Source organism: Micromonospora sp. WMMD987 (assembly GCF_029581435.1).
GTDB classification, from domain to species: domain Bacteria; phylum Actinomycetota; class Actinomycetes; order Mycobacteriales; family Micromonosporaceae; genus Micromonospora; species Micromonospora rifamycinica.
Map to the genome: position 1 here is coordinate 4,368,385 of NZ_CP120861.1, position 230,686 is coordinate 4,599,070.

The window sequence follows — 230,686 nt, forward strand, 5'->3', positions numbered from 1 at the left end:
TCTACGCCACCGGGATCGACCTGTACGCGACCGACGCCGTCACACCGATCGGCCCCGGCTGCAAGACCTGTGAGCGGCTGACCTGCCCGCAGCGGGCCGCCGCGCCGATCAGCGGCCGGCTCGACCTGGACGAGAACCGCAGCACCTTCGTCCCGTACCCGCTGAAGGGCTGACCGCCGTCGTCCGCGCTCAGTCCAGGGCGAGCACGGGCCGGGTCAGGATCTCGTCGGCGTACCCGTCGGCGGAGGCGAGCCACCGGCCGAACTCCTCGTCGCGGTAGGCGGTCGCCAGGGGAAGCCAGCCCAGGAAGAAGCCGCTGCCGCCGCAGGCCGTGACGCCGCCGTCACCGCCGCACACCACGGTCGGATCGGTCGTCACCTCGTACCGGTAGGAGTCCTGGCCGATGGCCAACCCCCACAGGTTCGCCGTGCGGTGCACCCCGGTCGGCTGCTCCACCGGGTAACCGTCGTCGGGGCTGTCGTCGCCCCAGCGGAACAGGGTGTCCGCCCCGGCACCGCAGGCCCACTCCCATTCGTCCGCGGTGGCGGTACGCAGGCCGAGGGCGTCGAGCGCGGCCATCGCCTGGTCGTGGTCCGCCTCCTGGACCACCCAGGCCCGGGTCACCCCGCCGGCCGGGTCCAGCTCGACGGTCAGCCCGTCGGCGGAGCGCACCGTGACGGCCCCGCCACCCCGGATCGCGGTGGACGCCACGAGTTCGCGGACCCGGGGGTCGTCGGAGGGCAGCGGCAGCTCGTCAGGGACGAACGCCTCCACCGCGACCAGCATCGCCGGCAGGTCGACGACGCGTACCGGCGAGGTCATCGTGCCGACGTACTCGGTCAGCGGTGGCAGGCCGTACTCCTCGGCGCTGGCGGTGTAGCTGGCGAGCTGATCCGCGCCGGGGTGGAACCGGGCGGCGTCGTGGCCGAGCGTCGGCCGGCCGCCGGGGACCAGCGCGAACCGGAGCCCGTCCCGGTCGAACAGCGCCGTCCGGTGCGCGCGTCCCGCGTAGCTGGTGTCCCGCAGGCCCACCAGGCTCAGCCCGTGCCGGGCCGCGATCTCCCGGGCCAGCCGGCCGGCGGCCCCGTCGGACAGGTCGTTCCACTGCTCGCAACGGAGGTCGGCGTACGGCACCGCGCCAGGATAGCGCCCGGCACCGGCGGACCCGGCGGGCCGGCCACGGCGGGGTGGCCTCGACGGGCGGGACGGTGGTCGACCGGGACCGGCGCGGTCAGTATCCGATCCGGAAGGTGGCGTCCTGCCTGTCGGTGGCCGGCGATCCCGTGCTGATCGGGTCGATGCGCAGCAGGTAGTCGTAGTGGCGCAGGTACCGGTCCGGGAAGTTGTACGACCGGAACGACGTCCACGAGGCGTCCGCGAAGCCGGCCGTCCGGTAGAAGGTGGCGTCACCCCGGAACGCGCTCGTGCCGTCGTTGGCGGCCAACCGGATCGCGTAGTCGTAGTGGCGCAGGTACCGGTCCGGGTAGTTCACCGAGCGGAACGACACCCCGACCGGGTCGGCCAGGCCCGGCACCAGGGTCCACAACTGGTCCTGGTAGGGCTCGAAGGGGTACGGGTCGATCCGCCCGACACCGTTGCTGTGCCGCAGGTAGCGGTCCGGGAAGTTGTACGACTTCACCCGGTTCCACGCGGGCAGGCCCCAGGTGCCGGTGAGCGCGGTCACCTCGGCCGAGGTCAACGCGATGATCCCCGGGTGCTTCGAGTTCAGCGGCTGGGTGTAGGACCGGTCGTTGAGCAGGCTCCACGAGCCGCCCGCCACGTTGGTGGTCTGCCAGCAGAAGAACCGGCCGTTGGGGCTCCACGTGTCGCCCCACAGGTACCAGGTGTTCGCGGTGTGGGACTTGACGATCTGCGGCGCCTCGACCCCGCGACCCGGGCCGATCGCCGCGGTGTGGATGCTGAAGCTGCCCGGGTTGAGGGTGGTGGAGCGGGTACCGAGCAGGGTGCTGTTGGTGTTGTTCTTGAAGTACATGTAGTTGACCCCGCCGACGCTGACGAAGCTGCCGTCGATGGCGTCGTAGCCGGGGTCGAAGAACGTCTGCGGGGCGGAGGCGGTCACGAAGTCGCTGGTGTAGTTCACCATCAGCACGTTGTGCCCGCCGGTGACCGCGGAGTAAACCACCGCGTACTGCCCGCGTCCGGCGTCCCAGTACGCTTCCGGCGCCCAGGCGTGGGTGGCGAGGGAGTGCACCTTCAGCAGCCGGTACCCGGTGAAGGTCCGCAGGTCGGCGGAGTCCCAGACGTGCAGGTACTGGCTCTGGTAGTTCCAGTCGGTGCCGTTGAGGTCGGTCGCCAGCACCACGAACCCGCCGTTCTGCCGGCGCAGGATGAACGGGTCGCGCAAACCCCGGCTGCCCAGCGTCGGCGTGGCGACGGGCCGGTTCTGGTTCAGCGGGGTCCAGTGCAGGCCGTCGGTGCTGACGGCGAGGTGCAGGCCATAGCTGGCGGCGGTCATGTTCGGCGACTCGGTGAAGTACGCCATGGCGTAGCCGTCACCGGCGGCGGCGGACGCGGCCCCGGGACGCCACAGGGTCGCCCCGGCGACAGCGGCGCCGGTGGCGGACAGCAGGGTACGACGCTTCAACGGGTCACCTCGGGGGCGGGCGGCAGGGCGACGCTGACCCCCGTACGTTATCGCTAACATCGATGACGTCAAGTGTTAACGAGACGACCCGCCCTTCCCGTCACGGCCGGAGGCGGGGTGCGCAGCCAGCGTCACCCGGGTCCACGCGGTGGACCCGGGTGACGCCGTGAAGGTCAGTCCTCGATCCACCCGTGCGAGCGGGCGAACTGCGCGAGGTGCTGCCGGATCTGGCCGATCTGCCCGCCGGTCAGCGTCGGGACCTGCTCCACCAGGAGATCGGTGATGGCGGCGCGGAAGGCGGCGGGGGTCAGGACGTCGCACTCGTCCTCCTCACCCCGGTCGTCGGCCGCCACCCTCGCCGAAGGGGTCGAGCCGGACGCCGTCACCGCACGCGCCGGTGCGCCCGCGCCGGGGTTGAGCAGACGCGCGTACAACGCCTTGACGCCGCGGTTGCCCTCCACCGAGTCAAACTCCACCCGCATGCCCGCCGACACGGACGGCCGTTGGTCGCCGAAGTCGTTCGCATGCACGAAGACGTCCTCACCACCGCCCTCCGGCCGGATGAAGCCGTAACCCTTCACGTCATCGAAGCTGAGAATCGTTCCGACCGCCACCGCGACCACCACCCCACAGAACAGGAACCACCAGAACAGGGACACCGGGAGGGCTCAGCCGCCCGGCGCAGCATCCATGGTAATGGCCATCACCTCCGGGTCGGACCCGGTGGGGCCACCACCACGACACGTGTCTCGCGCACCGCCACTTTTCGCGCCGGCACCGGGCGCGACGGGCGCACACCGGTTGACCCCGGCACATCGTGTCCGGCGCGGACGCCGGATCGGGCACGACGCGCCCGACGCGGACACCGGATCGGGCACGAAGCGTCCGACGCGGACACCGGATCGGGCACGATGCGCCCGGCGGGGACGCCGGCCCGGGAGCCGGCCTCCCCGCAGGTGACGTCCGACCTAACGGAGGAACTCGCCGATCGACTCGGCCAGGCTGGCGGCATCCAGGCCGTGCAGCCGGTCGTGGTCCGTCGCCCGGCCGTAGGCACGGACCTCCTCGTCACGCCGCACCCCGTGCGACCGCAGCCGGTGGGGCACGTCGCCGAGCGCCTCGGCCACCTCGTGCGCCGAGGTCCCCCGCAGGTACGGCTCGACCACCACCACGTTGGGCTGTGCACCGGCCACCGCGGCCCGCAGGCCGGCGTGGTCGAACGGACGGATCGTGGAGGCGTACAGCACCGTCACGTCCGCCGTGGCGGTCGCGGCGAGCACGTCGTCGCAGACCGGCCCGACGGCGACCACCACACCGGCGCTGCCCTGCCGCAGGACGGTGAAGCCGTCCAGCACCGGCGCGGCCTCGGCGTTGGCCTTGTCGGACAGGCGCACGTAGACCCGCCCGTCGCCGGCGATCGCGTCCCGGATCAGCTTCTCCGCCTCGTCCTCGTGCCCCGGCACGTGCACGGTCCAGCCGGGCAGCGTGTCGAACAGCGCGACGTCGCCCGGAGCCTGGTGGGTCCGGCCGCGCGGCAGGTCGTCGTAGGAGCCGCCGATGCTGACCAGCACGGCACCGACGTCCTGGTGCCCGAGATCGAGCTTGATCTGCTCGAACGGACGCTCGACCAGGAACGGCGTGTAGGTGTGCGCCACCGGCCGGAAGCCGTTGAGCGCCAGGCCGCCGGCCATCCCGATCATCGCCTGCTCGCGGATGCCCACGTTGATCACCCGGTCGGGGTAGGTGACCCGGGCCTCGTCGAACGACCAGGACGAGATGTCCGCGGTCAACAGGACCAGCTTGGGATCGGTCGCCAGCGACTCGATCACGGTGTCGACGAAGACGGACCGCATCAACTTCCGGTCCACCTGGATGGTCATGCCGCGCTCCCTTCCCGGTTCGGGCGGATCTCCGCGACCACGGCCTGCGGCCGTCCGTCGGGTTCCTGGGTCAGCGCCCGGTACAACTCGTCGTTGTCGCGTCCGTCCACGGTGGCCGCCCGCCAGCCCTCCACCTCAAAGCGCCGGGCGATGCCGTCCGGCCAGCCGAGGCTCGCCGACCGGTTGTCGATCACGATGGCGGTGATACGGTCCAGCCCGAGGCGGCCCGCGATCGCGATCGCCTCGTGGTTGCTCCCCTCGTCGAACTCGCCGTCGCCCATCAGCACCACCACGCGCGCCCGCCGCCCCTCGGCGCGCAGCGCGAGCGCGGTGCCCACGGCCAGCGGGAGCCCGTGCCCGAGCGAGCCGCTGCTGATCTCCACGCCGGGGACCAGGGTCCGGTCCGGGTGCAGACCGAGCGGCGAACCGAGCTGCGCCCAGGTGTCCAGCGTCTCCGGGGCGATGAAGCCCTTCGCGGCGAGCATCGCGTAGAGGGCCATCGGCCCGTGACCCTTGGAGAGGTAGAACCGGTCCCGGTCCGGGTCGTCGATGTTCTCGGGCGAGACGTTGAGCACCCGGTCGTAGAGGACCCAGATGGTGTGCAGCGTCGACGCCGCCGCCCACCCGTGCTTCTCGTCCCCCACCATCCTGCCGAACAGACTGCGTAAAGTCGCTTCTTCTGTAAGCTGCATGCTCCCACCTGCACCATGTCGATTCCGAAAGAAAGCGCCACGCTTTCCCTACTGCCTGGTCACTGCGTTGTTCACCTGGTGTACGGGCCGGTCGGCACCCGCCGGGTCCGCGACCGGGTCGGGCACCACCAGCCGGTCGGGCCGTCAGGCAGGCTTGCGGGCGGTGAGGAGGGCGTACCCCAGTGACGGCTCCGCGCTGAAGGCGTGGAACCGGGAGAGCGTGAGATCGAACTGCTCCGCCCCGATGTGCGGCACCGCCTGTTCCCGCAGGGCGGCGAACCGCTCGGCCGCCTTGTTCCACGAGGGCCGGGTGTACTGGCTGACGTCCTCGGTGAGGCCGGGCTCGAGCCCGGCGGCCCGGATGAGGGCCAGGTAGTCGTCGAGGCTGATGACCGACAGCACGCCCTTGCTGGCCTCGGCGACGCGGGCGGCGCCCGCCTCGTAGCCGTCGGCGCTCGGCAGCAGCATGAAGTCACCGATCGCCATCCGTCCGCCGGGCCGCAGCACCCGGGCCGCCTGCGCCAGGACGTGCCCCCGGTCCGGCATGTGGTGCAGCGACTCCAACGCCCAGACGAGGTCGAAGGAGCCGTCCGGGAACGGCAGGTCCATCGCGTCGGCCAGTTGGAAGGACAACCGGTCGGCCAGCCCGGCGGCCACCGCCCGGTCGTTCGCCCGCTCCACCTGCCGCCGGCTGATCGACACCCCGACGACCTCGATCTTGTGGGCCGCGGCCAGCCTCATCGCCGGCTCGCCGATGCCACAACCGAGATCGAGCAGGCGATCACCCGGTTCGATGGTCAGCAGACCGGCCAACCGGTCGGTCAGCCGGTCGGCGGCTTCGTCCACCGATACGTCTTCGGACGCGTCGTTCCAGTAGCCGTGGTGCAGATTCTCGCCCCAGAGCCGGTCGAGCAGATCCGCGAACGCGTCGTAGCCATGGCCAATCTCGTCCGGCGTCGGCTTCTTCACCAGTTCCCCTCAACCATCGTATTCCCCAATCTTACGATCCGTGCCGCAACTGCATTGCCTTCCAGCTGGCCGCCAATTCGACACGCGAGGTCAGGCTCATCTTCTGGTAGACCTTCTTGAGATGAAAAGCCACCGTGTGCCGAGAGATGAACAATTGCCGGCCGACTTCGTTGTTGGTGTGCCCCTGGCTGACCAGCTCGGCGACGGCGAACTCGGTGTTGGTGAGCCCGTGCGGCAGTTCCCCCGCACACTCCACGGTCCGGATCACACCACGTCGCACACCGAAATCGCGGAGCTTGTTGGCGACCCGCGAGGCGTCCCGGGCGGCACCGACCGCGGTGTACGCGACCAGCGCCGCCTCGAAGATGCGGATCGTGTTGCTCCGTTCGGACCGTCGCTTGGCCAGCAGCCCGGCCAGGTCCTCCCGGGCGGACGCCCCGCACCACCGGTCGGGGTAGAGGTTGGCCGCTTCGAGCAGCTTGCCGGAGTCCTCCTCCAGCAGGCCGGCGGCGTGCAGCGCCGCCGCCCGGATGACGCTGAAGCCCGGGTGCGCGGCGGACGCGGCGGAGGCCGCCGCCGCGGCGGCTTCGGCGAGGTCGTCGGCGCCCAACTTGCGGGAGGCGCGCACCAGCCAGGACGCCGCCGCCGGCTCGGAGACCAGGAGCTGCCGGAGAACGAGATGGCTGGTGACTATTCCGGCGATGAGACCGGACGCCCGGTCCACCCCGCCCCGGGCCTCCGCCGCCTGGGCGGTCACCCACGCTCCTGCCGCCTGCCCGAAATAGCCCAGCAGGGCCTCGCCGGTCAGTTTGTCGACATAGGTGAGACAGGTTCGCATGTCCGCCCGGCGGAGCGCGGCCAACGCCATCACGACATAACCGGTGGGCAGCAGTGAGCGGGCTTCGCATTGCTCCGCGATCCGCAGCCCCTCGGTCACGTCGGCGAGACCGTCGTCGACACAACCCATGGCGAACAGCAGCTCGCCCCGGATGACGAGGGACGTCGCCGTGACGAGCGGTGAATCCGATTCCTCCCGACGCCCGTCGAGCGCGTTGACCACCCGCCAGCCGGCATCAAGATCCCTCGACTTCGTCAACAACGCGACGCGCCAGTAGGGGGCCAGCCGGCAGAACTCGTGACCCTCTTCACACTCGACGTCGACAGCTTCCGTGGCATAGTGCAATCCCGCGTCGAGCCGACCGCCATACCACCACAACGCGGAACGGCGGAAAAGGCGGGCGGTCGCACATGACGGGGACACGAGCTCATCCCGGAATCCCACGAAAGGATTTTGGGGAAATGGCGCCCGCGCTGCGTAGCGGTTGCGGTCACCGGGAATCTCCACGCCGGCAGGCACCGACGTCAGCAAAGACGACAAGGATCCTCCCCAGTGGTTCTTGATTCTCAGATAGTTGCCCTCTTGACAATTACCACGGGCAGCTAACCCGTCACCGACAGTACTACCGCCGAGGCCCCGCGTCCAGGGCAGATTGCCAGTCCACCAAAGACGGACATTTCCTCTGGCCACCGCTCCGCACGCTGATCAATTGGTCTGACGGATCGACATAATTACGATCTGGATATAGGCTCGTGTCGATTGCAGGATGCCTGCCGGCAAGGTCGCCGCGCTTGGCGCGAAGGTATACGTCTGTGTACTCCAGGTGAACCGCGACATGAACCGGCAAACGCCCCGGTATGCGCACCCGACCGACGCGGAATACCGCCGGGAGCCGTCCCGCCGCCACCGTCGGAACGCACTCACCGTCACCTGACGACGGTTGTCGCGACGGCGGCACGGCTACCCCGTCCGCCACCGCCGGCCGGTCGCGCCCTCCGGCTCACGCGGACAGGTGTAACAACGCCCGGGCGGCCAGGCGGTACCCGTAGGCCCCCAGTCCCACCACCACCCCGCTCGCCAGCGGCGCGATCACCGACTCGTGCCGGAAACGCTCGCGTGCCCACACGTTGCTCAGGTGCACCTCGATCCACGGCTTGGCATAGCTGGCCAGGGCGTCCCGCAGGCTCCAGCCCGCGATCATCAACGCGCCCGGGTTCACGATCGCGCCGACCGTGGATTCCCGGTGCTGGTGGATCGCCCCGACCAGGTCGCCCTCCCCGTCACGCTGGACCGAGACGACCTCCCAGCCGCGGGGGGCCACCTCCTCGGCGACCGCCTTCTCGATGTCGGCGAGGGTCTCGGTGCCGTAGATCTCCGGCTCCCGGTGACCCAGCGCACCCAGGTTGGGACCGTTGAGGAGAAGCATGACACTCAAGGAGCACCTCTCAGTTCGGGACCGCACCGGCAAACCTGCCCCCGACAGACGCGGCATCCCTGCCCCGCAGCGCCTGCGGTGTCGTCCTGCCACCCGGCACCCGGCGGACCGTGGTGGTGGCCGCCGCGACGGAACACCGCCCCGCAACCGACCACCGCTCGATCCGCCGCGACCCACGTGGCAATTCCACGCTAGAACAGAACCGATCGACCGGCATCCCTCGACCTGATAGCACGGTCGACGGCACGACCGCGCACCGCCCTATCAGACCGGGGGATGCCCGCCGGCCCGCGCCGGTCGTACCCTCCGAAGGGCCGCACCGGTGCCCGAATCCGGCGCGAGGAGCGCCCGGCCGCCACCGCCGACGTGCCGGCCCGCCGGCCCTCGCCGGCAGTGGCCGCGACCCCGGAAAGGACCACGGCAGTGCCCCAGTCTGTGGAGCAGGTCGAGAAGTGGGTGCGTCGGTACCATCCGGCGCCGGAGTGTGCCGCCCGGTTGGTGTGCCTGCCCCACGCCGGCGGCTCGGCGAGTTTCTTCCACCCGGTGTCCAGGGCGCTCGCTCCCGCGGTGGAGGTCCTGGCGATCCAGTACCCGGGCCGTCAGGACCGCCGCCACGAGGCCACCGTCGGCAGCATCGCCGAACTGGCGGACCGGATCCTCGACGCCCTGCGCCACCTGGACGACCGTCCGCTGGCGCTGTTCGGGCACAGTATGGGCGCGATCCTCGGCTACGAGGTGGCGCTACGGATGCGCGACGCCGGCCTGCCGACGCCGACGCGCCTGTTCGCCTCCGGCCGGCGGGCACCGTCGCGCTACCGGGACGAAGGGGTGCACCACCTGCCCGACGACCGGATCGTGTCCGAGCTACGGACCCTGAGCGGCACCGACTCGACCATGCTCGCCGACCCGGAGGTGCTGGAGATGATCCTGCCGGCCATCCGTAGCGACTACCAGGCCGTCGAGACGTACCGCCACGACCCGGACCGGAAGCTCGACTGCCCGGTCACGGTGCTCACCGGCGACAGCGACCCCCGGGTCTCCCTCGACGAGGCGGGCGCCTGGGCGGAGCACACCACCGGACCGACGGAACTCAAGGTCTTCCCGGGGGGCCACTTCTTCCTCGTCGACCGCAGCGCGGACGTGCTGGCGGTGCTGCGCCGCGAGCTGCTGGGCAGCAGCCCCACCGTCGCGTGACGCGATCCCCCGACCATTCGTACAGCGCCGACCTGTGAGGTTTCCTTGACCGACGCGGATGTCGTCATCGTGGGCAACGGGCCGATCGGCGCCACCCTGTCGGTGCTGCTGGCGCAGCGCGGCTGGCGGGTGACCGTGCTCGAACGCCGCCCCCGACCGTACCGGCTGCCCCGGGCGACCAGCTTCGACGGCGAGACGGCGCGGCTGCTCGCCGGCACCGGGATCGGCCCGGAGATCGGCCGGATCACGGCACCGGCCAGCGGCTACCAGTGGCGCACCGCCACCGGTGAGACGCTGCTGGACATCGTGTTCACCACGTCCGGCCCGTACGGCTGGCCGGATGCGAACACCATGCACCAGCCCGCACTCGAGGAACTCGTCGCCGCCCGGGTGGCGTCGCTGCCCGGCGTGACGGTGTTGCGGGGGCAGGAGGTGGTGGGCATCACCGACGACGACCGGCTGGTGCAGGTGCGCACCACCGACGACGACGGGGCGACCCGGGTGCTCTCCGCCCGCTGGGTGGTGGGCTGCGACGGCGCCAACAGCTTCGTCCGCCACCATCTCGACGTCGCCGTCACCGACCTGGGCTTCTCGTACGAGTGGCTGCTCTGCGACGTCCAACTCCGCGAACCGCGCGAGTTCGTCCCCACGAACGTGCAGATCTGCGACCCGGCCAGGCCCACCACCCAGGTGGGCAGCGGCCCCGGGCGACGGCGCTGGGAGTTCATGCGGCTGCCCGGGGAGAGCGCGGCCGAACTGAACGAGACCGACACGGCCTGGCGGCTGCTGGCGCCGTACGGTGTCGACCCGGGCAACGCCGACCTGCTGCGCAGCACCACCTACATCTTCCAGGCCAGATGGGCCGAGCAGTGGCGGGTGGGTCATGTCCTGCTGGCCGGCGACGCGGCCCACCTGATGCCGCCCTTCGCCGGGCAGGGCATGTGCTCCGGCATCCGGGACGTGGTCAACCTCTCCTGGAAGCTCGACCTCGTCCTGCGCGGGGCGGCGGCCGAGTCCCTGCTGGACAGTTACACCGAGGAGCGGCGTACGCAGGTCAGGGAGGCGACCCTGGCGTCGGTCCAGTTGGGCCGGGTGATCTGCGTGACCGACCCGGTGGCCGCCGCCGAACGGGACGCCACCGTGCTGGCGAACCGGCGCGGACGCCCGCCGGGCCGACCGGAGCCCGCGAAGCCCCTCACGGCCGGGCTGCTGCACCGCAGGCCCGGAGCGGACGGGGCCGCGCCACCGGCGGGCGCGGTCGTGCCGCAGGGACGGGTCACCCACGGCGGCGCCACCGGCCTGTTCGACGACGTGGTCGGCCGGGGCTTCGTGCTGCTGACCACCGAGGATCCCCGTGCCGCGCTCGACGGGGAGCGGCTGGCCTTCCTCGCCGGACTCGACACCCACCTGGTCCGGCTGCTGCCCCCCGAGGGCGCACCGCAGGACGGGGTGGTGGACGTGGACGACGTCTACCGTCCCTACCTGGCCGGGTTCGCGGCGTCGTACCTGCTGGTCCGGCCGGACTACCACGTCTTCGGCGCGGCGCACGACCCGGCCGGTGTCCGGGACCTGGTGGACGACCTGCGCGACCAGTTGTCCGCGACCGCGCCGGCCGGGGTGCCGCTACGGACCGGCTGACCACCGGCCGGGCAGACACGAGCGTGCCGGCGACCACCGTCACCCGGCCCCGGCGGCGTCGGTCACAGCCGCTGCGCGAGACAGCGCATGCTCGCCATCAGACTGCGCAGCTCCACCGTCAGGTAGTTGCTGTGTGGCAACAGCGAGGTGAGCTGGTGCAGCGTGACCCACAGGTACCGGTCGTCGGGCTCGTCCAGATCGGGCTCGACCTCGATCACCAGGTAGCGGTTCTGCGCGTGGTAGAAACGGCCGCCCTCCTCGGAGTGCAGCACGTCCAGCCGGACCCGGGAGGTGGGGGCGCTGAGCACGTAGTCCAGGTAGCGCGGGCGGTGTTCCGCCGGCACGTCGGCGTAGTTTCCCGGCTGGCAGTGCACGGTGGCGGTCAGCTCGGCGACGTTGAGCATGCCGGCGTCGCTGCGCGCCTGGACCAGCGCGTGCAACGTACCGCCGATCCGCTTGACCAACAGGGCGAGCAGGCCGGCCTGCTTGGGTGCCACCAGCGGCTGGGTCCACGCGGCGACCTCGCGGTTGCTCGCCTGCACGGCCACCGCGACGACGTCGAAGTACTTGCCGTCGCGGTGGTCGATGACGTCGCTGCCCAGCCGCCAGCCGTCCGCGGTGACCTGCCGCAGCGACACCCGCCGTTGCACCAGCTCCTGCCGGGACCGTAGTTCGGTCAGCCAGCTCAGGACCCGCCCCGAGTCGTGCAGGGCGCTGCCGCGGTCGGACAACGAGCGCAGGAACGCGCGGGTGAACGGATCGTCGCCGGCCTCCTGGCCCTGCGGCCCGGTCAACGCCGGCGGGATGCAGGCCAGGACGGTCCGCGAGTCCATGTTGATCATGTGGTCCAGGAGCAGCAGGCGGCGGATCTGGCCGAGGGTGAGCCAGCAGAAGTTCTCGTCGAGCGGGACGTCGTCCTCGGTCTCGACGACGATGTTGCGGTTGCGCTTGTGCAGGAACCAGGATCCCTGCTCGGACTGCAACCCGTCGAAGAGCACCCGGCCCCGGGACTCCGGCCGGAAGTGCTCCAGGTACTTCGTGTCCGCGCCGCCGTGGACCTTCATGTAGTTGCTGCGGGTGGCCTGCACCGTCGGCGAGAGCTGGAGGCCGTTGATGTTGCCCGGCTCCATCTTGGCCTGCATGAGGCAGTGCAGGACGCCGTCGAAGCGCTTGACGAGGATGCCGAGCACGCCGATCTCCGGCTGCACGATGATCGGTTGGGACCACTCCCCCATCCAGGGCCGGTTCGTCCGGACCCGCAGTCCCTCGATCGAGAAGAACCGCCCGCTGGCGTGGACGAGATTGCCGGTGTCCGGATCGAAGTCCCACCCGGACAGCTCAGCGAACGGGATCCGGTCCACCCGGAAGGTGTTCGCCCGGGTGCGGGCGTTGAACCAGGAGTGGAAGTCCGCCATGGACATGACCGCGTTCTCCGCCGAGGCGGTGGCCCGCTCGACCCGTTCCGCCTCCAGGACCGCGTGCCTCGCACCAGAGCTGTCAGTCACCGGTTCCCCCTGAGGTCGTGCCCGTGCGCCGGGGTCGACCGACCCGGAACCGGCGACTGGCGGTGAGGCCCACCCCACGACGGATCCGGCCTGTCCTCAGGTACCGGGCGCAGCGGGCCGACGGGGTGCGTGCGTGTCTGTGCACGACGCTAGGACAGACATGACCGGCGGGGCATCCCTCGGTCTGATGGCGCCGCCGTGGATCCGCCGCGCGCGGGCTATCAGACCGGGGGATGCCGGGGGTGGCACGGTGGTCCTACTCTCCCAGAGGACCGCGCCGGGAGGACCGACCCGCAGCCCGCCGGTCCGGTGCCGGGCGTCCCGCGACGGTCCGGTCGGGACGTCGCGGTCGACGGCCCGACACGAGCGCTGCCGACCTGCCGCAAAACCGGGGAAGGAGAGCTGGTGACGCCCGTACGGATCGGGATCATGGGATGCGCGAGCATCGCCCGTCGCCGGGTGCTGCCCGCCATGGCCGCCCTTCCCGCCGTCGAGATCACGGCGATCGCCAGCCGGGATCCGGACCGGGCGGCCGAGGTCGCCCGGAGCTACGGCTGCCGGGCCGTCGCGGGCTACCGGTCGCTGTTGGACCTCGACGAGGTCGAGGCCGTCTACGTCCCGCTGCCGAACGCCCTGCACGCCCCCTGGATCGAGGCCGCGCTGGCCACCGGCCGGCACGTACTCGCCGAGAAGCCGCTGACCACCAGCGCGGCCCGCACCGCTGAGCTGCTCGCCCTGGCCCGGTCCCGGCGGCTGGTGCTGATGGAGAACATGATGTTCCTCCACCACAGCCAGCACGCGGTGGTCCGGCAGCACGTCGCCGACGGCGCGATCGGCTCGCTGCGCTCGTTCCACGCCGCGTTCGGAGTGCCGAGGCGTCCGGCCGACGACGTCCGCCACCAGCCCGAACTCGGCGGCGGTGCGCTCCTGGACACCGGGGTCTATCCGGTACGCGCGGCGTTGTCCTTCCTGGGCGACCGCAGACTCGACGTCCTCTCGGCGGTGCTGACCTCCCGCCACGGCCAGCTCGTCGACTCCTGCGGGCAGGCGCTGCTGGACACCGACGACGGGGTGGGCGCGCAGCTCGCCTTCGGCCTCGACAACCTCTACCGCTCCAGCTACCAGCTCTGGGGCAGCGAGGGCCGGATCGTCGTCGAGCACGCCTACAGCCCGCCCGCCGACCACGTCCCGGTGCTGCGCCTGGAACGGCACTCCGGGGTGCAGGAGTTCCGGCTGGAGCCCGACGACCAGGTGACCAACGCGGTACGCGCGTTCGCCACGGCGGTGCGCTCCGGACAGCTTCCCGACGACCGCGACGTGCTGCGGCAGGCGGTTCTCGTCGAGGAGATCGGCACCCGGGCGCGACGCCACGTCGACCACACCCCCGACCCGGCGGCCACCGGCCCGCTGGAGAGGTTGTCATGAACCGCCGGTGACCCCGGCGGACCGGGACGGCGCCGGCACCGTCCCGGGTGGCCCGTACCGCAACAGCTCTGTCCCGATCGCGGAGCCGGCCCGCACCGACACGGCAGGAGTTCCGCATGCAGCTGGTCAGCGTCCGTGACAGTGTGGCCGAGGTGGGAAACGATGAGTGACACCACGCACGCGCCGCAGCTGCTGGCCGCGCGGTTACAGATCCCGCCCATCGCGTACAGCCACGCCGCCGGATCCTGGATCTTCGCCTCGAACGGGGAGCGTTACCTCGACGCGTCCAGTGGGATCATCAACGTCAACATCGGTCACGCCCATCCCACGGTGGTCGAGGCGATGCGGGACCAGGTGGGCATCTGCACGTACGCCAGCCCGGGATCGCTGTTGGCCAGCGGTATGGAACAGCTGGCCGTCGCCACGGCGCGGGCCGTGCACCGGCCGGACGACCGCGTCATGTTCACCCCCACCGGCACCCACGCGTCGGAGTCCGCCATCGCGCTGGCCAGGCTGGCCCAGCGGTCGCGGGGTGAGAAGAACCGCCACAGGGTGCTGACCGCGTCACTCGGCTACCACGGCAACAGCGCGTTCGTGCTCGCGCTGTCCGGCCACCGCTCCCGGCGACCGCACGAGGACGACAGCTTCGGCATCGGACCGGCGTTCGACCCGCCCTACCCCGGACAACACCTCGGCTGCCCGTTCCCGACCTGCCGGACCGAGTGTGTGGGGGCGGTGCGCGACGCCATCGTCAACGCCGGCCCGGACACCGTCGCGGCGGTGCTGTTGGAACCCGTCAACGGCACGACCGGCGGCGGCTACACCCCGCCGCCGGGATACCTGCGGGCGCTCCGCGAGGTCTGCGACGAGTACGGTGTCCTGCTCATCCACGACGAGGTGCTCACCGGGCTGGGGCGTACCGGGCTGCCGCTGGCCTCGCACCACGCGCAGCAGGCAGAGCAGGCGCGGGCGGACATCGTCACCCTGTCGAAGGGGCTCGGGGCGGGCTTCGTCCCCCTGGCCGCCACGATGATCTCGCCGGACCTGGCCGAGAGCATCCTGTCCAGCGGCGCGTGGCTGCCGCTGATGGGCACGATGTCGGCGACCCCCCTGCAGGCCCGGGTCGGGCTCGCGGTGCTGTCGGTGCTCGACGAGATCGGCGCCCTCGACCGCGACCAGGTACGCGGCGCGGCCGTGACCCAGATCGTGACCGAGGTGACCCGGGGTCTGCCGGTGGTCACCGACGTCCGGGGGGTCGGCTTCTTCCACGGCATCGAGTTGGCCCGGGGCACCGTCGGCGAGGCCCTCCGGATCACCCGGAGCAACGGGCTGCTGCTGTACCCGTTCGTCGGCTACCGTCGGGACGGCAGCGGCGAGGGTCTGCTGGTGGCGCCGCCGCTGAACGCCACCGAGGCCGACCTGGACCACCTCGGCCGGGCGCTGCGGACGTCGCTGGTGCGCCTCAACGAGACCGTGGGCTGACCGCTCGGGTCGACGCACCGTGGCGGGTGGCCCTCCGGCCACCCGCCACGGCGTCGGGTCCACGGTCGGCTGGACGACGGAACGTGCCGCACCCCGACCGACCGGCCCGGGTGCAGGTCACGACCCGACCGGCCGGGACGCAGGTCACGACCCGACGGGCAGCCCGGGGACGGGGGCGGCGTGGATACGGGCCTTGCGCAACGCCAGGCACGCGTCGTAGCTCGGCAGCAGGCCCCGTTCGACGGACTCCCGCAGCGAGGGCGCCGCGGCGTCCCGGTCGGACAGCACCGGCGGGCCGGGCAGCCGCAGCGGCAGGCCGATCTCGGGGTCCAGCGGGTGCACCGTGACCACCTCCTGCGGCCGGTACAGCTCGGAGAGGTGGTACTGGACACAGGTGTCGTCGTCGAGCGCGACGAAGGCGTGCCCGAGCCCCTCCTCCACGTAGACCGAGGAGGCCCCGCGCCCGTCCAGGACGATCATGTCCCAGGTGCCGAAGGTGGGCGAGCCGGTCCGCAGGTCGACGACGAAGTCGAGCATCGAACCCCGGACGCAGGTGACGAACTTCGCCAGGCCCGGCGGGACGGACGCACCGTGCACGCCCCGCAGCACGTTGCGGTGGGAGACCGAGTAGTTGGTCTGGACGAGCTTCGGCTGGTACCCGAGCACCTCGGCGAGCACGTCCTCCCGGTACGCCTCGAAGAACACCCCACGGTCGTCGACGAACGACCGGGAGGAGATGAGGAAGGCGCCGTCGATGTCCAGTGGACGTACCGTCATGCTGCGGTTGGTCAGGCCCGGTGAGGTCATCGCCGACCGCCCCGGCCGCGCGGACGGTGGGCAGCGGTGACCGCGGTGGCCCTCATCGCGGCGACGTCAGTCGGCTCAGCTGCTCCCGCACGACGTCGAGACGCTTCGGCAGGTCCGCGTCCCCCTCCGGCCAGAGCAGGTCGACGCCGACACGGCCGTCGAAGGTGTGCACGACGTATCCTCCGAGCCCCAGGGGATCCCTGATGTGGGACGCGGCGCGGAAGTCGGTCAGCCGCAGCCCGTCCGGGGTGCGCATCGACGGCACCCGGCCCCAGTTCATCATGCTGACCACGGCGGGTGCGGCGCCCGGCTCCCACGGCTTCGCCGGTGGCGCGGACCGGCTGAACATGTCGAGCAGGCTGCGCTGGATCGACCCGTCGGCCAGTTGCGACCGGAGCCGCCCGCCGATCGCCCGACCGAGCGTCACCGCGTCGGGTGCGAGGTCGTCGGTGGCGCTGAAACCGGCCCCGCCCAGCACGTTCGTGCCCTCGGTGGCACCGACCACGGGGGTGAGGTGCCGACGCAGGTTGACCGTGAACCGGTACATCAGCTCGGTCAGGGGCAGGCCGCGAAGCTCCGCCTCGGCCAGGAGCAGGGCACCGGCCAGCAGCCCGTTGAGCGTCACCTGCTCCCGGTGGCCGAGTTCCGTCAGCACGGTGGTCTGCGCGGCTGTCAGCCGGTGTTGCGCGCCGTTACGGGCGAAGACGCTCCGCTCGGCGTCGGTCAAGGGCGCGGCCATCGCCATCGGCGGGGGCGGGGGTCCGTCGGCCGGCACCGTCGGACCGATGCCGCGCTCGGCGAGCAGGTCCTCCAGCGGCCGGGGGAACGGGTGACGGGGCAGTGCGACCGGCGCACCCCGGACCACGTCGGTGTAGCCGGACCAGATCGCGGCGAGCAGGGCGACGGCGTGGTCGGCGTCGGCGATGCTGTGGTGGGTCAGCAGGCACACGCTCGCCACGTCACCGTCGCGGACGACGTGCAGCGCGCTCAGCGTCCGGCGCTGGTCCAGCGTCACCCCGTCCAGCGGCCGGTCGACGTCCCCGTCACCGGTGCGCAGCTCCGGTCGGCTGTCCGACGGCACGAACACCGGCCCGTCGTCGCCGTCGGCCAGCCGGGCGCGGAGCTGGGGATAGGCCCGGCACACCTCCGCGAAGGCGGTGGCCAGCGCGCCGGGGTCCAGCCGGCCCTCGGCGCGCACGGTGTATCCGATGTGGGCCTCCCGGGCGGCGTGGACCTGCTCACTGGGTGCCAGTGCGCGCCATGCTTCCGCTCGTGTCACGAATCGGCCTCCAGTCAGCGCGCAGGATCGGGTGACCCGCGACCTCAAGCCTGATCAGGTTCCTCCACGGGCGCGGCCGGGGACCGTCCTCCTCCACCCGGAGGGGGGTAGGACGGTCCCGGCTGCCCCGTCTGCGGGCCGGGCTCAGGCGGAGCCGTCGGCGGACCCCTCGTGGACCAGCCACTCGACCCGGCGGACCACCTCGGACGGCAACGGCAGGGCGGCGATCTCGCGGGCGAGCCCGCGCGCCGCCGCGGCGTAGCCCGGGTTGGCGACGATCTCCTGACAGGTCTTCGCGATGACGTCGCTGGTGGCCTCGTCCGGCGAGAGCACGAGCCCCGCGCCGGCCTCGACGATGCGGCGGGCCATCTCGTTCGCCCGGAACAGGTTGGGGTCCGGGATCAGCACCTGGGGCACCCCGCAGCTCAGCGCCGTCATCATGGTGCTGCCACCGGACTGGTGCACGAGGACGTCACAGGTGGGCGCCACCACGTCCAGCGGCACCCAGCCGGCCCGGACGTTCTTCAGCCGTTCCTGCAGGACCGGGAGGGCGTCGTCGGCCACCGGCACCACCACCTCGGCGTCCAGGGCACCGACGTTCTCGACGATGCCCTGGAGGAAGTCGTACTGGTTGTAGGTCGCCACCCCGGTGCCGATGGTCACCCCGATCCGGGTGCCCGCGCCGCGGGTGTACATCCAGGGCTCCAGGCAGCGTTGCGTGTTGCCCGGAATCCACCGCATCATCTGCACCGCCGGGGCGATCGGCGGGCGCAGGCTCGGTGGCGTGATGTCGATCATCAGATCCGGCTCGGGCAACGCGTCCAGGCCCAGCTCGGCCAGCTCGGCCTGCAGCTCCTCCGTCGCGCCGAGGTCCAGCAGGCGCGGGTCGTGGATGTCCCACGCGTGGCGCACGTAGGGCACGCCGAGCCGCTTGGCCAGCAGCGGCGCGGCATAGGAGGCCATCCCGCCGATGATGACGTCCGGCCGCCAGTCGTTGGTGAACGCCACCAGGGCGTCCAGGGTGGACGCCTCGATGCGCGCGTACCAGTGGCCCGACTGCTGCTCCCGCTCGACCGGGTCCTCCGGGACGCGCAGCAGCCGGCTGTCCCGGGCGATGATCTCGCGCGGGGACACCCCGGGGTCGGTGACCCGCACGGCGGACAGCCCTACCCCGGCGATGGTCGACACCAGATCATCGAGCGAGGCGGTCATCATGACCTGGTGTCCCGCGTTACGCAGGGCCGTCCCGAGCGGGACGTGACTGAATATCGTGGACGGGGCGATCCCGGCGAGAATTAGGACCCGCAAGTTGTCCTCCCAGCGGTCATGGATCTGGCTGCGGCGCCGAACCCGGCGCGGGTGTCACTCGCCCGCGGACCGGCTCTTGCCGGATCAGGCTTGCCGACGACGCGGGCCGGGTCCATCACCAAAGTGGATAGTAGCAATCGAGCACCGGGAATGGATCTACCACGGTGGGGGATGCCGGGCCGGACCGGCGCTCCTAGTCTCTTCCGGAGAGATTGGCGATAGGTACGACGGTTCTGCCTGCGCCGGGATCGGGTGGACGTCCGGCCGCCGCTCCGGCTCCAGCGCATGGTTCAGCGCACCTCCCACCCTCGACCGTAGGGGATACGACATGGTCGACTCAGCCCGATCGCACCTGCTGGAGCTGGTCCGCGGCTACCACGACGCCCAGACCCCCGCAGCCGCGCCGTTCATCCCGGGGCAGACCCCGATCCTGTCCTCCGGGGCGGTACTGGACGCCGACGACCGGGAAGCCCTGGTGGCCGCCGCGCTCGACATGCGGATCGCCTCCGGTCAGATCACGGCGAAGTTCGAGTCGTCCCTCGCCCGGACGCTCAAGCGACGCAAGGCGGTGCTGACGAACTCCGGCTCGTCGGCGAACCTGCTCGCGCTGAGCACCCTCACCTCGCCCGAGCTGGGCGACCGGCAGCTCAAGCCCGGCGACGAGGTGATCACCGTCGCCGCCGGCTTCCCCACCACGGTGAACCCGATCCTGCAGAACGGCCTCGTGCCGGTGTTCGTCGACATCGAACTCGGCACCTACAACACCACCGCCGAACTGGTCGAGCAGGCGATCTCCCCCCGCACCCGCGCGATCATGATCGCGCACACGCTGGGCAACCCGTTCCCGGTCGCCGAGATCGCCGAGATCGCCGCCCGGCACGGCTGCCACCTGGTCGAGGACAACTGCGACGCGGTGGGCTCGACCTACCAGGGCAGGCTCACCGGCACGTTCGGCGCGTTCTCCACCATCTCCTTCTATCCCGCACACCACCTCACCATGGGTGAGGGCGGCATGCTCCTGTCGTCGGACATCAAGCTGGCCAAGCTGGCGAAGTCGTTCCGCGACTGGGGCCGTGACTGCTGGTGCGAGCCGGGCGAGGACGACCGCTGCCTCAAGCGGTTCGACCTCCAGGCCGGCACCCTCCCGGAGGGCTACGACCACAAGTACGTCTTCTCCGAGGTCGGCTACAACCTCAAGAGCACCGACATCCAGGCCGCGCTCGGGCTGAGCCAGCTGGCCAAGCTGCCCGGCTTCATCGAGGCCCGCAAGCGCAACTGGCGTCAGCTCCGGGAGGGTCTGGACGGCCTGCCCGGCCTGCTGCTACCCGAGGCGACGCCGGGCAGCGACCCGAGCTGGTTCGGCTTCATCATCACGGTGCTGCCGGACGCCGGCTTCGACGTCCCGCAGATCGTCGGTCACCTGGAGCGGCACAACATCCGTACCCGGCGGTTGTTCGCCGGCAACCTCACCCGGCACCCCGCCTACATCGGCCGGCCGCAGCGCATCGTCGGCTCGCTGGCCAACAGCGACACGGTGACCGAGCGGACGTTCTGGATCGGCGTCTACCCGGGCATCACCACCGAGATGATCGAGTACGTCATCGGCACGCTCAAGGAGTTCGTCGCCACGCACTGACCGGGCACCGCCCCGACGCACCGTCCGCTGCCGCGGGCGGTGCGTCGGGTCGTGACCGCCCCGCGCCGGGTGGGCGGGCCGGCGGGGTCGTCGGCCCCGGGCGAGCGGGCCGACGACCCCGTGGTCTCAGCGGTCGATCTGCAACGCCCCGGACGGGCAGGACGTGACGACCTTGAGCACGGTGTCCTCCTGGCCGGGGTCCGGGTCGGCCCGCAGGAGCACCACCGTGCCGTCCGTGTCGTCCTGGTCGAACATCTCGGGCAGCCGGAGCACGCACAGCCCCGCACCGACGCAGACGCCGGGGTCGACCCGCACCCTCATCGGGCGTCCCAGGTGACCGGCAGGGCGTGCACCCCGTAGGTGATCATGTTGTTCCGCAGGGGCACCTCCCCCGGCGCCACGGCGAGCCGGAGGTCGGGCAGCCGACGCAGCAGCTCGGTGTAGCCGACCGTCATCTCGATCCTGGCCAGTTGCTGGCCGAGGCACTGGTGTACGCCGTGGCCGAATGCCAGGTGCGAACTGCGCTCCCGGGTCACGTCGAGGGTGTCCGGCTGCGGCCAGTGCCGCCCGTCCCGGTTCGCCGCCAGCAGGGACACCACCACCGTCGCGCCGGCCGGGATGTGCTCCCCGTTCAGCTCCAGGTCCTCCTTGGCGAACCGGAACAGGCCGGTGCTGACGATGGTCAGGAAGCGCAGCAGTTCCTCGACGGCGTCACCGACCCGGGACGGGTCGGCGCGCAGCGCGGCGAGCTGTTCGGGTCGCTGCAGCAGCACGAACATGCCCAGCCCGAGCATGCTCGCGGTGGTGTCGAGGCCGGCGAAGAGCAGGAGGTTGGCGATACCCACCAGCTCGTCGTCGGTCAGCGCGGGATCCGCGCCCGGGTGGTGGGCCAACCCGGAGATCAGGTCGTCCGTGGGGTTCGCCCGCTTGTCCACCACCAGCCGCTGCATGAACGCGCGCTGGGCCTCGGCGTTCGCGACCGCCTCCTTGACCGGCACGTTCGTCTGCAACAGGTCCGCCGCGCGCTGCTGGAACTCCGCCCGGTCCTCGTACCGCACGCCGAGCAACTCGCAGATCACCAGCGCGGGCACCGGGACCGCGAACGCCGGCACGAGGTCGGCGCTGGTGCCGGCGGCCAGCATCGCGTCCAGCCGTTCGGTGACGATCTCCTCGATCCGGGTGGTCAGGTCGCGCATCCGGCGCACCGTGAACTGCCCGGTGAGCAACTTGCGGTACCGGGTGTGCTCCGGCGGATCCATGTTGATGAACGACCCGGCCCGGGCCTTGTCGTTGCGGAGCTGCTCACCCAGCTCCTTGGAGAGGTTCTTGAACCGGGGGTGGTAGCGGAACCGGTCGGCCGAGAAACGCGGGTCCGACAGCACCGCGCGGGCCTCGTCGTACCCGGACACCATCCAGCACGGATCGCCGCCGGGGAGCGTCGACCTGGCCACCGGGGCCTCGGCGGCCAGCGCCGCCAGACCGGACGGCAGCAGGAACGGATCATCCCGTTCGAGGAATTCCCGGGAGAGCGGCGCTTGCAGCGATTCGTCGGCGGGTGGGGATTTCATCGTCTCGGTCGTCACCGCAGTGTCCTCCCAATTGCTTCAGCAGACAGCGAACCGATTCCGCCAAGGTGTCCGTGGTCGACTCGGCAAAGCTCGCGGAGTGCGGCCGGGGGTGCCGGCACCGGTATCACCAGCCACGTCCGGTAGATCGACAGCGACCCATACTCCACTGTCGAAGCCTAGGCCAGCCCCCACGTCCCGGACATCCCCCGCGCTGATAGCACCGTCGGGTCGGATTCGCGGCGACAGGTGTCGGACCCGGTGTCCCACGACGCGGAATCCCGCCCGACGACACGCCCTGCCAGCGGCGCCGGAACGCCTATCAGGTTGAGGGATGCTCAGCCCGTCGCCGGCTCCCTATCGTTGCCGAAAAGGCGCCGAAACGCGCCCGCCCCACGCCAACGGATCGCTAGCTATTCGACACGAAAGGGAGGGGCTCATGACCACTGCCGAGACGTCGGCCGAGACGGTCGACCTGTTCTCACCAGAAGTGGTCGCCGACCCGTTCGGCTGGTACGCGCGGTTGCGCGAGGAGACTGGCCCGACCACCGGGACGCTGAACATCGGCACCATGATGGGCGGGCCCGAGATGTGGCTCGTCACCCGCTACGACGACGTCCGCCAGGTCCTCACCGACCCGCGCTTCGTCACCAACCCGCCGGCCGACTCGACCATCGCGGACATCCGCGACGGCGTGTTCAAGCGACTGGACTTCCCGCCGGACCTCATCCCGTGGATGGCCAACCTCCTCAACGTCTCCGACGGCGAGGACCACACCCGGCTGCGCAAGCTCGTCTCGTACGCGCTGACCGCCCACCGGATCGGCAAGCTGCGTCCCCGGGTCGAGAAGATCACCGCGGACCTGCTGGACAAGCTGGCCGAGGACAGCAAGGACGGCTCGCCGGTCGACCTGGTCGAGGAGTACTGCTACCCGCTGCCGGTCACCGTCATCTGCGAGCTGGTCGGCATCGACGAGCCCGACCGGCCGCACTGGCGTGCCTGGGGCGACTCGATGGCCACGATGAACGGCGAGCGCATCCCGACCACGCTGCTCAAGTGCATCGAGCTGGCCCGTGAGCTGATCGAGAAGCGGCGGGCCGAGCCCCAGGACGACCTGGTCACCGCGCTGGTCCAGGCGCAGGCCGAGGACCCGAGCCGGGTGTCCGACGACGAGATCATCGGTATCCTCTTCAGCCTGGTGACCGCCGGCCACCAGACCACGACGTACCTGATCGGCAACTCGGTCATCATCCTGCTCGAGAACCCCGACCAGCTCGCGCGGTTGAAGGAGAACCCGTCGATGTGGCCGCAGGCGGTGCGCGAGTTGCAGCGCCTGGGTCCGATCCAGTTCGCGCAGCCGCGCTTCCCCGTGGAGGACGTGGAACTGGGCGGCGTGACGATCCCCCGGGGAGCGCCGGTGGCGCCGCTGCTGCTGGCCGCGAACACCGACCCGCGCAAGTTCCCCGACCCCAACCAGCTCATCATCGACCGGCTCGCCGTCGGCAGCGAGAGCCACCTCGGGTTCGGCAAGGGCATCCACCGTTGCCTCGGCCAGCACCTGGCCTACCAGGAGGCGGAGGTGGCGTTGCAGGGGCTGTTCACCCGGTTCCCGGACCTCTCCCTCGCCGTGCCGCGCGAGGAGATCCCGTGGATCCTGCGGCCCGGGTTCACCCGGACCAGGACCCTCCCGCTGAAGCTCGCCTGAGCATCCCGGCACCGCGTCGGCCCTTCCGTCGGTGAGCCGGGCACCGCGCCCCGGTCACCGTCGGTCGGGCAGTGACCCGTACCACCGTCACCTGCCCGCCGCGTCCCCTGTGGACGCGGCGGCAGGTCGGCTGTATACCTACACCAGGCGACGCAGGTCTGGGTGGCCCGGTCCCCGGAGCACCCAGACCTGCACGTCGTCCGTCGCCAGGACGACCCTGGCCCGTCCCGGGCCGGTCAGCACGTTCCGCGTCGAGAGGGAGACCCGCCCGCATGCCCACGCCGCAAGGGATCCGACTGTGTGCCCTGTCCGAGCTGGACGACAAGGCACCGCTTGCCGTCCAGATCGGTGACGTCCCCGTCGTGGTGGTACGCATCGGTGACGAGGTGCACGCCCTGCGGGACCAGTGCACGCACGCCCGGATGGCACTGTCCGACGGCGAGGTGACCAGCAAGGGCATCGAGTGCTGGATGCACGGCGCCTGCTTCGACCTGCGCACCGGGGCGCCCACCGCGCCGCCCGCCGTCGAACCGGTGGACGTCTACCTGGTCCGGGTCGAGGACGGAGAGGTCTTCGTCGACCCCGGCACCACCGTCAACTGACCCGCCCCGCGTCCGGAGGGTCCTGCCCTCCGGACGCGATGGTACGGCGAGTGGTCAGGTCCTCCGTCGCGCCCGGGCACTGTCGCGCCTCGCCACCGCTGCTCTGTCGCGCCTCGCCACCGCCGCCCGGTCGTGCGTCCCCGCCGCTGCCCGGTCGCGCGTCGTCCCCGCCGCCCGGTCGTGCGTCCCGCCGGCGCCCTTTCGTGCCTCGCCGCCGGTGCCCGGTCGCGCGTCGTCCCCGCCGGTGCGCGGTCGCACCCGTCCGCCGGAGCCCGGTCGCGGCGAGCGGCGGGACACCGGCGGACGGTGGGGACGGTGGTCAGCGACCACCGTGCCGGGTGGGGACCGGGTCGTGGCCGCCTCCGCCTCCGTGGGCCGGCGCCACGCCGACGGCCACGACCCGGACGCCCGGGTAGGTCACCCGAGCCGCGGCGTTCCGTGCAGGCGCAGGGGCAGCCGCCGCAACCGCCAGGAGCCGGGCATGTTCTGCCGTTCCAGCTCCTCGGCGGGAACGGCCAGCTCCATGTTCGGGAAGCGGGTCAGCAGCCCACTGAACGCCACCTCGAACTCCTGCTTGGCCAGGTGCGCGCCGAGGCAGTAGTGCAGACCGGCGCCGAAGCCCACGTGCGTCTCACGGAGACTGTCGGGCTGGCGGCGCAGATCCAGGCGGTGCGGGTCGGCGAAGTAACGCGGGTCGTAGTTGGCCGCGACGAGCATGCACATCAGCCGGTCGCCCTGTCTGATCGTGACGCCGCCGATCTCGACATCCTCCACCGCGTGCCGGAACTGGGTGCCGTGCAGCGGGCCGCACCAGCGCATCAGCTCCTGGACCGCCGCCGGCATCAGCGCCGGGTCGGCCTGCAGGGTGCCCAACTGGTCGGGGTGGGTGAGCAGGGCCAGGGTGCCGTTGCCGATCATGTGCGCGGTGTTCTCGGTGCCGGCCAGCACCAGGGTCAGCACCATCGTGATCAGCTCGTCCCCGGTGAGCCGGTCGCCCTCCTCGTCGTGCGCCTCGATCAGCCCGGACAGCAGGTCGCCGGTCGGCACGGCACGACGCTGCTCGACCAGTTCGGTGATGTGGTCGACCATGCCGCGCATCGGCTCGTTCTGCGCCCCCGGCTCCAGGGAGAACGCCGCCCGCCCCCACTGCCGCCACCGGGGCCAGTCGGCCTCGGGGATGCCGATCAACTCGCAGATCACGTTGATCGGCAACAGGTAGGCGAAGTTCTCGATGAGGTCGACGACGCCCACCCCGTCGGCGTCGTCCGCCTCCGCCCGCCGGGCGAGCTGGTCCAGCAGTCGTGCCGCGATCTCCTCCACCCGGGGCCGCAGGGCCGCGACGCGCCGGGCGGTGAAGGTACGCGAGACGAGCCGCCGCAGCCGGACGTGGTCCTCGCCGTCGGCGTCCAGCAGGCTGCTCGTGAAGATCTTGATGTACTTCTCCTCGAGCCCGAGCGCCTTGGCCAGCTCGTCGTGCAGTTCGTCGACGTTCGCGCCGGGCACGCTCCCCGGGTTGTTGGCGAAGCGCTGGTCGCCCAGCACCCTCTTGACGTCGTCGTACCGGGTGATCAGCCACAGCGGTGTGGGTGAGGTGGGGTAGACGGCCAGGACGATCCGGTCCTGCTCACGGAGCAGGGAGTACCCCCCGAACGGGTCGCGGAGCAGGTCGGCGTCCGTCATGTCCAGTGCGGCGGCCCCGTTGCCGGTGGCTACGGGACAGGTACCGCTGATGGTGTCCATGTCGCCCTCCAGGATGGTCACGTGATCGGTACGCGGTCGGCCGGACCCGCCGGTCGGCCGGGTTTACAGGCGGCGGGGGCGTACCCCGCCGCTGGTGCGTGGGTCGGATCGGCGCGACCGTGGCCTGAGGTCGGGACGCTCCGCGACGGTGTGCTGTCCGACAGGTGCGTGTGCCACCTCGATCCGTGAGGTGGGTCTGGTCCCCTCGATCCGTGAGGTGGGTCTGGTCCCCTCGATCCGTGAGGTGGGTCCGTCCCCGGTTCCGGACGGTGGATCCGTTCCCCCGGATCCGGACGGTGGATCCGTTCCCCCGGATCCGGGCGGTGGATCCGTTCCCCCGGATCCGGGCGGTGGGTCCGGCCCCCTTGCTCCGGAAGGTGGGTCCGGCCCGTGGCGACCCAGGGCGGTGACCAGCCACTTCGGTCGCCCGAGGCAACAATTTGGCAAAAAGACATCGCGCGGACGCCGAGCAACGCGTGGGCATCGCCGGGCTGCCGCCGGACCCCGGCCGGCGCTGGTCGCGCCGGCCGGGATGCGGTCGCCGGCAGAGAAGCTGTCGCCGGCAGAGAAGCTGTCGTCGGCCCGGGGCGGAGGTCCGCCGCCCCGGGCCGACGACCGGTACCGCGGACCGTGCGACGGTCCCCCGCCCCGCGGTCCACCGCTCGACCGGGAGCGTCGGACCCGCGGCGTCGCGGGGCACCGCCGCCGGTCAGCGTCCACCTGACGGTCCCCCGTCCGCGTGGTGCGCCCCGCTACCGGCACGGTGGTCCGCACCGTCCGAGTGGTGGGTCGAACCACCCGGGTGCATGTGGAACCGGGCCACCTCGGACGGGTGGACGACGAAGGGCCGCATCATGCCCTCGTCCTCGTGGTCGAGGATGTGGCAGTGGTACATGAACTGGCCGGTGGCACCCTCGAACCGGCCGGCGACGCGGATCCACTCCCCGGCCCAGAGGTTGAAGGTGTCCTTCCAACCCTCTTCGTGCTTCTCGATCGGTGGGCCGTCGACCGGCGTGGGCAACGGCCTGCTCGTGCCGCCGGCCGCGAGGTCGAAGGCCGTCAGGTCGGCGATCTTCCACCGGGTCAGCAGCTGGAACTTGGCCATGTGGATGTGCATCGGGTGCGGCGCCCCGCCGAGCTGGATCAGGTTCCACACCGTCCACCGGCCCCGGTTGATGAAGACCGTCGTGGTCTCGTCGAACAGGCGCGCGGCCTTCCGGAAGGTCCGTACCCGTCCCGCCGCCGGGTCGGTCAGCTGGATCACCCCCTCCTGCGGGAACTGCGTGGGCAGCGCCGCCGGATCGGTGATCTCCTGCAACTCCCACATCTCCGGGTGCGGCCGACCGCCCACCCCCGGCAGGGTCGTGGCCACGAACACCTCGTCGTGGTCCTCCGGCACCGTCCCGCCCTGCCGCAACCGGACGTACGATCCGGCCAGCCGGGCCGGCGGCGTGAAGAAGTCGCTGCGGCCCCTGCTCTCGACCCGGAACTGCATGATGTCCGGCTCGATCGACGCGCCGGTGTTGACCAGGCGCAGTCGTTGTCCCCGGAACCGGCTGAAGTCGACGAGCAGGTCGACGCGCTCGGCCGGGGTGACGGTCAGCCCGCCGGCCGGCACCGCCGCCGGGGCGGGCAGCAGGCCGGCGTCGGTGCCGACGATGCGGACCGCGTCGTTGTGCACGACACCCGCCTCGTCGACCAGGTCCAGCCGGAAGAACCGGCCGTTCGCCGCGTTGAGCACCCGGAAGCGGTACCAGCGCGCGTCGACGTCCAGGTGCGGCCAGATGACCCCGTTGACGGTGGTGAAGGGGCCGGTGACCGGGGCCGACGTGCCGGTCGCCAGCTGGTACTGGAACTTGAACAGCAACCGGCCGGTGAGCGCCCCGGTCGCCGGGTCGGTGTCGAGGTTGCGGTCGGCGAGGACCAGCGGGATCTCGTGGTCACCGCGGGGCAACCGCAGCCGGTCCTCCTCCTCGTCGCGGATCAGGTAGAGGCCGGCGAGGCCGGCGTGGACGTTGAACCGGGTCACCGCCATCGCGTGGTCGTGGTACCACAGGGCGCAGGCCGCCTGCCGGTTCGGGTACTCGGTGAGCTGCACGTCCCCCGGCGACATGCCGTTGTGCGCCCAGCCGTCGTTGCCGCCGTTGGTCAGCGCGCCGTGCAGGTGCACCACGTTCCACGGCGGCAGCTCGGCGACCCCGTCGATCAGCTCCACGCCGGGGGGCAGGCCGCCGTCGGGGCCGCGGTAGCCGGGGGTGTTCGCCGGCGTCGGCACCGCGTACGGCGCCCGGACCGCGACCACCGGCACCGTGCCGCGCAGCTCGTTGACCCAGGCGACCCGCAGCCGCCGGTCACGGCGCACCTCGATGGTCGGGCCGGGAAAGTGTCCCTCGTACGTCCACAGTGTCGTCTCGGGCAGTTGTGAGTGCAGCCGCCGCGCCACGGTGGTCATCGTGATGGTCAGCTCGTCGCGGTGACGCCCCGAGGGCGGCCGGACCGTCGGCGGAATCCGCAGCGGGTCGAGGAACTTGGTGAGACCGAACTGTGGCGCCACGAGTGCCGCTCGTGGCCCGCCGACGGCCGCCGCCGATGCCGCCTGCCCGGGGGTGTCCGGGCCGAGCGCCTGCGTACCCGCGACGACACCTGCGGTACCGAGCACGGTGGACAGCAGGAACGCGCGACGCTCAACGGGGGCTTCCATCGGATCTTCTCCTGCGCAATGTGGGGGCGTACCGACGCCGAGGGGTACTACCAGGTGACCGGCAGTGCGGTCAGCACCTCGAAGCCCGCGGTCGGGTTGAACGGAATCTCCTCCGCCGGGACGGCGAGACGCAAGTCGGGTAGCCGACGCAGCAGGGTACCCAGGGCGATCTCCATCGTGATGCGGGCGAGGCTCTGGCCGAGGCACTGGTGGGTGCCGAAACCGAACGTGACGTGGTCCCGGGCGGAGCTGCGGCGCAGACCCAGGGCGTCCGGCTCGTCGTGGACGTCGGCGTCCCGGTTGATGAGGGAGGTGATGAAGAACACACCATCTCCCTTGTGGATGGTCGTGCCCTCGATCTCGATGTCGTCGACGGCCAGCCGCGTCACACCGTCCGGAATGGACACGAAGCGCAGCAGCTCGTCGACCGCGGTGGGCAGCAGCGCGGGGTCGGCCCGCAGCTCGGCCAGCTGGTCGGGGTGCTGGAGCAGGGTGAACAGGCCGAGCGAGATCATCGTCCCGGTGGTGCCGTGGCCCCCCGCCACCTGCAGGACCAGCGTCGAGACCAGCTCCTCGTGGTCCAGGTCGCCCGCGGGACCGGGCTTCGCGAGCAGTTCGTCGAGCACTCCCGTCCCGGGGTTGCGCCGCTTCTCCGCGATCAGCTCGCCCATGTAGGCCATCAGGTCGTCGTACGCCTGGTTGGCGTTCGGGCCGGCGGCGAGCTGGTAGGACATCCGGTGGAAGTCCTCGTGGTCGGCCTCCGGGATGCCCATCACGCGGTACAGCACGGTCAGGGGCACGGGGGCAGCGAACGCCGGGATCAGGTCGGCCGGGGCACCGTCGGCGATCATCCGGTCCAGCCGCTCGTCGACGACCTCCTGGATCATCGGACGCAGCGAGTTGATCCGCCTGATCGTGAAGCTGGGGATCAGCATCTTGCGCCGGGCCTGGTGCACCGGCCCGTCGACCCCCACCAGGGCGGTGACGATCTTCATGACCTTCTGCTGGGCGTCGCCGACGGCGGCGGCGATGCTGGGGAACATCATCGGCCAGGCGGGGTTGGTGCGGTCGCTGGAGATGCGCGGGTCGACCAGGAGCCGACGGGTCAGCTCACGACTGGTGATGGCCCAGACGTGCCGGCCGTCGTAGAGGGCGACCTGGGCGAGAGGCCGCTGCTCGAGCAGCGACGGATAGGCGGGAGCGGGCTGGTAGGGGCAGGTACGGTCCTGGGGGAACACCACGGTGTCGGTCATACGCGAACCCTTCGAGCGGCCAGTATGGCGATGTGCGGGTTACCGTGCGGGTGCGCGGATCCGTGGCGACCCACGGCCGCCACGCTCCAGACGCCTAGTTCGTGAAGTCCGCCCTGTGGTCCACCGCCCACTCGGCGAAGGTGCGCGCCGGCTTACCGAGGACCCGCTCGACGGTGCCGTCGATCTCGGCAGGGCCGTCGAGGGCCTCCAGGTAGTAGCGGACCCTGGTCTCGATGATCCCGGGCGGGTCGGTCGGGGAGATCACCCCCTCCTGGATCAGCTCCCGGAGCCGGGGGGCGAACCGCTCGCGCAGCTCGGCGCGGACGTCGTCGCCGGTGACGTCCTCGATCTCCAGCTCACGCCCGATCGCCTTGCCGATGAGGGCGACCTGCTCGGCCTGGGTGATGCTGTCACCACCGCTGAGGTGGTATCTCGCCCCGGCGTGCCCGTCCTGGAGCAGCGCGCAGGTGCTCACCTCGGCGATGTCCCGCTCGTGGATGGAGGAGAGGTAGGACTGCGCGTAGTGCAGCCGCACCGGCCGGCCCTGCTTGATGTCGGGCGCCCAGAGCAGGGAGTTCACCGCGAAGGCCCCGGGTCGGACGAATGTCCACGACAGACCGGAGCGTTCGATCGCGTTCTCGACGGCCAGGTGCCACCGGGCGATCCAGTGGTCCGGGTCGCGGCCGGCGGCGGCCAGTGAGGACAACAGCACGACGTGCCGGACACCGGCGGCCTTGGCCGCCGCCAGGACGCCGTCGATGCCGGCCGGCTGGTTGTACAGGAAGATCTTCTCGACGCCCTGGAACGCCTGCGCGAACGTCGCCGGTTCGGTCAGGTCGGCCCGGCGGACGTCGACCTCCGCCGGCAGGTGGAGCGCGTCCGGATTGCGGGACGTCGCCCGTACCTCCACACCCGCCCGCAGCAACAGGTCGACGACGTGACGGCCGACGTTGCCGGTCGCACCCGTCACCAGGATCGTCATGATTCCCCCCGCAAGCCTGTTTCGCCCGATCGGTGATCCGCTCGGGCATTCGTAGGCTAGGACAGGTGGACGCGGCTGGGCATACCTCGCTTTGATAGCCGTGGGGCAGGCGGACGCCGCCGACCAGGGGTCGGAACCCCTGGTCGGCGACCGGGCAGCCCGGCCGGGCGCCCGCGGATCACCCGACCCCCCGGGTGTGCGGGCCGCCGGCTCGGGACGGTGGATCACACCGTCCCTTCCCGACCCGCCGGTTACCTCCGGACCGGAATCACTTCGCCGGGGGTGCGGCCGCCGGCTTGTCGACCGCCCACAGGACGTCGCCCTCGATGCGCGACAGTCGCCACCCCTGCGAGTTGCGCGCCGCCTCGAAGCGCATCCGTGAGTTGAGGGTGAGCGCCGGCTCCGGGGCGATCTTCCCCTTCGGGGTGACACTGCTGCCGAAGAGCTGCACCACGTCCGCCCGGACCTTGGCCTTGTCGCCGTTCAGGTCGATGAGGACATTGGTGACCATCTCCTGGACCCGGTCCTCGGTCTTGAATCCCTCGGCCGCACCGGCGATGACCTTCTCCCGGCCCTCGGTGAGACCCCCACCGGGATTGCTGACGACCACCCCTTCGGTGAGCACCTTGTTCAGGTCGTCGAACTTCCCCTCCGTCGTGTCGGCGTAGAAACGGTAGATGAGCTGGGTGATGTCGCCGCGATCGTCGCGGTATTCGACCTTGTCGGCGGCACATCCCGCAGTGGGGACGGCGAGGGCGAGAGCCGCCAACAGGCCGACGGCACGGACGGATCCGCGCCATGACCGAACGATTCCCCCTGGACGATCCATGTTCTGTTCTCTCCTACCCTGTCGCAGTCGCGATCTTCGTCAGCACGCGGCCAGGCACCGACATTCCCCACCGGATGATGAACAGGAACAGCACCGCCGCGGCCCGCAGCACCGGTGACCATGAACTGTGGCTCCCCGAGCCACAGAAGTGGATTACCGACAGTCAACCTGGGTTGCCCCGCCATCCACATGATTGCCGTGCGATCACCGGCGATCCGTGCGAGCCATCGTAGGGTAGGGCAGGCTCGCGCGACTGACCATACCTCACGGAGACATTTGCGAACCGGGTTGTAGATCAGGTACTCGCTTGTCTAATTTGGGCAACCTCCGAGGTCTGTCCACTTTGTTCTGAAGAGGAGAAACAACGTGACCTCACGGTCACTCTGCAGATATGTTCGAGACACCGGGACACCCCGGCGGGATGGGCGTCCTCTCCCCCCGAGTATCCTGACCGCCCGCTCATCCGGATGCGACTCCCCCGGCCGGGGAAGAGCCGACGACGAGCGCACACATCGACTCGCCGATGTCGATTGCATAAAGGCGTACGGTGCTGATCAGGCTGCGGCGGGGACTTCGGCTGGGGATTGCTCGGAATCGGTAAGGGGCTTGGGCCGGCCAGGAAGCAGCAGACAGAGCGGTACGGCCAGGACGGTGAAGCCGACCGACCACCAGAAGGTCGTGCCGAAGGCCTGGGTGAGGGCTTCCGGCGACCTCGCACCGGAGCCGGCGTGCTGGAGGATCATGGCCAGCACCGCGGTGCCGAACGAGCCGCCGATCTGCTGGGTGACCAGGACGATGATGCTGGCGTTGGGGATGTCGCGGTGGTCCATGCCCAGGTAGGCCGCGCTGGCCAGGGGGATGGTGGCGATGCCCAGCCCCAGCCCGCGCACCACCAGGACCGCCATCAGCAGCGGATAGGGCGAGTCCGGGGCAACGGCGAAGGGCACGGTGGCCAGACCCACGATGCAGAAGCCGGCGAACGCGATCCACCGTGGACCGACCCGGTCGGTCCACCGGCCGGCGAGCGGTCGGGACAGCAACGAACCGATGCCCTGCGGGATGAGCAGCAGGCCGGCACCGAGCGCGTCCTCACCCCGGGCCTGCTGCCAGTAGAGCGGCAGCAGCAGCATCGCGCCGTACAGGGTCACGCCGACCAGGAAGAGCAGGGCCGACGACGCGGCCAGCGACCGGTGGCTCAGCAGCCGGACGTTCACCAGCGCCGCGGACCCCCGACGCAGCGCCCAGCCGACGAAGCCGACGACCAGGACGAGACCGGCCACGAGGGGGACCAGCACCCTGGGGCTGCCAAGACCGGAGGTGACCGGGATCTGGGACAGGCCGTAGATCAGGGCGGCGGCCCCGGGCGACAGCAGGAGCAGACCGACGGCGTCGAGCCGGCCCCGCTCGCCGACGGGGCGGTCGTCGGGCAGGTTCCGGAAGGCGAGCCAACCCCCGACGGCGCAGAATAGGATGTTGACCCCGAAGAGCAGCCGCCAGTTCCCGGTGGCCAGCAGCAGGCCACCCAGGACGGGACCGAGGATCGGGCCGAGCGCGACCGGCAGGCTGATGGTCGCCATGACCCGGCCGATGTTGCGACCGCGGACGGCCTGCATGATGAGCGTGCTCATCAGTGGCATCATGATGCCGGCCGCGACACCCTGGACGATCCGGAAGACGATGAGGCTGGGGGCGTCCCACGCCGCCGCGCAGAGCACCGACCCGAGCAGGAAGAACCCGAGCGAGCCCAGCCACAGCCGCTTGCCGCCGACCGCCGCCTGGGCCCAGCCGACGATGGGGATGGTGACGAACATGGCCAGCAGGTAGCCCGTGCTGACCCACTGGATGGTGCTCAGGGGCGCGTCCAGGTCACGGGCCAGGTCGTTGATGGCGACGCTGACGATCGTGGTGTCGAAGACCGCCGCCAGGGCACCGACGATGACGGTGAGCGCCAGTCGCCGTACCACCGGGTCGATGCGGTCGGAGTCGGCGGGTGCGGCGGCGGGCGCGGACTTGCCGGACGCGGACATGGGCACATCCTAAGATACATTCTTGTTTCTTATCGAGACGTCACTGTAGATCGGGCGAAGCAGGGCCGCAAGTATGCTGCGCAGGTGAGTCGAGGTGAGTGAGACGGGCAAGCGACGTCGGGGCACCGCCCTGGAACAGGCCCTGCTGGACGCGTCCTGGCAGGAGTTGGAGGAGGCCGGTTACGCGCGCTTCACCATGGACGCCGTCGCCACCCGCGCCGGGACCAGCCGTCCCGTGCTGTACCGGCGCTGGGGCGACCGGCTCGAACTGCTGCGGGCCACGATCGTGCACGTCCTCGAACGCAACCGCGTCCCGGCGCCCGAGGACACCGGCTCGCTCCGCGGCGACCTGCTGGCCCTCATGCAGGAGATCAGCCGCACCCGCACCGAGTTCGTCACCGTGCTGAGCGTCCACCTCGCCGGATACTTCGAGGAGACCGGCACCGGTCTGGCCGACCTGCGCGACGTCATCCGCTACGGCCGCCCGCACGCCCTGGACATCGTCTACGGGCGGGCGGCGGCGCGCGGCGAGATCGACCTGGACCGGCTCTCCCCACGGGTCCGGGAACTGCCGTTCACCCTGCTGCGGCTCGAACTGCTCACCACCCTCCAACCCGTTCCCGACGAGACCCTGGCCGACATCGTCGACACGATCGTGCTGCCCCTGCTCCGTCCCACCGGCGGGAGCTGACCCGGGAACAGCCGGACCCGCCGCTCACCCACCGCCGGCGGCTGCCGACATCGACGGGCCGTGCGACGGGGACGCCCGCGCCGGGGGTCGCGCGACGAGACGGGCGAGCGACACCGCCCCGTGCAGGGACGACAGGCCGCCCAGCACGGCCGGCCCCACCGGCAGCGGGTCCTGCCCGGCCCGCGCCAGCTCGGCCAGCCGGTCGGCCACCAGGTCGACGAGTTCGGGGACGCCGGCTGCGAACCCGCCCCCGATCAGGGCGCGCTGCGGGTGGAGCAGCTCCTGCACGCTGGTCACGGCGGCGGCCAGCGCGCGGCAGGTCCGGTCGACGGCGGCGACGGCCCAGGGCTGTCCGGCACGCAACGCCGGCCCCAACTCGTCGGAGCCGACCTCCGATCCCCGCAGCCGACCGGCGCGGCGCAGGGTGGCCGGGCCGGAGGCGACCGCCTGGAGGCAGCCGTGCCGGCCGCAGACGCAGCTCGCACCGCCCGACTCGACGATGATGTGCCCGATCTCGAACGAGCCACGGTCGGGGCCGGGACAGGGGACGCCCCCCAGGACCAGGCCACCGCCGACCCCGGTGCCCACCCCCACGTAGAGCAGATCGTCGCAGTCCGCCGCCCGCGCCTCGGCGAGCGCGCCGAGGTCGCCGTCGTCGGCCCAGGCCACGGTCGTCCCGGGGAACAGCGCCCGCAGGGCCGCCGCCAGGTCCAGGCCGGTCCACTCCGGTCGGCTGGGCCACGCGGTGATCCGGCCCCGCGGGTCGACCGTCGCGGGCATCGCGACCCCCACCGCGCGCAGCGGGACACCGACGTGCGCCCGCAGCCGCGTCAGCTCCCCGCTGAGCTGGGCGAGGTCCCGGTCCACGCTGTGCCGGGGCGACCAGGCCAGGGTGGACTCCCAGACGGACCCGTGGTCGGTCTCGACCCGGAGGGCGACCTTGGTGCCGCCGACGTCGAGGCCGAGGTAGTGGGCCGGCTCCACCGGTCAGCGGGCCCGGACGGCCGGGCAGTGGGCGAGCAGGTCCGCGGGGCGGCGCAGCACCAGGTCGGGGCCGCCGGCGAGCAGTTCCTCGACGTCCTCCGGTGGCGCCCACAGGGCCGCCGCCGAGGCGACGCCGGCACCCTTCGCGCTGGCCAGGTCGGTCGGCGCGTCCCCGATCATGACGGCCCGTTCGGGTGGGACGTCCAGCAGGTCCAGGGCGCGGCGCACGATGTCGGGGGCCGGCTTGGGGCGGGCCACCTCGTCGGAGCCGATCACGTGGGCGAAGAACGGGAGCAGGCCGAGCCGGTCGAGCAGCGAGCGGGCGCGCGGCCCGCTCTTGCCGGTGGCGATCGCCAGCCGCAGACCGCGTACCCGCAGGGTCAGCAGCAGTTCGAGGATGCCGTCGAAGACCTGCACCTGGTCGGCGAGGCGGTAGCTCTCCCGGACGAACGGCTCCTCCATCGCCAGCGGCAGGTTCATGATCCGCATGATGTCGGGGAAGTAGCGACCCAGGTGACGGCGGTACTCCCCGAAGGGGGCCGGACCGTCGCCGACGACCTCGGCGTACGCGACGGCGAAGGCCTCACTCATCACCGCGAAGCTGTCGACGACGACCCCGTCGAGGTCGAAGATCACCGCGTGCCGGACCGGTGTCGAGGGATCGGTCACGGTCGCCGGACGGTCGACGATCGGAAACGCCATGGAGCACCCCTTCACTGGTACGCGGGCACCGTCCGCCGGGCACGCGCCGATCCCGCCGACGCGTAGAAGTTCTCGATCATCTGCACGATCGGCCGGGTCTCGGCGATGGCGCGGCCCCGGGTGCCGGGATCGGCGAGCATCGCGGCGAGATCGTCCAACTGCCGGGTGTACTCGATGCCGATCCGCTCGGCCGGCACCGGCAGCCGGGTGGTGGTGCCCTCCCGGGTCACCGTCAGCACGGGCTCGGGATCCCGGTTGGGGCTGAAGCCGAAGGTGCACCTCAACTCCGCCACCCCGGCCCGGCCCTCGACGCGGATCGACGACACGTCCCGCGCCTCGTGCGACGCCCAGCTGGCCCGCAGACAGACCGAGACGCCGTCGTCGCGTACCAGGAAGCCGCGGGCGGTGTCCTCCACGTCGGCGGCCTCCGCGCCGGGCTCGTCCTGCCGCCACGCCGCCCGCCACGCGCCGACGTTGACGAAGTCGTCCGACGTCACACCGATCACCTGGGTGAAGGAGGCCGGCCCGAGGAGGAACGCCAGCGTGTCGACCAGGTGCCAGCCGAGGTCGAACAGCGCTCCCCCACCGGCCTTGCCACGCTGGGTGAACCAGCCGCCGGCCCGGGGCACCCCCCGGGACCGGGTCCAGCCGAGGTCGACGTGCCGGATGTCGCCCAGCTCCGCCAGGGTCCGCCGCAACGCCGCGACGTCGCCCCGGTACCGGGCGGCGCTGCCCGCCAGCAGCATCCCGCCCCGCCGTTCGGCCATCGCGAGGACGTCGGCCTCGGCCGAGGTCAGGCAGACCGGCTTCTCGACGAACACCGAGATCCCGGTGGCGAGCAACGCGCCGGCCACCTCGACGTGCAGGTGGTTGGGCACCGCGACGACGGCCAGGTCGACCTCGCGCGCGGTGAACGCGTCGACGGTGGGGTGCACGGCGAGGCCGGTCTCCTCCCGGAACGCCGCCCGCGACGCCGGGTCGGCGTCGACGACCGCGACGACCTCGAACCCGGCGTGCTCGCGCAGCAGCGGAAGCCACAGCTCCCGCCCGGCCCAGCCGAGCCCGACCACCGCCACCCGGATACTCATGCGCCGGCCACGGCGGCGGCGACGATCTCGGCCGTCGCGTGCATCTCCGGCTCTCCGGCGAGCAGGACCCGGTGGTGCAACCAGACGCAGTCCTCGCTGATGGCGTCGGTGTTCGGGCAGCGCTCCGCGATGGCGTCCAGGCTCTCCTCGGGCGCACCGAACTCCCAGAAGGCCTCCGTGCGGTAGATCGCCCGGAACCCGGCGAACGCCGGCAGACCCGCCGCCACCAGCCGGTCGACCAGGGCGTTGCGATCCTCCTCGCTGATGCCGGGGAGGCGGAACATGGCCATGTAGTGCGAGTTGCGGTCGGCGCGCACGTCGCCGCCCTGCGGCACCACCCCGTCGATCGCCCCGAGCAACCGCGACAGCAGCGTCCAGCGCTGGTCGCGCAGCGCCACCTGCTCGTCGAGGCGACGCAGCTGCGCCCGCAGGACGGCGGCGGAGAACTCGTTGAGGCGCATGTTGGATCCGGAGATCCGGTGCAGGTACCGCCGGTCGTTACGGGGGCGGCCACAGCTGTGCCGCAGGAACGCCAGCTCGTACTTCTCGCTCTCGCCCTCCGGGAACACCACGGCGCCACCCTCGCCCGCGGTCATCAGCTTGCCGTTCTGGAAGCTGAACGTGGCGATGCTGCCGAGTTCACCGACGCGCCGGCCCTGCCACTGCGCGCCGTGCGCGTGGGCGGCGTCCTGGAGCAGCGGTACGCCGTTCTCGGCGGAGATCTTCGCCAGCGTGTCCATGTCGGCCATCAGGCCGGCCATGTGCACCGGCATGATCACCTTGGTGCGCGGCGTGATGGCGGCGGCGACCGCACCCGGGTCGATGTTGTACGTGTCCGGGTCGACGTCGACCGGGACGGTGACCGCGCCGAGCCGCTGGGCCGCCTGGGAGGACGAGATGAACGTGAAGCCCGGGACGATGACCTCGGTGCCCGGTCCGACGCCCATCACCTGCAGGGCGAGCTCCAGCGCGTGGGTGCCGTTGGTGACCGCCAGTGCGTGCTCGGCCCCGTGGTGGTCGGCGAACTCGCGCTCGAACGAGTCCACCTCGGACCCGCCCATGCGCCACCACTGGCCCTGCTCGAGCGCACGGATCAGGCCTTCCCGCTCAGCATCGTCGTACTGAGGCCACGCGGGGAATTCTGGTGCCGGTCGCGCGTCCATGGCTCTCCGATTCTCGTGATCGATCCCATTGGGAGAAAGCGTGAATGGCCGTGTGACAGGGAAATACCGATTTCAGCCTCTCGCGTCATGCTATGAGCACGATCGGTAGTCAACATCCCTCGGTCTGGTAGTCGTCGCCGCGCCCCCGCCACCGGAAGAACTCGCGGTACAGGTCGAGCTGCCCGTCGAGCATGTGGATGCCGTGGTGGACCGGGTGCCCGAGCGCCGCGGCGGCCCGCAGCAGCCGCGTCTGGCGGGGGTGCATGATGATGTCGGCGACCACGCTGCCCGGCGGCAGCAGCTCCGGCCGCACCGGCAACGGGTCGTCCGGGTCGAGCCCGAGCGGCGTGGCGTTCACCACCAGGTCGACGCCGTCGAGCTCCGGTCCGGCCGAGGTCGTGGTCCGGCCCGGCCAGTGCCGGTCCAGACGGGAGCGCAACCCGGCCAGCCGGACCGGATCCGGGTCGCACACCGCCAGCCGGTCCGCCCCCGCCGACAGCAGCGCCGCCGCGATGGCGCTGCCCGCGCCGCCCGCGCCGACCAGGGCGACCCGCCGGCCCGCCGGCTCGTGGCCGGCCGCCACCAGACCGGCCACGAAGCCCAGGCCGTCGAAGTTCTCCGCGTACCAGCTGCCGTCGTCGTCCCGGCGCAGCGCGTTGGCGCTCCCGGCGATCCCCACCATGGGGCTGTGCCGGTCGGCGAGCGCGACGACCGCCGCCTTGTGCGGCACCGTGACGAAGATGCCGTCGACGTTGCCCCCGCAGCGCAACCCGTCGACGACCCGGGCGAGATGCTCCGGCCGGGTGTGCACCGGGACCAGCACCGCGTCGAGGCCCAGCCGGGCGAAGATCGGGTTGACCAGCAGGGGTGAGCGCACCTGCACGACGGGATCACCCAGGACGGCGTACAGGCGGGTGGTGCCGCTGACGGGTGTGGACGCGCTCAGCACGACCCCGCCCGCCCGGCCGTACCCCGCCCGGCTGTACCCCGCCCGGCCAGCAGCTCCGCGACCACCACCGCGAGCTCGACCGACTGCTCGGCGTTGAACCGCGGGTCGCAGGCGGTCCGGTACCGGGCGGGCAGGTCGGACTCGGTGACGCCGCAGGCCCCGCCGAGGCACTCCGTCACGTCCTCGCCGGTCACCTCGACGTGGATGCCGCCCGGATGGGTGCCGAGTCCCCGGTGCACCTCGAAGAAGCCGGTGAGCTCGTCGACCACCCGGTCGAAGTGGCGGGTCTTGAACCCGTTGCCCGACAGCCGGGTGTTGCCGTGCATCGGGTCGCACTGCCAGACCACCTGGTGCCCGGAGGCGTTGACCTTCTCCACGATCGGTGGCAGCACGTCCCGGACCAGGCCGTGGCCCATCCGGCTCACCAGCGTCAACCGGCCGGGCACGGCGTCCGGGTCGAGGCGCTCCACGTACTCGACGGCCAGCTCCGGGGTCACCGTCGGACCGATCTTGACACCGATCGGGTTGGCCATCAGCTCCGCGAACGCGATGTGCGCCCCACCGAGCTGCCGGGTCCGCTCACCGATCCACAGGAAGTGCGCGAGGCCGCTGGTCAGCCGGCTGCCGGGGCCGCAGTCGTCCGCCCAGAGCACGGCGCGCTCGTAGTCGAGCAGGAGCATCTCGTGGCTGACGTAGACCCCGCCCGCGCCGACCCGGCGGACCACCTCCATCGCGTCCGTCGCGTGCGCGTGGGCGCGCAACATCCGGTCCGGGTCGGGGATGCGGGCGGCGAGGGTGGGCTCGGCGGAATTGACGATGTCACCGCGGTACACCGGCAGGCCCGACGCGTCCACGGCGTTGGACCGGGGCTTGGCGTACTGCCCGGCCATCCGGGCGATGCTGACCACCGGCAGGCCGCCGGCCGCGGTGAGCACGGCGGACATCCGGGACAGCACCCGCAGGTTGGCCCGCAGGTGCGCCTCCGTGTTGTCGGCGAAGGTCTCGGCGCAGTCGCCGCCCTGGAGCAGGAACGCCTCCCCCCGGGCCACGGACCCGAGCAGGGCGGCCAGCCCGGCCGTCTCCGCTGGGGTCACGATCGGCTCCGCCTGCCGCAACTGGGCGACGACGGCGTCGACCCGGTCCGGGTCCGGCCACTGCGGTTGCTGTGCGGCGGGACGCGACACCGCCTCGTCCAGCCGGCCGGAGAGCAGCTGGTCCGCCGGGCAGCGGGCATGTGCCGGATCGTCGACCCCGCCCGGCGGGTGCGGGAACCGTCTCATGTCAGGACCGCATCGGAGGCGGCCCCGACCAGCGTGGCCATCGGCAGCCGCGGCATCTCGTCGAGGACGTGTCGGACCGCGTCCACCGGCACGTCGGTGACCAGCTCCACGCCCACGGGTCCGTCCAGGACGAACCCGAGCCCGTCGACCGCCTTCTTGTCCCGGCGCATCTGACCGACCAGGCCACCGGGATCGACCTCGGCGGGCAGCGCGGTGGGCAGACCGTAGTGCCGGACCACGGCCAGGTGCTCGTCGGCCCTGGCCCGGTCGATCCGGCCCAGCGCGAGGGCCAGCCGACCCGCGAAGACGGTGCCGATGGCGACCGCCTCACCGTGCCGCAGCGCGAAGCCGGTCGCCACCTCCAGGGCGTGCCCCAGGGTGTGGCCGTAGTTGAGCAGGTGCCGCCGGCCGGCGTCGCGCTCGTCGACCTCCACGATGCCCGCCTTCAGGGCCACGCTGGCGGCGATCTGTTCCGGCAGGGACAGCCCGCGCAGGTCGCCGGCGCCGATGAAGTGGCAGCGGGCGATCTCCCCGAACCCGCTCGACATCTCCCGGGCCGGCAGGGTCGACAGGTAGTCCGTGTCGCAGAGCACCGCCCGGGGCTGCCAGAACGCGCCCACCAGGTTCTTGCCCTCGGGCAGGTTCACCGCCGTCTTCCCGCCGACGCTGGCGTCCACCTGGGCGAGCAGCGTGGTGGGCAGGTGGATCACGTCCACCCCCCGGTGGTAGAGCGCGGCGGCCAACCCGACGACGTCGGTGGTCGTCCCGCCACCGCACGAGACGACGACGTCGTTCCTGGTCAGGCCGAACCGGACGAACTCACCGCACAACGCCTCCACGGTGGCGAGGGTCTTCCCGCGCTCACCGTCGCGGGCCGGCAGCAGCAGCGTCTCCACCCCCGGGTCGGGCACCCAGGGCGACGGCCGGGCGGACACCACGACGGCCCGCCTCGCGCCCAGCCGGCCCACCACCGTGGCCAGCGACGACCGGACCCCCGCGCCGACCGACACCTGGTAGGAACGGTCGCCGAGCCGGACCGTAACCGTGCTGTTCACGGCGTCTTCCCCATGCTCTCCGGGGCGCTGCGGTGGGTGGGACGGGCGGCCCTCAGCTCCGGCACGCCGCCGCAGAAGGCCCACACGAACCGGGAGTACTCCGCGTAGCAGGCCCGAACGAACGCGACGAACCGGGCGGACGGATGATCCAGGTTCTCCATGGTCTCCCTTTCTGGTAACGACCGGCTCGGGCTCAGTCGAGGTTGCCGGCGAGGATGCGGGACAGCAGCATCCGGTGCTCGTCGTCGTCGGTGATCGTGCGGACCTGCTCCCGGCCGTTGCGGACGGTCAGGTACCGGCGCTGCCGCAGGAACACCTGGCCGTCGTCCACGGCCCGGCCGCAGAGCACCTCCCGGGTGTCGTCCCGCCCCGGATCGGCCAGGATCTCCCGGAAGTTGCTCTCCATCTCCTTCCAGTCGCTCCACTGCCGGGGTTGCAGGGTGAACGTGTAGACGGTGCTCCAGCGGGTGGCCACCCCCCGGCGTTGCAGCGCGATCCCGGACTCCTGGTCGACCAGCCGGAACTGGCTGCCGTACTGGGTCTGCACCGGGGCACCGACGCGCAGCGGCTCCACATAGGTCGGACCGGGGTAGCCGACGTCCACCAGCCACTGGGCACCGTCCAGGGTGACCCGGACGAACATGTGCTCGACGTCGCTGCCGAACGCCGCGCGCCCCTCAGCGGTGCTGCCCGCGAGCAGCGTCACCTGGTAGCCCAGCTCGCCCAGCAGCCGGTGGAACAGGCGGTTCAGGTGGTAGCACGCGCCGCCCCGCCCGTCGGCGATGCTCCGGTCGAACACCGCGTCCTCGTCGAGGTCGACCACGGCCACCCCGTCGGCCAGGTCGTAGGCGAGACTGCTGTACGGGATCGCCATCAGGTGCCGCTTCTGCAACAGCCGCAACGTCTCCAGGTCCACCCCGGTCGCTCCCGGGCAGCCGATCCGTCGCAGATAACCGTCCACGTCGAACACGTCGTCACCTCTCTCAGACGGAGATCGCCGCCGGGGCGTCCGCCCGGTCGCCGTACATCAGCTCGTGCAGGTGGGCGGCGATCCGCTCCGGTGTCGGGTGGGTGAAGACGAGATTGGCGGCGATCTTGTGGTCGGTCAGGTCGCGCAACCTGTTCCGCAGCTCGATGGCGGTGAGCGAGTCGAAGCCGACCTCGAACAGCCCCTGGTCCGCCTCGACGTGGTGGCCCGCCCGGTAGCCCAGGACCGCGGCCACCTGCGCCCGTACCAGATCCAGCAGGACCCCGGCCCGCTCCCGGGCCGGCAGCCCGGCCAGCCGCTCGGAGAGCCGCCCGGCCTCGTCGCCGGCCGCCACCCGCGCCTGCTGCCGACCCGACCGCACCAGCCCGCGCAGCAGGTGCGGCACCGCGCCGCCGGCCGCCGCGTCCGCGCGCACACCGCGCAGGTCCAGCTTCGCGGGCACCAGCGACGGCTGCCCCGACCCGACGGCGGCGTCGAAGAGCTCCATCCCCTCCCCGGGGGTCAGCGCCAGCAGCCCGCCACGCCGGGTCATCCGGGACCTGGCGAGCTCGTCGGTGCCGGCCGCCATGCCGCCGGTGGACTGGTCCCACAGGCCCCAGGCCAGCGACAACCCCGGCAGACCCACCGACCGGCGCTGCGCCATCAACCCGTCCAGGAACGCGTTCGCCGCCGCGTAACTCCCACTACCGGCACCCATGAACACCGCCGACACCGACGAGTACACGACGAACGCCGTCAACGGCAGCTCCCGCGTCAACGCGTCCAGATGCCGCACCGCATCCACCTTCGGCGCGAACACCTCCGCCAGCCGCTCCGGCGTGATCGTCCCGATCACCCCGGCGTCCGCGACACCGGCCGTGTGCACCACCGCCGTCGGCGGGTGCTGCGCCAGCAGGGCCGCCACCTGATCCCGGTCGGCCAGGTCAGCGGCCACCACCACCACCTCGGCACCCTGCCCGGTCAGCTCGGCGACCAGCTCCGCCGCGCCCTCGGCGGCCGGGCCACGCCGGCTGGCCAGCACCAGCCGCCGCACCCCGTGCCGGGCGACCAGGTGCCGGGCCGCCAACGCGCCCAACGACCCGGTGCCCCCGGTGACCAGCACCGTCGGATCCGGGCCGAACACCTCCCCGGCGGCCGGCACCTCCCCGGCGACCCGGGCGAGCCGCGGCACCGACAGCGTCCCGCCGCGCACCGCCACCTGGGGCTCGCCGGAGGCCAGCACCGCACCCCACAGCGCGTCCGTCGGCTCCCCGGCGGCCGGGTCCAGGTCGACCAGGACGATCCGGTCGGGGTTCTCCGCCTGGGCGGCCCGCACCAGGCCCCAGACCGCCGACCCCGTCGGGTCGGTCACCGCACCGTCCCCGGCGGGCACCGCGCCCCGGGTGGCGACCACCAGCCGCGACTCCTCGAACCCGCCACCGTCGAGCCAGCACTGGACCGCGTCCAACACCCGGGTGGTCGCCCCCAGGACGTCGGCGTCGCCGACGACCTCCAGGACCGCCGCCGCCGGGGCTTCCGCGCGCCCCGACAGCACCTCGTCGGCCAGGGTGGCCACCTCCTCGGCGTCCGCGACGGGAAGCCGGGACGGCGAGGAGCCGACCCGCGGTGACGGCAGCCCGACCCACTCCAGCCGGAACATCGAGTCGGCGAGCGCGGTGCCCGCCGCCGCCGCCAACTGCGCCGCGGACACCGGCCGGCCGACCAGCTGATCCATCGTCACGACCAGGCCACCGGCCTCGTCCGCAGCTTCCAGCGCCATCGCGTCCGGCCCGGGGCTGGTCACCCGCACCCGCAACACCGCCGCGCCGGCGGCGTGCAGACGCAGCCCGTTCCACGCGAACGGCAGCGACAGCTCCTGCTCGCCCGGTGCGTCGGCGGCGACCGCCGCGCCGACGAGGGTCGAGTGCAGGGCCGCGTCCAGCAACGCCGGATGGATCCCGAACCTGCCCGCCTCCGCGCGGTGCTCCTCGGGGAGCGCCACCTCGGCGAAGACCTCGTCCGCCCGCCGCCACACCGCCCGGACGGCCCGGAACGTCGCACCGTACCCGTAGCCCACCTCGGCGAGCCGGCGGTACCCGTCGCCGATGTCCAACGGCTCCGCGCCCGGGGGCGGCCAGGCGGTGAAGTCGAAGCCGCCACCGTGCCCCTGCGGCGCGGCCACCGCGAGCACGCCGCTGGCGTGCCGGGTCCAGCCGTCCGCGTCGGCGTCCTCACGCTGGGAGAACACCTCGACGGTACGGGCACCGTCGGGGCCCGGCCCGCCCAGGGCGACCTGCACGCGGACCGCGCCCTGCCGGGGCACCACGAGCGGCGCCTCGATCACCAACTCGTCGAGCACCGAACAGCCGGCCTCGTCCCCGGCACGGACCGCCAGCTCGACCAGCCCGGCCCCGGGAACCACCACCACGTCCCGGACGGCGTGGTCGGCCAGCCAGGGGTGCGAACCCAGCGAGAGGCGTGCGGTGACCACCAGGCCGTCGGACTGCGGCAGCCGGACGACCGCGCCGAGCATCGGATGGTCGGCGCCGGCCAGCCCCAGGGAGGTGGCGTCGGTGGCGGCCCCGCTGGCGTGCAGCCAGTAGTGCTGGTGGTCGAAGGCGTAGGTCGGCAGGTCGACACGGGTGGTCGGGGCGGGCAGCACGCCGCTCCAGTCCACCGGGACGCCACGGACGGACAACTCCGCCATCGAGGTGAGCAGCCGCCGCTGCCCGCCCTCGCCGCGCCGCAGCGACCCGACCACCACGGCATCGATGTCGTCGGTGCTCTCGGCGATCGGCTGGACCAGCACCGGGTGCGCGCTGACCTCCACGAAGACCCGGTGCCCCCGGTCGACCAGTTCGGCCACCGCGGCACCGAAACCCACCTGGTGGCGCAGGTTGCGGAACCAGTAACCGCCGTCGACGACCCCGGCGTCGGAGATCCACTCACCGGTCACCGTGGAGAGGAACGGCATCTCCGGCGCCTGCGCGCTGATCCCCGCCAGCGCCTCGGCCAGGGTGTCCCGGAGACGTTCGACCTGCCGGCTGTGCGAGGCGTAGTCCACCGCGATCCGGCGTACCCGCACCCCGTCGGCGGCGAACGCGTCGAGCGCCTCGTCCAGCGCCCCGGCCTCGCCGGCGATCACCACCGAGCCGGGACCGTTGACCGCGGCCACCTCGACCCGGCCGTCCCACGGCGCGAGCCGGGCGGTCAGCTCGTCCACCCCGAGGGAGACCGAGGCCATGCCGCCGCGCCCGGACAGCTCGGCCGCGATGGCCTGACTGCGCAACGCCACCACCCGGGCCGCATCCGGCAACGACAACGCCCCCGCCACACACGCCGCCGCGATCTCACCCTGCGAGTGACCGACCACCGCGTCGGGGACCACCCCGACCGAGGACCACACCGCCGCCAGCCCCACCATCACCGCGAAGCTCGCCGGCTGGAGCACCTCCACCCGCTCCATCAACGCGGGGTCGCACTCCCCCCGCAACACCTCCGGCAGGGACCAGTCCGTCCACGGCGCCAACGCCGCCGCACACTCGGCGATCCGCCCCGCGAACACCGGGGAGGCGTCCAACAACTCCCGACCCATACCCACCCACTGCGTCCCCTGCCCGGGAAACACCCACACCAGCTTCCCCGGGGCGCCCGAGGCCGCCACCCGGCCCGCCACCACATCGGGGGCGCTCTCGCCCCGCGCCAGCGCCCGCAGGCCGGTGAGGGCCTCCTCGGTGGACCCCGCCACCACCACGGCCCGCTCGCCGAACACGGCCCGCCCGGACACCAACGCCCGCGCCACCGCCGCCAGCGGAACACCGTCGGCGTCCTCGACCATGGTGGCCAACCGTCGGGCCTGCCCGGCCAGCGAGCCGGCGCTGCGCGCCGACAGCACCAACGGCAGTGGCCCGTCCGGCGTCGCCGCGGCCACCGGGGTCGCCGGTCCGGACGGCGCGGCGGGTCCGGCCGGTTCGGCCGGCGCCTCCTCGATGATCAGATGCGCGTTCGTGCCGCTGATCCCGAACGACGACACCCCCGCCCGGCGCGGACGCCCCTCACGCGGCCACTCACGGGGCCTCGTCAGCAGTTCCACCGCACCCTCGGACCAGTCCACCTGCGAGGTGGGGGCGTCCACGTGCAACGTCGGGGGGATGACCCCGTGCCGCAGCGCCTGCACCATCTTGATCACCCCGGCGACGCCCGCCGCCGACTGCGCGTGGCCGATGTTCGACTTGATCGAACCCAGCCACAACGGCCGGTCGGGCGACCGGTCCCGCCCGTACGTGGTCAGCAGGGCCTGCACCTCGATGGGATCCCCCAGCGGCGTCCCGGTCCCGTGCCCCTCCACGACGTCCACGTCCGCCGGTTCCAGACCCGCGCTGGCCAGGGCGCGGCGGATCACCCGCTGCTGCGACGGACCGTTCGGCGCGGTCAACCCGTTGGACGCGCCGTCCTGGTTCACCGCGCTGCCCCGCAGCACCGCCAGCACCCGGTGCCCGCGCTCCCGGGCCACCGACAGCCGCTCCAGCACCACCACGCCGGCGCCCTCGGCCCAGCCGGTGCCGTCCGCGCCGTCCGCGTACGACTTGCACCGGCCGTCCCCGGCCAGGCCACGCTGGCGGGAGAACGCCACGAAGGTGCCCGGTGTCGCCATCACCGTCGCCCCGCCGGCCAGCGCCATCGAACACTCGCCCTGACGCAGCGCCTGCGCGCCCAGATGCATGGCCACCAGGGAGGAGGAGCACGCCGTGTCGATGGTGACCGCCGGCCCCTCGAACCCGAACACGTACGACACCCGGCCGGACGCCACACTGGCCGCCCCCGCCGTGCTCGCGAAGCCCTCCAGCTCGGGCGCGGACACCCCCATCCCGTAGCCCTGGGCGGAGATGCCGGTGAAGACACCGACGTCGCCGCCCCGCAACGAGGTCGGATCGATGCCGACGCCCTCCAGCGCCTCCCACGACACCTCCAGCAGCAGCCGCTGCTGCGGGTCCATGGCCAGCGCCTCCCGCGGCGAGATCCCGAAGAACCCGGCGTCGAACAGGCCGGCGTCGGCGAGGAAACCCCCCTGGCTGGTGGTGGAGGTGCCCCGGTTGTCGGGATCCGGGTCGAACAGGTCCGTCAGGTCCCAGCCCCGGTCGGTGGGGAAGGGCGACACCCCCTCCCGACCGTCGTGCACCAGCCGCCACAGGTCGTCCGGGTTCGTCACCCCGCCGGGCAGCCGGCAGGCCATGCCCACGATCGCGATCGGCTCGTCCGGATCCGCCACGGCGGCGGCCCGGGTGGGGGTGACGGCCACCCGCTCGCCCAGCACCTCGTGCAGGTAGCGGGCGAGGGCGACCGGATTCGGGTAGTCGAACACCAGGGTCGCCGGCAACTTCAGCCCGGTCGCCTCCCGCAGCCGGTTACGCAGCTCCACCGAGGTCAACGAGTCGAAGCCGGCGTCCTTGAACGCGGTGTCCGGGCGTACCGCGTCCGCGCCGGCGTGCCCGAGCACGAACGCGACCTGGCCGCGTACCAGGTGCAGCAGCAGCGCCTCCTGCGCCGCCGGGTCGAGACCGGCCAGCCGGCCCACCAGGTCCTGGTCCCCGGCCACCGCCGCCCGCGCCTGCTGCCGGACCGGCCGGACCAGGCCGCGCAGCAGGTACGGCACGTTCGCCCGGTTCGCCCGCAGGTCCAGCTTGACCGGCACCAGCAGCGCCAGGTCGGCCCGGACGGCGGCGTCGAACAGGGCCATGCCCTCGGCGGGCGTGATCGCCAGGACCCCGCCCCGGCTGGCTCGGGCCTGGTCGGCGTCGCCCAGGTGGGCGGTCATCCCGTCGGTCTGCTCCCACAGTCCCCACGCCAGCGACACCCCCGGCAGGCCGGCGGCCCGACGCCGGGCGACCGCGGCGTCCAGGAAGGCGTTCGCCGCCGCGTAGTTGCCCTGCCCGGCGGAACCGAACACCCCGGACGCGGACGAGAACACCACGAACGCGTCGAGGTCGAGGTCCCGGGTCAGCTCGTCGAGGTGCCGGACCGCGTCCACCTTGGGGGCGAACACGGTGGCCAACCGGTCGGCGGTCAGCGCCTGAAGCACGCCGTCGTCCAGCACGCCCGCGGTGTGCACCACCGCCGTCGGCCGGTGCGCGGCCAGCAGCGTCGCCACCTGGTCGCGGTCGGACACGTCGCCGGCCACGACCGACACCGCCGCGCCCTGCCCGGTCAGCTCGGCGACCAGCGCGCCGGCACCGTCGGCGGCCGGACCACGCCGGCTGACCAGAACCAGCCGTCGTACCCCGTGCCGGGCCACCAGATGCCGCGCGACCAGCGCGCCCAACGACCCGGTGCCGCCGGTGACCAGCACCGGACCCGTCCCGCCGAACCCGGCCGGGCCGGCCCCGGGCTCGGTGTCCCGGGATACGGAGCCCTCGGTGTCCCGGGGCGCCGGGAGATCCGCGACCCGGGCCAGCCGGGGCGCCGAGAGCACGGTGCCCCGCACCGCGACCTGCGGTTCCCCCGATGCCAGCACCGGCCCCAGCGCCGGCCCGACGGCGCCGTCGGCGTCGAGGTCCAGCAGCACGATCCGGTCCGGGTTCTCGGCCTGCGCCGACCGCGTCAGCCCCCACACCGCCGCCGCGGCGGCATCGGCCACCCCGTCGTCACCGGCGGGCACCGCGCGCCGGGTCACCACCACCAGCGGCGTGTCCTGCGGCCCGCTGTCGAGCCACACCTGGAGGACGTCCAGCGCCCGCGCGGTCACCGCCAGCGGGTCGTCCCCGCCGGCCGCCTCGAACACCGCCACCGCGGGTGGCCCGTCGGTCAGGGCGGCCACGTCGGCGGCGGTCGCCACCGTCGCCCACGACGACACGGGTTCCCCGGCGGCCACCGGCAGCGCGGTCCACTCCACCCGGAACAGCGAGTCGCGGCCGCCGGCCGGGTCCTGCTGGTCGACGGAGACCGGCCGGGACACCAGCGAGTCCACCGACACCACCGGGGCGCCGGTGGGGTCCGCCGCCTCCACCGCGATGGCGCCCGGACCGGCGGAGGCGATCCGCACCCGCAGCGCCGACGCACCGGCGGCGTGCAGCACCATCCCGTTCCAGGCGAACGGCAGCACCGGCGGACCGCTCTCCTCGGCCGCCGCGGTGCCGAGCATGCCGGCGTGCAGGGCGGAGTCCAGCAACCCGGGGTGGATGCCGAAGCCGGCCGGTACGGTGCCGGCCTCCGCCGGGAGCGCCACCTCGGCGAACACCTCGTCACCGCGCCGCCACACCGACCGCAGCCCCTGGAACGACGGGCCGTACGCGTAGCCCCGCTCGGCCAGGTCGGCGTAGAGACCGGCCACCTCGACCGGCTGCGCGCCCGGCGGTGGCCAGGCGGTGAAGTCGAACCCGGAACCCCGCGCCGCCGGCCCGTCCGACAGCAGGCCCGTGGCGTGCCGGGTCCACTCGTCTTCGTCGTCGTCGCGCAGCGAGTACACGTCCACCGAGCGGGTGCCGTTCTCCCCGGCGGCACCGACGGCCACCAGCACCCGTACCCCGCCGCGCTCCGGGACGAGCATCGGCGTGGAGATGACGAGTTCGTCGAGCACCCCGCAGCCGACCTCGTCGCCCGCCCGGACCGCCAGCTCGACCAGGCCGGTGCCGGCCACCAGCACCCGGCCGCCGATCGCGTGGTCGGCCAGCCACGGATGCGACCGCAGCGACAGCAGCGACGTGAAGACCAGCCCGTCGGACTGCGGCAGGCGCACCACCGCGCCCAACAGGGGATGGTCGACGGCGGACTGCCCCAGCGACGTCGCGTCCGCCCCGGACCCGCCCGGCGGCAGCCAGTAGTTGCGCCGGTCGAAGGCGTACGTCGGCAGGTCGACGTGCCCCGTCACCGGCGGCAGCAGGCGGGTCCAGTCGACCGGGACGCCCCGGACGAACAGCTCGGCCAGCGCGGTCAGCAGCGTCCGGTCCTCCGGGCGGCCGTCACGCAGCGCCGGGACGCACCTGACCTCGGCGTCCAGCGCGGCGGCGGTCTCCGCGACCATCGCGGTCAGCGCCGCGCCCGGCCCGAGTTCCACGAACAGGTCCCCGCCCTGCGCCACCGCGGCGGCGATCCCGTCGGCGAACCGGACCGGTCGGCGTACGTGCTCCGCCCAGTACCCCGGGTCGGCGAGTTCGCCCGGTTCCGCGAGCCGGCCGGTCACGTTCGACACCACCGGGATCGTCGGCGGCTGCCACGAGACCCCGGCCAGCGCCGCGGTGAACCCGGCCAGCATCGGTTCCATCTGGTGCGCGTGGAAGGCGTGCGAGACCACGAGCTGCTTCGCCTTGTGGCCCCGCTCGCGCAGCCGGTCCGCCGCGGCGAGGGTGGCGTCGTGGTCACCGGAGAGCACCACGGAGGACGGGCCGTTGACCGCGGCGAGTTCGACCCGGGCGTCGAGCAGGTCGGCGACCTCGGCCTCACCGGCGGCCACCGCGACCATCGCCCCGTCCGGCGGCAGCGCCTGCATGAGCCGGCCGCGCGCCGCGACCACCCGGGCCGCGTCGGCCAACGACAGCACCCCGGCCGCGTACGCGGCGGTGATCTCGCCGATCGAGTGCCCGATCACCAGGTCCGGCCGCACCCCCCACGACTCCACCAGCCGGAACAGCGCGCTCTCCACGGCGAACAGGCCGGCCTGGGTGAACACCGTCTGGTTCAGCAGGTCACCGCTGCGCGGCAGCCGGCCCAGCACCACGTCGCGCACCGGGTGGTCGGTCCATCCGGCCAGTTCGGCGTCCAGGTGCGCGCAGGCCTCGTCCAGCGCCTGCGCGAAGACCGGATACCGGTCGTACAGCTCACCGCCCATGCCGGCCCGCTGCGAGCCCTGGCCCGGGAAGACCAGCACGACCCTGCCGGCCGGACCGGAGCCGGTGACCACCTCGGGCACGGCCTCGCCGCCGGCCAGCGCACCCAGCCCGGCCACCGCCTGCCCGGTCGTCTCCGCCACCAGCACGGCGCGTTCGCCCAGCACCGCCCGTTCGGTCAGCAACGCCCCCGCCACCCGGGCCAGCGGCAGCGTGGTGCCGGTGAGGAAGGAGGCCAGCCGGCCCGCCTGCGCCGCCAGCGAGGCGGCGCTGTGGGCCGACACCACCAGCGGCACCAGCCCGGCGGGCTGAGCCGGCACGGCGTCGGTGGCCGGAGCCGGCACGGCGTCGGTGGCCGGAGCCTCCTCGAGGATCACGTGCGCGTTGGTCCCGCTGATCCCGAAGGCGGAGACCCCGGCCCGACGCGGGTGGCCGTCGCGCGGCCACTCGCGCGCCCCGGTCAGCAGTTCGACCGCGCCCGCCGACCAGTCGACCTGCGGGGTCGGCTCGTCCACGTGCAACGTGGGCGGCAGCACCTCGTGCCGCAGCGCCTGCACCATCTTGATCACCCCGGCCACGCCCGCCGCCGCCTGAGTGTGGCCGATGTTGGACTTGATCGAGCCGAGCCACAGCGGACGGCCCGGCCGCCGGCCCTGACCGTAGGTCGCGATGAGCGCCTGCGCCTCGATCGGGTCACCCAGCGCGGTCCCCGTACCGTGCGCCTCCACGGCGTCCACCTCGGCCGGGGTCAGCCCGGCCCCGGCCAGCGCCTTGCGGATCACCCGCTGCTGCGACGGACCGTTCGGCGCGGTCAGCCCGTTGGAGGCGCCGTCCTGGTTCACCGCGCTGCCCCGCAGCACCGCCAGCACCCGGTGCCCGCGCTCCCGGGCCACCGACAGCCGCTCCAGCACCACCACGCCGACGCCCTCGGACCAGCCGGTGCCGTCCGCGGCGGCGGCGAACGCCTTGCTCCGGCCGTCGGCGGCGAGCACCCGCTGCCGGGAGAACGCCACGAACGTGCCCGGCGTCGGCATCACCGTCGCCCCGCCGGCCAGCGCCATCGAACACTCCCCCAGCCGCAGCGACTGCGCGGCCAGGTGGATCGCCACCAGCGACGACGAACAGGCGGTGTCGATGGTGACCGCCGGCCCCTCGAACCCGAAGGTGTACGACACCCGGCCGGACGCCACGCTCGACGCCGACCCGGTGCCGGCGAAGGCCTCCAGATCCGGCGTGATCGACCCGGCCCCGTAGCCCTGGGTGAACACCCCGGAGAACACCCCGACGTCGGTGCCGTGCATCGACGTCGGGTCGACCCCGGCGTCCTCCAGCGCCTCCCACGACGTCTCCAGCAGCAACCGGTGCTGCGGGTCCATCGCCAGCGCCTCCCGGGGGGAGATCCCGAACAGGCCCGCGTCGAACTGCCCGGCGCCCGTCAGGAAGCCACCCTGGCTGGTGTACGACGTGCCGGAGCGGTCCGGGTCCGGGTCGAACAGTCCGTCCAGGGGCCAGCCCCGGTCCTCGGGAAAGTCGGAGAGGGCGTCCACCCCGTCGACGACCAGCCGCCACAGGTCCTCCGGCGAGGCCACGCCACCGGGGAACCGGCACGCCATGCCCACCACGGCCAACGGCTCGTCGGCGTGCCCGGAACCCCGCTGCCGCAGGGTGTGCAGCTCGGCCGTGACGCGCTTGAGGTACTGGAGGAGTTTCTCGTCCGTGGCCATTCTCGTCTGTCCTCACGAAGGTGTCGATGGGGTCCGGCGTCGCGCACGAGGTCAGGTGAGTCCGAGCTCCGCGTCGATGAAGTCGAGGACGTCGTCGGCGGTGGCGGATTCGAGCTGTTCGGCCACCGAGGCGGTCCCGCCCTGCTCGCGGACCCCGGCGAACCTGGCGACCAGGCCCTGGAGCCGGAGGGTGAGCGCGGAGCGGGCGGACTCGTCGAGCGCCAGGTCGCCGATCAGCGACTCGACCTCCTCGATCCGGGCGGTGACCTGGGTGAGCGCGTCACCGCCGGTGCCCAGTTCGTCGCGCAGGTGCCGGGCGAGGGCGGCCGGGGTGGGATAGTCGAAGGCCATCGTGGCGGGCAGCTTCAGGCCGGTCGCCTCGCGCAGCCGGTTGCGCAGCTCCACCGACGTCAGCGAGTCGAACCCGGCGTCCTTGAACGCCCCGTCCGCCCGGACGGCCGCCGCACCGGAGTAGCCGAGCACCACCGCCACCTGGGCACGCACCAGGTCGAGCAGCAGCGCCTCCTGTTCCGCGGGGGAGCGTCCGGCGAGCCGCTGGGCCAGCCCGCCGTCGCCGCCGGCCGCGCGCCGCGCCTGCTGCCGCGCGGGCTTCACCAGGGCGCGCAGCAGGTGGGGCACCACCCCGCCGGCCCGCAACTGCCGCAGGTCGAGCTTGACCGGCACCAGCAGCGCGGGCCCGGCGGCGAGCGCGGCGTCGAACAGCTCGACGCCCTCCGCCGCGGTGATCGCCCGTACGCCGCCCCGGCTCATCCGGGCCTGGTCCGCCCCGCCGAGGTGCGCGGTCATGCCGGTGGCCTGCTCCCACAGGCCCCACGCCAGCGACACCCCGGGCAGGCCGGCGGCCCGGCGGTTCGCCATCGCGGCGTCCAGGAAGGCGTTCGCCGCCGCGTAGTTGCCCTGGCCCGGGGAACCGAACACCCCGGAACCGGAGGAGAACACCACGAACGTGTCGAGGTCCAGGTCCCGGGTCAGCTCGTCGAGATGCCGTACGGCGTCCACCTTGGGAGCGAACACCCGGGCCAACCGCTGCGGGGTCAACGCCTCGATCACCCCGTCGTCCAGCACCCCCGCCGTGTGCACCACCCCGGTCGGGCGGTGTCGCGCCAGCAGGGCCGCCACGTCCTCGCGCCGGGACAGGTCACAGGCGACGGTCGTCACCTCGGCGCCCTGCCCGGTCAGCTCGGCGACCAGGTCCGCCACGCCCTCGGCGTCCGGGCCGCGCCGGCTGGCCAGCACCAGCCGTCGTACGCCGTGCCGGTGTACCAGGTGCCGGGCCGTCAACACCCCGAGCACACCCGCGCCGGACACCAGCACCGTCGCGTGCGGACCGAACCCGGCGGGGGTTCCCGGTACGGGCGCGTCGACCCGGACCAGGCGCGGGACGAGGAGCGCCCCCGCGCGGACGGCCACCTCCGGTTCACCGCTGGCCAGCACCGCGCCCAGCACGTCGTCCACGGCACCGTCGGCGTCGGGGTCGAGCAGGACGATCCGGTCCGGGTTCTCCGCCTGGGCGGAACGCACCAGGCCCCACACCGCAGCCGCGGTCGGATCGACCACCGCCGCGTCGTCGACCGGGGCCGCGCCCCGTACCACCACCAGCAGCGGCGACTGCTCCGCGCTCGCGAGCCGGTCCTGGAGCGCGGCCAGCGCCCGCGCGGTCACCGCGAGGGTGTCGGCCCCACCGGCCACCTCCAGCACCTCGACGTCGGGCCGGGGTCCGGCCGACGTCGCCGGAGCGGGCAGCCGGGTCCACTCCACCCGGAACAACGCGTCGCGCGTCGGCGTCGGGGCGGCGGGTCCGGCGACGGGGAGCGGCCGGAACGCCACCGACCCGACCGTCACCACCGGGCAGCCGGTCCCGTCGGCCGCCGCCAGCGAGACGACGCCGTCCGCGCCGGGCACCAGCCGTACCCGCAGCGCCGGGGCACCGGCCGCGTGCAGGGCCAGCCCGGTCCAGTCCGCCGGCAGCCACGGCCCGTCCGAGCCGTCCCCCGTGGTGGGCGGGGCGGCGTGCAGGGCCGCGTCCAGCAGCGCCGGATGGATCCCGAAGCCGTCGGCGTCCGTGCCCCCGTCGTCCGGCAGGGCGACCTCGGCGAACACCTCGTCGCCGCGCTCCCACACCGCGCGCAGCCCCTGGAACGCGGGGCCGTAGGCGTAGCCCCGCGCGGCCAGCTCGGCGTAGCGGTCGGCCGGGTCGACCTGCTGGGCGCCGGCCGGCGGCCACGCGGTGAAGTCGAACCCCGGGTCCGGTGGCGACCCGGCGGACAGCGTGCCCCGGGCGTGCCGGGTCCAGCCGTCGTCCACCCCGTCGGGCAGCGAGTGCACCTCGACCGTCCGGGTGCCGTCGTCCGCCGGCCCGCCCACGGTCACCTGCACCCGGACCCCGCCCTCCTCGGGCAGCACCAGCGGCGACTCGGTCACCAGCCGGTCGAGCGTCGGGCAGCCCACCTCGTCGCCGGCCCGCACCGCGAACTCCACCAACGCGCTGCCGGGGAGCACCGTCACCCCGCCCACGCCGTGGTCGGCGAGCCAGGGGTGCGCGCGCAGGGACAGCCGCGTGGTGAACACCCGGCCGTCGGACCCGGGCAGCGCGACGGTCGCCCCGAGCAGCGGGTGCTCCGTCGGCCACTGGCCCAGCGACGCCGCGTCGGTCGCGGACTCCTCGGGCCGGAGCCAGAAGTGCTCGTGGTCGAAGGCGTAGGTCGGCAGGTCGAGGTGCCCGGCGGCGGAGGGCAGGATCCCGCGCCAGTCGACCGGGACACCGTGGACGAACAGCTCGGCCACGGAGGTCAGCAGCCGGCGCGGGCCGCCGTCGTCGCGACGCAGCGTCCCGGTCACCACGACGTCGGTGTCGTCGACGGTCTCGCTGATCGGCTGGACCAGTACCGGGTGGGCGCTCACCTCCACGAACACCCGGTACCCCTCGGCGACCAGATCGGCCACCGCCGGCCCGAACCCCACCTGCCGACGGAGGTTCTCGTACCAGTAGCCGCCGTCCACCACCCCGGCGTCGCGGATCCACGTGCCGGTCACGGTCGACCGGAACGGCACCACCGGGGCCTGGGCGGTGATCGGAGCCAGCGTGTCGGCGAGGGCGTCTCGGATGTCCTCCACGTGCCGGCTGTGCGAGGCGTAGTCCACCGCCACCCGCCGTACCCGGACCTCCTGCCCGGCCAGCGCCTCCAGCGCCTCGTCCAGCGCCTCGGCGTCCCCGGCGACCACCAGCGACGTGGGGCTGTTCACCGCCGCCACCTCGACCCGGTCCGCCCAGGGCCGCAGCCGGTCGAGGGCGTCGGGCTCGCTCAGCGCGACCGAGGCCATCCCGCCCCGGCCGGACAGCTTCGCGGCGATGGCCTGGCTGCGCAGCGCCACCACCCGGGCGGCGTCGGCGAGGGAGAGCGCGCCGGCCGCGCAGGCCGCGGCGATCTCGCCCTGCGAGTGGCCCACCACCGCGTCGGGCACCACGCCCACCGACGTCCACACCGCCGCCAGCCCCAGCATCACCGCGAAGCTGGCCGGCTGGAGCACGTCGACCCGCTCGGCCAGCCCCGGATCGGCGTCGCCGCGCAACACGTCGACCAGCGACCAGTCGATCCACGGTGTCAGCGCGGCGTCGACCTCGGCGATCCGGGCGGCGAAGACGGGGGACGCGTCGAGCAGCTCCCGGCCCATCCCCACCCACTGGGTTCCCTGCCCGGGGAACACCCACACGACCCTGCCCGCCGGCCCCGAACCGGTCAGCACGCCGGGGGCGCTCTCGCCCCGGGCCAGCGCGGCCAGCCCGGCCGACGCCTCCCCGACCGTGCCCGCGACCACCACGGCGCGTTCGTCCCAGCGTGGCCGGTCCGCCACCGCGCCGGCCACCTCGGCCAGCGGCACCGGGGCCGACTCCAGGTACGACGCGAGCCGGGCGGCCTGCCCGGCCAACGACCCGGTGGTGCGGGCCGTCACCACCAGCGGCACCACCTCCGAGGCCAGTGGCACCACACCCCCGGCCAGCGGCGTCACAGCCGACGCCGGCAGGTCCGCGCCGGACTCCTCGGCCGCCTCCCCGGGTACCTCCTCCGGCGCCTCCTCGATGATCAGGTGGGCGTTGGTCCCGCTGATCCCGAACGACGAGACCCCGGCGCGACGGGGCCGGTCACCGCGCGGCCACGAACGGGCCTCGGTCAGCAGCTCCACCGCACCCGCCGACCAGTCGACCTCCGTGCTGGGCGTGTCGACGTGCAGGGTGGGCGGTAGCACCCCGTGCCGCAACGCCTGCACCATCTTGATCACGCCGGCCACCCCGGCGGCGGCCTGGGTGTGCCCGACGTTGGACTTCACCGAGCCCAGCCAGAGCGGCCGCTGCGGATCCCGACCCTGGCCGTACGTGGCCAGCAACGCCTGCGCCTCGATCGGATCGCCCAGCACCGTGCCGGTGCCGTGACCCTCCACCACGTCCACCTCGGACGCCGCCAACCCCGCACTCGCCAACGCCGCCCGGATCACCCGCTGCTGCGACGGACCATTCGGCGCCGTCAACCCATTCGACGCACCATCCTGATTCACCGCCGAACCCCGCAACACCGCCAACACCCGATGCCCACGCTCCCGCGCCACCGACAACCGCTCCAATAACACCACCCCCACCCCCTCCGCCAACCCCATCCCGTCCGCACCCTCCGCGAACGCCTTACACCGCCCGTCCGCCGCCAACCCCCGCTGCCGGGAGAAGGACAGGAAGGAACCCGGCTGGGCCATCACCATCGCGCCGCCGGCCAGCGCCGCCGAGCACTCGCCCTGCCGCAGCCCCTGCACGGCCAGGTGGATCGCCACCAGCGACGACGAGCAGCCGGTGTCCACCGTCACCGCGGGCCCCTCGAACCCGAACACGTAGGACACCCGGCCGGTCGCGATGCACGGCGCGGCACCCGTACCGGCGAAGCCCTCCAGCTCCGGCGCGACCGGACGGCCGGAGCCGGCCCCGTAGCCCTGGCTGGACAGCCCGGCGAACACCCCGACGTCGCTGCCGCGCCAGGACGACGGGTCGACGCCCGCCCGTTCCATCGCCTCCCAGGAGGTCTCCAGCAGCAGCCGCTGCTGCGGATCCATGGCCAGCGCCTCCCGCGGCGAGATCCCGAAGAACCCCGCGTCGAACCGGCCCGCGCCGTCGAGGAAACCGCCCCGGCTCGTGTACGACGTGCCCGGCCGGTCCGGATCCGGGTCGAACAGGGCGTCGAGGTCCCAGCCCCGGTCGGTGGGGAAGCCGGCGACCGCGTCGACCCCGTCGGCCACCACCCGCCACAGCTCCTCGGGAGAGGTCACCCCGCCCGGATACCGGCAGGCCATCCCGACGATCGCGATCGGCTCCCGGGCCTGGTCCTCGACCTCGCGCAGCCGCCTGCGGGCGTCGCGGGCGTCACCGATGGCCCTCCTGAGGTAGTCGCGGAGTTGTACCTCGTCAGCCATGGAAAGTCAGCTCCCCGGGATGTCCGTGTGTCCGATTGCCGGTCTGCGGTGGTGCGGTGGTCAGGCGAAGCGGTCGACGAGCGCGAAGAGCTCCTCGTCGCTGGCGGTGTCGAGGTCGTCGTCGGAGGGGCCGGGATCGGCCGCCGCCTCGGCCGCGTTCAGCAGCTCCCGCAGGCGGGCGGTGATCCGGTCGCGGGCCTGCCCGTCCCCGGCGACGGCACCGATCGCCGGGGCCAGGCCGTCGAGACCGGCCAGCACGGAGTCGACCGGCGACACCTCCTCGACGGCGATCTCCCCGCGCAGGTGCCGGGCCAGGGCCTGCGCGTTCGGGTAGTCGAAGACCAGCGTCGCCGGCAGCTTCAGCCCGGTCGCCTCGCGCAGCCGGTTACGCAGCTCCACCGAGGTCAGCGAGTCGAACCCGGCGTCCTTGAACGCCGCGTCCGGCCGCACCGCGCCCGCCTCGGCGTGCCCGAGCACCACGGCGACCTGGGTCCGTACCACGTCCAACAGCAGCGCCTCCTGCTCGGCCGGGGCGAGCCCGGCGAGCCGGCGGGCCAGCCCACCGTCCCCGCCGGTCGCGGCCCGCGCGGACTGCCGGCCCGTCCGGACCAGGCCACGCAGCAGGTGCGGCACGCCGCCACCGGCGAGGGCGTCGGCCCGTACCTCCCGCAGGTCCAGCCGGACCGGCACCAGCAGGCCCGGACGGCAGGCCAGGGCGGCGTCGAACAGCTCCATGCCGTCCACGGACCCGAGGCCACGGACCCCACCGCGCCCCTCCCGCCGGCTCATCCGGTCCAGGGTGAGCTCGTCGATGGTGTCCGCCATCCCGGTGAGCTGCTGCCACGGCCCCCAGGCCAGCGACAGCCCGGGCAGGCCCGCCGCCCGCCGCTGGGTCATCAGGCCGTCCAGGTACGCGTTGGCCGCCGCGTACCCGCCACTGCCCGCCCCCATGAAGATCGACGAGGCGGACGAGTACGCCACGAACGCGTCAAGGGGGAGGTCACGGCTCAACTCGTCCAGGTGCCGGACCGCGTCGACCTTCGGGGCGAACACCCGGGCCAGCTTCTCCGGGGTCAACGCCCCGACGACGCCGGCGTCGAACACCCCCGCCGTGTGCACGATCGCGGTCGGCCGGTCGGCCGCCAGCAGGGCGGCGACCTGGTCCCGGTCGGACAGGTCACCGGCCCACACCGACACCTCGGCGCCCTGCGCGGTCAGCTCGGTGACCAGCTCGGCCACCCCGTCGGCGGCGCGGCCCCGGCGGCTGGCCAGCACCAGCCGCCGTACCCCGTGCCGGCCGACCAGGTGCCGGGCCGCGAGCGCGCCCAACGTGCCGGCGCCCGAGATCAGCACCGTCGACTCCGGACCGAACCCGGACGCGACGTCCGGGTCCGGGGTGGCCCGGGCGAGACGCGGCACGGACAGGGTGGTCCCCCGCACCGCCACCTGCGGCTCACCGCTGGCCAGCACCGCGCCGAGCACCGCCTCCGGGCCGTCGGCGACAGCCGGATCGCCGTCCAGCAGCACGATCCGGTCCGGGTTCTCCACCTGGGCGGCCCGCACCAGACCCCACACCGCCGAGGCGGCCGGATCGGTCACCGTGCCGTCCCCGGCGGGCATCGCACCCCGGGTGGCCACCACCAGCCGCGACTCGTCGCGCTCGCCCGCGGCCAGCCAGGCCTGCACGACCGCCAGGACCCGCGACGTCACGGCCAGCGCGTCGCCGGCGCCGACCGCCGCCAGCACCACCGCCGCGGGCGGGTCGGTCAGGGCGGCCACGTCGTCGGGGCCGTCCACCGCCACCCACGACGGCGCGGGGTGCCCGCCGGCCGGGGGCAGCTCGGTCCAGTCGACCTGGAACAGCGCGTCGGTCCCGGCCGGATCCACCTGCCCGGTGGCCACCGCGCGCAACACCAGCGAGTCCATCGTCAGGACCGGCCCGCCGGTCTCGTCGGCGGCCTCGACGACCATCGTGTCCGGTCCGCCGGTGGTGACCCGGACCCGCAGCGCCGACGCGCCCACGGCGTGCAGCATCAGCCCGTTCCAGGCGAACGGCATCACCGACCGGCCGGGTTGCTCGGCCGGCCCGGCCGCCGCGGCGGCGACGGTGCCGGTCTGCAGGGCGGCATCCAGCAGCGCCGGGTGCAGGCCGTACCCGGCCGCCTCGGCGCGGTGCTCCTCGGGCAGGGCGACCTCGGCGAACACCTCGTCGCCGCGCCGCCACACCGTCCGCACCCCCTGGAACGCCGGTCCGTAGCCGTACCCCCGTTCCACCAGGTCGGCGTAGAAGTCGCCGACCTCGACCCGCTGCGCGCCCGGGGGCGGCCACGCGGTGAAGTCGAACCGGTCGCCGGTGTCGCCCGACCGCGCCGACAGCGCACCCGTGGCGTGCCGGGTCCACCCGTCGGCGGTGTCGTCGCGCAGCGAGTACACGTCCACCTGGCGTACGCCGTTGTCGTCCGGTCCGCCCACCGCGACCTGGACCCGCACGCCACCGTGTTCCGGCACCACCAGCGGTGTCTCCGTCACGAGCTCGTCCAGCACCGGACAGCCCACCTCGTCGCCGGCCCGCAGGGCCAGCTCCACCAGGCCGGTGCCGGGGAAGAGCACCACCCCGCCGATGGCGTGGTCGCCCAGCCAGGGATGCGACCGCACCGACAGCTGCGCGGTGAAGACCACCCCGTCGGACTGGGGCAGCCGCACCACCGCGCCCAACAGCGGGTGGTCCGTCGTGGCCTGGCCCAGCGCCGTCGCGTCGGTCGCCGTGTCGGCCGACCGGAGCCAGTAGTGCCGGTGGTCGAAGGCGTAGGTGGGCAGCTCCACCCGGGCCGACGTCGCCCCGGCCGGCAGCCACCGGGTCCAGTCCACCGGCACGCCCCGGACGAACAGCTCGGCCATCGAGACGAGCATCCGGCGCGGGCCACCGTCGTCACGGCGCAGCGAGCCGGTGACCAGCACGTCGGCGTCGTCCACCAGCTCGTTGACCGGCTGGACCAGTACCGGGTGGGCGCTGACCTCGAGAAAGATCCGGAACTGCCGGTCCAGCAGGTCCGCCACCGCCGGGGCGAACCGGACCTGGTTGCGCAGGTTGCGGTACCAGTACCCGCCGTCCAGCACCCCGGCGTCGGAGATCCACTCGCCGGTCACGGTCGACCGGAACGGCACCACCGGCGCCTGCGCGGTGATCCCGGCCAGCGCCCCGGCCAGCGTGTCCTCGATGTCCGCCACGTGCCGCGAGTGCGAGGCGTAGTCCACCGCCACCCGCCGTACCCCGACGTCCTGGCCCGCCAACGACTCCAGCGCCTCGTCCAGCGCCTCGGCGTCCCCGGCGACCACCACCGACGTCGGGCCGTTCACCGCCGCCACCTCGACCCGGTCGGCCCACGGCGCCAGTCGGGCCAGCGCGTCGTCCTCGCTCAGCGCCACCGTCGCCATGCCGCCCTTTCCGGACAGCGTCGCGGCGATCGCCCGGCTGCGCAGCGCCACCACCCGGGCGGCGTCGTCGAGGGACAGCGCCCCCGCCACGCAGGCCGCCGCGATCTCACCCTGCGAGTGACCCAGCACGGCGTCGGGCCGTACGCCGGCCGACGTCCACACCGCGGCCAGGCCGAGCATCACCGCGAAGCTGGCCGGCTGGAGCACGTCGACCCGATCGGCCAGCTCCGGGTCGGCCTCGCCGCGCAGCACCTCCTCCAGCGACCAGTCGATCCACGGTCCCAGGGCGGTCGCGCACTCGGCGATCCGGGCGGCGAACACCGGCGAGGAGTCCAGCAGCTCGCGGCCCATCCCGGCCCACTGCGAGCCCTGGCCCGGGAAGACCCAGACCAGCTTCCCGGGGGCACGGGCGCTGCCGGTCACCACCCCGGCGGCGTCCTCCCCCCGGGCGAGGGCACCGAGCCTGGCCAGTGCCTCCTCGGACGAACCGGCCACCACGACGGCGCGGTCGTCGAACACCGCCCGGCCGGCGACCAACGTGGCGGCCACCCCCGCGAGCGGCGGGCGGGCCGTGGCGAGGAACCCGGCCAGCCGCTCCGCCTGACCGGCCAGCGCCGCCGCGCTGCGCGCCGTCACCACCAGCGGCAGCACCCCGGACGCCGGCAGCTCGGCGGCGGGCTCCTCGGCGGGCGCCTCCTCGATGATCAGGTGGGCGTTGGTCCCGCTGACCCCGAACGACGACACCCCGACCCGGCGTGGATGCCCGTCGCGCGGCCACGGTCGGGCCTCGGTCAACAGCTCCACCGCGCCCTCGGACCAGTCCACGCCGGTGCTGGGCGCGTCGACGTGCAGGGTGGGCGGCAACACCCCGTGCCGCAACGCCTGCACCATCTTGATCACACTGGCCACCCCGGCGGCGGCCTGCGCGTGGCCGACGTTCGACTTCAACGACCCGAGCCAGAGCGGTCGCTGCGGATCCCGGCCCTGGCCGTAGGTGGCCAGCAACGCCTGCGCCTCGATCGGGTCGCCGAGGGAGGTGCCGGTGCCGTGGCCCTCCACCACGTCCACCTCGGACGCCGCCAACCCCGCACTCGCCAACGCCGCCCGGATCACCCGCTGCTGCGACGGACCATTCGGCGCCGTCAACCCGTTCGACGCACCATCCTGATTCACCGCCGAACCCCGCAACACCGCCAACACCCGATGCCCACGCTCCCGCGCCACCGACAACCGCTCCAACAACACCACCCCCACCCCCTCCGCCAACCCCATCCCGTCCGCACCCTCCGCGAACGCCTTGCACCGCCCGTCCGCCGCCAACCCCCGCTGCCGGGAGAACACGACGAAGGAGTTGGGGCTGGACATCACCATCACGCCGCCGGCCAGCGCCATCGAGCACTCGCCCTGCCGCAGCGCCTGCGCCGCCAGGTGCATCGCCACCAGCGACGACGAGCAGGCGGTGTCCACCGTCACCGCGGGCCCCTCGAAGCCGAACACGTACGACACCCGGCCCGAGGCGACGCTCGACGCCACCCCGGTCCCCGCGAAGCTCTGCATCTCCGGCCCGATCGGGCCGGAGCCGTAGCCCTGCGGAGCGGTGCCGACGAACACCCCGACGTCGGTGCCCTTCAGCGTGGTCGGGTCGACGGCGGCGTGCTCGAACGCCTCCCAGGATGCCTCCAGCAGCAGCCGCTGCTGCGGGTCCATGGCCAGCGCCTCCCGCGGCGAGATGCCGAAGAACCCCGCGTCGAACAGCCCCGCCTCGTGCAGGAAACCACCCTGGTCGACGTACGAGGTGCCCGAGTGGTCGGGGTCGGGGTCGAACAGGTTGTCCAGGTCCCAGCCCCGGTCGGCCGGGAAGCCCGACACCGCGTCCCGCCCCTCGGACACCAGCCGCCACAGGTCCGCCGGCCCGGCCACCCCGCCGGGCAGCCGGCACGCCATCCCGACGATGGCGATCGGCTCCCGGGACGCGCCGAGGAGCTGGCGGTTGCGCTTCTTCAGCTCACCGGCCTCGGCCACCGACCGCCGCAACGCCTCGACGACCTTCTCGTACGACGCACTCACCAGACGCCCCTCACTCCTCGGTTGCCACTGCCGGACCACCCGCGACTACTCACCGCCGAGCACCAGTTCCACCAGGTCGTCGACGTCCAGGTCGCCGACCTCCCGCTCTTCCCCGGCACCGTCGTCCGGCTCGTCCGTGGTGGCGAGTTCGAGCAGTGCGTCGACCAGGCCCGCCGCCCGCAGCCGGGCCAACGGGACCGACGCGAGCGCCTGCCGCAACCGCGCCTCGTCCACGCCGCGCTCCGCCACCGGCGCGGTGTCCTCCGGCCGTAGCCGGGTCCGCAGGTGGTGGGCGAGCGCCGACGGGTTCGGGTAGTCGAAGACCAACGTCGGCGGCAGCTTCAACCCGGTCGCCTCACGCAGCCGGTTACGCAGCTCCACCGAGGTCAACGAGTCGAAGCCGACGTCCTTGAAAGCGACGTCCGGCCGGACGTCCTGCGGATCGTTGTGCCCGAGCACCGCCGCGACCTGGCCACGCACCAGGTCCAGCAGCAACGCCTCCTGCTCGCCCCCGGCGAGCCCGGCGAGCCGGCGGGCCAGCGAGTCCTGCGACGCGACCGCGGCCCGGGCCTGCTGCCGGCCGGCGCGCACCAGTCCCCGCAGCAGCGACGGAACCGCGCCGCCCGCGGCGACGTCGGCCCGCATCGCCTGCGGGTCCAGCCGGATCGGCACCAGCAGGGCCTGGTCGGTCCGCAACGCCGCGTCGAACAGCGCCAGCCCGTCGGCCCGGCTCAGCTCCAGCACGCCGCCCCGGCTGGCCCGCGCGTGGTCGACGATGCTGAGGTGGGCGGCCATCCCGACGCTGCGTTCCCACAGGCCCCAGGCCAGCGAGAGCCCGGGCAGACCGGCCGCCCGGCGGTGCGCCATCGCCGCGTCCAGGAACGCGTTCGCCGCGGCGTAGCTGCCCTGGCCACCACCGCCGACCACACCGGCGACCGACGAGAACACCACGAAGGCGTCCAGGTCCCGGCCCCGGGTCAGCTCGTCGAGGTGCCGTACCGCGTCGACCTTGGGGGCGAACACCCCGGCCAACCGGTCCGGGGTCAGCCCGCCGACCAGACCGTCGTCGAACACCCCTGCGGTGTGCACGACACCGGTCACCGGGTACCCGGCCAGCAGGGCCGCGACCTGGTCCCGGTCGGAGACGTCGCAGGCCACCGCCGACACGTCCGCGCCCGCCGCGGTCAGCTCGGCGACCAGTTCGGCGGTTCCCTCGGCGGCCGGGCCACGCCGGCTGGCCAGCACCAGCCGTCGTACCCCGTGCCGGTCCACCAGGTGCCGGGCCACCAGCGCGCCCAGCGCGCCGGCACCGGAGACCAGGACCGTGCCGTCGGGCCGGAAGACGTCCGGGGCGTCGTCCCGGAGCGGCTCGGTGGCCCGGGCGAGCCGGGGCACGCACAGCCGGCCCGCCCGCACCGCGAGCTGCGGCTCACCGGCCACCAGCGCCAGGTCCGCGCCGGCCCCGCCGGTGGGATCGGCGTCCAGCAGGACGATCCGGTCCGGGCTCTCGGCCTGGGCGGCCCGGACCAGACCCCACACCGTCGCGGCGGCCGGATCGGTCACCAGGTAGTCGCCACCGGCGGGTACCGCCCCCCGGGTACGCACGACCAGCCGGGCCTCCTCGAGCCGGGGCTCGGTCAGCCACGCCTGCACGACCGCCAGCACCCGGGAGGTCACCGCGAGCGGACCGGCAGCCCCGTCGGCGTCGAGCACCACCACCGTCGGCGGCTCGTCGCCTGCGGCCAGCGCGGTCACGTCGTCGGCGGTGGACACCGGCGTCCAGGCCGGCACCGGTTCGGCGGCGGTCGCGGGCAGTTCGGTCCAGTCCACCCGGAACATCGCGTCCCGCACGTCGTGCCCGGCGGCCCCCAGTTGCGCCGCCGACACCGGCCGGGACACCAGCGAGTCCATCGTCAGCACCGGTCCGCCGGTCTCGTCGGCGGCCTCGACGACCAGGGTCTGCGACCCCTGCGGCGCGAGCCGGACCCGCAGCGCCGTCGCACCCTCGGCGTGCAGGACGAACCCGTTCCACGCGAAGGCCAGCACCGCCTCGCCCGGCTGCTCACCCGGGGCACCGGCCGTGGCGGCCTGGAGCGCGGCGTCCAGCAGCGCCGGGTGGACGCCGTACCGGCCGGCCTCCGGGCGCAGGTCCTCGGGCAGGGCCGCCTCGGCGAACACCTCGTCACCGCGCCGCCACACCGCCCGCAGGCCCTGGAAGGCGGGTCCGTAGCCGTAACCCCGCTCGGCCAGGTCGAGGTAGAAGTCCCCGACGTCCACCGGCTCCGCGCCCGGCGGCGGCCACGCGGTGAAGTCGAACCCGGTGCCGCCGCCCGGCGTCGCGGACAGCACGCCGACGGCGTGCCGGGTCCAGGTGCCCGGGCCGCCGTCGCGTCGGGAGTACACCTCCACCCCACGCGTGCCGTTCGCGCCCGGCCCGCTCAGCGCCACCTGGACCTGCACCCCACCCTGCTCGGGAAGGGCCAGCGGCGCCTCCACCACCAGCTCGTCCAGCACCGGGCAACCGGCCTCGTCACCGGCGCGCACGACCAGCTCCACCAGCCCGCTGCCGGGCAGGATCACCACCCCGCCGACCGCGTGGTCGGCCAGCCACGGATGCGAGCGCACCGACAGCAGCGAGGTGAACACCAGACCGTCCGAGGCCGGCAGGTGCACCACCGCGCCGAGCAGCGGGTGGTCGGTCGCCACCTGCCCCAGCGACGTGGCGTCGGTGGCGGAGCCGCTGGGCTGCCGCAACCAGTAGTGCCGGTGGTCGAAGGCGTACGTCGGCAGCTCCAGCCGCGCCGGCGGCGGGGGCAGCAGCCCGGTCCAGTCCACCGGCACGCCCCGGACGTACACCTCGGCCATCGAGGTCAGCAGCCGCCGCAGGCCACCGTCGTCGCGCCGCAGCGATCCCGTCACCACGACGTCGGCGTCGTCGACGATCTCGCTGATCGGCTGGACCAGCACCGGATGGGCACTGACCTCCACGAACACGCCGTGGTCCTGGCCGAGCAGGTCCTCGACCGCCGGCCCGAAGCGCACCTGACCGCGCAGGTTGCGGTACCAGTACCCGCCGTCCACCACCCCGGCGTCGCGGATCCACCCACCGGTCACGGTCGAGTAGAACGGCACCGTCGGGGCCTGTGCCCGTACCCCGGCCAGCGTCTCGGCGAGCAGGTCGCGGATCTGCTCCACCTGGACGGTGTGCGAGCCGTAGTCGACCGCCACCCGGCGGACCCGTACCCCGTCGGCCTCCCACGCGGTGAGCGCCTCGTCGAGGGCCGCCGCGTCGCCGCCGACCACCACGGAGGTGGGGCTGTTGACCGCGGCGACCTGGACCAGGTCGGCCCAGGGCGCGAGGCGGGCCACGGCCTCCTCCTCGCTCAGGGCGACCGACGCCATGCCGCCGCGTCCGGACAGCTCGGCGGCGATGGCCTGGCTGCGCAGCGCCACCACCCGGGCCGCGTCCTGCAGCGACAGCGCGCCGGCCACGCAGGCGGCGGCGATCTCGCCCTGCGAGTGCCCGATGACGGCGTCCGGCCGCAGCCCGCACGACCGCCACACCGCGGCCAGGCCGACCATCATGGCGAAGCTGGCCGGTTGCAGCACGTCGACCCGGTCCAGCAGGTCGGGCGTGGCCTCGCCGCGCAGCACGTCGATCAGGGACCAGTCGGTCCACGGCGTCAACGCGGCGGCGCACTCGGCGATCCGCTCGGCGAAGACCGGCGAGGAGTCCAGCAGTTCCCGGCCCATCCCGGCCCACTGCGTGCCCTGGCCGGGGAACACCCAGACCACCTTGCCGGACGCACCCGCCCGGCCGGTGACCACGCCGGGCGGGTCCTCGCCCCGGGCCAGCGCGGTGAGCGCGGCCGTCGCCTCGGCCCGGGAACCGGCCACCACGACGGCCCGCTCGGTCAGCGCGGCCCGACCGGACGCCAGCGCCCCGGCGACCCGGGCCAGCGGCACCTCGTCGGCCTCGTCGAGGTACGCCGCGAGCCGGCCCGCCTGCGCCGCCAGCGAGGCGGCGCTGCGCGCGGAGACCAGCACGGGCAGCACGTCCGGGAGGGTGACCGGTTCGGGTGCGGGGGGCTCGTCCTGCGGCGGGGCCTCCTCCAGGATGAGGTGCGCGTTGGTGCCGCTGACCCCGAACGCGGAGACCCCGGCCCGACGCGGGTGCCCGTTGCGCGGCCAGTCACGCGCCTCGGTCAGCAGCTCGACCGCGCCGGCCGACCAGTCCACCTCGGGGGTGGGCGCGTCCACGTGCAGGGTCGCCGGCAGCACCCCGTGCCGCAGCGCCTGCACCACCTTGATCACCCCGGCCACCCCGGCGGCGGCCTGCGCGTGACCGATGTTCGACTTCAACGACCCCAGCCACAACGGCGTGCCGGGATCCCGGTCCTTGCCGTACGTGGCCAGCAGCGCCTGCGCCTCGATCGGGTCGCCCAGCGCGGTGCCGGTGCCGTGCGCCTCCACCGTGTCCACCTCGGCCGGGGAGAGCCCGGCGTTGGCCAGCGCCTTGCGGATCACCCGCTGCTGCGACGGCCCGTTCGGCGCGGTCAGCCCGTTGGACGCGCCGTCCTGGTTCACCGCGCTGCCGCGCAGCACCGCCAGGATCTGGTGTCCGCGTTCCCGCGCCACCGACAGCCGTTCGAGGACCACCACACCGACGCCCTCGGCCCAGCCGGTGCCGTCGGCGGCGGCGGCGAACGCCTTGCAGCGCCCGTCCACGGCCAGTCCCCGCTGCCGGGAGAACTCGACGAACGCGCCCGGGTTCGCCATCACGGTCGCGCCCCCGGCCAGCGCCATCGAGCACTCGCCCTGCCGCAGCGCCTGGGCGGCCAGGTGGATGGCCACCAGCGACGACGAGCAGGCCGTGTCGATGGTGATCGCCGGCCCCTCGAAGCCGAAGACGTAGGACACCCGGCCCGACGCCACGCTCGACGACCCGCCGGTGCCCGCGAAGCCCTCCAGCTCGGGGGTGACCACACTGGCCCCCGGCGCGACGTAGCCCTGGCCGAAGACGCCGGTGAACACGCCGACGTCGGCGCCCTTCAACGCGGTCGCGTCGACCCCGGTGTCCTCCAGCGCCTCCCAGGACGTCTCGAGCAGCAGCCGCTGCTGCGGGTCCATGGCCAGCGCCTCCCGCGGCGAGATGCCGAAGAAGCCGGCGTCGAACAGGCCCGCCTCGTGCAGGAAACCCCCCTGGCTGGTGTACGACGTGCCCGGACGCTCCGGGTCGGGATCGAACAGCCCCTCCAGGTCCCAGCCCCGGTCGGTGGGGAACCCGGACACCGCGTCCCGGCGCTCGGTCACCAGCCGCCACAGGTCCGCCGGCCCGGCCACCCCGCCGGGCAGCCGGCACGCCATGCCGACGATCGCGATCGGCTCCTCCGGGTCGGCGGCCGGCCCGGTCGGCAGGGTCGTCACCGTCGGGGTGCCGTCGCCCAGTTCGTCGCGCAGGTGGCGGGCGAGGGCCTGCGGGCTCGGATGGTCGAACACCAGCGTGGCGGGCAGCTTCAGCCCGGTCGCCTCGCGCAGCCGGTTGCGCAGCTCCACCGAGGTGAGCGAGTCGAACCCGGCGTCCTTGAACGCCCCGTCCGCCCGGACCGCGCCGGCACCGGAGTGCCCGAGCACGGCGGCCACCTGACCGCGCACCAGGTCCAGCAGCAGGGTGAGCTGGTCCGCCGCGGAGAGCCCGGCCAGCCGCTCGGCCAGCCGGCCGCGGCCCGCACCGGCGGCACCCGAACGCGCCTGCCGGCGGCCGGCGCGGACCAGGCCACGCAGCATGTGCGGGACCACACCGCCGGCCGAGGCGTCGGCGCGGACACCGCGCAGGTCCAGCTTCGCGGGCACCAGCAACGCCTGCTCCGCGCCGAGGGCGGCGTCGAAGAGCACCATCCCCTCGGCCTGCGTCATCAGTTGCAGACCACCCCGCCGGCTCATCCGGGCCCTGGTCAACTCGTCGGTGTTCGCCGCCATCCCGGTGGTCTGCTCCCACAGGCCCCAGGCCAGCGACAACCCCGGCAGACCCAGCGACCGGCGCTGCGCCATCAACCCGTCCAGGAACGCGTTCGCCGCCGCGTAACTGCCACTACCGGCACCCATGAACACCGCCGACACCGACGAGTACACGACGAACGCCGTCAACGGCAGCTCCCGCGTCAACGCGTCCAGATGCCGCACCGCGTCCACCTTCGGCGCGAACACCCGGGCCAGCTTCTCCGGGGTGACCGTCTCGATCACCCCCGCGTCCAGCACCCCCGCCGTGTGCACCACCGCCGTCGGCGGGTGCTGCGCCAGCAGGGCCGCCACCTGGTCCCGGTCGGACACGTCGCAGGCCACCACGGCCACGTCCACGTCCTGCCCGGACAGCTCGGCGACCAGCTCCGCGACCCCCTCGGCGGCGGTACCCCGCCGGCTGGCCAGCACCAGCCGGCGGACACCGTGCCGGTCCACCAGGTGCCGGGCGACCAGGGCGCCCAGCGCGCCGGCGCCCGAGACCAGCACCGTGCTCTGCGGGCCGAACCCGGGGGCGGCGTCGGCCGCCCGGGTGGCGCGGGCGAGCCGGGGCACGGACAGGGCCGTCCCGCGCACCGCGAGCTGCGGCTCGCCGCTGGCCAGGGCCGCGCCCAGCACCGGCTCCGCGCTCGGGTCGCCGGCCGGGTCCAGGTCGAGCAGGACGATCCGGTCGGGGTTCTCACCCTGGGCGGCCCGCACCAGGCCGCAGACCGCCGCCCCCGTCGGGTCGGTCACCGCGCCGTCCCCGGCGGGCACCGCACCACGGGTGGTGACCACCAGCCGCGACCCCTCCGGGCCGGAGCCGGCGAGCCAGGCCTGGACGACCTGGAGCACCCGGGCGGTCACCGTCAGGGGGTCGCCCGCGCCGGTCGCGTCCAGCACCACCGCCGGGGGTACCTCGGCCAGGGCGGTGACCTCGTCGGCGGTGGCGACCGTGGTCCACGCCGGCGTGGGGACGTCCCCGGTGGCGGGCAGCCCGGTCCACTCCACCTGGAACAGCGAGTCCACCGGTCGGGTGCCGGCCCCGGCGGTGTCCGCGCCCGCGACGGGCATCGTGCCGAGGCCGAGCGCGTCGGCGGACACGACCAGCGCGCCGGTGTCGTCGGCGGCGGTCAGCGACACCGTGTCGGCGTCGATCTCCGCCAGCCGCACCCGCAGCGTGGACGCGCCCACCGCGTGCAGCACCAGTCCGTGCCAGTCCCGCGGTCGCCGCGGCGACGCGTCGGCCCCGTCCGCCGCCGGCAGCAGGGCCGGGTGCAGGGCCGCGTCCAACAGGCCGGGGTGCAGGCCGTACCCGGTCGCCTCCGCGGCCCGCTCCTCGGGCAGGGCCACCTCGGCGAACACCTCGCCGCCGCGACGCCACACCGCCCGTACCGCCCGGCCGTACGGGCGCTCGTCGCCGGCCGGTCCGGCGTCGCGCGGGGCGAGGTCGACCGGCCGTGCGCCGGGGGGCGGCCAGGCGGTGAAGTCGAACGGTTCCGGGGTGCCGGGGGTGGGTGTCAGCAGGCCGGTGGCGTGCCGGGTCCACACCTCGTCGGCGGTCCCCTCGCGCAGGGAGTAGATGTCCACCGTGCGGACGTCGTCGCGGCCCGGCCCGCTCAGGGCGACCTGGACCCGTACGCCGCCGTGGGCGGGGACCACGAGCGGGGTGTCGACCACCAGCTCGTCGAGGACCGGGCAGCCGGCCTCGTCACCGGCGCGCACCGCCAGCTCGACCAGCCCGGCGGCCGGGACGACCACGACGTCGCCGACGGTGTGCCCGGCCAGCCACGGGTGCGACCGCACCGACAACCGCGAGGTGGCGACCAGGCCGTCGGACTGCGGCAGCCGGACCACCGCGCCGAGCATCGGATGGTCGGCGCTGGCCATCCCGAGCGACGCCGCGTCCGCCGCCACCGCCGGGTGCAGCCAGTAGTGCTCGTGGTCGAACGCGTACGTCGGCAGGTCCACCCGGCCGGTGACCGGCGGCAGCACGGCGGTCCAGTCGACCGCCACCCCGTGCACGAACAGGTCGGCCATCGACGTGAGCAGCCGTCGGGTACCCCCGTCGTCGCGGCGCAGGGTGCCGGTCACCAGGATGTCGGCCTCGGTGCCGTCGGCCACGTCGCTGATCGGCTGGACCAGTACCGGGTGCGCGCTGACCTCCACGAACACCCGGTGACCCTGGTCGATCAGCTCGGCGACCGCCGGACCGAACCGCACCTGGTTGCGCAGGTTGCGGTACCAGTAGTCGCCGTCGACGACCCCGGCCTCGCGGATCCAGCTCCCGGTGACGGTGGAGTAGAACGGCAGCGCCGGGGCCTGCGCGTCGAGCCCGACCAGCGCCTCGGCGAGCTGGTCCTCGATGTCCTCGACGTGCCAGGTGTGCGAGGCGTAGTCCACCGCCACCCGCCGGCCGCCCAGCGCCGCCACGGCCTCGGCCAACGCCTCGGCGTCGCCCGCGATCACCACGGAGGAGGGGCCGTTGACCGCGGCGATCTCCACCCGGTCGCCCCACGGCGTCAGCCGGGCGAGCACCTCCTCCTGGCTCAGCGCGACCGAGGCCATGCCGCCGCGGCCGGACAGCTCGGCGGCGATGGCCTGGCTGCGCAGCGCCACCACCCGGACCGCGTCCTCCAGGGTCAGCGCGCCCGCCACGCAGGCCGCCGCGATCTCACCCTGCGAGTGACCCACCACCGCATCCGGCACCACACCCACCGACGACCACACCGCCGCCAACCCCACCATCACCGCGAAACTCGCCGGCTGGAGCACGTCCACCCGCTCCATCAGCGCCGGGTCGCACTCCCCCCGCAACACCTCCGACAGCGACCAGTCCACCCACGGCGCCAGCGCGGCGGCGCACGCGGCGATCCGCTCGGCGAACACCGGGGAGGCGTCCAGCAGGTCCCGGCCCATGCCGACCCACTGCGTCCCCTGCCCGGGGAACACCCACACCAGCCTGCCCGGCGCACGGACGCTGCCGGTCACCACACCGGCCGGGGTCTCGCCCCGGGCCAGCGCGGCCAGGCCGGTCGACGCCTCCTCGGCCGAGCCCGCCACCACCACGGCCCGGTCGCCGAGCACCGCCCGGGTGGACAGCAGCGCACCCGCCACCCGACTGAGCGGCACCCCGTCGGCCCGCTCCAGGTACTCCGCCAGCCGGCCCGCCTGACCCGCCAGGGAACGGGGGCTGCGGGCCGACACCACCAGCGGCAGCACGCCGCCGGCCGGTTCCTCCGGGGGGACGTCCGGGGTCACGTCGGCCGGCGCCTCCTCGAGGATCAGGTGGGCGTTCGTGCCGCTGATGCCGAACGACGACACCCCCGCCCGGCGCGGACGGCCGTCGGGCGACCACTCCCGGGCCGCGGTGAGCAGCTCGACCGCGCCCATGGACCAGTCGACCTGGTGGGTCGGCTCGGTCACGTGCAGGGTGGGCGGCAACGTGTCGTGCCGCAGCGCCTGCACCATCTTGATCACGCTGGCCACCCCGGCGGCGGCCTGGGTGTGCCCGACGTTCGACTTCAGCGACCCCAGCCACAACGGACGCTCCGGATCCCGGTCCCTGCCGTAGGTGGCCAGCAACGCCTGCGCCTCGATCGGGTCGCCCAGCGCGGTGCCGGTGCCGTGCGCCTCCACGGCGTCCACCTCGTCCGGCGTCAGGCCGGCGTTGGCCAGCGCGCTGCGGATCACCCGCTGCTGCGACGGGCCGTTCGGCGCGGTCAACCCGTTGGACGCGCCGTCCTGGTTCACCGCGCTGCCCCGGACCACGGCCAGCACCCGGTGGCCCCGCTCCCGGGCCACCGACAGCCGCTCCAGGACGACGATGGCGACGCCCTCGGACAGCACCGTGCCGTCCGCCGTCGCGGAGAACGCCTTGACCCGCCCGTCCTCGGCCAGGCCACGCTGGCGGGACATGCCGAGCACGCCGATCGGGGAGCCCATCACCGCGACCCCGCCGGCCAGCGCCATCGAGCACTCGCCCTGCCGCAGCGCCTGGGCGGCGAGGTGCATCGCCACCAGCGACGACGAGCACGCCGTGTCCACGGTGACCGCAGGTCCCTCGAAGCCGAACGCGTACGACACCCGGCCCGACGCCACGCTGCCGGCGGTGGCGGTGGTGACGAAGCCCTCCAGCTCCGCCGGCATGTTGCTCAGCGACTCCAGGTAGTCGTGGATGGAGACGCCGGTGAAGACGCCGACGTCGTGGCCGCGCATCGCGGTCGGGTCGACACCCGCCCGCTCCAGCGCCTCCCAGGACGCCTCCAGCAGCAGCCGCTGCTGGGGGTCCATCGCCAGCGCCTCCCGAGGAGAGATGCCGAAGAAGCCGGCGTCGAACAGCCCCGCGCCCTGGAGGAAACCCCCCTGCCGGGTGTACGAGGTCCCGGGGCGGTCCGGATCCGGGTCGAACAGGCCCGCCAGGTCCCAGCCCCGATCCTCGGGGAAGGGGGACATCCCCTCCCGCCCTTCGGACAGCAGGTGCCACAGCCCGTCGGGATCGGTGACCCCACCGGGCAACCGGCAGGCCATGCCGACGATCGCGATCGGCTCGTCGGGGTCGGCGAGCACGGTGACGGTGGTCGTGGTGCCGGCCACCGTGTCGCCCAGCTCGGTCCGCAGGTGCCGGGCCAGCGCCACCGGAGTGGGGTAGTCGAAGACCAGCGTGGCGGGCAGCTTCACCCCGGTCGCCGCGCTCAGCCGGTTGCGCAGCTCGACCGCGGTCAGCGAGTCGAACCCGATCTCGTTGAAGGTACGGGTGCCCTGCGCCAGCTCCGGTCCGCTGAAGCCCAGCACCCCGGTCGCCTCGGCCTGGACGATGCCCACCAGGATGGTCTCCTGCTCCTCCGGCGTCAGCCCGGCGAGCCGGCGGACCAGTCCGCCGCTGTCGCCGGCCGACGCCCGGGCCACCCGGCGGCTGACCCGGACCAGGCCGCGCAGCAGGTGCGGGACGTCGGTGCCGGTGGCGGCCTGGGCGCGCAGCGTCTTGAGGTCGAGCTTGATCGGCACCAGCAGTGCCTGGTCGGCACGCAGACCCAGGTCGAACAGGGCGGTGCCCTCGTCGGGGGTGATCGCCAGCACGCCGCCCCGGCTCATCCGGGCCTGGTCGACGGCGCTGAGGTGGGCGGTCAGGCCGGTGCTCTGCTCCCACAGGCCCCAGGCCAACGCCACGCCGGGCAGTCCGGCCGCCCGGCGGTTGGCCATCACCCCGTCGAGGAAGGCGTTCGCGGCGGCGTAGTTGCCCTGCCCGGCGGAGCCCATCAGCGCGGCGGCCGACGAGAAGACCACGAAGGCGTCGAGGTCGGCATCCCGGGTCAGCTCGTCGAGGTGACGCACCGCGTCCACCTTCGGGGCGAAGACGCCGGCCAGCCGCTGCGGGGTCAACGCGCCGATCACACCGTCGTCCAGGACACCCGCCATGTGCACCACACCCGTCGGGCGGTGCTCCGCTACCAGGGCCGCGACCTGCTCCCGGTCGGAGACGTCGCAGGCCACCGCCGACACGTCCGCGCCCTGCGCGGTCAGCTCGGCGACCAGCTCGGCCACCCCGTCGGCGGCCGGACCCCGCCGGCTGGCCAGCACCAGCCGGCGTACCCCGTGCCGGCCCACCAGGTGCCGGGTGATCATGGCGCCCAGCGAGCCGGTCCCGCCCGTGACCAGCACGGTCCCCTCGGGCCGGAACACGTCCGGCGCACCCGGATCCTGGTTCGCGGCGTGCGTGAGCCGGGGCGTGGTCAGGGTGGTCCCGCGCACCGCGAGCTGCGGCTCGCCGCTGGCCAGCGCCGGTCCCAGCAACAGGTCCGGGCCGGCGGGGTCGGCGTCGAGCAGGACGAACCGGTTCGGGTTCTCGGCCTGGGCGGCGCGCAGCAGACCCCAGACCGCCGCGCCGGCCGGATCGCCCACCACGCCGTCGCGGGCCGGCGTCGCGCCCCGGGTCACCACCACCAGTCGCGTGTCCGCCAGCTCGTCCGCGGCCAGCCAGGCCTGCACCACGGCCAGCACCCGGGAGGTCAACGCCAGCGGCCCGTCGTCGTCACCGACCGCGTGCAGGACGGCCGTCGACACCTCGGCCGCGCGGCGCGTCAGGGCCGTCACGTCGTCCGGGTCGACGACCGTCGTCCAGGACGGCGCGGGGGCGGCGGCGACCGGGGGCAGCTCGGTCCACTCCACCCGGAACAGCGAGTCCCGGTTCTCCTGTGCCGCAGTCTCCAGCTGATCGGCCGAGACCGGCAACGACACCAGCGAGTCCATCGTCACGACCGGGGTGCCGGTGTCGTCGGCGGCCTGGAACGACAACGCGTCCGGCCCGCACGGGGCGACCCGGACCCGCAGCGCGGACGCACCCGCGGCGTGCAGCACCAGCCGGTTCCACGCGAACGGCAACACCCGCCGGTCGTCGTCCGGGTTGGCGAAGGCGTTGGTGTGCAGGGCGGCGTCCAGCAGTGCCGGGTGGATGCCGAACCTGCCGGCGTCCTCCCGCTGGTCGTCCGGGAGCGCGACCTCGGCGAACACCTCGTCGCCGCGCCGCCACACCGCACGCAGCCCCTGGAACGCCGGCCCGTAGGCGTAACCCCGTTCGACGAGGTCGGCGTAGAAGCCCTCGATGTCGACCTGGCGCACCCCGGACGGCGGCCACGCGGTGAAGTCGAACCCGCCTACCGGCGTCGTCGGCGGCGTCGCCGCCAGCAGGCCGGTGGCGTGCCGGGTCCAGATGTCCGTGCCGTCCTCACGCAGCGAGTACACGGAGACCGGACGCAGCCCGGTCTCCGCCGGACCGCCGACGGCGACCTGGAGCCGCACCCCGCCCTGCTCGGGCAGGACCAGCGGTGCCTCGATCACCAGTTCTTCCAGGACCCCGAAGCCGAACTCGTCGCCGGCCCGCACCGCCAGGTCCACGTAGACCGTGCCGGGGATGATCACCATCCCGCCGATCGCGTGCCCGGCGAGCCACGGGTGCGTCCGCAGGGACAGCCGCGAGGTGAAGACCAGCCCGTCCGACTGCGGCAGCGGCACCACCGCGCCCAGCAGCGGGTGGTCGGCGCCGACCAGGCCCAGCGACGCCGCGTCGGTGGCCGAGTCCCCCATCCGTAGCCAGTAGTGCTGGTGGTCGAACGCGTAGGTGGGCAGCGGCAGCGGCGGCGAACCCGCCCCCTCGGGCAGCAGCACCGTCCAGTCCAGCGGCACACCCCGGACGTACAGCTCGGCCATCGACGTCAGCAGCCGACGCAGGCCGCCCTCGTCGCGCCGCAGCGACCCCGTCACGACCACGTCGCCGCCGGCCCGGTCGACGATCTCGCTGATCGGCTGGACCAGCACCGGATGCGCGCTGATCTCGACGAACACACCGTGCCCCTGGGCGATCAGCTCGGTCACCGCCGGACCGAACCGCACCTGGTGGCGCAGGTTGCGGTACCAGTAGCCGCCGTCCACCACCCCGGCGTCCTGGATCCACTCCCCCGTCACGGTGGAGTAGAACGGCACCGTCGGCGCGGACGCGGTGATCCCGGCCAACGCGTCGGCGAGCGCGTCGCGGACGTCCGCCACGTGCCGGCTGTGCGAGGCGTAGTCCACCGCGATCCGACGGACCCGTACGCCCTGGTCGTCGAGCAGGTCCAGGGCCTCGTCGAGGGCGTCGGCGTCCCCGGCCACCACCACCGACGACGGGCCGTTGACCGCGGCCACCTCGACCCGGTCGGCCCACCGGGCCAGCCGCTGGGTCGCCTCGTCCTCGCTCAGCGCCACCGACGCCATGCCGCCCCGGCCGGACAGCGTCCCGGCGATCGCCTGGCTGCGCAGCGCCACCACCCGGGCCGCGTCGTCCAACGACAGCGCACCGGCCACGCAGGCCGCCGCGATCTCGCCCTGGGAGTGGCCGAGCACGGCGTCGGGCTGCACCCCCACCGACGCCCAAACCGCCGCCAGCCCCATCATCACCGCGAAGCTGGCCGGTTGCAGCACGTCGACCCGCCGCATCACCGCCGGGTCGACGTCCCCCCGCAGCACGTCGACCAGCGACCAGTCGACCCAACGCTCCAACGCGGCGGCGCAGTCGGCGATCCGCGCCGCGAACACCGGGGAGGAGTCCAGCAGCTCCCGGCCCATGCCGGCCCACTGCGTGCCCTGACCGGGGAACACCCACACCACCGGACCCGGCGTGCCGGAGCCGGTCACCAGGCCGGGGGCGTTCTCCCCACGGGCCAGCGCCCCGAGCCCGGCCACCGCCTCGTCGGTCGAGCCGGCCACCACCACGGCCCGCTCGCCCAGCGTGGCACGGCCCGCCACCAGCGTCCCGGCCACCTGCGACAACGGCGCCGCGGTGTCGGCGACGAACGACGCCAGCCGGTCGGCCTGCGCCGCCAGCGAGGTGGCGGTGTGCGCCGACACCACCAACGGCACCACCCCGGCCGGGGACTCCTGCGGGGCCGGCGTGGCCTCCTCGGGCGCCTCCTCCAGGATCAGGTGCGCGTTGGTGCCACTGGCGCCGAACGACGACACGCCGGCCCGGCGGGGACGGCCGTTGCGCGGCCAGTCCCGGGCCTCGGTCAGCAGCTCGACCGCGCCGGCCGACCAGTCCACCTGCGGGGTGGGCGCGTCCACGTGCCGGGTCGCCGGCAGCACCCCGTGCCGCAGCGCCAGCACCGTCTTGATCACACCGGCCACCCCGGACGCCGCCTGGGTGTGGCCGATGACCGACTTGACCGAGCCGAGCCACAGCGGCTGCTGCGGATCCCGGCCCTGCCCGTACGTGGCGAGCAGCGCCTGGGCCTCGATCGGGTCGCCGAGGGTGGTGCCGGTGCCGTGGCCCTCCACGGTGTCGACGTCGGTCGGCCGGAGCCCGGCGCTGGTCAGCGCGTTACGGATCACCCGCTGCTGGGACGGGCCGTTCGGCGCGGTCAGCCCGTTGGACGCGCCGTCCTGGTTGACCGCGCTGCCCCGGATCACCGCGAGCACCTGGTGGCCCCGCTCCCGGGCCACCGACAGCCGCTCCAGCAGCAGCACGCCGACGCCCTCCGCCCACGACGACCCGTCGGCGCCCGCCGCGTACGACTTGCACCGCCCGTCGAAGGCGAGCCCCCGCTGGCGCGCGAAGCCGACGAACCCGCCGGGGGTGGCCATCACCGTCGAGCCGCCGGCCAGCGCCATCGAGCACTCGCCCCGACGCAGCGCCTGGCTGGCCAGGTGCACCGCCACCAGCGACGACGAGCACATGGTGTCCACGGTCACCGCGGGTCCTTCGAGCCCGAGCGTGTAGGCGACCCGGCCGGAGGCGACCCCACCGGCGGTGCCCAGCGCACGCTCCAGGCTGAGGAATCCCTCAAACCCGCTGAGGTCGGGGGCGTAGTCCTGGTGCACGATCCCGGCGAACACCCCGATGTCGCTGCCCCGCACCGAGTGCGGGTCGATACCGGCCCGCTCGAAGGTCTCCCACGCCACTTCGAGCAGCTGCCGCTGCTGCGGGTCCATCGCCAGGGCCTCCCGGGGGGAGATCCCGAAGAACGCGGCGTCGAACTGCGCGGCGTCGTGCAGGAAGGCGCCCTGGCGGACGTACGTGGTCCCGGGGTTGTCCGGGTCGGGGTGGTAGAGGCCCTCCAGGTCCCAGCCGCGGTCGGTGGGGAAGCCGGTGTAGACGTCGGTGCCGTCGGTCACCACCCGCCACAGGTCCTCGGGGCCACGGATGCCACCGGCGTACCGGCAGGCCATCGAGACGATGGCGATAGGCTCCGCGGCTGCGGCGGCGAGCGCGCTGTTCTCCTGCTGAAGCCGGGCGTTCTCCTTCAGCGAGGCACGCAGTGCCTGGACGATCTGCTCGTCTGGCGCCGACATAACCCATCCTCCACGTTCGTTCGTCATCGATGGTCAGCTCGTCGTGCCCAGGGCACGCTGGACGAGACCGGCGATGTCCAGGGCGTCGATCAGTTCCCCGTCGTCGGCCGCCGGGGGCGGGCCGGCGGACGGCACGGTGGTGTCCACATCTGCCAGGCCCAGCAGGGTCTCCAGCACGCCCGCCTCCTTGAACCGGGCGATCGGCACGGACGCGAGGACCCGCCGCAGGTCGTCCTCGCGGCCCGCCAGGTCGTCCTCGGGTTCCCGGAGGAGTTCGGCGCGCAGGTATCCGACCAGCGCCTCCGGGGTGGGGTAGTCGAAGATCAGCGTGGCGGGCAGGCGCAGCCCGGTGGCCGCGTGCAGGCTGTTGCGGAGGTTGACCGCGGCCAGCGAGTCGAAGCCGACCTCCTGGAACGGCTGCCGCGGCCCGATGCCCTCGGCGCCGCCGTGCCCCAGCACCGTCGAGGCGTGCCCCCGCACCAGCCGCAGCAGGATCCGCTGCTGTTCGCTGTCGGTGACCCCGCGCAGCGAGTCGGCCAGCGAGGCGGCGGTGTCGCCGTCGCCGTCGCCGGGTTGCGACGCCGCCAGGGCGGCCTTCGCCTCGGGCAGGTCCGCGAAGAGCGGGCTGGGTCGCACGGAGGTGAACGCCGGGATGAAGGCGGCCCAGTCCATGTCGGCCACCGTCACGGACCGCTCGTTGCCGGCGACCGCCTGGACCATGGCGGTCACCGCCACCGCCGGGGGCATCGGCAGCACGCCCCGACGCCGCAGCTGGGCCAGGGCGGCCTCGTCCATGCCCACCCCGATCTGGTCCAGCGCGCCCCACCCGATCGACGTCGCCCGCAGGCCCCGGGCCCGACGCCACTCGATGAGGGCGTCGAGGACGGCGTTCGCCGCACCGGACGGCCCCTGGCCGCCGCCGCCCCAGACCGCCGCGATCGAGGAGAACACCACGAACGCGTCGAGCGGGGTGTCCCGGAACAGCTCGTCCAGCCACACCGCGGTGTCCACCTTCGCGGCGAACACCCCGGCGAGGTCCCGCTCCCCGGTGTCGTCGACGGAACTGGTCTGGGTGACGTCGGCGGCGTGCACCACGGCGGTGACCGGCTGCTCCGGCGCTGTCGCGGCCACCAGCGCGGCGATCGCGTCGCGGTCGGCGTCGGCGCAGGACTCCACCACCGTGGACAGACCGAGCCCGGTCAGTTCGGCGCGGAGTTCCGCCACGCTGTCGGCGGGCGCGTGCGCGGTGGTGGTGACGATCAGCCGGTCCACGCCGGCCTGCGCGAGCCAGGCCGCGGCATGCCGGCCGAGGCCCTCCGCCCCGCCGGTCACCAGGACCGTGCCGTGGGGCTGCCAACGTGCGCCGGCCACCGGCTCCGGGACGGGCTTGCGGACCAGCCGGCGGCGGTAGGTGCCGGAGCGGCGGATCGCGAGCTGGTCCTCGTCGGCGGCGTTCAGCACCCCGAGCAGGGACTGGGCCGTGCGGGGATCGGTGGACGCGGGCAGGTCGACCAGGCCGCCCCAGCGGTCCGGGCGTTCCAGCGCGACGGCCCGGCCGAGACCCCAGAGCGCGGCCTGGGCCGGTGCGGTGACGGCGTCCTGGATGCCGATGTTCACCGCGCCCCGGGTCAGGCACCACAGCGGCGCGGTGACGCCCCGGTCGCCGAGGGCCTGCACCAGGGCGAGGGTCGCCGCCGCGACCTCGGTCGGGCTCCCGGGTTCCAGGGCGAGCAGGGACAGCACGCCGGCCAGGTCGTCCCCGGCCGGCACGGTGGCCAGCCGGCCACCGAGCCGCTCCCGGGTGCGGTCCGGTGCGTCGACCTCCAGCAGGGTGGTGTCGAGGCCCTGTCCGGCCAGCTCGGTGAGGAGCGCGTCGGCCCGCTGGCCCGCCGGCACCACGACGAGCCACCGCCCGGCCGGCACCCCGGCCGCCTCCCGGTCCAGTGGCTGCCAGGTCACCTGGTAACGCAGCTTCTCGGCGGTCGACATCGCCCGACGCCTGCGCCGCCAGTCGGCCAGCACGGGCGCGACGGTGTCCAGGGCGCCGCGCTGGTCGGTCGAGGCGACGTCCAGCAACTCGGCGAGGGAGTCCAGGTCGGGACGCTCCAACGCGGCCCAGAAGTCGGCGTCCGCGCCGTCGGCCGGGTCGGCCCCGTCGGTGTCCTGGTCGGCCTCGTGCAGCCAGTAGTGCCGGTGGTCGAAGGCGTACGTGGGCAGCTCCACCCGGGCCGGGACGGGCGGCAGCAGGGTGGACCAGTCGACGGCCACCCCCCGCACGAACAGCTCGGCCATCGAGGTCAGCAGCCGCCGCGGGCCGCCGTCGTCGCGGCGGAGCGTCCCGACCACCAGCCCGTCGGTGATCTCGGTGATCGGCTGCACCAGCACCGGGTGCGCGCTGAGTTCCACGAACACGCCGTGCCCCTGGGCGACCAGGTCCGCCACCGCCGGGCCGAAGCCGACCTGACTGCGCAGGTTCCGGTACCAGTAGTCGCCGTCGACGATCCCGGCGTCGCGGATCCAGTCGCCGGTGACGGTCGAGTAGAACGGAATCTCCGGCGTCCGGGCGTCGATCCCGGTCAGCACGTCGGCGAGCGTCTGCCGGATGTCCTCCACGTGCCAGCTGTGGGAGGCGTAGTCGACGGCCACCCGCCGGACCCGTACCCCCTGGCCGGACAGGAACTCCAGGGCCTCGTCCAGCGCGTCGGCGTCACCGGCGACCACCACCGAGGACGGGCTGTTGACCGCGGCCACCTCGATCCGGCCCGCCCAGGACGCCAACCGCCCGAGCACGTCCTGCTCGGCCAGAGCGACCGACGCCATGCCGCCGCGTCCGGACAGCTTCCCGGCGATGGCCTGGCTGCGCAGCGCCACCACCCGGGCCGCGTCCGGCAACGACAGCGCGCCGGCCACGCAGGCGGCGGCGATCTCACCCTGCGAGTGCCCGAGCACCGCGTCCGGTCGTACCCCGACCGAGGACCACACCGCCGCCAGGCCCACCATCACGGCGAAACCCGCCGGTTGCAGCACGTCGACCCGTTCCAGCAGGTCGGCGGAGGTCTCGCCGCGCAGCACGGCGGACAGCGACCAGTCGGTCCACGGCTCCAGCGCGGCGGCGCACTCGGCGATCCGGGCGGCGAAGACCGGCGAGGTGTCCAGCAGCTCCCGGCCCATGCCGACCCACTGCCAGCCCTGGCCGGGGAACACCCACACCAGCCTGCCGGGCAGGTCGACGGTGCCGGTGACCAGGCCGGGGTCGTTCTCGCCCCGGGTCAGCGCGCCGAGCCCGGCGAGCGCCTCGGCGTCGGTCCCGGCCACCACCACGGCCCGCCGGCCGAGCTTCGCCCGGCCCGCCAGCAGCGCACCGGCCACCCCGGCCAGCGACGCCGCGCCGCCGTCGCCGTCGCGGAGGAAGGAGGCCAGCCGGCCGGCCTGCCCGGCCAGCGCGCCCGGGCTGCCCGCCGACACGACCAGCGGCACCACACCGGCGGGGGCGACCTGCTGGTCGGCCACACCGTCGGGGGCGACCTGCCGGTCAGCCGGTGCCGGGGCGTCGACGGCCGGCGCCTCCTCCAGGATCACGTGGGCGTTCGTCCCGCTGGCCCCGAAGGAGGAGACGGCGGCCCGGCGCGGCCGCGCGCCGCGCGGCCAGTCCCGGGCCTCGGTCAGCACCCGGACCGCGCCGGCCGACCAGTCGACCTGGGTGGTGGGGGTGTCCACGTGCAGGGTGGCGGGCAGCACCTCATGCCGCAGCGCCTGCACCATCTTGACCACCCCGGCCACCCCGGCGGCGGCCTGGGTGTGCCCGACGTTCGACTTCAACGACCCCAGCCACAGCGGACGCTCCGGATCCCGGCCCTGGCCGTAGGTGGCCAGCAACGCCTGCGCCTCGATCGGGTCGCCCAGCGCGGTGCCCGTGCCGTGGCCCTCCACGGCGTCCACCTCGTCCGGCGTCAGACCGGCGTTGGCCAGCGCACTGCGGATCACCCGCTGCTGCGACGGACCGTTCGGCGCGGTCAACCCGTTGGACGCCCCGTCCTGGTTCACCGCGCTGCCGCGCAGCAGCGCCAGCACCGGATGCCCGCGTTCCCGGGCCACCGACAGCCGCTCCAGCAGCAGCACCCCGACCCCCTCGGACCAGCCGGTGCCGTCGGCGTCGTCGGCGTACGCCTTGCAGCGGCCGTCGGCGGACAGCCCGCGCTGCCGGGAGAACTCCAGGAAGGCGTCCGGGCTGGACATCACCGTCGCGCCCCCGGCCAGCGCCATCGAGCACTCGCCCTGCCGCAGCGCCTGGGCGGCCAGGTGCATCGCCACCAGCGAGGAGGAGCAGGCGGTGTCCAGGGTGACCGCCGGCCCCTCCAGGCCGAACACGTACGCCACCCGCCCGGAGGCCACACTGGCCGCCGCCCCAGTCATCAGGTAGCCCTGCACGTCCTCGGGCACCCGGTGCAGCCGGGTGACGTAGTCGTGGTGGACGATCCCGGTGAAGACCCCGATGTCGCTGCCCTTGACCGACAGCGGGTCGATGCCGGCCCGCTCCAGCACCTCCCAGGAGGTCTCCAGCAGCAGCCGCTGCTGCGGATCCATCGCCAGGGCCTCGCGGGGCGAGATGCCGAACAACGTGCCGTCGAACTGGGCGGCGTCGTACAGGAACCCGCCCATCCGGGTGTAGCTGGTGCCCGGGTGCGCCGGGTCCGGGTGGTAGAGCCCGTCGAGGTCCCAGCCCCGGTCGACCGGGAAACCGGCGACCGCGTCGCGCCGTTCCCGGACCAGGTTCCACAGCTCCTCGGGGGTGTCCGCGCCGCCGGGCAGCCGGACGCTCATCGCGACGATCGCGATCGGCTCGTCGGAGGCGACCGCCCCGGCCACGGTGGACGGTTCCCGGCTTTCGCCGAGCAGTTCGGCCCGCAGGTGGGCGGCGAGGACCGCCGGCGTCGGGTAGTCGAAGACCAGGGTGCTGGGCAGCCGTACACCGGTGAAGTCCTGGAGCCGGTTACGGAGCTTGACCGCGCTCAACGAGTCGAAGCCGAGGCTCTTGAAGGCCTGCCCCTCGTCGAACGCGTCGGAGTCCCGGTGGCCGAGGACCACGGCGGTGCTCTCCCGGACCAGGTCCAGCACCATCCGGAGCTGGTCGGCGACGGCCAGCCCGGCCAGCCGGTCCGGCAGCGCCGCACCGGTCGCCCCGCCCTGGACCACCACGCGACGGGTCAGCGGCGACGCCGGCCGGTCACCGTCGGGCGTCGCCGGCTCGACGACGGCGGCGTCGAGGGTCAGCGGGCCGATCGACGCGACGGGTCCACCCGCGGCGTCCGCCAGCTCCAGCAGGTGGCCGCCGTCCGGCGTCGCCGTCGTGCGGACCCGCACCACGGCGGCGCCCTGCGCGTACACCGCCATGCCCCGGCAGGTCGCGACGTCCCGCTGCCCGTCGCCGGCCAGCGTCCGCAGCGCGGCGTCGACCAGCAGCGGGTGGAGGGTGAACGCGGTGGCCTGGCCGGTCAGGTCGCCCGGGAGGCTGAGCTCGGTGTCCGCGCCGTCCCGCAGGTCGAAGGCGGGTTGCGGGATACCGGGCACCAGCACGGCGCGGGCGTGGCGGGTCCACCGCCCGGTCCCGTCGTCGTCGGGACGGCCGTGCACGGCGACACCCCGGCGTCCGTCCGGGCCGGGACCGTCCACGGTCACCCGGACCAGGGTGGCCCCGGCCTCCCCGACTGTCAGGGGCGCTTCGACGACGAACCGTTCGAGGCCGCCGCAGCCGACCTCGTCACCGGCCCGGACCAGCATCTCCAGCAGCGCGGCGACCGGCACCCGGGAGGACGGGCCGGGAAGCAGTCCCGGGGTCCGCGGTGACAGCCGGCCGGTGAGCACCAGGCCGCCGGTGCCGGGCACCTCGACCACGGTGCCGAGCAGCGGGTGTCCGGCGCTGGTGACGCCGAGCGCCGCCGCGTCCCCGGTGCCGGTGTCGTCGGGCTCGGCCCAGTACCGCTGGTGCTGGAACGCGTAGGTGGGCAGTTCGGTCCCGAGTCCGGTGGTACGCCGGCCCAGCAGCCCGGTCCAGTCGACCGGTACGCCCCGCACGTGCAGGGCCGCGACCACGCTCACCAGGTCGGCGGCCTCCGCGCCGTCCTTGCGCAGCACGGCGAGGCAGCTCTCCTCCGGCACGCCGAGGGTGGCCAGCGCCATCGCGGCGAGCGCCCCGCCCGGACCCAGTTCCAGGAAGGTCGTCGCGCCGTGCCCGTGCAATGCGGTGACCGCGTCGCCGAACCGGACCGCGCCGCGCGCCTGGTCGACCCAGTACTCCGGGGTGCCGAGCCGGTCGTCCCCGACCAGCGCGCCGGTCAGCGTGGACACCACCGGCAGGGCGGCCGGCCGGAACGACAGCTCCGCCAGCACCGCGTGGAACTCGTCGAGCATCGGCGTCATCAGCGGCGAGTGGAAGGCGTGGCTGACCGGCAGCCGGCGGGTCTTGCGGCCACGACCGGCCAGCTCGGCGGCGACGGCGAGCACCGCGTCCCCGTCACCGGAGAGCACCACCGCGTCGGGGCCGTTGACCGCCGCGACGCACACCACGCCGTCGGCCCGGGTGAGCAGCGGCGCGACCTCGGCCTCGGTCGCCTGGACGGCGACCATCGCGCCGCCGGTGGGCAGGTCCTGCATCAGCCGGCCCCGGGCGGCGACCAACCTCGCCGCGTCGTCCAGGTCCAGCACCCCGGCGACGTGGGCGGCGGTGATCTCCCCGACCGAGTGGCCGGCGAGCAGGTCGGGTCGTACCCCCCAGGACCCCACCAGCCGGAACAGCGCGGTCTCCAGGGCGAACAGCGCGCCCTGCGTGTAGACGGTCTGGTCGAGCGGCCCGCCGTCGGCCGCGAACACCACGTCGCGCAGCGGGCGCGGTACGTGCCCGCCCAGGTGCCGGTCCACGGCGGCGCAGGCGGCGTCGAACGCGGCAGCGAAGACCGGGAAGGTCGCGGCGAGGTCGCGTCCCATGCCGGCCCACTGGCTGCCCTGGCCGGTGAACAGGACGGCCAGTTTGCCCGGGGCGGCGGTGCCGGTGACCGTCCCGGGGGCCGGCTCGCCCCGGCCGAGGGCGTCGAGGTCCGCGCCGGCCAGCTCCCGGTCGGCCGCGAGCACGACCGCGCGGTGGTCGAGGTGGGCGCGGGTGGTGGCGAGGGCGTGGGCGGCGTCGGCGAGCCGGACGTCGGGCCGGTCGGCGAGGAACCGGGCGAGCCGGCCCGCCTGGCCGCGCAGCCCGGCGGCGGTCCGCGCCGAGACGACGACCGGGACCGGGAAACCGGTCGGCTCCGGCTCCGGTGGGTCGGTCACCGCCCGCTCGGGGGCCGCTTCGAGGATGACGTGCGCGTTGGTGCCGCCGATACCGAAGGACGACACGGCGGCCCGGCGGGGCCGGCCGGTGTCCGGCCAGTCGCGCGCCTCGGTCAGCAGCTCCACCGCGCCCGAGGACCAGTCCACGTTGGCCGACGGGCGGTCGACGTGCAGCGTCCGGGGCAGCACCCCGTGCCGCATCGCCAGCACCATCTTGAGCACGCCCGCGACGCCCGCCGCGGCCTGGGTGTGCCCGATGTTCGACTTCACCGACCCGAGCCACAGTGGCCGGTCGGCCGGCCGGTCCTGGCCGTACGTGGCGAGCAGCGCCTCCGCCTCGATCGGGTCGCCGAGGGTGGTGCCGGTGCCGTGCGCCTCCACGGCGTCCACGTCGGCGGTGCGCAGGCCGGCGTCGGCCAGCGCCCGCAGGATGACCCGCTGCTGCGACGGACCGTTCGGGGCGGTCAGCCCGTTCGACGCGCCGTCCTGGTTCACCGCCGACCCGCGCACCAGGGCGAGCACCTGGTGGCCCCGGCGACGGGCCTCCGACAGCCGCTCCACCAGCAGCAGCCCCACGCCCTCGGACCAGCCGGTGCCGTCCGCGCCGTCGGCGAACGCCTTGCACCGGCCGTCGGGCGCGAGCCCACCCTGCCGGGAGAACTCGACGAACGTCTCGACGGTACCCATCACCATCACGCCCCCGGCCAGGGCCATCGTGCACTCGCCCCGACGCAGCGCCTGCGCCGCCAGGTGCAACGCCACCAGCGAGGAGGAGCAGGCGGTGTCGACGGTGAGGGCCGGACCCTCGAAACCGAACAGGTAGGACACCCGGCCGGAGACGACGCTGCCCGAACTTCCGGTGAGGCGGAAACCCTCGGTGCCGGCCGCCCGCAGGGTGCGGGTGTCGTAGTCGTGGCTGTTGACCCCGACGAAGACGCCGACCTCCTGCCCGGCCAGCGTGGTCGGGTCGATCGCGGCCCGCTCGAACACCTCCCACGAGGTTTCCAGCAGCAGGCGCTGCTGCGGGTCCATCGCCAGCGCCTCGTTCGGGGAGATGCCGAAGAAGGCCGCGTCGAAGCCGGCGGCGTCGTCGAGGAACGCGCCGTGGCGCACGTACGAGGTGCCGGGGTGGTGCGGATCCTCGTGGTAGAGCCCGTCGGTGTCCCACCCCCGGTCGGCGGGGAACTCGGTGACCGCGTCGACCCCGTCGGCCACCACCCGCCACAGGTCCTCCGGGCTGTGCACACCCGCCGGGAAGCGGCAGGCCATCGCCACGATCGCGATCGGCTCGTCGGTCGTCGGGGCGGGGTTCGCGGAGCCGGCCGGGGAGGTCGCCGTCCCGCCGACCAGCCGGGCGCGCAGGTGCCCGGCGAGCGCCACGGGTTTCGGGTAGTCGAAGACCATCGCCGGGGACAGCGTGAGCCCGGTCGCGGTGGCCAGCCGGTTGCGCAGCTCCACCGCGGTCAACGAGTCGAAGCCGGCGTCCTTGAAGCTGCGACCGGGGTGCACGGCGTCCACGCCGGTGTGCCCGAGCACCGCGGCGGCGTGCCCGCGTACCAGGTCGAGCAGCAGCTCGGTCTGCGCGGCCTCGGTGAGTCCGGCGAGGCGCTCGGCCAACGGGACGGCCGCGGCGGCACCGCCGGCCCTCGGCCGGGGCGCCGGGGCCAGCGCGCGCAGCAGCGGCGGCACCGGGTCACCGGCCGCGGCGGCCCGCCGCACGGTGGCCAGGTCGAGCTTCGCCGCGACCAGGGCGTCGGCGACGCCGAGGGCGGCGTCCAGCAGCGCCATCCCCTCGGTGGCGGCCAGCCCGGTCATCCCGGTGCGCCGGTGGCGGCTCAGGTCGGCCGTCCCCAGGTGCCGGGTCATCGCGCTGGCCTGCGCCCAGTAGCCCCAGGCCAGGGAGACGGCGGGCAGGCCGAGCCGGTGCCGCTGCCGGGCGAGCGCGTCCAGGCAGGCGTTGGCGGCGGCGTAGTTGGCCTGCCCCGGGTTGCCCAGGACGCCGGCCGCGGAGGAGAACAGCACGAACGCGGCGAGGTCCAGGTCCCGGGTGAGTTCGTCCAGGTGCCGCGCGGCGTCCAGCTTCGGCCGCAGCACGGTGTCGACCCGTTCCGGGCGCAGCTCGGTGAGCACCCCGTCGTCGAGGACCCCGGCGGTGTGCACCACGGCGGTCAGCGGGTGCTCGGCCGGCACCGTCGCCAGCACGGCCTGGAGCTGTGCCCGGTCCGCCGCGTCGCAGGCGACGATCCGGACCGACGCCCCCAGCGCGGTCAGCTCGTCGTGCAGCTCCGGGGCGTGCCCCCGGCGGCTGAGCAGGAGCAGGTGCCGGACGCCGTGCGCGGTGACCAGGTGGCGGGCGGTGGTGGCACCCAGCGTGCCGGTGCCGCCGGTGACCAGCACGGTGCCGTCGGGGTCGAGCGGGCGGCCCGGCGTCGACCCGTCGGGGGTGAACCGGGCCAGCCGCGGCACCTCGGCGACGCCGGCGCGCACCCGCACCTGCGGCTCGCCGGTGCGCAGCACCGCCGGCAGCGCGGACCGGGACGCGTCGTCGAGGTCGACCAGCACGATCCGGCCCGGGTGTTCCGACTGCGCCGACCGGACCAGGCCCCACACCGCCGCGGCGTCCAGCGCGGTGTGGTCACCGGTCACCACGACCAGCCGGGTGTCGGCCAGGTCCGGTTCGGCGAGCCAGGACTGCAGCAGCGCCAGCGCGGCGTCGAGCGCCGTGCGGGGATCCCCGGTGACCGCCTGGTAGCACAGGACGTCCGGTGGGGTCGCCGCGGCCGTGGCGACGTCCTCACCGGTCGTGACGGCCACGATGTCGACGGCACGGTCCACCGACGGCAGCGGCAGGGCGGCCCACTCGACCCGGAACAGGGCGTCGGGCGGCAGCGTACCGGCGGCGGCGGTGGGCGCGGCGGTGCCGAGGACCGCGTCCACGGTCAGCACGGGTCGTCCGGCGGCGTCGGTCAGCGTCAGCGCGGTCCCCCGCGACGAGGTCGGTCCCGGCCGCACCTGGACGGCGGTGGCCCCCGACGCCAGCAGTGTCACCCCGGTCCACCCGGTCGGCTGTGTGCCCTCGGGCAGCACGCCCCGGACGGCCGCGTCGAGCAGGGCGGGGTGCAGCCCGTAACGCTCGGCGTCGCGTTCCGTCTCCTCGTCCAGGCCGACCTCGGCGGCGACGTCGGGCACCGGGTGGGTCGCCGCCGCGGCGGCGGGCGCGAGGGTGCCGTGCGCGTGGCGGATCCACGGCGCGTCGAACGGGGCGTCCGGTTCCCGGGAGTAGATCTCCACGGACCGCCGTCGGGTGTCGTCGGGTCCACCGACCACGGCCCGGATGTCCCGGCCGCCGCGCGCCGGCAGCAGCACGGGCGCGTCGACGGTCAGCGTGTCGAGGGCGGGGGTGCCGGCCAGGTCACCGAGCCGGACGGCAACCTCGACCAGGGCGGCGTTCGGCACCGGGACGGTGGCCGGTCCGCGCTGCCCGGGCAGCCACGGAAGCGACCGCGACGACCACCGCGAGGTGGCCGCGAACCCGGCCGGACCCGGCAGGCTCACCACCGCGCCGAGCAACGGGTGTTCGGTGGTCGCCTGACCCAGCGAGGTCGCGTCCGTCGCGGTCGGCGTCGACCGCAGCCAGTAGTGCCGGTGGTCGAACGCGTAGGTCGGCAGGTCGACCCCGCCGGGCGGCGGCGGGACCAGCGCGGCCCAGTCGACCGCCACCCCCCGGACGAACAGCTCGGCCATCGAGGTCAGCAGCCGCCGCGGGCCGCCGTCGTCCCGCCGCAGCGTGCCGGTCACCAAAACGTCGGTGTCGGCCACCAGTTCGCTGATCGGCTGGACCAGCACCGGATGGGCGCTCACCTCGACGAAGACGCCGTACCCCTGGTCGACCAGGGCCGCGACGGCCGGACCGAACCGCACCTGGGCACGCAGGTTCCGGTACCAGTACCCGCCGTCGACCACCCCGGCGTCGCGGACCCATCCACCGGTCACGCAGGAGTAGAAGGGCACCACCGGCGTACGGGCCTCGACCGGCGCCAGCACCTCGGCCAGCGTTGCCTCGACGTCCGCCACGTGCCGGGTGTGCGAGGCGTAGTCCACCGCCACCCGCCGTACCCGCACACCCCGGTCCGCCAGCGCCGCCGACGCCTCGTCCAACGCCGTGACCTCACCGGCGATCACCACCGACGACGGGCCGTTGACCGCGGCGACCTCCACCCGGCCCGCCCACGGCGTGAGGTGCGTCGTCACCTCGTCCTCGCCCGCCGCGACGGACGCCATGCCGCCGTGGCCCGACAACGTCGAGGCGATGGCCCGGCTGCGCAGCGCCACCACCCGCGCCGCGTCCTCCAGCGACAACGCACCGGCCACGCAGGCCGCCGCGATCTCGCCCTGCGAGTGGCCCACCACCGCGTCCGGCCGTACCCCCACCGACGACCACACCGCCGCCAGGCCCACCATCACCGCGAACGACGCCGGTTGCAGCACGTCGACCCGCTCGGTCAGCTCCGGGTCGGCGACCCCCCGCAACACGTCCAGCAGGGGCCAGTCGATCCACGGCTCCAGCGCGACCGCGCACTGCTCCACCCGCCGCGCGAAGACCGGTGACGTGTCGAGCAGTTCCCGCCCCATGCCGACCCACTGCGTGCCCTGGCCCGGGAACACCCACACCATCCGGCCCACGGCCTCCGCGACGCCGGTCACCACACCCGCCGCCTGCTCGCCCCGGGACAGCGCGCCCAGCGCGGCCGACGCCCCGGCGACCGAGTCCGCCACCACCACGGCCCGCTCGTCCCACACCGCCCGCTGCGTCACCAGCGCGCCGGCCACCCCGGCCAACGGCACGCCGGAGCGCTCGACGAACGCGGCCAGCCGGCCCGCCTGACCGGCCAGCGCCACCGCGCCGCGCGCCGACACCACCAGCGGCACCACCGGTGGAAGCGCCTCGGCGGAGGCCGGCTCGGCGGAGGCCGGCTCGGCGGAGGCCGGCTCGGCGGAGGCCGGCTCGGCGGAGGCCGGCTCGGCGGAGGCCGGCTCGGCGGAGGCCGGCTCGGCGGGCGCCTCCTCCAGGATCACGTGCGCGTTCGTCCCGCTCACCCCGAACGACGACACCCCGGCCCGGCGGGGCCGACCGACGGCGGTCCACTCCCGGGGCCGGGTCAACAGCTCCACCGCACCGGCGGCCCAGTCCACCCCCACGGCCGGGGCGTCGACGTGCAGCGTCGCCGGCAGCACCCCGTGCCGCAGCGCCTGCACCATCTTGATCACCCCGGCCACCCCGGCCGCCGCCTGGGTGTGCCCGATGTTCGACTTCAGCGACCCCAGCCACAGCGGCCGGTCGGCGTCCCGGCCCTGGCCGTAGGTGGCCAGCAACGCCTGCACCTCGATCGGGTCGCCCAGCGTGGTCCCCGTGCCGTGGCCCTCCACGGCGTCCACCTCGGCCGCCGTCAGGCCGGCGTTGGCCAGTGCCCGGCGGATCACCCGCCGCTGCGCCAGGCCGTTCGGCGCGGTCAGCCCGTTGGACGCGCCGTCCTGGTTCACCGCGCTGCCCCGCACCACGGCCAGCACCCGGTGGCCGCGCTCGCGGGCCACCGACAGCCGCTCCAGGACGAGCACGCCCGCGCCCTCGGCCCAGCCGGTGCCGTCGGCGGCGGCGGCGTACGCCTTGCACCGGCCGTCCGGGGCGAGCGCCCGCTGCCGGGAGAACTCCACGAAGGTGTCGGGGGTCGCCATCACCGTCGCGCCGCCGGCCAGGGCCAGGGAGCACTCGCCCTGGCGCAGCGCCTGGGCGGCGAGGTGCACCGCCACCAACGACGACGAGCAGGCGGTGTCCACGGTGATCGCCGGCCCCTCGAAGCCGAACACGTAGGACACCCGGCCCGACGCCACACTGGCGGCCGACCCGGTGGTGGTGAAGCCCTCCAGCTCCGGCACGTCGGCACCGCTGCCGTAGCCGTGCCCGAAGACACCGGTGAACACGCCGACGTCGGCGCCCCGGTACGCCGACGCGTCGATGCCGGCCCGCTCCAGCGCCTCCCACGAGGTTTCCAGCAGCAGCCGCTGCTGCGGGTCCATGGCCAGCGCCTCACGCGGCGAGATGCCGAAGAACCCCGCGTCGAACATCCCGGCGTCGGGCAGGAAGCCACCGTGCCGGGTGTACGAGGTGCCCGTGCGGTCCGGGTCCGGGTCGAAGAGCCGGTCGAGGTCCCAGCCCCGGTCGGTGGGGAACTCGCTGACCGCGTCGACCCCGGCGGCCACCAGGTCCCACAGCTCCTGCGGTCCGGTCACCCCACCGGGCAACCGGCAGGCCATGCCCACGATGGCGATGGGCTCGTCGGGGTCGGCGACCGGCGTCGGCTCGTCGGCCGTCGGATCGACGCCCAGGATCCCGGCCCGCAGCCGGTCGGCCAGTGCCCGTGCCGTCGGGTGGTCGAAGACCACACTGGTGGGCAGCGGCAGCCCGGTGTCCGCCGTCAACCGGTTGCGCAGCTCGACGATGGCCAACGAGGTGAACCCCAGGTCACGCAACGCCCGGTCCGCCGGGACCGACCCGGGTCCGGGCTGGCCGGTCACCGCGGCGGCCCGGGTCCGCACCAGGTCGGTCAGCAGGGCGAGCTGAGCGGGTTCGTCGAGGGCCGACAGCCGCCGCCGCAGGGTCGCCGTGACGGCGGGATCGGGCTCGGTGAGGGTGGTCAGCGCGTCGTGGTGTTCGGTCGCCGCGTACACCACCCGGCCGGGCTGGTCGGCCAGCAGCCGCCGCTGCACCTTGCCGGAGGCGGTCCGGGGGATCCGGATGACCTCGCGGACCTCGGCGGGCACCTTGTAGGCGGAGAGCTGCTCGCGGCACCGGGCCAGCAGGGCCTGGACGTCGAACCCGGTCCCGTCGGGGATCACGTAGGCGACCGGCACCTCGCCGAGCGTGTCGTGCGGTACGCCCGCCACGGCGACGTCGGCGATCCCGGGGACGGTCCGCAGCACCGCCTCCACCTCGGTGGGGTGGATGTTCTCCCCACCGCGGATGATCAGCTCCTTGCGCCGGCCGCAGATGGTGAAGTACCCGTCGTCGTCCCGGCGGGCCAGGTCACCGGTGCGGAACCAGCCGTCGCGCAGCGCCTCGGCGGTCGCCTCCGGGCTGTCGTGGTAGCCGACCATGACGTTCGGCCCCTGGACCCACACCTCCCCCTCGGCCCCGGCGGGCAGGTCCAGCCCGGTGTCGGGGTCGACGACGCGCACCCCGACGCCGGGCACGGGCAGGCCGCAGGATCCGTCGACCCGCCGGCCGTCGGGCGGGTTGATGGTGATCGCCCCGCACGTCTCGGTGCTGCCGTACGCGTCGACCAGCGGCACCCCGAAGGTCTCCTCGAACTCCCGGCGCAGCCCGGCCCCGAGGACCGCGCCCCCGGCCAGGCCGATCCGCAGGCTGGGTGCCGTGAAGCCGTGCTGCCGGGCCGCCGTCACCAGGTGCTGGTAGGTGGTGGGCACGCCGGCCAGGAAGGTCGACTCCTGCTGCCGGAGCATCCGGAGCACGTCCGGCGCGGAGCTGCCGTCCATGATCCGGGCGGTGGCCCCGACCACGGTGACGGACAGCACGCAGGCGATGTGCGAGAGGCTGTGGAACAGCGGGAGCGGCCAGAGCACCCGGTCCCGGTCGGTCAGCCCGGGGATCGGCACGTAGCAGGAGGCGACCGACCAGAGGCAGTTGCGCTGCGTCGACAGCACGCCCTTGGGGCGACCGGTCGTCCCCGACGTGTAGAACATCCAGGCCACGTCGTCGAGGCCGAGGGCGTCGCCGGCCGGCTGGTCCGGTTCGGTGTCGGCGAGCGCGTCGTAGGACAGCATGCCGGCCGGCACGTCCACGCCGGTCACCAGCACCGTCAGGTGCGGCATCGACCGGAGCCGCCCGGCCAGGGCGGCGTCGGTGACGACCACCGTGGCGCCGCTGTCGGACAGCAGGTACTCCAGCTCGGCCTGGGCCGAGGCGGGGTTGAGCGGCACCCCGACGCCGCCGGCCCGCACGATCGCGAGGTAGCTCTCCACCGTGGCCACCGACTGACGCAACCAGATGGCCACCCGGTCGCCGGTGCGGACGCCGAGGCCCGCCAGGTGTCCGGCGAGCCGCCGGGTCCGCGCCTCGAGTTCGCGGTACGTCACCGCCCGCCGGTCGTCCTCGAAGGCCACCTTGCCGGGGAACCGGGCCGCGTTCTCCTGGAGCGTGACGGGCAGAGGCCTGATGAGGTCGGTGCGCACGGCGTCGCAGGTCCTTTCGAGGATTAGCGGAGCGGGACGCTCACCAACGGACGGGGAGGTGCTGCACCGCGAAGACGGATCCCTGCAGGCGCAGCGGCACCTCGTCGGCCGGGATGGCCAGGCTCAGGTCGGGGAAGGCCGCCAGCAGCGCCGACAGTCCGGTACGCAGTTCGACGCGGGCGAGGTTCTGACCGAGGCACTGGTGGATGCCGAAGCCGAACGCCACGTGCCCCGAGGTCTCCCGGTCGATGTCCAGCTTCGCGGGGCACGGGAACTTGGCCGGGTCGCGGTTGGCCGCCGGCAACGACACCGTGACGGTGTCCCCCTTGCGGATCAGCTCGCCGTGCAGCTTGAGGTCCTCCAACGCGGTGCGGTAGGTGTGGTACTGGTTCACGGTGAGGTAGCGCAGGAGCTCCTCGATCGTGGCGTCGAGCCGCCCGGGTTCCGCCCGGAGCAGGGCCAGCTGTTCCGGGTGGTGCAGCAGGGCGAACACGCCGACGGCCAGCGCGCTCTCGGTGGTCTCGTAGCCCGCGAACAGCAGCAGCGTGATGATGTTGCGCACCTCTTCCCCGGTCAGCTCCCGGTCGGCGACCAGGGTGCTGATCAGGTCCTCCCGGGGCTGCCGGCGACGTCGCTCGACGACCTCGTCGAAGAACGCCCCCGCCTCGGCGTACGCGGCGGCGGCCTCCGCCGGGTCGGCCTCCGCATCGTGCAGCAGGATCACCGCGTTCAGGTAGCGGTCGCGTTCCTCGTACGGCAGGCCGACCAGCTCGGCCAGCACCCGCAGCACCAACGGCTGGGCGAAGGTCTTGACCAGGTCGGCGGGTGCCCCGTGCGCCCGCATGACCTCGATCTGTTCGGCGGCGACGGCCTCGACGTGCGGCGTCAACCGGTTCGTCCGGCGGACGGTGAACTCGCCGGTCAGCAGCCGGCGGTAGCGGGTGTGCTCCGGGGGGTCCATGTGGATGAACATCCCGGGGATCAACGGGTGGGTCGGGATCACCTGCCCCTGGTGGGTCACCGGGAAGTGCCCGACCTCGCAGCTGTGGCTGAAGCGTGGGTCGCTGAGGACCTCCCGCACCAGTTCGTAGCTGGAGACGATCCAGCCGACGTGCCCGTCGGGGTAGCGCATCCGGGCGAGCGGACGCTGCTCCCGCAGTTCGTCGAAGATCGCCGGTGGATCGAACTTGTCGGTCCGCGCCCACGGCACTTCGAAGGAAATGGGGTCGGTCATGGATTCCTTCTCCCTCGGAAAATGGTGGGTGGGCGGTGTGCTATTCGGCGATCTTCGTGCGGCCGGTCCAGCGGAAGACCGCCACCTCGGCCCCGTTCACCGTTTGGTACTCGCCCTCGTGGACGAAATGCTCGTAACCGGCCCCGTGCCGGATCTTGAGTATTTGCCCCAGCGCCGACTCGGGGACGCTGCGGTGCGCCGACGACAAGTCGACCGGTCCGCCGCTGAGGACGACTTCCACCTGCGTGACACTCATCTGATCTCCCACTTTCGCCGGGTCGTTCCGCCTGGAACCTGGGCGCGCGATTCCCGCACCGACAAGGTCGGCGCCATTCTCACGAAACGTGATCGACAGGTCCGGTTCCAGGTTTCGGCCGGGCCGATGTCGTCATCCGATGTCGACGGGCTGCCTGGTGCGTAGTGATTCGTAGGCGGCCTGGATGATGCGCTGCGTGCGGAGCCCGACCTCGCCGTCGGGGCCGGTCCCCTTACCGGTGTCGACCGTGTCGAGGAATTCCCGGAGCATCAGCGGATTCCGGTCCTCCCCGCCCGGCTCCCGCCGTTCACCGCCGGTGGCGGCGTCGAAGCCGCCGAGCAGCCGGGGGGCGGCGTCGTACTCCACACTGGCCCGGTCCCCGATCAGGGTCAGGCTGGGTCCGGCCGCCGCCTGGCTCCCGCTGCAGTCGAGGGTGGCGACCACCCCGTTGCGGTACGTGACGGTGAGCACCGCGGCGCTCTCCACGCCCTGGCCGCCACCGGACACGTCGTTCGCCTGTGCGTAGACCTGCTCGGCCGGTACCCCGCCGAGCACCATGTCCACCAGGTCGAGCAGGTACGGGGCGTTGGCGGCGAGGGCTCCGACGGTCGTGTCGGCCGCCAGCGGAGTGTGGTGCACGCCGTGGATGGTGGTCAGGGTGCCGACCGCGCCGTCGGCGATCCCCCGGCGGACGGCCGCGAACGCCTCGCCGTAGCAGGCCGGGGACGCGAGGGTGAGCCGGACGCCCGCCATGTCGCAGGCGTCCACCATCTCCTTGACGTCCCGCTCGCTGAGCGCCAGCGGCTGTTCGCACAGCACGAACGCCTCCGCCTCGGCCATCCGTTCGACGATCTCCCGACGGCGGTCGACGGCGCTGGTGACCACGACGGCGTTCGGCCGCCAGGGCAGCACCTCGTCCCAGTCGTCGAGGTAGGGCACCCCGAGTTCCCCGGCGAGGTCGCGGGCCCGCGCCTGGTCGTCGGGCGCACCGTCGGGGTCGGCGATGAGCAGCTCGACGTCGGGCAGGTCGTGCAGCAGCCGGGCGTAGACCTCGGCGCGCTCGTGCGCGAGGGACAGGACGGCGACTCTCATGCGGCTCCCTTCACAGGCAGTTCCACGGCACGGCCGGTCCAGGCGGACTCCGCCGCAGCCTGGGTGATACGGACCGCGGCCAGCGCGTCCCGGGCACCCAGTCGCGGTTCGGGGCCACCCAGGAAGGCCTGGGCGAACTCACGCATCTCGGTGGCGAACACCGATGTCCCGGCGTAGCCGAAGCCACCGGCCTCGCCGTCGGCCACCCGGACCTCCTGGGGCCACTCGGAGTCGTAGCTCACGCTGCCGCCGGTGCCCGAGACGTGGAACGCCACCCGGACGGGGGGCTTCGGCGTGGCCGTCCACCGGCTCACGACCTGGCTGAGCGCGCCGCTGGCATGGGTGAGCACGACGGTTCCGGTCGCCACCTGTCCCTGCGGGGCGGGTGCGGCGATCTCACCCTGGTAGCGGGCGTACACCCGGACGACCTCACCGAACACCCAGTACGCCAGGTCCGCGCCGTGCAGGAGCTGGTCGGTCAGGATTCCACCGGACCGGGCCGGCACCGACGCCGTCCAGGGCCTCGGGTGGTACGCGGAGAACTGGAACCGGGCGACCGTGCCCCGGCCGATGCCCCCGGAGGACACCACGTCGTACAGCCGGGCGAACGCCGGGGCGAACCGCACGTCGTGGGCGGGGTAGAGACGTACCCCGGCGCGCTCCGACGCGTCGACGATCTCCTCGGCCTCGGCGGTGGTGGCGGCCAGCGGCTTCTCGCACACCACGCCCACGCCACGGGCCATCGCGGCCAGGGCGATGTCGCGGTGGGTGCCGGTCGGGGTGCAGATGTCCACGGCGTCCGCGCCGTCCAGCGCCTCGTCCAGCGAGTCGACGGCCCGCGCCCCGAACTCGCGCGCCAGCTCGGCGGCCCGGCCGTCGTGGGAGTACACCCGGACAGCCGCCCCGGCGCCGATCCACGCGTCCAGATGGAAGCGGGCGATGAGGCCCGCACCGATCAGAGCCACCTCAAGCTGTCGCATGGCAAGTCCAGACCTTCCTCCCGCTGCCGGACCCACGGAACTCACAGGCACGGATCTATGCCTGGTTAGACTCGCCCACCGCGCTGGTCAGGGGCCATAACCAACGTGGGTAGTTCGGTCCGGTGACCGTTTCGCCGGTTTCGTCCCGACGGTGTCACCGCCCTGGAAAGCGGCCCCGGACCAGCCCGCCCCGGGAATCCCCGGGGCGGTCGTCGCCGCACCCGGGCGGACACGACGGCGGGCGGCACGCGTTCGCGTGCCGCCCGCCGTCGAGCGACCGGTCGCGGACCGGCCGGGGTGGCGACCGTCCTCGCACCGGACCGGCGGCCGGACGTGCCGGCCGCCGCAGGGACCTACCGGACGACCAGGTTCAGCGGGTTGGAGATGCCGACGCCCCCGTGGGCGTCGTAGACCCGGACGGTGTAGACCGACGACGTGGCGGCCGCCAGGTCCACCGTGAACTGGTAGCGCTGCCCGCTGTTGGTCGCCGTCGTGGCCACCCGGGTCGCGCCGAGGTACAGCTCGGCCCGGTTGATCACGTCTGCGGGGTCGGCGTCGGTGGCGTCGGCCACCAGCGTGACCGTCGTCGGTTCGAGGAAGTACGTCTGCCCACCGGGGATGCTCAGCGCCACCGCCGGGGGCGTGTTGCCGCCGGTGGACGGGGGCGTCACCACCGTGATCAGCCGGGGCGGCGCCCCGCCGGACAGCGACTGGTCGGTGCCGGCGGAGACGTTCAGCACGAAGGTGGTGCTGGTCCCGGGCGCACCGACCGGCGCGGTCCACTGCGCCTCGTACCGGTCACCGGCCGTCCTGACCCCCGGTGCCACCGTGACGCCGTTCACCCGGAACGACACCGAGGTGATGCTGTGGCCGCCGCCCACCGTCGCGGTCGCCGCCAGCGGGACCGGACCCGGCGCGGTGTAGACCGCACCGGCGGCCGGGCTGAGCCACGTGACGATCGCCGGGTAGTCGGCGACCGGCGGCGTCGGCGTCGGCGTCCGGGTCGGCGTCACACTGGGCTGGACGCCGCCGGTGCAGGCGACCCCGTTGAGGGTGAACGCGGCGGGCACCGGGTTGCTGCCGAACCAGCTGCCGACGAAGCCGATGTTCACCGTGCCGTTGGTGCCCAGTTTCGCGTTCCAGCCCAGGTTGGTCGCGCTGACCTCCCGGCCCGTCTGGCTCCAGGTGGCGCTCCAGGTCTGCCCGAGCAGCTGGTCGACGGCGGGGAAGGCGAACCGCAGCGTCCATCCGTCGACGGGTTCGCCCAGGTTGGTGACCGCGATGTCGGTGCTGAAGCCACCGGTCCACTGGCTGCTGACGACGTAGTTCACCCGGCAGCCGGCCGCCGCGCTGGCCGCGCCGGCATGCGTGCCCACGGCGACCAGCCCGGTCACGGCGACGACGGCGGCCATGACGACGGCCGTCAGCGATTTCCTCATGACACACCCCGCCCAGATAATATCGTTAAACGTCAATATTAAAGATGACTGTCCTGCGGTGTGACCTTCCTGTCAAGGCACCACCGGCAGTCCTGCCGGCGGCAGGACTGCCGGTGCCCGCCCGGGTCCACCACCCCCGCGCACCCGGGCGGAGCGCCTCAGCCGCCCACGACCGGCGGACCCGTGGTGACCTTCCGCAGGTAACGCAGGCCGTCCGTGGCGAGCCGGTCCTGCGACGGGGCCAACGGACGCCAGATGGCCGCGGCGGTCGCGATGGTCTCGTTCTCCGCCGTGAACGACTCGATGCAGACCGCACCCCGGTAGCCGGTCTCCCCCAGCACGGCGAAGAAGCGCGGCCAGTCGAAGTGGTCCGCCCCGGGTGCCCCCCGGTGGGTGCCGCTGACCTGGACGTGCTTGATGTGCGGTCCGGCGGCGGCGAGCGCCGCGTACGGATCGGACTCCTCGATGTTCATGTGATACGTGTCGATCATGATGCCGACGCTGGCCGGCAGCCCGTCGATCAGCTCGACCGTCTGCGCGACGGTGTTGACCACGCTCGTCTCGTAGCGGTTCAGCGCCTCGACCCCGATGCTGACGCCCTGCTCGCCGGCCTGCTCGGCCACCGGGGTCAACGCCCGGCGGAACTCCGCGTAGCAGGCCGCCCGCGCCGACGGCGACATCCGCCAGGTACGGCCGACCGAGGCGTACACCGGGCCGCCGACGCAGGGGGCGCCGACGGCCGCCGCGGCCGCCACGCACCCGCCGAGGTACGCCACGGTCGACGCCACCACCTCCGGCGCGGCGTCCACCAGGTCCCGCCCCGGCGGGGTGACCGCGCAGACACCGGCCGCGGCCAGGCCGTGCGCGGCCAACAGGTCCCGGGTACGGACCGGATCCCAGTCGCCGGGCTGTTCGATCGGCAGTTCGACCGCGTCGAAGCCGAACGACGCGATCCGCGGGACCAGCTCGGCGAGGGCCTCGTCGTCGACGGGCGAGGCCCACACCCAGGGGTTGACGCCGATGGCGTACACCGGGCCTACTTCCAGCGCTGCGGGTAACCGGGCAGGTCGGTGCAGCCGCACATCGCGTAGTGCAGCGGCGGCATGTCCGCGTCGAGGTACCGGTCCAGGTTGTCCTGGGTGATGGTCGGCTGGGGCAGCTTCCACGGGTTGGACACCGGCTGACCGTCGAGGATCCGCAGCGCGGCGATGATCGGCGTGCGCCACTGGTAGGTCGGGTAGGTCGGCGCGATCGCGGTGAGCTTCTTGTCCTTCCAGATCTTCAGGAAGTCGAGCTGGTCCTCGCCGTTGATCGGCGGCACCGGCTTGCCCGCGTCCTGGAACGCCTCGACCGCCGCGACGGCCACCGCACCGGCGTCCATCCAGACGCCGTCGATGGTGCCGTACCGCTGGATGTAGTCGTCGACGATCTTCTTGGTCTTGGCCGGGTCGCCGTCGGTGAACTCGACCCCCACCACGTCCACCTTCGCCTTGTCGAACGCCACCTTCGCCGCCGACCAGCGGGTCTCCAGGACGTCGACGCCGGGCAGGATCCGCAGGGCGAGGAGCTTGCCGCCGGGCTTCATCTGCTGGCTGACGAACTCGGCCCCGACGTGACCGAAGCCGTAGCCGCCGATCGGGTTGATGAACGTCACCGGGCACTTCGTGTTGACCCCCCGGTCGAACACGACCACCGGCAGCCCGGCCTTGCAGGCCGCCTCGACGGCCGGGGTGAGGGTGGCGGTGGTGTTCGGCGAGACGATGAGCGCGTCGCAGCCCTTGCCGAGCAGGTCGTTGATGTCGGCGATCTGCTTCTGGTCCTTGCCCTCGGCGTCGACGTGCACGAACTCCTTGATGCGGCTCTTCTGGGCCGCCACCTCGGCCTGCATGGTCTTGAACCCGACCTGCCGCCAGGGGTTGTTCAGCGCCGCGTTGGAGAAACAGATCTTGTGCGGCCCGGCCTTCCTGAACGTGGCGGTCTCCACCATGCTCGGGTTGAGCACCTGCTCCCACGGCCGGTCCGCCGCACCGGTCGGGGTGGCCCCGAGCAGGGCCAGCTCGGCGTCGTAGTCGGCCTGCACGAAGAACTTCGACTGTTCCCCGGTGCCCGCCCCGGCGGAGGCGGAGGAGGAGGGACTCCCCGCCGGCCCCGCGCCCGGTTCGTCGGTGGCGCAGGCGGTGAGGGACAGCAGGGTGACGGCGGCCAGGGCCGTCATGGAGCGTCGCACTATGGTCTCCCCTTATCGTGACGAAGGACGGGTTGCCGAGACCGCCACGGCGAGCAGGATGATCGCGCCCTGGACGGTGGATCTGAGAGCGCCGGAGACGCCGTAGAAGTTCATGAGGGCGAACAGCAGTTCCAGGGTCAGCGCGCCGAGCATCGCGCCGACCACCGAGCCTCGGCCGCCGCCCAGCACCACCCCGCCGAGGACGACCGCGGTGATCGCGCCGAACTCCAGGCCCGCGCCGGCCTGGAACGACACCCCGCTGTAGCCGCCCAGCAGGATCGCCGCCACGGCCGCCGCCAGCCCGCTGAGGACGAAGGCGACGGTCCGGGTACGCCAGACCCGTACCCCGCTCAGTTGCGCGGTGCGCGGGTTGTCGCCGACGGCGAGCAGCGTCCGGCCGAAGTCGGACCGCATCAGCACCACCGCGAGCGCCGCGAGGACCACCAGCACCAGCAGCGCGTACGGCAGCCGGCCGAGCACCGGCACGTCCTCGACGGCCCGCCGGCCGAACCGCCGGAACTCCTCGGGGAGCCCGCCCTTCGGAGCGCCGTCGGACCACAGGTAGACCGCGCCGACCAGGATCAGGTACATGCCGAGGGTGGTGATGAACGACGGCACCCGTAGGCGTGTGGTGATCAGCCCGTTGACCAGCCCCACCAACGCGCCGAAGGCGAGCAGGAGCAGCACCACCGGCCAGGTGCGGGCCGGATCGTCGTCGATCAGCCGGGCCGCGACGACCACCTGCGCGGTGACCAGCGACCCCACCGAGAGGTCGAACTCGCCGGAGACGATCACGAAGTACTGACCGGCGGCGAGCAGGATGACCGGCGCGGACCGGCCGAGGAAGGACATCAACGACGGGGGGTCGAGGAAGTCGGGCTGCCGGATGCCGACGAGCACCAGCAGCACCACGAGGATCACCACGATCGGCAGCACCCCGCCGGGGCGGAACCGGGCCCGGAGCTGGGGCGCCGGGCGACGCTGGACGAGCTGCATGGCTAGGCCGCCGCCTTTCGCAGAGCCCGACGGGCGTAGACGGCGACCGCGGCGATGATGATGACGCCCCTGATCACCTGCTTGAAGAACGCGTCCACCTCGAGCTGGTTGAAGATCGCGTCGATACTGGCGAGCAGCAGCACCCCGCCGACCGTGCCGACGACGCCGCCACGCCCACCGGCGAGCGCGGTGCCGCCGATCACCACCGCGGCGATCGACTCCAGGTCGTAGAGCCCCTCGGTGCCCACCCGGGGCGCTCCCGACCCGAGCCGGCTGGCCAGGTAGATCCCGGCGAGCCCGGCGCACAGCGAGCACAGCACGTGCGCGGTGACCAGGACCCGGTCGTTGCGGACGCCGGAGAGCCGGGCCACCTCCGGATCGCCGCCGACGGCGACCAGGTGGTGACCGAAGCGGGTCCGGGAGAGCGCGAACCAGGCCGCCCCGGTCACCGCCAGCAGCAGCAGGAACGACACCGGCACCGGGCCGACCCGCTGGTAGCCGAGGGACTGCACGAGGCCGGGTGAGGTGCTGCCGGCCGGGCCGTCGTAGTTGCTGTCGAGGTACCCCTTGAGCAGCAGCCCGACGCCGAGGGTCGCGATGAACGCGTTGATCCGCAGTCTGGTCACGAGCAGCCCGTTGAGCAGCCCGACGGCGGCGCTGACCGCGAGCGCGAGGCCGACCGCCGGCAGCAGCGCGCCGTCGCTGCCGTTCATCGTCTCGGCCGCGACGAGGGTGCTGAGACTGATCACGTACGCCACGGAAAGGTCGAGCGAGCCGCCGAGGATGACCAGGCTCTGGCCGACGGCGACGAGCCCGAGACCGGCGGCGACGTGCAGCAGGCTCACCGTTGTCGACTGGTTGAACAACTGCCCGCCGTCGGCCAGGACGACCAGCCAACCGACCGCGAGGGTGAGAGCCAGGGCCACGAACACGCCCGGCACGGCCCGTCGGGCCGGTAACAGCGACAACGACAGGCCACTCACCGTTTCAACTCCGTTCGCGACTGCGGGGCTCGCAACACCGGCTCACTCCTCGCACTCACCGGACCGCCGCCGTTCGCGACTGCGGGGCTCGCAACACCGGCTCACTCCTCGCACTCACCGGACCGCCGCCGTTCGCGACTGCGGGGCTCGCAACACCGGCTCACTCCTCGCACTCACCGGGCCACCTCCGGGACGTGGCCGACGGCCAGGGCCACCACGTCCTCCTCGGTCGCGCCGGCGGGTAGTTCGCCGGCGATCAGTCCGTCGCGCATGACGACGATCCGGTCGCTCATGCCCAGCAGCTCCGGGAGGTCGGACGAGATCATCAACACGGCCGCGCCGTCACGGGCCAGCCGTCGGACGAGGTCGTGGATGGCCGACTTCGCTCCCACGTCGATGCCCCGGGTGGGCTCGTCGAAGAGCAGGACCCGCGGGTCGAGGGCGAGCCACCGGGCCAGCACGACCTTCTGCTGGTTGCCGCCCGACAGGAAACGGATCTCCTGGTCGTCACCGGCGGCCCGGACCTCGACGGCGGCGAGCAGGTCCCGGATCCGGGCGGTACGGGCGGCGCGACCGGAGCGGGTGGCGAAGACGGCCCGGCTGGCGAGCAGCGCGTTGTCGAGCACCGACTGGCGGGGCACGATCCCCTCGCCCTTGCGGTCCTCGGTGACGTACGCGATGCCGGCCCGCATCGCGGTGCGGGGTGAGCGCAGCCGGACCGGTCCGCCGTCCAGTGTCACGTCGCCGGTGGTGAACGGGGCGACGCCGAAGAGGGCGCGGGCCAACGCGGACCGCCCGGAGCCCTGGAGGCCACCGACGCCGAGCACCTCACCGGCCCGCAGTTCCAGGTCGATCCCGCGCAGCTTCCGGTTTCCCGCACCCCGGACGGTGAGCCGGACCGGGCCACGGTCGGCGGGGCCGGCGCGCTCCGGGTAGTAGCTGGACAGCTCCCGACCGACCATGTGCCGTACCAGTTCGTCGGTGGTGGTACCGGCGGTGTCCACGGTGGTGACCCGGCGGCCGTCCTTGAGGACCGTGATCCGTCCGGACAGGTCGAAGACCTCGGTGAGCCGGTGCGAGACGTACAGCACGCCGATGCCGCGGTGCTGGAGCCGGCGTACCAGCCCGTAGAGCAGTTCGACCTCGTGGTCGGCCAGGGCCGCGGTCGGCTCGTCCATGATGAGCAGCCGGGCGTCCAGGGCGAGCGCCTTGGCGATCTCGACGACCTGCTGCTGGGCGACGCCGAGCTGACCCACCCGGGCATCGGCGGCGAGGGTGGTCTCCCCGATCGAGGCGAGCAGCCGGTCGGTGCGCTCACGCATCGCGCGCCGGTCGACCAGCCCCCGGCGCACCGGCTCGTGTCCCAGGTAGACGTTCTCGGCGACGGTGCGCTCGGGCAGCAGGTTGAACTCCTGGTGGATGATCCCGACCCCGGCCCGTTGGGCGTCGCGCGGCCCACGGAAGACGCACGGTCGACCGGCGATCTCGACGGTGCCCTCGTCCGGGGCGTACCCGCCGGAGACGATCTTCATCAGGGTGGACTTCCCGGCGCCGTTCTCACCGACGACGGCGTGCACCTCACCGGGCGCGACGTCGAGGTCGACACCGTCGAGGACGCGCACCCCGAGGAAGGACTTGCCGATGCCCCGAAGGGTGAGCAGCGACGTCGGCGGTGCGTCTGGCATTCCGAAAGCCCTCACAGAAAGTAGTCATGGTGCTGGTTTGCCCCCGGGGTCCGACCCGGCCGGGGAGCCCGCCGGGGGGACTTTCGCCACCTGCAACAAACTCTTACGTCGCGCCGACGCAAACTTTCCTTGACATCGACGAAACATCACACGTATGAAGATAGATGTTTCGATGCCTGTCCACAATCCTCCGGCTGACGCAATTCCCAGCACACCCCCAGCCGGTCGGCACCGGCGCCGCGCCGACGGGGCGACGGACGACCACCGCCGACCCGTCGAAACATCGAACCTCTGCCCATCCATTGACAGTTGTCGATGACTGAACGATCCTGACCTCGCGGCCCACGGGACGAGAACACCATCCACGTCACTCTCAGTGACGCTTTGCGGGGCTGACGGCCGTTACGGCGGACGGCACGACGACCCGAGCAGCACACCCGTGCCCCGTCGTGCGCCCAGGCACCACCTGCGCGCCGACGGACCCACGGTCGCCAGGAGTTGCCCGCCGAAAACGAGGAGACGGCATGCGTCGTACCACACTGCTCATCGCCATGATCGCCGGCCTGTTGATGTCTCTCGGCCTCGCCCCACCCGCGTCGGCGGCCCCGGCCTTCCGCGCCCTGCTGTTCACCAAGACGGTCGGCTACCGGCACGACTCGATCCCCGCCGGGATCAGCATGTTCCAGCAGCAGGCGGCGGCCAACAACTTCGAGCTGGTACAGACCGAGGACTCCAGCGTCTTCACGGCAGCCAACCTCGCCACCTTCGACGTGATCATCATGTTCCAGACCTCCGGCATGGTCTGGACCTCGGCCGCCCAACGGCAGGCCGTGGAGGGCTACCTGGCCAGCGGCAAGGGCATCGTCGGCATCCACAACGCCCTGGACATGGGCATCGAGGGCGAGTACCCCTGGTGGGACCAGACCCTCAACGGCGGCGCCCACATGCCCGAGCACTCCCCCGGCGTGCTCCCCGGCACCGCCATCGTCGCCGACAAGCAGCACCCGTCGACGACCGGCCTGCCGGACCGCTGGAACCGCAGCGAGGAGTGGTACAACTTCGACAGCAACCCGCGCGGCAACGTGCACGTGCTGGTGACCGCGGACGAGCGCACCTACAACCCGGGCTCCCGGGCGATGGGTCCGGACCACCCGATCTCCTGGTGCCGCAGCGCCGCCGGTGGACGGGTGTGGGCCACCGCGATGGGCCACGCGATCGACTCGTACAGCGAGACGAACTTCCGCAACCACGTGCTCGGCGGCGTGAAGTGGGCCGCCGGGAACCTGCCCGGTGACTGCGGCGGCACCGTGTGGGGCAACTTCGAGAAGCGCACCCTGGACGACAACACGGTCGACCCGATGGCGCTGAACGTGCTGCCCGACGGCCGGGTCATGTACGTCCAGCGCGGCGGCCAGGTCAAGATCTTCAAGCCGACCACCAACAGCACCGTCACCGCCGCCACGCTGAGCGTCTACACCGGCGGCGAGGACGGTCTCACCGGCATGGCGATCGACCCGAACTTCGCCACCAACGGGTACGTGTACCTGTACCACTCACCGGCGAGCAGCAGCACCGACGTCAACCGCGTCTCCCGCTACACGCTCACCGGGGACACCCTCAACCTCTCCACCGAGGCCCGGATCATCGACATCCCGGCCTACCGTGACCGCACCTTCCCCGAGCCCGGCCACACCGGTGGCTACCTCGACTTCGGCCCGGACGGGAACCTCTACATCGGCACCGGCGACGACACGCCGCCCAACCTCGACCCCAACTGGCAGGGCTACGCGCCGCTGGACTGGCGGCCCGGCAAGTCCAACCTGGACGCCGCCCGCAGCGCCGGCAACACCAACGACCTGCGCGGCAAGCTGCTGCGGATCCGTCCGTCGGCCAGCGGCGGCTACACCGTCCCGACCGGCAACCTCTACCCCCAGGGCACGGCGCAGACCCGGCCCGAGATCTACGCGATGGGCTTCCGCAACCCGTTCCGCTTCTCGATCGACCCGAGCAACGGCTGGGTCTACCTGGCCGACTACGGACCGGACCGCAACCCGCCCACCACCAACCGTGGCCCCGAGGGCCTGGTCGAGCTCAACGTGATCAAGTCGCCCGGCAACTACGGGTGGCCGTTCTGCCACGGCAACAACCAGCCGTACGCGCCGTTCAACCCGGACACCGGCGTCGTCGGCGCCAAGTTCAACTGCAACGCCCCGGTCAACAACTCGCCCAACAACACCGGCCTGACCAGCCTGCAGCCGGTCGTCGCACCGAACATGTGGTACGGCTACGGCACCTCGACGACCTTCCCGGAACTCGGCTCCGGGGGCTCCGGCCCGATGGGCGGACCGGTCTACCGGTACGACCCGGCGAACCCGTCGGCCACCAAGTTCCCGCCCTACTACGACGGCGTGCACTTCTTCTACGAGTGGTCCCGCAGCTACATCAAGGAGGTGCACTTCGACTCCGCGACGGCGGTGACCCGCACCAACACGTTCCTGCCCGGCGGACGGTTCAACAAGCCGATGGACCTGGAGTTCGGCAAGGACGGCTCGCTCTACGTGCTGGAGTGGGGCACCAACTTCGGTGGCGGCAACAGCGACTCCGGGCTCTACCGGATCGACTACATCCAGGGTGGCCGGTCGCCCATCGCCAAGGCCGTCGGAACGCCCACCAGCGGTCTGGCCCCGCTGAACGTCCAGTTCAGCAGCGCCGGCACGGCCGACCCGGACCCGGGCAACACGCTCAGCTACCAGTGGACGTTCGGGGACGGCACCACCTCGACGGCGGCCAACCCGTCGCACGTCTACACCACCAACGGCAACTACACGGCGCAGTTGAAGGTCACCGACAACACCGGCAAGACGGGCTTCGCCAACGTCCAGATCACCGTGGGCAACTCCGCGCCGGTGGTCACCATCACCACACCGGCCAGCGGCGGCATGCTCACCTTCGGTGACAAGGTGTCGTACCAGATCACCGTCACCGATCCGGACGGCGGCACGGTCGACTGCAGCAAGGTGGTCCTCAACCCGGCGCTGGGCCACGACGACCACGCGCACGAGACCACCGAGTACCCGGGCTGCTCCGGCACCATCTCCACCGACCTGCTCGGCGGGCACCCGGACGGCGCCAACCTGTTCTACGTGCTCAACGCGCGCTACACCGACAACGGTGGCCCGGGCGGCTCGTCCCCGCTGACCGGCACCGCGCAGGCGATCCTCCAGCCGAAGCACAAGCAGGCCGAGTACTTCAGCAGCCAGTCCGGCATCCGGGTGGTCGACGAGGCCGGCGCGGAGAGCACCAAGCGGGTCGGCGACATCTCCAACAACGACTGGATCGCGTTCACCCCGATGAGCCTGGCGGGCATCTCGACGGTCAGCTACCGGCTGTCGTCGCCCTCCGGTGGCGGCACGATCGAGCTGCGGGCCGGCTCGCCGACCGGCACCCTGCTGGCCACCACCCCGGTGCCCAGCACCGGCGGCTGGAACAACTACCAGTCCACCGCACCGGTGAGCGTGGCCGCGCTGGCCGGTACGCAGACGCTCTACATGGTGTTCAAGGGCAGCACGAACAACTGGTTCGACCTCGACTCGCACACCTTCGGCGGGAACGGTGTCGGCACGCCCGGCACCGGCACCGGCACCGGCGTGGCGGGGAAGACCTGGACGCTCACCGCCCTGCACAGCGGGAAGCTGATGGACGTCAGCGGCGTCTCCACCGCCGACGGCGCGCAGCTCACCCAGTGGGCGGCCACCGGTGGCAACAACCAGAAGTGGCAGGCGGTGGACGCCGGCAACGGCGCGGTCTACCTGAAGGCGGTGCACAGCAACAAGTGCGCCGAGGTGATCGGCGGTTCCACCACGGCGGGGGCGTTCCTCCAGCAGGCCACCTGCAACAACGGCAACCAGCAGAAGTTCACCGCGACGGCGACCACGACCGCCGGGGTCTACACGGTGCGCAACGTGCAGAGCGGGCTCTGTCTGGACGTCAACGGTGCCGCCACCAACGACGGTGCGCGGCTGTTGCAGTGGACCTGCCACAGCGCGACCAACCAGCAGTGGCGGTTCACCCAGGTGTGACGCCCCACCCGTCGCCGCCGTGGCGACGGTAGGCCGGGAGGGCCGGCTCCGCAGGTCGGAGCCGGCCCTCTCCGGTCGTGTCGCCACCCCGCCGTACGGGGTGGCAGGCGGGCCGCCCCGGTCCGGGCCGACGCGACGACCAGCGGGACGCCGGATCGCCGCCGCGCGACGGGACGGGCCGCCGCAGCCTGCTCCCCCCAGGACCGCCCGGGCAGCGCCGTGCCCCGCGCGGCGGACCCGGTAGGCGTGCATTCTCCGGTCGGTCGCCTCACCGCCACGACCGGTGGGGGCGGTCACCGCCGACGTCGCCCCGGGGAGGGGCACGCAGGCACCCCGGGGCACGCAGGCACCCCGGGGGCACGCAGGCGCCCCGGAGCACGCAGGCGCCCCGGAGCACGCAGGCGCCCCGGAGCACGCAGGCGCCCCGGGGGCACGCAGCTACCCGGCAGGGGCACCGGTTCGCCTCCGGTGGCCGACGGCCGGAACCCCCCGGTCGTGGACGGCACCCGACGGTTCCGGCCGGCAGGCCGGTGCTGTCCCGCCCCCGGGCCTCGGCGCGGAGACGGTGATCGGCAGGGCCCGAGGTGCGGGCCCTGCCGATCGGTGGTGCACCTGCTGTTCAGGTGGTCCGGCGGCCCGGTCCATCCCGGCCACCGGCGGACCTCAGGAACCTCCGGGGTCCGGCGGGCACGTCCTCAGCGCTGCCGGGTGAGCAGACCCGGCCGGTAGGGCAGCAGGCCGTAGTCCACGCCGTCGGAGCTGGGCGAACGGCCCTGGTAGAGCAGTTGCAGGTTGCACGGGTCGATGGTCATGGTCTGGTCGGCGCTGGTGCGCAGCAGCTCGCCGTGGCTGATGTCGTTGGTCCAGGTGGCACCGCTGTTGACCTTGCCCGCGAACGGGTTGTTGTAGGTCGCCGCGTTCGGCGTCCAGGTGCCGTTCAGGCTGGTCGCCGTGAACGAGCGGAAGTAGCGTTCCCAGGAGCTGGTCCTGGCCTCGATGATCATCAGGTACTGGTTCTGGCCCGCGACCTTGTAGACCTGCGGCGCCTCGAAGATGTTCTCCGAGGTGTCGCTCATGATGGTCGTGTAGCTGGAACCGAAGTTGCCCGGGAAGTTCCCGATCGGCATGCTGGCCCGGTAGATCTTGCCGTTGTCACCGGCGAAGAACAGGTACATGTTCTGGCTGTCGGCGATCAGGGTCTGGTCGATCGGGCCGGTGCCGGAGCCGGAGATGGTGCCGGTGAACATCGTCTGGGCCGGACCCCACCCGTTCGGGTTGGTCGGGTCGGTCGACGTACGGTACGAGAACGCCGCGCCACCCCACTGGTAGGCGAGCACCCAGATGTTCTTCGGCGCGAAGTAGAACAGCGACGGCGCGACGGTGCCCTGGCTCATGGTGTTCTGCGACGCCGAGGCCATCTCCGACCAGTTCGTGAACAGGCCGAAGTTCATCGACCCCCACGAGCTGCCGAAGTCGTGCGTGGTGGCGTAGACGAGCTGCCTGCCGTTGTACGGGGCGACCGTGAAGTCCTTCAGCGACACCCAGCCCGACTTCGGGGTGGCCAGCGGACCCGTCGACGACCACCGGTACGACGACGGCAGTGTGCAGTTGCCGCCCGGCGGCGGGGTCGTGGGCGGCGGGGTGGTCGGGGTGGTGCCACCGATCTTGACGAGCTGCCACTGCTGGTTGGTGCCGTTCCAGTCGGCGTACTGCACGATGTTGCCGCCGTCGGCGGTGGACGCGCCCTGCACCTCGACGGCCTTGCCGCTGTTGCGGTTGATCAGCTGGATGTAGCCGTCGATGTCCTGGATGCTGAACTGCTGGTTGGCGCCGTTGTTGTCGGTCCACTGCACGATCGCCCCGCCGTCGGCGGTCGACTTGTTGTAGACGTCGAGCACCTTGCCGGACAGCTTCGACTTCAGCCGGTAGTAGCCGCCGCCGGAGTCGACGAACTGCCACTGCTGCTGGGAGCCGTCGTTGCGGGTCCACTGGGTGATCCGGGCCCCGTCGTTGGTGGCCAGGTTGTAGACGTCGAGGGCCTTGCCGCTGTTGCGGTTGACCAGCACGTACGAGGCGCTGGTGTCGATCGTGGCGGCGGCGGCCTCGGTGACGGTGGCCGCGACGACGACCCCGCCGCTCAGGGCGGTCACGATCGCCGTGGCCGCCGGCAGCAGCCATCGCCGGCGTCGGTGACCCGGCTGGCGGGTCACCGGGCCGGATGGGTCAGCCAGGAGGTGCATGGGTGCTCCTTCATGAGGACGGGTGGAGCCTGAAGGGGACGATCCCTGCGCGGTGACGTCGTCGCCGCGGACCGCCGGTGGTGTCGCGACCGGTGCCCGCCGGCCGGTCCGTCGTCGGGACCGGGGTCGACCGGCAATGTGAACGTTCACATTGACAGTTGACCGTCGAGCCCATCCTTGATCCAGTGGTGGGGAGGCGAACGGACCGACAGGGTTTCCATTCAGATCCGGCGATGTTACCAGAGCGTTTCATATGGCTCAAGACCCGCTCAGAGCACCCGCCCCGCCCCCGCCACCCCCGATGCCCGGCAACAGGTCATCGATCCACGTCGTGATGTTAACGCTCACTCCCCCGCCCGCCGGCCGGGACCGCCGCCGTCACCGTCCATCCACCATCCGTCGCCCACCGGGACACCACCCGTCCCTTCCGATCGGCTGGGCGATGTGCCATCTTCGATGAATGTGGGTCGATGGCGTCGCCGACGGACCGGGCAGCACCGGGGCGGACCGGCCGGGAGCGGCAGCGCGGTGCCGCTGACCGGCGACGGCCTCCGTCCGGCCGTACGTCGCGCCCGGCCCCGCACCGGACTCGCCGTCGGCCTGCTGGTCGTCACGCTGCTGATCCTGGTCGGCGGGCTCGGTTACGCCGCCCTGCTGCACGTCCAGCAGGCGAAGATCAACCACGAGCTGGACTGGGCGATGGTGCACGGCCGCCCGGCCGACCCGTCCGGCTGCACCTGGATCTTCGGCGGCGCGAGCGACACCGGGCACGCCGGCTCACCCCCGGCCGGTTTCCCCCGGCACGCGGCCATCCACACCGTGGCCCGCACCGGCCGACCACAGGTCGAGCAGGTGACCCGCAACGGCACGGCTTACCACGTGCGTACGCAGCAGCGCGGCGGCGAGGTCGTGCAGGTGGTCTTCGATGCCCGGTTCCAGCGCGCCGAGCGGCGGCACCTGCTCTGGGGGGTGACGGCCGCCGCGGTGGCGGTCCTGGTCGCCGCCACCGCGACCGATCTGCGGTTGCGTCGCAGGTCGGTACAGCCGCTGGCCGAGGCGCTCGACCGGCAGCGCCGGTTCGTCGCCGACGCCAGTCACGAGCTGCGCGCCCCGATCACCCGGGTGCACACGGCGGCACAGTTGCTGGCACAGCGGTCGGCCTGCGCCGACACCGGGACCGCACAGCAGGACCTGGACCGGCTGCTGCGTACCACCCGACTGCTCGGGGAGATCGTCGACGAGCTGCTCCTGTCCGCCCGGCTGGCCGACCCGACGGCCCGACCGGCGGCCACCGTCGACCTCGCCGCGCTCGTCAGCGAGGCGGTCGAGGCCGACGCGCCCCGCGCCGCCGAACACGACGTGACGCTCACCGTGGCCGGCGGGGACGCCCCGGTGCCGGTCTGCGGCGTCGGGTCCGCGCTGCGTCGGGTGGTGGCGGAGCTGCTGGCGAACGCCCTGCACCACACCCCGACCGGCGGTCGGGTCGAGGTGCGGTTGCGCCCGGCCGGCGCGGGCCACGTCGAGCTGGTGGTCAGCGACTCCGGCCGGGGCCTCGACCCGCGGCACACCGACCGGATCTTCGACCGCTTCCACCGGGGCCCCGACGCCGGGGACCGCCGCCTCGGACTCGGGTTGGCCCTGGTCCGCGAGGTGGTCACCGCGCACGGCGGCACGATCAGCGCCGCCGGGCGGCCCGGGACGGGGGCCACCTTCACCGTACGGCTGCCGGTGCCCGGCGGGGATCCGGGCGGCGGGCCACCGACGGAGGGCGACCCCGCCGGGGGCTGGTGGCCGTTCTGCTGGCGGGCCAACCGGGACCGGACGGACCGGGAGCACGAGATGAGCAGGTTCTGACCGGTGAAGAATTCCGCGGGTCAACCTTAGGCCGTTTCGGTGCGACCATGAACGGATGACCGACCCGTCACCACCGGCGCACGGCCCGTTGCTCCTCGTCGAGGACGACACGGAACTCGCCGACATGCTGGTCGAGCTGTTCCGCCGGGCCGGATACCCGATCGACCTGGCCCGGGACGGCCAGCGGGGCCTGCACCTGGCCCTGCGCGGCCGGTACCAGGTGATCATGTTGGACCGTCGGCTACCGGCCATCGACGGCGTCGACCTGCTCGTCCGGCTACGACGCCGTGCGGTCGGCGCCCGGGTGCTCATGCTCAGCGCGCTGGCCGATCCCGACGAGCGGATCCGGGGCCTGGACGCGGGCGCCGACGACTACCTGCCGAAGCCGTTCGAGGTGCCGGAGCTGATGGCCCGGGTCCGGGCGCTGACCCGCCGCCGCTTCGACGGGGCCGAGTGGATCCCCATCGGCGCGGGGCAGCTCGACCTGGCCCAGCGCGGGGTACGACTGCCCGACGGTCGGCAGGTGACGCTCAGCGGACGGGAGTTCGACCTGATCCGGCTGCTCGCCACCCAGCCCCGGATGGTGCACAGCCGCAGCCAGCTACGCGGCCGGGTCTTCGGTCCCGACCGGACCGAGGCGGTGGTCGACACGTACGTGCACTACCTGCGGCGCAAGCTCGGCGACGGCGTGGTACGCACCGTGCACGGACTCGGCTACCAGATCGGCGCGCTGTAGAGCCGGCCGCCCGGGACCGTCGGCCCCGGGCGGCCGGCGGCTCAGCGACCCGCGAACCGGGCCGGACGCTTCTCCAGGAAGGCGGCCATGCCCTCCCGCTGGTCCTCGGTGGCGAACAGGGTGTGGAAGGCCCGTCGCTCGAACAGCACCCCGGCCCGCACACCGACCTCCTCGGCCTGCCGGACCGCCTCCCGGGCCAGCAGCGTCGCCAGCCGGGGATGCCCGGCCACCACCGCCGCGGCGGCCCGGGCCTCCGCCAGCAGCCGCTGCGTCGGCACCACCCGGGACACCAGGCCGTACCGTTCCGCCTCCCACGCGTCGAGCTGCCGTCCGGTGAGGACCAGGTCCATCGCCCGGGCCGCGCCGACCAGCCGGGTCAACCGCTGCGTGCCGCCGATACCGGGCATCACCCCCAACCGCAGCTCCGGCTGCCCGAACCGGGCGTTCTCGGCCGCGAAGACCAGGTCGCACATCATCGCCAGCTCACACCCACCGCCGAGGGCGTGCCCGGCCACCGCCGCGATCTTCGGGGTACGTAGCGCGGCGAACGCGTCCCACCCCGCGAAGTGATCCTCCAGCGCCACGTCCAGGAAGGACTTGCCCGCCATCTCCCGGATGTCGGCACCGGCCGCGAAGACCTGCTCCGACCCGGTGATCACGAAGCAACCCACACCCGGATCGCGGTCCAGCGGTCCCAGCGTCCCGACCAGCTCCGTCAGCAGCCCGGTGTCCAGCGCGTTACGCACCTCGGGCCGACACAACCGCACCGTCACCACCCGGTCGACCTGTTCCACGGTGATCCTCATCGTCGCCTCCGTCCGCTCAGGAATCCCAGATCGCGCCGTACGCGGGCACGCCGCGTTCCTCCATGCCCCGCACCACCTGCCAGGTCAGGGTGCGGTTCGAGATGCAGATGACCGCCTCGGCGTCGAACTCCCGGCACACCCGCCAGGCCAGCCGCAGCATGTCGGGCTTGCCGTCGCGGGCGGTGTCCCACAGCAGCGCGTCCGGCTGGTGGGCGAGGATCTCGTCGACCAGCCCGTCGCCGAAGGTCTCCCGGTGCCGGCGGGCCGCCCAGACCAGGCGGGCCGGCACCAGCCCGGCCAGCAGATGCGGCAGCACCGGGCCGATCCCGCTGCCGGTCGCCACGTACACCACCCGCCGGAACAGGGTCTCGATGTTCGCCACCCCGGCCGTGCTGATCCCCTTCACCCACACCCGGTCCGGCGCGTCGTCGATGAACCGCCCGGTCCAGTCGCCGGCCCGGGAGACCGTCAGCCGGAACCCGGTGCGGCCCGGCGTCGGCACGTTGGCGAAGGAGTGCCACTCCCACAGCGGGCTGCGGCTGACCGCCGTGGACGAACCGGGGAACGGGGTCACCCCGTGGTCGAAGTGCGCCAGTGCCACGTGCGACGAGGGGCGATGCACCACCACGGGCACCCGGCGCAGCCGTAGCCAGGGCAGGGCGATGCTGGCGGTCAGCACGGCGAGCACCCCGCCCTGCGGGGAGCCGGCCAGCGCCACCGGCCCGCCGGCCAGGAAACCGGCCTGCGCCCAGAGCAGCGCCAGGGCCGCCCAGCCACCGAGGCGGTGGGTGCGCTCGAACAGGTCGTGCCGGCGGGAGCGGACCGGTGGCAGCGCGGTGCCGACGACCGCCAGCAGCAGGACGGCGGCGGCGTACCCGGTGAGCAGCGCCCCGACCGGTCCGTCGCCGACGGTCAGCGCGCCGAGCTGCGCCAGGTACCACCCGGTCCCGGCCAGCGCCGCGCCGACGTGCACCCCCCCGAAGTGGTAGACCTTGCCCAACGTCGCCCGGATCCGCAGCGGCCAGCGGGTGGGCGCCCGGGTGGCCAGCCAGAAGAACAGGTTGACCAGGTACTGCTGGCGGACCAGCACCGCCAGCGCCACGTTCGCCAGGGCGGCGTCGCCCAGTGCGGCGGGCTCGCGCCACCAACCGGCGGTCCACCCGTACGCCAGCAGCACGGCGTTGCCGGTGAGCACCGCCGCCACCAGACGGTGGTGGTGCATGAACCGGGGGTGGGCGAGAATCCGGCGCAGCGTGCCGGCCGGCGGCGGCAGCACCTCGCCGGACCCGGTCGTCGGGGCCGGAGGCGGACCCGTCGGGGCCGGCGCGGCCCGCAGACCGGTGCCGGTCACGCCGCCGCCTCACCGAGGTGCGCCCCCTGCCAGCGCAGGTCGAGGGCGAGCCGGCGTAGGGCGTCCCGGTCGACCTTGCCGCGCCCGGTCACCGGCAGTTCCGCCAGCGGGTGCACGGCGGCCGGCACGCAGTAGTAGGGCAGCGCGGCGGCCACCGCCTCCCGGCACCGTTGCGGGTCCAGCCCGGCCGGGGCGACGAAGGAGACCAGGTCCCGGTCGGTCAGCCTGAGGGTGACCGCCCACCGGCAGCCGGGCACCGTCTCCAGCACGGCGGACACCGCGTCCAGCTCGACCCGGAAGCCCCGGACCTTCACCTGGTCGTCGGTGCGGCCCAGGTGCTCCAGTTCCCCGTCGGCACGCCAGCGGCCCCGGTCACGGGTGCGGAACATCAGCCGGCCCCCGCCCAGGAACGGGTCCGGGGCGTACCGCTCGGCGTTGAGCGCGTCGTTGTCCAGGTAGCCGGCGGAGACGCAGTCGCCGCCGGCCCACATCTCACCTGCCTCGCCGATCCGGCAGGGCCGACCGTCGGCGTCGAGGACGTAGACGGTGTTGTTCGGTGTCGGCCGGCCGATGGTGAGCGGGCCGCCGGGCCGGTGCCGGTGCATGGTGTTGACGATGGTGGTCTCGGTCGGGCCGCAGCAGTTGTAGAAGACCCGGCCGGCGGCCCAGCGGTCGGCCAGCGGGCGCGGGCACGGCTCACCCGCCACGGCGACCACCCCTACCCCCGCGCACCGGTCCAGGTCGATCCGCCCGAGCACCGACGGGGTGGCGATCACCACGTCGGCGCGGGCGGCGGTGGCGGTGAGGTCGTGGTCGCGCACCAGCAGGGTGCCACCGTTGGCCAGACAGCCCAGGATCTCCCAGGCCGCCATGTCGAAGGCGACGTTGAGCAGCTGGGCGACCCGCCGACCCGGCCGCACGCCCAGGTCGCCCGGGGCGGTGAGCAGGATGTTGGCCACGTTGCCGTGGGTCACCGTGACACCGTTCGGGGTGCCGGTGGTGCCGGAGGTGAACAGCACGTAGCAGCCGTCGTCGGCGCGGACCGGCCGGTCCGGCGGGGCGGCGGTCAGGTGCCGGCCCGGCGGCAGCGGTTCGGCCATCACCTCGTCGACCGCGAGCCGGGGCACCCCGGGCAGCGCCGGCACCGTGTCCAGCGCCGTCGACGTGGTCAGCACCACCCGGCAGCGGGCCGCCGAGGTGACCTGCCGCAACTGCCCGGCCGGGGCGATCCGGACGTCCTGCGGGACGTAGGCGGCCCCGGCCTTGAGCGTCGCCAGGATCCCCACCAGCATCGGGATCGACCGGCTGGCGAAGACGCCCACGGTGTCGCCGGTCCGCACCCCGAGCGCCACCAGCCGGTCGGCGAGCCGGTTGGCCTGCCGGTCCAGCTCGCGGTAGCTGATCCGCACCCCGAGGTGTTCGGCCGCGACGGCCTGCGGGGTGGCGGCGGCCCAGCGGGCGAACGCCTGGTGGATACGCAGATCGGGTACGGGTACCGCCGGTCCCTGGCCGAACCGGTGGAAGAGCCGGCGCTCGCGGGGTGTGAGCTGGTCCAGCAGTGGTCCCCGCCAGCCGTCCGGCGCGGCGGGAGGGGTGCCGGCCGGGCGGGCCGCGTCGTCGATCGTGCCGGACTGTCGTACGGACATGGGCTGCTCCTGTTCCGACCGCCGCTCCGTGCGGCGGTCGAGATAGATGCTCGCCAATGCATTTGAGAAATGTCTTAGATTCCGTACGGCGGCCGGACGCCCGTGCCGGTGTGGCACCGCGGACAGGCGCGCTCCCGCACCCGAAAGGACCCGGTGCGGGAGCGCGCCTGAGCTGTGGACGGTCGGATCGCCGGCAGCCGGTCCTGCCCTCGTCGACGCCGACCAGCCGGTCAGGAGCAGTTCTTGCCCTTGTTGATGCAGGTGACGATGCGTTGCATGGTTTGGGCGGAGTTCACGTTGACGAAGTCGTTGTGGTCGGAGAACGGGTTGTGGTTCTCCTCGGGGAACGAGTCGAGCGCATACTGACCCTTGACCTGCACGTCGCGGGCGATGTCGTAGGCCACCGTGATCCGCAGCTGCGGGATCGCCCGGAAGCCCTGCGGGCAGGCACCGGTGGCCTTGTCGGCGAACGCGACGTGGTTACGGTGGTTGTCGCTGTCGATGTTCCTGCCGTCCCAGCACCCGGGGAAGTCGTGCACCCGCTGGACCCGGCTGCCGGCGGGGCAGATCGGGTACTTGTCGGAGAGCCGGTCGGCGAAGCCCGAGCAGCTCCAGGTGGCGCGGGCGTTGGCCGGACCGCGGCTGGTCGGCTTGGCGTCGCCGGTGAGCGCCCGGAGGAACTTCGGCATCGGCACCACCGTGCTGACGGGATTGCCGCGGTACTCGATCAACACCTGCGCCGGACGGACGATGCCGCCGGTGTTGCCGGGCAGTTCGAAATCCGGCCCCTGCGGATCGGGCAGCGCGGTAGCGGCGGTCGTCGGCGCGGCGGTCGTCGGCGCATTGCCGGGCGTCGCCGGGTTGCCCGGGGCCTGGTCCAGGGTGCAGGTGGCGAGCGCGTCGAGACCCTGCGGGCGGGCGGCCTGCCGCCCGATCGCGATGGCGATCCGGTCGAGCACGGCGGTCCGCTTGGCGCGCAACGGGCCGAGGATGGCGTTGTCGACGAAGGCCGGACCGCCCTGGCCCCGGCTGGTGACGAGGCGCTCGTTGGCCTCGGAGATCTGCCGGTCCAGTTCGTCGAGGTTGCGGTTCACCTCGGCGAGCGCCCCGGCGGGCACGCCGGGGAGCTTGTCCCGCACGGTGGGGCACTGGATCCGCGGATTCGCGGCCTGGGCGGCCCTGACGCTCGCCCGGTGGGTCGCGCCGGGCATCCGGGCGTGCATGTCGTCGTAGCTGATGTCGCACTCGACCAGCGAGACCAGACCCGGCTGGCTGCCGCCGGCAGCGGTGACCGTACGGCTGATCTCCTTGATCATGGCCGCGCGGCGGGTCCGCAGCGAGTCGATGACCTGCCGGTTGAACGCGGCGTCGATGCGCCCCCGGCTGGCGGTCATCCGCTGGTTCGCGGCGGCCTGCTGACGGTCCAGCTCGGCCAGCAGCCGGTCGACGGTGGCCCGCGCTCCGCTGGGGACGGCGCGCAGCTGCTTGCCGACCGAGGGGCAGACGACCATCGGCTGGGTCTGGGCGAGAGCCTGCTGGACCTGGTTGCCGCTGCGGACGGACTTGTCGATGCGGACGACCGGCCAGAAGTAGGACGACTTGTCGCCGTTGCGGCAGGTGGTGCCGGAGGCGTCCAGGTCGGCGTCGGAGGAGTTCGCGGTGATGGCCAGGTTGCCCACGAAGTCGTGGACGTGTTCGGCGCCGTTGCGGATGCCGGGCTGGGCCACCGGGTTGTCCGGGCTGAACTTGCCGTTGCCGTTCGTGCCGCAGTCGACGATGAACCGGCCGGTCGACCCACCGGCTGCCGGCTTCGGGTTCCGCACGTTCGGCGCCACGTTCTCGATCTTGACGAACTGGTCCAGGCTGGTGGCGGCGTCCGCGGTGCCCTTGCCGCCGCTGGAGACGAAGGTGACGGTCAGCGCCCCGGTGGCCGCCAGCACGACCGCCGCCATGGCGAGCCGGGCCGGCCGCGACTGCACCAGCGGCGTCCCGTTCTTTCTGCGGTTCATCGGAATCTCCTCAAAGCCGGAAACGGCTCCGGTGATGTGTGGTCGCCCTCGGATACGGGCCGGCGGGCGGTGGAAGGTCACCGTCCGCCGGGTACGTCATGCTTCGGTAAGAAGTCCCCGCCGCGAGGTTGTGCCCGGCTGCCGCCGCGCCGGCTACCAGCCCGTCAGGAGCAGGTGGTTGACGGTGAGCGCCACCGCCGCCTGCACGGCCAGCCAGCTACGCCGGTCGGCGGGTGGGACCAGGGCCGCGCCGGCCATCAGCCAGACCGTGAAGGGCAGCCAGATGCGTTCGACCTCGGCCTTGCTGTAGCCGGACAGGTCCGCCGCGAGGATCACCGCCGTGGCGGCGAGGACCAGCAGCCACCCGGCCGGATCGGCACCCGGCCGGAGCAGGCCCGACCGAGCCAGGACCGGCTGGGGCAGGCCCGGCCGGGACAGGCCCGGCTCAGGCAGGACCGGCCGGCGCAGGACCGGCCGGCGCCACGCCACGTCCCGCCGGGCGGCCAGCACCGCACGCCGGACGATCACCGCCGCCACCGGCCCGGCGGCGACGGTGACCAGCGCGAGGTCGGCCCAGACCCAGTAGGCGTACGCCCGGTCGCTGGCGACACCCTGGTAGTAGCGTTCGATCACGAGGTGGTAGCCGGTGGGCCACCAGAAACCGGCGGCCGTGAACGCGACGACGACCGGCACCGCCCCGGTCAACACGCCACCCACCGTGCGCCAGCGCCGGTGCCGGCCGGCGAGCACGACCACCGCCAGCGCGACCGGGGCCATCAGGACCAGCCCGTAGGACAGGTAGCAGCTGAGGGCCAACAGGGTGCCGCCGGCCACCGTGCCCACCGCACGCCCCCGGACCGCCCCGTGCGCCACCAGGGCGACTCCGGTGGCGGTCACCCCGGCGAACAGCCCGTCGGCCGAGACGCCCGACCAGACCGCGCCGGGGAACAGCACCACGAACGGCACCACGGCCCGGGCCGCCTCGTCGGTGCCGAGCAGCCGTACCGTGTGCGGCACGGCGACGGCGACGAGCCCGGCCGCCAGTACGCACAGCATGCCGGCCCAACCGCCGCCGCCCAGCCCGACCCGGTCGAGCAGGACGAAGACGAGCAGTGCCCCCGGCGGGTGGCCGGACACGTGGGTGGTCCAGGAATCCGGTTGCAGGTCGAGGATCCGGCCGGCGAAGCCGGCCAGCATCGCCGGGATGTCGGTGACGCCGGGGACCTCGTGCAGGTACTCGAACTCGGTGGTCAGCCGGCCGGCGACGCCGCGCTGCCAGCCGTCGATCAGGGCGAGCGACAGCGTCCAGGCCACCGCGGTGACGTAGGAGAGCGCGAGCAGCGGCCGCCACGGCAGCCGGGCGGCCGTCGCCGGTCCGCGCCACCAGACCAGCACCGCCAGCAGTACGGCCAGCGGGGTGCCGGGGCCGACGTGCGGCAGCCACTGCGCGAACAGGGGCGCCGCGCTGGCGTGCACCGGGTGTCCCGTCAGGTACAGCACGCCGCCGGTGACGGCGGCCAGAGCGAACAGGCCGAGCGCGGCGGCGGCGGCGATCAGGTCGGCGCGCGGCGGGCGGCCGGGCGGCCGGGCGCTCACCCGCGCAGCGGTGCGTGGGCGAACTCCGCGATCCCGTCGGTGAGTCCCACCACGGCCCGGAAGCCGAGTTCGGCCTCGGCACGCGCGGGCGAGGCGACCACGTGCCGCACGTCGGCCAGCCGGAACTCGCCGGTGACCACCGGCGGACGGCCACCGGCGACCCGGGTGAGCGCGGCGGCCAGCTCGCCGATGGTGGCCGGGTGTCCGGAGGCGACGTTGTACGCCCGCCAGCCGGTACGCGTCCCGGTCGCGTCCAGCGCCGCCAGGTTGGCCGCCGCCACGTCCCGGACGTGCACGAAGTCACGGCGCTGGCCGCCGTCCTCGAACAGCCGGGGCGACCGTCCGGCCTCGATCGCGGACCGGAAGATCGCCGCGACCCCGCTGTACGGCGTGTCCCGGGGCATGCCCGGCCCGTAGACGTTGTGGTACCGCAGCGCCACCACGGAGCCGCCGGTCTGCCGGGCCCAGATCGAGGTGAGGTGTTCCTGGGCCAGCTTGGTGGCGGCGTACCCGCTGCGCGGATCCAGCGGAGCGTCCTCGTCGACCAGGCCGGGGGCGACGACGGCACCACAGGTGGGGCAGGTCGGCTCGAAGCGGGCGGCGGCCAGGTCGGCGACGGCACGCGGGGCGGGACGGACCGGCCCGTGCGCGGGACACGCGTAGGCTCCCTCGCCGTAGACCACCATGGAGCTGGCGAGCACCAGCCGGTGCACCCCGGCGCGGGCCATCGCGGCGAGCAGGACGGCCGTGCCGAGGTCGTTGCAGCCGACGTATTCCGGCAGGTCGTCCAGGTCGACGCCGAGTCCCACCATGGCCGCCTTATGGACCACCACGTCCACCCCGGCGAGCGTCCTGTCCACGGCGGACCGGTCACGCAGGTCGGCCCGGACGAGCGGAGCGCCCGCCACGGTGTCCGGCAGCGGCTGCCGGTGGGCGCCGGGGTGACCGGAGTCCAGCACGGTCACCCGGTGGCCCGCCTCGTGCAGGGTGGTCACGACATGGGTTCCGATGAAACCGGCGCCGCCGGTGACGAGTACGTGGGTCACGCGCCGACGGTAGAGCCGGGAGGTGGCCGATGCCCCCGGCGACGGCCGCCCGTCAGCGGTTCGTAAGAACTCCGCACCGACCGCTGACGCCCGGGAACACCGTCACCGTCCGGTAAGGATTTCCGGCCGGATCCTGTCCTACCGTCCGCAGCATGACCGATGTGGTTCTTCCCTGTCGCAACGAGGCGCCGGCCCTGCCCGACCTGCTGGCCCGGATGCCGGCCGGTTACCGGCCGATCGTGGTGGACAACGGCTCGACCGACGACTCGGCGGCGGTCGCCCGCGCCTGCGGCGCCGAGGTGATCAGCGTGGCCGAACCCGGGTACGGCGCGGCCGTGCACGCCGGGGTCCTGGCGGCCGACCCCGCCGACGGGGTGGTGTGCGTGCTGGACGCCGACGGGTCCTTCGACCCGGCGCAGCTGCCCCGGCTGGTCGGTCCGGTCGTCGTCGGCGAGGCGGAGCTGGGCACCGGCCGGCGTCGCCCGACCGCCCCCGGGGTGTGGCCGCTGCACGCGCGGGCCGCCAACGCCTTCCTGGCCCACCGGCTGCGCCGCACGACCGGCCTGGACATCCACGACATCGGGCCGATCCGGGCCGTCCGCCGGGACGACCTGCTGGCGCTGGGGTTGCGGGACCGCCGCTTCGGCTATCCGCTGGAGCTGCTGATCGCGGCCGGTCGGGCCGGCTGGCGGGTGGTGGAGGTCGACGTCGACTACCACCCACGGGCGGCCGGCACCCGGTCGAAGGTCACCGGCACCCTGCTCGGCACCGCCCGCGCGGTCCGGGACATGGGCGCGGTGCTGGCCCGGTGAACGGTCCCCAGGTGCTGGTGCTGGCCAAGAAGCCGGAGCCGGGCCGGGTCAAGACCCGGCTCTGCCCGCCCTGCACCCCCGAACAGGCGGCCCGGGTCGCCGCAGCCGCCCTCGCCGACACCCTCGCCACCGTCGGCGCGGCCACGGCCGGCGGGCGGATCCTGGTCGTCGACGGTGACCATCCGGCCCCGCCGGGCTGGATCCGGCTCGCGCAGCGGGGCGGCCCGCTGGGCGAGCGGCTCGCCGCCGCCTTCGCCGACACCCGCGTGGCGGGCACCGCCACCCTGCTGATCGGCATGGACACCCCGCAGCTCACCGTCGGTCAGCTCGACACGGCGGTACGGCTGCTCGGCGCGACGGACGGGCCGGACGCGGTGCTCGGACCGGCCGACGACGGCGGGTGGTGGACGCTGGGCCTGCGCGACCCCGCGCACGCCGAGGTCCTGCGTACGATCCCGACCTCGGTGGCGGACACCGGCCGGCTCACCCTGGCCGCGTTGCGCCGGCGCGGCCTGCGGGTCCACCTGCTGCCCCGCCTACGCGACGTGGACACCGCGGCCGACGCGCACGCGGTGGCCGCCGGATGCCCGGCCACCAGCAGGTTCGCCGCCGCCGTCGCGGCTCACGTACCGACCACCGCCGTGGCGGCCCACATGCCGACCGCCGCCGTGGCGGCTGCCCCTGTCGCAGCCACCGTGCCGACCGCCGCCGTGGCGGCCGGTGTGCCGTCACCCACGGCGGTCGCCCGGTGAGCGCCGTCGCGGTCTTCGACGCGGTGTTCGACCGGGCCGCCTCGGGCGTGCCCGCCGCCTTCACGGCCCGGCACCCGAGCGGCGGGGTGCTCCGGTTCGACCCGGCCGTCTGGTGCCGGGACGCCACCGCCGGGGACGCCACGCTGCTCGCCCGCTGCACCGGCCCCACCCTCGACGTCGGCTGCGGACCTGGCCGGCTCACCGGCGCGCTGCTCGCCGCCGGCCACCCGGCCCTCGGCATCGACGTCAGCGCCATCGCGGTCCGGCTGGCCCGGCGGCGGGGCGCGGTCGCGCTGCAACGCGACGTGTTCGGCCCGGTGCCGGGTGCCGGCCGCTGGCGGCACCTGCTGCTGGCCGACGGCAACATCGGCATCGGCGGTGACCCGCACCGGCTGCTGCGCCGCTGCCGCCGGCTGCTGGCGGCCGACGGTCACCTGCACGCCGAGCTGGCGCCACCGGGCACCCCCGCCTGGTCCGGTACGGCCACCGTGCAGGCCCCGGGCGACGCCGACAGCCCGCTGCCCTGGGCGTGCGTACCCCTGGACGACCTTCCCGCGCTGGCCGGGGCCACCGCGCTGCGCGTACGCGACACCTGGACGGAGGCAGGACGGTGGTTCGCCACCCTCGTCCCGGGGTGACCGGCCGACCGACCGCGTCGCGGCGGCTCACCGGCTGGTGGCGGGCGTCGTTACCGACGCCGCCGGAGGCGCTGCGGCGCGGGCCGCTGCGGCCCGGCCGGTTTCCCTCCGAGGTGCGCTCGACCCGGCTGACCAGCCAGCTCGGCGTCGCGCTCGGTGTCACGTTCACCGTCTGCTTCCTCACCGGGCTGCTCAGTCACCTGGTGCTGGACCCGCCGGGCTGGTTCGGGTGGCCGGCCCGCCCGGTGGGGCTGTACCGGTTCACCCAGGGCCTGCACGTCGCTACCGGCCTGGCCACGGTGCCGCTGCTCGGGGCCAAGCTGTGGTCGGTCTACCCACACCTGTTCCGCTGGCCGCCGGTCCGGTCGATCGCCCACGCGGTCGAACGCGCCAGCGTCGCCGTACTGGTCGCCGCGGCGCTGTTCCAGGTGGTCGGCGGGGTGCTGAACATCTCCCGCTGGTACGCGCCGATGCCGTACTTCTTCACCGCGGGGCACTACTGGGTGGCGTGGCTGGCGGTCGGCGCGCTGCTGGCACACGTCGGCGTCCAACTGCCGGCCGTCCGCGCCGCGCTCGCCCGCCCCGACGCCGGGTCGCCGGCCGACCGGCTCAGCCGGCGCGGCCTGCTCGGCGGCGTCGCCGCCGCGGCCGGTCTGGTCACCCTGACCACGGTCGGGCAGACCGTCCGGCCGCTGTCCGGGCTGGCGGTGCTCGCCCCCCGCCGGCCGGACGTGGGACCGCAGGGACTGCCGGTCAACCGGACCGCGCAGCGCGCCGGAGTGGCCGCCCTGGCGCTGGACCCGGCGTACCGGCTGGTGGTCACCGGCCCGGCCGGGCAGGCGACGCTGGATCTCGCCGCCCTGCACGCCCGGGAGCAGCACACCGTACGGCTGCCGATCGCCTGCGTGGAGGGGTGGAGCGCCACGGGACGGTGGAGCGGCGTACGCCTGCGTGACCTGGTCGCCCTCGTGGGTGGCGACCCGGAGAGGGCGACCGTCGTCGTCGAGTCGCTGGAGGTGGCCGGCCGGTACCGCACGTCGACCGTCGGGCCGGCGCACGTGCGTGACCCGCTGACCCTGGTCGCCCTGCGGTTGGGCGGCGAGCCCCTGCACCTCGACCACGGCTACCCCGCCCGTCTGATCGCCCCGAACCGGCCCGGCGTGCTGCAGACCAAGTGGCTCGGCCGGATCACCGTCCGGGAGACGCCGTGAGGATCCGGGTGGCGCTGGTCGCGGTCGGCCTGCTGACCATGGGGTACGCCGTGGTGGGCGCGCTGGTCGACCCCGACCTGTCGCCGGCCGGGGTGCTGCTCTTCCTGGCCGGTGTGCTGGTCGGGCACGATCTCGTCTGGATGCTCGGGCTGTCGGCCGTCGGCGCGCTGCTCGCCCGGTTCGTCCCGCACCGCCACCGTCCACTGGCCCGGATCGCCGCGATCAGCGCCGCCACGGTCACCGTCGTGGCGTTGCCGCTCGTGCTCGGCTTCGGCCGGTCTCCGGACAACCCCTCGGCGTTGCCGCTGCCGTACGGTCGGAACCTCGCCGTGGTGCTGCTGCTCGTCGTCGCCGCGACGGCGCTGTCGTGGCTGTGGCGAGACCGGCGACACCGGCTGCGGGCAGGCGGTAAGGATTCCGAAAGACCAGGCGGGAGCGGCCCGCCACCGGCCGGTCGGTAGCTTACCGGGATGGGACATCGGGTGTTGGTGGTCGACGACGACCCCACGGTCAGCGACGTCGTCCGGCGCTACCTGGAACAGGACGGCTGCGAGGTCCGGCTGGCCGCCGACGGGGCCGCCGGCCTCGCCGCGATCGCCGCGCACCGGCCCGACCTCGTGGTGCTCGACCTGATGATGCCCGGGATCAACGGCCTCGACGTGTGTCGCCGCATCCGTCGGCAGCTACCCGACCTGCCGGTGATCATGCTGACCGCCCTCGGCGAGGAGGCCGACCGGGTGCTGGGGCTGGAGGTCGGCGCGGACGACTACATGACCAAGCCGTTCTCGCCCCGGGAACTCGTGCTCCGGATCCGTTCGGTGCTGCGGCGTACCACCGGGCCCGCCACCGGTCCGGCGGGTCTCGGCCGGCTCGTCGACGCGGAACTCGCCGTCGACGTCGCCCGGCGCGTGGCCGAGCTGGACGGGGTGCCGCTGTCGCTGACCGTCCGGGAGTTCGACCTGCTGGTCTTCCTGATGCGCCACCCGGGGCGGGCCTGGTCCCGCGCCGACCTGCTGGACAAGGTGTGGGGCTGGCAGTTCGGCGACCAGTCGACGGTCACCGTCCACGTCCGGCGGCTGCGCGAGAAGATCGAGAAGGAGCCGGCCGAACCGCGGCGGATCTGCACCGTGTGGGGTGTCGGCTACCGCTACGACCCGCTCGACCAGGGCGGCGACCGGTGAGGGACATGCTGCTCATCGGGCTCTACGCGCTCGTCGCCGGAGGGGTCGTCGGGCTGGCCGGGGCCGGGATGCTCCGGCTGCTGCGGGGCCGCTCGATCCTGGTGCACGTGCTGGTGCTGCTCACCGTCACCGTGCTCGCCGTGGTGGTCGGCGTCGCCACCGTCGCCCGGGCCATGTTCCTGTCCCCGCACGACCTGTGGGTCGTCCTGGTCACCGTGAGCGCCTCCGCGGTGATCAGCCTCGCCGTCGGTGCCGTCTTCGGCAGCCGGCTGGCCGCCTCCGCCGTCTGGGCGCAGGCGGCCCGGGACCGGGAGCGACGGCTGGAGGCGGGACGGCGGGAACTGGTCGCCTGGGTGTCGCACGACCTGCGTACCCCGCTGGCCGGGTTGCGGGCGATGGCCGAAGCCCTCGAGGACCGGATCATCGACGACCCGGCCACCGTCGCCGAGTACCACCGCCGGATCCGGGTGGAAAGCGACCGGATGGCGCAACTCGTCGACGACCTGTTCGAGCTGTCCCGGATCCACGCGGGTGCGCTGCGGCTCGTCCCCACCACCGTGCCGCTGCGCGACATCGTGTCCGACGCGATCGCCGCGGTCGCGCCGCTCGCCGCCGGCCGGCGGATCCGGCTGGTCGCCGCGGACAGCGGCTGGCCCTCCGTCCGCGCCGGGGAACGCGAACTCGCCCGGGTGGTCAGCAACCTGCTGATCAACTCCGTCCGGTACACCCCGGAGGACGGCACCGTGCACATCGCCGCCGGTCACGAGCGCGACAGCGTGTGGTTGGCCGTCTCCGACACCTGCGGTGGCATCCCCGAGCAGGACCTGGAGCGGGTATTCGACGTCGCCTTCCGGGGCGAGCGGGCCCGCACACCGGGCGCGGCCGGCTCCGGTGGTGGCGGCGGGCTCGGCCTGGCGATCGTGCGCGGGCTCGTCGAGGCCCACGGCGGCCGGGTCGACGTGCGCAACACCGTGCGGGGCTGCCAGTTCGAGGTACGGCTACCCGTGCCGACGGGCCGGTCGTGAGGCGCGGACGGGTGGGGTCCTGACGCCCGACGCCCCCACGGCCGGGCGGCCCGCCCGCCTGCCGCGCCGGTCGTCTCGGCGCGACCGGTCGGCAACCACGACCGGCCGGCACCGTCGCCCGCCGTGACGGGTCGGCACCGTCGCCACCGGCCGGGGTCCGCACCCCGGCCGGTGGATCGTGGTCCCGGCGGTCAGACGGCCGTACGCGACCACTGCTGGTTGGCGCCGGTGTTGCAGGTGTACTGCTTGAGCACCTGACCGTCGGCGGTCGACGAGGCCGGCACGTCCACGCACTTGTTGCTGTGCCGGGCCCGCAGCTGGAAGTAGCTGCCGTTGGTGACCAGCTGGAACTGCTGGTTGGTGCCGCTGCCGCAGGTGTACTGGATGAGTTCGGCACCGTCGGCGGTGGAGGCGCTGGTCACGTCGAGGCACTTTCCGCTGTGCCGGCTGACGATGCGCCAGTAGCCGCCGCCGGCGTCGGTGAACTGCCACTGCTGCCAGGCGTTGCCGGCGTAGGTGTACTGCCCGACGCGGGCGCCGTTGTCGGTGTTCGGCTGCTGGACGTCCATCGCCTTGCCGCTGTGCCGCACGGTGACCCGGTAGTACGTCCCCGTCGACGGCGGAGGCGTCGTCGGTTCGTTGCCGACGGTGTCGCCCCACCCGTAGCGGACCCGGTCGGCGCCGGAGGTGTTACGGATGCTCAGGTTGAGGTCGGTGCCGCTGCCGCTGAGCGCGTACATCGAGTACCAGTCGTAGCCGATGGTGCCGGGCTTGCCGCCGAGGGCGGGCCAGTACGTGCCGCCCATCTGGTTGTCCCGCATCACCTGGGCCATGGCCCGGATGTGCCGGACGAAGTTGTCGGTGCTGTTCGCGTCGGCGTAGTTGCGGCCGTCGTTCATCGGCGCACCCCACTCGGTGGCCACGGCGCGGGAGGCGCAGTTGCCCAGGCGGGCCTGGATGTGGCTGCGGAAGGCGTCGTAGCTCATCTCGCTATAGAAGAACGCGTAGTGGTGGAACGAGAGCAGCGTCGCGTTGAACCGGCTGTCGTTGCAGACGTCCCGCAGGTCCTGGCTGAAGCCGGTGCCGCCGATGAGCACCCGGCCGGGCACCGCCGAGTAGTGGTAGCTGAGCCAGTCGGCCGCGACGTTGCGCCATTCCGCCGAGCTGTAACCGTGCGGCTCGTTCATCGGTTCGAAGTAGACGTTGGGGTTGGTGCCGTACGTGTTGGTCACCGTGGACCACATCGCGTTCCAGGCGGCGAGGTTGGTGATCCGTCCACCGGAGGCCGCGCCGTCCTCCCAGTACGCCAGGATGACCTTGAACCCGCGGGCGGTGGCGGCGTCGATGGCCCCCCGGTAGGCCTCCCACCAGGCCGTCCCCACGGTGTGGGTGTTGACGGGCAGCCGGACGGTGTTGACCCCCATGGTGGCGGCCATGTCGTCGTAGAGGGCGTTGGCCTTGGCCCGTACCGTCGCGTTGCTGTCGGAGGCGCTCAGGCCCTGCACCACGAGGGGGCCCTTGCTGAAGTTGTCCCCCAGCACGGCCCAGTTCATGCCCCGGAACTGACTGGTGGCGGCGGTGGCCGGCGGGGACGCGACGACGATGCCGCCGGCCAGCGCGGTCAGCGCGGCCGCCAGGGTGACCAGCAACCGGCGTGCCGACCGGGTACGCGGGGGCGCTGACCGGGAAGTCGCGGGTATCGGGGTCGCTGCTGGTCGGCATGGGACCACGGTCATGCTGCCCTCCCGGGACAATCGTCGATGTTATCGCTAACACGGCTGCGGCATGCGCAGCCCCCGAGCCCGCAGCCCCGGCCTGGTCGACGTGCCCTACGAGCCGCCGTGGCCTGCCTCCCACCGCAGTGGGAAACATGTGTTCTGGTTGTTACAGGCGCATTGCAGACAAGTGTTAGCGATCGCATCTGGGGTGTCAAGGCATCGAAGATGCTCAGCACCGGGTCCACCGTCGGCCCCGGCCGCACCGTGGCGGTGGGGGCCGACGGCGGGCGGGTCAGTGCAACCGCAGCCGCCAGTCGGCCGGCACCCGCCCCCGGGGGCCGGGGACGGGCTGGTCCAACGGACGCGAGGACGGGGCGGCCAACTCCGGCCCGTCGGTGTGCAACCGCTCCTCGGAGTAGTCCCAGAACCACGACTCACCGGGCTCGAAACTGCGGACCATCGGATGCCCGGTGGTGGCAGCGTGCGCCGTCGCGTGCTGGCCCGGCGAGGAGTCGCAGCAACCGACGTGGCCGCAGGCCGCGCAGCGACGCAGGTGGAACCACCACCCCTCGGAGGCGTCGCACTCGACGCAGCCCGGTCCACTCGGCGGCACCGCCGGATCGATCGCCGTCCCGGTCACGGCCGGTCCCTCGGGGTGGGCACTCACGGTGGTCTCCTCTCGGTCGCGGCGGCTCCGCGCCGCCGTGCTCCGGTTACCCCGGTCGGGTGAGCCGGTCGGTCGACGGACGGGGCGGTGCGCCGGTGATCCGACAATAGGGTCGACACCCGCGCCAGCGCCCGGAGGTAACCCGCGATGTCCATCACCACCGCCCAGCCCGGCAAGCCGACGGTCGTCCTCGTCCACGGGGCCTTCGCCGAGTCGGCGAGCTGGGACGGCGTGATCGCCGGGCTGATCGACGCCGGCCATCCCGCCGTGGCCCTGGCCAACCCGCTGCGCGGGGTCCGGCACGACGCCGACCACCTGCGCGCCGTGCTCACCGGTATCGACGGTCCGGTGGTCCTCGTCGGGCACTCCTACGGCGGGATGGTGATCTCCAACGTGCCCACGGCGGGCACCGGCGTGACCGCGCTGGTCTACGTCGGGGCCTTCGCCCCCGAGCCCGGGGAGAGCGCCGCCGACCTGGCCGGACGGTTTCCCGGCAGCTCGCTGGGCGAGACGCTGGCCCCCGTCGCCCTCCCCGACGGGGGCACCGACCTCTACATCCGGCAGAACCGCTACCACCACCAGTTCGCCGCCGACTCGACCGCGCAGCGGGCCGCCGTGATGGCGGTGACCCAGCGGCCGATCGCCGAGGCCGCCCTGAACGAGCCCTCCGGCGAGCCCGCCTGGCGGTCGCTGCCGTCCTGGTTCCTGTTCGGCAGCGAGGACCTCAACATCCCGGTCGCGGCCCACCGGTTCATGGCCGAGCGGGCGGGCTCGCGGCGCACGGTGGAGCTGCCCGGCGGTTCGCACACCGTGGCCATCCCGGAGGCCGCCCAGCTCGTCGCCCTCATCCGGGAGGCCGCCGACGCCACCTGACGCGCCCCGGCCCGCCGGTGGGTCAGCTCGGCCCGTCGGACCCGGTGAGCCGGCCGTCGGCCAGCCGGAGCCAGCGGCGCACGGTGATCCCGGCCAGGAACCGTTCGTCGTGGCTGACGACGACGAACGCCCCCCGGTACGCCAGCAGCGCGCTCTCCAGCTGCGCGACGCTGGTCAGGTCCAGGTTGTTGGTGGGCTCGTCGAGCAGCAGCAACTGCGGCGCGGGCTCCGCGAACAGCACGCAGGCCAGCGTGGCGCGCAGCAGTTCGCCACCGGAGAGCACGCCGACCGGCAGCCGGGCGCGGTCGCCCCGGAACAGGAACCGGGCCAGCAGGTTCATCCGGTCGGCCTCGGTCCGCGCCGGTGCGGAGGCGGCGAAGTTCTCGACGACCGTGCGGTCCGGGTCGAGCAGGTCGAGGCGCTGCGACAGGTACGCCACCCGCCCCGGTGCCCGGGTGACCGTGCCGGCGACGGGAACCTGGTCACCGGCGATCAACCGCAGCAGGGTGGACTTCCCCGCGCCGTTGGCACCGGTCAGGGCGATCCGCTCGGGGCCACGGATGTGCAGGTCCACACCGTCGCCGCCGAAGACCGACCGGCCGCCGTACCCGGCCTGGAGGCCCTCGCCACGGAACACGGTCCGGCCGGCGGGCACCGCCGGGTCGGGCAGGTCGACCACGAGCTGGTCGTCGCGCCGGGCGGCGTCGCTGGCCTGGTCCAGCCGGGCCTGGGCGTCGCGCGCCCGTGCGGTGTGCACGTCATTGGCCCTGGCCGCCGACACCTGCGCGTCCCGCTGGAGTTTGCCGGCGACGATCCGGGCCAGCCCTGCGTCGGCCAGGTTCCGCGAGGCAGTGGAGGCCCGGCGGGCCGCCCGTTCGCGGGCCTGCTGGAGTTCACGCCGCTGCCGCCGCACGTCCTGCTCGGCCTGGCGTACCTGCCGGTCGGCGACCTCCCGCTCGGCCCGTACCGCCTGCTCGTACTCGGTGAAGCTGCCGCCGTACCAGCGGATCTCACCGTGGTCCAGGACGGCGATGCGGTCCATCTCGTCCAGCAGCGCCCGGTCGTGGCTGACCACGAGCAGGCACCCCGTCCAGGAGCGCAGCACCGCGGTCAGCCGCGCCCGCGCCGCGCGGTCGAGGTTGTTGGTCGGCTCGTCCAGCAGCAGCACGTCGGGCCGTCTGAGCAGTTGGGCGGCGAGACCGAGGGACACCACCTGGCCGCCGCTGAGGGTGCCGAGCCGCCGGTCCAACGCGACGTCGGCCAGCCCGAGACGGTCGAGTTCGACCCGGGTCCGTTCCTCGACGTCCCAGTCGTCGCCGACGGTGGTGAAGTGCTCCTCGGCGACGTCCCCGGCCTCGATGGCGTGCAGCGCGGCGACGATACGGTCGACCCCCAGCACCCCGGCGACCGTCTGGTCCCGGGCGAAGGGCAGGTGCTGGGGCAGGTAGCCCAGCACTCCCTCGACGGTGACACTGCCCCCGGTCGGGCGCAGCTCACCGGCGATCAGCCGCAGCAGGGTGGACTTGCCGGCACCGTTGGCCGCGACCAGGCCGGTACGGCCACCGGGCACGGAGAACGACAGGTCGGTGAAGACCGGGGTGTCGTCCGGCCAGGCGAAGGACAGGGCGGAGCTGACGACATGACTGTCGGACATGAGGACCTCGGAGGACAGGCGAACCGGGCGGACCTCCGCCACCCGGCGACGGGCACGCGACGACCTGGGCGGTGCACCGGCGCGACCTGTGCCGCATCGGTCACCGCTGTCGGTGCTCACCCGGAGATGTCGTCGTCACCTGCCACGATCCGCTCCCCTCCGCGAAGGCCTCCACCCTAGCCCACCACCCCGACGCCGACGACCGGTTACCCGGCGTGCCCGAGGACCCCGGGCCTCGTCGCCGGCCGGTGGTGTGCGCCGGGAGGTCCCCCGGCGCTCCGCGGGGGCCGACGGACGTGTCCCGCCGACCCCCGCGCCCGCCGACCGCTACCCGTGGGCCGGCCGGATGCCCGTGTGGAAGTTGTAGACCGCTCCGTTGCGGGTGAGAGTGAGGTTCCACTTCCCGCCGTTCTTGAGGACCACCGGGTTGGACGTCGGATACCGCTGGAGGAACCAGTCCTCCAGTTGCTGCCCCTCCACGGCGGTGAGCAGCCCGATCTCCCCCACCTCGGCCGCGTGGTGCGGCTCCGGGTTGCACCCGGCGTTGAACCGGTAACTGCTGTCCCGGTTCCACCGGCCGCAGCCGAGCATGGTGACCGTGACCGGGCCGGACTGCTGGAAGGCCAGCTGCGGGACCGGCGGGTCGGCGACGACCACGTCGGGTGGCGTCTCCAGGGAGGGGAAGGGCACCGCCACCGTCTCGATGACGGCCTGCGACGCCCAGTTGAAATCGACCTCGAACGGCATGACGATCCCCTGTCCGCAGTGCCCCGCCCGCCGGCCGGTCGCGGCGGCGCGTTGACGTGCCCATCATCGACCGGAACCGACCACCGGCAGCGCACACTGTCCGTGCCTGGACACTGGCGGTCAGCTGACAGCGCGGGCCGAACCCATACCGACGCTTGTCAATGTTGCCAAGCGTATCCAGACGTGTTGGAATAGCTCATATCGCCGCGGCACGGGGGCAACCGTGCCGACCACGGCCAGCACGGGAGCATCGCAGCGCCGGCAGCGTGCCGCCTCGTCGGCGCTCGCACGCCACGTCGCCGGGCCATCGCCACCAGACGGGCACCATGGCGGGCGGGACCGCCTTCCGCCATGCCGCGCCCTGGCACGTGTCTCCGCCGGCCGACGCGCTCCACCCCTGCCGGCGGGGCGTCCGATCCAGTCGGCCAGCGCACCAGAACCGGCGACGAGGTGAGAAGCGATCATGATTTCCCGAGAGAGCTCCGCGGGGTGGTACCGGCACCGCCTGGTGTGGGTGGCGGTGATCCTGCTGGCGGTGTCGGCCGGCACGGTCTTCCTGGCCAGGCGGGCCGACCCGGAGACGGAGCCGGCGGACCTGCAGGCCCAGATCGTGGCCCGGATGCGCACCACGCTCGAGCAGGCGGACCCGGGGCAGCACCAGCATGCCGGGCACACCGCCCAGCAGGGCGGCACCGAGGAGAAGCCGCCGGTGATCTGCGGGGTCCGGGTCTACGGTTACGAGCCCGAGGCGGCCACCGCGCTCGCCGACGTGTGGAAGGTCTACGGCTTCCACCTGTGCGGCATCGCCGAGCAGAAGCGCCCCTGGGACGTGGCGGTCAAGCTGGCCGGGCCGGTGATCATGGACATGTCCACCGATCCCCCGGGCATCCAGGTGGTCGAGGCGACCGAGGGGGTCCGGTTCGTCGACCGGCTGCGGGAGATGTTCCCGGCCAGGTACGCGACGCTGGCGCAGGAGGAGGCGCTGAGCGCCCCGGAGATGGCCGACCAGCGCCGCCGGTACGACGCCGCGGCCGGGTTCTGACCCCGCCGGCCGGGCCGGGTGGCACTCCCCGCCCGGCAGCCGGTCCGCACCGCGACGGCGCGGTGACCGCCGTCCTGCGTACGTGCCGCCCCACCAGCGATCCGGCGATCCCGGACAGGTCGCTGCACATCCGGCTAAATATTGATCAAGTTTGATATTTACTGCAATAGATGTAACAGTGGGTCCGGAAGCGTTCGCAGCCCGATGTTTCGTATCGAGGAATGGAGGATGAACAGTGCGCTCACACAGCTCCGACCAATCCGGTGGACGACCCCGGTCCACCGTCCGCCGGTCCCTCCAGGCGCTCGTCCTGATGTTCGCCATGGTGGTCGGCACGCTGCCCGCCATCGGGGCGGCCCAGGCCCACGGCACCGTCATCAACCCGGCGACCCGCGCCTACCAGTGCTGGAAGACCTGGGGCAGCCAGCACACCAACCCCGCCATGCAGCAGCAGGACCCGATGTGCTGGCAGGCATTCCAGGCCAACCCGGACACCATGTGGAACTGGATGAGCCAGCTGCGTGACGGCCTGGGCGGCCAGTACCAGCCCAGCACCCCGGACGGGCAGCTGTGCAGCAACGCCCTCTCCAGGAACAACTCGCTGAACCAGCCCGGGGCGTGGAAGGCGACCACCGTCAGCCGTAACCTGACAGTCCAGATGTACGACCAGGCCAGCCACGGCGCCGACTTCTTCCGGGTCTACGTCACCAAGCAGGGGTTCAACTCCGCCACCCAGCGACTCGGGTGGGGCAACCTCGACCTGATCACGACGACCGGGCGTTACGCACCGGCACAGAACATCTCGTTCAACGTCTCGATCCCGTCGTCGCGGAGCGGTAACCACATCCTGTTCTTCATCTGGAAGGCGTCCCACGCGGACCAGACCTACATGTGGTGCAGCGACATCAAGATCTGACCGGCACCCGGCACCACCTCCGGCCCAGGACCTCGCCGTCCTGGGCCGGAGCCGTTGCCTCCACGGGGTGAGTCGTGCCGGCGCCACCCGACGGCGGCAAGGTGGTTTCCTCAGCGGTCAGCCGGATCCGCCGTCAGCAACCGCCCGATCGCCGTCTTCCGCCGGTTCACCACTCCGGCGAAGTTGACCAGGAAGCCGAGGTAGACGACGGTCTCCGAGGCCCACATCGCCACCTCGGAGCCGCCGCCCGGACGGGGTTCGACGGTGATGGACATCGTGATGCCGCCATGAATTCCCCGCCGGCGCATGTTGATCGTCCCCGGACCGTCGGCGGTCGTCCACAGCACGGCCCGGGGACCGCCGAACGCGCCACGGACGATCTGTGCGGCCTCCGCAGGGGGGCAGGCGGACTCGACCGTGGTCGTCGCGACCGCCTTCCGGGTCTCGACGAACTGCCAGACGATGAAGCCGACCACACCGGCGACGAATGCGAAACAGAAGAAGCCTTCCACGGCAGCCACCCTTTCCGGGAAACGGAAGCGGCTCGGTCCACCGGACGACCGACTGACCGCTCCCCTGCCGGCCCCTGACGGACCGCCGCGTCCGGTGCGGGCCGACACGACGAGCCCGACCGCCCGGACGGCCGTGTCCGGTCCCCGGCGACGCCCGCGCGACCGCGGGTCGGTGCCTACCGTCCCCCGCGTCCCGGATCCGTCGGCCACCACCGGAAGCCCGACCCACCACAGGGGACGGACCGGCAACCGACGGGGAACACCCCGGTACGACTCAGGACGGGAAACCCGGGGGCCGGGGCCACTGCTCCGCCTCGGGATCGGGCCGGTAACCCGACCCCGGCCCGCCGGGCTGGGGATGACCGACGGGCGAGGGCGGACCCACAGGCGAAGGGTGGCCGACGGGCGAGGGCAGACCCACGGGCGAAGGCTGACCCACGGGCGAAGGCTGACCGGGCGGCAGCGGGCCGGCGGACGTCAGGGAGCCGAACGGCGGCAGCGGGCCGGCGGGCTGCGGCCCAGGGCCGGGGAGCGCCGGTACGGCCGCCCTGGACCGCCAGACCTGATCCCCGCCGACCAGGCCACGGAAGTCGAACTGACACTTCGGGCAGGTGCGCAGCGCGGTCTCGGCCCGGCGGTCACCGCACCGCTGGCAGTACGTCACCACCGTCTCGTCGGCGTCCATCCCCTGACAGCGGGGGCAGGCGAACGCCGGACCCCGGTCGTGGAGCTGCACCAGCCGACCGGCGAGCACATAGGGCGTGACCAGCCCGCTGATACCGCTGGCCAGGTCCCGGGTCCGCCGGGTGCGCTCCTGCCGGCGTTCCATCTCCGGGTTGGTCACCTTCTCCAACCGGCAGGTGGTGCAGGTGCGCAGGGTCCGCACCGGCAGCAGGCCGCGCAGCCGGGCCTGCTGGTGCAGGAAGGTCACCACCGGTACGTCCGCCGGCTCGACGGCGATCCGGTCGGTTCCGCCCGCCGCGAGGCGTTCCTCGACCCGGAACACCAGCGACTGCACCTGCCCGACCAGCTTCGCCGGCATCCCGCCCGGCCGGCTGACGATCAGCGTGCCGACCATCAACATGCCGTCGGCCAGTTCGGCGGGGATCTCGGCGACCGCGTCGGCCGTCTCGAAGGTGAAGACCGCGCCGCCGCCGGCACGGGTGACCACCGCCTGTCGTGGGGCCTGCCCGTCGCCGTCGAGCAGCCGTCCCGCGTGCCGGGAGAGCACCGCCTGTGCCCGGTTCGCCAGCCCGGCGGCGTGCTGCATCATCGCCACGTCACCGGAACCCGTCTGCCGCCACCACGGCGTGAACGAGGTCGCCGCCGCCGGGTCGAGCCGGGCGAGGATGGCGTCGAACGTGCTCAGCACGGACTCGAAGAGGCTGACGTACACCGAGGTCACGCCCCAGTTCCGGCCCAGCCTGCCCGGCCAGCGGTCGACCAGCAGCACGCCCACCCGTACCCCCGGGCCGTCGGCCTCCAGGGTGATCCGCAGCAGGACCGGCACCTGGGTCGGCGCGAGGGTGACGCCACCGAGCCGGGAGCCGCGCACCGCCTCCAGGAGGCTGAGCTGCTCGGTCCTCAGCGCGAAGGCAAGTTCGCGGACGCTGCGCAGCAGTTGCTGGCGGACCAGGCTCGGCGGGGCACCGAGCCGTCGTTCCACGCCGGCCGCCAGCCGGCCGGGTTCCAGTCCGGCCGCGACGGCCGGCGGCACGGCACCGGGTCCACCGGCGTCAGCCCAGCTCATTCCGCGACGTCGTAGGAGGTGCTGGTGTCGAAGCTGGACGCGGCGGCATCGTAACCCCCGACGTCGTAGGAGGCCCCGGCGTCGTAGGTACCCGCGTCGTAGGAAGCCGGGTCGTAGGAAGCCGGGTCGTAGGACGTGCCGGCCTCGGAGGACGGGCCGGTCAGGGTGGGGTCGCTGCCGCCGGTGGCCCAGTCGACCTCGGCGGCGGCGGTCTCCAGGTGGTCGACCGCGGCGTCGGAGTAGTCGGCCGAGACGGTGTAGTTGTCCCCGGCGATGTCGGCATGGTCGGCCGCCCGCGCCATGGCGCTCTCGGCGATCTCGACGTTGCCGGCCGCAGCGTTCTCCACGGCGTAGTCGGCCCAGTCCTGGGCGGAGTCGGCCCAGTCGTCGCCGCTGTCGGCGTGCCAGTTCGACCAGTCCTGGTCGCCGGTGGCCCCGCTGATCTCACTCTCCACGATGGATGCCGCCGGTTCCGGCAGGGCCGCCACCGCCTCGGTCAGGGTGGTGTCCCCGATCGGCGTGTCAGCGGCCAGGAAATCGCCCCAGTCCGAGTCGGCACTCATGCTCTGATTCCCCAGATTCTGATGGACGTCGCGGTCAGTGGTCGTCGTCCGGAAGCTCCGGCCGGACGACGAGCACTGTGCCACGACCACGCCCGGGGCCGCGCGGCCCCGACAGCGGAAGCCGGAAGGATCCGCCGAGGTCACGGCCGGTTCCGGTGGCGGGTGGGCGCTGGTGTCAACATACCGACAGATCCCGGCCGACGTCGCCCGTCGGATCACCGGACCCGGGCGCTCCCGGGTCGCCGGCCGTTGCGGACACGTCCGGGAACGGCCGGCCGGGTCAGCCCTTCACCGCGCCCGCGGTGAGCCCCTCGGTCAGGTAGCGCTGGCCGAAGGCGTACATGATCACCACGGGGATGCTGACGAGCAGCGACGCGGCGGCGAGCTGCCCCTGCGGCACGACGTCCCCGGTGATCATCGACTGCATGCCCACCGGGAGGGTCTTGTACTCGTCCTTGGTGATGAACACGAAGGCGAAGAGGAACTCGTTCCAGGCGTTGGTCAGGGTGAACAACGCGACCGCCAGCAGGCCGGGCTTGGCCAGCGGCAGCACCACCCGGCGGAACGCCTGCAGGCGGGTACAGCCGTCGACCAGCGCGGCCTCCTCCAACTCGACGGGGATCGACGCGAAGTACCCCGCCAGCAACCAGGTCGCGAACGGCAGCGTGAAGGTCGGATACGTCACGACCAGCGACCACAACGAGTCGGTGAGCCGCATCCCGATGAGCAGTTGGTACAGCGGGATGAACAGCAGCGCGCCCGGCATCACGTAGGTGACCAGGACCGTGACGGTGAAGCCCTGCGCCCCGCGGAACCGCAGCCGGGCCAGGGCGTACCCGGCCAGGGCGGCGCAGACCAGCGCCACCGCGGTGGACGCCACGGACACCAGCACCGTGTTGAGGTACCAGCGGCCGAACGGCTTGGTGGCGAAGAGGTCGGTGAACTGCTGGGTGGTCCACGGCGTCGGCCACAGGTCCCGGTCGTGCAGGACGATCTGACCGTCGGACTTGAAGGCGGTGACGAGGATCCAGTACAGCGGGGCCAGGACGAAGACGAGCAGCCCGGCCAGGGCGACCCAGGACGCCAACCCCGACACCAGTGACGATGCCCGGCGACGCCCCCAGGTCCCGAGGGCCGAGACAAGCCGGCCTACCGCTGCCGCGACCAGCAGGAATACCCCGAGGACCAGTGCCGCCTTCCAGAAGATGTGCGGTGACGCCCAGGCCAGCAGGGCGGCGGTCGCCACCGCGACGGCCCACGGCAGTGCGGTACGGACCGGGCGGGTGGTACGGGGCGAGCGGGCCGGTCGGAACGTGCGGGCACGTCGGGGCGGGGCCACGCCCGAGTCCCGGCGCAACAGCCGGACCAGCAGGAACACCAGCACGCCGATGACCGGCAGCATGACCAGGGTGACCGCCGCTCCCGCGCCGTACTGGAGTTGCAGGATCGCCTTCGAGTAGGCGACCAGCACGTACGGTGCCGTCGCGTCGCCCGGGCCGCCCTGGGTCAGCAGCCAGATGAGGTCGAAGTTGTTGAACGTCCAGATCGACGACAGGGTCACCGTCACGGTGATCACGTGGCGCAGTCCGGGCAGGGTCACGTGCAGGAACCGTCGCCACGGTGAGGCCCCGTCGACGGTCGCCGCCTCGTACAGCTCGGTGGGGATGGCCTTCAACCCGGCGAGGAAGGCGACGGTGAAGAACGGCACCCCCTTCCACACGTTGACGCCGATCACCGACGGCATGGCCAGGGACGCCTCGGACAGCCAGCCCGCGGGCCAACTGTCGACCAGGTGCGCGCTGACCAGCAGCGGCCCGATCCCCGACTCGGTGAGCAGCATGTTGACACTGCCGAAGATCGGGTCGAGCAGCGAGCGCCAACTGAACGCGGTGACCACCGTCGGGACCACCCACGGCAGCAGGAGCAGTCCGGCCAGCACGGCCCGTCCCCGGCGTCGGTGGTGCAGCAGCAGGGCCGCGGACAGCCCCAGCACCACCTTGAACACCTCGGCGTACGCGGTGAAGACGAACGAGTTCACCACGCCCGTGTGGAACTGCTCGTCGTCGGTCAGGGCCAGGTAGTTGTCCAGGCCGACGAAGACGCTGTCCTGACCGTGGCGTTCCGTCGTGCTGGTCACCACGGACCAGGCGATCGGCAGCAGCACGAGGACACCGACCAGCACCGCCGTGGGGGCCAGGAACGTCGCCGCCAGCCGCCAGTCGCGGCCCAGGCGTCGCCCCGGCGCGGTACGGGGGCCGGCCTTCGGCCGTGGGGATGCTCCTGACGCCGGGGTGGGCGCCGGGCGGACCGAGGTCACTGCGGCAGCCCCTGCTGGGTGAAGATCTGCACCATCCTGGTGTGCGCGGCCTGCACCGCCTGCGCGGGCGAGGTGCCCTGGATGACCTGCTGCATCATGTCGGTGAGGACGTAGGCGCCGACGGCGGCCTGCTGCCCCGCGCTGGCCTTCTGCGGGAAGTTCAGACCGTTCTTCGTCGACAGCGGCAGTTTCTGCTGGGTGATCGTGCGCATGATGGGGAACGCCGGGTCACCGCTGGTGAAGAACGGGTCGGCGTCCCAGACCTTCTCCCAGGCCGGCAGAGCCAGCCCCGGCGCCTCCTTCGCCACGCCGACGAGCGCGGGCGCGGTGACCAGGTACTGCGTCAGGAGCTTGGCCAGTGCCGCGTTCTTGGCGCCCTTGAAGATGACGAAGCCCTGGGACTGGCCGAGCAGCAGGGACGTGTCGGTGGCGGGGCCGGTGCAGTCGGCGAAGACGTGGGTGTTGTCGTAGACCGGGTTTTTCTTGGTCTTGGAGTCCGCGTAGACGCTGAACTGGTTGCGGGTGTAGCCGAGGATGCCGGCGAGCCAGTTCTCGTTGTTGCTGGAGTCGGTCCAGGCGGCCACCCCCGGCGGCAGCATCGGCTTGTAGCGGGGGTTGGTGTAGATGTCGGCGAGGAAGGTCACCGCCTGCACCGTCTCGGGCGAGTTGAAGGTGACCTTCCGGCCGTCGTTGGAGGCGATCGCCCCGCCATAGGAGTTGATCAGTGCCTCGATCATGCCGTTGGCGTCCCCGGACCGGTTCACCGTCATGCCCCAGCCGTACCGTCGCTTGCCGGGGTCGGAGATCGCCAGGCAGAGGTCCCGCAACTCCTCCCAGGTGTAGACCTCCCTGGGGGTGATGCCCTTGTCGCGCATCCAGTCCTTGCGCAGGAACGATCCGATGCCGATGAAGTGGTAGGGGATGGCGAACCACCTGCCGTCGAAGACGCAGAAGTTCTTGGACTCGGCCGTGGGCTCGCCGTACTTCGCCGTCAGCGCCTGGACGACGTCCGTCACGTCCTCCAGGTCGCCGAGCGCCTGGAACTGGGCGACGAACCGCGAGTCGGTCATGAACGCGAGGTCACGCGCCACGCCACCCTGGACCTCGGCGTGGATCTTGGCGACCACGTCCCCCGCGTCGGCCTGGACCAGGCTGTTGCCGATCTTCGTACCGGTGGTGTCGGCGAACTTCCTGATCGAGCTGTCGAGTGCCGCGTTCGCCGCCTCCGAGTAGAGCTTCTGCGACAGCATCCCCATCGAGGAGCCCTTCAACGCCGCCGCGGCGTCGACGAGTTCCTGCGGGACCTCGGCCTGCGCCTTCGGCGTCGACGGCGAGGTGTCTCCGCACGCGGCCAGGCCGGCCGCGCCGAGCAGTCCCACCCCCATCCCCAGAAAGCCGCGCCGGGACCGCACCGCACCGTCCTGCATGGACATCCGTCTCCTCCGTCTCGCCTCACCGCGACCCGCCGGGGAGACCAGGGACATTCCGTCCCGCCCGGTGGACGTCCGCGAGGTGGCGTCCGAGGACGATCCTCTGGCCGAATGTCCTCAGCCACCGCTGGCACGTCGTCATCGAAATCGGAAAGCTGTCCCGCCGCCGGCAGGACCTCCCCGGCCTGCCCCGCGATACCCGTGCCCCGAGCGGCGGAATGTCGGCCGGGACGGCGCTGCGATCACCCTACACATTTCGGAAAGTCGCGACCAGACCTCCCGGGAACCGGAAAACAATTCATCATGATCAATAGGATTGACGGGTGGGCGGTCCACCATCCCGCATCAAGCCATCGATCATGGTCAGAGCACTTTCGCACCCGACCGGACTTCGCCGGAGCCCCGCCGGCCCGCCGCCCGACGGCCCCGCCCGACCCGCCCGGCGGCCCCGCCCAACCCGCCCGGCGGCCCCCGCCCGGCGGCCCGCCCGACCCGCCGGGCGGGGACGTCGGGGTGCGGTCGCGGCGTCCGGTCGACGAACAGCAGCCGCCCCGGCGGCCGGGCACGCCAGCGGCCGGGCGTGCCGGCACGGACCGCGAGGTCAGCCCACGTCAATGCGTTCGCGGTGACCCATATGGTGGCTTCGGTATGGTCGGCGGCCATACCTCCCGATGGCGTCGCCACCGCAGTTGGAGTTGTCACATCCCGGCGACGGTCTGCGGTCGCACCTTTACTATTCCGGCATGACGGTGCCGTCAGAGACGCTTCGCCTCGCCGCCGACTTCCCGGCCGCCACCTCCGAACAGTGGCGGCGGGCGGCGCTCGCCGTGCTGCGCAAGACCGGTGCCGCCGACGCCGACACCGGCCCCGAGGCGGTCCGGGAACTGCTGAGCAGCCACGGCCACGACGGCATCGACACCGCCGCGCTCTACACCGGTGAGGACGCCCCGCCGGTCCCCGCGCCACCGGGGCTGTTCCCGTACACCCGGGGCGGGAGGGCGACCGGCGCGGTGGCCGACGGCTGGGACGTCCGGCAGCGCCACGCCGACCCGGACCCGAAGCTCACCGCCGAGGCGATCCGGGTCGACCTGGAGAACGGGGTCACCTCGCTGTGGCTGGTGCTGGGCGACGGCGGCCTGCCGGTCACCGGCCTGGCGACCGCGCTCCAGGACGTCTACCTCGACCTGGCCGGCGTGGTCCTGGATGCCGGGGACGCCGCCGTCGAGGCGGTGCCGACGTGGTTCGCGCTGCTCGCCGAGCGTGGGGTGCCGTCCGCCGAGGTCACGGGAAACCTGGGCGTCGACCCGCTGGGCTGGCGGGCGCGCACCGGGCAACGGTGGAGCGGCCCGGCCGACGAGTGGGCCCGCCGCTGCGTGGCCGACTTCCCCCGGCTGCGGACGATGACGGTCGACGCGACGGCGTACCACGACGCGGGCGGCTCCGACGCCCAGGAACTCGGCTGCGCGCTGGCCACCGGGGTCGCGTACCTGCGCCGGCTGACCGCCGCCGGGCTGGACGTCGACGCCGCGTTCGGCCAGCTGGAGTTCCGCTACGCGGCCACCGCCGACCAGTTCGCCACCATCGTCAAGCTGCGCGCGGCCCGTCGACTGTGGGCGCGGGTCGCCCAGGTCTGCGGGGTGCCGCCGCTGGGCGCACAGCGGCAGCACGCGGTGACCTCCTCGGCGATGATGACCGCCCGCGACCCGTGGGTGAACATGCTGCGCACCACGCTGGCCTGTTTCGCCGCCGGGGTCGGCGGCGCGGAGGCGGTGACCGTGCAGCCGTTCGACCTGCACCTGGGCCTGCCGGACGGTTTCGCCCGGCGGATCGCCCGCAACACCCAGTCGCTCCTGCTCGACGAGGCGAACGTCGGTCGGGTGGTCGACCCCGCCGGCGGCTCGTGGTACGTCGAGCGGCAGACCGAGGAGGTCGCCCGGGCGGCCTGGGCCTGGTTCACCGACATCGAGCGGGCCGGCGGGATGGACGCCGCGCTGGACAGTGGGCTCGTCGCCGACCGGCTCGCCGCGACCTGGCAGCGACGGGCCGACGCGCTGGCCCACCGCCGCGAGCCGCTCACCGGCGTCAGCGAATTCCCCCACCTGGACGAACAGCTGCCGACCCGTCCGGCGGCACCGCCCGCGCCGGACGGCGGCCTGCCCCGGCACCGCTACGCCGAGGCGTACGAGAAGGTGCGGGACCGGGTCGACGCGCACACGGCGACCACCGGCGTACGACCCGCGGTGTTCCTGGCCACGCTGGGCCGCCCGGCGGTACACAGCGCCCGCGCCGCCTTCGCCGCCAACCTGTTCGCGGCCGGCGGTGTGGCCAGCGTCCACCCACCGGCCGGCGACGACGACCCGGCCCGGTTGGCGGCGGCCTTCACCGCCAGCGGCGCCCGGGTCGCCTGCCTGTGCTCCTCCGACCGGGTCTACGCCGAGTCGGCTCAGCCGGTGGCCCAGGCCCTGGCCGAGGCGGGCGCGACCCGGGTGTGGCTGGCCGGCGCACCGGCCGACCACCCGGCGGTGGACGACTATCTCTTCGCGGGCTGCGACGCCGTACGGGTGTTGGAGACGATCCTGCGTGACCTGGGGGTGGCGTGATGCCCGCTGCGATTCCCGACTTCACCGGCGTCGACCTCGGGGCCGCACCCACCGGCGGGGGGCCGGGCGACTGGCGCGCGGCCGTACGCGCCGAGACCGGCGGCGACCCCGGGGCGTTGACCTGGCAGACCCCGGAGGGCATCGCCGTCGCCCCGCTGTACACCGCCGACGACCGGGCCGGGCTGGACTTCCTCGACACGTACCCCGGCATCGCGCCCTACCTGCGGGGTCCGTACCCGACCATGTACGCCACCCAGCCGTGGACGATCCGCCAGTACGCGGGCTTCTCCACCGCCGAGGAGTCCAACGCCTTCTACCGGCGCAACCTCGCCGCCGGGCAGAAGGGCCTGTCGGTCGCCTTCGACCTGCCGACGCACCGCGGCTACGACTCCGACCACCCGCGCGTCGCCGGCGACGTGGGAATGGCCGGGGTGGCGATCGACTCGATCTACGACATGCGGCAGCTCTTCGACGGCATCCCGCTGGACCGGATGAGCGTTTCGATGACCATGAACGGCGCGGTGCTGCCGGTGCTGGCGCTCTACATCGTCGCCGCCGAGGAGCAGGGGGTGACGCCGGAGCAGCTGTCCGGGACCATCCAGAACGACATCCTCAAGGAGTTCATGGTCCGCAACACCTACATCTATCCGCCGCAGCCGTCGATGCGGATCATCTCCGACATCTTCGCCTACACGTCCGCGCGGATGCCCCGCTACAACTCCATCTCCATCTCCGGCTACCACATCCAGGAGGCCGGGGCGACCGCCGACCTGGAGCTGGCGTACACCCTCGCCGACGGGGTGGAGTACCTGCGCGCCGGCCGGGACGCCGGGCTGGACATCGACGCGTTCGCCCCCCGCCTGTCGTTCTTCTGGGCCGTCGGCATGAACTTCTTCATGGAGGTCGCGAAGCTCCGGGCGGCCCGGCTGCTCTGGGCGCGGTTGGTGCGCGAGTTCAACCCGGGCAACCCGAAGTCGCTGAGCCTGCGGGCGCACTGCCAGACCTCCGGCTGGTCACTGACCGCCCAGGACGTGTTCAACAACGTCGTCCGTACCTGCGTGGAGGCGATGGCCGCCACCCAGGGGCACACCCAGTCGCTGCACACCAACGCCCTCGACGAGGCGCTGGCACTGCCCACCGACTTCTCCGCCCGGATCGCCCGCAACACGCAGCTGGTCCTGCAACACGAGTCCGGCACCACCCGGGTCATCGACCCGTGGGGCGGCAGCGCCTACGTGGAGCGGCTCACCCACGACCTGGCGGCCCGCGCCTGGCAGCACATCACCGAGGTCGAGGCGGCCGGCGGGATGGCCCGCGCCATCGACGAGGGCATCCCCAAGCTGCGGGTGGAGGAGGCCGCCGCGCGTACCCAGGCACGGATCGACTCCGGCCGGCAGCCGGTGATCGGTGTCAACAAGTACCGGCCGGACGCCGACGAGCCGATCGAGGTGCTGAAGGTCGACAACCGGGCCGTCCGCGCGCAGCAGGTCGAGAAGCTGCGCCGGCTGCGGGCCGAGCGTGACGACGAGGCCTGCGCCGCCGCGCTGGACGCGCTGACCCGGGCGGCCGGTGCCGCGCTGGACGGCACCCGGGAGGCGGGGCTCGGCGGCAACCTGCTCACCCTGGCGGTCGACGCGGCGCGGGCGAAGGCCACCGTCGGGGAGATCTCCGACGCGATCGAGAAGGTGTACGGGCGGCACTCGGCGCAGATCCGTACCATCTCCGGGGTGTATCGCACCGAGGCGGCCGGGGCGTCGGCCATCGAGACGGTCCGGGTCGCCACCGCCGCCTTCGCCACCGCCGAGGGCCGCCAGCCCCGCATCCTGGTCGCCAAGATGGGCCAGGACGGACACGACCGGGGACAGAAGGTGATCGCCACCGCGTTCGCCGACCTCGGCTTCGACGTCGACGTGGGTCCGCTGTTCCAGACCCCGGCCGAGGTCGCCCGGCAGGCCGTCGAGGCCGACGTGCACATCGTCGGGGTGTCCAGCCTGGCCGCCGGGCACCTCACCCTGGTGCCGGCGCTGCGGGACGAGCTGGCCGCGCTGGGCCGCGACGACATCATGATCATCGTGGGCGGTGTGATTCCGCCACAGGACTTCGACGCGCTGCGCGACGCGGGAGCGGCCGCGATCTTCCCGCCGGGCACCGTCATCGCCGACGCCGCCACCGATCTGCTGCGCCGGTTGTCCCGGCAGCTCGGCCACCCGGACGCGTGAGCGGCGCCACGATGTCGATTCCCGCCGTCGAGGCGTACGTCGAGGGGGTACGCGCGGGGGCGGTCTCCTGGGTCGCACGGGCGATCACCCTGGTCGAGTCCACCCGGCCCGACCACCGGGTGGCCGCCCAGCGGCTGCTGGTGGCGCTCACCCCGCACGCGGGCGGTGCCCGCCGGATCGGGATCACCGGCGTGCCCGGGGTCGGCAAGTCCACCTTCATCGACGCCCTGGGCAGCCGGCTGACCGGCGCGGGCAGCCGGGTGGCGGTGCTCGCGGTCGACCCGTCGTCCACCCGTACCGGCGGCAGCATCCTCGGCGACAAGACCCGGATGGCGCGGCTCGCCACCGACCCGGCCGCCTACATCCGGCCGTCGCCGAGCGCCGGCACCCTCGGTGGGGTCGCCACGGCGACCCGGGAGGCGATGGTGGTGGTCGAGGCCGCCGGCTACGACGTGGTCCTGGTGGAGACCGTCGGTGTCGGCCAGTCCGAGACCACCGTGGCGGACATGGTCGACTCGTTCCTGCTGCTCACCCTCGCCCGCACCGGCGACCAGCTCCAGGGGATCAAGAAGGGGGTGCTGGAACTCGCCGACGTCATCGCCGTCAACAAGGCCGACGGACCGCACGCCCTCGACGCCAGCCGCGCCGCCCGGGAACTGGCCGGGGCGCTGCGCCTGCTGCACCCGACCGACGCCGGTTGGCAACCACCCGTCGTCACCTGCAGCGCGCTGCAGGAGACCGGCCTCGACGACGTGTGGGGTCAGCTCACCCGGCACCACGACAGCATGGCCGCCTCCGGCGAACTCGCCGAGCGACGTCGCCGCCAGCAGATCGGGTGGGTCTGGGCGATGGTCCGGGCCGAGCTGCTGGACCGGCTCCGCAGCCATCCCCGGGTACGGGCGCTCACCCCGGACGTGGAACGGCAGGTCGTCAACGGCACCCTCACCCCGGCCCTCGCCGCGCAACGGTTGCTGGCCGGATTCAGCGAGCCGGTGGGCGGTCCCGGCACCCCGGACACCCCACCGGCGTCGAGCTGACCGGGCGGGCGGCCGGACCGCGGTGGTCCCCCGCCGGGACCGTCAGCCGGGGGCGGTGTCAGCCCGCCAGGCCCGGGAGTCGGGACGTCCGGAGAGGACGGCGGCGAGGATCTCCGCCCCGTCGACCACCCGGGGACCGGGCCGGTTGAAGTACGCGGGACCGTCGACCACCCACACCTGGCCGTCGCGCACCGCGGGCAGGTCCGCCCAGCCGGGTTGCGCCGCCGCCACGGACAGCTCCCCGACGGTGCGCTCGGGGGTGAACCCGCACGGACCGAACACCACCACCTCGGGTGCCAGCTCCGCCACCACCGACCACCGCTGCGGGGTGCTGTGCGCGCCCGGCCCGAGCAGCAGCGACCGCCCACCGGCATGGCCGATCTGCTCCGGCACCCAGTGCCCGCCGGGCATCAGCGGGTCCAGCCACTCCACGAACAACACGGTCGGGCCGCCGGCCCCCGGACCGGGCAGCGCCGCCAGGCGACGTTCGGCGTCCGCGCGGATCTCCGCGGCCCGGTCGGTGGTGCCGGTCAACGCGGCCACGGCGTCGACCGTGTCCAGGATCCCGCCGATGGTCCTCGCCTCCAGGGAAACCACCCTGGTGTCCAGGTCGATCATCCGGACCGCGTCGTTGACCCGCGCGTAGGAGACCGCGCACACCGCGCACAGGTCCTGGGTCAGGATCAGGTCCGGCGCGAGATCCGCCAGCACCGCGACGTCGAGCTGGTACAACGAGGATCCCCGGTGCGCGTCACCGGCGACCGCCGCCGAGATCTCCCGGCTCGTCGACGCCTCCGACAGCGCGGTCGCGGTCACCTCGGGGACACCCGCGAGGTCGCCGGGCGGCCAGTCGCACTCGTGCGTACGGCCCACCAGGTCCCCGCCGAGGCCGAGCATGACCACGATGTCGGTGGCGGCCGGCAGTAACGAGACGATACGCACCCTGAGTGCCTACCAGCCGCCACTCCTGGCGTCCACTCCCGGCGACGGCGGCGTGCCCCGAACACCCATCTCAGTTAAGGACGGCGGCCGCCAAGGCCACGACGCCGACCACCAGGGCACGGATGGACCAGGTGATCCGGGTGAATTTGCGGTACGCGACCATGTTCGCAGCCCAGATCTGCCCGGCGATCGCCCGCTCGACAGCAGCCTCGTCGGCCGCCGCCACCACCCAGGCATCGACGAAGGCCTCCTGGTCGTCGCCGTATCGGCGTGCGACGTGATCGTAGTAGTGCAGCGACCACGCGGGTGCCCCCTCCCGCCGCGGCGCGAGTGTATAGAGCGCCAGCAACGCGCTGAGCACGATGCAGACGCTGGCGACGAGCAGGATACCGGTGGCCCAGGGGCCGTGCGCCGACGGCAGCTGCCCGGTCAGTACCCCGGCGGCGGCCAGGACGGCCGCCGCCTTCACATCGGCGAAGCGGATCATCTCGTTCGCCTGTTGCAGCGAGGCCCGTCCCAGTTCCCTCATGAGTCCTCCAGCCGTTCCGCCAGGTCGGGTCGGTCATACGAGGAGAAGATCTGCCCCAGTTGCTCGATCAGGTATCGGCGTTCGCCGTCCTCGAGCCGCCCGAGAAAGTCCCCGATCAGCTTGGCGATCACCAGGGACCGGGACTCACCGACATTCCCGAACTTCTCGGCGATCTCCTCGAACCTGATGGTGAGTAGCTCTTCCGGCCGGTCGGGGTGGTGATAGAGCCAATAGCTGCGAGCCACGTCGGGACGGGAGTAGACGCTCTCCCGCAGGTAGCGGATCCGCTCCAGCTCGGCCTGCTGCTTGACGCGTTCGAGGGCGGTCTGGCGGTCGATGTCCAGGATGGCTTCCGCGGCGAGGCGGGCTTGCGGGCCAGCTACCAGTTGGACGCGGGCACCGTAGGGATTCCGGCTGTTGATCTCGTTCTCGGCATTGCCGGCCTGGGTGACGCAGTATTGGGCGGTCACCTGGTCAGCCCACTCCGTGACCCGTTGTCGCGTAGTCCAGATCGCGGTCTCGTCGTTCCCCTTCCACCAGAGCTCGAAGGTCGCGTCGAATGCGATATGAGCGTGACAGCTGCGCAGCTCGGCGGGAAAGGCGACCGGCTGCATGGGGTCCTCGGGTCTCGCCCAGCGGCGCGACAGCCGGTCGAGCCAGCCTTCAATCATGCGGCGACCAGCGGATTCGCTCGATGGAGCCGCTCGTTGAGCCGGTCACGCAGGTCCCGGGCGGCCGGCGCCTGAGCATCCCGGGCGAGTGGCTGCCAGTCGTACAGTAGATGCGACATGCGGGCGAGGCGGCTGCTGGCACCCTGGCCGGTCCCGCCGGCGCGGACCATCAGGTGGGTGATCAAGTCTTCGTACCCGGATTGTTCGGCCGCCGCGTCCAGCCAGTGGAACAGCGCCTTGCGGAACTCGCCCCGCGGCCCTTCACCGGTGAACAGGAGTGAGAAGGCGGACACCAGTCCGGTCTGCCGTTCCGCGTCGTCGGCCACCTCGGCGAGGAGGAACCCGGCCTGGTCCGAGGTTGCGGAGATCGCCGCCAAGGCGCGCAGCCCCACGTCGTGCCACTGATCCTGCCTGGCCGCCCAGTCGACGACCCGACGCAGCGTCGCCTGCCGGTGCAGTGGCCGGTCCCAGAGAGACCGCACCGCCTCCACCACCCCGTCGGTGACGACGTCGACTTCCCGCCCGGCCAGGTTGTTCAACCGGGTCAGCACCGCCTGCGGGTATCCGTCTGCCAGCGGGCCGCCGCAGACCGCGGCGACCGCACAGAGCAGCGTCGGGTTCGTCGCCTGGACGGCCCACTGGTTGAGTCGACCGCGCATCGCCGCTCCGGCCTCGGGGCTCATCGCCACCGCGGTCACCAGGTCGACGACCAGCGATCGCAGGGTCTGATACCCCCACCACCGTTCGATCAGCGTGCGCACCTCGGGCGCGTCGGCCCCAGGCAGCGTCAGCGTCACGGCGAGCATGGCCGAGGCCACCTGTCCGGCAACGCGGACGTTCGGGGATCCTCTGTGGCGGATCGGCAGGTCGGACGCCCAGCTCCAGAGCCGGGTACGGAAGGCCTTGGACTGGTCGCCGTGCACGTAGCGCAGGATCGCGACGTCATAGGACGGCAGGGTAAAGAAGATCCGGTGCTCGTCGTCGATCCGGGCGTTGACGTTCCTGGCAAGCTGGCGGATTCCGGGGGCACCGATGCCGCCGCGCACATCCGCTGGTTCCTTGAGCGTCTCGGCGAGCCTCTCCATGGCATGCAGGACGTTGGTAGCCTGCCCTCCCTGCAGGAAGGCCAAGGCGACGAGAAAGAGCCGGGTCCGCGGATCGCTGTTCACCTCGAACCAGGAGACCAGCTCGTCGTCCCAGTTCTGGTAGGACTGGACCGCCTTGTGGACGATCTCGGCCAACGGCTCCTGAGGATCGTTCGCGGCGGCCCGGATGCGGTGGGAGAGCCTTGCGACCTGGGCCGGCGTGGCGTTCTCCAGCATCGCCGGCAGCGGCGGTGTGTTGAGGAGGGTGTGCACGTCCAGCCGGGCGCGCTGGTCCTCCAAGAGCCGGCCCAGCAGCTCCTCAGACCCGGGAGCGGTGACCGTGAGGACGGTGTAGCCCGCAACGTCCTCGGGCCTTTCGAGGCTCCTCTGGTCGATCAAGACGACGAGGTATGAATCTCGCTTCTCCACGGCCTCGCGATAGGCGATGAGCAGCTCCCGCAACCGTCCGTTCCGGCTTCCGGGCGGCACCGTGAGCAGGTAGGCCGATCGACCGTAGGACGACCACGGCACCTCATCGACGGGCAACAGCCGCTGCGCGTCGTCGTCGATCGGAATCTCCCGTCGAGGCGAGGGAGCGCCGCCGAGCAGCCCGACCGCGGCGGTCCGCCGGCCCGTGCCAGGGTCGGCAACCAGCAGCACATGCCGCCGCTCCTGCAGGAGCCCGGCCGCCGCCTCCCGGGACAACCGACCCGGGTCGTAGAAGCGCTCCACGAAGGTCGCAATGGTCTCCTGCACGAAGGTGTCGGAGAGTTCCCGGGCGGCCCGGTATCGCCCGAGCCAGTTGTGTACGTTCTGCACCATGTCACGGCCGACGCGCGAGGCGACCTGGCCACTGTTCTCCTCGACGGTGGGGCCGTCGTCGATGTTGTCGGCATAGGACTCATCGATGTCCGGCTCCACGGCTCCGATCGCATCGGTCGTCATCGCTCACCACCCCGGTGCTGCGTCATGCTCTCGACCGTGGTGGCGACCTGACCGTTGTTCCGCTTCACCCGCGGCCCGGAGATCCGAGGTCGGACGGACCCCCCGGCAATGGGCGACGACGGCGGGGCCGGTGCCGGTGGCGCTGCCGGCAACACACCGAGCAGATTCCCGGAGACCTCCGGGAGATAGAGCCATGCCTGCCGGTTGAACGGCTTGCCGTCGACCGTCGCCGTAACCGGGAGGCAGTGGTCGGGGTGCATTCCGGCATACCCGGCGGCGACAACGTCCTCGAAAACGCGGTCGGAGAAGATGCAGGCCACGAAACTCACGCGCGGGCTGGCCGCCGCGAGCACGGCCCTCACCGGCGCGGAATCGAGCAGCCGATGGGTGTCGTTGCGCGGGTCACCGTTGCCGGTCCAATGGGGATTCTCCGGATCGGCCGGCAACGGCCCGACGTGCAGGCTGACGCGTAGCTGAAGGTGCGCCCGTGCCTGGCGGTTGTGCTCGGCCAGGCGGTCCTGGAGCAGGCGCGGGAAGGGGTCCACCAGGTAGGGCAGGACACTCGTGGGGAGCCCGACGGCGAAGCCGTCTCCGGTCGGGCCGAGGAACGCGGGGCGTTCCCACTCGGCCCGCAGCCCGGCACCGTCCAGGGCGTCGCCCACAAGATCGAGCAGGCTCTTGCTGATTGCCTCATGGGTGCTGCCCGGCTCGGCGGTGAACCCCCTGGCGTCCACTGCCAGGATCGCCCGGTACGGCGGCAGATCGATCGAACGTGTGAACGGGATGTGTTCCACGGGGATCCTCTCTCGATGACGGGACCCCCTCAGCGTCAACCCGGAACCGGCGGCTCTCTGCCCAATTCTGTGCGCAGATCATGTGACCGGCCGCTCAGCGCCACCGGGTCCACGACGGTGAGCTCACGCCGTCCGGTGGCGACTATGCCGGCCTCGCGCAGAGCTGTCAGCTCGGCGACGACCGCATTGCGCGAGGCACCGACCAGCTCGGCGAGCTCTGCCTGGGACAGCCGGATCGTGGGCCGCCCGTCGGCACGCTGGCTCTCCAGGTAGAGCTGCATCAGTGCCCGGACCAGCCGCTCCCGCACGGGCAATACGGCCAGCGCCGTGCGCTGGGCGTCCGAGGTTCGCAGCCGGCCCACCGTGTAGGTGGCGAAACCCGTGGCGAACACCGGCCTGGTCAAAAAGCGCCGGAACTGCGGGCCGGTCAGCAGCCGGGTGAGGGTGGTGGTGAGGGCGGTGACCGTGGCCGAGCGCGGGTGCAGGTCGACCGCCGCCAAGTCACCGACCACGTCGCCGGCGGCCCGCAGCGTCAGGATCGCCCGGCTGCCGTCACTCTCCGAGCGCACGATCTTGACGCAGCCAGCCAGGACGACATGCACGTGCTGGGTGGTGTCACCCTGACGCAGGAGCACGTCGCGGGGTGCGAAGCGGACGGGGATTCCGGTTTCCTGCACCCGACGCCATTCGTCCTGCGGGAGATGAGCGACGAGTCCGGATCCACCCCCGTCACGCATCTACACAATGTACCGCCGAAACCACCACAGAGTCTGCGGCACCGGCTGGCCGAATGTCGGCCCGGCTGGCCGCGCCGGTCAGCTCGACGACGGCGTGTCCCCGGCAGCCGTGCAGGCCGGCGGGAGGTGGAACCAGCGCAGCGCCTCAACGCCGGCCGGCAGGCCGGTGTCGCCCTCGTCGACGTGGTCCGGGCGACCGGCCAGGATCTCCCGGGCCTCCTCCAGGTAGCCGGCCAGGGCGTCCTCGCCGGCCCACCGCCGCCGCAGTGCCGGCTGGTCGTCGCCGGTCAGCAGCGGGACCAGGTCGGCCAGGCGCGGCGACCACGCCGTACCCCGGTGGTGGCGCCACCGGCCGCTGCGGGCGTCGAAGCGGTAGTCCGGCAGCAGCCGGTGCCCCTGGCGGGCGATCAGGTCGACCGCGTCGATCAGGTAGTCGGCGACCCGGTCGGAGATGAAGTAGCCGAAGGTGATCCGGGTCCACCCGGGCTTGATCCCCTCGCAGCCCTGGACGATCTCCTCCCGGAACGCGCGGGAGCGTTCCTCGCCGATCCCCAGCAGGCGGTGCCCGTACGGGCCCGCGCAGGAGCACCCGGCGCGGGCCTGGATGCCGAACAGGTCGTCGAGCAGCGTGACGACGAAGTTGTGGTGCAGGTGGCGGGCACCGTGGCGGATCTGCACCGACACGATGGGCAGCCGCCGTGCCCGCAGGTCGCCCAGGACCACGATCCCCGGGTTGGCCGACCAGCCGCGCAGCACCCGCGACCACAGCCGTTCCTCGCGGTCCCGGATGACGTCGGTGCCGACGGACTCCTTGAGGGCGAACACCAGGCCCGCCCGGATCGACTCGACGATCGCCGGGGTGCCGCCCTCCTCCCGGGCGACCGGATCGTCGAGATAGCGGTGCCCGGCAGGGTCGACGAACGTCACGGTCCCGCCGCCGGGGACCGTCGGCACCCGGTTGCGCACCAGGTCCCGGCGCACCACCAGCACGCCGGGGGTCTGCGGCCCGCCGACGAACTTGTGCGGGGACAGGAAGACCGCGTCCTTGCCGTCCGCGGCTCCCGGCGCCGACGCACCCATCCGGATCGGCAGGTACGGTCCGGCGGCGGCGTAGTCCCAGCACGACAGCGCCCCGTGGGCGTGCAGCAGCGCCGTGACCGCGTCGGTGTCGGTGAGGATCCCGGTGACGTTGGAGGCGGCGGAGAAGCTGCCCACGCGCAGCGGACGGTCCGCATACCGGGCCAGGCGCGCGGCCAGCTCGGCGCGGTCGATGTGCCCGTCGGCGTCCGCGCCGATGACGACCACGTCGGCGTACGTCTCCCGCCACGGCAGTTCGTTGGAGTGGTGTTCGTAGGGACCGACGAACACCACCGGGCGCTGCGCCGCCGGGATGCCGTCCAGCAGGCCGTGGCGGCGGGTCGGCCCGTCGGGCAGCCGCAGTTCGAGGATGCCGACCAGCTTGTCGACCGCCGCCGTGGCCCCGGAGCCGCAGAAGATCACCGCGTGGTCGTCGGTGCCGCCGACGGCGTCGAGGATGGTCCGCCGGGCGTCCTCGCGCAGCCGTCCCGTCGCCCGGCCGGTGGCGGAGCTCTCGGTGTGGGTGTTGGCGTAGCGGGGCAACACCCACTGCCGGACGGTGTCCTCCACGAAGTCCAGCGCCCGACCTGAGGCGGTGTAGTCGGCGTAGGTGATCCGGCGGGGGCCGTACGGGCCGTCCAGCACCTCACCCTCGCCGATGATGCCGTCACGGATCCGGGCCAGCAGCAGGTCCACCCTGGACGTACCCACCATTGCCATGTCGCGTTCCCTCCCCCGGGGCGATGGCGACGGGGCGGGTCGACGACGCGTCGGTGTCCCGATCGCTGTCCACAGTGTGCCCGACCGGCGGGCGACGCCGCTCACGGCGTGGTCGGCTCAGCCGCCCTCACCGCAGTCCTGTGCCTCCGACGTGCCCGCCCGGTCCTCGCCCAGCGTGTCGGAGGCGACGTCCGGCACCCCGTTGCCGCGGGTGGGGTACGGCGGCGCGGTGCCGGCTGGCCGGAGCCCCCACTCGGAGATCACCCACCGGTCGAGGCTGTCGGTGAAGCGCAGTTCCCAGCTCGGATCGGAGAAGCTCGCCCGGACGGCGCTGGCCGCCTCCCCGTCCAGGTCCCGGCCGATGCGGTACCGCGCCACCGTGCACGGGGGGATGTCCTCCAGGAAGAACAGCACCGGCGCTCCGCTGTCGCCCAGCAGCCAGCGGTGCCGCTCGGGCAGGAAGAACTCCAGCCCTCGCAGCGGTGCGGTGGACCGGTTCTGCACCATGATCCGATAGTCGTCATCCTCACGGTAGTGGTTGGTCGTCCACCAGGCGACGCGGGACGCGTAGCGCTTCTGCTGGCGGTCCTGGGCGGCGACGTTGAGCTCCCACTGGTTCCGGTTGATCCGCTGCTGGTCCTTGAGGGTGTCCAGCGAGATGAGGAGCGCCCCACCGGCGAACAGGACGGCGATGACGGCGGCGGCGGCCTGCACCCGGTCGGTGAGGCTGGTGCCGGCCGGCGGTGCCGGGGTGCGGGATCGTTGCGCGGCGAGCCGCAGACGTCGGGGAACCACCCCCTCATGATGACTGCCGTGCGCACCCCGGCCGGGTGTGGTGGTGCCGGGGCGGTGCCGGGGGCCGGTCGTCGAGGGCGTCGAGGTGGCCGGCGAAGCCGTGCGGGGCACGGCCGTGTCGTCGGGCGCTGGTCCGGACCGCGCAGTCGGCGTCGGCCACGACCCGCATGGCACGCCGACGACCGCGCTCGACGAGGTCGTGGTCCTCGCCGTGGCGCAGGTCGGCGAATCCGCCCAGCCGTTCGTAGGCGGTGGCGGCGCAGCCCAGGTTCGCACCGTGGACGTGCCGGTGGCCGGTGCCGGTCAGACCGTGCCGGTACCGGGTCTCGTAGCGTTCCCGGACCAGCGCGGAGCGGGGTGCCCAGTCGGTGACCCGCACCGTCCCGACCAGCAGGTCGGTGCCGGCGCGGGCGTGGCGCAGCTGCCAGCCGCCCCACCGCCGGGGCACCCGGCTGTCCGCGTCGGTGGTGGCGAGCCACAGACCCTGCGGTCCGTGCCGCAGGGCGTGCGCCATGCCGACGGCGCGGGAACGGCCGACGTTGCGCGCCCGTACCGTCAGCACGACGACGCCGAGACGCTCGGCGACGGCGGCCGTGGCGTCCCGACAGTCGTCGGCGACGACGATCACCTCCGAGCGCACCGGCAGGTGACGCAGCGAATCGAGGACCGAGGTCAGACAGCCGGGCAGCAACGCCTCCTCGTCGTGGGCGGGCACCACGACCGCGATCCGGTTCACCACAGGCCGTCGGCCTGGGCGACGGATCTGGCCGGCGGCGGCACCCGGAGGAAGACGTCGAGGAGGAAGTCCGCCTCCTCGTGCCGCACCGTCCGGGTCAGGCCGTCCACACCGGCGAGCAGCCGGTGCACGTCGTCGCCGCCGCGTGCGTGCTCGGCCACCGCCGGCCGCCAGTGCACGGCCACCAGGGTGCCACCGGGTTCGAGCGAGTCCACCGTACGGGCCACCAGCCGGTCCAGTCCGGCGTCGTCGAGGTAGTAGCCCAGCTCGGAGAGGACGATCAGGTCGAAGCGGTCGGTCCCCACGGCCGGCCACTCGTCGGGGACGCGCATCCGTTCCACCCGGACGTGCGGCTGGTCGGACAGGCGACGCCGGGCGCTCGCCACCGGCGCGGCGGCGAGGTCGACCGCCAACAACCGGTCGCAGCGCTGCGCGAGGCGGCGGGTGAGCATGCCGGTCGAGCATCCCGGCTCGAACGCCGACCGGTAGCGGCGGCGGGGCAGACAGGCCACGGTCACCTCGTGCTTTCGCTGGTCGTACCAGCGGGTGGCGAAGCTCCACGGATCCTCGGCCCGGGCGTACATGTCGTCGAAGTACTCGCCGGGGGTGCCGCGTGAGGTCATGACACGAACACCGTTTCGTAGGGGCGCGCGAAGCGTGCGAGAACGTGCGGGGGAAGGATCGGGGCGTCGGCGGGCGTCGGCCCGAGCGGCAGGACCTGGCTACGGAAGGCGTCGACCGCCCTCCGCTTGGCCGACCTGGCCGCCGGGGTCAGGTCGATCCGGCGGGCCCGGTGCCAGGGCACATCGGGGTGGTCCGGCGTGGCCCAGTGCCACGTCCACACCGGGAACTCCAGCAGTGTCGCGCCGGTACGCCGGCAGGCGACCGCGGCCGCCCGACCGACCGCCTCGTGGTCGGGGTGTCCGTCGCCGCACCACGTCGTGACACACCACCGGCCAGGTGTCAGCCGGCTGGTCAACGCGTCGGTGAGCGCCGCTTCGTCGACCGCGCCGTCGGGCTGCCCGAGATGGTCGATGGCCGCGGGGACGACGCCGAGCAGGCCACAGGCGGTGACTGTCTCGGCCCGCCGGATCGCGGCCAGCTCCGCGCGGGAGTGGACCGTGGAATCCGGGTGGGAGGCCTCGCCGTCGGTGACGACCGTGATCTCCACGCCGCCGGTGAGCATCGCGACCAGGCCGCCGACGCCGAGCACCTCGTCGTCGGGGTGCGGGGCGACGACCAGCGGCGGCACCGCCCGCGCCCGGTCGTCCAGCGTGAGTACGGGCCAGTCGGCCGGTGCGGCCCAGGCACGCCAGGTGCCCTCGTCGGTGCCCACGTCGACGATCGGCCTCACCATCCGGGTTCCCCCGCCGCCGCCGCGAGTTCGCCGAGATGGGCCAGGTCCGCCTCGGCGTGGCTCTGCCGTAGGTACACCGTCAGGTCGGCGACCCGCCGGGCGTGGTGGGCGTCCCGGCACAACGGTCCCGCCCCCAACGCCCGGCCGACCCGGTCGACGACGGTGGTGGCCGCCGCCTCGACGGTGGCCCGCACCTGGTGCGCCAGCCGGTCCGCGTCACCGGTGGGGTGCGCGTCGATCTCGGCGGCGGCGGCGAACAGGACGGCGCGGGCGGCGGTGAGGGCCGCGTCGACCGCCCCGAGGTGCGCCATGGCGTGCGGGCCGAGGCCCCGGTGCCGGGCCGCGTCGCGCAGGGCGTCGGCGACCCCGACCGCGCCGCCGTACCAGCACGCCGCCACGCCCAGCCCGCCGTGCCAGAAGCCCGGCCGCGCGGTGTAGCGGCCTGGGCCACCCACGGGTACGGCGGTCACGCCGTCGAAGCTGACGGTCCGGCTGTCGCTGGCGGCCATGCCGACGGCGGGCCAGGTGCCGGCGACCGGGGTGACCCCGGCCGCACCGACCTCGACCGCGAACAGCCGGACACCGTCGGCGGCGGTCGCGGTGACCAGCGCCCGGGACAGCAGACCCGCCCCGGAGCACCAGGGCCGGTCCCCGGTGAGCAGCCACCGGTCGCCGTCCCGGGTCGCGGTGACCGAGGCCGGGGCGGCCGCCCACACGCCCCACGGCTCACGACGCCACCGGGGATCGACCGACACGCCCAGCTCGGCGAGGATCGCCAGGGCGTCGGCGTGCCCCTCCCCCAGCCGGGCCAGCACCAGGTCGGTGCGGCCGAGTTCGACCAGGCGCGACCACCGCTGCGCCGTACGTCCACCGCCGGGCAACGGCAGGTCCAGCCGACCGGCGAGCACGGCCGACCGGAACGCCTCCCCGGGCGGCGTGCCCGCGGTGATCACCGTCGGAGCCTCGTCGCCCGGGGCGCTCCCCCGGGGCGTACCGGGTGAAATCCGTTCCGTTCCGTTCCGTCGCCGACAACGGGCAACCTCTGCTGACGGTCGACCGTCATCGGGCACCTCCCCCAGCGTGACCTGCGGTCTTCGTAGGTCGTCGCCGGAAGATGCCCCCCTGCTGCGGGGCGAAACATGGCACGGCCGCTGGTGCCGGGCGGTGCCGGTGGCCGGGAGTCGAGGAGAGCACGGGGGCTAGTAGTGCTTTGTTAGGTTGTTCCGGTGTGTCGCTTGTAGGGCTCTTTGGGTTGTGTTTGGCTGCCGGGCGTGGACGAGCGAGGACTCACGCGGGTGCGGACGCGGTTGGAGGACTTCGCGGCCGGGCTGTTCGCGGGGTTGCCGCGGTCGGATCAGCGGGGGACCGGGTTGCGGTATCTGCGGGGGCTGATGCTGGACGGTCGGCGCAAATCGATGCAGCCGATGGCGCAGCGCCTCGGGGTGGATCACCAGCAGTTGCAGCAGTTCCTGACCTCGTCGACCTGGGATGTCAGTGATGTGCGGCGGCGGCTGGCGAGGACCGCTATTGACCTGGTGTGCCCGCAGGTGTGGGTGGTGGACGACACCGGTTTCCCCAAGGACGGCAAAGCGTCAGCGTGCGTGGCCCGGCAGTACTCCGGCACCCTCGGTAAGGTCGCGAACTGCCAGATCGCCGTGAGTGTCCACGCCGCGAGTGACACCGCGTCGGCGGTGCTCGACTGGCGGCTGTTCGTGCCTGAGTCCTGGGACGAGACCTGCGTTGCGGACACTGACGGGAAGGTGGCCAACCCGCACGCCCGCAGGCTGCGCCAGCAACCCGTGACCCGTGACCAGGCCGGAGCGAAGAAGCCACACGAGCGCCTACGGCCGCCACCCGCCGAGCAGATCGACCAGATCCTGCGGCGACGGTCAGCCTCAAAGCTGCCTGACGAGCAGCGGTATCGGCCAAAGTGGATGATGGCCCTGGAAATGATCGACGAGCTGGCCGGGTGGGGCCTGCGTCCGCCGTTGCTGACCGCCGACGCCGGCTACGGGCAGGTCGCCGAGTTCCGCCAGGGCTTGACCGAACGCGGCATCGGCTACATCGTGGCGACCACCTCGTCGACCACCGCCCAGTCCGGCGACGCTCAACCCGTCGAGGTCCCCTACGCCGGGGTCGGTATGCACCCGAAACCGAGATACCCACAGCCCGCCCGCAGCCTCAAAGATCTCGCCCTCGCTCACGGCGCCCACCACGCCCGGCAGGTGCGCTGGCGCGACCGGATCGCCACCGCCGATCGTGCCCCCGGCCAGACCTCCCGCGACCTGGCCGGGCACTTCCTCGCCCTACGGGTCCGGCCGGCAGGCCGGGCCATCCAACGTGGACCCCACTGTGGTGACGACGGTGTTCTCCCCGAATGCTGGCTGCTCGTGCAATGGCCACCCGACCAGGACGAACCCACCGACTACTGGCTGTCCGACCTGCCCACCGACACCCTGCTGGCCGAACTGGTCCGCTTGGCCAAGAGCCGCTGGCGCATCGAGCACGACTACCGCGAACTCAAAACCGCCCTCGGCCTCGACCACTTCGAAGGCCGATCCTGGATCGGCTGGCACCGCCACGTCACCCTCACCGCAGCCGCCCAACTGTTCCTCACCCAGTTACGACTCGCAGACCCAAAAGCAACAGGGCAGACCTGAGCCTCTACGCCGTCCTCCGCGAGCTGCAATACCACCTCGCGACCTGGCTCGGATTCTGCCCACTCTGCCACCAACTGGTACCAACCTAACAAAGCACTACTAGTACCAGTCCTCCGCTCGCGCGGAGATCCCGAATCGAACGGAACAGCAGGAAGCACCCGCATGGCCTCGACTCCCGCTCACCCGGGGATCAGCTCACCGAGCCGGTCCAGGGTAAACGTCTCCGACCCGTCCGGCAGGCCCTCGGGCGCCTCGATGCCGACGAAGGTGACCGGCTCGTCCGGCAGCCGGCCGTTCCACGTCGTCACCTCGGCCCGCTCCCGCCACCGGTCGACGAGGTAGGAGACGGTGAGGTACCGCCGCTGCACGAGTGCCCGGACCCGGTCGGACGTGGTGAACGTGTTCCCCTCCACCCGGTTGAACGACGGCTGTCCCCGCAGGTACAGGTGCAGCCACACCGCCTGCCAGCCCCGCCCGCTCCTGGCGAACACCATCGGCAGCGCGACCCGTCCCTGGCCGCGCAGGTGCGAACGCGCCCGCACGGTCCGCGCGTCGAACGGCATGCCGCGCTGGTCCCGCGCCCGGGTCTGGTACCCGAACATCGACTCGGCGACCTCCTCGAACGACTCGCCGGCATAGACGTTGACCTGCGGAACCAGGTAGTGCCCCCGGACCGTCAGGGGCACGTCGATGAACTCGGTCGCACCGTTCTTCGCCTCGGTGACGTCGCCGGAGTGGACCACGCCGTCGTGCCGGTAGTTCGTCCACGACACCTGGCCGGCGCTGTGGAAGTCCTCGTCGAGCAGCAGCAGCGACAGGTCGTGGTCGGTACGGCGACCGGTCTGACGCCAGTAGGTGAAGAAGCGCAGCAGCTCACCGGAGACCGGTGCCCGCGAGCCCCTCGGCATGACCGCGAAGCCGCCCTCGGACGCCTTGCCGGACAGCGGCAGGGCGACGTCGAGCACCTCCGGGTCCACCACCAGCGGTCGTGACGGCTCCGGCAGCCGGGCGCCGATCTCGGCGTCGAGCAGCGACGACAACTCGGCCACCAGCCCGGCCGGCAGCGGAGGCCGCTCGTCGGGACCGACCCACGCGGTACGCGAGCGGCTCGCGTACATCCGGGCCGGGGCCGGCGTCAGCCGGTTGTCGACGTGCTCCCGCAGGGCGAGGAGCACCCGACCCGACGCCGAGCCGAGCGCACCGGTGACCGCCTCGACGACGGTGGCCCGCTCCGCCGCCGACGCCAGCCGCAGCAGCCGGTCGGCCGACCGCAGGAGCAGACCCGGCGCAGCCGACAACACCGACGCGGCCGGGCCGACCGCACCGGCGCGGATCGCCGCCTCCGCACGGCCGGCGAGGTTGCGCACCCGCCGCTCGCCACGGGCGACCCGGAACACCTCCTGGGCGTGCGGCCACTGGGCGTACTCGTGCGGGTGCAGCCGTTCCCCGAGCCGCTTCCAGCGCTCCGCGTAGCGTGCGACGTCACCGAGCTTGTCCGGGTTGGCGGCGACGACCTCGTCCAGCGCGGCCAGCAGCATCCGGCGCTCCGGGCGGCGGAGGGCACGGAACCGCGTGGGTGCCGCGAGCGAGACGTCCCCGCCGGAGACCTGGCAGGCGAGGCGCAGCACGTCGGTCGTCGTGTCCACGCCGACCAGGGGGCGACCGAGGACGAGTCGGATGCCGTTGAGCACGGCGCGGTTCTCCCGTACCGGGATCTCGGCCGGCTGCGTGCCGTCCGCGCAGGCCACCGCCAGCTCGCCGAGGATCTCGAGGTCGGCCTCGCCGTGCGGCGTCGCGCTGCCGGCCAGGGCCAGGTAGAGCCGTTCCGCCTCCACCTCGACGGGGTCACCCAGACGCAGCAGGGTCACCCGGTCACCGGCCGCGGTGACCAGCGTGTCGTGCGCGGCCAACAGCTCCGCGTAGGTGTGCTGGTAGGTGCCGTAGGCCGGCAGGTCGAGCAGGTTCACCCCGCCCGCGACGGCGGCGTCCCGCAGCTCGGCGTCGGTCGCCGTGCCCCCGCCGGTGAGCACGGCTGCCCGCAACCGGTCCGTCCAGAACTCGATGGTGTCCGGCACGTCGTGCGGGAAGCCGATGAAGTACGCGTTGTGCTGGACGTGGTCCCCGACCAGTTCACGCACCGCCGACACGACCGTGGTGGCGAGGTCCATCGCCGGCGCGGGCGCCAGGGCACCGACGTGCTCCAGCAGAGCCCGCGAAGCGGAGAACCCGACGTCGAGCAGTGCCGCGTCCAACTGCCGGGCCACCGGCGTACCGTCACCGGGCGCGGCCGGGTTCGTCGGCACGCGCAGAGTCTTCTGGATGACCAGCTTCTCGATCACGTGCCCCTCCGTTCCGGTCGGTTCCGGCAGCGGGCGGTCCGCGGCCACGGCACAGTGGGTCGCCGGGGACTCGAACCCCGAACCCTCCGATCCAACAGGGAGAAGGAAGCCCACCCATGGCCGCGGGAGCGGATAGCGGACGTGCTACTCAGTCGGATGCTCTAGCCAGTTGAGCTAGCGACCCAGATGTCGATCATCCACCAGCCGGGGCGGCACGGCCACCGGGATTCGCGGTCCCCTCCGGACGTGCCCGGCCAGGGACGTGTCCCGGTCAGACGACGGCCGCGGTGCCCCGCGAGCCCGTCGATCTCCGCAACCGCGCCGCACCGCGCTAGCTAGCAGGCGGTGTCCCGCTCCGGCAGGTGCCCGTGCACCAGGTACGCGGTGACCGCGTCGGTCAGGCAGGCGTTGGCCTGACCACCGAGCAGCGGCACGTGGGTCCGCTTGTCCACGGTGACCAGCTTGGAGCCGGCGATGGCCCGGGTGGTCGCGACCGAGTTGGCCAGCGGCACCGAGGCGTCGCGCAGTGCGGCGACGACGAGCGCCGCCGGCGCCCGGTTGCCGGCGAGCGACGGCGTGTTGTCCCGGCTGACCAGCCAGAAGGCGCAGGGGTTGAGATTGGCGATCGAGGGGCCGAAGACCGGGTAACGGGTGCCGAGGCGGGCCAGGTCCTGGCGGTAGGTCGCCAGGTCGCGCGGCCAGGCGTTGTCGCCGCAGCGGAAGGCCATGTTGACCGCGGTGTGGTTGTCCGCCGGCACGCCCGGGGTGCCGGGCAGGGGGGCCGGGCGCGGGTCCAGGGGGATCGGCGGCGGGGTGTGGGCGAGGATGGCGGCCAGGTCGGTCGCCACCACCGGCCACAGGTACTCGAAGTACGTCGCGATGACCGTCAGGGAGCCGAGTTCGCCGGCGGTCCAGGCGTGGTCCCCGGCCACGATCGGCTCGACCGCCGCCCGGGCGAAGGCCCGGCTCAGGGTCTGCGCGACCTCGGTCGGCGTGGCGCCGAGCCCGAACGCCGCGTTGTTGTCGGCGAGGTAGCCGGTGAAGGCGGCGTAGTTCTCCTCGAAGGCCGGGAGCCGGTCCAGTTCGTAGGGACGCCAGGCGAGGTCGTAGTCGACCGGGCTGTCCAGCACGAACCGGTCCACCCGGCGCGGGAAGAGGGTGCCGTACGCGACGCCGAGCATCGCCGCGTACGAGCCGCCGAGGAAGGACAGCGTCCGCTCGCCGAGGCGGACCCGGATGGTGTCCAGGTCACGGGCGGCCTGGGCGGTCGTGGCGAACGGCAACGCCCAGCCGGCGTGCCGGGCGCAGGCGCGGGCGTACCGACGGGCCTCGGCGGCGGTGTCCCGCAGGGGCTGGTACGTCGCCGTGCGCACCCAGTAGCCGCCCGGCTCCTCCTGCGGCTGGCCACAGGTGATCGGGGTGCTGCGTTCGACGAAACGCATGTCGAACCCGACGATGTCGTACCGGGCGAGCACCGCGGGATCGACGACGGTGGCGAGAGTCAGCGGCTCGGGAACTCCGGCGCCACCCGGGCCGCCACCCGTGGTGACCAGCACACCGCGCCGGAGCGCCGGGTCGGTCGCGGGGAGCCGGGAGATCATGATGTCGATCGTCGGGCCGGTCGGCCGCGCGTGGTCCAGCGGCACCTGGACGGTGGCGCAGCGCAGCCGCGTGTCCGTGACACCCGGGCAGGCCCCCCAGGTGAGGGTCGCCCCGCTGGCCGGCCCGGCCGGGACGACCAGCGTGCTGAGACAAGCCACCAGGACAGCCACCACCGCGCGCATCCACGCCCCCGACCATCGACTCGCGTCCATCTGCTCCGCACACGCTAGGGCGCAGGCCCCCGAGGACGCAACGCGGCTGTCCGAGGCAGTGGCCGTCCCGCGCGTCCGCGGTTCGTCGCCTTCCGGTGGGTCCGGGTCGTACCGGTCGAATCGAGGTGGCCGACGGTTCCGACGCCTGCCAGGCTGCGCGGCATGGACGTTCGTCTCGAACCCTGGTCGGAATCCGCGCTCGACCTCCTGCACCGGATCAACACCGCGCAGATGCGTCGGCACGTCGGCGGCCCCGAGCCGGAGGACCGGCTGCTGGCCCGGCATCGCCGGTACCTCGCCCTGCCGACGACCGGCCGGGGCCGCATGTACGTCGTACTGCGTGGTGACGAGATGGTCGGCAGCATCGCCTACCACCGGCGTGACTGGCACGGCGAGCAGATCTACGAGACCGGCTGGAACGTCCTGCCGCCCCACCAGGGCCGTGGCGTCGCCAGCGCGGCCGGGGCCGCGCTGATCACCATCGTCCGTGGCCTCCCCCACCACGGCGACGCACCCCGCAGCCTGCACGCGTTCCCCGCGGTGGAGAACACCCCCTCCAACGCACTCTGCCGACGCCTGGGTTTCACCCTCCTCGGGCCGTGCGAATTCGAGTACCCGCCGGGCAGCGGTTCCCTGATGCGCAGCAACGACTGGCGCCTCGACCTCGTCGGCCTCGGCCGGGCCGCCGTCGCGCCACGACGCGACCACCGGTGAGCGTCGCCACGATCCCGGTCGATCCCGCCCGATGGCGATCACATCGAGTGCCATCTATCCTGAGGCGATGCTGACGCAAAGAGTGACCACAGCACTACTGACCGCATCGACAGTTCTGTTCGGTGCGGCTCCCATGGCGGGCACCGCCGCGGCCGGCGGGTCCACCGTCGAGACCAGGCAGTTCAGCGGGGAGGGCTCCAGCGGCATGGGGCTGGCCTACTACTACGCATACCAACAGGCCCTGGTCAAAGCGGCCGACGCCGGGTTCGGCGACTGCGTGCTGATCGACAGCTACGAGTCGCCGGGTGGATTCAACGTCTGGGTGCTGCTGGAGTGCACCCGCCAACAGGCTACCGACCGGTGAGCGCCGGGCGACCGGCCCAGCACCCGCGACCAGGACCGGGTTCCCGTTCCTCACCGACACGGGGAAGGACCTGACGGCCGGCGTCGACGTCGACCGGCCACGCCGGCTCGACGCCGATCTCCACCCGTTCGTCGACCGGGCGGTCGCCCATCGTGACCGCTGCCCGGCTCTGGTCCGGTAGTGCCTCGTCACCGTCCGGCGGTCGACGGCAACGGTACGGGCTGATCCCGGGCCATCGGGCGGACGTCACCGGACCCGGCGGCGGATAGGCCGCCTTTGCGGTGATGCGGTTCAATGGGCGGTCAGCTTCTGGTGATCCGGTCGTGGCGGGGTGTGACGGTGAGGTTTCGGGGTCAGCCGTGGTCGCGGTGGTTGATGGCCCTGTCGTCCGTCCTGGTGCTGGTCCTGGTGGCGGTCGTGACGACCGGGGTGGCGCTGGCGGTCAACGCGGCGAGCAGCGACGCACGGCGGTGGCCGTGGGGCCTGCACGTGATCCAGGACCATCCGTTCCCCTCGGTGCTGGTCCTGACGGTCGTCCTCGCGGTGCTGAGCATGATGGTGGTGGCGGTGCAGCGCCAGCGGGACGCGCGGGACACCGACGCTCCCGTGGTGGCTGGTTCCGCGGTGGATGACGGGCCGGCCACGACGGAGGTCGGTCCACCCGGGGGCACCGGAATGGTGGACGCGCCGCTGGGAGAGCTACCGCTCGTCGTGCGGGGCCGCGACGGGGTGATCGACGAGCTCCTGACACCGCCCGCCACCTACCCGCCGCAGATCCGGATCCTGGTCGGGATGGGTGGTCGCGGGAAGACCACGGTGGCACTGGCGGCGGCGCGGGAGGCCCAGGCGTCCGGCTGGCGGGTGTGGTGGGTGTCGGCGGTGGACGGGGCGACGCTGGTGGCCGGCATGTCGGCCGTGGCGCGGGAGGCGGGCGCGTCGGTCGAGGAGGTCACCGGCGCCGACTCGGATCTGGCGTTGGCCGGGGTGGTGTGGGGTCGGCTGAACCGGGTGGCCGACCCCTGGCTGCTGGTCATCGACAATGCCGACGCTCCGGAACTGTTGGCACCGGGCGGCACGAGTGTGGCGGGAGGTGGCGGTTGGCTCAGGTCAGCCGGCACCGGGATCGTCCTGGTGACCACCCGGGTCGCCGACCGGACGGTGTGGGGGCAGCGGGCAGGGTGGTTTCCGCTGGGCGGGTTGGACCAGCGGGCGGCGGCGTTGATGCTGCTCGACCGGATGGGCCGGGCGGACGAGCCGGAGCTGATCGGGGCGGCGACAGCGGTGGCGGACCGGTTGGACCGGCTGCCGTTGGCGGTGCACCTGGCCGGATCGTATCTGGGCTCCGGGATGGCCGCAGTGGGGCTGGAGGGCTACCTGCGCTTGTTGCACGACCGGTCGTTGAGCGTGGTGGACGAGGGTGCGCCCGGGTGGGGGAAGCAGGATCCGCGCCGACTCATCATGTCCACCTGGGAGATCTCCCTGGACGCCCTGGAGCGGCAGGGCCGGACCCGGGCGCGCACCCTGTTGCGCGTGTTGTCGTTCCTGGGCCCCGGCTCGGTGGTGCCGGTGCCCATGCTGGATCCCGCCGTGCTGTCGACGGCGGCGCTGCTCCCCGACGGGGACGAGGGTCGGGCGGAGATGGCGGCCGGGTTGGCGGGCCTGCGGGCGGTGGGTCTCGTCGACGGGGCACCTACCGGGGTGGTCGGCTCGGGTGACGGGCTGACGGTGCATCCCCTGGTGGCCGAGGTCTGCCGGTGGCGGGCCGCGCGGGAGGGGCAACGGTCGTCACTGACGACGGCGGCGGCCGGTCTGGTAGTGGCCGCGAGAGCAGGTCTCGATCTGGCTGATCCTGCCGACTGGGGCGCCTGGCAGGTGATCGCCCCGCACGCGAGAGCGGCGCTCGAGGCGATCACCGAGATCAGCGAAGACGTGGGGGTCGGCGTGGTCGATGTCAACAATGCCGTGACCTACCACTACGCCGTCCGGGGGTCGTATCCGGCAGCCATCGACCAGGGCGAAGCCGTCGTCAGCGCCGCCGCCGCGAGACTGGGTGACGAGCACCCGAGCACGCTGGTGTCGCGGAACAACCTGGCCTACGTCTACCAGGCGGCGGGACGACTGACCGAGGCGATCCCGCTGTACGAGGCCACCCTCACCGCACGGGAACGGCTACAGGGCCACGAACACCCGGACACCCTGATGTCACGGAACAACCTCGCCTACGCCTACTGGGCGGCGGGACGACTGACCGAGGCGATCCCGCTGTACGAGGCCACCCTCACCGCACGGGAACGGCTACTGGGCCACGAACACCCGGACACCCTGATGTCACGGAACAACCTGGCCACCGCCTACGACACAGCGGGACGTCTGACTGAGGCGATCCCGTTGTACGAGGCCACCCTCATCGCGTACGAGCGGGTACTGGGCCACGAACACCCGAACACACTGACGTCACGGAACAACCTCGCCTACGCCTACCAGGCGGCCGGACGACCGACTGAGGCGATCCCGTTGTACGAGGCCACCCTCACCGCACGGGAACGGCTACTGGGCCACGAACACCCGGACACCCTGATCTCACGGAACAACCTCGCCCACGCCTACTGGGCGGCCGGACGACTGGATGAAGCGATGCCGTTGTACGAGGCCACCCTCGTCACGCGCGAACGGGTACTGGGCCACGAACACCCGGACAGCCTGCTCTCACGAAACAACCTCGCCACCGCCTACCAGGTGGCCGGACGACTGACCGAGGCGATCCCGCTGTACGAGGCCACCCTCACCGCACGGGAACGGCTACAGGGCCACGAACACCCGGACACCCTGATCTCACGGAACAACCTCGCCCACGCCTACCAGGCGGCCGGACGACTGGATGAAGCGATGCCGTTGTACGAGGCCACCCTCGTCACGCGCGAACGGGTACTGGGCCACGAACACCCGCACACACTGATCTCACGAAACAACCTCGCCCACGCCTACCAGGCGGTGGGACGACTGACCGAGGCGATCCCGCTGTACGAGGCCACCCTCACCGCACGGGAACAGCTACTGGGCCACGAACACCCGGACACCCTGATCTCACGGAACAACCTCGCTGCGGCTTACCGGCTCCGGGACGACGGGAAGTAGTCCCTGCGGGTGCCCGAGTTCCCCCTCGACGACGAGTGGCGTGGCAGATCGATCATGGAGTTGTGGTGGGCATTTAGCCCCTATACGCAACTTATACGGAGCCCCACAACTCCATGATCGACGCAGCGGAGTCCGCGCCGGGGGGACATCGACCTCGCGTGGCGAGGGTGCGACGGGGTTCAGGTGGTGGCAGGGGCGGCGTCGCGGGCGGGTTGGAACAGTTCGATGAGGTTGCCGGCGGGGTCGGCGAGCAGGATCTACCTGCCGCCGGGTCCACAGACCAGTTCGCTGCGGAACGCCAGGCCGGCGGCCTGGAGCCGGTCGATCTCGGTGTCGAGGTCGTCGACGACGAGGTGGATGCGGTTTCGACCGGGGCCGGTGGCGTCGTGCGGGGTGGCGCGGGCACCGGAGCTGGTGGGTCCGGACAGCAGCAGTCGTAACGGGCCGCGGACCACGTCGGCGAAGGCGGGAGCGGCGCTGGTCTTGAGATGGAAACCGAGGTGGGTGGTGTAGAAGTCGACGGTGGCTTGAACATCGTCGACCAGGTAGCGGACGCTTGCGTACTGCCCGGGCGTGGTCACGGCGTGGTCTCCTGGGGTTCGGTGGCGAGGACGGGCAGCAGATGCCGCACGCGGGTGTCGATGTCGGCGGCGATCCGCAGGAAGGTGGGGTAGTCCTCGCGGGTGCCGGTTGCGGCGGGGTCGGGGATGCTCCAGTGCAGGCGACCGGCCGGGCTGCCGAGGTCAGGACAGACCTCTCGGGCTTTGTCGCAGAGGGTGATGACGTAGTCGAAGCGACGGCCGGCGAGCGTGTCCAGGTGGCGTGGGCGCTGGTCGGTCACGTCGACGCCGAACTGGTCGCGCAGCGCCCGTACGGCATAAGGATGTAGTTGCGGTCGGGGGCGGCTTCCCGCGCTGGTGACCTGGACGTGGCCGGCGGTGTGGCGGCGCAGGTGGGCTTCGGCGACGGGGGAACGAGCGCTGTTGCCCGTGCAGACGAACAGCACGGTGCGCGGCGGCCGCGGGTGGAGCGGCGCTGCCGGTGTGGTGCCGTCCAGCCGCAGAGCCGGGTGCAGGGCGGTGCCGGTGCCGGTCAACGCGTGGATGCAGCTGTCGAGGTCCAGGTGGTAGTAGCTGTCGCGGCCGTCGAAGCTGCTGCGGGTGGAGGTGACCAGGCCACCGTCGCGCAGCAGCCGCAGGTGGTACGAGAGCAGGTTCTGCGGCTGACCCAGGAGGCTGACCAGTTCGCGGACCCGTAGGTCGCTGTGGGCGAGCGCGGTCAGCAGTTGCCAGCGCAGCGGGTGTGCGGCCAGCCGGACGAACGGCGGCGCGGTGTGTCTCGGTGGCCCCATGACCACGAAGATACATCAAACCAGATTAGATCAAGCCTACTTGATAAACGTACCTCCCGCTGCCGTATCGTCAGGCGGTATCGGCAGGCGTAACGCCGCCGGACTCAGCAGGAGGCTGATGGTGAGCGCGACATCCACAGCGGCGCAGGGACGGTTGGCGAGGCGGCTGGGGGTGTTCGACGCCGTGGTCATCGGCCTGGGGTCGATGATCGGTGCGGGCATCTTCGCGGCCCTGGCGCCGGCGGCCGCGGCCGCCGGTCCGGGGCTGCTGCCGGGCATGGCCGTAGCGGCGGTGGTGGCGTACTGCAACGCCACGTCCTCGGCGCGGTTGGCTGCCCGGTATCCGGCGTCCGGCGGCACCTACGTCTACGGCCGGGAGCGGCTCGGCGCGTTCTGGGGCTACCTGGCCGGCTGGGGATTCGTGGTCGGCAAGACCGCCTCCTGCGCGGCGATGGCACTCACCGTCGGGACGTACGCCTGGCCGCAGCAGGCACACGCCGTCGCGGTGGCCGCGGTGGTGGCCCTGACCGCGGTCAACTACGTCGGGGTGCAGAAGTCGGCGTGGCTGACCCGGGCGGTCGTCGCGGTCGTCCTGGCGATCCTGGCCGGCGTGGCCGTGGCCTGCCTGGGCGCACCGTCCGCCGGCCTCGGCCGGCTGTCAGCCGGCGGTGACGTCACCGTCTTCGGCGTGCTGCAAGCGGCCGGGCTGCTGTTCTTCGCCTTCGCCGGCTTCGCCAGGATCGCCACCCTCGGCGAGGAGGTCCGGGATCCGGCCCGCACCATTCCCCGGGCGGTGCCCCTGGCCCTGGGCATCACCCTGGTCGTGTACACGATCGTGGCGGTCGCGGTGCTGGCGGTGCTCGGCGACCGGCTCGCCAGCTCGGCCGCACCGCTGGCGGACGCGGTACGCGCCGCCGGCCGGCCCGAACTCGTCCCGGTGGTACGGGTCGGTGCGGCCGTCGCGGTGCTGGGTTCGCTGCTCGCCCTGATCCTCGGGGTGTCGCGCACGGCCCTGGCGATGGCCCGGGACCGGCACCTGCCCCACGCTCTGGCTGCCGTGCACCCGCGATTCCAGGTGCCGCACCGGGCCGAACTGGCCGTCGGCGCGGTGGTCGCCACGGTCGCCGCCACCGCCGACGTGCGTACGGCAATCGGGTTTTCCTCCTTCGCGGTGCTGGTCTACTACGCGATCGCCAACGCCAGCGCCTGGACGTTGTCGGCCACCGAGGGTCGCCCGCCACGGGTCGTTCCGGTCGTCGGCCTGGCCGGCTGCCTGGCGCTGGCCTTCGCCCTGCCGCCGCACTCGGTGCTGGCCGGCGCTGCGGTGCTGGCCGTAGGTGCCACGGCTTACGGCATCCGTCACCGGTTGACCCGGCGCTGACCTCCGGACCAGGGGGCGGCTGGGTACACCGGCCGTCGGAGGGCCGTCCGGGAACGGCACGGCACCGTGCCGCTACAACCGCGGGAACGTTAGTCGTGGTCGCCGGATCGGCGGTGTTCCCGCCGCTACCCGGCGAAGGTACGCTCCCCAGCGCAAGGAGCCGAGCCGGCTGTGCCCGTCGCTACCGCGGCGGGCGCACGCCGCCGTGCAGCCGCAGCCAGCCGCTGCGTACGGTCGGCGGGGTGCCGGGGAAACGGGCGGCGCCGTCGGCCGGGGCGATGTCGAAGGTGGTGACGCCGACACCGTCCCGTTCGGACCAGGACCAGGTGCCGTCCACCTGCGGAGGGCGGGCGAGCACGATCGCGTCCCCCGCGGCCGAGGGTTGCAGGTCGGTCAGGAGCGGGCCGAAGCGCACGGTCAGCGCCATTGCCGCCATCGCGTCGGCGACCATGCGCTGCGGCAGGGTCAGGGTCGTCACCGGCAGGATGTCGGTGACCAGGTGGACGGGCAGCCGGGGGTCCATCAGCACGATGAGGTCGGTACGCGACGCGTCATCGAACCTGACCGTCGGGAACGAGTCCGGGCCGATCGGCCGGACGTAGTCGGTCATCAGGCCGGCCGGCCGGTAGGCCGCCTGGAAGTGCCCGCCGTCCGGGACGGAAAGGTAGCCGATCAGGCCGTCGCCGCGCAGCGCCGCGTCGCCGACCCGCACTCCGAAGGCGTGGGCGGACACCGGCGACGGGACCGGGTCGAAGGTGTGCGGCCACTGCGGGTCGGTGCGCGGCGGCCGGGCCGACCTGCCGTGCAGCGTGGCACAGACCAGGGCGAGCGGGCGGCCGGCCAGGGCCGCCAGGTAGGTCTCGTCGCCGCCGCCGGGCGGATCGATGGTCCACAGCGTGGCATCGACGGTGCGCAGCAGGTCGGCGAAGGCCGCCGGGCCGGCGACGGTCAGGCCGCGCAGGAAGCCGGCCAGCACCGGGAAGTTCCCGGTGAGCAGGTCGAGGGTGGGGCAGGCCGAGCCCGGCGCGGGCAGCCACGAGACCTGCGGCCCGGTCAGGCCGGCCGTCTCGGTCAGCTCGCCCAGGGCGGTGCCGTCCGGGGCGTAGCAGGCCAGGGCCTCGTCGAGCGGGCTGGGCACGATCCAGGCGCACACCACGTCGGCGGCGGCCGGGGCGTCCCCGCCCGGTCGGTCCGGTTCACCGGGTCCGCCCGGTGCGAAGCCGACGTCGAGCCGCGCCGGCTCCAGCAGCCGCGGCGGCAGCTGGATGAAGGTCGCCACCCCGGTGGTGATCGGCTGCCGCGGCACCAGCCCCTGCGCGATGGTCGGGGTGAGTGCGCCAGCGAGACCGATGTCGTATACGTCGATGCTCTGCCCGAACCGGTCGACCACCCTGACCTGCGCGAAGGCGAACTGGCCGGCGCGCAGGGCCTGGAACCCGCCGGGCTCGGGCGGGCCGTGGGTCACCGGCCCGTCGACCATCGGCATCGCGACAGCGCCACCGCCGATCAGCTCGGCGATACTCAGGCCGGTCACCGGGTCCACGTCGGCGGCGTCCGGGGTGCGCAGGCTCGCCGGATCCCGCAGGGCCAACTGCTCGTTGAAGCCGCTCAGGGCCTGGGACAGCAGGTCCCACGCGTCCACGGAGGCGGCAAAGGACGACAGCGCGGTCCGGGTGGGCTCCGGCAGCGTGGTCAGGTAGGTGTCCAGGCGGGCCTTGAAGGTGGCCGAAGGCTGCGGTGTCAACAGACTGCGGCCGCTGATGCTGAACGGGTGCCCGGGAAGCTGCCCGGGTCGGGGTCCGGGATACGTCCAGGTGGTGCGCCAGCTCGCGTCGTACGAGGTCCCGTCGAAGGTCCACAGGGTGTCCAGCGGCAGGGGGTAGTAGGTCGCCTGCCATTCCAGGAACAGTGGCGCCCAGGGCTGCGACCAGCGCTGCGGCAGGATCGCCGGCAGTGTCCCGGTCACGCCGGAGCCGGCCGCCATGAGCTGCTCGGCGGCGGTGGTCAGCTCGGCCGTCGCCCAGGGCAGCCCCACCCGCTCGGCGGCGATGGCGGCGACCTCGGCGGCGTGGGCCGGGTCGAGGAGGTACGCCTCCGTCTGGAGGGCGACGAACGCCGCGGCCACCGGAACCCCGCCGTGCTGGTCGGTGAGGGGCACGATCCCCGGCGCGTCCGCGACGTCGCTCGCGTGCACCGGGATCCGTACTCCGGGTGGCGGGGTCGGGCCGGGCACCGAGCCGTCCGGCAGCCGGCCGTCCGGTCCGACCAGCCCGGCCAGCGGCAGGGTCAGCGCGCTGACCAGCTGGTCGGCGAAGCGGCACGGCAGCAGCCCGTCCGCGCCGGTGCCGAGATTCTCGTCGAACGTGCCCGCCCGTACGCCCGCGATCACCACCACCGGGTCGGCCGCGCTGCGGAACGACGGCAGGTCGGCGCGCTTGAGCACGGTGCGCGGAGGCAGTGGGTGCCGCGCGGTGTAGGCGTCCGTCGCGGCCGCCAGCTCCTGTTGCGAGGTGCCCCACGGCACGTCCGCCCGGGCGCGTTCGACCTCCCGGCGCAGCGCCGCGACGCGGCCGGCCAGGCTCTCCGGTCGGCCAGGGTCGAGCTCTGCGGCGAACCGGTCGTCGGTCAGGCCCTCGGGACGGTAGGACAGGGCGTTGCACCGGCCGCGTTTCCACCACAGCTCGTACAGTTCGCGTTGCAGCGCGGCCAGCCGGCGGGCGGCGAGATCGTAGCGGGCCTGCGCCCGGTTCAGCTCGGCGAGCCAGTCCGGGTCGGCGGTGCCTGGCTCGGCCGGCGGCCCGTCGCCGTCGGGCTGCGCCGCGACCACCTGCCACACCGATCCGCCGGGGCGTGCCGTGAACCAGGCGTCGTGGATGCGGGTGGCGAGCAGCGCCGGGCCGTCCGGATCGTCGAGGGTGTGCAGCAGGTCGTACTGGAAGGCTTCGAGCAGATCCGGGTCGAGTCCGGCGTCGGGCTGCCGGGCGGCCCGGTCGCGGACGAGGGCGGACACGGCGTCGACGGAGGTGTTGCCGACGGCCATCGCGGCCGGGACCGGGCGCGGCGCGGCGAACGTCCGCGAGTAGGTCAGGGCGCGGATCGCGCCGTGGCAGACGGTCGTGCCGACGACGCGCCCGGCCGGATCCGGGCCGGCGGACCAGCCCAGCTCGGCCAGCCGGGCGGCGAGGCCGGCGGGCTGGCGTGCCGGGGCCAGTACGTCCGACGCGGGGTCGGCGTACCAGCCGACGACCACATAGGACAGCGTGGACCCGTCCTCGACGTCGTCCGCCGGATCGTGCAGCGAGAAAACCCCGACGGCGTGCGGCTGATAGGCGGCGAACGTGATGTTGCCGGGTCCGACCGCGGTCAGGAACGGCGCCGGACGCTCGGCCGGCTCGCGCCAGCCGGCCAGGGGCAGCACCCGGCCGATCCGGGTCGGCGTCGGCGTCCGGGCCGTCGGGTCGAGGTACGGCGAGGCCCCGTCCGGACCGAGGTGGTCGCTCTCGACGACCCACCCTCGGCTCCGGACCCGGTCGCCGGGTGCCCGATCCGCGCGCGTCGCGCTGCGGACGACTAGCCAGCGGTTCGGCGCCAGCGGATACGCCGTCGTGCCGTCCGCCGCGTCGTGGTGCCCGGTGCGCAGCGCGGTGGGCAGGACCCACTGCAGGTGCACTCCGTCGCTGTCGGCGTCACCGGCCCAGTCCAGCCGGGGCTCGGCGAACGCGTCGGGTTCGGGCGAGCCGAAGCCGGGGAGCCGGGTGTAGTCCATCTGCCACCGCCGGAAGCCCTGAGCGCGCACGCCTGGGTTGACCTGGAGGGCTTGCAGCTGGATCGGGACCAGCAGGGTGGTGTCCACCGGGCTCACGTCTCTCTCGGCACTGGGGCGGTGTGGTGGAAGGTGAGCTGATGCGCCGAGGCGAGGAGTTCGGTGGCGAACAGGGCGGAGCCCATCGGTACCGCAGTGCCGGGCAGCAGTTCCCCCAGCCGGGCCTGCAGGGCGTCAGCGAGATCCCGCACCCGCAGCACCGACGGATCACCCGGGCGGGTGAAGGCGGCGTGCAGGCTGGGCTGACCGGCGGCCGGGAACCGGGCGTTCAGCTGGGTGCCGTCGGGCCGGCGCAGAACCAGCCCGCCACCCTCGCCGCCACCGCCACCGCCACCGTCGCCACCGTCGAAGCCGAAGTGCAGTCCGTGCCAGGGTTCGGTCAGCGTCACCGTGTCCGGCACGCTGTCGAAGAGCGCCAGCAGCACGGTGTCGGAGAGCCGGTCCAGCCGCAGCAGCGGCACCCGCCGGCCGCCGGCGCTGGCCTCGACGGTCAGGCCGGGCCAGCCGGCGACCACGGCCGAGCGCAGCAGCAGTCCCGTACGCTGCGGTGACAGGGGAATGGCGTCGGGTCCGGGGTCGGGACGGTCCGGCCTGCCGGGGATGTCCGGCAGGCCCCCCGAGCCCGGCGGCCCCTGCGGTGTGGTCGGGGTGGGGGGCGTGGACGGGGTGGCCAGGCCGGCCGCCGTGGAGGCACCGGTCCCGGCGGCCTCAGCCCCGCCGGTGGGTACCGCCAGGTCCGGCCGGTTGCGGTGGTCCGCGCGTACCGCACCCACCTTCGCCGCGACGACCTCGACCAGCGGCCGGCTCATCGCCTGGTGCAGCTCCAGGTCGCGGCTGCCTTCGACGCCGATGCTCAGCGCACCGTCGATCAGGGCCGCGATCCAGCCGCTGTCGAGGTAGAAGAACCGCACCGACTCGACCGGCAGCATGCGCTCGTCCGGGATCAGGTGCCGGAACGGGATCTGGTGCAGCAGTGCCAGTTCGGCCAGCCAACCGGTGGCCGGGTCGGCGGCCGGGCCGCGCGCGTGGTCGGCGAGCAGGTCCTGGACGTCGGTGCGGGAGAGCAGGTACCGCAGCTGCTCGACCGGGTCGAGCCCGTCCCGGCCGGGCCAGCCGGGTCGGCCGGGGATGAAGCCGGTCGGCAGGTCCGGATCGGAAGGTCGCGGCGGGACCGGCGGCTCGACCTGCCCGACCGGCTCGACCTGCCCGGCCGGCTCGACCGGCCCGACTGCCTCGGCCGAAGACAGGTATGCCGCATCGACGCCCTCGTCGAAGCCACCACCGCCGAGGTACAGCGCCGACGGTGGTGGCAGCAGGCCCGCGATGACCGCTGCGGCGGCGGTGCCCGGCGACACCGCCGTCGGCGGGCTCGGCGGCGCGGGCGGGCTCGGCGGCGCGGGCGGGCTCGGCGGCGCGGGCGGGCTCGGCGGTGCGGGCGGGCTCGGCGGTGCCGGTGGGCCGGTGAATGCCGAGGTCAGCTGGTCGCCCATGCCACCGGCCAGCAGTTCCCCGAACGCGTGGCGGCTGCGGACGGCGAGCAGGTCGGCGGCGCTCACCTCCGGACCGGGCGGCGGCGCGGGAGCAGGCGGCACCGGCCTGAGGTTGGCGAACAGCGGCGAGCCCGCCCGGGCCTGGAGCTTGGTCACGATCTGGAACGCCGAACGGCGGGCGTTGACCATCGCCACGGCGAAGCCACGGTCGGCCAGCGCCGCGAGCCGGCCGGCCTCGAACGCCACCGCGTAGGAGACGTCGAAGACGCCGTCGGACTGCGCGTAGACGGTCACCTCGGAGGCGGTCGCGTAGTGCGGGGTGCCGTCGGTCGGGCCGGGCAGCGGCTGTGCCGGGTACGGCGTGAACGGCCCCCGGTACCAGGCGAAGGTCTGCTCGCCGGTGGGCAGCCGGTAGTCCAGCGCCGCGAAGCCCTGCCGGAGCCGGGTCAGCGCCGCGGACGGCGGTGCGGACGGCGGCACCGGGATCCGCGGCAGGAGCGCCTCGGGCCCGGCGGACGCGGCAGGGGTCAGACCGGCCAGCAGCCGGCCGATGTCACCGCCGCCGGCCGGGTTCGACGTGAACGACCACGACGCGAGCACCGCCAGCCGCAGCCGGACGTCCCCACCGTCCCCACCGTCCGCCGGGGTGCCGCCACCACCCGGCAGGTCGGCGGCGAGGCCTTCGAGCGAGACCAGGCAGGCGAGGTGGGCCGAACCGGTGCCGCCGTAGCCCGGCGGCGGGGTGGGTCGGCGGTTGGCGACGACGACGGCGTGCCAGCCGTCCCGGTCCGCCTGCCCGGCCGCGCGGGACGCGGTGTCCGTGCGCCGTACGTGTGCCAGCAGCCGCGCCTCACCGGCGGCCGGTGCGATGGCGGTGAACAGCCGCCGGTGCAGGCTCAGGCTGGTCATCTCCGTCGCGAGGACCTGTGCCGGCAGCGTGTCGGCGGCGATGGCCGGCGGACGTTCGTGGGGGTCGGAGGCGTCCAGGAACTGCGCGACGGTCCCCGTGTGCAGCGCCGGGCCGGGCGGCAACTCGTCGGCGCGCAGCACCAGCAGCGCCAGCCAGGGCTCGGCACTGTCGCCCGGGTCGACGCCGAGGTGCCGTTCCCAGGGCAGGGTGCGCCGGTTGAGGACGATCGAGGGCAGGGTGGCGCCGAAGTCGCCGGAGCTGTTCGCCGGTGGGTACACCTCGCCGACGTCGCCCGCGTCGAGCACGAAGCGCGGGGCGTCGACGGTGAACGTCTGGGTGCGCGGCCCGAAGTACGCTCCGGTGTCCACGCCGTCGATACTCTGCACGGCGGACAGCTCGTAGGTCCCCGCGTCCAGCCCTGGGCGGTACCCGTCGTAGAACTGCACGGAGCCCGGCGGCAGCGGCTCGCTCATCGACGTTCCTCTCTCACACCGGGTCGCCGTGCCGGCGTGTTCACGGCGCGGTCCCGGTCAGCATCGGCTCATCGGTGAACAGCGTGCCGGCGTCCGCCGCGAAGGCGTCGACCGGGCCGTCGGTCGATGGCGCGGCGCCGAGGATGCCGAGGGCGGCGAACAGCGCGGCGCGCGCCGCCTTCGCGGCCGGGCCGGCGATCTGCGCCGCGATCGCGGCGACCGCGCCGGAGTGCGTCGCCACCGCGCCGACCGGCTCGGCGGCGGCGGTCAGCGGCAGCGCGTCGTCGGCCGTGATCCGCGCGACGCCGAGGGTGCCGGCCGCGTCGACCGGGCCGCCGGTCCACCCCGCGACCGCAGGCGGTGCGGTGAGGGTCAGGCCGGTCAGCCGATCAGGGACCAACTGCGCGCCGCCCGGGTCGAGTGTCGAACCGTCGCCGGCGCCCCACAGCGCCATGGGAACGTCCGAGGTGACGCCGGCGGCGTGCCAGCCGGTCGCGGTCAGGTCGATCTCGCCGGCCGGGCCGCCGGCCGTGCGCCGTAGCGTCACCCGCTGCCGCACCGTCAGGCCGGTGCGGCCCAGGGGCCTGACATCCACCGGCGGCCCGGACACGGCCGCGGTCTGCGTCGTGGAGCCGAGCAGCACCCGGCTGACCGGCACCGCGTTGCGCAGCGTCACGGCGAAGCCGTCGGCGCGCACCGGCCAGGGCTCCGGCCCGGCTGAGTCAATAGAACCAGCCGGACCAGCCGGGCCAGCCGACCCGGTCGAACCAGCCGGGACGGTCTGGGGCGCGGCCAGTCCGGCCGCCGCGGTGAAGGTCGTGCTCGCCGTGGCGGCCGGCAGCAGCTCCTGGAACCCGGCCCAGTCCAGCCGGGTCAACGCCGGATCGGCGGTGCCAGCCGTCGCGCCGAAGGCCACCGTGAAGGTGACGACCCACAGCCGGACGGTGACCGTCCCGCCGGTCGGCGGACCCCACAGCTCCAGCTCCGCGCCCGCCTCCAGGTGCAGGGTCTTCGCCGTGAACAACAGGTTCGCCGTGTACTCGATCCCGACGCTGACCCCGATCCGGGTCCGGAACCGAAACGGCGCCCACGCGACCAGCAGATCGGCCTGGGCCGTGAACCAGGCGGTCAGGCTGCCGTCGTGATAGCGCACGTCCAGCGTCCCGCCGGCCATGATCGCCGACGGGGTCAGCGCGAAGTAGGCGGTGCCGGAGATGCGTACCGCCGCGTCCAACGACCAGGTGAAGCCGACCCGTGGTACGACCGGGTAGTGCTTTGGCGCATCGAACGCGGGGTGGTAGCCGCCGATGGTGACCGCGAAGTCGCCGGCGTTGCGGTGCTCACCGAACCAGGCGTAGAACGCGAAGCCGCCGGTGAGGACGCAGGCCGGGTCGAGCAGGTACGAGTTGCGGGTCAGCCCCGCGGACAGGGCGACGATCCCCTCGCCGGGCCGCAGCACACTGCGGAGCTCGAGCTGCAACTGCGCGTACGGGCGGGCCGCCCCGGTGGACGGGAAGCGGGCCGTGGTCACGCCGAGCAGCAGGACCGTCAGCGCGTTGCCGAACTCGACGGCCAGCAGGGCGGTGGTGTCGAACTGCCGGTACGTGTGGAAGCGCACCCCGACGGCCAGCCAGGTCTGCCCCGGCGCAGGGCTGAGCCAGGGCTGCGGCCCGCCGGTGAGGGCGGCCAGCGCCTGCGCCGGCGAGCCGTCCGCGTCCTGCGCGCCGAGCCCGGCGACCAGCGGGAAGCCGGCCACCTCGGTGACCGCGGGCAGCCGGATCGTGGAGTTGTAGCCGAAGCCCGCCGCCAGCGCGGTGACCGAGAACGCGGGCGGACCCCCGAACGTTCCGGCGGCCCGCAGGAACAGGAACATCGACGGCTCGCCGTCGACCTCGGTGTACGAGCCGTAGGCCAGCGCGCCCCAGGACGGCATCGAGACGGCGGCGCCGCCGTCGTACCGGAACGTGGCACCGCCCGTCGGCGGGACCGAGGTGAACCCGCCGAGGATCGCCAGCGGCGCATTCACATAGGACAGTGCCAGGCCGCGCACGTCGAACCGCGGCCCGAAGCCGGCCACCGGCACCCTGATCGAGGCGCCCTGCAGGGCCAGGGACAGGCCGTCGGCCTCCAGCGAGCCGTCCAGGACGAACCAGAGGGCCGCGTCGCGGTACCGGGCGCCGACCCGGGCGATGGTGACCGGTCCGAAGGCCTTCTGCACGGTGAACCACACGGTGCCGTCCGCGTCGGTCGGCGCGGCGGCGACCACGCCACCCTGCCCGGACGATGGGCCGACGGTGGAACCGACCGGCGTGGTCGCCGGATCCGTGGGAGTGCCGGGTCCGGCGGCCCGGCCGGCGCCGAGGGCGATCGGGATGCGCTGCGCCCCGAAGCGCAGCACGGCCGAGAAGGCGAGGGCCGCCGCCGTGCCCTGCTCCGGGAACCTCGGATAGCCCTCCCCGATGAGCCCGTTCGCCTCGACCACGGTCTGCGGGAGAATCCGGGCGTCGGACACGATCACCTGGAGCTGCTCGACCGCGCAGGTTTCGACGTCCCCGAGGGCGGCGCCGATCAACGGCAGGTCGGACAGCCCGATCGGCTCCCCGACGGACACCGCGGCCAGATACCGTGTCGACCCGTCGGCCTCCGCTGCGGCGGGCAGCGCCACGAAGACCGCTGCACCGTGGACCGCCGACCGCGCGCCGATCACCAGTTGCCGGGAGGTCGGGTCGTAGGTCAGGTCCGCGGCGGTCAGCGTCAGGTCGAGCCCGGGCGGAAGCTCCGGCACCGGCAGGTCGAGGCCCGCAGCCACGTCGGTGAGGGACAACGGGGGCTGCTGCGGGTCGGCCGTCCAGTGCGCGTCGATGCTCGTGCTGCTCCGGCCGTCGCGCAGGTTGAGCGTCACCGCGCAGGCCATCCGACCGATCGTCAGGGTCGCGCTGTACCGGGCCGTGAATCCCGCGGTGCCGACCGTGGTCGCCGGGTCCGACGGTTCCTCGCCGCTCGGCTGGTCCGCCGGCACCGGATCGAGCGCCACGTCGACGCGCAGCTGCGCCGGGGCGCCGGCCACGGTGAGGGCGCCGGTGCAGGAGAACGTGAAGGCGCCGGTGCCGGTCGTCACACTCGCCGCCACCTCGACGAGGGCGAGGTGGCGCAGCACGTCGGGCACCTCGGTGATGCCGAAGTCGGCGGCGAGGGAGCCGAGGAGGTCGCCGACCGGGAGATCGTCCCCGGCACCGGTCGACCCGGCGAACCGCCAGCCTTCCGCCGCCCCCTCGTACCCGGCCTGCAGCAGCACGTTGATCGACGGCCCGAAGCTCAGCACCGCCTCGACGTACCCGGACAGGCCCGACGACGACTGGTAGGCGACGCCGACCGAGACCCGGCGCAGCGCGACGGGGCCGATCCGCCACACGTCGCTCAGCGTGAGGTCGACCGCGTACCGCCCGGACCCGGGCCGGGCCAGGAAGAAGGCCTCGCTGACGGTCAGCGCCCGCGGCAGGTCCGCCGAGGGCAGCCCGAGCGAATCGAGCAGATCGGCCACCCCGACCGGTGTCTGCTCGTACAGCTGCCCCGTTATCTCCAGGCCCGGCAGGCTCGCCGCGACGTCCAACCGCAGCACACCGAGGGTCAGCAGGCTGACGACCTGCACCGACGGCAGCTGCCCGGTCGCGGCGTCGAACGTCATGGTGACCCTGCGGATCGCCGCGTCCAGCCCGCCGACGCCCAGTCCCGGTCCGTCGCCGCGCAGCGAGGCCAGTTCGACGGCCGCCGCCGCGCCGCGTTGCGCACCACCGAGCCATCCGGCCAGTGCGGCCAGGCCGGGGAAGGCCGTCGTCCCGGACGGCTGCAGCGAAGCGGTCCACCGCCGGCCCGGGGTCACCCCGATGGCGACCTCGACCGGCAGGTCCCCGATCGTGACCAGGCTGCTGAGCATGATCTGGTACTGGGCCGGGCCGACGTCACCCCGAACGGTGACGTCGTCGAACGCCAGGACCGAGGGTACGACCGTCCACCGGGCGTCGGGCAGGCTTGCGGTGAACACCAGTTGCGGCCGGTGTGCCCGGCCCGGGTAGAAGGTCAGGTGCAGCTGCGAGGGCTCGACCGAGGCCGTGCCGACCAGCGTCTGCGGCGGGACCGGCAGGACCGCGGCCCGACCGCTCCCACCGACGCCGAGAGCCAGCAACGTGGGCAGCGGTAGCCGTGTCGTCGCGGGCACGCCGAGCCGCCAGGCCGCCACGGTGCCGGTGGCGGACTGCTCCCGGGTCGACGTCAGCGTCACCGCGACCGGCCCGTCGAGGTCCAGGACGCCGGACGCCGCGCCGGTCACCGTGAGGCCGGCAGTGCCGCCGGTACTGCCAGGGCCGGCAGTGCCGGCAGTGCCGGTCAGGGTGACCGTGGCGTGGGTCAGGTGCACCGGGCCGGCACCCGCCGGGCCGAGACCCTCGATCGGCCAGGACGCCGAGGTGCCGCCGGAGATGGTGAGCACCTGCCCGGACAGGCTGAGCCCGTCGTCGCCCGGAACCAGCTCCAGGAGGCCGTCCGGCATCGTGCGCAGGAACTCGGCCAGCGGCACGGGCAGTGCGGAGTCGTCCGCGGCGAGGGTGACCGAGCGCCCCATCGACTCCAGGTGCCGGTACAACGCGTCCAGGTCGCTCACGCCGCGCTCCTTCTCCACCCGTCCGCGGGCCGGCGCGGCGTGCTCACCACTGGGTCGTCACCACGGTCGGGCCCGCGACGGCCATGGCCGTCGGATAGTGCTCCCAGTACGTCGTGGTGTACGTCCGGTTCCCCACCATCGCGGTGCTGCCCGCCTGGTTGATCCGCAGGACGATATTGCCCCTGTCCCGACCGAGGGCACCGTTGTTGTCGTTGTTGTCGCCCGAGATACGTGACCAGTTGTGTGGGACGTTCTGTGCGTACGCGGGCCCCGGCACCCGGGCCGGGCCTCTGTCAGCTGCCGGCGATGCCCGGATGCCCACCCTGGGATAGCGGCAGTTCGTCAGGAAGTAGAACTCGATCGTGGCGTTGGGATCTTCCAGCCGGTCGATCATCGTCTGGAACGGGTGTCCGTACTCGCGGCCACAGGAGATGATCGCGGTCTTCGGTCCCAGGAAGTTCAGGAAGTTGTCGCTGGTGGACGTGTCCGCACCATGGTGGCTGGCCTTGAAGGCCGTCACCCAGGGCGGTGCCGCCAGCGCCGGCAGCAGGCCGCCGGCACCGTTCGGCAGCGGCTGGCCCGCCACCATCAGCGCCATCGCCAGCTGATCCTCGCTCTCGAGGGGCAGGTCACCGGCGGTGAAGTAGCGGAAATCGTTGAACTGCACGACCAGGCCGATGCTCATCCTGTTGTCGAGCTGACCGGCGTGGATGATCTGCGGCGCCACCCCGACCCCCTGCCACACGCTGGCGATCGCCCCGGAATGCGGTACCGGACCCGAGACCAGGACCGCGTACGGGGCGTTGGCGGGGGCCACCGGGGGTGCGACGCCGTTCCAGAACAGCTCATCGCCCAGCGTCGGAGCGAAGCCGGTCCGCTGCCGGTTCACGCCGGGTACCTGCAGGTGCACCGACGTGCTGCTCACCAGCTCACCCACGACCGCTTTCGCGTACGGGGCGGGCGCGGTGCGCGCATCGCCGATGTCGACGATCCGCGTGTTGCGGTAGATTCCGCCCGTGTCGAACCGCCCGTCACTCGGGACCGTCCGCGCCAGTGCCGGGAACACGACGGCCGCGACCGCTGCGCGCACCTGGGCGACGGTCGGTGGATTCGCCATGGCGAGCAGGGCCGCCACGGCCGCGCCGGCCGCCAGACCGGCGTCCTTGCGCCACGCTTTGCTGGTGATCAACGTGACGTGGCCGCCCCAGCCGGCTCCGACCGCCTCCGCCCTGGCCACTCCCCGCTCGGCGGCCTGAACCGGGTTCAACAGGTTGACGTTCGCCGCGGTGAGGGCGTTCACCGTCGCGTCGATGGAGTTGACGTTCGCCCCCCACGACCCGTAGAGGACGCCGACCGTCGCGCAGGCCGCCTTGGCCGCGGCCTCCTCCTGCGTGAGCGCCGCACCACCGCCGACCAGTGCCCCGACGATCGCTCCCACACCGTCACACAGGACAGAGAGGTTGTCGGCGAACAGGAGGCTGGAGATCCCGTGCGAATGGTCCTTGTCGTAGTGGGTGACCAGCAGGACATCCGGACCGGTCCCGGGCGGCAGGGTGGCGACGACATACTGGTGTGTCAGAGCCGCGGCCGCCGACAGCCCGCCGTCGATCAGGATGGACCGGCGCGAGCCGGGTACCCCCGGATCCTCGGCGATGATCAGGCTGGCCTCGCCCACACCGATGTCGATCGTATGGATCTCCAACTCCCACGGCACGCGGCGTCCCCTTCGGATAGTCGCCCACATCGGACGGTGCACGCCGTCGCGGTCCCGCTCGGGGCGCCGTAGTGTATCGGCAGCCACACCGGTTGCCGCGTCTCCCGCGCGGGTGAATCCTGCCGTTGGCGGGTCGCGGACACGGCGAAGGCCGGTCACCGTGGTGGTCGCCGGCCCCACGCCAGAGGCCGGATCCGTGACCAGGCGCCGTCCGCACCGACCAGGAGCTCCGTCTCCACGGTCGAGCCGTCGGCGAAGGTGACCTCGTGGCGACCGTCGGCGAGACCATGCACGGCGCCGGCCTCGGCTCCCAGTGAACCCGGTGTCCTCGATGGCGGAGCCTTGCTCACCCCGGCGGGATGGTGCGACAATAAATTGAAGTATATAGATGTTTACTGAGTGGCCGCCGACCCTGGAACGATGCGGCCGGAGCAACGGAGCCGGGCCGCCCACCCCAGGTCACCATCCGGAGCAGGACCGCGTTCTTCAGGGAGCAGCCAGCATGAGCATGTCACCGTCCGGACGCGTGTCCGTCCGGGTCCGCGCGGTTCTCGCCACCGCCGGCTCCGTCCTCGTCCTGGGGGCGCTCGTCGGCGCCGCTCCGGCCAGCCCGGCCGATCCGCCTACCAGGATGGACAACCCGTACGTCGGAGCGCGGGTCTACGTCGACCCGGAGTGGGCCGCCCGCGCCGCCGCCGAGCCCGGTGGCGACGTCGTCGCCGGCCAACCGACCGCCGTCTGGCTGGACCGGATCGCCCGGATCGAGGGCAAGGACGGGATGATGGGTCTGCGCGAGCACCTGGACGCGGCCCTGGCGCAGCGCGCCGATCTCGTCCAGCTGGCCCTCTACGACCTGCCGGCCCGCGACTGCGGCCGATGGGCTCCGCCCGGCGAGCTGTCGATCGGCGACATCGCCCGCTACCGGACCGAGTTCGTCGACCCGATCGTCGAGATCCTCGCCGACGCCCGCTACGCCGATCTGCGGATCGTCACCTTCGTCGAGCCGAACTCGCTACCCAACCTCGTGGTCAACGTCAGCCCCCGCTACAACGCCACCCCGGCCTGCGACGAGGTCAAGGCGCACGGCACCTACCTCGATGGGATCGGGTACGCCCTGGCCCGGCTCGGCACCGTACCCAACGTCTACTCGTACCTGGACATCAGCCACCACGGTGAGACCGGCTGGGCGGACAACGCCGACCCGTTGACGGCGCTGCTGGCGCAGGCCGCGACGAACGGCGGCAGCACGCTCGCCGACGTGCACGGCTTCGTCGCCAACACCGCCAACTACTCGGTCCTGCGCGAGGAGCACTTCCGGGTCGACGACGTGGTCGCCGGCCAGCCGGTGTACCAGTCGAAGTGGGTCGACTGGAACCCGTTCGTCGACGAGATCCCCTATGCACTGCACATGCGCGACCGACTGATCGCAGCGGGCTTCTCCCCGCAGGTGGGGGTGGTGGTGGACACCTCCCGCAACGGCTGGGGCGGCCCGAACCGACCCACCGGCCCGGCGACCTCGTGGGACGTGAACCGTTACGTCGACGGCAGCCGGCTCGACCGGCGGACGGTGGTCGGGAACTGGTGCAATCAGGTGGGCACCGGTCTCGGCCAGCGGCCGACCGCCGCGCCGGAGTGGGGCATCGACGCCTACGCCTGGGTCAAGCCGCCCGGCGAGTCCGACGGCGCCAGCGCCCGCCCGGGTACAGGCCGCCCGTACGAGCCCTTGTGCGATCCGGACTACCTTCCGCAGCGCGGTTCGACGTGGCCCACCGGCGCTATGCCGGCGGCACCCCCGTTCGGGGAGTGGTTCCCGGCGCACTTCCGCCAACTGCTGGTCAACGCGTGGCCGCCGCTGTAACTACTCGCGACTCCACCAGGTTCTGACCGCCGCTGTGGCGGCAGGCGTCTCGACCGTGGTGCCAGGCGTTCTCGTCGGCCGCCAGTGGGACACGGCCCGATAGGGTGGCGATCGAAGGAGACGACCGCCATCCCAGGCCGGCACCCTACCGTTGCGCCCGCCGTCTGCAGTTTGTCAAGGCGGATTCAACCGGTCCTCGCAACACCACGGTCTCCGCCGCCAAGCGGAGGCTGACCCACACGGAACCCGGGGCGACCGGATGGTCGTCCCCGGTCCGCGGGTGGTGGTCGTCAGCCGGTGACGGTTCCGGGTTGGGCGGACAAAAGGGTCTGGGTCCAGCCGGTGGTATCGACGGGGTCGTTGGGGAAGCTCTGGATGTCGCTGCCGGTGTCGTCGTAGGGGTCGTTGTCTAGGTAGCGGTAGAGGCCGTCGCCGGTGGTTCGGCCGTAGTAAACGCCGTCGCCCGGGGAGAGGAAGGCGTCGAAGAACCAGTGGTCGGTGGCGAGGCTGTGGCCTTCCCAGGTGCCGGCGCTGTCGAGTTTGTAGGACCGGAGTGCCCCGGCGGGGGTGGTGCCGACGAGCCAGTTGGAGGAGGTGGCGGCGAGGGTGTTGAGGAAGAAGCCGTTGCCGATGAGTTGCCCGGCTCCGATGGTGGCGTCGGTGGGTTTGGTGGCGGAGACGGTGTATCGGCGCAGGTCGCCGTTGCGGATGCCGAACAGGTGGGTGTTGCCGTCGTAGGTGAGCAGTTCGTGGGTCCAGCCGGTGGCGATGCGGACGGGTGGGTTGTAGCCGAGTGAGGTGTTGTTGGTGATGACGTCGATGCGGTAGAGGTAACCGGCGGTGTCAGTCATCAGGACGGTGTTGAAGTTGAGGGTGGCCATGGCTTTGGGCGTGAAGCCGACGGTGGTGCTGGAGATGAGGGTCTTGGTGCGGTTGCCGGTGGCGGCGTCGATGGTGGAGAAGGTGAGCCTCCCGTCGGGCAGCACCCCGTACACATTCGCCGAGCCCGCGATGTCCGTGATGTTGTCGTAGCGGATCGGCGTGTACTGGCTGGAGTAGCTGGCCGACCAGACGTCCTCGACAGTGTCCCGGCTGCCGGTCTGCTCCATCACCGTCGGCTTGGTGTGCGCGGAGTCGGACCATGCCACGAACAGGGCGACGTGGTTCTCGCTCGTGTCGCCGGTGTGCCGCAGCAAGGCGTCACCCGGCTTCAGGTCGCTGCGCGCGATGGTGTGCGACCGGTTGAGCAGGTTGCCGGTCCAGAAGGCGCTGCCCGAGCCGCCCAACCCCCAGGCCATCGAGACGAAACCGGAGCAGTCGGTGCGGTAGTCGCCGTACTGGTTGCGGTAGCAGCGCTCCTGGCTGTAAGGAATGCCGACGCTCAGCCAGCTCCGTGCCCGGGTCAGTACCTCGGAGCGGGTCGGGCTCTTGTCGGAGCCGTTGCTTTCGCACGGGATGGGGGTGGTGGAGACCGCAGCCAACGTCGATGGGCCGGCTGGAAGTCCCGGGTACGCTGGCAGCGGCGGATCGCCGGCCACCGTGGATGCCGCGACCGCCGCCGGTGCCGCCGCGGCGGTGGCACCGGCGACCAGCCCAACCGCGGCGGTCAGGCCCACCGTCGTCGCCATCAGCAGGCTCGTCGCGGTGACCAGTCTTTGCGCGATGCTGTTGAACATGATGGATTCCCTTACGGAGGAGACAGGTCCTGACCCTGAACGGTGGGCGGGGCCGCTCCAAAGGGCCTGGAACCTTTCTGCAAGCGGGGTTACAGCACGGTTGCAGCACCTGCGACGGCGGCGGACGCCTGGAGTTCGACGTGTTCGCGCGAGTTGTGCTCGCGAAACACCCGGCAAGCGCGGGCATAGGCGGTGTCGGCTGCGGCGACGTCACCGCGATCCCGGTATACCAGGGACAGAACGTGTTCGGTGCGCGCCCGCCACAGCGATGAGCGCATCACCTCCCACAACGACATCGCCTCGTCCAGACAGATCTCTGCCCCGTCCGACCAGCCCGCGACGCGGTGGAACTGCCCGAGTACGTGCAGCGCCATGGCCTGCCCCCAGCGGTCCTCGGACTCCTTGGCGACCGACAGGGCGCGCTCCAGATCGACGCATACCCGATCCGGCGACCCCATCCGCAGCCGGGCCGTGGCGTGCGACCGGACGGCATAGGAGCGCATCAGCTGGTCCCCCGCCTCGTCGAATATCTCCGCGGCCCGCTCGCAGGCGCGCAACGACTCGGCGTACTTCCCGCAGACCCGGTGGTAGATGCCGATGCTGCGCACCGTGTAGGCGACCCCGCGTCGGCTGCCGGCCCGTTCGTACGCCCGTAGCGACAGCTCCAAGTCCACCAGCGCGGCCGGGTAGGCGCCCTGTTCCAGCCGTACCGAGCCGCGGACCCGGTGTACGTAACCGATGCCGCCGGCGTCATCGAGGGCCTGTAGCAGGGCCGCGGCCTGGTCGAGGAAGTGCAGCGCCTCGGTCAGGTGACCGGAGTCGCGGCAGGCGATGCCGAGCCCGGCGAGCGCGGCCGCCTGCCCGCGCACGTCGTGCAGCGTCCGGAAGGTGCTGAGTGCCTCGCCGAAGTGCTGCCTGGCCTCGCCGTGGCGGTCTTCGGACATCCGCAGTCGGGCCAGTTCGAACAGCATGAGCGCCTCGTCGTACGGCTCGCCCGCTCGGGCGGCGGCCGGCAGCGCGGCCGCGACGACGCGGGACTGGAACTCGAAGCGGTTCGCACCCTTCAACTCCTGGGCGGTCAGCGCCGAAACGAAGTCACCGACCACCTGGTGCAGTCCGATCGCCCCGGCGCGTTCGACCCCGACCGTGAGGACGAGTTCCTGCCGGTGCAGCCAGCCGGTCGGGTCGGCGAGCACCCGGCGGGTCAGGCTGTCGGGGATCTCGAACTCCACCGGGGGCGGCCTACGCCACACGACCTCAGCGGGTGGCGCGTCGACCGCGATCCGGTCGATGAGTGCCCGCCACCCGGTGAGCACCCGGCCGACCGCCTCCCGCAGCGCGTCCGGCGACTCCTCGGCGTCGGCGCGTTCGCGTGCGTAGATGCGGACCAAGGCATGCAGCCGATAGCACAGGACCCCGGTGGAATCCACGCCGGTGAAGCTGACCAGTTGGGCGTCCACCAGCAGCTCCAGCAGCGCCTCGGCGGCGGCGTGGTCGACCGCCAGCAGCCAGCCGACCACCCAGGCGTTGAACTCGGGGATGCCAAAAAAGCCTATCCGCCGCAGGGCCGCCTTGCCGGGCTCCGTCAGGCGGCGGTAGCTCAACCCGATGCTGGACCGTACGGCCAGGTCGCCTGCGGAGAGCTCGTCGAGGCGCTTGCGATCGTCGGTGAGGCGTTCGGCCAGCACCGCGAGGGGGAGGTTCCGGCGGGTCGCCAACCGGGCGCCAGCGACCCGGATGGCCAGCGGCAGGTTCTCGCAGGCGGTCAGCAGCCGGGCTGCCGCCGCCGCGTCCGCCATCCGTTCGTCGCCGACGATCCGGCCGAGCAGCTCCCGGGCCTCCTCGTCGGTGAAGACGTCCAGCTCGGTCAGGGTCGCCCCGGCCAGCCCGGCCAGGCGGCCCCGGGAGGTGACCAGGACCGCACAGCCCGGCCCGCCCGGCAGCAGCGGTCGCAGCTGCCGCTCGCCGGCGGCGTCGTCGAAGAGCAGGAGCGTACGGCGCCCGGCGAGCAGACTGCGGAACAGCTCGGTCCGCTCCCGGGTGGACTCCGGCAGGTAGGCGTCGTCGATGCCGAGCGACCGCAGAAAACCCGCCAGCACCTCGCCGGGTGTCGCCGGGGTGTCGCTCATGCCGCCGAGGTCCGCGTACAGCTGACCGTCCGGGAACGAGTCGGCCACCTGCTGCGCCACCCAGACGCCCAGGGTGGACTTGCCGCTGCCGCCCGGCCCGGCGACGACGTGCGTCCCGGGCGAGCCGCCGCGCAGCGCGGCGACGAGGCCGCCCCGTTCCCGCCCACGCCCGGTGAAGTCGGCGGTGGCCGGCGGGATCTGCGCGGGAATTACCGACGTGCTCCGGCGTGCCCCGTGGTGCGCGGACTTTTCTAGCAGGCCACTGTCGCCGGCCAGGATCGCGTTGTGCAGCATCTGCAGCTGCCGGCCCGGCTCGACCCCGAGTTCGTCTACGAGCGCGGTCCGACCCTCCCGGTAGCAGGCGAGGGCGTCGGCCTGCCGTCCCAGCCGGTACAGCGTCAGCATCAGCTGACCGCGCAGGCGTTCGTTCGCCGCGTGCCGGGCGACCAGGCTGGACAACTCGGCGAGATGGTCGCAACGGCCCAGGCTCAGCTCAACCTCGAACCGCTCCGACTGCGCAATCAGTAGGAGTTCGTCGAGCCGCCGCGCTGCCGCGGCCAGTGGGGCGCTGTCCAGGCCGGACAGGGCGGGGCCGTGGCACAGCGAGATCGCCTTGTGGAACAGGTCGGCGGCCTGGTCGCAATCGCCCGCCCGGGCCAGCTCCTGCCCCTCGTTCACCAGTTCAGTGAAGACGTCCGCGTCGACCATCGCCTTGTCCAGCCGGATCCGGTATCCCGGCGGATGTCTGTCGATGACGTGCGGGAACCCGTGACGGGCAAACGCCTTGCGCAGCGACGAGACGTACGTCTGGACCAGTGCGCGGGCACTCGCCGGCGGATCGTCCGGCCAGACCACGTCGACAAGGCGGCTGACCGGAACGACACGTCCTTGTTCCAACACCAGAGCCGCCAGAATCGCACGCGGTTTGCTTCCACCCAACGGAATCGACCCGTCAGGGCAGTAGGCCGCGATCGGCCCGAGTAGTCGGACCCTAAGCACTTCGAGAAACCTCCCCGTGCCCCCGTACTGGCGTAACGCTGGCGACGGTAAGCGCGACGTCGTCGACCACGAGCACACGGGGAACTCTCTGTTTGGGTAGCGGAATGCCCAGCAGCGACCGCAGCGCGGTGTCTCGGGACATGACGACCATCGCCAGGACCGACATCAGGTGAGCGCCGCTCCGGCCGGCCACCTGGCGCAGCTTTGCAGCGATCTGGGAGATCGGTCGGGGTGTGCGGCTCTGGTACCGCACCAGAACACCCGGAAGCTGTTCGCGGAACGTGCCGCTGCAGCCCCGCGTCGGGCAGACCAGACGGCGTACGCGTACCCGCAGCACCACTGGCCTGGCATCGACCGACACGTCCACCGGAGTCCACTGGTGATACCCGTGCACCCGGCCTGTCACCGCATCGTGGCCCGGACAGGCCACAGGCGTCTCAGGGGTCCGAGCCTGCACCAGATTCTGCCCGCCCTCGTCCATGACGTCATCGATCACCAGCGGGGGCAGCCCCGAGAACACCATCTTCACAAAATGATTGATCATGCACGCATGGTTTCAACGACATCGACCACCCTCGGCCACTATCGAATGTGAGACAGAGCGGAATGTTGTGAGATAGATCCGTTAAATCAATACTCTCAAATTTGTCAGAACCAGGATCCGACGATGAGGCGGTTGCCGACGGTCGCCTCAAGGCTGAACGGGCCGGAGGTATACCAGTTGGCCGGTGTGATGGTCCCGTTCAGGAAAACCTTGAACGTGAAGGTGCCGTCACTGTTCGCGTAGGCCATGACAGTGTCGTCCTTGCCGTCGCTATTGACGTCTCCGGAGGCGACCCGCTCGCCGACCTTGCCCAGGTCGAAAGAGTAGTACGTGGCGGTGGACAAGCCGCTGAACGACGAACCCGTGGAGTACCAGCGGTAGAGGACGATGGTTGACGAACCAAAGTCCCGAGCAAGGATAGGCTCGTCCTTGCCGTCGCCGTTGAAGTCCCCGACGATGAGGCGGTTGCCGACGGTCGCCTCAAGGCTGAACGGGCCGGAGGTATACCAGTTAGCTGGTGTGATGGTCCCGTTCAGGAAAACCTTGAACGTGAAGGTGCCGTCACTGTTCGCGTAGGCCATGACAGTGTCGTCCTTGCCGTCGCTATTGACGTCTCCGGAGGCGACCCGCTCGCCGACCTTGCCCAGGTCGAAAGAGTAGTACGTGGCGGTGGACAAGCCACTGAACGACGAACCCGTGGAGTACCAGCGGTAGAGGACGATGGTTGACGAACCAAAGTCCCGAGCAAGGATAGGCTCGTCCTTGCCGTCGCCGTTGAAGTCCCCGACGATGAGGCGGTTGCCGACGGTCGCCTCAAGGCTGAACGGGCCGGAGGTATACCAGTTAGCTGGTGTGACGGTCCCGTTCAGGAAAACCTTGAACGTGAAGGTGCCGTCACTGTTCGCGTAGGCCATGACAGTGTCGTCCTTGCCGTCGCCGTTGACGTCTCCGGAGGCGACCCGCTCGCCGACCTTGCCCAGGTCGAAAGAGTAGTACGTGGCGGTGGACAAGCCACTGAACGACGAACCGGTGGAGTTCCAGCGGTAGAGGACGATGGTTGACGAACCGAGGTCCCGAGCAAGGATGGGGCTACTGCGGTCATCCCGTACGTTGTTGTAGCGCATTGGCGTGTAGAGGCCTGCATAGCTTGCAGACCATGTACTTTCGATCGTTCCCGAACTGCCGGTCTGCTGGATGACAACGGGCTGGGTCGAGTCGGAATTCGCCCATCGAACGAACAATGCAACATGATTTTCGTCCGGATTGCCGGTGTGCCGCAGGAGTGCATCCCCCGGCATCAGAGAGTTGCGTGGTATCTGAAACGATCTATTATCCAGATTGCCGGTCCAAAAGGAGCTTCCAGGCCCACCGAGCCCCCATGCCATAGAGACGAACCCGGAGCAGTCTGTGCGGTAATCGCCGTGAGAGTTGCTATAGCATCTATCCTGGCTGTAAGGGACGCCGCCGACGTCAAGCCAGCTGTAGGCTCTGGCAAGTATCTGGCTTCGGGTCACGATCATGTCAGATCCGTTGTCTGCGCAGGGCGTGGGCGTGGTAACAACGGCAGCAGGTCGCACGGTCGCACGATGCGGCAGGCCGGGGTACTCCGGTAGCGGCGCATCACCTGGCGATGCCGTCTGTTCAACCGCCGCGACGCTGATCGCCGATGCCAAGGTGGCCGGGCTAACGAACAACGCCGACAACAAAATCCCCATTAGGCATACTATCCGAACACGAATTTTCCGTTTGCGCATTCCCGCTCCTCCTTGCATCGCTCAATCTCCATTAACTGCCCGAGAAAGAGGTGATCATTTCAGCTGAATGCAGCCACGACTACACATGGTTCGGCATGATGCGACCAGAACTTCAGGAAGCCGTTCTGGTCCCCAAAGAGAGCCCGCCGACGCCATGAAACCGGAAATCGCGAACTACCGTGTCGCGAAGAAGTCCGACCGGCCGCGGCCGGTCTTGTACTCAATGCGGACCACGGGCGCCCTCCCGATGATCACACTTCCCAAGAGTTGAAAGACTCAGGCGGCGGGCCACCCTGCCCGGACTTCGGACCGACCAGCGTTCTCAAGCCTAAAGCTGCGGCACGAGCCCCATCAGACATCCTTAAAGCAGGCTTGCACCGCGAAGCCATAGTATTGGACCGGGCTCCCAAATGGGATCATGAGCCATCCATTTCCGTTGCTGACTCCGCACGCCGAATAGCGATCTCCCAGCACATAACCGATGCAGTTATACTGACTCCCGTTGTTTCCCACAGTTAAGATCGGCGCATCAGTTCGCGCTGCGGCACGAATATTAACCGAGGTCGCAGCGACTTGCACACGGCCCGTAGCGCAGTACGAGATGAATGGCACCACCGAATTCACGCGCGGAGATCCCAACGTCGAGGCCTTAGTGGCGATGTCGGCGGACGTCGTCATCGACTCCGCTACAGCAACGCCGCGATCGTCTACTGAATCGGCGCGCGCTGGAGATGCCAGCAGGCTAGCTACCATCAAGAACACACCCGCCGCTGCGGTGACAATCATTGATCGACTTTTGGCAGAACTGATCACAGGATTCTCCCGATGGCCGACAAATAGGCGATTCACTTCACCGTACATCAGGCGAGAATGATCTTTTTTGGTTAGTTGATTATCAACAACCGTAAGCACCCGCATTTGTGCAGGTAGAAGCTGGCTCAACGGCTATAGGTCGATGAGTTGTCAAAAATCGGACCTGCGAAGTTGTTTGCAATCTTGGGCCGGATGTAGATAAGGTGCCGCCGCCCGGCGTGGAGAGGCGATCCACCCGCCGCTGTCTACCTCGTCGGACCGGTACCCTACGGGCTGGAGGCGGTGCTGCAGCACGACACCGTCGACGATGCGCAGCATGGCCAGCATCGAGGGATGAGTACCGGCCACATACTGTTCAGACCCCACGCGCCCGCGCCCATTGTGCCCTGCAGACACCAGCCCTACCCCATCAACTCCTCCGCCCGCATGCACGGATGTGGCCAGGCTGGGGCCGCATCCCTTCTGCCTACACGCATGAAGGTGCCGTCGTCGCCATACAGATCTTGAATGGTCAGGTTGTGTCGGGTTCGAGTGTCAGGCCGGTGTGAGCGAGGAAGCCGTCGAGTAGGTCGGTGCGGTACTGGATGCTCTTGAGACGGTTCTTGATGATCGCCTGGAGGTGATCGACGCCAGTGACGGCGAGGTTGCCGATGCTGCGTTTGAGGTGGGACCACACGGCCTCGGTGGGATTCAGGTCCGGGGCGTAAGCGGGTAGTCGGATGACGGTCAGCCAGTCCCGGGCGTCGATCATCTGCCGCATGGCGGCGCTGACGTGGGTGTTGAGGTTGTCCCAGATCAGCACGATCGGGCCGTCGAGTTGTTGGTGGGCGGCGTCGAGGAGGGCGATGTAGTCGCGTTCGCTGAAGCTGCGCCGCTCGTTCTTGCGGCGGCGGTGCACGATCGTGCGGTAGATGAACCGCGACCGCTGGCCGGGCCGGTAGCAGGTCAGGCCGGCGATCGAGACCCGGCCGGAGCCCTTGCCCGACACCGGGACCACGGGTGTGTGCCCGCGTGGTCCCCAGGTGCGGGCCTTCGGTGGGCGCAACGTCTGACCGGCCTCGTCCTCGAAGACCAGCCACGCCTGCCGCTGCGCCGCTACCGTTTTCCCGCCGGCCACGTCTCCCGCCGCCACGTGATGATCGCGGCCTCGTCACGCTCGACCGCACGATGCGCGGGGACCTGCACCGACCAGCCCAGCCGGTACATGATGTTCGCCGTCCCGCGCAACGTGTACCGGGTGTGGAACTTCCGGGCGATCAGGTCCGACACCCGGGCCAGGGTCCACCGCTGATCGACGCCGAACCCGTGCGCCGCCGGCCCCTCGTCCAGGGCGTCAGCCAGCCGCCGCAGCCGGCCCTCGTCCAGCCGACACCGCGACCCGCCAGGCCCTTTCGACGCCAGAGCCTGTTCACCACCGGCCCGCCACCGCTTACGCCACCCGTACACCGCGGTCCGCGACACCCGCAGCCTCCGCGCGATCTCCGGCACCGACACATCCTCGGCGAACCACCCGGCAGCCTGCCGCCGTACCGCCTCACGCTTCGCCCGCCCCCGCGCAGACAACCCACCTCCATCGGGATACCTCATCCCATCGAACTACCCCAACCCAACGTCGCCACACAGGCCACATCGGACGAACCTGACCATTCAAGATCTGTAGCGGGCCTCGACCCGGGCGACTGGACACCCCGCGAGCTGCCGGACAGCTTCGTCTCGCTGCTCTCCGACAGCGGCGTGATCATCGAACAGATCGCAGACCTCTGTGGGCACTCCGGCACTACCGCCACCGAGAGTGTCTACCGGCACCAACTACGGCCGGTGCTCCTCGGCGGCGCCGTCGCCACGGACCGAATCTTCGACGCTGAGGCGTAGTCGCTCAGCTACTAGAAAAGGGCATATCCATCTATCGGATATGCCCTCTGAGCTGCGTCGGGACGGCCGGATTCGAACCGACGACCCCTTGTTACGGAACGTAGCCATCCCGGCCTTGTCGTTGGCTGTCAGAATTAGGCGTTGAGCTGCGCAGACATGAGCAGGCAATGATCGCCGCTTGTCACTGATTGTCAACCGCTAGCGGGGGTTTTCGAGGGGTAAACGGGGGGCCGACAGGACGTCGCCAGGTCAGCCGCGTCCCGCTCCCCATCAGCTGAACACCCGCCACAAGGAACGTTGCGCCCCTATCCATCGCGGCACACTTGGCCGAAGCGTGGGGATTCGTGTCGGTGGGGTGATCGATACCGCAACTCATCGCCTGGCGCAGACGATGACGTGATGATCGACTGTCGTCCGTAGCTATGCTGACAACAGGTGCCACGGCCTTCCGACTCACCGCCCCGCCAACCCAAGAGGTGGCCTCACGAGCATGGCTCCGCTCGCTGGTGCGGCCACGGACTCGAACCTCGAACCCGCGGTTACCGAAAGTAACGATCCGAACCTTGTCGCTATCTGCTGCCAATTGGCACTGAACTGCACAGACATACCCGCGCAATGATCGCTACTTGTCGCCTACTGTCACGCGCCGACACGGGTTTTCGGGGTAAAGGAGGGGTGTGACAGCACGTTGCCAGGGTCCAGCGACCCCGCTCAGGGGTCGGCACCATCAGCACGAGCACGACGAGCGCCGGCCCATCGCGCGACCCACCCGCCGCCGGCAGGGGTTCATGTCGGCGGGGCACTCGCCTGACGCGGTGGTTGGCCCCAGCATCAGCAGCCGTACCGGCAGGCAGGGTCGGTGCTGTGGTTGCGATCCACGCCCGGCGCGGTGGCCGGGCGCAGCGCTCCTGGAGTACACCGGCGGGTGGGCGCGAGAGATGTTGCGATCCTCGCCCGGCGCGGGTAGCCGGGCGCAGCTCCCGAGGTCGAAGCGGCGCGGTCGACTGGAGACATGGTTGCGATCCTCGCCCGGCGCGGTGGCCGGGCGTAGCCTGAACTCCCCCGCTGGATGGCTTCCCCGGCCGCGTTGGTGTTGCGATCCACGCCCGGCGCGGTGGCCGGGCGCAGCGCTCGCCGGTCCGGCCCCTGAATCAAGATCACGAATGGGGTTGCGATCCTCGCCCGGCGCGGTGGCCGGGCGCAGCCTGCCTACGGCACGTGGGTGCTGACGCGGCGCTGGGCGTTGCGATCCTCGCCCGACGCGGTGGCCGGGCGCAGCCACATGGCCCGCACGTACGGGCCGTCCACCGGTGAGGTTGCGATCCTCGCCCGACGCGGTGGCCGGGCGCAGCACGGTCCGGGGGATGCCGAGGCCGTCGCAGAACTGGTGTTGCGATCCTCGCCCGGCGCGGTGGCCGGGCGCAGCTTCCGGGTGACCGGCCCGCTTCCCGTCCAGGTCGGTGTTGCGATCCTCGCCCGGCGCGGTGGCCGGGCGCAGCACGTGGGCGATCGCCGAAGGGCACAAGCCGGTCGAGTTGCGATCCTCGCCCGGCGCGGTGGCCGGGCGCAGCAGCACCACCGAGCGGTCCGGGGGTCCGGCGCACCACCAGTTGCGATCCTCGCCCGGCGCGGTGGCCGGGCGCAGCTTGAGCCGCTCCCGCAGGTTGGTGAGCTGCTCGTCGCTGTTGCGATCCTCGCCCGGCGCGGTGGCCGGGCGCAGCACTGTCACCTGCGGCAGGTCCACCCGCAAGCCGACCGCGTTGCGATCCTCGCCCGGCGCGGTGGCCGGGCGCAGCCTCCGGCCGGTGAGCAGCAGCACCGGCCGGCGATGCCGGTGGTTGCGATCCTCGCCCGGCGCGGTGGCCGGGCGCAGCACCACACACCGGAGATCTTTCGTCTGTGGACAGTTCCGGTTGCGATCCTCGCCCGGCGCGGTGGCCGGGCGCAGCCTGTCGAACCTGGTCCTGGTCGGCTGCAACACGGACCGGTTGCGATCCTCGCCCGGCGCGGTGGCCGGGCGCAGCCCTCACAGCGCTCGAAGTCACCGCCGGTGCCCCATCGGTTGCGATCCTCGCCCGGCGCGGTGGCCGGGCGCAGCTAGCATTAACGGATCTGGCCGACGCTGCGGGGACGGGTTGCGATCCTCGCCCGGCGCGGTGGCCGGGCGCAGCCTGAGGCGGGCCACCTCGGCGTCCATGTCCGGTCCGTTGCGATCCTCGCCCGGCGCGGTGGCCGGGCGCAGCCAGGACCACAGAGGTACCGGCGCACCGGCCGTCCCGGGTTGCGATCCTCGCCCGGCGCGGTGGCCGGGCGCAGCTCTGCAACGCCGAGGCCCCGGCCCACATCACCCGGGTTGCGATCCTCGCCCGGCGCGGTGGCCGGGCGCAGCTGCGGGGTTTTTTGATGCCCACGCAGGGCGAAAGGGGTTGCGATCCTCGCCCGGCGCGGTGGCCGGGCGCAGCCCCTCACCACCGCCCGAACCGCCACCGGCCAGGCCGTTGCGATCCTCGCCCGGCGCGGTGGCCGGGCGCAGCCCCACCAACCGGGGCGGGCTGTGCCAGAAGGGCTGGGGGTTGCGATCCTCGCCCGGCGCGGTGGCCGGGCGCAGCGCGGCGGACCTGCCAGTACCCCGACGTCGACCGCTCGTTGCGATCCTCGCCCGGCGCGGTGGCCGGGCGCAGCGCGGACAAGCTGGACGGCGTCGATGCGCTGCCCGGGTTGCGATCCTCGCCCGGCGCGGTGGCCGGGCGCAGCGGCACCGACTCGGGACGGTAGGCCCGGACGCCCTGGTTGCGATCCTCGCCCGGCGCGGTGGCCGGGCGCAGCCGCCGAGCACCGCCTGGTCGAGCGCATCAGCAGCCGTGTTGCGATCCTCGCCCGGCGCGGTGGCCGGGCGCAGCTTGCTCTCGCCCGGGCGGACGCGGCCCTGTACCGGGCGTTGCGATCCTCGCCCGGCGCGGTGGCCGGGCGCAGCCGGATCTTCGGCGGCGACCCGGTCGAGCGCGTCGGCGTTGCGATCCTCGCCCGGCGCGGTGGCCGGGCGCAGCTGGTTGTGCGTGAAGCACAGACGTGGTTCGCCAACGGGTTGCGATCCTCGCCCGGCGCGGTGGCCGGGCGCAGCCCCTACGCGACCAAGTTCCTTCGGGAGCAGGGCGAGTTGCGATCCTCGCCCGGCGCGGTGGCCGGGCGCAGCTGATGACCTGGGTGTGGTAGCCGCACACCTCGCGGCGTTGCGATCCTCGCCCGGCGCGGTGGCCGGGCGCAGCGCGTCCACGCCGTGGCCCTGCCCGGTGCGAACAACTGGTTGCGATCCTCGCCCGGCGCGGTGGCCGGGCGCAGCCCTACTGGCCATGCTGGTACCGGCTCCGCGCCGACAGGGTTGCGATCCTCGCCCGGCGCGGTGGCCGGGCGCAGCCCGGCAAGGCGATCATGGTCGAGTCGTCGACCAAGGTGTTGCGATCCTCGCCCGGCGCGGTGGCCGGGCGCAGCACTGCTCCGCCCCCACAACCGACCTAGCACAGGAGTTGCGATCCTCGCCCGGCGCGGTGGCCGGGCGCAGCTGTCCTCGGCGGTCAGTGCCACGCCCGGGACCTGGCCGTTGCGATCCTCGCCCGGCGCGGTGGCCGGGCGCAGCTCGCCCCACCTGGAGCCCTGACAACGACGAGCAGCGGTTGCGATCCTCGCCCGGCGCGGTGGCCGGGCGCAGCCCGGGTCACCCTCGACGTCGACAACGGCGCGACCCAGTTGCGATCCTCGCCCGGCGCGGTGGCCGGGCGCAGCACTGCACATACACGGCGATGGACTCCAGGGCCACTGCGTTGCGATCCTCGCCCGGCGCGGTGGCCGGGCGCAGCTTCACCATGCAGTTCCCTTACGGCCCGGAGATCGAGCAGTTGCGATCCTCGCCCGGCGTGGTGGCCGGGCGCAGCCGGCGTCGGCGAGGCCCTCCAGGCGGAGCACCTCCTGTTGCGATCCTCGCCCGGCGCGGTGGCCGGGCGCAGCCCTGTGCGTGCTGTGACCACTGAGCGAGAGAGCGAGACGTTGCGATCCTCGCCCGGCGCGGTGGCCGGGCGCAGCCTGGTCAATCAGGGACTGGTCAGCAGCCACACAGAGTTGCGATCCTCGCCCGGCGCGGTGGCCGGGCGCAGCCCGACCCAGACGGGTCGAGTCGGCCGATCTCGTCCATGTTGCGATCCTCGCCCGGCGCGGTGGCCGGGCGCAGCAGCTCCAGCTCTCCCCCGCTGCCCGGGATCGGATCGCCGTTGCGATCCTCGCCCGGCGCGGTGGCCGGGCGCAGCCTGCGCCGTCGGGTTCTTCGTGGTCCCCTACGCCACGTTGCGATCCTCGCCCGGCGCGGTGGCCGGGCGCAGCATGACCTGGACAGAGCCGAACGGCAGGCCCGGCATCATGTTGCGATCCTCGCCCGGCGCGGTGGCCGGGCGCAGCCACCGGCCTGCTGTCCACCACCCAAGCCGCCCGCCTCGTTGCGATCCTCGCCCGGCGCGGTGGCCGGGCGCAGCTGCGTCGGCGAAGGCGCTGCGGGATCAGGCGCAGAAGTTGCGATCCTCGCCCGGCGCGGTGGCCGGGCGCAGCCTCGTGGCCCGGCTGGGTGGCCGGCGAGGCGCGGTGTTGCGATCCTCGCCCGGCGCGGTGGCCGGGCGCAGCCAGGGATACCGAGTGCCTCCGCGCCGCCGTATGCCCCGTTGCGATCCTCGCCCGGCGCGGTGGCCGGGCGCAGCCTGTCCATCTTCGCCGACCGCCGCCGGCAGAAAGGCGTTGCGATCCTCGCCCGGCGCGGTGGCCGGGCGCAGCTCAGACATTCTCCACAGGAAGAAATGTTTACTCTCCGTGTTGCGATCCTCGCCCGGCGCGGTGGCCGGGCGCAGCTGCTACACGTCGCGCACCTCATCGCCACCTACCAAGGTTGCGATCCTCGCCCGGCGCGGTGGCCGGGCGCAGCGGTTCACGAGGAGCAAATATAGCGATCAGACGATCCCTTATCGACTTGCTCGCTGTCCATTTTATTCCTCTGATCCGGGTATTTGACCTCGGAACCCTCCGGGTTTTTCGTGTCCACTGGGGGTTCCTAGATCACTAGGGCTCCGCGTGGGTCGATGGGTCGTGGTTTGCCGAGGTGTTCGACGTCGTCGAGGGCGTGGGCTGGTAGGTGGTAGATGCGGATGCTGTCCTGGGTGGGGTCGATGGCGTCTTGGAGGGCGGCGACGAAGCGGAGTTTGTCGGTGTCGCGGCAGACTACTTCGAAGACCGATTTTTGTACGCGGTGTCCGTATGCCTCGCAGATCTTGGCGACCTTGCGGAGTCGGCGTTGCCCCTGTGGGGTGACCGTCTCGACGTCGTAGGTGACGAGTAGGTCCATGTTCAGTTCACCGTCCACGGCTGGTAGGCGACCGTGTCTCCGCGGAGGTGGCGGGCGAGTAGTCGGGCTTGCACGAGAGGGAGCAGTGCGGCAGGCACCTGGCGGTTGAGTTGCGCGTGGGGCCACTCACGTTGTCGGCTCTGTTGCCAGGCGGCCAGTACGGTCTTTCGCCCGTTGTCGGTGAGTCGGTACGCCTGGTTTGGTAGTTCTTCGAAGTCGGTGGGGGTCAGCTCTCGTCTGTTGAGCATGGTGAGCGCGAGGCGGTCGGCCAGGAGGGGCCGGAACTCTTCCATCAGGTCGAGGGCGAGGGCGGGTTTGCCGGGTCGGACGGCGTGGAGGAAGCCGATGTAGGGGTCGAGTCCGACCTGTTCGAGTGCGCCGTGGACGGCGACGCGCAGCATGCCGTATAGAAAGGAGAGCAGGCAGTTCAGGGGGTCGGTGGGTGGTCGTTTGTTGCGGCCGGATGCCTTCCAGTCGGTGTTGTCGCCGAGGAGGTGGGGCATGGCGGCGAAGTAGTCGCGGGCGGCGATGCCTTCGACGCCGAGGATTTCGTTGTTGCTGGCGGTGGTGGTGAGGAGTTCGAGTCGTCGGGCGAGGAGTTCGGCGGTGGCGCGTAGTGCGGTTTGTCGGTGGCCGCTGGTGTCGCGGGCGGTGCGGAGCAGGACTTGTCGTGCGTTGTGGATTTTGCCGGCGACGATGGCGACGGCTATGGGGAGTTGGCGTTCCGGTGCGTCGGCGGCGCGGTGTTGGGCTTGGCGTAGCAGTGGGTTGCCGTGAGTGGGGCCGACCAGGCTGGCGCGGAATCGTCCGCTGCCGGTGAGCCAGCTGACGGAGCGGCCGTCGTCGGCGCAGCGCAGGAGCAGGTCGTCGGTGGGGGTGACGCCGCTGAACAGAACCAGGTGGTCGAGTCGGACGAGGGGTAGCAGGTGACGTCCGGGTTGGTCGGGGTGGTGGATCCGGACGGTGTCGCCGTCGAGGCGCAGGCTGGTGCCGGGGGTTTGGACGTAGAGGGTGTTGAGGAGTTCAGTCACGCCACTGTCCCAATGGTCGTGGGGTCAACAGGTCGGGTGGGGTCTGCCGCTGGCCGTCGGTCAGTTCGGGGAGGCAGTCCTCGCGTAGCGAGCATCGCCGGCAGCGGGCGTCGTTGCGGGCTGTCGGCAGCGTCGGGGTGTGCAGCAGTCGACGGACGGCTGCGGTGGCGGCGATAACCCGTTCGAGCAGGTCATGGTCGATGGGTATGGGATGTCGGCGGCGTTCGGCGACGGAGTAGATGTATCCGGTGGGCACGTCGAATCCGGCTTCGATGAGGCAGAGGGCCTGTCCGCCGAGTTGCAGTTCGGCGGGGCCGCCGGTTTTGTAGCGTCCGACCTTGTACTCGACGGGTGTCGCGGTGTTCTTCTCGAACTCGACGACGTCGCAGATGCCGCGTAGGCCGTGGGTGTGGCTCCATACCGGCAGTGACCTGATGGTGGTGAGGCCCCGGCGTCGGTGGATGCCGGGTAGGTCGACGGTGGTGTGGCTGAGGTCGCCGCGTACCGTCTCGACGTTTTCCGTCCAGACGCCCTCGACGTGGATCAGGGCGGTCTGCCGGTGGCAGTAGGCGTAATGCTCCAGCGCGGACAGCGGCACCTCCCGCAGGTCGGTGCCGCTGTCCGTGGGATGGTCGTGGGTCACGGCCAGAGGTCGACCAGTTTGGTCAGCTCGATTCCGCCGGGGAGCCCGGCCTCGTCGATGCTGCGGGTGTAGTCGGTGTGGGCGCGCGGTGCCTTGTCGTCGTTGGTCCGCTTGACGGTGATCCGCTGGGTGAGGGCAGCCGACGGGGCGGCTCCGAAGGCGTCGGGGTGGCTGAACACGTACAGCCCGCAGAGCTTCATCTCACCGCGGCTGGCGGCCCGGTCGTGGTCGAACATGACGGTGACGGCCTGCCACAGGGCGGCGAGGTCGTCGCTGGTGACACCGGTCTTCGCGGCGCGGGGTGCGGAGTAGAACAAATGGGCGCGGTAGAGGCCGTAGGGGACGGTCCACTTGGACCCGATCTCAGTGCGCTCACCTTTGTCGATGTCGTCCTGGCGGGTCTGGGTGACCCGGGTGATGGTGTGGTCGGTGGGCACGATCGCGTCGATGCTGCGGGCGAAGGTGAGCTGGAGCGGGCCGCGGACCTGACCGGCGCCGCCGCTCTTGCCGGTGCTGAGCACCGCGCCGAACATCCGGATGTCGAAGTAGTGCGCGCAGAGCCACTGCTGGGCTGCCGTGCTCTCTGCCGGGGTGGGCTTGTTGCTGATCTTGGGTGGGTTGGCGGTGAAGGCGCCGTCGATCCGGGTGTTCAGGGCGTGGCCGGCTTCGACGAAGATGCCGTAGCGCGGGTCGTCTCCGCGCAGCAGCGACACGGTGTCGCGGATCTTGCGTTTGATCGCCACGTCGGTGACCAGGCCCTGTCCGCTCTCGTCGTCGGTGCGGGGCTGGTTGCCGGCGTCCGGGTCGCCGTTGGGGTTACCGTCGCTGACGTCGAACAGCAGGACGGCGTCGTGGCGGCGGGTCGGGTCGAGGTGCGCGGCGCTCATGCGTCGTCTCCTTCGTCGTCGGCGGTCGGTGCCACGTCGTCGGGCTCCGGGGGAAGGTCGGTCTTCTTCTTGTTCGCGGCTGCGGCGAGTCGTTCGGTCCGCATCTCGGCCCGCTGCTGGTGGTAGCCGAGGATGAACTGGGCCTTGTCCGTCAGCACGGCGGCGCCGGGGATCACGTCGAGCTGGACGAACAGGTCGTCGAGCCGTCGTTCGTAGGCGTCCGACCAGCCGGGCCTGCGCAGCGGGCCGCGGAGGCGTTTGAGCCACGCCTGTACGTTGCGGCGGCCGGAGACGATGACGACCTGCGGGTTGTCGATGGCGCGGCCGAAGTAGCGTTCGGCGAAGGTGGTGTTCAGCTGTTGGTCGGCGACCCGGAACACGGTGCGTTGCAGGTCGTCCATGACCGCGAAGATGCGGCCGGCCACGTAGGCCGGCTGCTTGTGGGCGACGTTCAAGGTCGGCGTCAGCCTCTCTCGTTCATGCTCGGGCAGGGTCGGGTAACGGCGCAGGGCGAGCCGGATCAACGCCGCACGGGCGGGGTCGAGCCGGCCGTCGATCCGGATGCGATTGATGACGTGGTTGAGCAGCTTCGGCGGTAGCGGTCGCCTGAGTAGCGCGGCGCTGAGCAGCCGGTGGAACAGGTCAGGTGGCCGGTGTTCCCCGGACGCGCCGAACTTCGTCCAGGTCCCGGGGCCTCCGTTGCGTCCGGCCTCGAACCGACCCGCCACCCGGGCTAGTTGGGAGACCCTGATGGTGGCCACCTCACCAGTCCAGGCGTCCACGATCCGGTGGTCGTCGAACCAGGCCCGGATGTCATCCTTGACCCGGGAGATCGGCTGCTCGACCCAGTCCCGCACGACGACACGGGCGACGTTGCCACCCACCGTCACCGAGCAGTACCGGGACACCTCGTCCAGAGAGGCTTCCGCGCCGCCCGCCGGTCCGGCGACCAGTTTCTGGATGTGGCTGGGGTCCAACTGCTCGACGGCCGCCCATGGGTCGAAGGTCGACCCGCCCAGCACCCACCAGGCGAGCCGGGCGTTCTGCCCGGACAGGCTTGTGCTGTGACGCGGGTCGGACAGCAGCGCTGTCAGCGCGGTCATGATCTTCAGGCCGCAGTCGGCGCAGATCGGGGTGTGGGTCAGGAACTTCTGCAACTCGTAGCCGTGCGTGGCCTCGTTCATGCTGACCAGCGACGCGCTCTGGGTGGCCCCGGGCACCCACCGCCGAGGAATCTGCTGCGGCATCGTGTGGAGCAGCGGCTGCACCCGCCCGCAGACCAGACACAACCCGGTGCGTCCGGAGCCCTTCCGGTCACCGGCCACCCCGGCCCAGAAACGCTGCGCTCCGACAGCCTTCGCCGCGTAGACCCCGTCAACCCAGAAGCCGACCAGGTCTCCCCTGTTCCAGTCAGCCGGCGGTAGAACCTTGTCGGCGTGCCCGTCGCGGTAGAAGGCGGCAATGGCCGGAGCAGGCCCGTCTGATTCGGCTACCGCCCACTCGGCGATCAGGGCGCGGAACGCCGTGTGCTGCTTGGCCACCCGTTCCGGTTTGGCTCCTTCCGACAGCCAACCGAAGACGTACTCCCCCGTGTCGACCGCGAGCGCGGGCGAGATCCCGACGGTCCGGGTCACCGCCGGCACCAGCCGGGACTTGCCGAATCGGGCATTCGGGTCGTCCGTGTTCGCCGTATCGACCAGACCACCCTGGGGTACGCCGTTGGCGTCGATGTCCAGGCTCCAGCGCACCGGCTTGCGGGAGTAGAACGGCGGGATGACGTCCGTGCTGGTGTCGGCGAACTCCACCAACCGCTGCAACAGCACTAGCCCACCGGACCTTCCACCGGAAGCGTCAACTCGATCCCCCGCTCCGGCACGGCCAACACCCCGGCCGCCACCCGAGCGGCGAACCACTCCATCCGCGGCTGAGCAGACTGCCCGTCGCGGTGGATGGAGTGCAGCATGATGCCGATCTCCTCGTTCACATCCGCCCTCGGCGTGTCATCAGGCCAGCCGAACTCCGCGCTGAACTCGCGCGTGCCCAGGTAGGGCTGCTGGAAGCAGGCCCCTTTCCGGACCCGCCGACGCAGCTGATCCCGGTACGCTGCGACCGGCTTGTCCGCGTGCGCCGCCACCTCGACGTGAGCATGGATGCGGTACGCCACATCCCGCAGGCACACCGCATTGCGTTGATCCCGATGCGCCGCGGTGTCGACCCGCCGGGTGCCCTTGAGCGCCTCTGCCAACGGTGCGACATCCGAGGTCTCGTTCCGGCGGATCGAGAACTGTCGCACCGGCTTGAGCACCTCGATAGCCACCACCCGGTACCGCATCTCCGGCTTCCAGAAGATCGATTCGAGCACCCCCACCGCAGCGGACGGCGTCATCACCGGATAACTGACCCGCTCCACCTTCAACTCCGGCCGCGAAAACAACGCCGCCTCACCACTGACCTGCACCACCACCGGAAGATCACCCTCCGGACTACGCCGCAGAGTCACCCCATTGACCACTTCCGTCGTCACCACACAATCCCTCCCACGACAGCCCTCATCGAACACACGAACGAAGAAAGACCACACCACGAAACAAGAGGCCTCCTCGCACACCACGTGCGACGATCCCCGACCAGTACGACAGAAACGACTGCACCACGCCGATTCGCTCCACGGAGGACTGACAAGAATCTGACTCGATCGACTCCGGAGGAGCGGGACTTCGTCCGACGAGGACCCGAAAGCCTAAGTCAGACGAAGCCATGCCCTCTGAGAGCCCACCCAAGGTTGCGATTCTCAGCACCTAAGCGCTGCAGGTCACCCGCTTCGCTGGCGACTAGGAGAGGCTACCAAACTTCCTTGGGTGTAGACCGCAGCCCTGCTCTGCGGTATGAATGTCTCGGCTGGGCGGGCACCGTCTGTCCAAACACGACGGTCCGCTGCGCGAACAGCGGACCGCCCAGCTCCCCGCCATCAGGAAGGCCAAAGGGAACAAGATGACAGTAAGGCAACGCCGCGCCCACAGGCCACCCGACGAGGGCCAGGAGCACAGGACTCCCTCCCCGCTCCCTCTGCGCTGGGTGGTCATCATGGCCCTGAGCGCGGCAATCGGCATCATGGTCGGCACCACCGAGAGCCTGCCCGCCGGCATGGTCGCCAGCTTGATCACAGCTGGAGGGCTGCACAAGATCATGGATTGATTGGGTCACCAGGTGAGCGCGTGGCGCGCTCACCTGGTGACCTAGCCACCGTCAGACGACGAACTGCTCCAGGTTCGGGTCGAGGTTGATCCCCGTGGCGGGGTCGTACTCGCCGATCCACTCGACCAGCGCGCCTCGCCGTACCTCGGTGCCGAGAATCGGTCGCAGTAGCGCCATGACGCCGGGTTGGCGTAGAGCGCTGGGGTGGAGGTTCGTCGTGTAGGCCTGTAAACGACGTAGCTTCGCCAGATCTGGAACCGGTGCGTGACGTAGATCGACGATGGCCTCCTCCAGTTCAAGGCGCAGCTCGGGGCTTTCTGCGCCCTGTGGGGTCACCACATTGACAGCGTCGTCGTCGATCATCCTGAACGCCAGCTTCCGATCCCGCCGCCCGGTGCTCGCGTCCATCGGCCCGTCCGCCACGGTCTCAAACTCCCATCGTTGCCGGGCGCACTGGATGCGTTTCCCGACGTGCTGGCCGTCGGCGAGATTGAGCATGTCGTACACGTTGCGGTAGTAGCGTCCCAGCGCCGCCACGTCGTCCGGGTCTGCCTTGTCCGGTCCGAACTGACGGCCGGTACAGCCGACCAATGTCTTGTACGAGGGTGGTTGGCCGCCGTCTTGCGGTGCGAAGACGACCACCCGACCGCCGTCGGCCATCCGGCCCTCACGGTTGGCTCGACCGGCCGCCTGCAACAGGGAGTCAGCCGGTGCCATCGCCCGGAACACCACCGGGAAGCTGACGTCTACGCCAGCCTCGATGAGTTGCGTGGCTACCAACAGGACCCGCTCGTGCTCGTCGAGTCGCGCGCGCACCTCATTCAGCACCCGCCGTCGATGATCCGGGCACATCCGGGTCGACAGGTGCCAGACCGTTCCTTCCTGAGCAGCGTCGTTCCACCGCTCGAACACCGCCTTCGCGTCCGCCGTTGTGTTCACCACCACCAACGCCGACCGTTCTGCCGCCGCCTGGTCGGCGATATCCGCCAGCGTCGGCTGCGGGTCGAGTTGCCACTCGTATCGCACCCTGCGCAGCTCACTGACCAGTCTCGGGGTGTCGTGGATCAGATCGGTGCACGGGACGTCCTTGAACTCCTCCAACGCCCAGAAGCTCGGCTGCGTCGCCGAGGACAGCAGCACGGTCGCCCCGAAGTGCCGCACGAGCAGGCGAAGACCATCGAGGATCGGCACGAGCATGGCATGCGGTAGCGCCTGCACCTCGTCCAACACGATCACCGAGTTGGCCAGGCGATGCACCCGACGCATCGCCGACGGCTTACGCGCGTACAGCGACTCGAATAGCCGGACGAAGGTCGTGACCACGAACGGCGCATCCCAGTTCTCCGCCGCCAGCCGTGCCCACCGGCCGGCGTCCGGATCATCGAAGTCGGCCTGGCTGTGGTGTTCCAGAACAACCGGCTCACCACCCTCTTCGTCCAACAGCCGGCGGTACACGGCGGCGTTCTGCTCGGTGATGGTGAGGAACGGGACCGCCACAATCACCCGGCGCAGCCCGTGCTTCTCCGCATGCCGCAGTGCGAACGCCCCACTCGCCAGCGTCTTACCGGCACCGGTCGGCGCACCAAGGCGGAACACCCCCGGCTCGCGCTCAGCCGCCGCCAGACAATCCGCGTAGATCTGCTCCCGCAAGGCCGCGATCGGCGAGCCACCACGTCCGGCGATCTCCGCCCGACGTCGATGCTCGAATCTCTGGTAAAGATGACTGAAGTCGGCATCCGCAGACACCCGAGGACCGGCCAGCCCCTGAAAATGGGCGGAAGTGTCCAAACTGTCTGCATCCACCAACGCGCTGTAGCACAGGCGTAGCGCCATTTCCCCCACCAGTAGATCACCACGCCAGTCCGCCGGCACCAGAGAACCCAGCTCCTGCGGCAGATCGGGTAGCAACACGGGCAACTCGCGCTCAGCGGACGCCACGTCCCCGGACCCGTCAGCCAGCCTCTTCCGCAATGCCTGAGGAAGCCCCGGAGTATCGACAAGCCCACCATGATGGCCGAAAATCGCCCCAGCAAACGGCCCAAGACCACGCTCCTGCGCAACCCTGGTCCCCAACGACTTGTGATCAATACCCACCGCTCCCCCGGTGGACCCGACCACAGCGAGCTTGTCCTGCCACGCACAGGACGCCTTCCCCACGTCATGCAGCGCACCCAGCCAGTACGCCACCTCACCCCCACCAAACGGTGCAGCGAACCGTCGCGCCAACACCGCAGTGCCACGAAGATGATCTGCAAGCGAGTGCCACCGACCAGAACCGGTAGCAGGACTATGCGCCCGCAGGGAACTCACACCAGACATACACAACCCCCAAGAATCACCGTCACAGATCCCCTGAGCCATCTGGCTACCGACCACAGAGCATCAACCCTGTCGGCGGCCACCACCGACTCCTTTCGCGCCCAGACGGTCACCACAGCAAAAGTGTGTCGACCTGGCCCTCGATATCGAGAACCTTCCTGAGCCCGTAGAGCAGCTCGTACCCAGCAGCACTGGTAGGTACGGAAGGCCGCGAACCTCGCCCAGTCCGTCGACTAGGCGCAGCTTGATGGCCAGGGCCACTGCCCGGACGTTGTCCGCGTTGCGATCCTCGCCTGGTCCGCAGACCGGGCGCAGCGACAGCTCGTTGTAACGGTAGCCGCCGGTGGCGGGGTTGCGATCCTCGCCCGGTCCGCAGACCGGGCGCAGCATGCCCCGGACCTGCGGCACGGTGACCTGTCGGGTGTTGCGATCCTCGCCGGTCCGCAGACCGGGCGCAGCCCGGCAACCGTGGAGGGTGCCATGTCAACCACCGCCGAGTTGCGATCCTCGCCCGGTCCGCAGACCAGGCGCAGCCCAGCACCAGCGGCAAAGCCTGCGGCGGTACCTCGTTGCGATCCTCGCCCGGTCCGCAGACCGGGCGCAGCATCACCGCGCCGACGACGAACAGGGCAGAGCCCGAGAGGTTGCGATCCTCGCCCGGTCCGCAGACCGGGCGCAGCCTCGGCGACGCGCTCCCGGTCGTCCTGGTCGCCCGGCGCGTTGCGATCCTCGCCCGGTCCGCAGACCGGGCGCAGCCACCGGCCAAGGCTGTGACCCGTCGCATCGCATCACGCAGTTGCGATCCTCGCCCGGTCCGCAGACCGGGCGCAGCGTGGCAGCGCCCTTCGGTGGCACCCCGGGGCGGGGGTTGCGATCCTCGCCCGGTCCGCAGACCGGGCGCAGCCTTGACGTCGCCGAGTGAGTAGCCCATGGCTACCGGTTGCGATCCTCGCCCGGTCCGCAGACCGGGCGCAGCCACCATCGCGCTGATGGTCCTGGGCAGCTCGTACACGTTGCGATCCTCGCCCGGTCCGCAGACCGGGCGCAGCCACGTCGAGCACAAGGCGACCATCGATGCCCTGATGGTTGCGATCCTCGCCCGGTCCGCAGACCGGGCGCAGCGACGATGCTGACCAGCCGTCCTGAGCGCTCCGGGTCGTTGCGATCCTCGCCCGGTCCGCAGACCGGGCGCAGCGTCAGGACGTCGCCCGGGTGACCACGCCGGAGGTAGGGTTGCGATCCTCGCCCGGTCCGCAGACCGGGCGCAGCCACACGCTGGTGCCTGTCGGTGCTGGGTCAGGTGGAGTTGCGATCCTCGCCCGGTCCGCAGACCGGGCGCAGCGCTTCCGGATCGCGGTCAGCGACGGGCGCTGCTTGCCGGTTGCGATCCTCGCCCGGTCCGCAGACCGGGCGCAGCCTGCCGGGCCACCTCGACGCCGTTGCTGTTTGGACCGAAGTTGCGATCCTCGCCCGGTCCGCAGACCGGGCGCAGCCCGCTCCGGGTCGGCCGGGAACCCGTCGACCACCGTGTTGCGATCCTCGCCCGGTCCGCAGACCGGGCGCAGCGAGCACCTGGCCGCCGACGCTGAGGTGCTCGCCATCGTTGCGATCCTCGCCCGGTCCGCAGACCGGGCGCAGCCGGCCTTGGTGGTGCTGCGGGTCGGCGTCACCAAGATGTTGCGATCCTCGCCCGGTCCGCAGACCGGGCGCAGCACGGACGTCTGTCAGGTAGGTGACTGGCCGTCACGCCGTTGCGATCCTCGCCCGGTCCGCAGACCGGGCGCAGCAGGAGCGCACCCGGCTCACCGTTGAGCAGGCTCAGGTTGCGATCCTCGCCCGGTCCGCAGACCGGGCGCAGCATCCTGCGGGACTCGACCGGTTCCCGCGCGCAGGGGGTTGCGATCCTCGCCCGGTCCGCAGACCGGGCGCAGCAGGTGTCCAACGAGCTGCACGTCCGGGGCACCGTCGTTGCGATCCTCGCCCGGTCCGCAGACCGGGCGCAGCCGGCGGAGCCACCATCATCAACACGCTGCCTTTCCGGGGTTGCGATCCTCGCCCGGTCCGCAGACCGGGCGCAGCTGGTGACCGGCGCGTTCGTGCCGTCGTGCTGCACCGAGTTGCGATCCTCGCCCGGTCCGCAGACCGGGCGCAGCTACTCGCGCACCCGCGTATCCGACGATCGGATCGTCCGGTTGCGATCCTCGCCCGGTCCGCAGACCGGGCGCAGCTCAAGCTGGAGCGCATCATGACCCCTGACGAGTACCTGTTGCGATCCTCGCCCGGTCCGCAGACCGGGCGCAGCCTGGAGCGTCCGGCACTGGTGGTCAACGTCGCAGCTCAGTTGCGATCCTCGCCCGGTCCGCAGACCGGGCGCAGCCCCGCAAGACCCCCACGAGCCGCGCCACCACCGCCGCGTTGCGATCCTCGCCCGGTCCGCAGACCGGGCGCAGCTCAAGCTGGAGCGCATCATGACCCCTGACGAGTACCTGTTGCGATCCTCGCCCGGTCCGCAGACCGGGCGCAGCCTGGAGCGTCCGGCACTGGTGGTCAACGTCGCAGCTCAGTTGCGATCCTCGCCCGGTCCGCAGACCGGGCGCAGCCCCGCAAGACCCCCACGAGCCGCGCCACCACCGCCGCGTTGCGATCCTCGCCCGGTCCGCAGACCGGGCGCAGCACCGTCTCGCCCGACCGTTCCCGCCGGACTTCGGCCGGGTTGCGATCCTCGCCCGGTCCGCAGTGTCGACGACGCGCTGAGACTGACCCTCTAGCGGCGGATTGGGACTGACCCCTCCGAGGCTGGAGGGGTGATCGCATTGGAAGACTGGGCTGAGATCCGTCGGTTGCATCGGGCTGAGGGTGTTCCGATCAAGGAGATCGCGCGTCGGTTGGGTGTGGCGCGTAACACGGTCCGTTCAGCGCTTCGGGCACAGGCGCCGCCGTCGCGTGAGCGTGGCCCTCGTGGTTCGTTGGTGGACGACGTCGAGCCGCAGATCCGGGCATTGCTCGCGGAGTTCCCGCGGATGCCTGCGACGGTGATCGCTGAGCGGATCGGGTGGACGAAGTCGCTGACGATCCTGAAAGACCGGGTCCGGGAGCTGCGCCCGTTGTTCGTTCCACCGGACCCGACCGACCGAGTGGAGTACGACCCGGGCGAGGTCGCCCAGTGCGACCTGTGGTTCCCACCCCAGCCGATCCCGGTTGGCGGCGGGGCTGAGCGGATCCTGCCGGTGCTCGCGATGACCTGCGGGTACTCGCGAGTCACGGACGCGGTCATGATCCCCAGTCGGAAGGCCGGAGACATCCTGGCGGGGATGTGGGAGATCGTGGCCGGGTGGGGCGCCTGTCCACGGACCTTGGTCTGGGACCGGGAGGCCGCGATCGGCGGCACCGGGAAGCTCACGACGGAGGCGGCGTCGTTCGCCGGGACGATCGGGGTGCGCATTCGCCTGGCCCCGCGCAGGGATCCGGAGTTCAAGGGGTTGGTCGAGCGGCGCAACGGGTTCTTCGAGACCTCATTCCTGCCTGGGCGCGTGTTCACCTCGCCGTTCGACTTCAACGTCCAGATCAGCGACTGGCTCGTGCAGCGCGCGAACACGCGCGTCCTGCGGGCGATCGGCTCGATGACGCCCACGGCCAGGTGGGCGGCGGACCGGGCCGCGATGGTGGCTCTGCCGCCGGTGGCGCCGGCGATCGGGCTCACGCATCGGGTGCGGCTGGGGCGGGACTACTACGTGCGTATCGACGGCAACGACTACTCCGTGGACCCTCGGTGCATCGGCAGGTTCGTCGACGTGCTCGCCACCCCCTCCCGGATGGTCGCCTCGTGCGCCGGGCAGGTCGTGGCTGATCACGACCGCGACTGGGGTCACGCCCGCACGATCACCGATCCCGAGCATCAGGCCACCGCCCGGCTGCTGCGCCAGGACTTGGCCGCCCGCCGGCGGCAGGCCTCGACTCGTTTGCACGCCGATGGACACGTCGTGGCGATCCGGGCCTTGCCGGACTACGACGCCCTGTTCGGTGTGGACTTCGACCCCCGCCCCAACCTTGAGGCGGTCCAGGAAAGCGCAGCCGGAGGAACGTAGATGACCACGACAACGAAGAGCAGACCGACACCGGACGGGCTGGGATCCAAGCTCGCCTACCTCACCAGAGTCCTCAAGACGCCCACCATCGGGCGGACCTGGGAGACCTTGGCCGACCAGGCCAGACAGGCGAACTGGTCGCACGAGGAGTACCTCGCCGCCGTGTTGGAACGGCAAGTCGCCGACCGCGAGTCTGCCGGCACGACGATGCGGATCCGCACTGCGCACTTCCCAGCGATCAAGACCCTGGAAGACTTCAACCTCGACCACCTGCCGAGCCTCCGCAAGGACGTCCTCGCGCACCTGGCCACGGCGACGTTCATCCCGAAGGCGGAGAACGTGATCCTGCTCGGCCCGCCCGGCCTGGGCAAGACCCACCTGGCGATCGGGCTCGGGATCAAGGCCACCCAGTCCGGCTACTCGGTCCTGTTCGACACCGCGACGAACTGGATCGACCGCCTCGCCCGCGCCCACCACCGCGGCGCCCTGGAAGCCGAGCTGAAGAAGATCCGCCGCTACAAGCTCATCATCGTCGACGAAGTCGGCTACATCCCCTTCGACACCGACGCAGCGAACCTGTTCTTCCAACTCGTCGCATCTCGCTACGAGACCGGCTCCATCCTCGTCACCTCGAACCTGCCCTTCGGGCGGTGGGGCGAGGTCTTCGGCGACGAAGTCGTCGCCGCCGCGATGATCGACCGCCTCGTGCACCACGCCGAAGTCCTCACCCTCGCAGGCGAGTCCTACCGCACCAGAGCCCGCCGAGAACTCCTCGCGAAGGACCGCGACAAGTAACACGAAACGACCACCGGGGGGTCAATCCCAATCCGTCGTTAGGGGGTCAGTTCCAGTCCGTCGTTGACACGCAGACCGGGCGCAGCCGAAGAGCGGCTCGTTGCCATCCATGTCGGACCTGCCGTTGCGATCCTCGCCCGGTCCGCAGACCGGGCGCAGCCCCGCAAGACCCCCACGAGCCGCGCCACCACCGCCGCGTTGCGATCCTCGCCCGGTCCGCAGACCGGGCGCAGCACCGTCTCGCCCGACCGTTCCCGCCGGACTTCGGCCGGGTTGCGATCCTCGCCCGGTCCGCAGACCGGGCGCAGCCGAAGAGCGGCTCGTTGCCATCCATGTCGGACCTGCCGTTGCGATCCTCGCCCGGTCCGCAGACCGGGCGCAGCTGGGGATGTTTGCCCAGGTCAAGAGGGTGCACCCCGTTGCGATCCTCGCCCGGTCCGCAGACCGGGCGCAGCACCCGATCCCTGACGGCGGCGCTGGCCGCCGTCCCTGTTGCGATCCTCGCCCGGTCCGCAGACCGGGCGCAGCCCCCGCCAGTCGGGCAAGACCACGCTCATCCTGTCGGTGTTGCGATCCTCGCCCGGTCCGCAGACCGGGCGCAGCACAAGCTGACGGCGGTCTACGACACCAGCACCCCGGAGTTGCGATCCTCGCCCGGTCCGCAGACCGGGCGCAGCCGTAGACGCCGCCGATCGCGCTGCGGTTGGCGGTGATGTTGCGATCCTCGCCCGGTCCGCAGACCGGGCGCAGCGCGTTGACCGCAGCCACAGCCTCCGAGGTCGTCGCATAGTTGCGATCCTCGCCCGGTCCGCAGACCGGGCGCAGCCCCGGTAGTCGGCTTCGAGGCGTTCGCTGCTAGCCCAGTTGCGATCCTCGCCCGGTCCGCAGACCGGGCGCAGCGTGAATGCCTTGTCCTGCTCGGCCTTCGACAGCGAGTCGTTGCGATCCTCGCCCGGTCCGCAGACCGGGCGCAGCGGCTCTATCCCCATCGGCAAGATCACCGAGATCGGGGTTGCGATCCTCGCCCGGTCCGCAGACCGGGCGCAGCGACTGCGTCCAGTACCCGGCGTGCCGCGGTGAGCAGTTGCGATCCTCGCCCGGTCCGCAGACCGGGCGCAGCCCTCGTCGCCCGGGTGGAGGCGGTGCGGCTGCAAGCGTTGCGATCCTCGCCCGGTCCGCAGACCGGGCGCAGCGCCCCGCCCTCCCGGAGGAGAGCGGGGCCGTTGACGTGTTGCGATCCTCGCCCGGTCCGCAGACCGGGCGCAGCTCGGTTGCTGGCCCCCGCGATGGAGGCCATCGCGCAGTTGCGATCCTCGCCCGGTCCGCAGACCGGGCGCAGCGCCAAGCCGCGTCAGGGCAGCGTCTACGTCAACGCAGAGTTGCGATCCTCGCCCGGTCCGCAGACCGGGCGCAGCGCGCTTGCTGCCCCGGTGGAGATCCCCTCGAACGTGGTTGCGATCCTCGCCCGGTCCGCAGACCGGGCGCAGCCCTGCCCGACCCCTACCGACCCGACGCCACCACCGACGTTGCGATCCTCGCCCGGTCCGCAGACCGGGCGCAGCACGGTCAGCCTGCCACCTGACACGCCAGCCACGATGGTTGCGATCCTCGCCCGGTCCGCAGACCGGGCGCAGCCAGGTGCTGGCCTACTACCTGTCCGGCTGGGACGGGGTTGCGATCCTCGCCCGGTCCGCAGACCGGGCGCAGCCGGCGTGCGGGCCTGCGGCTTGCGCGGCCATCTGGTGTTGCGATCCTCGCCCGGTCCGCAGACCGGGCGCAGCCCAGCTCGGGGCCGTTCTTCGGCTTGATGATCAGACCGTTGCGATCCTCGCCCGGTCCGCAGACCGGGCGCAGCAGCTCGTGGCCCGGCTGGGTGGCCGGCGAGGCGCGGTGTTGCGATCCTCGCCCGGTCCGCAGACCGGGCGCAGCACTGTGCCCGGTAGTTGAGAGCGGTCCGCCGTCGGGCCGGTTGCGATCCTCGCCCGGTCCGCAGACCGGGCGCAGCAGCTCGTGGCCCGGCTGGGTGGCCGGCGAGGCGCGGTGTTGCGATCCTCGCCCGGTCCGCAGACCGGGCGCAGCACTGTGCCCGGTAGTTGAGAGCGGTCCGCCGTCGGGCCGGTTGCGATCCTCGCCCGGTCCGCAGACCGGGCGCAGCTCCGGGTCGGTGACCACCCCGGTGCCGCTGAAATTTTGTTGCGATCCTCGCCCGGTCCGCAGACCGGGCGCAGCCGCTGATCGTGATGGCGTCCCGGACCAGTTTCGCCAGTGTTGCGATCCTCGCCCGGTCCGCAGACCGGGCGCAGCGCCGATGAGGCCGCAGGGCTTGCCGAGGATTTGAAACGTTGCGATCCTCGCCCGGTCCGCAGACCGGGCGCAGCGGCTCCCCAACAGCAAAAATCGACTCTCGTCAGAGAGCCGCGCAAGCGATGTGGAACCGATATATCCCAATCATTGCCATTTCGCGGTTCGGAACCTCCAGCCTTTCCGTGACCACCGAGGGTTCCTAGATCATTTACTGGTTCACCTTCAGTATGTCAGTGCTGACGCCGCGAGTGGAGTTGATGAACCTGAGGCGTCGGACAGCAGGGCGATGTCTGGCGGCTTCTTGCCTGGCGCCGGCACCAGCCGAACGCCCCCGCGCCAAGCCCCAGGCTCATCGCGGCGATGCAGCGCCTGATCACCGCAGCCGACGGCACGACCGCAAGTCCACTGGCCGTCACCCCGCAATGGCCGAAAAACCACGATCAGGCGGGCGAGGATCTTGGATTGCTCGACCGGCATGGCGCGCTGACCCGCAGCCTACGTGAGGTATTGACCCACCACCTTCTGCTCCTGTTCAACCGGCTCGGCATCTCCGCCGCTGACACCTGGCTGCCCGCGACGGCGGCCGCGACCGTGACCTTCCACCACTCGTTCGACCACATCCGGCTACCAAAACGCCACTAAGATCGACAGTAAGGTCAACCCGGTGAACACTTCCCGCCCGCACCGGGATCATCGAGTGCCGCGACGCTCCGCGAACAGCTCCCTGCATGTACTCGAACACCGAGGCGCCGTTGCTCGCGCGGGCCTACTCGGCGATGTCGGCGATTCGCTGGGTGTGCCCACCACGGCGGGCCCCAGGTCGATCACCGCGCCAACGTGGGCTATCGGGGCGGTGAGGTAGACGTACCAGCGCACCGACTGGCCGGTCACGAAGCGGCGTCGGAACTCGTGGCGCTTCTCGCCGGTCCAGAGCAGGTCGAAGTAGATCGGGTTGAGCGACATCAGCACCGGCTCTCGGACGTCGGCCGAGGGGTCGTCGTCGCCGAAGAGGCTGGGTTGGGCGCTGCCGGTGAACAGGTTCATCGTCACCCCACCCATCGTGCGGCCAGCATGGCCCCAGAGGTAGCCGTCCAGGTCAATCGGTGTGTCGCCAGGCCGAGCGGCGGTGCGCCCACCCGGTGGGGCCTCCTTCCGGCCGCCACCCCGGGTGGGTCGGCAGGCTACGAAGTGGGCAGGCGTTCGTCGTGGTGTGCCGTCGTCACTGTTCTCTGGTGGTGTGGGTGGGGTGGATGCGGAGGGTGCAGCTGATGCGGCGGTGGTCGGATGGCCAGGTGGTGGGGTCGTCGGCTGGGATGTGGACTGTGTAGGTGCCGGGTACGACGGTGGCGGTGTCGAGGAGGGCATCGTTGGCGAGGATGTAGTCGATGTGGAGGCCGTGGGGGCCGTTGGTGGTGGGTGGTAGTGGGGTGGGTGTGTGGGGGTCGAGTTCGGCGAGGTGGTGGTATCCGGCGCTGTTGGTGCGTTGGTTGGTGGTGGTGTCAGGTGCCGATGAGTCGGTCGATGGCGCGGGTGTCGGCGTGCCACTGCCCGTTGTGGTGGTGGGCTTTGTGGTCGCGGGTGCTGGTGGGGATGTGGGTCCAGTCGGGTGTGGGGAGGTGGGGGCCGGAGCTGGTGGAGTTGAGGTCTCCGGCGATGAGGGTGGGGGTGGGGCTGGTGCCGGTGGTGGCGAGGAGCCGGGCGCGGGCGAGGCGCTGTTCCGGATCAGCGTGGGGCCAGTGTTCGGTGTAGATGTGGAGTTGGTAGGTGGGGTCGGCGCGGAGGCTGAAGCGGGTGAGGTTGCGTTTGTCGGGGAATTCGGGTTCTTCGGCGGCGTCGAGGCGCAGGACACGCGGGTCGTAGATGACGGCGGTGGGGAGTGCTCCGGTGTGGAGTTCGCCGACGTAGGGGCGGCCGGTGATGTCGGCGAGGTGTGTCATGGCGGTGTGCAGGGGTCGTCTGCCGCGGGTGTTCCAGAATTTCGCTTCGCAGAGCATGAGGAGGTCGGGGTGGGGTCCGTTGAGGAAGGCGTGGGCGAGGGGGGTGAAGGTGTAGGTGCCGTCGGGTTGGAGTCCGCCGGCTTCGTAGTTGAACAGGGACAGGTTCAGCTCGACGGTCATCGGCTGCTCCGGGTGTTTCGGGCGGTGGCTGGTGTGGTCACGGGTGTGGTTGTTGGTTCTTCGTGCGTGCCCAGGGGAAGCCGAGGGCGTCGAGGGCGTCGATGCGGTCGGGTGGGACGAGGTTGCGTTGGCGTTGGTTACGCAGGTTGTGGGCGACGCTGCCGAGGTTGATGTCGCCTTCGCGGTGGTGTCGGGGTATGCGGAGGTGTCCTTCGCGGTGGCGGTAGGTGGTGAATGCGGTGAGGTGTCGTTGCCAGCGGGCGTCGAAGACGCGCCAGGTGATGCCGCATTCTTCGAGGGCGAGGATCTGGTGGGGGGTGAGTTCGCCGCGGCGGTAGCGGCCTCGGCAGTTGTGGATGAAAGTACCGATGTCGATCTTGCCTTCGCGGTGGTAGCGGGGGACGTCGAGGTGGCCTTCGCGGTGGCGGTAGGCGCGGACGGCGGCGAGGCCTGCGGTCCAGTTTTCGGTGGGTGGGGTGGGTGGTCGGCCGGTGGTGGCGTGGTCGAGGATGCGGATGGTGACGTCGCGCAGGAGGGTGTCGGTGAGGTAGCCGTCGGGCATGCGCAGCAGGACACGTTCGGGCAGTTGGGGTTGCCGGGCGCCGGTGGTGCGGTGGTGGTGGCGGCGGGTATCGAGGTCGGCGGCGAGGGTGTCGTCGTGGGCGCGCATCGCCCACAGCACCTGCAGGGCGGCCATCCACTCGTCGTCGGCGTCAGGTAGGCGGGTGGGGTCGTCGGGCAGGAGGAGGGGGACCAGGATGGTGGCGATGCCGCTGCCTCGGGGGTTGCGGCGGAGGGCGCGTCCGACGGTTTGGACGACCTGGACGGTGGAGCGCATGGGTCGGGTGAGGACGACGGCGTCGACGGCGGGGACGTCGATGCCTTCGGTGAGGGCGCGGGCGGAGGAGATGACGGTCCATCCCCCGTCGGGGGGTTCGGCGAGGTGGTCGAGGTGGATCTGTCGTTGGCGTAGGTTCTGCTGGCCGTCGACGTGGCCGGTGGTGAGCCGGCCCTTCGGCTGTTGTGCGGCGGGGAGGCGGGCTGCTGTCTGGCCCAGGGTGCGGGCGAATTCTCGGCTGTCGGCGACGCGGGGGGTGAAGACGAGGACCCGGCGTAGTGCGAACTCGGTGGCGGCGCGCAGCAGGGCGGTCTGGACGACGGCGGTGCGCAGTGGGGCTTCGCCGATGGCGGTGATCCGGTCGTCGTCGGTGTCTTGGAGGACGCGGAGGGCGTCGTGGGTTCCGACGCCGACGACGACGATGCGGAAGTCGTCGAGCCAGCCGTCGGTGATGGCCTGGCCGAACGGGTACCGGTGCCAGACGGGTCCGAACACGGCCGGGTCGTCCATCGACAGCGCCTCGGACGACTGTCCCGGGCGGTAGCGGGCGGTGATGATGCGGGGTGTCGCGGTCAGGTTCACCCGCACCCTCGCCGGCAGCCGGGCGTCGTCATGGACACGGGCGAACGCCTTCCCCGCGTGGCCGGCGGTACGGTGTGCCTCGTCGATGATCAGCAGGTCGGCGGTCACCCCGGCGGCCAGGAGCGCGGCACCGACACGGTCGGCAGAGGAGTTGGTGACCGCGAGCAGCCGCATCCGCCCGGGCGGGGCACGGTGCAGCCAGGCGGTGACCTCGTCGGTGTCGGCCAGCACCGGGCAGGTCATCGGATCGGAGTGACCGGCGACCTCAGCGACGGAGGCGTCACTGCACACCGCCGCCGTGTGCGCCCCGAGGGGCCGCCACACCCGCAGGGTTTGACCGATCAGCGCCAGCGACGGACACACGATCACCACCACGCCTCGTGGGCAGCACCGCACCGCCGCATGCGCAGCGATCAACGTCTTCCCGGTCCCGCAGGCGGCGATCACCTGTCCCCTACCCTCACGGGCGGCACCCTCAACGATCGCCTCGACCGCCTCCCGCTGATACCCCCGCAGGGGCGGCAGCGGAATCGTCAGCGGGGGCCTCCGGTCGTAGGAGGGGACGTCGGGTTGTTGTCCGTCCGTCTTCCTGCCGCGTACGGCCGTGTCCGGAACGGTCATGCCCGCACCACCGGGTAGGAAGGACTCACTGCTGCTCCTGGGCTGCTGTCGTCGTGGGTGGTGTGGTGGTGCCACAGCCGGTCGAGGTGTTCGGCCATGCGCGCGGTCGCGGGGTGTCCGGGATGGTGGCGGCGGTGCCGGCCGATGGTGTCGGTGAGCAGGGTCCGGGCGGCGTGGTGGTGGCCGAGGTCGTGCAGGACCAGGGCGGTGGTGGCGCGGACGGCGAGGGTGGGGTGCGCGTCGGGTCCGGCGGTGGCGGCCAGGTGCTCGGCGAGTTCACGCAGCAGGTGGTACGCGCGCTGGTGATGGCCCACCCGGCGGTGGGCGGTGGCGAGGGTATGCGCGGCGGCCAGCGTCAGCGGATCCGTCGGGCCGTGCAGGCAGGTGAAGCTGCGGTGGGCGTACTCGGCCCAGCCGACCGCCGCCTGGCCGTGCAACAGCGGAGCCAGCAGATGCGCGGCATCGGCATGAAACACCTCGGTGGCGGTGCCGGCGGGGTCGATGCCGGCGAGGATGTTCCGCAACATGGTGCGGGTGCGCTGCGGATCACTACCGGTGAGCCTGCGAGCGAGGTGCAGGTGCCCCGGCGGGACACGTCGAGGCGGCCGGCCGGTGGGCCAGGTGATCCGCAGATCCCCGGGGTCGCTGCCGGCGACGATCCGGGTGATCAACCGGTGGGCATGACCGGCAGCGGCACTCGCCCCCTTCGGATCGGTGACCGCAGGCACCAGGTGCGCGGCATGCCGCAACACCACCCCACCGACAGTCTGCGCGACAGCCGTCGCGTTCAGCACCGGCCGCCGACACGGCGGTGGACAGTCGTAGACAAGCCCCGCGCAGGTGAACACCGCCGACATCGACTGCCGACAGAACCGGCAATGCAGCAGCCCGTCAGGAAGCAGGACCGGGACGTCGGTGGCCGGGACAGCGGGTGCTGCGGCGGCATGGGCGCGGGCTTTGGTCACCCACGACTGCAGGAGCCGGCGGTCGAGGCGGAGCTCCCGGGCAACGGTGCTGATCGGGCCGCGTTGCCCGGTCGCGCGGACGGCGTCGACCTGGCGTACAGCGGCGGCAATGAGATCGGGGGTGTAGGTACGGGCCATCTGGAAGGTCGGTCCTCGGCAAGACAGGTGGGCAGGGGAAACACCGAACGGCCCGGCCACAGCGGCACCAGGCCCGGCGGGTGGTCAGGGCGTGGGCGTGGTGGCGGGCGCGGTGATACGGGGTACGAGGTCGGCGGCGGCGTCGATGACGTCCTGCTGGTGGGGTTGCAGAGGCTCGCTGGTGTAGGCGGCGACGATCGTGGCGTAAGGGTCGGTGATGCGGGTGGTGGTGCCGGTGAGTTCTTCGAGGACGGCGAGGACGCAGTAGGGGGTGTAGAAGGGGCTGTAGCCGCCTTCGTGGGCGGCGATGAGTCGGCCGTGGCAGAGCCGGTCGGCGGCGTCGACGAGCAGGCGGGTCATCTGGCGGTAGGTGGCGGTGGTGAGCATCTGTCGGGCCATGGGGTCGAAGACGTTGGCGTCGACGCCGTTGGCGAGCAGGATCAGGTCGGGGCCGAAGCGGTCGAGGGCGGGGATGACGACCTGGTGCATGGTCTGGAGGTAGGCGGCGTGGCCGCTACCAGGAGGTAGGGGCACGTTGAGGGCGTGTCCGGCACCCTGGGCGGTGCCGTTTTCGTGGGTCCATCCGGAGTCGGGTGGGAAGCAGTTGGCCTGGTGCAGGGAGATGGTCAGGACGGTGGGGTCGGCGTAGAAGATGGTTTGGGTGCCGTTGCCGTGGTGGGCGTCCCAGTCGACGATCGCGATACGGGCCAGCCCGTGGACGGTTCGGGCGTGGCGGGCGGCGATGGCGAGGTTGTTGAACAGGCAGAAGCCCATGCCGGTGTCGGCGGTGGCGTGGTGTCCGGGCGGGCGGGTCAGGGCGTACCCGGTGGTGATGTCACCGTCGGCGACGGCGGTGACGAGAGCGAGCAGGCCACCGGCGGCGAGACGGGCGATGTCGTAGCTGCCGTGCCCGACCGGCGAGAAGCCGTCCCCCGCGTCGCCTCCCCCGCGCAGGTCGCTCTGCGCGCGAATGTGCTGCACGTGCGCGGGGGTGTGCACCCGGAGCAGTTCCGTCATGGTGGCCCGTCGGGGTTCGACGACGAGGAGTTCGGCCAGGAGCCCGGAGAGGTGGATCAGTTCATGGGTACGGCGTTTCGCCTCCGGGTTCTCGATGTGCACGGCAGGTTGCACACCGGCGGTCGGGTCGGCGGGGAGCACGCCGGCGCTGGTGCCGGTGTCGTGCCACAGGTACTCGGGGTGGAAGACGTAGCCGGTGGCCACAGTGATCGCCTCCGCAAGGGATCGGTCGAGGGGTTCGGGCAGCGACGGGCAGGTGCGCCGGGACGCGCAAAGCCGGGGCTCGGAAGGTCAGGGCTCCGAAAGTCGGGACGCGGGAGCCGGGATGCGGGGAAGCCGGGACGGCGGGACGGCAGGGTGGTAGGCAGCGGGTCAGGGCGTACCGATGCCGGCGGCGGGTGCAGGTGCTCGGCGGGGGCGGGGAATCGGCCTCGGTAGGTGGGGGTCACCTGGGTCGGGATCGCCGGCCGGCGTGGTGGTGTCGGTGAGGTCGGTGACGAAGGCGTCGATCTGGCCTTGGGTGACGCCGGGCATGCAGATGAGGTGGCTGATGTCCGCATCGGTGGCGAGGAGCCATTTCGCCCGTACCGGGGCGGGTGGGGTGGCCAGGACGACGGTGAAGGCGTGGGGGTGTCGCCAGGCGGGCCAGCCGGCGGCGGTCAACTGGTCGACGGTGTAGGTGGCGAGGCGGCGGGCTTCGCTGACCCGCCACCGGTGCCCCTCCCGCCCATGCGTGGCGATGGCGTGCCACAGCAGGGCGGCGGCCAGCCCGCAGCGCGACCCGGTGATGGTGGAGTCGAGCGTCGCGGTGTAGGCGACGGGGGCGGCCTGGCGGCGGAGGCTGTCGCGGATGAGGACCACCCCGCACGGCGTCGGCACCCCGAGGAACTTGTGCCCGGACACCGCGATGCTGCCAACACCGCTGTCGTCGTCCAGACGCAGCCGCCCGTCGAGGGCCAGGGGAATCCCGGACAGGGCGGCATCCACGTGCACGTGCCGGCCCGGCACCTGGTGTTCGTTGAGGATGGTGTGGATGCGGGTGGTGTCGTCGACGGCTTCGGTCATGGTGGTGCCGGCGGTGGCCACGACGATCGCCGGCCACCGCCGGTGCCGGCGCACCCGGACGGCGAGATGCGCGTAGTCCATCTCCCCGTCGACACCCGCCTCGACGGCCACCCCGCGGGCGCCGAGCATGTCGATGATCTTCGGAATCGAGTAGTGGGCGGCGGTCGAGTAGTAGATCCGGGCTGTGGGCAGGCGGCGGCGGGCGGTGTGTAGGGCGGACAGGTTGCCTTCGGTGCCGCCGGTGGTGACGTACCCCCACCGGTCGTCGGCGGGCATGGCCAGGGTGTCGGCGAGCCAGGCGATCACGGCTTGTTCGAGGACCCGGGTGTGGGCGGTGCCGCCGACATCGGTCGGGTCACCGATGTTGTTCCACAACCGGTGGCCGAGCCGGGCCATCACCTCCCGGTGGTCGAGGTCGACCGCGCCGGGGAAACCGACGCTCGTCGGCGCGGCCGTGTCCGCCTGCGCGACCAGGTGGTCCATGACCGCAGTGACATCGACCGGCGTACGGCCGAGATCCGCGGCCTCGGCCAGCCCACACCGACGAGCAGACACCGGGGTGGGGGTCATGCGGGATGTCCCGCGAGGAGGTGCCCGGCGAGCGTGTGGTGCAGCCGGGTCAGCTGCGCCCAGGTGTCACGGGTGATCGGGTCACCCTGGTCGGTGAGGTGTTCATGCGGGTTGTAGTAGGTGCTGCGGTCGGGGTCGAGAGGTTTGGTGCAGCGGACACCGTCCACGCCGATCGGGGCGTGCGGATCCCGGTCGACGTGCAGAGCGGTCCCGTCGGTCAGCAGCACGTAGCACTGACCCTTGAGGTCGAACACCGAGCGGCGGCGGTTGTCGTCGGGGTGGCGCAGGGTCCGGGCGAGTTGCTGCCACCGACCCTGGTCGGAGTCGAGGGTCGTCACCCCCACCCCGACGTAGACGGCCCCGGAGGGCAGGGTCATGTCACCGCCGTTGACCATCGACCCCTGCGGCCCCACCGGATGCCACCGCCGCCCGGCCGCCCCGGCGCGGGTGATGCTGTCGGCGACGACCTCGGTCAGGTCGGCCAGGAGGCGGGGCAGGTGCTGCGACTCCGGGGAGGACAGCCACAGCCGGTAGGCGGTGTGCAGCTGGTAGCCGTGCGGCTGGGCGGGGGCCTCGGAGACGAAGAACAACATCACCCCGTGCGGACCGAGCGCGTCACGCTGCCCGTACCGCTGGTCCGCCTCGAACATGTGCCCGGTGTTCAACCGCTTCGCCCGGTAGACCACCTGCTGCCGCAGATCCGCCCACCAGCGGGCCTCGACCGACACCCCGCCGTCGGGCTCCCCCTGCTGTGGGGAGGGTGACGGGGTCTGCTCGGGCGGGGCCGCGTGGACGGGGACGTCCCGGCGGTACGGTCGCTCGTCGGGCATGCGGTAGTCCGGAGGCGGCGGCTGGATCAGGCGGGGATCTGGCGGGGGTTGGTGGTCTGCCGGTCGGCGAGGGCCGGGCGGTGCCGACAGTCGCGGAGGTTCGGGTCGCCAGGCCGGGTCCAGCGGATCACTGCTGCTGCGGTAACCCGGCGCCACTGGTGTGCGGACGGTGTAGGTCTTCATAGTCGAGCTGATCCTCAGGGCTCAGATGGAAATGTGAAGGGCGTCAGGCACGGCATGGGTCTTCGGAGTGCCGTGACCGATACCGGCATAGACGTCAGGTCGGGTGCGGCGCAGGTGCGCGGCCCACATGCCGCCAGCGGTGGCGGTCGCGGCGAGGACCACCGGCAGCAGCAACGGATACGGCGACCCGGGTACGGCCCCGAGCAGGGAACCGACGTTGCCGACCATCGCGACGAGGACCACCGACCCGCCGAGCACCCCCAACGCGGGTGCGGCCTTCCACTGCCACACCCCGGCCCGCTCACCCCGCACGGACGGTGGAGCGGCCAGCGCGGCGACCGAAGCGGCGAGCAGCAGGCAGAGCAGACCCAACGCGCCGAGGGTCGACAGCCAGGTGAACATCACCGCCACCGGATCAGCCCCGCTGACAGCGAACGCCCCCACGACCAGAGCAGCCACCCCGGACTGGGTGAGGGAGCCACCACGCGGCGCGCGGACCCGAGTCGCGCTCGCGGTCCGGGCGAGACCAGCCGGGAGGACACCCTCACGGGCCATCGCGAACACATACCGGGCGATCACGTTGTGGAACGCCAGCATCGACGTGACGATCGCGAACACCAGCACCACACCGGCGACACCCACCCACGCCGTACCGGCGGGTTCAAGGATGCTGAAGGGCAGCCCGGCCGACGGATCGGCAGCGCGGGTCGCGACGGTCTGCGGGCCGACAGCGACACCCATCGCCCACGCCGCAGCCGCATACACGCCACCCAGGACAAGAACCGCCATGATCGTCGCGCGGCCGATCGACCGGCGATCCACCGCCTCCTCCACGAACGAACCCGGCGCGTCGACACCCATGAACGCGGCCACACACAACGCCACCGCCCCGCCGATCCCCCCGACCGCCAGACCGGAAGCGTGAAACCCCTCCCAGGACACGGCACCATCGGCCGGGGAACCGAGACCCGCCACGACGAACAGCCCCACGACCAGCAACGACACCGCGAGGACCCCACCGAGAACCCAGGTCGACAGCACGATCGCCCGCACCCCGAGCGCCCCGACAACCACCCAGGCGATGCCCGCCCACACCCACCAGGTGCCACCGAGCTGCGCGGCCAGGGTCGCCCCGAACAGGCCGTACAGACTGGTCTGGATCCCGGTGTACGCGACCAGCGCGACCAGGCCGGCGGCCACACCCCAGCCGCGGCTGACCGCGTGGGCGAGGATGCCGTAGTAGGCCGCCGGATGGCCGACCTGGCGGGCCAGCGCGGTGTAGCCGACCATCAGCAGCGCCACCACGGCCGCGACCAGGACGAAGGTGAGGGGCAACGCGGTCACCCGGGTCGTGGCATACGTGGTAACCAGACCACCAGCGAGAACCACCATCGGCGCGGACGCCGCCGCCCCGAAAATCGACAAGCCGGTCGGGGTCATCGTCCGCCGGGCGAGCGCCACCTGCGCATACGGCGTCACCGCTGCCCCCACTACAACGAGTCCGGGCACGACGACTTCCGACAACCCCGCACCGGATGCGCCACCACCTCGTCGGCGCTCGCGGTCACCAGCAACACCGCCGTCGGACGCACCGGCCCACCCCGCCAGTAACCCCGATCCCGGTCCAACCGCCGCAACGCCACATCCGCACGCGACGTGAACCCAAACAGATCATGGGCACCGTCCGGCCACTCCCGCCGGATCGCATACCCCCACAGATCCGCCTCCGACCCCACACCCTCCCCGTCCAAGCTGTCGGGGGTGACAGGCCGGGAACGGGCGGGAGTCAACCAGGGCGGCAACCACCGACCCAACTCACGCCGACGCGGCGGAAACATGACCACCGGACGATCGACAACAACCACCATGAGACAAGCCCTCCTTCGGAAACGGGTACACAGGGACGACCGGCGGGCCACACGGCCAACACCAGCTACAAATCGGGAAAGCGCCCTACCGGGGCACGCTCAGCAAGGACCAGGCAGTGAAGAAACACGCCGGCCACGCAGCAAGGTCACCCCACGACGCAACCGGACCCGAGGAGGAAACCCACCACACGACCGGCCGGCGTCGGGGGCAGGACGCCACATCCGCCACAGGGCCGGACCACCCGGCTCCAGCCCGATCGGCAACCTCGGCGCATAGCCACACCCGGCCAACACCCCCTCCCGAGGACGACCACCCAGGCACTCCGCAAACGCCGGAAGCCCCTCAATGTCGAGAACCCGGTGACAGGCGGCCAACAACACCCGCACCGCATCCTCGCGACCAGGGCAAATGGCGAGGTGCGCGAGATACGCATGCGGGACCGGCGGCACCACCGCATCGAGATACGCATGCCACAACGCGAACCGCGACGCATACGCGCCGAGCGTCCGGTGCAGGTCATACATCCACCCCGCCGACGGCACCGGCACCTCCACCCGCCGGAACCACACCGCCACCACCGACCGATCCCCCGTCGTGTCGAC

General features: G+C 72.5%; 136 protein-coding genes, 1 tRNA gene, 2 pseudogenes and 3 CRISPR repeat arrays (2 of these 142 running past the window's edge). Of the genes and pseudogenes, 35 read left to right on the forward strand and 104 right to left on the reverse strand.

From position 1 onward, the window contains the following. On the forward strand, positions 1–173 hold the end of the coding sequence (locus tag O7612_RS18580) for a short-chain fatty acyl-CoA regulator family protein (protein ID WP_282265933.1). The gene continues 1,213 nt to the left of window position 1, outside the view; 173 of the gene's 1,386 nt are visible here — the last part of the coding sequence; its start codon lies beyond the left edge, outside the window; it ends in the stop codon at positions 171–173. Positions 174–189: 16 nt separating this feature from the next. Here O7612_RS18580 and O7612_RS18585 read toward each other — a convergent pair whose 3' ends face one another. From O7612_RS18585 to O7612_RS18620, 8 genes are all read right to left on the reverse strand, one after another. Beyond that, positions 190–1,134 (reverse strand): hypothetical protein, encoded by a 945-nt coding sequence (locus O7612_RS18585; protein ID WP_282265936.1) that lies wholly within the window; start codon positions 1,132–1,134, stop codon positions 190–192. A 97-nt stretch (positions 1,135–1,231) separates the two neighbouring features. Then, complete coding sequence (locus tag O7612_RS18590) at positions 1,232–2,605, reverse strand: glycoside hydrolase family 43 protein (RefSeq protein WP_282265938.1); 1,374 nt, start codon at positions 2,603–2,605, stop codon at positions 1,232–1,234. Between the two features lie 173 nt (positions 2,606–2,778). Next, the gene (locus tag O7612_RS18595; RefSeq protein ID WP_348774303.1) at positions 2,779–3,219 is read right to left on the reverse strand and encodes a cold shock domain-containing protein; all 441 of its coding nucleotides are present in this window, start codon (positions 3,217–3,219) and stop codon (positions 2,779–2,781) included. Between the two features lie 354 nt (positions 3,220–3,573). Next, the gene (locus O7612_RS18600) at positions 3,574–4,485 is read right to left on the reverse strand and encodes a transketolase C-terminal domain-containing protein (RefSeq protein WP_067307195.1); all 912 of its coding nucleotides are present in this window, start codon (positions 4,483–4,485) and stop codon (positions 3,574–3,576) included. Then, complete coding sequence (locus O7612_RS18605; protein WP_282265948.1) at positions 4,482–5,132, reverse strand: thiamine pyrophosphate-dependent enzyme; 651 nt, start codon at positions 5,130–5,132, stop codon at positions 4,482–4,484. The genes O7612_RS18600 and O7612_RS18605 overlap by 4 nt, the downstream gene beginning before the upstream one ends. A gap of 189 nt (positions 5,133–5,321) precedes the next feature. Beyond that, positions 5,322–6,146 (reverse strand): methyltransferase domain-containing protein, encoded by an 825-nt coding sequence (locus tag O7612_RS18610; protein ID WP_282265950.1) that lies wholly within the window; start codon positions 6,144–6,146, stop codon positions 5,322–5,324. Between the two features lie 31 nt (positions 6,147–6,177). Further along, positions 6,178–7,329 (reverse strand): LuxR C-terminal-related transcriptional regulator, encoded by a 1,152-nt coding sequence (locus O7612_RS18615; protein ID WP_348774304.1) that lies wholly within the window; start codon positions 7,327–7,329, stop codon positions 6,178–6,180. 655 nt (positions 7,330–7,984) lie between these two features. Further along, a complete protein-coding gene (locus O7612_RS18620; RefSeq protein WP_348774237.1) occupies positions 7,985–8,419 on the reverse strand; it encodes a type II 3-dehydroquinate dehydratase in 435 nt (144 codons plus the stop codon). A gap of 423 nt (positions 8,420–8,842) precedes the next feature. Here O7612_RS18620 and O7612_RS18625 point away from each other — a divergent pair, with 423 nt between their 5' ends. Together O7612_RS18625 and O7612_RS18630 are read left to right on the forward strand one after the other, a co-directional pair. Next, positions 8,843–9,613, forward strand: coding sequence for an alpha/beta fold hydrolase (locus O7612_RS18625; protein WP_282265954.1), 771 nt, complete (start codon positions 8,843–8,845; stop codon positions 9,611–9,613). A gap of 45 nt (positions 9,614–9,658) precedes the next feature. Beyond that, a complete protein-coding gene (locus tag O7612_RS18630) occupies positions 9,659–11,251 on the forward strand; it encodes a bifunctional 3-(3-hydroxy-phenyl)propionate/3-hydroxycinnamic acid hydroxylase (protein ID WP_282265955.1) in 1,593 nt (530 codons plus the stop codon). 62 nt (positions 11,252–11,313) lie between these two features. Here the strand turns inward: O7612_RS18630 and O7612_RS18635 are convergent, their stop codons facing one another. Further along, positions 11,314–12,672, reverse strand: coding sequence for an NDP-hexose 2,3-dehydratase family protein (locus O7612_RS18635; protein WP_282273953.1), 1,359 nt, complete (start codon positions 12,670–12,672; stop codon positions 11,314–11,316). Between the two features lie 489 nt (positions 12,673–13,161). Between O7612_RS18635 and O7612_RS18640 the strand changes: the two genes are divergently transcribed. Together O7612_RS18640 and O7612_RS18645 are read left to right on the forward strand one after the other, a co-directional pair. Next, the gene (locus O7612_RS18640; RefSeq protein ID WP_282265957.1) at positions 13,162–14,181 is read left to right on the forward strand and encodes a Gfo/Idh/MocA family oxidoreductase; all 1,020 of its coding nucleotides are present in this window, start codon (positions 13,162–13,164) and stop codon (positions 14,179–14,181) included. Positions 14,182–14,343: 162 nt separating this feature from the next. Then, complete coding sequence (locus tag O7612_RS18645; protein ID WP_282265959.1) at positions 14,344–15,663, forward strand: aspartate aminotransferase family protein; 1,320 nt, start codon at positions 14,344–14,346, stop codon at positions 15,661–15,663. Between the two features lie 144 nt (positions 15,664–15,807). On the opposite strand, the gene rfbC is transcribed toward O7612_RS18645, so the two are convergent. The 3 genes from rfbC to O7612_RS18660 form a co-directional block, all read right to left on the reverse strand. Next, complete coding sequence (gene rfbC / locus O7612_RS18650; protein ID WP_282265961.1) at positions 15,808–16,440, reverse strand: dTDP-4-dehydrorhamnose 3,5-epimerase; 633 nt, start codon at positions 16,438–16,440, stop codon at positions 15,808–15,810. An 82-nt stretch (positions 16,441–16,522) separates the two neighbouring features. Then, positions 16,523–17,749 carry an acyltransferase gene (locus O7612_RS18655; protein WP_282265965.1) on the reverse strand — a complete coding sequence of 409 codons (1,227 nt, stop codon included), beginning with the start codon at positions 17,747–17,749 and terminating at the stop codon, positions 16,523–16,525. 144 nt (positions 17,750–17,893) lie between these two features. Next, positions 17,894–19,057 (reverse strand): nucleotide disphospho-sugar-binding domain-containing protein, encoded by a 1,164-nt coding sequence (locus tag O7612_RS18660; protein ID WP_348774238.1) that lies wholly within the window; start codon positions 19,055–19,057, stop codon positions 17,894–17,896. Positions 19,058–19,385: 328 nt separating this feature from the next. On the opposite strand from O7612_RS18660, the gene rfbH reads away from it, so the two are divergent. Further along, entirely contained in the window at positions 19,386–20,693 is a 1,308-nt protein-coding gene (gene rfbH, locus O7612_RS18665) for a lipopolysaccharide biosynthesis protein RfbH (protein ID WP_282265970.1), read from the forward strand. Positions 20,694–20,819: 126 nt separating this feature from the next. On the opposite strand, the gene O7612_RS18670 is transcribed toward rfbH, so the two are convergent. Both O7612_RS18670 and O7612_RS18675 read right to left on the reverse strand, forming a co-directional pair. Next, positions 20,820–21,026 (reverse strand): (4Fe-4S)-binding protein, encoded by a 207-nt coding sequence (locus O7612_RS18670; RefSeq protein WP_348774305.1) that lies wholly within the window; start codon positions 21,024–21,026, stop codon positions 20,820–20,822. Next, positions 21,011–22,261 (reverse strand): cytochrome P450, encoded by a 1,251-nt coding sequence (locus O7612_RS18675; protein WP_348774306.1) that lies wholly within the window; start codon positions 22,259–22,261, stop codon positions 21,011–21,013. The genes O7612_RS18670 and O7612_RS18675 overlap by 16 nt, the downstream gene beginning before the upstream one ends. Positions 22,262–22,697: 436 nt before the next feature. Here O7612_RS18675 and O7612_RS18680 point away from each other — a divergent pair, with 436 nt between their 5' ends. Both O7612_RS18680 and O7612_RS18685 read left to right on the forward strand, forming a co-directional pair. After that, on the forward strand, positions 22,698–23,963 hold the full coding sequence (locus O7612_RS18680) for a cytochrome P450 (RefSeq protein ID WP_282265976.1): 1,266 nt from the start codon (positions 22,698–22,700) through the stop codon (positions 23,961–23,963). Between the two features lie 272 nt (positions 23,964–24,235). Further along, positions 24,236–24,565 carry a non-heme iron oxygenase ferredoxin subunit gene (locus O7612_RS18685; RefSeq protein WP_282265977.1) on the forward strand — a complete coding sequence of 110 codons (330 nt, stop codon included), beginning with the start codon at positions 24,236–24,238 and terminating at the stop codon, positions 24,563–24,565. 417 nt (positions 24,566–24,982) lie between these two features. Here O7612_RS18685 and O7612_RS18690 read toward each other — a convergent pair whose 3' ends face one another. The 6 genes and pseudogenes from O7612_RS18690 to O7612_RS18715 form a co-directional block, all read right to left on the reverse strand. Then, on the reverse strand, positions 24,983–26,326 hold the full coding sequence (locus O7612_RS18690) for a cytochrome P450 (RefSeq protein ID WP_282265979.1): 1,344 nt from the start codon (positions 26,324–26,326) through the stop codon (positions 24,983–24,985). Positions 26,327–27,083: 757 nt separating this feature from the next. Further along, positions 27,084–29,006, reverse strand: a pseudogene (locus O7612_RS18695) (multicopper oxidase domain-containing protein); the annotation flags it as partial. 47 nt (positions 29,007–29,053) lie between these two features. Further along, on the reverse strand, positions 29,054–30,259 hold the full coding sequence (locus O7612_RS18700; RefSeq protein WP_282266006.1) for a cytochrome P450: 1,206 nt from the start codon (positions 30,257–30,259) through the stop codon (positions 29,054–29,056). A 94-nt stretch (positions 30,260–30,353) separates the two neighbouring features. Then, positions 30,354–31,241, reverse strand: coding sequence for an NAD(P)H-binding protein (locus tag O7612_RS18705; protein WP_282266008.1), 888 nt, complete (start codon positions 31,239–31,241; stop codon positions 30,354–30,356). 268 nt (positions 31,242–31,509) lie between these two features. Then, positions 31,510–32,010, reverse strand: coding sequence for a nuclear transport factor 2 family protein (locus tag O7612_RS18710; protein ID WP_282266010.1), 501 nt, complete (start codon positions 32,008–32,010; stop codon positions 31,510–31,512). Positions 32,011–32,624: 614 nt separating this feature from the next. Then, positions 32,625–34,097: an MDR family MFS transporter gene (locus O7612_RS18715; RefSeq protein WP_282266012.1), complete on the reverse strand. Its 1,473-nt coding sequence runs from the start codon at positions 34,095–34,097 to the stop codon at positions 32,625–32,627. 94 nt (positions 34,098–34,191) lie between these two features. Between O7612_RS18715 and O7612_RS18720 the strand changes: the two genes are divergently transcribed. Next, on the forward strand, positions 34,192–34,788 hold the full coding sequence (locus O7612_RS18720; protein ID WP_282266014.1) for a TetR/AcrR family transcriptional regulator: 597 nt from the start codon (positions 34,192–34,194) through the stop codon (positions 34,786–34,788). A 24-nt stretch (positions 34,789–34,812) separates the two neighbouring features. Here the strand turns inward: O7612_RS18720 and O7612_RS18725 are convergent, their stop codons facing one another. The 24 genes from O7612_RS18725 to O7612_RS18840 form a co-directional block, all read right to left on the reverse strand. Then, on the reverse strand, positions 34,813–35,772 hold the full coding sequence (locus tag O7612_RS18725) for an ROK family protein (RefSeq protein ID WP_282266016.1): 960 nt from the start codon (positions 35,770–35,772) through the stop codon (positions 34,813–34,815). 3 nt (positions 35,773–35,775) lie between these two features. Further along, the gene (locus tag O7612_RS18730; RefSeq protein ID WP_282266018.1) at positions 35,776–36,474 is read right to left on the reverse strand and encodes an HAD-IA family hydrolase; all 699 of its coding nucleotides are present in this window, start codon (positions 36,472–36,474) and stop codon (positions 35,776–35,778) included. 11 nt (positions 36,475–36,485) lie between these two features. Beyond that, positions 36,486–37,562, reverse strand: a complete 1,077-nt coding sequence (locus O7612_RS18735; protein ID WP_282266019.1) for a Gfo/Idh/MocA family oxidoreductase — start codon at positions 37,560–37,562, stop codon at positions 36,486–36,488. Then, the gene (rifK, locus tag O7612_RS18740; protein ID WP_282266021.1) at positions 37,559–38,725 is read right to left on the reverse strand and encodes a 3-amino-5-hydroxybenzoate synthase; all 1,167 of its coding nucleotides are present in this window, start codon (positions 38,723–38,725) and stop codon (positions 37,559–37,561) included. Before rifK ends, O7612_RS18735 begins: the two co-directional genes overlap by 4 nt. Positions 38,726–38,834: 109 nt before the next feature. Next, positions 38,835–39,674, reverse strand: a complete 840-nt coding sequence (locus tag O7612_RS18745; protein ID WP_282266022.1) for a shikimate dehydrogenase — start codon at positions 39,672–39,674, stop codon at positions 38,835–38,837. Continuing rightward, positions 39,668–40,954 (reverse strand): 3-deoxy-7-phosphoheptulonate synthase class II, encoded by a 1,287-nt coding sequence (locus tag O7612_RS18750; protein WP_282266023.1) that lies wholly within the window; start codon positions 40,952–40,954, stop codon positions 39,668–39,670. The genes O7612_RS18745 and O7612_RS18750 overlap by 7 nt, the downstream gene beginning before the upstream one ends. Then, positions 40,951–42,009, reverse strand: coding sequence for a 3-dehydroquinate synthase family protein (locus tag O7612_RS18755; RefSeq protein ID WP_282266024.1), 1,059 nt, complete (start codon positions 42,007–42,009; stop codon positions 40,951–40,953). The genes O7612_RS18750 and O7612_RS18755 overlap by 4 nt, the downstream gene beginning before the upstream one ends. Continuing rightward, entirely contained in the window at positions 42,006–42,170 is a 165-nt protein-coding gene (locus tag O7612_RS18760) for a hypothetical protein (RefSeq protein ID WP_282266026.1), read from the reverse strand. Before O7612_RS18760 ends, O7612_RS18755 begins: the two co-directional genes overlap by 4 nt. A gap of 32 nt (positions 42,171–42,202) precedes the next feature. Continuing rightward, complete coding sequence (locus O7612_RS18765; RefSeq protein ID WP_348774307.1) at positions 42,203–42,883, reverse strand: arylamine N-acetyltransferase; 681 nt, start codon at positions 42,881–42,883, stop codon at positions 42,203–42,205. A gap of 109 nt (positions 42,884–42,992) precedes the next feature. Beyond that, the gene (locus tag O7612_RS18770; protein WP_282266031.1) at positions 42,993–53,519 is read right to left on the reverse strand and encodes a type I polyketide synthase; all 10,527 of its coding nucleotides are present in this window, start codon (positions 53,517–53,519) and stop codon (positions 42,993–42,995) included. Positions 53,520–53,570: 51 nt separating this feature from the next. Further along, a complete protein-coding gene (locus O7612_RS18775) occupies positions 53,571–58,991 on the reverse strand; it encodes a type I polyketide synthase (protein ID WP_282266033.1) in 5,421 nt (1,806 codons plus the stop codon). A 60-nt stretch (positions 58,992–59,051) separates the two neighbouring features. Beyond that, complete coding sequence (locus O7612_RS18780) at positions 59,052–64,493, reverse strand: type I polyketide synthase (protein WP_282266035.1); 5,442 nt, start codon at positions 64,491–64,493, stop codon at positions 59,052–59,054. Between the two features lie 45 nt (positions 64,494–64,538). After that, on the reverse strand, positions 64,539–80,312 hold the full coding sequence (locus O7612_RS18785; RefSeq protein ID WP_282266037.1) for a type I polyketide synthase: 15,774 nt from the start codon (positions 80,310–80,312) through the stop codon (positions 64,539–64,541). Positions 80,313–80,345: 33 nt separating this feature from the next. Then, positions 80,346–95,876 (reverse strand): type I polyketide synthase, encoded by a 15,531-nt coding sequence (locus tag O7612_RS18790; protein WP_282266039.1) that lies wholly within the window; start codon positions 95,874–95,876, stop codon positions 80,346–80,348. A gap of 40 nt (positions 95,877–95,916) precedes the next feature. Continuing rightward, positions 95,917–97,110, reverse strand: a complete 1,194-nt coding sequence (locus tag O7612_RS18795) for a cytochrome P450 (RefSeq protein WP_282266041.1) — start codon at positions 97,108–97,110, stop codon at positions 95,917–95,919. Between the two features lie 40 nt (positions 97,111–97,150). Continuing rightward, on the reverse strand, positions 97,151–97,366 hold the full coding sequence (locus O7612_RS18800) for a DUF5988 family protein (RefSeq protein ID WP_282266042.1): 216 nt from the start codon (positions 97,364–97,366) through the stop codon (positions 97,151–97,153). 132 nt (positions 97,367–97,498) lie between these two features. Beyond that, a complete protein-coding gene (locus O7612_RS18805; protein WP_282266043.1) occupies positions 97,499–98,458 on the reverse strand; it encodes a Gfo/Idh/MocA family oxidoreductase in 960 nt (319 codons plus the stop codon). Beyond that, positions 98,455–99,438, reverse strand: a complete 984-nt coding sequence (locus tag O7612_RS18810; RefSeq protein WP_282266044.1) for a Gfo/Idh/MocA family oxidoreductase — start codon at positions 99,436–99,438, stop codon at positions 98,455–98,457. Before O7612_RS18810 ends, O7612_RS18805 begins: the two co-directional genes overlap by 4 nt. Positions 99,439–99,791: 353 nt before the next feature. Then, positions 99,792–100,877: a cellulose binding domain-containing protein gene (locus O7612_RS18815; protein WP_282266045.1), complete on the reverse strand. Its 1,086-nt coding sequence runs from the start codon at positions 100,875–100,877 to the stop codon at positions 99,792–99,794. 158 nt (positions 100,878–101,035) lie between these two features. Beyond that, entirely contained in the window at positions 101,036–101,908 is an 873-nt protein-coding gene (locus O7612_RS18820; protein WP_282266046.1) for a sugar phosphate isomerase/epimerase family protein, read from the reverse strand. 5 nt (positions 101,909–101,913) lie between these two features. Beyond that, the gene (locus O7612_RS18825) at positions 101,914–103,104 is read right to left on the reverse strand and encodes an ABC transporter substrate-binding protein (RefSeq protein ID WP_282266047.1); all 1,191 of its coding nucleotides are present in this window, start codon (positions 103,102–103,104) and stop codon (positions 101,914–101,916) included. A 12-nt stretch (positions 103,105–103,116) separates the two neighbouring features. After that, on the reverse strand, positions 103,117–104,100 hold the full coding sequence (locus O7612_RS18830) for an ABC transporter permease (protein ID WP_282266050.1): 984 nt from the start codon (positions 104,098–104,100) through the stop codon (positions 103,117–103,119). A 2-nt stretch (positions 104,101–104,102) separates the two neighbouring features. Then, positions 104,103–105,083 carry an ABC transporter permease gene (locus tag O7612_RS18835; protein ID WP_282266052.1) on the reverse strand — a complete coding sequence of 327 codons (981 nt, stop codon included), beginning with the start codon at positions 105,081–105,083 and terminating at the stop codon, positions 104,103–104,105. Between the two features lie 173 nt (positions 105,084–105,256). After that, positions 105,257–106,768: a sugar ABC transporter ATP-binding protein gene (locus tag O7612_RS18840; RefSeq protein WP_282266054.1), complete on the reverse strand. Its 1,512-nt coding sequence runs from the start codon at positions 106,766–106,768 to the stop codon at positions 105,257–105,259. Between the two features lie 524 nt (positions 106,769–107,292). Between O7612_RS18840 and O7612_RS18845 the strand changes: the two genes are divergently transcribed. Next, entirely contained in the window at positions 107,293–110,847 is a 3,555-nt protein-coding gene (locus O7612_RS18845; protein WP_282266057.1) for a ThuA domain-containing protein, read from the forward strand. A gap of 695 nt (positions 110,848–111,542) precedes the next feature. On the opposite strand, the gene O7612_RS18850 is transcribed toward O7612_RS18845, so the two are convergent. Continuing rightward, on the reverse strand, positions 111,543–113,087 hold the full coding sequence (locus tag O7612_RS18850; protein ID WP_282266059.1) for a non-reducing end alpha-L-arabinofuranosidase family hydrolase: 1,545 nt from the start codon (positions 113,085–113,087) through the stop codon (positions 111,543–111,545). A 456-nt stretch (positions 113,088–113,543) separates the two neighbouring features. Here O7612_RS18850 and O7612_RS18855 point away from each other — a divergent pair, with 456 nt between their 5' ends. Continuing rightward, positions 113,544–114,941 (forward strand): HAMP domain-containing sensor histidine kinase, encoded by a 1,398-nt coding sequence (locus O7612_RS18855; RefSeq protein ID WP_282266060.1) that lies wholly within the window; start codon positions 113,544–113,546, stop codon positions 114,939–114,941. Positions 114,942–114,996: 55 nt separating this feature from the next. Next, on the forward strand, positions 114,997–115,677 hold the full coding sequence (locus tag O7612_RS18860; RefSeq protein WP_282266062.1) for a response regulator transcription factor: 681 nt from the start codon (positions 114,997–114,999) through the stop codon (positions 115,675–115,677). Positions 115,678–115,718: 41 nt separating this feature from the next. On the opposite strand, the gene O7612_RS18865 is transcribed toward O7612_RS18860, so the two are convergent. From O7612_RS18865 to O7612_RS18890, 6 genes are all read right to left on the reverse strand, one after another. After that, a complete protein-coding gene (locus O7612_RS18865; RefSeq protein ID WP_282266063.1) occupies positions 115,719–116,483 on the reverse strand; it encodes an enoyl-CoA hydratase-related protein in 765 nt (254 codons plus the stop codon). A 16-nt stretch (positions 116,484–116,499) separates the two neighbouring features. Further along, positions 116,500–117,759: a hypothetical protein gene (locus tag O7612_RS18870; RefSeq protein ID WP_348774308.1), complete on the reverse strand. Its 1,260-nt coding sequence runs from the start codon at positions 117,757–117,759 to the stop codon at positions 116,500–116,502. A gap of 71 nt (positions 117,760–117,830) precedes the next feature. Then, entirely contained in the window at positions 117,831–119,480 is a 1,650-nt protein-coding gene (locus O7612_RS18875) for an amino acid adenylation domain-containing protein (protein ID WP_282266066.1), read from the reverse strand. A 230-nt stretch (positions 119,481–119,710) separates the two neighbouring features. Next, positions 119,711–121,489 (reverse strand): DUF1996 domain-containing protein, encoded by a 1,779-nt coding sequence (locus tag O7612_RS18880; protein ID WP_282266068.1) that lies wholly within the window; start codon positions 121,487–121,489, stop codon positions 119,711–119,713. 153 nt (positions 121,490–121,642) lie between these two features. After that, positions 121,643–123,085, reverse strand: a complete 1,443-nt coding sequence (locus O7612_RS18885) for a hypothetical protein (RefSeq protein ID WP_282266070.1) — start codon at positions 123,083–123,085, stop codon at positions 121,643–121,645. Next, the gene (locus O7612_RS18890) at positions 123,082–124,131 is read right to left on the reverse strand and encodes an NAD-dependent epimerase/dehydratase family protein (RefSeq protein WP_282266073.1); all 1,050 of its coding nucleotides are present in this window, start codon (positions 124,129–124,131) and stop codon (positions 123,082–123,084) included. Before O7612_RS18890 ends, O7612_RS18885 begins: the two co-directional genes overlap by 4 nt. A gap of 152 nt (positions 124,132–124,283) precedes the next feature. Here O7612_RS18890 and O7612_RS18895 point away from each other — a divergent pair, with 152 nt between their 5' ends. From O7612_RS18895 to O7612_RS18925, 7 genes are read left to right on the forward strand one after another with little or no spacing between them, the layout of a single operon-like run. Next, complete coding sequence (locus tag O7612_RS18895) at positions 124,284–124,943, forward strand: glycosyltransferase family 2 protein (RefSeq protein ID WP_282266075.1); 660 nt, start codon at positions 124,284–124,286, stop codon at positions 124,941–124,943. Beyond that, the gene (locus tag O7612_RS18900) at positions 124,940–125,695 is read left to right on the forward strand and encodes a DUF2064 domain-containing protein (RefSeq protein WP_282266078.1); all 756 of its coding nucleotides are present in this window, start codon (positions 124,940–124,942) and stop codon (positions 125,693–125,695) included. Before O7612_RS18895 ends, O7612_RS18900 begins: the two co-directional genes overlap by 4 nt. Next, positions 125,692–126,333 carry a class I SAM-dependent methyltransferase gene (locus O7612_RS18905; RefSeq protein WP_282266080.1) on the forward strand — a complete coding sequence of 214 codons (642 nt, stop codon included), beginning with the start codon at positions 125,692–125,694 and terminating at the stop codon, positions 126,331–126,333. The genes O7612_RS18900 and O7612_RS18905 overlap by 4 nt, the downstream gene beginning before the upstream one ends. Further along, a complete protein-coding gene (locus O7612_RS18910) occupies positions 126,330–127,544 on the forward strand; it encodes a molybdopterin-dependent oxidoreductase (RefSeq protein WP_282266082.1) in 1,215 nt (404 codons plus the stop codon). The genes O7612_RS18905 and O7612_RS18910 overlap by 4 nt, the downstream gene beginning before the upstream one ends. Then, entirely contained in the window at positions 127,541–128,005 is a 465-nt protein-coding gene (locus tag O7612_RS18915) for a hypothetical protein (protein WP_282266084.1), read from the forward strand. Before O7612_RS18910 ends, O7612_RS18915 begins: the two co-directional genes overlap by 4 nt. A 9-nt stretch (positions 128,006–128,014) precedes the next feature. Then, complete coding sequence (locus O7612_RS18920; RefSeq protein WP_067301554.1) at positions 128,015–128,725, forward strand: response regulator transcription factor; 711 nt, start codon at positions 128,015–128,017, stop codon at positions 128,723–128,725. Continuing rightward, a complete protein-coding gene (locus tag O7612_RS18925; RefSeq protein ID WP_282266087.1) occupies positions 128,722–129,750 on the forward strand; it encodes a HAMP domain-containing sensor histidine kinase in 1,029 nt (342 codons plus the stop codon). The genes O7612_RS18920 and O7612_RS18925 overlap by 4 nt, the downstream gene beginning before the upstream one ends. 191 nt (positions 129,751–129,941) lie before the next feature. On the opposite strand, the gene O7612_RS18930 is transcribed toward O7612_RS18925, so the two are convergent. Beyond that, positions 129,942–131,399 carry an RICIN domain-containing protein gene (locus O7612_RS18930; protein WP_282266088.1) on the reverse strand — a complete coding sequence of 486 codons (1,458 nt, stop codon included), beginning with the start codon at positions 131,397–131,399 and terminating at the stop codon, positions 129,942–129,944. Positions 131,400–131,760: 361 nt separating this feature from the next. Beyond that, entirely contained in the window at positions 131,761–132,135 is a 375-nt protein-coding gene (locus tag O7612_RS18935; protein WP_282266090.1) for a UBP-type zinc finger domain-containing protein, read from the reverse strand. A 147-nt stretch (positions 132,136–132,282) separates the two neighbouring features. Here O7612_RS18935 and O7612_RS18940 point away from each other — a divergent pair, with 147 nt between their 5' ends. Continuing rightward, the gene (locus tag O7612_RS18940; protein ID WP_282266092.1) at positions 132,283–133,008 is read left to right on the forward strand and encodes an alpha/beta hydrolase; all 726 of its coding nucleotides are present in this window, start codon (positions 132,283–132,285) and stop codon (positions 133,006–133,008) included. A gap of 22 nt (positions 133,009–133,030) precedes the next feature. On the opposite strand, the gene abc-f is transcribed toward O7612_RS18940, so the two are convergent. Together abc-f and O7612_RS18950 are read right to left on the reverse strand one after the other, a co-directional pair. After that, complete coding sequence (gene abc-f / locus O7612_RS18945) at positions 133,031–134,662, reverse strand: ribosomal protection-like ABC-F family protein (protein WP_282266094.1); 1,632 nt, start codon at positions 134,660–134,662, stop codon at positions 133,031–133,033. A 327-nt stretch (positions 134,663–134,989) separates the two neighbouring features. Then, entirely contained in the window at positions 134,990–135,409 is a 420-nt protein-coding gene (locus tag O7612_RS18950) for a hypothetical protein (RefSeq protein ID WP_282266096.1), read from the reverse strand. A 463-nt stretch (positions 135,410–135,872) separates the two neighbouring features. On the opposite strand from O7612_RS18950, the gene O7612_RS18955 reads away from it, so the two are divergent. Beyond that, a complete protein-coding gene (locus O7612_RS18955; protein WP_282266098.1) occupies positions 135,873–136,451 on the forward strand; it encodes a hypothetical protein in 579 nt (192 codons plus the stop codon). 235 nt (positions 136,452–136,686) lie between these two features. Next, positions 136,687–137,367, forward strand: coding sequence for a lytic polysaccharide monooxygenase (locus tag O7612_RS18960; protein WP_282266100.1), 681 nt, complete (start codon positions 136,687–136,689; stop codon positions 137,365–137,367). 110 nt (positions 137,368–137,477) lie between these two features. Here O7612_RS18960 and O7612_RS18965 read toward each other — a convergent pair whose 3' ends face one another. From O7612_RS18965 to O7612_RS18985, 5 genes are all read right to left on the reverse strand, one after another. Beyond that, positions 137,478–137,879, reverse strand: coding sequence for a hypothetical protein (locus O7612_RS18965; protein WP_282266102.1), 402 nt, complete (start codon positions 137,877–137,879; stop codon positions 137,478–137,480). A gap of 274 nt (positions 137,880–138,153) precedes the next feature. Further along, on the reverse strand, positions 138,154–139,629 hold the full coding sequence (locus O7612_RS18970; protein ID WP_282266104.1) for a hypothetical protein: 1,476 nt from the start codon (positions 139,627–139,629) through the stop codon (positions 138,154–138,156). After that, on the reverse strand, positions 139,626–140,192 hold the full coding sequence (locus O7612_RS18975; protein ID WP_282266106.1) for a hypothetical protein: 567 nt from the start codon (positions 140,190–140,192) through the stop codon (positions 139,626–139,628). The genes O7612_RS18970 and O7612_RS18975 overlap by 4 nt, the downstream gene beginning before the upstream one ends. A 280-nt stretch (positions 140,193–140,472) precedes the next feature. Then, positions 140,473–142,509: an ABC transporter permease subunit gene (locus O7612_RS18980; protein WP_282266108.1), complete on the reverse strand. Its 2,037-nt coding sequence runs from the start codon at positions 142,507–142,509 to the stop codon at positions 140,473–140,475. Further along, a complete protein-coding gene (locus tag O7612_RS18985; protein ID WP_282266109.1) occupies positions 142,506–143,942 on the reverse strand; it encodes an extracellular solute-binding protein in 1,437 nt (478 codons plus the stop codon). The genes O7612_RS18980 and O7612_RS18985 overlap by 4 nt, the downstream gene beginning before the upstream one ends. 740 nt (positions 143,943–144,682) lie before the next feature. Here O7612_RS18985 and O7612_RS18990 point away from each other — a divergent pair. Genes O7612_RS18990 through meaB form a run of 3 tightly spaced genes read left to right on the forward strand, consistent with a single transcriptional unit; the run spans position 144,683 to position 149,795 of the window. Next, on the forward strand, positions 144,683–146,539 hold the full coding sequence (locus O7612_RS18990; RefSeq protein WP_282266110.1) for a methylmalonyl-CoA mutase subunit beta: 1,857 nt from the start codon (positions 144,683–144,685) through the stop codon (positions 146,537–146,539). Continuing rightward, the gene (gene scpA / locus O7612_RS18995; protein WP_282266111.1) at positions 146,539–148,758 is read left to right on the forward strand and encodes a methylmalonyl-CoA mutase; all 2,220 of its coding nucleotides are present in this window, start codon (positions 146,539–146,541) and stop codon (positions 148,756–148,758) included. The genes O7612_RS18990 and scpA overlap by 1 nt, the downstream gene beginning before the upstream one ends. A gap of 11 nt (positions 148,759–148,769) precedes the next feature. Then, positions 148,770–149,795, forward strand: a complete 1,026-nt coding sequence (gene meaB / locus O7612_RS19000; RefSeq protein ID WP_282266113.1) for a methylmalonyl Co-A mutase-associated GTPase MeaB — start codon at positions 148,770–148,772, stop codon at positions 149,793–149,795. A gap of 42 nt (positions 149,796–149,837) precedes the next feature. Here the strand turns inward: meaB and O7612_RS19005 are convergent, their stop codons facing one another. The 12 genes from O7612_RS19005 to O7612_RS19060 all read right to left on the reverse strand — a co-directional run bounded on the left by O7612_RS19005 (position 149,838) and on the right by O7612_RS19060 (position 161,136). After that, a complete protein-coding gene (locus tag O7612_RS19005) occupies positions 149,838–150,737 on the reverse strand; it encodes an ABC transporter substrate-binding protein (RefSeq protein WP_282266117.1) in 900 nt (299 codons plus the stop codon). Between the two features lie 70 nt (positions 150,738–150,807). Beyond that, positions 150,808–151,266 (reverse strand): Pycsar system effector family protein, encoded by a 459-nt coding sequence (locus tag O7612_RS19010; RefSeq protein ID WP_282266120.1) that lies wholly within the window; start codon positions 151,264–151,266, stop codon positions 150,808–150,810. Beyond that, positions 151,263–151,937, reverse strand: a complete 675-nt coding sequence (locus O7612_RS19015) for a hypothetical protein (protein ID WP_282266121.1) — start codon at positions 151,935–151,937, stop codon at positions 151,263–151,265. The genes O7612_RS19010 and O7612_RS19015 overlap by 4 nt, the downstream gene beginning before the upstream one ends. Beyond that, entirely contained in the window at positions 151,934–153,967 is a 2,034-nt protein-coding gene (locus tag O7612_RS19020) for a hypothetical protein (RefSeq protein ID WP_282266123.1), read from the reverse strand. Before O7612_RS19020 ends, O7612_RS19015 begins: the two co-directional genes overlap by 4 nt. Further along, complete coding sequence (locus O7612_RS19025) at positions 153,964–154,761, reverse strand: hypothetical protein (RefSeq protein WP_282266125.1); 798 nt, start codon at positions 154,759–154,761, stop codon at positions 153,964–153,966. Before O7612_RS19025 ends, O7612_RS19020 begins: the two co-directional genes overlap by 4 nt. Positions 154,762–154,796: 35 nt before the next feature. Next, on the reverse strand, positions 154,797–155,498 hold the full coding sequence (locus O7612_RS19030; RefSeq protein ID WP_282266127.1) for a Crp/Fnr family transcriptional regulator: 702 nt from the start codon (positions 155,496–155,498) through the stop codon (positions 154,797–154,799). A 78-nt stretch (positions 155,499–155,576) separates the two neighbouring features. Then, the gene (locus O7612_RS19035; protein ID WP_282266129.1) at positions 155,577–157,295 is read right to left on the reverse strand and encodes an aminotransferase class V-fold PLP-dependent enzyme; all 1,719 of its coding nucleotides are present in this window, start codon (positions 157,293–157,295) and stop codon (positions 155,577–155,579) included. A gap of 117 nt (positions 157,296–157,412) precedes the next feature. Beyond that, entirely contained in the window at positions 157,413–158,090 is a 678-nt protein-coding gene (locus O7612_RS19040; RefSeq protein WP_282266131.1) for a hypothetical protein, read from the reverse strand. A gap of 4 nt (positions 158,091–158,094) precedes the next feature. Beyond that, entirely contained in the window at positions 158,095–158,826 is a 732-nt protein-coding gene (locus O7612_RS19045; RefSeq protein ID WP_282266132.1) for a glycosyltransferase, read from the reverse strand. Beyond that, entirely contained in the window at positions 158,823–159,449 is a 627-nt protein-coding gene (locus O7612_RS19050) for an SAM-dependent methyltransferase (protein ID WP_282266134.1), read from the reverse strand. The genes O7612_RS19045 and O7612_RS19050 overlap by 4 nt, the downstream gene beginning before the upstream one ends. Further along, entirely contained in the window at positions 159,446–160,183 is a 738-nt protein-coding gene (locus tag O7612_RS19055) for a PIG-L family deacetylase (protein ID WP_282266136.1), read from the reverse strand. Before O7612_RS19055 ends, O7612_RS19050 begins: the two co-directional genes overlap by 4 nt. Then, positions 160,177–161,136, reverse strand: a complete 960-nt coding sequence (locus O7612_RS19060) for an acyl-CoA dehydrogenase (RefSeq protein ID WP_282266138.1) — start codon at positions 161,134–161,136, stop codon at positions 160,177–160,179. Before O7612_RS19060 ends, O7612_RS19055 begins: the two co-directional genes overlap by 7 nt. 318 nt (positions 161,137–161,454) lie before the next feature. Here O7612_RS19060 and O7612_RS19065 point away from each other — a divergent pair, with 318 nt between their 5' ends. Beyond that, entirely contained in the window at positions 161,455–162,843 is a 1,389-nt protein-coding gene (locus O7612_RS19065; protein WP_282266140.1) for a transposase, read from the forward strand. 179 nt (positions 162,844–163,022) lie between these two features. Here O7612_RS19065 and O7612_RS19070 read toward each other — a convergent pair whose 3' ends face one another. The 3 genes from O7612_RS19070 to O7612_RS19080 form a co-directional block, all read right to left on the reverse strand. Further along, positions 163,023–165,182: a hypothetical protein gene (locus tag O7612_RS19070; protein ID WP_282266142.1), complete on the reverse strand. Its 2,160-nt coding sequence runs from the start codon at positions 165,180–165,182 to the stop codon at positions 163,023–163,025. Positions 165,183–165,237: 55 nt separating this feature from the next. Further along, positions 165,238–165,366 (reverse strand) — tRNA-OTHER (locus O7612_RS19075). Positions 165,367–165,517: 151 nt separating this feature from the next. Then, entirely contained in the window at positions 165,518–166,996 is a 1,479-nt protein-coding gene (locus tag O7612_RS19080; protein ID WP_282266144.1) for an alpha/beta fold hydrolase, read from the reverse strand. 162 nt (positions 166,997–167,158) lie between these two features. Here O7612_RS19080 and O7612_RS19085 point away from each other — a divergent pair, with 162 nt between their 5' ends. The 3 genes from O7612_RS19085 (at position 167,159) to O7612_RS19095 (ending at position 171,209) form a co-directional block, all read left to right on the forward strand. Then, on the forward strand, positions 167,159–167,710 hold the full coding sequence (locus tag O7612_RS19085) for a GNAT family N-acetyltransferase (protein WP_282266146.1): 552 nt from the start codon (positions 167,159–167,161) through the stop codon (positions 167,708–167,710). A gap of 133 nt (positions 167,711–167,843) precedes the next feature. Next, complete coding sequence (locus tag O7612_RS19090) at positions 167,844–168,074, forward strand: hypothetical protein (protein WP_282266148.1); 231 nt, start codon at positions 167,844–167,846, stop codon at positions 168,072–168,074. Positions 168,075–168,449: 375 nt separating this feature from the next. Continuing rightward, positions 168,450–171,209 carry a tetratricopeptide repeat protein gene (locus O7612_RS19095; RefSeq protein WP_282266149.1) on the forward strand — a complete coding sequence of 920 codons (2,760 nt, stop codon included), beginning with the start codon at positions 168,450–168,452 and terminating at the stop codon, positions 171,207–171,209. Between the two features lie 257 nt (positions 171,210–171,466). Here the strand turns inward: O7612_RS19095 and O7612_RS19100 are convergent, their stop codons facing one another. Then, a complete protein-coding gene (locus O7612_RS19100) occupies positions 171,467–171,790 on the reverse strand; it encodes a VOC family protein (RefSeq protein ID WP_282266151.1) in 324 nt (107 codons plus the stop codon). After that, a complete protein-coding gene (locus O7612_RS19105; protein ID WP_282266153.1) occupies positions 171,787–172,560 on the reverse strand; it encodes an ArsR family transcriptional regulator in 774 nt (257 codons plus the stop codon). Before O7612_RS19105 ends, O7612_RS19100 begins: the two co-directional genes overlap by 4 nt. Before the next feature lie 118 nt (positions 172,561–172,678). On the opposite strand from O7612_RS19105, the gene O7612_RS19110 reads away from it, so the two are divergent. Continuing rightward, on the forward strand, positions 172,679–173,941 hold the full coding sequence (locus O7612_RS19110) for an APC family permease (protein ID WP_282266155.1): 1,263 nt from the start codon (positions 172,679–172,681) through the stop codon (positions 173,939–173,941). Positions 173,942–174,122: 181 nt separating this feature from the next. Here the strand turns inward: O7612_RS19110 and O7612_RS19115 are convergent, their stop codons facing one another. Genes O7612_RS19115 through O7612_RS19130 form a run of 4 tightly spaced genes read right to left on the reverse strand, consistent with a single transcriptional unit; the run spans position 174,123 to position 187,008 of the window. After that, positions 174,123–177,794 carry a hypothetical protein gene (locus O7612_RS19115; RefSeq protein ID WP_282266157.1) on the reverse strand — a complete coding sequence of 1,224 codons (3,672 nt, stop codon included), beginning with the start codon at positions 177,792–177,794 and terminating at the stop codon, positions 174,123–174,125. A 5-nt stretch (positions 177,795–177,799) separates the two neighbouring features. Then, positions 177,800–180,637, reverse strand: a complete 2,838-nt coding sequence (locus tag O7612_RS19120) for a hypothetical protein (RefSeq protein ID WP_282266159.1) — start codon at positions 180,635–180,637, stop codon at positions 177,800–177,802. A gap of 40 nt (positions 180,638–180,677) precedes the next feature. Continuing rightward, the gene (locus O7612_RS19125; protein ID WP_282266161.1) at positions 180,678–185,294 is read right to left on the reverse strand and encodes a DUF6603 domain-containing protein; all 4,617 of its coding nucleotides are present in this window, start codon (positions 185,292–185,294) and stop codon (positions 180,678–180,680) included. 43 nt (positions 185,295–185,337) lie between these two features. Beyond that, positions 185,338–187,008: a hypothetical protein gene (locus O7612_RS19130; RefSeq protein WP_282266163.1), complete on the reverse strand. Its 1,671-nt coding sequence runs from the start codon at positions 187,006–187,008 to the stop codon at positions 185,338–185,340. 502 nt (positions 187,009–187,510) lie between these two features. Here O7612_RS19130 and O7612_RS19135 point away from each other — a divergent pair. Beyond that, entirely contained in the window at positions 187,511–188,866 is a 1,356-nt protein-coding gene (locus tag O7612_RS19135) for a glycoside hydrolase family 6 protein (protein ID WP_282266165.1), read from the forward strand. Between the two features lie 290 nt (positions 188,867–189,156). Here the strand turns inward: O7612_RS19135 and O7612_RS19140 are convergent, their stop codons facing one another. From O7612_RS19140 to O7612_RS19170, 7 genes are all read right to left on the reverse strand, one after another. Next, on the reverse strand, positions 189,157–190,542 hold the full coding sequence (locus O7612_RS19140) for a hypothetical protein (RefSeq protein ID WP_282266167.1): 1,386 nt from the start codon (positions 190,540–190,542) through the stop codon (positions 189,157–189,159). An 89-nt stretch (positions 190,543–190,631) separates the two neighbouring features. Then, entirely contained in the window at positions 190,632–193,748 is a 3,117-nt protein-coding gene (locus O7612_RS19145) for a BTAD domain-containing putative transcriptional regulator (protein WP_348774239.1), read from the reverse strand. After that, complete coding sequence (locus O7612_RS19150; protein ID WP_067313786.1) at positions 193,663–194,214, reverse strand: hypothetical protein; 552 nt, start codon at positions 194,212–194,214, stop codon at positions 193,663–193,665. The genes O7612_RS19145 and O7612_RS19150 overlap by 86 nt, the downstream gene beginning before the upstream one ends. Before the next feature lie 104 nt (positions 194,215–194,318). Further along, on the reverse strand, positions 194,319–195,968 hold the full coding sequence (locus O7612_RS19155) for a VCBS repeat-containing protein (RefSeq protein ID WP_282266174.1): 1,650 nt from the start codon (positions 195,966–195,968) through the stop codon (positions 194,319–194,321). 351 nt (positions 195,969–196,319) lie between these two features. Beyond that, on the reverse strand, positions 196,320–196,910 hold the full coding sequence (locus O7612_RS19160) for a hypothetical protein (protein ID WP_157517671.1): 591 nt from the start codon (positions 196,908–196,910) through the stop codon (positions 196,320–196,322). Between the two features lie 382 nt (positions 196,911–197,292). Further along, positions 197,293–197,898, reverse strand: coding sequence for an IS630 family transposase (locus tag O7612_RS19165; protein ID WP_282265593.1), 606 nt, complete (start codon positions 197,896–197,898; stop codon positions 197,293–197,295). Continuing rightward, on the reverse strand, positions 197,877–198,344 hold the full coding sequence (locus tag O7612_RS19170; RefSeq protein WP_231932599.1) for a winged helix-turn-helix domain-containing protein: 468 nt from the start codon (positions 198,342–198,344) through the stop codon (positions 197,877–197,879). Before O7612_RS19170 ends, O7612_RS19165 begins: the two co-directional genes overlap by 22 nt. A 96-nt stretch (positions 198,345–198,440) precedes the next feature. Here O7612_RS19170 and O7612_RS19175 point away from each other — a divergent pair. Then, positions 198,441–198,653: pseudogene (locus tag O7612_RS19175) on the forward strand (site-specific integrase); the annotation flags it as partial. Between the two features lie 867 nt (positions 198,654–199,520). Beyond that, a CRISPR array of direct repeats spans positions 199,521–203,613; the repeat unit is 37 nt; unit sequence GTTGCGATCCTCGCCCGGCGCGGTGGCCGGGCGCAGC. Positions 203,614–203,739: 126 nt separating this feature from the next. Here the strand turns inward: O7612_RS19175 and cas2 are convergent. The 7 genes from cas2 to cas3 form a co-directional block, all read right to left on the reverse strand. Then, positions 203,740–204,030, reverse strand: a complete 291-nt coding sequence (cas2, locus tag O7612_RS19180) for a CRISPR-associated endonuclease Cas2 (protein ID WP_348774309.1) — start codon at positions 204,028–204,030, stop codon at positions 203,740–203,742. A gap of 2 nt (positions 204,031–204,032) precedes the next feature. Beyond that, positions 204,033–205,061 (reverse strand): type I-C CRISPR-associated endonuclease Cas1c, encoded by a 1,029-nt coding sequence (gene cas1c / locus O7612_RS19185; protein WP_282266182.1) that lies wholly within the window; start codon positions 205,059–205,061, stop codon positions 204,033–204,035. Then, positions 205,054–205,704, reverse strand: coding sequence for a CRISPR-associated protein Cas4 (cas4, locus tag O7612_RS19190; protein ID WP_282266184.1), 651 nt, complete (start codon positions 205,702–205,704; stop codon positions 205,054–205,056). The genes cas1c and cas4 overlap by 8 nt, the downstream gene beginning before the upstream one ends. Continuing rightward, the gene (gene cas7c, locus O7612_RS19195) at positions 205,701–206,591 is read right to left on the reverse strand and encodes a type I-C CRISPR-associated protein Cas7/Csd2 (RefSeq protein WP_282266186.1); all 891 of its coding nucleotides are present in this window, start codon (positions 206,589–206,591) and stop codon (positions 205,701–205,703) included. Before cas7c ends, cas4 begins: the two co-directional genes overlap by 4 nt. Continuing rightward, on the reverse strand, positions 206,588–208,414 hold the full coding sequence (gene cas8c / locus O7612_RS19200; protein WP_282266189.1) for a type I-C CRISPR-associated protein Cas8c/Csd1: 1,827 nt from the start codon (positions 208,412–208,414) through the stop codon (positions 206,588–206,590). The genes cas7c and cas8c overlap by 4 nt, the downstream gene beginning before the upstream one ends. Then, positions 208,414–209,103: a type I-C CRISPR-associated protein Cas5c gene (gene cas5c / locus O7612_RS19205; RefSeq protein WP_282273954.1), complete on the reverse strand. Its 690-nt coding sequence runs from the start codon at positions 209,101–209,103 to the stop codon at positions 208,414–208,416. Before cas5c ends, cas8c begins: the two co-directional genes overlap by 1 nt. Positions 209,104–209,837: 734 nt before the next feature. After that, positions 209,838–212,147 carry a CRISPR-associated helicase Cas3' gene (gene cas3 / locus O7612_RS19210; protein ID WP_348774240.1) on the reverse strand — a complete coding sequence of 770 codons (2,310 nt, stop codon included), beginning with the start codon at positions 212,145–212,147 and terminating at the stop codon, positions 209,838–209,840. A 165-nt stretch (positions 212,148–212,312) separates the two neighbouring features. Further along, positions 212,313–214,854: a CRISPR direct-repeat array (repeat unit 37 nt; unit sequence GTTGCGATCCTCGCCCGGTCCGCAGACCGGGCGCAGC). Between the two features lie 55 nt (positions 214,855–214,909). Here cas3 and istA point away from each other — a divergent pair. The 3 genes from istA to O7612_RS19225 all read left to right on the forward strand — a co-directional run bounded on the left by istA (position 214,910) and on the right by O7612_RS19225 (position 219,931). Then, complete coding sequence (istA, locus tag O7612_RS19215) at positions 214,910–216,190, forward strand: IS21 family transposase (RefSeq protein ID WP_282266195.1); 1,281 nt, start codon at positions 214,910–214,912, stop codon at positions 216,188–216,190. Next, positions 216,191–216,985, forward strand: a complete 795-nt coding sequence (gene istB, locus O7612_RS19220) for an IS21-like element helper ATPase IstB (protein ID WP_208567359.1) — start codon at positions 216,191–216,193, stop codon at positions 216,983–216,985. Positions 216,986–217,034: 49 nt separating this feature from the next. Further along, positions 217,035–219,363: a CRISPR direct-repeat array (repeat unit 37 nt; unit sequence GTTGCGATCCTCGCCCGGTCCGCAGACCGGGCGCAGC). 286 nt (positions 219,364–219,649) lie between these two features. Next, positions 219,650–219,931 carry a hypothetical protein gene (locus tag O7612_RS19225; RefSeq protein WP_231932598.1) on the forward strand — a complete coding sequence of 94 codons (282 nt, stop codon included), beginning with the start codon at positions 219,650–219,652 and terminating at the stop codon, positions 219,929–219,931. Positions 219,932–219,979: 48 nt separating this feature from the next. Here O7612_RS19225 and O7612_RS19230 read toward each other — a convergent pair whose 3' ends face one another. The 9 genes from O7612_RS19230 to O7612_RS19270 all read right to left on the reverse strand — a co-directional run. After that, the gene (locus O7612_RS19230) at positions 219,980–220,339 is read right to left on the reverse strand and encodes a hypothetical protein (protein ID WP_282266207.1); all 360 of its coding nucleotides are present in this window, start codon (positions 220,337–220,339) and stop codon (positions 219,980–219,982) included. 449 nt (positions 220,340–220,788) lie between these two features. Next, the gene (locus O7612_RS19235) at positions 220,789–221,406 is read right to left on the reverse strand and encodes a hypothetical protein (protein ID WP_282266209.1); all 618 of its coding nucleotides are present in this window, start codon (positions 221,404–221,406) and stop codon (positions 220,789–220,791) included. 37 nt (positions 221,407–221,443) lie between these two features. Next, a complete protein-coding gene (locus O7612_RS19240; RefSeq protein WP_282266211.1) occupies positions 221,444–223,447 on the reverse strand; it encodes a DEAD/DEAH box helicase in 2,004 nt (667 codons plus the stop codon). Beyond that, positions 223,444–224,202, reverse strand: a complete 759-nt coding sequence (locus O7612_RS19245; protein WP_282266214.1) for a hypothetical protein — start codon at positions 224,200–224,202, stop codon at positions 223,444–223,446. Before O7612_RS19245 ends, O7612_RS19240 begins: the two co-directional genes overlap by 4 nt. A 432-nt stretch (positions 224,203–224,634) precedes the next feature. Beyond that, on the reverse strand, positions 224,635–225,771 hold the full coding sequence (locus O7612_RS19250) for a class II histone deacetylase (RefSeq protein ID WP_067315902.1): 1,137 nt from the start codon (positions 225,769–225,771) through the stop codon (positions 224,635–224,637). Between the two features lie 168 nt (positions 225,772–225,939). After that, the gene (locus tag O7612_RS19255) at positions 225,940–227,115 is read right to left on the reverse strand and encodes a histidine decarboxylase (protein WP_282266219.1); all 1,176 of its coding nucleotides are present in this window, start codon (positions 227,113–227,115) and stop codon (positions 225,940–225,942) included. A gap of 83 nt (positions 227,116–227,198) precedes the next feature. After that, a complete protein-coding gene (locus O7612_RS19260) occupies positions 227,199–228,032 on the reverse strand; it encodes a hypothetical protein (RefSeq protein ID WP_282266221.1) in 834 nt (277 codons plus the stop codon). A gap of 204 nt (positions 228,033–228,236) precedes the next feature. Beyond that, complete coding sequence (locus O7612_RS19265; RefSeq protein ID WP_282273955.1) at positions 228,237–229,655, reverse strand: APC family permease; 1,419 nt, start codon at positions 229,653–229,655, stop codon at positions 228,237–228,239. 527 nt (positions 229,656–230,182) lie between these two features. Continuing rightward, positions 230,183–230,686: the 3' portion of an N-acetyltransferase gene (locus O7612_RS19270; protein ID WP_282266223.1), read on the reverse strand. Its footprint extends 183 nt past the window's final position; only the last 504 of its 687 coding nucleotides appear in the window; its start codon lies off the right edge, out of view — the gene reads right to left on this strand; the stop codon is at positions 230,183–230,185.

Excerpts from the sequence above, each read along its gene's own strand:
- O7612_RS18600 (WP_067307195.1), bottom strand. The coding sequence starts at position 4,485 with ATGACCATCCAGGTGGACCGGAAGTTGATGCGGTCCGTCTTCGTCGAC.
- O7612_RS18605 (WP_282265948.1), bottom strand. The coding sequence starts at position 5,132 with ATGGTGGGGGACGAGAAGCACGGGTGGGCGGCGGCGTCGACGCTGCAC.
- O7612_RS18635 (WP_282273953.1), bottom strand. The coding sequence starts at position 12,672 with ATGTCCATGGCGGACTTCCACTCCTGGTTCAACGCCCGCACCCGGGCG.
- O7612_RS18645 (WP_282265959.1), top strand. The coding sequence starts at position 14,344 with ATGAGTGACACCACGCACGCGCCGCAGCTGCTGGCCGCGCGGTTACAG.
- rfbC (WP_282265961.1), bottom strand. The coding sequence starts at position 16,440 with ATGACGGTACGTCCACTGGACATCGACGGCGCCTTCCTCATCTCCTCC.
- rfbH (WP_282265970.1), top strand. The coding sequence starts at position 19,386 with ATGGTCGACTCAGCCCGATCGCACCTGCTGGAGCTGGTCCGCGGCTAC.
- O7612_RS18675 (WP_348774306.1), bottom strand. The coding sequence starts at position 22,261 with ATGAAATCCCCACCCGCCGACGAATCGCTGCAAGCGCCGCTCTCCCGG.
- O7612_RS18680 (WP_282265976.1), top strand. The coding sequence starts at position 22,698 with ATGACCACTGCCGAGACGTCGGCCGAGACGGTCGACCTGTTCTCACCA.
- O7612_RS18685 (WP_282265977.1), top strand. The coding sequence starts at position 24,236 with ATGCCCACGCCGCAAGGGATCCGACTGTGTGCCCTGTCCGAGCTGGAC.
- O7612_RS18700 (WP_282266006.1), bottom strand. The coding sequence starts at position 30,259 with ATGACCGACACCGTGGTGTTCCCCCAGGACCGTACCTGCCCCTACCAG.
- O7612_RS18705 (WP_282266008.1), bottom strand. The coding sequence starts at position 31,241 with ATGACGATCCTGGTGACGGGTGCGACCGGCAACGTCGGCCGTCACGTC.
- O7612_RS18715 (WP_282266012.1), bottom strand. The coding sequence starts at position 34,097 with ATGTCCGCGTCCGGCAAGTCCGCGCCCGCCGCCGCACCCGCCGACTCC.
- O7612_RS18730 (WP_282266018.1), bottom strand. The coding sequence starts at position 36,474 with ATGGCGTTTCCGATCGTCGACCGTCCGGCGACCGTGACCGATCCCTCG.
- O7612_RS18735 (WP_282266019.1), bottom strand. The coding sequence starts at position 37,562 with ATGAGTATCCGGGTGGCGGTGGTCGGGCTCGGCTGGGCCGGGCGGGAG.
- rifK (WP_282266021.1), bottom strand. The coding sequence starts at position 38,725 with ATGGACGCGCGACCGGCACCAGAATTCCCCGCGTGGCCTCAGTACGAC.
- O7612_RS18750 (WP_282266023.1), bottom strand. The coding sequence starts at position 40,954 with ATGAGACGGTTCCCGCACCCGCCGGGCGGGGTCGACGATCCGGCACAT.
- O7612_RS18760 (WP_282266026.1), bottom strand. The coding sequence starts at position 42,170 with ATGGAGAACCTGGATCATCCGTCCGCCCGGTTCGTCGCGTTCGTTCGG.
- O7612_RS18765 (WP_348774307.1), bottom strand. The coding sequence starts at position 42,883 with ATGGCGATCCCGTACAGCAGTCTCGCCTACGACCTGGCCGACGGGGTG.
- O7612_RS18770 (WP_282266031.1), bottom strand. The coding sequence starts at position 53,519 with ATGGCCACGGACGAGAAACTCCTCCAGTACCTCAAGCGCGTCACGGCC.
- O7612_RS18775 (WP_282266033.1), bottom strand. The coding sequence starts at position 58,991 with ATGGCTGACGAGGTACAACTCCGCGACTACCTCAGGAGGGCCATCGGT.
- O7612_RS18785 (WP_282266037.1), bottom strand. The coding sequence starts at position 80,312 with ATGTCGGCGCCAGACGAGCAGATCGTCCAGGCACTGCGTGCCTCGCTG.
- O7612_RS18795 (WP_282266041.1), bottom strand. The coding sequence starts at position 97,110 with ATGACCGACCCCATTTCCTTCGAAGTGCCGTGGGCGCGGACCGACAAG.
- O7612_RS18800 (WP_282266042.1), bottom strand. The coding sequence starts at position 97,366 with ATGAGTGTCACGCAGGTGGAAGTCGTCCTCAGCGGCGGACCGGTCGAC.
- O7612_RS18805 (WP_282266043.1), bottom strand. The coding sequence starts at position 98,458 with ATGAGAGTCGCCGTCCTGTCCCTCGCGCACGAGCGCGCCGAGGTCTAC.
- O7612_RS18810 (WP_282266044.1), bottom strand. The coding sequence starts at position 99,438 with ATGCGACAGCTTGAGGTGGCTCTGATCGGTGCGGGCCTCATCGCCCGC.
- O7612_RS18815 (WP_282266045.1), bottom strand. The coding sequence starts at position 100,877 with ATGAGGAAATCGCTGACGGCCGTCGTCATGGCCGCCGTCGTCGCCGTG.
- O7612_RS18830 (WP_282266050.1), bottom strand. The coding sequence starts at position 104,100 with ATGCAGCTCGTCCAGCGTCGCCCGGCGCCCCAGCTCCGGGCCCGGTTC.
- O7612_RS18840 (WP_282266054.1), bottom strand. The coding sequence starts at position 106,768 with ATGCCAGACGCACCGCCGACGTCGCTGCTCACCCTTCGGGGCATCGGC.
- O7612_RS18845 (WP_282266057.1), top strand. The coding sequence starts at position 107,293 with ATGCGTCGTACCACACTGCTCATCGCCATGATCGCCGGCCTGTTGATG.
- O7612_RS18850 (WP_282266059.1), bottom strand. The coding sequence starts at position 113,087 with ATGCACCTCCTGGCTGACCCATCCGGCCCGGTGACCCGCCAGCCGGGT.
- O7612_RS18855 (WP_282266060.1), top strand. The coding sequence starts at position 113,544 with ATGAATGTGGGTCGATGGCGTCGCCGACGGACCGGGCAGCACCGGGGC.
- O7612_RS18860 (WP_282266062.1), top strand. The coding sequence starts at position 114,997 with ATGACCGACCCGTCACCACCGGCGCACGGCCCGTTGCTCCTCGTCGAG.
- O7612_RS18865 (WP_282266063.1), bottom strand. The coding sequence starts at position 116,483 with ATGAGGATCACCGTGGAACAGGTCGACCGGGTGGTGACGGTGCGGTTG.
- O7612_RS18875 (WP_282266066.1), bottom strand. The coding sequence starts at position 119,480 with ATGTCCGTACGACAGTCCGGCACGATCGACGACGCGGCCCGCCCGGCC.
- O7612_RS18880 (WP_282266068.1), bottom strand. The coding sequence starts at position 121,489 with ATGAACCGCAGAAAGAACGGGACGCCGCTGGTGCAGTCGCGGCCGGCC.
- O7612_RS18895 (WP_282266075.1), top strand. The coding sequence starts at position 124,284 with ATGACCGATGTGGTTCTTCCCTGTCGCAACGAGGCGCCGGCCCTGCCC.
- O7612_RS18920 (WP_067301554.1), top strand. The coding sequence starts at position 128,015 with ATGGGACATCGGGTGTTGGTGGTCGACGACGACCCCACGGTCAGCGAC.
- O7612_RS18940 (WP_282266092.1), top strand. The coding sequence starts at position 132,283 with ATGTCCATCACCACCGCCCAGCCCGGCAAGCCGACGGTCGTCCTCGTC.
- abc-f (WP_282266094.1), bottom strand. The coding sequence starts at position 134,662 with ATGTCCGACAGTCATGTCGTCAGCTCCGCCCTGTCCTTCGCCTGGCCG.
- O7612_RS18950 (WP_282266096.1), bottom strand. The coding sequence starts at position 135,409 with ATGCCGTTCGAGGTCGATTTCAACTGGGCGTCGCAGGCCGTCATCGAG.
- O7612_RS18955 (WP_282266098.1), top strand. The coding sequence starts at position 135,873 with ATGATTTCCCGAGAGAGCTCCGCGGGGTGGTACCGGCACCGCCTGGTG.
- O7612_RS18970 (WP_282266104.1), bottom strand. The coding sequence starts at position 139,629 with ATGAGCTGGGCTGACGCCGGTGGACCCGGTGCCGTGCCGCCGGCCGTC.
- O7612_RS18975 (WP_282266106.1), bottom strand. The coding sequence starts at position 140,192 with ATGAGTGCCGACTCGGACTGGGGCGATTTCCTGGCCGCTGACACGCCG.
- O7612_RS18985 (WP_282266109.1), bottom strand. The coding sequence starts at position 143,942 with ATGTCCATGCAGGACGGTGCGGTGCGGTCCCGGCGCGGCTTTCTGGGG.
- O7612_RS18990 (WP_282266110.1), top strand. The coding sequence starts at position 144,683 with ATGACGGTGCCGTCAGAGACGCTTCGCCTCGCCGCCGACTTCCCGGCC.
- scpA (WP_282266111.1), top strand. The coding sequence starts at position 146,539 with ATGCCCGCTGCGATTCCCGACTTCACCGGCGTCGACCTCGGGGCCGCA.
- meaB (WP_282266113.1), top strand. The coding sequence starts at position 148,770 with ATGTCGATTCCCGCCGTCGAGGCGTACGTCGAGGGGGTACGCGCGGGG.
- O7612_RS19010 (WP_282266120.1), bottom strand. The coding sequence starts at position 151,266 with ATGAGGGAACTGGGACGGGCCTCGCTGCAACAGGCGAACGAGATGATC.
- O7612_RS19015 (WP_282266121.1), bottom strand. The coding sequence starts at position 151,937 with ATGATTGAAGGCTGGCTCGACCGGCTGTCGCGCCGCTGGGCGAGACCC.
- O7612_RS19020 (WP_282266123.1), bottom strand. The coding sequence starts at position 153,967 with ATGACGACCGATGCGATCGGAGCCGTGGAGCCGGACATCGATGAGTCC.
- O7612_RS19030 (WP_282266127.1), bottom strand. The coding sequence starts at position 155,498 with ATGCGTGACGGGGGTGGATCCGGACTCGTCGCTCATCTCCCGCAGGAC.
- O7612_RS19035 (WP_282266129.1), bottom strand. The coding sequence starts at position 157,295 with ATGGCAATGGTGGGTACGTCCAGGGTGGACCTGCTGCTGGCCCGGATC.
- O7612_RS19050 (WP_282266134.1), bottom strand. The coding sequence starts at position 159,449 with ATGACCTCACGCGGCACCCCCGGCGAGTACTTCGACGACATGTACGCC.
- O7612_RS19055 (WP_282266136.1), bottom strand. The coding sequence starts at position 160,183 with ATGGTGAGGCCGATCGTCGACGTGGGCACCGACGAGGGCACCTGGCGT.
- O7612_RS19080 (WP_282266144.1), bottom strand. The coding sequence starts at position 166,996 with ATGGACGCGAGTCGATGGTCGGGGGCGTGGATGCGCGCGGTGGTGGCT.
- O7612_RS19085 (WP_282266146.1), top strand. The coding sequence starts at position 167,159 with ATGGACGTTCGTCTCGAACCCTGGTCGGAATCCGCGCTCGACCTCCTG.
- O7612_RS19090 (WP_282266148.1), top strand. The coding sequence starts at position 167,844 with ATGGCGGGCACCGCCGCGGCCGGCGGGTCCACCGTCGAGACCAGGCAG.
- O7612_RS19095 (WP_282266149.1), top strand. The coding sequence starts at position 168,450 with ATGGCCCTGTCGTCCGTCCTGGTGCTGGTCCTGGTGGCGGTCGTGACG.
- O7612_RS19105 (WP_282266153.1), bottom strand. The coding sequence starts at position 172,560 with ATGGGGCCACCGAGACACACCGCGCCGCCGTTCGTCCGGCTGGCCGCA.
- O7612_RS19110 (WP_282266155.1), top strand. The coding sequence starts at position 172,679 with ATGGTGAGCGCGACATCCACAGCGGCGCAGGGACGGTTGGCGAGGCGG.
- O7612_RS19120 (WP_282266159.1), bottom strand. The coding sequence starts at position 180,637 with ATGAGCGAGCCGCTGCCGCCGGGCTCCGTGCAGTTCTACGACGGGTAC.
- O7612_RS19135 (WP_282266165.1), top strand. The coding sequence starts at position 187,511 with ATGAGCATGTCACCGTCCGGACGCGTGTCCGTCCGGGTCCGCGCGGTT.
- O7612_RS19140 (WP_282266167.1), bottom strand. The coding sequence starts at position 190,542 with ATGTTCAACAGCATCGCGCAAAGACTGGTCACCGCGACGAGCCTGCTG.
- O7612_RS19150 (WP_067313786.1), bottom strand. The coding sequence starts at position 194,214 with ATGATCAATCATTTTGTGAAGATGGTGTTCTCGGGGCTGCCCCCGCTG.
- O7612_RS19155 (WP_282266174.1), bottom strand. The coding sequence starts at position 195,968 with ATGCGCAAACGGAAAATTCGTGTTCGGATAGTATGCCTAATGGGGATT.
- cas2 (WP_348774309.1), bottom strand. The coding sequence starts at position 204,030 with ATGGACCTACTCGTCACCTACGACGTCGAGACGGTCACCCCACAGGGG.
- cas7c (WP_282266186.1), bottom strand. The coding sequence starts at position 206,591 with ATGAGCGCCGCGCACCTCGACCCGACCCGCCGCCACGACGCCGTCCTG.
- cas3 (WP_348774240.1), bottom strand. The coding sequence starts at position 212,147 with ATGGCTCAGGGGATCTGTGACGGTGATTCTTGGGGGTTGTGTATGTCT.
- istB (WP_208567359.1), top strand. The coding sequence starts at position 216,191 with ATGACCACGACAACGAAGAGCAGACCGACACCGGACGGGCTGGGATCC.
- O7612_RS19225 (WP_231932598.1), top strand. The coding sequence starts at position 219,650 with ATGCAGCGCCTGATCACCGCAGCCGACGGCACGACCGCAAGTCCACTG.
- O7612_RS19235 (WP_282266209.1), bottom strand. The coding sequence starts at position 221,406 with ATGACCGTCGAGCTGAACCTGTCCCTGTTCAACTACGAAGCCGGCGGA.
- O7612_RS19240 (WP_282266211.1), bottom strand. The coding sequence starts at position 223,447 with ATGACCGTTCCGGACACGGCCGTACGCGGCAGGAAGACGGACGGACAA.
- O7612_RS19255 (WP_282266219.1), bottom strand. The coding sequence starts at position 227,115 with ATGGACCACCTGGTCGCGCAGGCGGACACGGCCGCGCCGACGAGCGTC.
- O7612_RS19260 (WP_282266221.1), bottom strand. The coding sequence starts at position 228,032 with ATGCCCGACGAGCGACCGTACCGCCGGGACGTCCCCGTCCACGCGGCC.
- O7612_RS19265 (WP_282273955.1), bottom strand. The coding sequence starts at position 229,655 with ATGACCCCGACCGGCTTGTCGATTTTCGGGGCGGCGGCGTCCGCGCCG.